At 70.9% G+C, this 204629-nt stretch carries 184 protein-coding genes and 1 other RNA gene (1 of these 185 only partly in view); 87 read left to right on the top strand and 98 right to left on the bottom strand.

What is annotated here, in order from left to right; genetic code table 11:
- Window positions 1-7: 7 nt before the first annotated feature.
- Both K7957_RS16630 and K7957_RS16625 read right to left on the bottom strand, forming a co-directional pair.
- Window positions 8-1807: an IlvD/Edd family dehydratase gene (locus K7957_RS16630; protein WP_223013377.1), complete on the bottom strand. Its 1800-nt coding sequence runs from the start codon at window positions 1805-1807 to the stop codon at window positions 8-10.
- 14 nt (window positions 1808-1821) lie between these two features.
- Complete coding sequence (locus K7957_RS16625; protein ID WP_246617178.1) at window positions 1822-2934, bottom strand: aldose epimerase family protein; 1113 nt, start codon at window positions 2932-2934, stop codon at window positions 1822-1824.
- Window positions 2935-3112: 178 nt separating this feature from the next.
- On the opposite strand from K7957_RS16625, the gene K7957_RS16620 reads away from it, so the two are divergent.
- Window positions 3113-4432 carry a sugar MFS transporter gene (locus K7957_RS16620; protein ID WP_223013375.1) on the top strand — a complete coding sequence of 440 codons (1320 nt, stop codon included), beginning with the start codon at window positions 3113-3115 and terminating at the stop codon, window positions 4430-4432.
- Window positions 4433-4557: 125 nt separating this feature from the next.
- Here K7957_RS16620 and K7957_RS16615 read toward each other — a convergent pair whose 3' ends face one another.
- From K7957_RS16615 to K7957_RS16605, 3 genes are all read right to left on the bottom strand, one after another.
- Window positions 4558-5436 (bottom strand): SMP-30/gluconolactonase/LRE family protein, encoded by an 879-nt coding sequence (locus K7957_RS16615; RefSeq protein WP_223013374.1) that lies wholly within the window; start codon window positions 5434-5436, stop codon window positions 4558-4560.
- A gap of 166 nt (window positions 5437-5602) precedes the next feature.
- Complete coding sequence (ligA, locus tag K7957_RS16610) at window positions 5603-7744, bottom strand: NAD-dependent DNA ligase LigA (RefSeq protein ID WP_223013373.1); 2142 nt, start codon at window positions 7742-7744, stop codon at window positions 5603-5605.
- 274 nt (window positions 7745-8018) lie between these two features.
- Window positions 8019-8450, bottom strand: a complete 432-nt coding sequence (locus K7957_RS16605; RefSeq protein WP_223013372.1) for an RrF2 family transcriptional regulator — start codon at window positions 8448-8450, stop codon at window positions 8019-8021.
- A gap of 45 nt (window positions 8451-8495) precedes the next feature.
- On the opposite strand from K7957_RS16605, the gene ssrA reads away from it, so the two are divergent.
- Window positions 8496-8836: a transfer-messenger RNA gene (gene ssrA / locus K7957_RS16600) on the top strand.
- A gap of 357 nt (window positions 8837-9193) precedes the next feature.
- Here the strand turns inward: ssrA and K7957_RS16595 are convergent.
- The 5 genes from K7957_RS16595 to K7957_RS16575 form a co-directional block, all read right to left on the bottom strand.
- Window positions 9194-10084 (bottom strand): bestrophin family protein, encoded by an 891-nt coding sequence (locus tag K7957_RS16595; RefSeq protein ID WP_223013371.1) that lies wholly within the window; start codon window positions 10082-10084, stop codon window positions 9194-9196.
- A complete protein-coding gene (locus K7957_RS16590) occupies window positions 10081-10359 on the bottom strand; it encodes a hypothetical protein (RefSeq protein WP_223013370.1) in 279 nt (92 codons plus the stop codon). The genes K7957_RS16595 and K7957_RS16590 overlap by 4 nt, the downstream gene beginning before the upstream one ends.
- 213 nt (window positions 10360-10572) lie before the next feature.
- Window positions 10573-10737 carry a hypothetical protein gene (locus K7957_RS16585; protein WP_223013369.1) on the bottom strand — a complete coding sequence of 55 codons (165 nt, stop codon included), beginning with the start codon at window positions 10735-10737 and terminating at the stop codon, window positions 10573-10575.
- 191 nt (window positions 10738-10928) lie between these two features.
- Complete coding sequence (locus K7957_RS16580) at window positions 10929-11717, bottom strand: SDR family oxidoreductase (protein WP_223013368.1); 789 nt, start codon at window positions 11715-11717, stop codon at window positions 10929-10931.
- A 255-nt stretch (window positions 11718-11972) separates the two neighbouring features.
- Window positions 11973-13118, bottom strand: a complete 1146-nt coding sequence (locus K7957_RS16575; protein WP_223013367.1) for an acyl-CoA dehydrogenase family protein — start codon at window positions 13116-13118, stop codon at window positions 11973-11975.
- Window positions 13119-13560: 442 nt separating this feature from the next.
- On the opposite strand from K7957_RS16575, the gene K7957_RS16570 reads away from it, so the two are divergent.
- A complete protein-coding gene (locus K7957_RS16570) occupies window positions 13561-14058 on the top strand; it encodes a CHAP domain-containing protein (protein ID WP_223013366.1) in 498 nt (165 codons plus the stop codon).
- Between the two features lie 41 nt (window positions 14059-14099).
- Here K7957_RS16570 and msrB read toward each other — a convergent pair whose 3' ends face one another.
- On the bottom strand, window positions 14100-14597 hold the full coding sequence (gene msrB / locus K7957_RS16565) for a peptide-methionine (R)-S-oxide reductase MsrB (protein WP_223013364.1): 498 nt from the start codon (window positions 14595-14597) through the stop codon (window positions 14100-14102).
- Between the two features lie 223 nt (window positions 14598-14820).
- Between msrB and K7957_RS16560 the strand changes: the two genes are divergently transcribed.
- The 7 genes from K7957_RS16560 (at window position 14821) to K7957_RS20695 (ending at window position 19415) form a co-directional block, all read left to right on the top strand.
- A complete protein-coding gene (locus K7957_RS16560; protein WP_425517215.1) occupies window positions 14821-16083 on the top strand; it encodes a glutamate-5-semialdehyde dehydrogenase in 1263 nt (420 codons plus the stop codon).
- Window positions 16080-16337 (top strand): CopG family transcriptional regulator, encoded by a 258-nt coding sequence (locus K7957_RS16555; protein WP_223013362.1) that lies wholly within the window; start codon window positions 16080-16082, stop codon window positions 16335-16337. Before K7957_RS16560 ends, K7957_RS16555 begins: the two co-directional genes overlap by 4 nt.
- 40 nt (window positions 16338-16377) lie before the next feature.
- Window positions 16378-16773, top strand: coding sequence for a type II toxin-antitoxin system RelE/ParE family toxin (locus K7957_RS16550; RefSeq protein ID WP_223013361.1), 396 nt, complete (start codon window positions 16378-16380; stop codon window positions 16771-16773).
- The gene (locus K7957_RS16545; protein ID WP_223013360.1) at window positions 16770-17408 is read left to right on the top strand and encodes a nicotinate-nucleotide adenylyltransferase; all 639 of its coding nucleotides are present in this window, start codon (window positions 16770-16772) and stop codon (window positions 17406-17408) included. The genes K7957_RS16550 and K7957_RS16545 overlap by 4 nt, the downstream gene beginning before the upstream one ends.
- Before the next feature lie 9 nt (window positions 17409-17417).
- Window positions 17418-17807, top strand: a complete 390-nt coding sequence (gene rsfS / locus K7957_RS16540; RefSeq protein ID WP_223013359.1) for a ribosome silencing factor — start codon at window positions 17418-17420, stop codon at window positions 17805-17807.
- Window positions 17808-18005: 198 nt separating this feature from the next.
- Window positions 18006-18428 carry a 23S rRNA (pseudouridine(1915)-N(3))-methyltransferase RlmH gene (locus tag K7957_RS16535; protein ID WP_223013358.1) on the top strand — a complete coding sequence of 141 codons (423 nt, stop codon included), beginning with the start codon at window positions 18006-18008 and terminating at the stop codon, window positions 18426-18428.
- 3 nt (window positions 18429-18431) lie between these two features.
- The gene (locus K7957_RS20695) at window positions 18432-19415 is read left to right on the top strand and encodes a murein hydrolase activator EnvC family protein (protein ID WP_223013356.1); all 984 of its coding nucleotides are present in this window, start codon (window positions 18432-18434) and stop codon (window positions 19413-19415) included.
- 129 nt (window positions 19416-19544) lie between these two features.
- Here K7957_RS20695 and K7957_RS16525 read toward each other — a convergent pair whose 3' ends face one another.
- The 9 genes from K7957_RS16525 to ptsP all read right to left on the bottom strand — a co-directional run bounded on the left by K7957_RS16525 (window position 19545) and on the right by ptsP (window position 30695).
- A complete protein-coding gene (locus K7957_RS16525) occupies window positions 19545-20486 on the bottom strand; it encodes a Gfo/Idh/MocA family protein (protein WP_223013354.1) in 942 nt (313 codons plus the stop codon).
- Window positions 20483-21478, bottom strand: a complete 996-nt coding sequence (araD1, locus tag K7957_RS16520) for an AraD1 family protein (protein ID WP_223013352.1) — start codon at window positions 21476-21478, stop codon at window positions 20483-20485. The genes K7957_RS16525 and araD1 overlap by 4 nt, the downstream gene beginning before the upstream one ends.
- Entirely contained in the window at window positions 21475-22113 is a 639-nt protein-coding gene (locus K7957_RS16515; RefSeq protein ID WP_223013350.1) for a 2-dehydro-3-deoxy-6-phosphogalactonate aldolase, read from the bottom strand. Before K7957_RS16515 ends, araD1 begins: the two co-directional genes overlap by 4 nt.
- Entirely contained in the window at window positions 22110-22988 is an 879-nt protein-coding gene (locus K7957_RS16510; protein WP_223013348.1) for a 2-dehydro-3-deoxygalactonokinase, read from the bottom strand. Before K7957_RS16510 ends, K7957_RS16515 begins: the two co-directional genes overlap by 4 nt.
- 220 nt (window positions 22989-23208) lie before the next feature.
- Window positions 23209-25191 carry an ATP-dependent zinc metalloprotease FtsH gene (gene ftsH / locus K7957_RS16505; protein WP_281422883.1) on the bottom strand — a complete coding sequence of 661 codons (1983 nt, stop codon included), beginning with the start codon at window positions 25189-25191 and terminating at the stop codon, window positions 23209-23211.
- Window positions 25192-25255: 64 nt separating this feature from the next.
- Window positions 25256-26254, bottom strand: coding sequence for a tRNA lysidine(34) synthetase TilS (gene tilS, locus K7957_RS16500; protein WP_223013346.1), 999 nt, complete (start codon window positions 26252-26254; stop codon window positions 25256-25258).
- 7 nt (window positions 26255-26261) lie between these two features.
- A complete protein-coding gene (locus K7957_RS16495) occupies window positions 26262-27143 on the bottom strand; it encodes a YbgF trimerization domain-containing protein (protein ID WP_223013344.1) in 882 nt (293 codons plus the stop codon).
- Between the two features lie 288 nt (window positions 27144-27431).
- Window positions 27432-28313 (bottom strand): helix-turn-helix domain-containing protein, encoded by an 882-nt coding sequence (locus K7957_RS16490; RefSeq protein WP_223013342.1) that lies wholly within the window; start codon window positions 28311-28313, stop codon window positions 27432-27434.
- Window positions 28314-28427: 114 nt separating this feature from the next.
- On the bottom strand, window positions 28428-30695 hold the full coding sequence (gene ptsP, locus K7957_RS16485) for a phosphoenolpyruvate--protein phosphotransferase (RefSeq protein WP_223013340.1): 2268 nt from the start codon (window positions 30693-30695) through the stop codon (window positions 28428-28430).
- A 139-nt stretch (window positions 30696-30834) separates the two neighbouring features.
- Here ptsP and K7957_RS16480 point away from each other — a divergent pair, with 139 nt between their 5' ends.
- Window positions 30835-32115 carry a dicarboxylate/amino acid:cation symporter gene (locus K7957_RS16480; protein WP_223013338.1) on the top strand — a complete coding sequence of 427 codons (1281 nt, stop codon included), beginning with the start codon at window positions 30835-30837 and terminating at the stop codon, window positions 32113-32115.
- 58 nt (window positions 32116-32173) lie between these two features.
- On the top strand, window positions 32174-32560 hold the full coding sequence (locus K7957_RS16475; RefSeq protein ID WP_223013336.1) for a glycine zipper 2TM domain-containing protein: 387 nt from the start codon (window positions 32174-32176) through the stop codon (window positions 32558-32560).
- A gap of 197 nt (window positions 32561-32757) precedes the next feature.
- Here K7957_RS16475 and K7957_RS16470 read toward each other — a convergent pair whose 3' ends face one another.
- Window positions 32758-35727 carry an L-glutamate gamma-semialdehyde dehydrogenase gene (locus K7957_RS16470; RefSeq protein WP_223013334.1) on the bottom strand — a complete coding sequence of 990 codons (2970 nt, stop codon included), beginning with the start codon at window positions 35725-35727 and terminating at the stop codon, window positions 32758-32760.
- A 113-nt stretch (window positions 35728-35840) separates the two neighbouring features.
- Here K7957_RS16470 and K7957_RS16465 point away from each other — a divergent pair, with 113 nt between their 5' ends.
- Together K7957_RS16465 and K7957_RS16460 are read left to right on the top strand one after the other, a co-directional pair.
- A complete protein-coding gene (locus tag K7957_RS16465; protein ID WP_223013393.1) occupies window positions 35841-36275 on the top strand; it encodes a MaoC family dehydratase in 435 nt (144 codons plus the stop codon).
- 189 nt (window positions 36276-36464) lie between these two features.
- On the top strand, window positions 36465-37643 hold the full coding sequence (locus tag K7957_RS16460) for an acetyl-CoA C-acyltransferase (RefSeq protein WP_223013332.1): 1179 nt from the start codon (window positions 36465-36467) through the stop codon (window positions 37641-37643).
- A 166-nt stretch (window positions 37644-37809) separates the two neighbouring features.
- On the opposite strand, the gene K7957_RS16455 is transcribed toward K7957_RS16460, so the two are convergent.
- The gene (locus K7957_RS16455; RefSeq protein WP_223013330.1) at window positions 37810-39843 is read right to left on the bottom strand and encodes an alpha/beta hydrolase family protein; all 2034 of its coding nucleotides are present in this window, start codon (window positions 39841-39843) and stop codon (window positions 37810-37812) included.
- Between the two features lie 119 nt (window positions 39844-39962).
- Here K7957_RS16455 and K7957_RS16450 point away from each other — a divergent pair, with 119 nt between their 5' ends.
- The 5 genes from K7957_RS16450 (at window position 39963) to K7957_RS16430 (ending at window position 45633) form a co-directional block, all read left to right on the top strand.
- Window positions 39963-41615, top strand: a complete 1653-nt coding sequence (locus K7957_RS16450) for a M28 family peptidase (protein ID WP_223013328.1) — start codon at window positions 39963-39965, stop codon at window positions 41613-41615.
- A 15-nt stretch (window positions 41616-41630) separates the two neighbouring features.
- A complete protein-coding gene (locus tag K7957_RS16445) occupies window positions 41631-42596 on the top strand; it encodes an agmatine deiminase family protein (RefSeq protein WP_223013326.1) in 966 nt (321 codons plus the stop codon).
- Window positions 42597-42968: 372 nt separating this feature from the next.
- Window positions 42969-44297 carry a metal-dependent hydrolase family protein gene (locus K7957_RS16440; protein WP_223013323.1) on the top strand — a complete coding sequence of 443 codons (1329 nt, stop codon included), beginning with the start codon at window positions 42969-42971 and terminating at the stop codon, window positions 44295-44297.
- A gap of 439 nt (window positions 44298-44736) precedes the next feature.
- Entirely contained in the window at window positions 44737-45003 is a 267-nt protein-coding gene (locus K7957_RS16435) for a DUF2312 domain-containing protein (RefSeq protein ID WP_132909494.1), read from the top strand.
- 99 nt (window positions 45004-45102) lie between these two features.
- Window positions 45103-45633: a PilZ domain-containing protein gene (locus tag K7957_RS16430; RefSeq protein WP_223013322.1), complete on the top strand. Its 531-nt coding sequence runs from the start codon at window positions 45103-45105 to the stop codon at window positions 45631-45633.
- Between the two features lie 173 nt (window positions 45634-45806).
- On the opposite strand, the gene K7957_RS16425 is transcribed toward K7957_RS16430, so the two are convergent.
- From K7957_RS16425 to K7957_RS16405, 5 genes are all read right to left on the bottom strand, one after another.
- On the bottom strand, window positions 45807-47519 hold the full coding sequence (locus tag K7957_RS16425; protein WP_223013320.1) for a long-chain-fatty-acid--CoA ligase: 1713 nt from the start codon (window positions 47517-47519) through the stop codon (window positions 45807-45809).
- A gap of 40 nt (window positions 47520-47559) precedes the next feature.
- Window positions 47560-47775 carry a hypothetical protein gene (locus K7957_RS16420; RefSeq protein ID WP_223013318.1) on the bottom strand — a complete coding sequence of 72 codons (216 nt, stop codon included), beginning with the start codon at window positions 47773-47775 and terminating at the stop codon, window positions 47560-47562.
- 444 nt (window positions 47776-48219) lie between these two features.
- Window positions 48220-49884: a GGDEF domain-containing protein gene (locus K7957_RS16415; RefSeq protein ID WP_223013316.1), complete on the bottom strand. Its 1665-nt coding sequence runs from the start codon at window positions 49882-49884 to the stop codon at window positions 48220-48222.
- A gap of 332 nt (window positions 49885-50216) precedes the next feature.
- A complete protein-coding gene (gene clpA, locus K7957_RS16410) occupies window positions 50217-52544 on the bottom strand; it encodes an ATP-dependent Clp protease ATP-binding subunit ClpA (RefSeq protein WP_223013314.1) in 2328 nt (775 codons plus the stop codon).
- A 129-nt stretch (window positions 52545-52673) separates the two neighbouring features.
- Window positions 52674-52871: a DUF1192 family protein gene (locus K7957_RS16405; RefSeq protein WP_223013312.1), complete on the bottom strand. Its 198-nt coding sequence runs from the start codon at window positions 52869-52871 to the stop codon at window positions 52674-52676.
- A 130-nt stretch (window positions 52872-53001) separates the two neighbouring features.
- On the opposite strand from K7957_RS16405, the gene K7957_RS16400 reads away from it, so the two are divergent.
- A complete protein-coding gene (locus K7957_RS16400) occupies window positions 53002-54003 on the top strand; it encodes an NAD(P)H-quinone oxidoreductase (RefSeq protein ID WP_223013310.1) in 1002 nt (333 codons plus the stop codon).
- Between the two features lie 161 nt (window positions 54004-54164).
- Here K7957_RS16400 and K7957_RS16395 read toward each other — a convergent pair whose 3' ends face one another.
- The gene (locus K7957_RS16395) at window positions 54165-55472 is read right to left on the bottom strand and encodes an MFS transporter (protein ID WP_223013308.1); all 1308 of its coding nucleotides are present in this window, start codon (window positions 55470-55472) and stop codon (window positions 54165-54167) included.
- A 93-nt stretch (window positions 55473-55565) separates the two neighbouring features.
- Complete coding sequence (locus K7957_RS16390) at window positions 55566-57068, bottom strand: alginate export family protein (RefSeq protein ID WP_223013306.1); 1503 nt, start codon at window positions 57066-57068, stop codon at window positions 55566-55568.
- Window positions 57069-57250: 182 nt separating this feature from the next.
- Between K7957_RS16390 and K7957_RS16385 the strand changes: the two genes are divergently transcribed.
- From K7957_RS16385 to K7957_RS16375, 3 genes are read left to right on the top strand one after another with little or no spacing between them, the layout of a single operon-like run.
- Window positions 57251-59002, top strand: coding sequence for a sensor histidine kinase (locus tag K7957_RS16385; protein ID WP_223013304.1), 1752 nt, complete (start codon window positions 57251-57253; stop codon window positions 59000-59002).
- Entirely contained in the window at window positions 58999-60306 is a 1308-nt protein-coding gene (locus K7957_RS16380) for a sigma-54-dependent transcriptional regulator (RefSeq protein ID WP_223013302.1), read from the top strand. The genes K7957_RS16385 and K7957_RS16380 overlap by 4 nt, the downstream gene beginning before the upstream one ends.
- Window positions 60307-60316: 10 nt before the next feature.
- Window positions 60317-61273 carry a M48 family metallopeptidase gene (locus K7957_RS16375; protein ID WP_223013300.1) on the top strand — a complete coding sequence of 319 codons (957 nt, stop codon included), beginning with the start codon at window positions 60317-60319 and terminating at the stop codon, window positions 61271-61273.
- A gap of 204 nt (window positions 61274-61477) precedes the next feature.
- Here K7957_RS16375 and murA read toward each other — a convergent pair whose 3' ends face one another.
- The gene (gene murA, locus K7957_RS16370) at window positions 61478-62761 is read right to left on the bottom strand and encodes a UDP-N-acetylglucosamine 1-carboxyvinyltransferase (RefSeq protein ID WP_223013297.1); all 1284 of its coding nucleotides are present in this window, start codon (window positions 62759-62761) and stop codon (window positions 61478-61480) included.
- Window positions 62762-62899: 138 nt separating this feature from the next.
- Between murA and K7957_RS16365 the strand changes: the two genes are divergently transcribed.
- The gene (locus tag K7957_RS16365; protein WP_343228438.1) at window positions 62900-63640 is read left to right on the top strand and encodes a Crp/Fnr family transcriptional regulator; all 741 of its coding nucleotides are present in this window, start codon (window positions 62900-62902) and stop codon (window positions 63638-63640) included.
- 211 nt (window positions 63641-63851) lie between these two features.
- On the opposite strand, the gene pgmG is transcribed toward K7957_RS16365, so the two are convergent.
- From pgmG to K7957_RS16350, 3 genes are all read right to left on the bottom strand, one after another.
- Window positions 63852-65228, bottom strand: coding sequence for a phosphoglucomutase/phosphomannomutase PgmG (gene pgmG, locus K7957_RS16360; RefSeq protein WP_223013295.1), 1377 nt, complete (start codon window positions 65226-65228; stop codon window positions 63852-63854).
- A 13-nt stretch (window positions 65229-65241) separates the two neighbouring features.
- Window positions 65242-65502 (bottom strand): J domain-containing protein, encoded by a 261-nt coding sequence (locus tag K7957_RS16355; RefSeq protein WP_223013293.1) that lies wholly within the window; start codon window positions 65500-65502, stop codon window positions 65242-65244.
- A 331-nt stretch (window positions 65503-65833) separates the two neighbouring features.
- Complete coding sequence (locus tag K7957_RS16350; RefSeq protein WP_183944985.1) at window positions 65834-66649, bottom strand: division plane positioning ATPase MipZ; 816 nt, start codon at window positions 66647-66649, stop codon at window positions 65834-65836.
- Window positions 66650-66744: 95 nt separating this feature from the next.
- Between K7957_RS16350 and panC the strand changes: the two genes are divergently transcribed.
- Both panC and K7957_RS16340 read left to right on the top strand, forming a co-directional pair.
- On the top strand, window positions 66745-67587 hold the full coding sequence (gene panC, locus K7957_RS16345) for a pantoate--beta-alanine ligase (protein ID WP_223013291.1): 843 nt from the start codon (window positions 66745-66747) through the stop codon (window positions 67585-67587).
- Between the two features lie 92 nt (window positions 67588-67679).
- Complete coding sequence (locus K7957_RS16340) at window positions 67680-67970, top strand: SEL1-like repeat protein (RefSeq protein ID WP_183921738.1); 291 nt, start codon at window positions 67680-67682, stop codon at window positions 67968-67970.
- Window positions 67971-68401: 431 nt separating this feature from the next.
- Here the strand turns inward: K7957_RS16340 and topA are convergent, their stop codons facing one another.
- The 3 genes from topA to katG form a co-directional block, all read right to left on the bottom strand.
- Complete coding sequence (gene topA, locus K7957_RS16335) at window positions 68402-70990, bottom strand: type I DNA topoisomerase (RefSeq protein WP_223013289.1); 2589 nt, start codon at window positions 70988-70990, stop codon at window positions 68402-68404.
- 216 nt (window positions 70991-71206) lie between these two features.
- A complete protein-coding gene (locus tag K7957_RS16330; RefSeq protein WP_223013287.1) occupies window positions 71207-72076 on the bottom strand; it encodes a 3-hydroxybutyryl-CoA dehydrogenase in 870 nt (289 codons plus the stop codon).
- 199 nt (window positions 72077-72275) lie between these two features.
- A complete protein-coding gene (katG, locus tag K7957_RS16325) occupies window positions 72276-74507 on the bottom strand; it encodes a catalase/peroxidase HPI (RefSeq protein ID WP_223013285.1) in 2232 nt (743 codons plus the stop codon).
- Between the two features lie 334 nt (window positions 74508-74841).
- On the opposite strand from katG, the gene otsB reads away from it, so the two are divergent.
- From otsB to K7957_RS16310, 3 genes are read left to right on the top strand one after another with little or no spacing between them, the layout of a single operon-like run.
- On the top strand, window positions 74842-75597 hold the full coding sequence (otsB, locus tag K7957_RS16320) for a trehalose-phosphatase (protein ID WP_223013283.1): 756 nt from the start codon (window positions 74842-74844) through the stop codon (window positions 75595-75597).
- The gene (locus K7957_RS16315; RefSeq protein WP_223013281.1) at window positions 75597-77378 is read left to right on the top strand and encodes a glycoside hydrolase family 15 protein; all 1782 of its coding nucleotides are present in this window, start codon (window positions 75597-75599) and stop codon (window positions 77376-77378) included. Before otsB ends, K7957_RS16315 begins: the two co-directional genes overlap by 1 nt.
- Complete coding sequence (locus K7957_RS16310; protein ID WP_223013279.1) at window positions 77375-78769, top strand: alpha,alpha-trehalose-phosphate synthase (UDP-forming); 1395 nt, start codon at window positions 77375-77377, stop codon at window positions 78767-78769. Before K7957_RS16315 ends, K7957_RS16310 begins: the two co-directional genes overlap by 4 nt.
- 150 nt (window positions 78770-78919) lie before the next feature.
- Here the strand turns inward: K7957_RS16310 and K7957_RS16305 are convergent, their stop codons facing one another.
- Window positions 78920-80011 carry a mechanosensitive ion channel family protein gene (locus K7957_RS16305; protein WP_246617176.1) on the bottom strand — a complete coding sequence of 364 codons (1092 nt, stop codon included), beginning with the start codon at window positions 80009-80011 and terminating at the stop codon, window positions 78920-78922.
- A gap of 254 nt (window positions 80012-80265) precedes the next feature.
- On the opposite strand from K7957_RS16305, the gene hppD reads away from it, so the two are divergent.
- From hppD to K7957_RS16290, 3 genes are all read left to right on the top strand, one after another.
- The gene (gene hppD, locus K7957_RS16300; RefSeq protein ID WP_223013277.1) at window positions 80266-81330 is read left to right on the top strand and encodes a 4-hydroxyphenylpyruvate dioxygenase; all 1065 of its coding nucleotides are present in this window, start codon (window positions 80266-80268) and stop codon (window positions 81328-81330) included.
- A gap of 345 nt (window positions 81331-81675) precedes the next feature.
- Entirely contained in the window at window positions 81676-82962 is a 1287-nt protein-coding gene (hmgA, locus tag K7957_RS16295; RefSeq protein ID WP_223013274.1) for a homogentisate 1,2-dioxygenase, read from the top strand.
- Window positions 82959-83327, top strand: a complete 369-nt coding sequence (locus tag K7957_RS16290; protein ID WP_223013272.1) for a Rieske (2Fe-2S) protein — start codon at window positions 82959-82961, stop codon at window positions 83325-83327. Before hmgA ends, K7957_RS16290 begins: the two co-directional genes overlap by 4 nt.
- A 213-nt stretch (window positions 83328-83540) precedes the next feature.
- On the opposite strand, the gene K7957_RS16285 is transcribed toward K7957_RS16290, so the two are convergent.
- The 8 genes from K7957_RS16285 to K7957_RS16250 form a co-directional block, all read right to left on the bottom strand.
- Window positions 83541-85634 carry a TonB-dependent receptor gene (locus tag K7957_RS16285; protein WP_223013270.1) on the bottom strand — a complete coding sequence of 698 codons (2094 nt, stop codon included), beginning with the start codon at window positions 85632-85634 and terminating at the stop codon, window positions 83541-83543.
- A 153-nt stretch (window positions 85635-85787) separates the two neighbouring features.
- Entirely contained in the window at window positions 85788-87695 is a 1908-nt protein-coding gene (cysN, locus tag K7957_RS16280; RefSeq protein WP_223013268.1) for a sulfate adenylyltransferase subunit CysN, read from the bottom strand.
- 85 nt (window positions 87696-87780) lie between these two features.
- A complete protein-coding gene (gene cysD, locus K7957_RS16275) occupies window positions 87781-88677 on the bottom strand; it encodes a sulfate adenylyltransferase subunit CysD (protein WP_246617175.1) in 897 nt (298 codons plus the stop codon).
- Window positions 88678-88690: 13 nt separating this feature from the next.
- Window positions 88691-89509, bottom strand: coding sequence for a 3'(2'),5'-bisphosphate nucleotidase CysQ (gene cysQ / locus K7957_RS16270; protein ID WP_223013264.1), 819 nt, complete (start codon window positions 89507-89509; stop codon window positions 88691-88693).
- A 346-nt stretch (window positions 89510-89855) separates the two neighbouring features.
- Window positions 89856-90257, bottom strand: coding sequence for a cytochrome c-type biogenesis protein (locus tag K7957_RS16265; protein WP_223013262.1), 402 nt, complete (start codon window positions 90255-90257; stop codon window positions 89856-89858).
- Window positions 90254-90841, bottom strand: a complete 588-nt coding sequence (locus tag K7957_RS16260; RefSeq protein WP_223013260.1) for a DsbE family thiol:disulfide interchange protein — start codon at window positions 90839-90841, stop codon at window positions 90254-90256. Before K7957_RS16260 ends, K7957_RS16265 begins: the two co-directional genes overlap by 4 nt.
- Window positions 90838-92793 (bottom strand): heme lyase CcmF/NrfE family subunit, encoded by a 1956-nt coding sequence (locus tag K7957_RS16255; protein WP_223013258.1) that lies wholly within the window; start codon window positions 92791-92793, stop codon window positions 90838-90840. The genes K7957_RS16260 and K7957_RS16255 overlap by 4 nt, the downstream gene beginning before the upstream one ends.
- A gap of 144 nt (window positions 92794-92937) precedes the next feature.
- On the bottom strand, window positions 92938-94620 hold the full coding sequence (locus K7957_RS16250; RefSeq protein WP_223013256.1) for an amidohydrolase: 1683 nt from the start codon (window positions 94618-94620) through the stop codon (window positions 92938-92940).
- Window positions 94621-94662: 42 nt separating this feature from the next.
- Between K7957_RS16250 and K7957_RS16245 the strand changes: the two genes are divergently transcribed.
- Window positions 94663-95370, top strand: a complete 708-nt coding sequence (locus K7957_RS16245) for a DUF4163 domain-containing protein (protein ID WP_223013255.1) — start codon at window positions 94663-94665, stop codon at window positions 95368-95370.
- A 192-nt stretch (window positions 95371-95562) separates the two neighbouring features.
- On the opposite strand, the gene K7957_RS16240 is transcribed toward K7957_RS16245, so the two are convergent.
- The gene (locus K7957_RS16240) at window positions 95563-95892 is read right to left on the bottom strand and encodes a hypothetical protein (RefSeq protein ID WP_223013254.1); all 330 of its coding nucleotides are present in this window, start codon (window positions 95890-95892) and stop codon (window positions 95563-95565) included.
- A 65-nt stretch (window positions 95893-95957) separates the two neighbouring features.
- On the opposite strand from K7957_RS16240, the gene K7957_RS16235 reads away from it, so the two are divergent.
- Together K7957_RS16235 and K7957_RS16230 are read left to right on the top strand one after the other, a co-directional pair.
- The gene (locus K7957_RS16235; protein WP_223013253.1) at window positions 95958-97199 is read left to right on the top strand and encodes a threonine ammonia-lyase; all 1242 of its coding nucleotides are present in this window, start codon (window positions 95958-95960) and stop codon (window positions 97197-97199) included.
- Between the two features lie 133 nt (window positions 97200-97332).
- On the top strand, window positions 97333-98091 hold the full coding sequence (locus K7957_RS16230; RefSeq protein WP_223013252.1) for an arginyltransferase: 759 nt from the start codon (window positions 97333-97335) through the stop codon (window positions 98089-98091).
- A 273-nt stretch (window positions 98092-98364) separates the two neighbouring features.
- Here K7957_RS16230 and K7957_RS16225 read toward each other — a convergent pair whose 3' ends face one another.
- From K7957_RS16225 to coxB, 5 genes are read right to left on the bottom strand one after another with little or no spacing between them, the layout of a single operon-like run.
- On the bottom strand, window positions 98365-99420 hold the full coding sequence (locus K7957_RS16225) for a c-type cytochrome (RefSeq protein WP_223013251.1): 1056 nt from the start codon (window positions 99418-99420) through the stop codon (window positions 98365-98367).
- Window positions 99417-99989, bottom strand: coding sequence for a cytochrome c oxidase assembly protein (locus K7957_RS16220; protein WP_223013250.1), 573 nt, complete (start codon window positions 99987-99989; stop codon window positions 99417-99419). Before K7957_RS16220 ends, K7957_RS16225 begins: the two co-directional genes overlap by 4 nt.
- Complete coding sequence (locus K7957_RS16215; protein WP_223013248.1) at window positions 99986-100387, bottom strand: hypothetical protein; 402 nt, start codon at window positions 100385-100387, stop codon at window positions 99986-99988. The genes K7957_RS16220 and K7957_RS16215 overlap by 4 nt, the downstream gene beginning before the upstream one ends.
- Window positions 100384-102909, bottom strand: a complete 2526-nt coding sequence (gene ctaD, locus K7957_RS16210) for a cytochrome c oxidase subunit I (protein ID WP_223013246.1) — start codon at window positions 102907-102909, stop codon at window positions 100384-100386. Before ctaD ends, K7957_RS16215 begins: the two co-directional genes overlap by 4 nt.
- Window positions 102906-103823 carry a cytochrome c oxidase subunit II gene (gene coxB, locus K7957_RS16205; RefSeq protein ID WP_425517214.1) on the bottom strand — a complete coding sequence of 306 codons (918 nt, stop codon included), beginning with the start codon at window positions 103821-103823 and terminating at the stop codon, window positions 102906-102908. The genes ctaD and coxB overlap by 4 nt, the downstream gene beginning before the upstream one ends.
- A 401-nt stretch (window positions 103824-104224) precedes the next feature.
- On the opposite strand from coxB, the gene K7957_RS16200 reads away from it, so the two are divergent.
- The 4 genes from K7957_RS16200 (at window position 104225) to K7957_RS16185 (ending at window position 109142) form a co-directional block, all read left to right on the top strand.
- Complete coding sequence (locus tag K7957_RS16200) at window positions 104225-105796, top strand: alpha-amylase family glycosyl hydrolase (RefSeq protein ID WP_223013242.1); 1572 nt, start codon at window positions 104225-104227, stop codon at window positions 105794-105796.
- 172 nt (window positions 105797-105968) lie between these two features.
- Window positions 105969-106976, top strand: a complete 1008-nt coding sequence (locus K7957_RS16195) for a glycosyltransferase family 4 protein (protein ID WP_223013240.1) — start codon at window positions 105969-105971, stop codon at window positions 106974-106976.
- A gap of 346 nt (window positions 106977-107322) precedes the next feature.
- Complete coding sequence (locus K7957_RS16190; RefSeq protein ID WP_223013237.1) at window positions 107323-108066, top strand: MauE/DoxX family redox-associated membrane protein; 744 nt, start codon at window positions 107323-107325, stop codon at window positions 108064-108066.
- A 215-nt stretch (window positions 108067-108281) separates the two neighbouring features.
- A complete protein-coding gene (locus K7957_RS16185) occupies window positions 108282-109142 on the top strand; it encodes a DUF4394 domain-containing protein (protein WP_223013235.1) in 861 nt (286 codons plus the stop codon).
- Between the two features lie 37 nt (window positions 109143-109179).
- Here K7957_RS16185 and K7957_RS16180 read toward each other — a convergent pair whose 3' ends face one another.
- The 5 genes from K7957_RS16180 to K7957_RS16160 form a co-directional block, all read right to left on the bottom strand.
- Entirely contained in the window at window positions 109180-109632 is a 453-nt protein-coding gene (locus tag K7957_RS16180) for a hypothetical protein (RefSeq protein WP_223013233.1), read from the bottom strand.
- Window positions 109633-109642: 10 nt separating this feature from the next.
- Window positions 109643-110176: a demethoxyubiquinone hydroxylase family protein gene (locus tag K7957_RS16175; protein ID WP_223013231.1), complete on the bottom strand. Its 534-nt coding sequence runs from the start codon at window positions 110174-110176 to the stop codon at window positions 109643-109645.
- Window positions 110173-110694: a disulfide bond formation protein B gene (locus K7957_RS16170; RefSeq protein WP_343228437.1), complete on the bottom strand. Its 522-nt coding sequence runs from the start codon at window positions 110692-110694 to the stop codon at window positions 110173-110175. Before K7957_RS16170 ends, K7957_RS16175 begins: the two co-directional genes overlap by 4 nt.
- Window positions 110691-112052: a S41 family peptidase gene (locus K7957_RS16165; protein ID WP_223013229.1), complete on the bottom strand. Its 1362-nt coding sequence runs from the start codon at window positions 112050-112052 to the stop codon at window positions 110691-110693. The genes K7957_RS16170 and K7957_RS16165 overlap by 4 nt, the downstream gene beginning before the upstream one ends.
- A gap of 273 nt (window positions 112053-112325) precedes the next feature.
- Entirely contained in the window at window positions 112326-113090 is a 765-nt protein-coding gene (locus K7957_RS16160; RefSeq protein ID WP_223013227.1) for a M15 family metallopeptidase, read from the bottom strand.
- Between the two features lie 46 nt (window positions 113091-113136).
- On the opposite strand from K7957_RS16160, the gene K7957_RS16155 reads away from it, so the two are divergent.
- The gene (locus tag K7957_RS16155) at window positions 113137-113790 is read left to right on the top strand and encodes an RluA family pseudouridine synthase (protein ID WP_223013225.1); all 654 of its coding nucleotides are present in this window, start codon (window positions 113137-113139) and stop codon (window positions 113788-113790) included.
- Between the two features lie 67 nt (window positions 113791-113857).
- On the opposite strand, the gene arfB is transcribed toward K7957_RS16155, so the two are convergent.
- On the bottom strand, window positions 113858-114280 hold the full coding sequence (gene arfB / locus K7957_RS16150; RefSeq protein ID WP_223013223.1) for an alternative ribosome rescue aminoacyl-tRNA hydrolase ArfB: 423 nt from the start codon (window positions 114278-114280) through the stop codon (window positions 113858-113860).
- Window positions 114281-114522: 242 nt separating this feature from the next.
- On the opposite strand from arfB, the gene K7957_RS16145 reads away from it, so the two are divergent.
- On the top strand, window positions 114523-114828 hold the full coding sequence (locus K7957_RS16145; RefSeq protein ID WP_223013221.1) for a hypothetical protein: 306 nt from the start codon (window positions 114523-114525) through the stop codon (window positions 114826-114828).
- A 217-nt stretch (window positions 114829-115045) separates the two neighbouring features.
- A complete protein-coding gene (locus K7957_RS16140; protein ID WP_223013219.1) occupies window positions 115046-115531 on the top strand; it encodes a GAF domain-containing protein in 486 nt (161 codons plus the stop codon).
- 4 nt (window positions 115532-115535) lie between these two features.
- On the opposite strand, the gene K7957_RS16135 is transcribed toward K7957_RS16140, so the two are convergent.
- Window positions 115536-116834 carry a M20/M25/M40 family metallo-hydrolase gene (locus K7957_RS16135; protein ID WP_223013217.1) on the bottom strand — a complete coding sequence of 433 codons (1299 nt, stop codon included), beginning with the start codon at window positions 116832-116834 and terminating at the stop codon, window positions 115536-115538.
- Between the two features lie 68 nt (window positions 116835-116902).
- Here K7957_RS16135 and K7957_RS16130 point away from each other — a divergent pair, with 68 nt between their 5' ends.
- Complete coding sequence (locus tag K7957_RS16130) at window positions 116903-118735, top strand: AMP-dependent synthetase/ligase (protein WP_223013214.1); 1833 nt, start codon at window positions 116903-116905, stop codon at window positions 118733-118735.
- Window positions 118736-119060: 325 nt separating this feature from the next.
- Here the strand turns inward: K7957_RS16130 and K7957_RS16125 are convergent, their stop codons facing one another.
- Window positions 119061-122024 (bottom strand): M16 family metallopeptidase, encoded by a 2964-nt coding sequence (locus tag K7957_RS16125; RefSeq protein ID WP_223013212.1) that lies wholly within the window; start codon window positions 122022-122024, stop codon window positions 119061-119063.
- A 176-nt stretch (window positions 122025-122200) separates the two neighbouring features.
- Here K7957_RS16125 and K7957_RS16120 point away from each other — a divergent pair, with 176 nt between their 5' ends.
- The 8 genes from K7957_RS16120 to miaB all read left to right on the top strand — a co-directional run bounded on the left by K7957_RS16120 (window position 122201) and on the right by miaB (window position 128402).
- On the top strand, window positions 122201-123058 hold the full coding sequence (locus K7957_RS16120) for an aspartyl/asparaginyl beta-hydroxylase domain-containing protein (protein ID WP_246617174.1): 858 nt from the start codon (window positions 122201-122203) through the stop codon (window positions 123056-123058).
- Window positions 123059-123272: 214 nt separating this feature from the next.
- On the top strand, window positions 123273-123845 hold the full coding sequence (locus K7957_RS16115) for a NifU family protein (protein WP_223013210.1): 573 nt from the start codon (window positions 123273-123275) through the stop codon (window positions 123843-123845).
- A 44-nt stretch (window positions 123846-123889) separates the two neighbouring features.
- The gene (locus tag K7957_RS16110; protein WP_223013208.1) at window positions 123890-124480 is read left to right on the top strand and encodes a malonic semialdehyde reductase; all 591 of its coding nucleotides are present in this window, start codon (window positions 123890-123892) and stop codon (window positions 124478-124480) included.
- Window position 124481: 1 nt separating this feature from the next.
- Window positions 124482-125117 carry a tRNA (adenosine(37)-N6)-threonylcarbamoyltransferase complex dimerization subunit type 1 TsaB gene (tsaB, locus tag K7957_RS16105; RefSeq protein WP_223013206.1) on the top strand — a complete coding sequence of 212 codons (636 nt, stop codon included), beginning with the start codon at window positions 124482-124484 and terminating at the stop codon, window positions 125115-125117.
- Window positions 125118-125125: 8 nt separating this feature from the next.
- The gene (rimI, locus tag K7957_RS16100; protein ID WP_343228436.1) at window positions 125126-125590 is read left to right on the top strand and encodes a ribosomal protein S18-alanine N-acetyltransferase; all 465 of its coding nucleotides are present in this window, start codon (window positions 125126-125128) and stop codon (window positions 125588-125590) included.
- Window positions 125591-125741: 151 nt separating this feature from the next.
- A complete protein-coding gene (locus K7957_RS16095; protein ID WP_219755267.1) occupies window positions 125742-126161 on the top strand; it encodes a Fur family transcriptional regulator in 420 nt (139 codons plus the stop codon).
- A 169-nt stretch (window positions 126162-126330) separates the two neighbouring features.
- Window positions 126331-127074 (top strand): lysophospholipid acyltransferase family protein, encoded by a 744-nt coding sequence (locus K7957_RS16090; RefSeq protein WP_223013203.1) that lies wholly within the window; start codon window positions 126331-126333, stop codon window positions 127072-127074.
- Window positions 127065-128402: a tRNA (N6-isopentenyl adenosine(37)-C2)-methylthiotransferase MiaB gene (miaB, locus tag K7957_RS16085; protein ID WP_223013201.1), complete on the top strand. Its 1338-nt coding sequence runs from the start codon at window positions 127065-127067 to the stop codon at window positions 128400-128402. The genes K7957_RS16090 and miaB overlap by 10 nt, the downstream gene beginning before the upstream one ends.
- A 143-nt stretch (window positions 128403-128545) precedes the next feature.
- On the opposite strand, the gene K7957_RS16080 is transcribed toward miaB, so the two are convergent.
- Window positions 128546-128938 (bottom strand): RidA family protein, encoded by a 393-nt coding sequence (locus K7957_RS16080; RefSeq protein ID WP_223013199.1) that lies wholly within the window; start codon window positions 128936-128938, stop codon window positions 128546-128548.
- 123 nt (window positions 128939-129061) lie between these two features.
- Here K7957_RS16080 and K7957_RS16075 point away from each other — a divergent pair, with 123 nt between their 5' ends.
- The 8 genes from K7957_RS16075 to K7957_RS16040 all read left to right on the top strand — a co-directional run bounded on the left by K7957_RS16075 (window position 129062) and on the right by K7957_RS16040 (window position 135062).
- Window positions 129062-129649: a TetR/AcrR family transcriptional regulator gene (locus K7957_RS16075; RefSeq protein WP_223013197.1), complete on the top strand. Its 588-nt coding sequence runs from the start codon at window positions 129062-129064 to the stop codon at window positions 129647-129649.
- A gap of 56 nt (window positions 129650-129705) precedes the next feature.
- Window positions 129706-130584, top strand: coding sequence for a hypothetical protein (locus K7957_RS16070; RefSeq protein ID WP_223013195.1), 879 nt, complete (start codon window positions 129706-129708; stop codon window positions 130582-130584).
- A gap of 129 nt (window positions 130585-130713) precedes the next feature.
- Window positions 130714-131715, top strand: a complete 1002-nt coding sequence (locus tag K7957_RS16065) for a PhoH family protein (RefSeq protein WP_223013193.1) — start codon at window positions 130714-130716, stop codon at window positions 131713-131715.
- 48 nt (window positions 131716-131763) lie between these two features.
- On the top strand, window positions 131764-132018 hold the full coding sequence (locus tag K7957_RS16060) for a type II toxin-antitoxin system VapB family antitoxin (RefSeq protein WP_223013191.1): 255 nt from the start codon (window positions 131764-131766) through the stop codon (window positions 132016-132018).
- Window positions 132018-132413 carry a type II toxin-antitoxin system VapC family toxin gene (locus K7957_RS16055; protein WP_246617173.1) on the top strand — a complete coding sequence of 132 codons (396 nt, stop codon included), beginning with the start codon at window positions 132018-132020 and terminating at the stop codon, window positions 132411-132413. The genes K7957_RS16060 and K7957_RS16055 overlap by 1 nt, the downstream gene beginning before the upstream one ends.
- A 1-nt stretch (window position 132414) precedes the next feature.
- Window positions 132415-132924, top strand: a complete 510-nt coding sequence (gene ybeY, locus K7957_RS16050) for an rRNA maturation RNase YbeY (protein WP_223013189.1) — start codon at window positions 132415-132417, stop codon at window positions 132922-132924.
- A gap of 9 nt (window positions 132925-132933) precedes the next feature.
- The gene (locus tag K7957_RS16045) at window positions 132934-133848 is read left to right on the top strand and encodes a hemolysin family protein (protein ID WP_223013187.1); all 915 of its coding nucleotides are present in this window, start codon (window positions 132934-132936) and stop codon (window positions 133846-133848) included.
- A gap of 299 nt (window positions 133849-134147) precedes the next feature.
- Window positions 134148-135062, top strand: a complete 915-nt coding sequence (locus K7957_RS16040) for a DUF1176 domain-containing protein (RefSeq protein WP_223013185.1) — start codon at window positions 134148-134150, stop codon at window positions 135060-135062.
- A 153-nt stretch (window positions 135063-135215) separates the two neighbouring features.
- Here K7957_RS16040 and ruvC read toward each other — a convergent pair whose 3' ends face one another.
- Together ruvC and K7957_RS16030 are read right to left on the bottom strand one after the other, a co-directional pair.
- Window positions 135216-135722: a crossover junction endodeoxyribonuclease RuvC gene (ruvC, locus tag K7957_RS16035; RefSeq protein WP_223013183.1), complete on the bottom strand. Its 507-nt coding sequence runs from the start codon at window positions 135720-135722 to the stop codon at window positions 135216-135218.
- A gap of 64 nt (window positions 135723-135786) precedes the next feature.
- Window positions 135787-136530: a YebC/PmpR family DNA-binding transcriptional regulator gene (locus K7957_RS16030; RefSeq protein WP_223013181.1), complete on the bottom strand. Its 744-nt coding sequence runs from the start codon at window positions 136528-136530 to the stop codon at window positions 135787-135789.
- Window positions 136531-136918: 388 nt separating this feature from the next.
- On the opposite strand from K7957_RS16030, the gene K7957_RS16025 reads away from it, so the two are divergent.
- Entirely contained in the window at window positions 136919-138427 is a 1509-nt protein-coding gene (locus tag K7957_RS16025; RefSeq protein ID WP_343228439.1) for an ATP-binding protein, read from the top strand.
- A gap of 247 nt (window positions 138428-138674) precedes the next feature.
- On the opposite strand, the gene K7957_RS16020 is transcribed toward K7957_RS16025, so the two are convergent.
- The 4 genes from K7957_RS16020 to ykgO all read right to left on the bottom strand — a co-directional run bounded on the left by K7957_RS16020 (window position 138675) and on the right by ykgO (window position 141016).
- Window positions 138675-139052: a DUF4440 domain-containing protein gene (locus K7957_RS16020; RefSeq protein ID WP_223013177.1), complete on the bottom strand. Its 378-nt coding sequence runs from the start codon at window positions 139050-139052 to the stop codon at window positions 138675-138677.
- Window positions 139053-139115: 63 nt separating this feature from the next.
- Complete coding sequence (locus K7957_RS16015) at window positions 139116-140033, bottom strand: EamA family transporter (RefSeq protein WP_343228435.1); 918 nt, start codon at window positions 140031-140033, stop codon at window positions 139116-139118.
- A 195-nt stretch (window positions 140034-140228) separates the two neighbouring features.
- Window positions 140229-140882, bottom strand: a complete 654-nt coding sequence (locus K7957_RS16010; protein ID WP_223013176.1) for an HAD family hydrolase — start codon at window positions 140880-140882, stop codon at window positions 140229-140231.
- Between the two features lie 8 nt (window positions 140883-140890).
- On the bottom strand, window positions 140891-141016 hold the full coding sequence (gene ykgO, locus K7957_RS16005; protein WP_003046794.1) for a type B 50S ribosomal protein L36: 126 nt from the start codon (window positions 141014-141016) through the stop codon (window positions 140891-140893).
- Window positions 141017-141250: 234 nt separating this feature from the next.
- Here ykgO and K7957_RS16000 point away from each other — a divergent pair, with 234 nt between their 5' ends.
- A complete protein-coding gene (locus K7957_RS16000; RefSeq protein ID WP_223013174.1) occupies window positions 141251-141850 on the top strand; it encodes a DUF4136 domain-containing protein in 600 nt (199 codons plus the stop codon).
- Window positions 141847-142968, top strand: coding sequence for a M14 family metallopeptidase (locus tag K7957_RS15995; protein WP_223013173.1), 1122 nt, complete (start codon window positions 141847-141849; stop codon window positions 142966-142968). Before K7957_RS16000 ends, K7957_RS15995 begins: the two co-directional genes overlap by 4 nt.
- Before the next feature lie 214 nt (window positions 142969-143182).
- Here the strand turns inward: K7957_RS15995 and K7957_RS15990 are convergent, their stop codons facing one another.
- The gene (locus K7957_RS15990; RefSeq protein ID WP_223013172.1) at window positions 143183-143335 is read right to left on the bottom strand and encodes a hypothetical protein; all 153 of its coding nucleotides are present in this window, start codon (window positions 143333-143335) and stop codon (window positions 143183-143185) included.
- A 138-nt stretch (window positions 143336-143473) separates the two neighbouring features.
- Window positions 143474-144949 (bottom strand): pyruvate kinase, encoded by a 1476-nt coding sequence (pyk, locus tag K7957_RS15985; RefSeq protein ID WP_223013171.1) that lies wholly within the window; start codon window positions 144947-144949, stop codon window positions 143474-143476.
- Window positions 144950-145017: 68 nt separating this feature from the next.
- Here pyk and K7957_RS15980 point away from each other — a divergent pair, with 68 nt between their 5' ends.
- From K7957_RS15980 to K7957_RS15970, 3 genes are all read left to right on the top strand, one after another.
- On the top strand, window positions 145018-145320 hold the full coding sequence (locus K7957_RS15980) for a DUF1244 domain-containing protein (protein ID WP_425517212.1): 303 nt from the start codon (window positions 145018-145020) through the stop codon (window positions 145318-145320).
- A gap of 242 nt (window positions 145321-145562) precedes the next feature.
- Window positions 145563-146177 (top strand): 30S ribosomal protein S4, encoded by a 615-nt coding sequence (gene rpsD / locus K7957_RS15975; protein WP_223013169.1) that lies wholly within the window; start codon window positions 145563-145565, stop codon window positions 146175-146177.
- Window positions 146178-146450: 273 nt separating this feature from the next.
- Entirely contained in the window at window positions 146451-146954 is a 504-nt protein-coding gene (locus K7957_RS15970; RefSeq protein ID WP_223013168.1) for a pyridoxamine 5'-phosphate oxidase family protein, read from the top strand.
- Between the two features lie 211 nt (window positions 146955-147165).
- Here the strand turns inward: K7957_RS15970 and glnA are convergent, their stop codons facing one another.
- Both glnA and K7957_RS15960 read right to left on the bottom strand, forming a co-directional pair.
- Window positions 147166-148578 carry a type I glutamate--ammonia ligase gene (gene glnA / locus K7957_RS15965; protein WP_223013166.1) on the bottom strand — a complete coding sequence of 471 codons (1413 nt, stop codon included), beginning with the start codon at window positions 148576-148578 and terminating at the stop codon, window positions 147166-147168.
- A 94-nt stretch (window positions 148579-148672) separates the two neighbouring features.
- Window positions 148673-149011 (bottom strand): P-II family nitrogen regulator, encoded by a 339-nt coding sequence (locus K7957_RS15960; protein ID WP_183946069.1) that lies wholly within the window; start codon window positions 149009-149011, stop codon window positions 148673-148675.
- Between the two features lie 215 nt (window positions 149012-149226).
- On the opposite strand from K7957_RS15960, the gene K7957_RS15955 reads away from it, so the two are divergent.
- Window positions 149227-150324 carry a CAP domain-containing protein gene (locus tag K7957_RS15955; protein WP_223013164.1) on the top strand — a complete coding sequence of 366 codons (1098 nt, stop codon included), beginning with the start codon at window positions 149227-149229 and terminating at the stop codon, window positions 150322-150324.
- Between the two features lie 60 nt (window positions 150325-150384).
- Here the strand turns inward: K7957_RS15955 and map are convergent, their stop codons facing one another.
- Window positions 150385-151209, bottom strand: a complete 825-nt coding sequence (gene map, locus K7957_RS15950; RefSeq protein ID WP_223013162.1) for a type I methionyl aminopeptidase — start codon at window positions 151207-151209, stop codon at window positions 150385-150387.
- A gap of 52 nt (window positions 151210-151261) precedes the next feature.
- On the opposite strand from map, the gene K7957_RS15945 reads away from it, so the two are divergent.
- The gene (locus K7957_RS15945) at window positions 151262-152020 is read left to right on the top strand and encodes a competence/damage-inducible protein A (protein WP_223013160.1); all 759 of its coding nucleotides are present in this window, start codon (window positions 151262-151264) and stop codon (window positions 152018-152020) included.
- Window positions 152021-152177: 157 nt separating this feature from the next.
- On the opposite strand, the gene K7957_RS15940 is transcribed toward K7957_RS15945, so the two are convergent.
- The 8 genes from K7957_RS15940 to K7957_RS15905 form a co-directional block, all read right to left on the bottom strand.
- Window positions 152178-154532, bottom strand: coding sequence for a TonB-dependent receptor (locus tag K7957_RS15940; protein ID WP_223013158.1), 2355 nt, complete (start codon window positions 154530-154532; stop codon window positions 152178-152180).
- 249 nt (window positions 154533-154781) lie between these two features.
- Entirely contained in the window at window positions 154782-155477 is a 696-nt protein-coding gene (gene ctrA, locus K7957_RS15935) for a response regulator transcription factor CtrA (protein WP_132910366.1), read from the bottom strand.
- Between the two features lie 97 nt (window positions 155478-155574).
- Entirely contained in the window at window positions 155575-156693 is a 1119-nt protein-coding gene (locus K7957_RS15930) for an AI-2E family transporter (RefSeq protein ID WP_223013156.1), read from the bottom strand.
- Window positions 156694-156987: 294 nt separating this feature from the next.
- Complete coding sequence (locus K7957_RS15925; protein ID WP_223013154.1) at window positions 156988-158430, bottom strand: hypothetical protein; 1443 nt, start codon at window positions 158428-158430, stop codon at window positions 156988-156990.
- 45 nt (window positions 158431-158475) lie between these two features.
- Window positions 158476-159870 (bottom strand): dihydrolipoyl dehydrogenase, encoded by a 1395-nt coding sequence (gene lpdA, locus K7957_RS15920; protein WP_223013152.1) that lies wholly within the window; start codon window positions 159868-159870, stop codon window positions 158476-158478.
- A gap of 77 nt (window positions 159871-159947) precedes the next feature.
- Window positions 159948-160352 (bottom strand): acyl-CoA thioesterase, encoded by a 405-nt coding sequence (locus K7957_RS15915; RefSeq protein ID WP_223013150.1) that lies wholly within the window; start codon window positions 160350-160352, stop codon window positions 159948-159950.
- Window positions 160349-160579 carry a hypothetical protein gene (locus tag K7957_RS15910; protein ID WP_223013148.1) on the bottom strand — a complete coding sequence of 77 codons (231 nt, stop codon included), beginning with the start codon at window positions 160577-160579 and terminating at the stop codon, window positions 160349-160351. Before K7957_RS15910 ends, K7957_RS15915 begins: the two co-directional genes overlap by 4 nt.
- Window positions 160580-160592: 13 nt before the next feature.
- On the bottom strand, window positions 160593-161963 hold the full coding sequence (locus tag K7957_RS15905; RefSeq protein ID WP_223013146.1) for a pyruvate dehydrogenase complex dihydrolipoamide acetyltransferase: 1371 nt from the start codon (window positions 161961-161963) through the stop codon (window positions 160593-160595).
- Window positions 161964-162115: 152 nt separating this feature from the next.
- Between K7957_RS15905 and K7957_RS15900 the strand changes: the two genes are divergently transcribed.
- On the top strand, window positions 162116-162568 hold the full coding sequence (locus K7957_RS15900; protein ID WP_223013144.1) for a universal stress protein: 453 nt from the start codon (window positions 162116-162118) through the stop codon (window positions 162566-162568).
- A 185-nt stretch (window positions 162569-162753) separates the two neighbouring features.
- Here the strand turns inward: K7957_RS15900 and K7957_RS15895 are convergent, their stop codons facing one another.
- Window positions 162754-164547 carry an ABC transporter transmembrane domain-containing protein gene (locus tag K7957_RS15895; RefSeq protein ID WP_223013142.1) on the bottom strand — a complete coding sequence of 598 codons (1794 nt, stop codon included), beginning with the start codon at window positions 164545-164547 and terminating at the stop codon, window positions 162754-162756.
- A gap of 155 nt (window positions 164548-164702) precedes the next feature.
- Between K7957_RS15895 and K7957_RS15890 the strand changes: the two genes are divergently transcribed.
- A complete protein-coding gene (locus K7957_RS15890) occupies window positions 164703-165950 on the top strand; it encodes a polyhydroxyalkanoate depolymerase (RefSeq protein WP_223013140.1) in 1248 nt (415 codons plus the stop codon).
- Between the two features lie 179 nt (window positions 165951-166129).
- Here K7957_RS15890 and dprA read toward each other — a convergent pair whose 3' ends face one another.
- Together dprA and plsY are read right to left on the bottom strand one after the other, a co-directional pair.
- Entirely contained in the window at window positions 166130-167221 is a 1092-nt protein-coding gene (gene dprA, locus K7957_RS15885; protein WP_223013137.1) for a DNA-processing protein DprA, read from the bottom strand.
- A gap of 13 nt (window positions 167222-167234) precedes the next feature.
- Complete coding sequence (gene plsY, locus K7957_RS15880) at window positions 167235-167870, bottom strand: glycerol-3-phosphate 1-O-acyltransferase PlsY (protein WP_425517213.1); 636 nt, start codon at window positions 167868-167870, stop codon at window positions 167235-167237.
- 107 nt (window positions 167871-167977) lie between these two features.
- Here plsY and murI point away from each other — a divergent pair, with 107 nt between their 5' ends.
- Both murI and hemA read left to right on the top strand, forming a co-directional pair.
- The gene (gene murI / locus K7957_RS15875; RefSeq protein ID WP_223013135.1) at window positions 167978-168760 is read left to right on the top strand and encodes a glutamate racemase; all 783 of its coding nucleotides are present in this window, start codon (window positions 167978-167980) and stop codon (window positions 168758-168760) included.
- A gap of 424 nt (window positions 168761-169184) precedes the next feature.
- Entirely contained in the window at window positions 169185-170429 is a 1245-nt protein-coding gene (gene hemA / locus K7957_RS15870) for a 5-aminolevulinate synthase (protein ID WP_223013132.1), read from the top strand.
- Between the two features lie 194 nt (window positions 170430-170623).
- Here the strand turns inward: hemA and K7957_RS15865 are convergent, their stop codons facing one another.
- Together K7957_RS15865 and K7957_RS15860 are read right to left on the bottom strand one after the other, a co-directional pair.
- Window positions 170624-171787 (bottom strand): BaiN/RdsA family NAD(P)/FAD-dependent oxidoreductase, encoded by a 1164-nt coding sequence (locus K7957_RS15865; protein WP_223013131.1) that lies wholly within the window; start codon window positions 171785-171787, stop codon window positions 170624-170626.
- 154 nt (window positions 171788-171941) lie between these two features.
- A complete protein-coding gene (locus K7957_RS15860) occupies window positions 171942-175370 on the bottom strand; it encodes an amidohydrolase family protein (RefSeq protein ID WP_223013130.1) in 3429 nt (1142 codons plus the stop codon).
- Window positions 175371-175514: 144 nt separating this feature from the next.
- Here K7957_RS15860 and K7957_RS15855 point away from each other — a divergent pair, with 144 nt between their 5' ends.
- The gene (locus K7957_RS15855) at window positions 175515-176273 is read left to right on the top strand and encodes a Crp/Fnr family transcriptional regulator (RefSeq protein ID WP_223013129.1); all 759 of its coding nucleotides are present in this window, start codon (window positions 175515-175517) and stop codon (window positions 176271-176273) included.
- 62 nt (window positions 176274-176335) lie between these two features.
- Here the strand turns inward: K7957_RS15855 and K7957_RS15850 are convergent, their stop codons facing one another.
- The 5 genes from K7957_RS15850 to crcB form a co-directional block, all read right to left on the bottom strand.
- Complete coding sequence (locus K7957_RS15850; protein ID WP_223013128.1) at window positions 176336-176974, bottom strand: trimeric intracellular cation channel family protein; 639 nt, start codon at window positions 176972-176974, stop codon at window positions 176336-176338.
- A 10-nt stretch (window positions 176975-176984) separates the two neighbouring features.
- Entirely contained in the window at window positions 176985-177368 is a 384-nt protein-coding gene (locus tag K7957_RS15845; protein WP_223013126.1) for a PaaI family thioesterase, read from the bottom strand.
- Window positions 177365-177814 (bottom strand): PaaI family thioesterase, encoded by a 450-nt coding sequence (locus tag K7957_RS15840; RefSeq protein ID WP_183920601.1) that lies wholly within the window; start codon window positions 177812-177814, stop codon window positions 177365-177367. The genes K7957_RS15845 and K7957_RS15840 overlap by 4 nt, the downstream gene beginning before the upstream one ends.
- Before the next feature lie 111 nt (window positions 177815-177925).
- Window positions 177926-179071, bottom strand: coding sequence for an RluA family pseudouridine synthase (locus tag K7957_RS15835; RefSeq protein ID WP_223013125.1), 1146 nt, complete (start codon window positions 179069-179071; stop codon window positions 177926-177928).
- Window positions 179068-179442, bottom strand: a complete 375-nt coding sequence (gene crcB / locus K7957_RS15830) for a fluoride efflux transporter CrcB (protein ID WP_223013123.1) — start codon at window positions 179440-179442, stop codon at window positions 179068-179070. Before crcB ends, K7957_RS15835 begins: the two co-directional genes overlap by 4 nt.
- Window positions 179443-179866: 424 nt before the next feature.
- Here crcB and K7957_RS15825 point away from each other — a divergent pair, with 424 nt between their 5' ends.
- On the top strand, window positions 179867-180088 hold the full coding sequence (locus tag K7957_RS15825; protein ID WP_223013121.1) for a hypothetical protein: 222 nt from the start codon (window positions 179867-179869) through the stop codon (window positions 180086-180088).
- 64 nt (window positions 180089-180152) lie between these two features.
- Here the strand turns inward: K7957_RS15825 and K7957_RS15820 are convergent, their stop codons facing one another.
- From K7957_RS15820 to K7957_RS15800, 5 genes are all read right to left on the bottom strand, one after another.
- On the bottom strand, window positions 180153-180719 hold the full coding sequence (locus K7957_RS15820; RefSeq protein ID WP_223013119.1) for a glycine zipper 2TM domain-containing protein: 567 nt from the start codon (window positions 180717-180719) through the stop codon (window positions 180153-180155).
- A 95-nt stretch (window positions 180720-180814) separates the two neighbouring features.
- Window positions 180815-181243, bottom strand: a complete 429-nt coding sequence (locus K7957_RS15815; RefSeq protein WP_223013116.1) for an OsmC family protein — start codon at window positions 181241-181243, stop codon at window positions 180815-180817.
- Between the two features lie 105 nt (window positions 181244-181348).
- Complete coding sequence (locus K7957_RS15810; protein ID WP_183921641.1) at window positions 181349-181654, bottom strand: glycine zipper 2TM domain-containing protein; 306 nt, start codon at window positions 181652-181654, stop codon at window positions 181349-181351.
- Window positions 181655-181781: 127 nt separating this feature from the next.
- Window positions 181782-182570 (bottom strand): crotonase/enoyl-CoA hydratase family protein, encoded by a 789-nt coding sequence (locus K7957_RS15805; RefSeq protein WP_223013114.1) that lies wholly within the window; start codon window positions 182568-182570, stop codon window positions 181782-181784.
- Between the two features lie 251 nt (window positions 182571-182821).
- Window positions 182822-183028 (bottom strand): hypothetical protein, encoded by a 207-nt coding sequence (locus K7957_RS15800; protein WP_223013112.1) that lies wholly within the window; start codon window positions 183026-183028, stop codon window positions 182822-182824.
- A gap of 185 nt (window positions 183029-183213) precedes the next feature.
- On the opposite strand from K7957_RS15800, the gene K7957_RS15795 reads away from it, so the two are divergent.
- The 3 genes from K7957_RS15795 to K7957_RS15785 are packed head-to-tail and all read left to right on the top strand — an operon-like array spanning window position 183214 to window position 184759.
- Window positions 183214-183870: an HAD-IA family hydrolase gene (locus K7957_RS15795; RefSeq protein ID WP_223013110.1), complete on the top strand. Its 657-nt coding sequence runs from the start codon at window positions 183214-183216 to the stop codon at window positions 183868-183870.
- The gene (locus K7957_RS15790; protein WP_343228434.1) at window positions 183858-184082 is read left to right on the top strand and encodes a hypothetical protein; all 225 of its coding nucleotides are present in this window, start codon (window positions 183858-183860) and stop codon (window positions 184080-184082) included. The genes K7957_RS15795 and K7957_RS15790 overlap by 13 nt, the downstream gene beginning before the upstream one ends.
- A complete protein-coding gene (locus tag K7957_RS15785) occupies window positions 184079-184759 on the top strand; it encodes an ATP12 family chaperone protein (RefSeq protein ID WP_223013108.1) in 681 nt (226 codons plus the stop codon). The genes K7957_RS15790 and K7957_RS15785 overlap by 4 nt, the downstream gene beginning before the upstream one ends.
- 146 nt (window positions 184760-184905) lie before the next feature.
- Here K7957_RS15785 and gmk read toward each other — a convergent pair whose 3' ends face one another.
- From gmk to K7957_RS15770, 3 genes are all read right to left on the bottom strand, one after another.
- Window positions 184906-185565 carry a guanylate kinase gene (gmk, locus tag K7957_RS15780; RefSeq protein ID WP_223013106.1) on the bottom strand — a complete coding sequence of 220 codons (660 nt, stop codon included), beginning with the start codon at window positions 185563-185565 and terminating at the stop codon, window positions 184906-184908.
- A gap of 198 nt (window positions 185566-185763) precedes the next feature.
- Window positions 185764-186549, bottom strand: coding sequence for a metallophosphoesterase family protein (locus K7957_RS15775; RefSeq protein WP_343228433.1), 786 nt, complete (start codon window positions 186547-186549; stop codon window positions 185764-185766).
- Window positions 186540-187364 (bottom strand): hypothetical protein, encoded by an 825-nt coding sequence (locus K7957_RS15770; protein ID WP_223013104.1) that lies wholly within the window; start codon window positions 187362-187364, stop codon window positions 186540-186542. The genes K7957_RS15775 and K7957_RS15770 overlap by 10 nt, the downstream gene beginning before the upstream one ends.
- A 327-nt stretch (window positions 187365-187691) precedes the next feature.
- Between K7957_RS15770 and K7957_RS15765 the strand changes: the two genes are divergently transcribed.
- From K7957_RS15765 to K7957_RS15755, 3 genes are all read left to right on the top strand, one after another.
- Entirely contained in the window at window positions 187692-188111 is a 420-nt protein-coding gene (locus K7957_RS15765; RefSeq protein WP_246617172.1) for an alkaline phosphatase, read from the top strand.
- 147 nt (window positions 188112-188258) lie between these two features.
- A complete protein-coding gene (locus K7957_RS15760; RefSeq protein ID WP_223013101.1) occupies window positions 188259-190646 on the top strand; it encodes a TonB-dependent receptor plug domain-containing protein in 2388 nt (795 codons plus the stop codon).
- Window positions 190646-191899 (top strand): aminotransferase class V-fold PLP-dependent enzyme, encoded by a 1254-nt coding sequence (locus K7957_RS15755; protein WP_223013099.1) that lies wholly within the window; start codon window positions 190646-190648, stop codon window positions 191897-191899. Before K7957_RS15760 ends, K7957_RS15755 begins: the two co-directional genes overlap by 1 nt.
- 97 nt (window positions 191900-191996) lie before the next feature.
- Here the strand turns inward: K7957_RS15755 and K7957_RS15750 are convergent, their stop codons facing one another.
- Window positions 191997-195719, bottom strand: coding sequence for an Ig-like domain-containing protein (locus tag K7957_RS15750; protein ID WP_223013097.1), 3723 nt, complete (start codon window positions 195717-195719; stop codon window positions 191997-191999).
- Window positions 195720-195906: 187 nt separating this feature from the next.
- Between K7957_RS15750 and K7957_RS15745 the strand changes: the two genes are divergently transcribed.
- The 8 genes from K7957_RS15745 to K7957_RS15710 all read left to right on the top strand — a co-directional run.
- Window positions 195907-196461, top strand: coding sequence for an RNA polymerase sigma factor (locus tag K7957_RS15745; protein WP_223013095.1), 555 nt, complete (start codon window positions 195907-195909; stop codon window positions 196459-196461).
- A complete protein-coding gene (locus tag K7957_RS15740) occupies window positions 196458-197309 on the top strand; it encodes a FecR family protein (protein WP_223013093.1) in 852 nt (283 codons plus the stop codon). Before K7957_RS15745 ends, K7957_RS15740 begins: the two co-directional genes overlap by 4 nt.
- A gap of 198 nt (window positions 197310-197507) precedes the next feature.
- Complete coding sequence (locus K7957_RS15735) at window positions 197508-200486, top strand: TonB-dependent receptor (protein WP_223013091.1); 2979 nt, start codon at window positions 197508-197510, stop codon at window positions 200484-200486.
- Window positions 200487-200562: 76 nt separating this feature from the next.
- On the top strand, window positions 200563-201396 hold the full coding sequence (locus K7957_RS15730; RefSeq protein WP_223013089.1) for an NPP1 family protein: 834 nt from the start codon (window positions 200563-200565) through the stop codon (window positions 201394-201396).
- Window positions 201397-201463: 67 nt separating this feature from the next.
- Window positions 201464-202036, top strand: a complete 573-nt coding sequence (locus K7957_RS15725) for a hypothetical protein (protein WP_223013087.1) — start codon at window positions 201464-201466, stop codon at window positions 202034-202036.
- A gap of 166 nt (window positions 202037-202202) precedes the next feature.
- On the top strand, window positions 202203-202802 hold the full coding sequence (locus K7957_RS15720; protein ID WP_223013085.1) for an RNA polymerase sigma factor: 600 nt from the start codon (window positions 202203-202205) through the stop codon (window positions 202800-202802).
- Entirely contained in the window at window positions 202771-203724 is a 954-nt protein-coding gene (locus K7957_RS15715; RefSeq protein WP_223013083.1) for a FecR family protein, read from the top strand. The genes K7957_RS15720 and K7957_RS15715 overlap by 32 nt, the downstream gene beginning before the upstream one ends.
- A gap of 98 nt (window positions 203725-203822) precedes the next feature.
- Window positions 203823-204629: the start of a TonB-dependent receptor gene (locus K7957_RS15710; protein ID WP_223013081.1), read on the top strand. It continues 2157 nt past the right edge of the window; 807 of the gene's 2964 nt are visible here — the first part of the coding sequence; it begins with the start codon at window positions 203823-203825; its stop codon lies beyond the right edge, outside the window.

Here is a 204629-nt window from a genome sequence, read left to right as displayed (position 1 = left end):
CCCCCCGTCAGTGGTTGTCGCGCGGCAGGCCCATGGTCTGGGCGATGCGCTGGTATCTCTCCGCGCCCTCCAGGATCGCGCCGGTGTTCATCTGGCCCACCACCGCGCGCTGGATCTCCTGCCACGGCGTCTGCGAGGCGGGATAGGCATAGCCCCCCGCCGCCTCGAGCGCGCGGCGGCGCTCGGCGAGCTCGGCCTCGTCCACCAGCACGTCGACCCGCGCGGTGTTGAGGTCGACGCGCACGCGGTCGCCCGTTCGCAGCAAGGCCAGCGCCCCCATCGCCGCGGCCTCGGGCGAGGCGTTGAGGATCGAGGGCGACCCGCTCGTCCCCGACTGGCGCCCGTCGCCGATGCACGGCAAGGCATGCACGCCCTCGGTGATCAGATAGGCCGGCGGGCGCATGTTCACCACCTCGGCCGCGCCGGGATAGCCGACCGGCCCGGCGCCGCGCATGAACAGCAAGGTCTCGGGCGTGATCCCGGTGACGGGATCGTCGATCCGCGCGTGATAATCCTCCGGCCCGTCGAACACCACCGCGGGGCCCTCGAAGGCGTTGAGATCGGCCGGGTTGCTGAGATAGCGGTCGCGGAACTCGGGCGAGATCACGCTGGTCTTCATCACCGCCGCGTCGAACAGATTGCCCGTCAGCACCAGGAACCCCGCCGCTTCCTTGAGCGGGCGGTCGTACGGGCGGATCACCGCCTCGTCCTCGATCGCCACGCCGCGGCAATTGTCGCCCATGGTGCGGCCGTTGACCGTCAGCGCGTCCTCCGCGATCAGCCCCTGCCCGATCAGCTGGTTGACCACCGCGGGGACGCCGCCGGCACGGTAATAATCCTCGCCGAGATACTCGCCCGCGGGCTGCAGGTTGACGAGCAGCGGCACGCCGTGCCCCTCGGTCTCCCAGTCCTTGAGCGGCAACTCGACCCCGACGTGGCGCGCCAGCGCCGCCAGGTGGATCGGCGCGTTGGTCGAGCCGCCGATCGCGGAATTGACCTTGATCGCGTTGTGGAACGCGTCCCTGGTCAGGATGTCCGAGGGCTTGAGGTCCTCCGCCACCATCTCGACGATCCGCTTGCCGGTGAGATACGCCACCTCCTGCCGGTCGCGGTAGGGCGCCGGGATCGCCGCCGAGCCCGGCAGCGACATGCCCAGCGCTTCCGCCAGCGAGTTCATCGTCGTCGCGGTGCCCATCGTGTTGCAATAGCCCGTCGACGGCGCCGAGCTCGCGACCAGCCGGATGAACTCGGCGTCGTCGATCTCACCCGCGGCGAGCAGCTGGCGCGCCTTCCACACGATCGTGCCCGAGCCGGTGCGCTCGCCCTTGTGCCAGCCGTTGAGCATCGGCCCCACCGACAGCGCGATCGCGGGGATGTTGACCGTCGCTGCCGCCATCAGCGCGGCGGGCGTCGTCTTGTCGCAGCCGATCGTCAGCACCACGCCGTCGAGCGGATAGCCGTACAGCACCTCGACCAGCCCGAGATACGCCAGGTTGCGGTCGAGCCCCGCGGTCGGGCGCTTGCCCGTCTCCTGGATCGGGTGGACCGGGAACTCGAGCACGATCCCGCCCGCCTCGCGCACGCCCTCGCGCACCCGCTCCGCCAGCACCAGATGGTGGCGGTTGCACGGGGACAGGTCGCTGCCGGTCTGCGCGAGCCCGATGATCGGCCGCCCCGAGCGCAGCTCGTCGAGGCTGAGCCCGAAGTTGAGATAGCGCTCGAGGTACAGCGCGGTCATGTCGATGTTCGCGGGATTGTCGAACCACGCCCGGCTGCGCAGCGCCGGCGGTGTAGTGCTCTGGGTCATCGCTCGCTCCGGGGTCAGCGCGCCGTCGAGACGCGGAAGACCATGATATGATGGTAGGGTTTGCCCGGATCGACTTCTGCCGAGCCGAACGCCGGCTGGTTGGGGGTGTCCGGGAATTTCTGCGGCTCCAGCGCGATGCCGTCGCCCATGCGATAGACGTGCCCCGACTTGCCGATCAGCGAGCCGTCGAGGAAGTTGCCCGAGTAGAATTGCACGCCCGGCTCGGTGGTGAGCACCTCGAGCACGCGCCCGGACACCGGATCCTCCAGCCGCGCGGCGAGCTGCGGGTCCCTGGTGGCGCCCTTGTCGAGCGCGAAATTATGGTCGTAGCCGCGGCCGATCACGATCTGCGGGTCGCGCCCGTCGCGCACGCCCTCGCCGACGATACGGCCCTGGGTGAAGTCGAACACCGTGCCCGCCACCGGCTTGAGCTCGCCCGTCGGGATCAGCGTGGCGTCGACCGGCGTGTAGCGCTTCGCCGGGATCGTCAGCTTCTGCGCGTAGACGCCGCCGGCCGAGCCCTCGCCCGCCATGTCGAACAAGGCGTGGTTGGTGAGGTTGACGATCGTCGGCGCGTCGGTCTTCGCGCCGAGATCGATCGTCAGCGCGCCGGCGTCGTCGAGGCTGTACGTCGCGGTCACCTGGAGCGTGCCGGGATAGCCCTGGTCGCCCGCCGGGCTGGTCATCACCATGGTGACGCTCGCCTTCGCGCCGGACTTCACCTCGGTGATCTTCCAGATCACCTTGTCGAAGCCCTTGGTGCCGCCGTGGAGCGAGTTGGTCTTGTCGTTGAGCGGCAGCTGGTAGCTCTTGCCGTCGATCGCGAACTTCCCGCCGCGGATGCGATTGGCGTAGCGCCCGACGGTCTGGCCCCAGAAATTGGGCCTGGTCACGTAGCTGGCGGCGTCGTCATAGCCGAGCGTGATGTCGGCGACCTTGCCGTCGCGCCCCGGCACGTTGAGCGACTGGAGCGTCGCGCCCAGCGTCATCACGCGCGCGCTGACGCCGTTGCTGCCGCTGAGCACCACCGCCTCGATCGCGGTGCCGTCGGGCAGCCGGCCGAACGCCTCGCGCTTCGCGGTCGCGGCCTCGGCACCCGCCGCCGCCAACAGGCTGCCGGCAGCCATCGTCCACCCGCTCCACGCAGCCAATCTCACCATTGCCGACCTCTCCCGAACGTCCTAGCGCACGCGCCGCAGCACCGCCGGTCCGCGGCGTTTCCGCATTGACCGGGCGACCACCCGGAATATAGTCAGACATATCGAGCACGCGCAACCCAGTTCCGCGCGTCACAGGGAGAGGATGATGGCCGGACCACCGATTTCCAGCGGCGCTGTCGTGTCGGGAGGCGGAGGGGCGAGCGTGGCCTACCGTCCCGCGCTGACGCTGCTGGCCAGCCTCTTCTTCATGTGGGGTTTCATTACCGTTATCAACAACACGCTGCTGCCGCACCTGCGCAGCGTGTTCGACCTCAACTATACCCAGACGACGCTGATCGAGAGCGTTTGGTTCATCGCTTATTTCTTCGCCTCGATCCCGTCGGCAAAGCTGATCGAGCGGATTGGCTACCAGAAGTCGCTCGTCACCGGGCTGATCATCATGGCGCTCGGCGCGGTCGGCATGGTGCTCGCCGCGAGCCTGCCGTCCTACGGCGTGACGCTGGTCATGCTGTTCGTGATCGCCAGCGGCATCACCCTGCTCCAGGTCGCGGCCAACCCCTATGTCGCGGTGATCGGCCCGCCGGAGACCGCCTCGTCGCGGCTCAACCTGGTGCAGGCGCTCAACTCCGCCGGCACGATGCTGGCACCGCTGTTCGGCGCCTATCTCATTCTCGGACGGTCGAAGGGTGGCACCGCGCAGACAGGCACCGTGCTGACCCCGGCGGAGCGGCTGGCCGACGCGCATTCGGTCGTGCTGCCCTATGTGCTCGTCGCGATCGTGCTGGTGGTGCTGGCGGTGGTCATCGCGCGCTTCCCGCTGCCCGCGATGGGCTCGGCGACGAGCCGCCTTGCCAAGGAGGAGCGCAAGCATCACTCGCTGTGGAAGCACCGCAACCTGGTGTTCGGTATTCCCGCGATCTTCATCTACCTCATCGCCGAGATCGGCGTGGCCAACCTGTTCGTGAACTTCGTCAGCCAGCCGACGATCGCCAACGTCACCGCGGAGCAGGCGGGCCGGTATCTCACCTTGCTATGGGGCGGCATGATGGTGGGCCGTTTCGTCGGCTCGGCGATCATGCAGCGGATCCCGGCCGAGACGGTGCTGGCGGCCTTCTCGATCGGCGCCTTCGTCGTGATGCTGATCACCGTCTTCACCACCGGACCCGCGGCGATGTGGTCGCTGATCGCGGTGGGGCTGTTCCACTCGATCATGTTCCCGACGATCTTCACGCTCGGGATCAAGGGCCTGGGGCCGCTCACCGAGGAGGGCTCGGGCTTGCTGATCATGGCGATCGCGGGTGGCGCGCTGGTCGTCGTGCAGGGCAAGCTGGCCGACACGTTCGGGCTCCAGCCGTCATTCCTGCTCACCGCGGCGTGCGAGCTCTACATCCTGTTCTACGCGCTGTGGGGCGCCAAGGCGACCAACGCCTTCCCTGACGCGGCCGCGCAGGAGACCGCCGCCTGAGGATAGCGACCCGCCGCCGATAAGTACCGGACGGCCGACGTTCCCTCAGGGAGCGTCGGCCGTTTGTCCGTGTGATGAGCGACGAGGGCAGGCCCGCCTGCGCCCGCTTCCGCGAGCGCTCCCGCTCAGCCGCCCGCGCGTGCCAGCGGCAGCGGCTGGCCCGGCACCTCGACCGCGAAGCTGAACAGCCCGCCCGCCTCGGGTTGGGCCGCGCGCTCGGCATCGTCGAGCCCTACGCTCGCGGTCGTCACGTAAGCGGTGCGCAGGTCGGGGCCGCCCAGCGCGACCTTGGTGACGTTCGACGCGGGCAGGCGCACCTCGCGCAGGATCGCGCCCGCGGGCGAGTAGAGCCGCGCGCGCCAGCCGCCCCACAGCCCGACCCAGACGTTTCCCGCGGAGTCGACCGTCACGCCGTCGGGGTGGCCGTCGATCGGATCGATCCGCGCGAAGTCGCGCATCGTCCCGGTGGCGCCGTCGGGGCCGAGCTCGACCGCGTGGATCACGCCGCCGACCGTGTCGACGTGGTACAGGGTCCGCGCGTCTGGCGCGATGCCGGGACCGTTGGTGATCGCCACCGCGGGGATGGCGGTCGCCACCGTTGCGCTGCCGTCCCACCGGTGTACGCGTCCGGTCGGGCCACTCTCGCTATCGTCCATCGAGCCGAAATAGATCGAGCCGTCGGGCGCGACAGTGGCGTCGTTGAGGCGGTTGCCGGGCAGCTCGGGCTCGACCTCGGCGAGATGCGCGAAGCTGCCCGCGACCGGATCGAAGCGCGCCAGCCCGGTCTGCAGCCCCGCGATGAGCGCGCCGTCGTCGGCGGGCAGCACCCAGCCGACCTGCGCCGGCGCGTCCCACTGCGCCACCTCTCCGCTCGCGGGATCGTAGCGGTGAACCCGGCGCCGCTTGATGTCGGTGAACCACAGCACGCCCCGGGCGGGATCCCAGGCCGGCCCCTCGCCCAACAGCGCGCCGCCGCGCCACAGCGTCGTCACCTCGTCCGCCATCTTCCGCTCTCCTTCTGCTCTGTCGTCGCAGCGCGCTGACGGCGCGCCGATTAGGTTATGACCTGTCTCAACGCGGTCCCTGCCCTGCGAACTGCTGCACGCGGCGCGACAAAGCCGGCGACCGTCCGCGGAAAACACCACGGTGTTCACCTGCGCACCGCCCGACTCACCCCGCCGCGGCGGCGACGATCGCGATCCAGCCCGCCTCGTCGACGACGCGGATGCCGAGCTCGGCCGCCTTCTTCGCCTTCGATCCCGCACCCGGCCCCGCGACCAGCAGGTCGGTCTTCTTCGACACCGAGCCGGAGACGTGCGCGCCGAGCGACTCCGCCTGCGCCTTGGCCTCGTCGCGGCTGAGCGTCTCCAACGTGCCGGTGAAGACGACGGTCTTGCCCGACACCTCCGACGCGACCGTCTCGACGCGGAAGTCGGGCGGCGACACTTCGGCGAACAGGTCGTCCCACACCGCGCGATTGTGCGGTTCGTGGAAGAAGTCAGCCAAAGCATGGCCCACCGCGGCGCCGATATTCTCCACCCCGATCAGCTCGGCGACCGCCTTGTCGAGCCGCGTGCGCAGCCGGCCCTCGTCCTCCCCCAGCGCGGCCTGGGTGTGCTCGCGCAGGGCGATCAGCTCGTCTGCCAGCGCCGCGATCGCGGGCAAGGTGACATAGTGTTTGAGCAGGTCGCGCGCGGTGACGATCCCGATGTGGCGAATGCCCAGCCCGAACAGCAGCCGCGCCGCGTCGGGCTGGCGCCGCGCCTCGATCGCGGCGAGCAGCGCGTCGACCGATCTGGCCTGCCAACCCTCGCGCCCGACCAGATCCTCGCGCTGCGCGGCGAGGCGGAAGATGTCGGCCGGCTCCGCGATCCAGCCGAGTTCGACGAACTCGACCAGCGTCTTCTCGCCCAACCCGTCGATGTCGAGCGCGCCGCGGCTGACGAAATGCTTGAGCCGCTCGAGCCGCTGCGCCGGGCAGATCAGCCCGCCGGTGCAGCGCACGTCGACCTCGCCCTCCTCGGCGACCGCCTCGCTGCCGCACCGCGGGCAATGGTCCGGGAAGACGTAGGGAGCGCGCTCGGCGTCGCGCGGCAGCACCTCGACGATCTGCGGGATGACGTCGCCGGCGCGCTGCAACAGCACGCGGTCGCCGACGCGGGCGTCGAGCCGCGCGATCTCGTCGCGGTTGTGCAGCGTGGCGTTGGTCACGACCACGCCGCCGACCGTCACCGGGGTGAGCCGCGCGACGGGGGTGAGCTTGCCGGTGCGGCCGACCTGGATGTCGATCGCCTCTAATGTGGTCTCGGCGCGCTCCGCGGGGAATTTATGCGCGATCGCCCAGCGCGGCGCGCGGCCGACGCTGCCGAGCCGCTGCTGATAGTCGAGCCGGTCGACCTTGTAGACCACGCCGTCGATGTCGAACGGCAGATCGGCGCGGCGATGCTCGATCGCGCGATACACCGCCAGCGCGGCAGCGGCGTCGTCGCAGCGCGCGAAGGCGTCGGCGATGGGAAAGCCCCAGGCGCGCAGCGCGGCGACGATCGCCTCCTGCGTCTCACCGGGCACTGCGCTGGCCTCGCCCCAGCCGTGCGCGAGGAAGCGTAACGGGCGCGCCTGAGTCACCGCGGCGTCCTTCTGGCGCAGCGAGCCCGCCGCGGCGTTGCGCGGGTTGGCGAAACGCCGCGCCTCCTTGCCGCTCGCCTCAGCCGCTCTGGCAAGGCGCTGGTTGAGCGCGGCGAAAGCGGCCTTCTCCATATAGACCTCGCCGCGGACCTCGAACACGGTCGGCGCGTCCTCGGGCAGCTCGCGAGGAATGTCGTCGATCGTCAGCACGTTGGCGGTGACGTCCTCGCCGGTGGTGCCGTCGCCGCGGGTCAGCGCCTGGACGAGCCGACGTTCCTCGTAGCGCAGCGAGCAGGACAGGCCGTCGATCTTGGGCTCGGCGGTGAGCGCGACCGGCTCGTCCTCGCCGAGCCGGAGGAACCGCCGCACGCGGCGGACGAACTCCTCTACCTCCTCCTCGGCGAAGGCGTTGTCGAGGCTCATCATCGGCCGCGCGTGCGCGACCTTGGCGAGATGCCCGGCGGGCGCGGCGCCGATCTGGCGACTGGGCGTGTCGGCGCGGATCAGCGCGGGGAAGGTGGCCTCGATCGCAGCGTTGCGGCGCACCAGCGCGTCATAGGCGGCGTCGCTGATCTCGGGGGCGTCGTCGGTATGATAGCGCTCGTTGTGATGCGCGATCTCGCGCGCGAGCCGCTCCAGTTCGGCTGCGGCGTCGGTCTCGGTACTGGGCAGCGGCGCGTCGGTCATGCCGGTTGGGTAAGCGGGGCGCGGCGGTGGGTCTAGTGGGGGGGGGTAGGGGCGCCCTCTGTTTGCCGCGCCGACGCTCTCCCTGTTCGTCATTCCCGCGAACGCGGGAAACCAGACGCGCTGACGCTGCGGCAAGAGGAGAAACGTCAGGGTTTCCGGATCCCCGCCTTCGCGGGGATGACGATCGGGGTGTGAACACCGATGAACGAACGACTAAGCGTGACCGACGGCCAACACCAACACTCATGCCGCGTGCCACGCGCGCGCTCCCGCCTCAGGCGGCGGCGAGCTGGTTCGCGGTGGCGTCGGCCAGGCTGGTGCCGTCGAGGATACGCGCGGTCTCGTCGCGCACGCGCATCATCGCGTGACGGATCGCGCAATCGGCCTCGCTCTTGCAGTCCTTGCACGAGCGATAGGCGGTACGGCTGACGCACGGGACCAGCGCGAGCGGTCCCTCGATCACGCGGATCACCTCGCCCAGCGAGATCAGATGTCCCGGGCGCGAGAGGACATAGCCGCCCATCTTGCCGCGGTGGCTGTGGAGCAGGCCGGCATCGCGCAGGTCGGCGAGGATCAGCTCCAGGAACTTGCGCGGGACGTTGGCCTCGGCGGCGATCCGGGTCATCGGGATCGGCGGCGATCCGGCCGGCGCGCCCGCCAGGAACAGCATGGAGCGAAGGGCATAACGAGACCGCTGGGTAAGCATATCGCGGTATATACAGGGATATTGTGGCGGGCAAATGGCCAACCGGGGCTTTTCCCGCGAACCTCGCCCGCCTATATAGCCATTGTCGGGTTCTACCCGGCTATGGCGATAAATTGCGGCGTACAATAGGCGCAGCGGACCCGGGGGCAGTACCCGGCGGCTCCACCATCGCGGCTGCACGCAGCCGCGCTGACGGGGCCGAACCAGGATCGACGTGTGTTGAAAAGCGCTGTTTTCGCTCGGAATGGGACCACCGCAACGGCCCATTACACAAGTGCCAACGACAACGAAGCACTCGCGATTGCGGCGTAACTGAGGGCCTAACGGCCTGACGTTACACCAAAAAAGCGCGGTTGGACCCCACCGGGCAACAGAAGGGGATTCCAGCGGTACGGGAGGCACCGGGCAACAGAAGCCTCCCACTGAGATCATCGCGGCCGACTGAGCTTCCGTCGATAGCGTGCGGATAGCGGGCGATACTCAAGCCCCCTTTTCGCGCCTCTTCGTCATACCCGCGTCGGCGGGAAGCCAGACACGCTGACGCCGACGATGGAGCCGCGACGTCAGTGCTACTGGTTCCCGCCCCGCGGGGATGATCACGGGTCGAGGGCGCTGGTCGCGCATTGGATCGGCAGATCGGACCGGTGCACGCGCGGCCGACTATCTGGCGAACGCGTCTCGCTTAGCCGAACCATCCACTCGGCCGCACCGTACAGCCAAGACGGTCACCCCGCCTCACCGCCTCACCACAGCACGCTGCGCACCGGTTGAAGCGGCGCGGGCGCGTCGTAGCCGGCAGCCTGGAGCAGGTCGATCTCGATCGTCCGGCACATCGCGGTGAGCGGCACGTCGTGGACCGTGTTGGCGAACGGGTCGACCAGGTCGTCCGCCACCTGCAGCCCGGCCAGGAACATGAACCCCGCCACCGACGAGCCGATCGGCGTCGCCCATTCCAGCGTCTCGACCAGCCCGAACGGCAGCAGCAGGCACATCAGCCTGGCGAAGAAGACGGGAAAGGTGCGGTATTGCGCGGGTAGCGGGGTGTTCTTGAGACGCTCCATGCCGCCCTGCGCGTTGGCGATGTCGACCATCACGCGCTCGATCTGCGTCTGCTGGATCGTGTCGATCAGACCCTCGCGGCGGATGTCGGCGATCATCCGCGTGGTGCCGTCGAGCAGCGCGTTGGCGGGGTTGGTCCGCACCATCGCCTCGGCCGCGGCCTCGGCGCCGAGCAGGCGCTCGATCGCGGGCGCGGGGTCCTGCCGGCGCAACTGGCAGCGCAGCGCGTGGACATAGGCGATCTGGCGCCGCACGATCAGCCGCTTCATCGCCGCGGCGGCGGCGCTGTCGTCGGGCACGAAGCCCAGCACCGCGCGCGCGAGGCTGCGCGACGCGTTGATCATCGCGCCCCACAGCGTCCGCCCCTCCCACCAGCGCTGATACGCCGAGTTGGTGCGGAAGCCCAGGAAGAGGCCCAGCACGGTGCCGAAGAGGGTGATCGGCAGCGCCGGCGCGGCGAAGGGCAGCGCGTAGTAGAAGAGCGTCACCGCCGAGTCCCAGACGAACAGGACGGCGAGCGTCCGCCACGCGGGATAGAGCGTCTGGCGGATCCGCGGTGCGCGACCGACGATCATTCGGCGGGCACGGCCTCGAGCGCGGCCTTTATCTCCTCGGCCGCGTCGCGATCATCGGCGCGCGCGATGACGTCACCCAGCAGCGTGCGCGCGCCGAGCAGGAATACCAGCGCCGACGCCTTGACGAACTCGCCCGACAACGCGGGCGCGAGCTCCTGCTGCATCCGTGCCACCGCGATCGCCAGGAGGAGCGCGAACGCCACCAGCGGCAGCGCCTCCACGTCGCGCCAGCTGAGCGGCTCGTCGTGGTGCGTGTCGACCAGATAATGGATCATGCGTCGATCTCCGAGAGCGGGGACCACCGCTGTCGGTTGCGACGCAGCATCGGGTCAACGCCGATGCGTCGTCGGAAACACTATGTTTTGCCGCGGCTTGCTCTTGTTTCCCGCGCAGCCGCTACGTGTCCGGGACGTTGCTGCGATGCGGCGGATCCATGTCCGCGGGGGTCGCCGCGGCCGGCGCAGCGACACTCGTGGCGGCAAGCCGAGTCAGTCGTCGCCGAGCAGCGACGACTTGCGCGGGATCGTCTCACCCGCGGGCTGGCCCTTGTCGAGCGTGTCGCTGGGGCGACGCGCGTCGCCCTCGCGCTGGTGCTCGGTGGAGAGATTGGGTCGCTCGGTCAGCTCGGTCGGCTTGGTGTCGTCCTTGTCCATGCACCGTCTCCTTGCTCCGTGAGAACGGGCGGGGCAGCGGGCGCGTTCCGGCCGGCGCTTCGAGACGCCACTTCGGCTGTCTCAGCGGCTACCGGCACGAACGGTGGCGCATTTCCGCCGTTCGCGCTGAGAAGAGGCTGAGCTCGTCGAATCCTCGCTCCGACGCGTCGCGCGGTGGGCGGCCCCCAAGCTCACGCGTCGATCCCGCCCCCGAGCGAGGCATTGACCAGTCCGCCGTCGACCGCGATCGTCTCGCCCACGACATAGTCGCCCGCGCGCGAAGCGAGGAAGATCGCGGTGCCCGCCATATCCTCCGCCTCGCCGATGCGCCGCGCGGGGATGCGCGTCGCGACCGCGTCGCCGTGGTCGCGCGCGGCGCGGTTCATCTCGCTCGCGAACGCACCCGGCGCGATCGAGCTGACGTGGATGCCGTCCTCGACCAGCCGCGCCGCCAGCCGGCGGGTAAGATGGATCAGCGCCGCCTTGGACGCCTGATAGCTGTAGGTCTCCCACGGGTTGAGCCGCAGCCCGTCGACCGAGGTGATGTTGATCACCTTGGCGGGCGGGTGCGCCGCCGCGCCGGCTCGGAGCAGCGCGTGCAGCGCCTGGGTCAGGAAGAAGGGCGACTTGACGTTGAGGTCCATCACCTTGTCCCAGCCGCTCTCAGGAAAGTCGGTGAAGGGTACGCCCCACGCCGCGCCCGCGTTGTTGACGAGGATGTCGAGCCGCTGCTCGCGCTCCCCGAACGCCACGGCGAGCGCGCGGCAGCCCTCCACGGTCGACACGTCCATCGGCAGCGGGTGGCAGCGCTCGCCCAGCGCGGCGGCGGTCTCCTCACACGCCTCGGCCTTGCGGCTCGAGACATAGACGGTGGCGCCCTGCGCGACGAAGCCCGCCGCGATCATCCGCCCGATGCCGCGGCTACCCCCCGTGACGAGCGCGACACGGCCGTCGAGCCGGAACAGATGGTCGGTGTTCATATGCCTCTCCTGTGTACGGGGTAGGGTGTCCGTCCCCCTCTGTTCGTCATCTCGAGCGTGCGCTACGCTCGTTCGTCTCGCGGTCTCCTCCAACATCGTCATCCCCGCGAAGACGGGCGTCCAGACGCGCCGACGAGGCGACTCCATCGAGGACCTGCGCGTTTGGATTCCCTCCTTCGCGGGAATGACGGAGAAAGGTTGGCGGGTCGAACGCTCCCGCTACACGCCCATGACCGGCGTTTCGCGGGAAAGGCGCTACCCCCCGCGCTTCAGCGTCTCGCGCGCGATGATCAGCTGCTGGATCTGGCTGGTCCCCTCGTAGATGCGGAACAGGCGCACGTCGCGGTACAGCCGCTCGATCCCGTAATCGGCGATATAGCCAGCGCCGCCGTAGATCTGCACCGCACGGTCGGCGACGCGGCCGACCATCTCGCTGGCGTAATATTTCGCTGCCGCGCTCTCCAGCACCACGTCGGTGCCGGCGTCCTTGGCGGCGGCGGTCTCGAGCACCAGCGCGCGCGCGGCGAGCGCCTCGGTCTTGCTATCGGCGATCATCGCCTGGATCAGTTGGTGCTCGGCGATCGCCTTGCCGAACTGGCGCCGCTCGCTGGCATAAGCGACGCAGTCGGCGATCAGACGCTCGGCGACGCCGACGCATACCGCGGCGATGTGGAGCCGCCCGCGGTCGAGCACGCGCATCGCGATCTTGAACCCTTCCCCCTCCTCGCCGAGCCGGTTGGCGACGGGCACCGCGACCTCATCGAGGTGGAGGTCAGCGACCTTGGCGCCCCTCTGCCCCATCTTCTTCTCGGCCTCGCCGACCGACACGCCCGCCAGCGTGCGCGGAACAAGGAACGCGGAGACGCCGCGGCCGCCGGGCGCGTCGCCGGTGCGCGCCATCACGGTGAAGAGGTCGGCACGGTCCGCATTGGTGATGTAGCGCTTGGTGCCCGAGAGCCGGTAGACGTCGCCGTCCCGCACCGCCCGTGTCGCCACCGCGCCGGAGTCGCTGCCAACACCCGGCTCGGTCAGTGCGAAACTAGTGACGATCTCGCCCGCGGCGATGCGCGGCAGCCACTCGGCCTTCTGCTCGGCCGTCCCGGCGAGCACCAGCCCCTGGCTCCCGATCCCGACGTTGGTGCCGAAGGTGGAGCGGAACGCCGGCGTCGTGCGTCCCATCTCGATCGCGACGCGCGCCTCCTCCCCCATGGTGAGGCCGAGGCCGCCATAATCCTCCGCGATCGAGAGGCCGAACAGCCCCATCTCGCGCATCTCGGCGACGACCGCGTCGGGCACCGCGTCGTCGGCCTCGACCTGCGCCTCAAGCGGGCGGAGCCGCTCGGCGACGTAGCGGCGAACGGTGTCGATCAGCGCGGCGAAGGTGTCGGGATCCAGGGCCATGGTGGAGCAATCGGCTGTTGCGGACCCATCGATCCTAGGCCCGTGTTCCGGGGCAGACAAGCGGCCGGCCAGACCCGATCTTCTAATCTGCGCCCGCCTGCCTGCTGGCACTGCATACTGCCGCAATGAAGATGGCGAGCCGCCGGCGCGCGATGCTGGCCGCGCACGCGTACCGGAGGGCGACCGCGCCGATTCGGCAACGACAATCGAGTGTTTTTAACCGTCGATTCACACTCCGGGACAGCGTCACTGCCCTTTTCCGAGCGCTCGGGTTCGGCTCACCGCCGCGGCACCTCGACTCGTCCGGAATGGTTCCCGCGGCATTTGTTCGGTCAGGATTCGCCGCGTAGCAGAGGCTCATCAGTTTCGAGAGACCGGGGGGTCACCCGTGAATTCCAAGGCTCTGGCAGCGCGATTCGCGCTGGTGATATCATGCGCCCTGATGACAGTGGCGCCCGCGCAGGCACGCTACCTGCAGTGCGTCCCGTTCGCGCGGGAGGTGTCGGGCATCGAGATCCGCGGCAATGCCAACACCTGGTGGGGCCAGGCTGCCGGCCGCTACGAGCGCGGTCACGTGCCGGTGGAAGGCGCCGTGATGGCGTTCAAGGCCACGCACGGCATGCCGATCGGCCACGTGGCGATGGTGAGCCGGGTCGTCAGTGATCGCGAGGTGCTGCTCACCCACGCCAATTGGTCGCGCCGCGGCGGGATCGAGCGCGACGTCCGCGCGGTCGACGTCTCGCCCGCGGGCGACTGGAGCGAAGTGCGCGTCTGGTACGCGGGCAACGGCGACCTCGGCACGAGCAGCTACCCGCTCGCCGGCTTCATCTACCCGGACAAGGCGCCTGCCGCGGAGGCCGAGGCGCCGCTCGCACCGATGACGATCGCGACCACCGCCGCCGCGCCGGTCGCGGGCGCGCTGCCGGTCGACGGGGACTAAGCAGAACAGGCGTCGCCGGCGGGCGACGCGCCGCGCTCGATTCACGCCGCGCGGAAGGTCATCGCCACGCCGTTCATGCAATAGCGCTTGCCCGTCGGCGGCGGCCCGTCGTCGAAGACGTGCCCGAGATGGCCGCCGCAGCGCCGGCAGTGGACCTCGACCCGCGCCATGCCGAGGCTGCGATCGGTCCGCGTCGCCACCGCGTTGGTCAGCGGCGCGTAGAAACTGGGCCAGCCAGTCCCGCTGTCGAACTTGGTCTTCGACGAGAAGAGCGGCAAGGCGCAACCCTTGCACGAGAACGTCCCGGCGCGATGCTCTTCGTTGAGCGGGCTCGTGAAAGGCCGCTCGGTGCCCTCGTGACGCAGAACGTCATAGGCGGCGGGCCCGAGCTGCTGGCGCCACTGCGCGTCGGCCTTGGTCACAGCGAAGCGCTCGGGCGCGGCGTCGGCTTGGCGCCCGCAGCCCACCAGCCCGACGCCGGCAGTGCCGAGCGAGGCGAGCGCGAGGAAGCGGCGGCGGTGGAGCGGCATGTCGGTCATGGCACGGGATATAAGGTCGCGCCGACGCGCCACCAGCGCGGCGGACCTAAAAAACTAGCCTAGATCAGAGCCTCGCGAGGTGGTCATGCCCGCCCTGCCAGCGCTGCGCCTGCCGCGGTCTATATGGCGACCTTGACACAGAGAGCGCCTCGACGCCGCCCCGCAGTACCGGTCCGACGCGCCGGCTGGGCGCGGCGGCGCGCGCATGCTAGGCCAGCGCGTGATGCTCGACCCACAGTCCATCCCGTTCCTGATCAACACGATGACCGCGAAGGCGCGCGCCGCCGCGCAGGCCCTCGCCGCCGCGGAGGACGCGACCAAGGCACGCGCGCTGCACGAGGCCGCGGCCGCGTTGCGCGATCATGGGGCAGCGATCCTCGACGCCAATGCCGAGGACGTCGCGCGCGCGCGCGACAACACGCTCTCGCCCGCACTGATCGACCGCCTCCGCCTCGATCCGGCGCGGCTCGACGCGACCGCCGCAGGGGTCGCCGCCGTCGCGGCGCTCGCCGACCCGGTCGGACAGGTGATCGACAGCACGGTTCGCCCGAACGGTCTGGCGCTCAGCCGCGTCCGCGTCCCGATCGGCGTGATCGGCATCGTCTATGAGAGCCGCCCCAACGTCACCGCCGACGCCGCCGCACTGTGCGTCCGCTCGGGGAACGCGGTGATCCTGCGCGGCGGCTCCGAGGCGGTGGCCAGCAACCGCGCCCTCCACGCCGCCCTGGTCGAGGGGCTGGTCGCGGGCGGCCTTCCCGCCGACGCGGTCCAGCTCGTACCCACCACCGACCGCGCCGCGGTAGGCGCGATGCTCGCCGCCGAGGGCGCGATCGACCTGATCATCCCGCGCGGCGGCAAGAGCCTGGTCGCGCGCGTCCAGGCCGAGGCGCGCGTGCCGGTGCTCGCGCATCTCGACGGCGTCAACCACGTCTTCGTCCACGCCTCGGCCGGCCTCGACATGGCGCGCGCGGTGGTGATCGACGCCAAGCTTCGCCGCACAGGCGTGTGCGGCGCGATGGAGACGCTGCTGATCGACAGTGCCTGGCCGTACGCGACCGCGCTGCTCGCCGCCCTGGCGGACGCCGGCTGCGCGCTGCGCGGCGACGATGGCGCGTGCGCCCTGCTCCCCACGATCGCGCCCGCGGAGGCGAGCGACTGGGACACCGAATATCTCGATGCGATCGCCGCGGTAGCGCTGGTCGACGGGCTCGACGGCGCGCTCGCGCACGTCGCGCGGCACGGCTCGCATCATACCGACGCGATCGTCGCCGGTGACGAGCGCGTGGCCGAGCGCTTCCTCGCCGCGGTCGACTCAGCGATCGTGCTGTGGAACGCCTCGACCCAATTCGCCGACGGCGCGGAGTTCGGGCTCGGCGCGGAGATCGGCATCGCCACCGGGCGGCTGCACGCGCGCGGCCCGGTCGCGCTGGAAGGGCTGACGACTTACAAATGGCTGGGCCGCGGCACCGGCCAGGTGCGCGGTTGAACGCGCGCGCCATCACGGCCGAGCTCGACGACGCGACCGTGGCGCTGGTCGATTCGATCGCTGCGGCGCGCGGCATCACCAGCGCCGCCTTCGCCGCCGCGGCGATCCGCGACGCGGTGGCGCGCGAGGCGGCGGCCGACGCCTTCGTTCAACTCGGCATCGACCAGGTCGAGCGCGGCGAGACCGTCGACCACGACGAGGTGATGCGCGCGTTAGAGGCGATGATCGCGCGGCATCGCGCGCGATGCGGCTAGTCCCGGCCGTGACGACGCCGCGCTCGACGACGTCGGCCGCGTGAGGGACTGGTGGGATGGACCGCCCGCCCGTCGTCGCGCGAGCGCGCTCGCGCCGAGCGCGCTCGCGATCGTCTGGGCCCGCGCGGCGCTCGGTGATCTGGTCGCGATCGACGCCTGGCTCGACGAGCATGTCTCGCCCGCCACGGCGTTGGCGATGGTGACCGCGATCCGGCGGCGCGCCGACTTCCTGCGCGACTTCCCGTACGGCGGCCAGCGCCACCGCCGCGACACGCGCGTGCTGCGCGTGCTGGGAACGCCCTATCTGATCCACTACCGGCTGACGACGCAGCGCTGCGAGGTGCTGCGCGTGTACCATGAGCGCGAGGACTGGCGCGCGGACAGCGCCGGTCGTCGCGCCATGCCGGCCGGCGGCGATCAGGCCGGGCTGACGTGAGCCGCCGCATCGGCCTGCTCGGCGGCTCGTTCAACCCGGCGCACCGCGGCCACCGTCACCTGACGATGGAGGCGATCCGCGCGCTCGAACTGGACGAGATGTGGTGGCTGGTGTCGCCGGGCAACCCGCTCAAGCCGCGTCGCGGCATGGCGCCGCTGGCGGCACGGCTCGCCTCGGCGCGCGCGATGGCGCGGCGCGCGCCGATCCGCGCCACCGACATCGAGGCGCGGATGCGCACGCGCTATACCGCCGACACGCTGTCCAAGCTGGTGCACCGCTACCCGCGCACGCGCTTCGTGTGGGTCATGGGATCGGACAATCTCGCGCAATTCCACGAGTGGCAGCGCTGGCGCGCGATCGCGCGGACGATGCCGATTGCGGTGGTGGCGCGGCCGGGCTATGATGCCAGGGCTCTCGCGGCCCCCGCGATGGGTTGGCTGCGGCGCTTTCGGCGGCCCGCACGCCAGGCAAGGAAGTGGACCGAGTGGAGTGTGCCAGCCCTGGTGCTGCTACGTTTCCGCCCTGACCCGACGTCCGCGACGCAGCTTCGCGCCGCTGATCCTGCCTGGCACGTTCGTCTCGCCGATCCCATATCTACAGCTGACACGCCCGCCGCAGCGCCCGCGGCATCCTGAGGAGCCACCTTGCCCGCCACTGACCCCGCTCACCGCACCGCCGACGCCGATCAGGTCGCGGCGTTGCACCAGCTCGTCCTGCAATCGCTCGACGACGACCAGGCGGTGGACACGATCTCGATCCCGCTCGCGGGCAAGTCGTCGATCGCGGACCATATGGTGATCGCCAGCGGACGCTCGACCCGCCAGGTCGCCTCGATGGCGTCCAAGCTCGCCGAGAAGATCAAGGGCGAGACCGGGCGGTCGGCGCGGATCGAGGGGCTGCCGAGCGCCGACTGGGTGCTGATCGACGCGGGCGACGTGATCGTCCACCTCTTCCGCCCCGAGGTGCGCAGCTTCTACAACCTCGAGCGCATGTGGTCCTTCGGCGACGCGCCGCCTGCGGCCGGGGTGGCATAAAGTCACTTCGCTGACCCCTCCCATTGGGAGGGATCGCTGCCTCACTTCTTCGTGCTCCTGCGAAGGCAGGAGCCCAGAGCCGCGAGCAATATAAGGCGTTGGCCAACCGACTCTCCGACGTCTCGCGCCGGGGAAGGTCAGGCTCCTCCGCGACACTCATCGGATGACGCCGCGGCGCGCAGCCGCTACCCTCGCTCCATGCTGCTCCACATCGTCGCGCGCGGACGGATCGGGCGCTCGCCCGAGGCCGAGCTGGTCGACCGCTACCTCAAGCGTATCGCCTGGCCGACGCGGCTGAGCGAACTGCCCGACCGAGGCGGGCGCGAGCCCGACCGTCCGGCGCAGGGCCGCCGCGTGCTGCTCGACGAGAAGGGCGAGATGCTCGGTTCCGCCGCCTTCGCCGCGACGCTCGGCCGCTGGCGCGACGACGGGGTGCGCGAGGCGCGCTTCCTCATCGGCGCGGCCGACGGCTTCGGCGACGGCGAGCGCGCCGAGGCCGACCTGCTGCTCTCCTTCGGCCGCGCGACCTGGCCGCACCTGCTCGCGCGCGCCATGCTGGCGGAGCAGCTGTTCCGCGCCACCAGCATCCTCGCCAACCACCCCTATCATCGCGAGGGCTGAGCCGTGCGCGCCTCCCGAGCCGGCGCGGCGCTCGCGCTCGCGCTGCTGGCGCCCTCCGCCGCGGCGCTGCCCGACGAGCCGGCGCGGCGCGCGAGCGCGCAGCTCGTCGGCGCCGAGGCGGAGATCGCCGCCGAGCGCGCGCGCGCCGGGGCGATCGCGGCGCGGCTGGCGCGACAGCGTGCCGCGCTCGCCGCCGAGCAGGGGCCGATCGTCCGGCTCGTTGCCGCGGTGGCAGGGGTGGCGCGCCGCCCCCGTGCCGCGCTGCTGGTACACCCCGGCAGTGTCGCCGATCTCGTCCGCGTGGAGGCGGTGCTGCGTGCCGCGACGGCGCGGCTTCGACGCCAGACCGCCGCGCTACGGGGCGCGGTGGCCCGGACGCGCGCGCTCTCGCTGAGCGCGGCAGCGACGGGACGCGCACTGGCGGTCGAGCGCGCCCGGCTGGTCGAGGCGCGCGACCGGCTCGCCGCGCTGAGCGACGACGACGAACGCGCGATCGCGCTGGAGGAGACGGCGCGCGACACCGCCGATCGCATCGCCGCGCTCGGCGGCGCGCAGGCGGTGCTGGGCGATCTCATCGCTCTGCCGGGGCCGCCAGCAGGGTCTGCCCCACCGCGCCCTAAAGCGCCAGCCTATCGCCTGCCCGCGCGGGGGCGCCTGATCACGGGCCTCGGCGAGCTCTCGGACAATGGCGTACGCTCGCGCGGGCTGACGCTGGCGGTGCCGCGCGGTGCGACGGTGGTCGCGCCCGCGGCAGGCCTGGTGCGCTATGTCGGCGCGTTCCGCAGCTACGGCACGATCGTGATCCTGGACCACGGCGCGGGCTGGCAGACGCTGGTCACCGGCATCGCCGAGCCGGCGGTGCGGCGCGGCGCGAGCGTCGGCGCCGGCGACACGCTCGGCCGCGCGCCCGAGCGCGGCGAGGCGCGCGTCACGGTCGAGTTGCGGCGACGCGGCGTTCCCGTCGACGTGGCGCAGCTGGTGGGGTGACGGGCGAGCGAAGGCTTCTTAGCGTTCTCGCGAACGCGGGAGGCCAGGGCTGAGCGGAGTGACGCCCACGACGCCCTCGACCCCGGCTACCACGTGCGAGGGGAGAGCGAGAGCACGTCACGGCGCCGCTCACTCGACGAACGGCTCGACCGCGATGTGCCGCCCGCGCAGGAACGCGTCCGCCACGAGCCGCAGCGGCGCGACATCCACGTCGGACTCGCCGGCGCGGACGATCTCGGCGAAGCGCCGATATAGCCCCGGATACTCGCCGTGCAGGTCGGCGTCGTGCGCCAGCGCCTCGGCGCCGTCGATCGTCAGCACCGAGCCGCCTTTCGCGAGCAGCAGCGTGCCTGCGTCGGTCACCACCTCGATGTCCCAGTGCTGCGGACCTTCCTGGCGGAAGTCGAGGTCCATCACGACTTCGCTGCCCGCGGTGTCGCGGAAGGCGACCCGGGCCGCGATCGGCGCGGCGCGGTTCGACGGCACGTCCAGCTCGGCAGTCTCGACGAAGAAGGGGCGCGGCAGGATCCGCGTCGCGATCGACAGCGCGTTGATGCCGGGATCGAACACGCCGAAGCCGCCGGGCTCCCAGATCCACTCCTGCCCGGGATGCCAGACGCGCACGTCCTCGCGCCAGGTGATCGTCGCGCGCCTGACTTCGCGGCCGGCGAGCCAGGCGCGCGCGGGCTCGACCCCGTCGGCGTAACGCGAGTGCCAGCTGGCGAACAGGCTCACGCCGCGCGCGGTCGCCGCCGCCTGCAGCGCGGTGACCTCGGCGAGCGTCGCCCCGGGCGGCTTCTCGAGGAAGACGTGCCAACCCTGCTCGATCGCGAACTGCGCGATGGCGCGGCGCACCTGCGGCGGGGTGCAGAGTGCGACCGCGTCGACCGCCACGCCGCCGGCGGCGAGCGCCTCGACGTTGGGGAAGAAGGGCAGGCCGTTGACCGGCTCGCCGTGGCGGCTGACCGTCGCGACCAGCTCGATGTCGCTGTTGCCCGCGATCGCGGGCAGGTGCTGGTCGTGCGCGATCTTGCCCATGCCGACCAGCGCGAGGCGGATCGGGGCGCTCACAGCGCGCGCACCTGCACCGTCGCGCCGGGCGCGTCGGTCAGCGGGTTGCGCAGCGGCAGCGCGAACGGCGCGGCGCTGATCTCGAACACGTCGCCTGGCTGGGTCTTCACTCCGTCCGCCACCGACAAGGTCGCCGTACCGAAGAAATGGACGTGCACGTCGCCCGGGCGGCGGAAGCCGGCGTACTTGAAATGGTGGTGCTCCAGGTTGGCGAGGTGGTGCGACATATTGTCCTCGCCGGTGAGGAACGGCTTCTCCCACAAGGTCGCGCCGTCGCGGAGGATGCGGCTGGTACCGCGGATGTCCGCCGGGGGCGTGCCGAGCAACAGCTCCGGGCCGAGCGCGGCCTGACGCAGCTTGGAATGCGCCAGCCACAGGTAATTGTGCCTCTCGGTGACGTGGTCGCTGAACTCGTTGGCGAGCGCGACGCCGAGACGATAGGGCGTGCCGTCGTCGCCGATCAGGTAGATGCCGGCGAGCTCGGGCTCCTCGCCGCCGTCCTGCGCGAAGGCGGGCGAGGCGAGCGGCGCCTCGGGGGCCACCAGCGACTGGCCGTCACCCTTGTAGAACCACTCGGGCTGCTGGCCGACCGCGCCCGCCGCGGGCTTGCCGCCCTCGACACCCTCGAGGAACATCCGCATCGAGTCGGTCTGGTGCGCGGCGTCGGTCGCGGCCTTGTGCATCTTGTCGCGCCCCTCGGCCGAGCCGAGATGGGTCAGTCCGGTGCCCGCGAGCAGCAGCCGCGCGCTATCCTCATGGTCGATCGCGGGCAGAAGTCGCTTGGCGTCGAGCTCGGCGGCGAGGTCGACCGTCTCGTCGGTCCTTCGCGCCGCCGCGGCCTCCGCGAGCGTGGTGCCGCGCGCGATCGCTTCCAACGCGAGCGCGCGCGTGGTGTCGACGCCGTCGAGGAACCAGGCGCTGCCGCCCTCGGCGAGGATGACGCGGCGACGACCGTCGTCGACGCGATGCTGAAGCAGGCGGGTGAAGCTCATGCGAGGTCCTTGAGCGCGGTGAGATACTGGCGGGCGTCCTCCCCGACCGCCGCGGCCGACTTGCCGGGGCGGTAGAGGTTGGAGCCGAGCCCGAAGCCGTCGGCGCCCGCGGCGCGCCACTCGGCCATGTTGTGCGGGGTGATGCCGCCGACCGCGAGCATCCGCGTCGCCTTGGGCAGCACCGCGCGCTGCGCCTTGAGGTAAGCGGGGGTGGTGCCGTCGGCCGGGAAGAGCTTGAGCGCGGTGGCGCCGGCGGCGAGCGCGGCGAAGCCCTCGCTCGCGGTGAAATAGCCCGGCAGCGACGCGAGCCCGGCGGCGACGCTGGCGCGGATCACCTCGGGCTCGGTGTTGGGCGAGACGATCAGCGTGCCGCCCGCGTCCCGCACGCGCGCGACATCGTCGGTGGTGAGTACGGTGCCCGCCCCGACCATCGCGCGCCCGGCGAGCCGCTCGGCCAGCAGGCGGATGCTCTCGATCGGCTCGGGCGAGTTGAGCGGCACCTCCAGCAGCGTGAACCCCGCCTCGACCAGCGCGTCACCCACCGCGGGCGCCTCGGCGGGGGTGAGGCCGCGCAGGATCGCCACCAGGGGCGCCTCTCGGAAGGCGGCGTCGAACGCCGCGAGGATATCGGTCATCGGGTCATCTCCCACAGCCGGTGGATCCCGGCGGCGAAGGCGCGCTCGCTGTCGAGCGCCAGAGCAGTGCCGCCGCACGAATCGATCGCGGCGGCGTAGAGCGAGGCGAGGTCGCCGCTGGCGAGCAGCTGGACCGGGCGGCCCTTGAGGTCGGTCCGCGCGCCGACGTCGGCGCCGATCAGCACGCCGCTGGCGAAGCTGGCCGCGTCGACCGCGGCGAGCCGGTCGAGCAGCACGCGCGCGCGCACCTCGAACAAGGCGACGGTGAGGTCGCGCGCGCCCGCACCGCGCGCGACACCGGCACGGAAGGCGGCGCCGTCGGCGACCGGCCCGTCGAGCATCACGCTGAGGATGCCGTGGCCGCGCAGCAGCGCGAACAGCTCACCCGTCAGCGCGGTGGCGACGTCGGTGATCCGCCCCGCCTTGGTCGCGATCCACTTGTTGTGCGTGCCCGGCTGGCAGAACAGCGCGTCGGCGGGGGCGAGCCCGGCGGCGAGCGCGCCGAGCACCTGCACCTCCTCGCCGCGCATAACGTCGGCGCGCTCGCCGGTGCGCAGCGCGACGCCGGGCAGCAGCAGCGCGTCCTGATCAGGCAGGCGCATTGCCCCCGCCGCGAGCGCGGCGAGGTCGGCGGGGGCGTCGACATAGGGCACCTCGCGCCAGCCGCGATTCGACCCGACCATGCCCGCGGCGATCACCGGCAGCTCGCCCAACCGCGCGCGGATCGCGGACAATTCGGCGGGATAGGCGTCGACGGTCAGCGCGAGCACGCCGCGCGAGTCGCGCACGCACGCCCCGAACGTCCCGTCCGCCGCGACGCGCCAGGCGCGGCGGTTGGTCGTGCCCCAGTCAATGGCGATATAGTCGCCCGCCACGCATCCCTCCCTATCTATTTGTAAGACATAAACCGCTGGGCGATCAGGTCAAGCCGGGGCCGTATAGGTCATGACCGGTGCCTCGCGCCGACGTGGCTTCCGGAGACGGAATTATAGATGGGGGCAAGCGGCAGGCGGACTGAGCTCGGCGCGCGCGTCCAACGAGAAAGGGCGACCCGCAGGCCGCCCTTTCCCTCACCTCATTCGATCGTTCAGAGCATCACGCCCCCGCGGGCGACGCGCTCCCGAACGGCCCCGAGGGGCGCTTGGTCTTAGGGATGGACGTCCCCGCCGCCGGCACCGCGGGCACCTTCGGCCCCTGGTCAGCGCGACCGATGTCGTCACCCGCGATCAGGCGTTTGATCTCCTCACCCGACAGCGTCTCGTATTCGAGCAGCGCCCCCGCGAGCGAGTGAAGCTGGTCGAGATGGTCGGTCAGCACCTGCTTGGCGCGGTGCAGCCCGCCCTCGACGATCGACTTGATCTCGTCATCGATCAGCTGCGCGGTCGAGTTCGACATCCGCACCGGCTGGCTCGACGAATAGCCGAGGAAGCTCTCGCCCTCGGGCTGGGCGTATTCGACCGGGCCGACCTTGTCCGACATGCCCCATTTGGTGACCATGTCGCGCGCGAGCCCGGTGGCGTACTGGATGTCGCCGCTCGCGCCGCTCGACACCTTGTCATAGCCGAAGATCACTTCCTCGGCGACGCGCCCGCCCATCGCCACGGCCAGGTTCGCGTACATCTTGTCGCGGTGATAGCTGTAGCTGTCACGCTCGGGCAGGCGCATCACCATGCCCAGCGCCCGACCGCGCGGGATGATCGTCGCCTTGTGGATCGGGTCCGACGCCGGCTCGTGCAGCGCGACGATCGCGTGGCCCGCCTCGTGATAGGCGGTCATGCGCTTCTCGTCCTCAGTCATGACCATCGAGCGGCGCTCGGCGCCCATCATGACCTTGTCCTTGGCCTCCTCGAACTCGGCCATCGCGACCAGCCGCTTGCCCTTGCGCGCGCCCATCAGCGCGGCCTCGTTGACGAGGTTGGCGAGATCGGCGCCCGAGAAGCCCGGCGTGCCGCGCGCGATCACCCGCGCATCGACGTCCGGCGCCAGCGGCACCTTCTTCATATGCACTTCGAGGATTTTGATCCGGCCTTCGATGTCGGGGCGCGGCACCACGACCTGACGGTCGAAGCGGCCCGGACGGAGCAGCGCGGGGTCGAGCACGTCGGGGCGGTTCGTCGCCGCGACGATGATGATCCCCTCGTTGGCCTCGAAACCGTCCATCTCGACCAGCAGCTGGTTGAGCGTCTGCTCGCGCTCGTCGTTGCCGTTGCCCAGCCCCGCGCCGCGGTGGCGACCCACCGCGTCGATCTCGTCGATGAAGACGATGCACGGCGCCGACTTCTTGGCCTGCTCGAACATGTCGCGAACCCGGCTGGCGCCGACGCCGACGAACATCTCGACGAAATCGGACCCCGAGATGGTGAAGAAGGGCACGCCCGCCTCACCCGCGATCGCGCGGGCGAGCAAGGTCTTGCCGGTACCCGGCGAGCCGACCAGCAGCGCGCCCTTGGGGATCTTGCCGCCCAGGCGCGCGAACTTGGTGGGATCCTTGAGGAAGTCGACGATCTCGGTGAGCTCGGCGCGCGCCTCGTCGATGCCGGCGACATCGTCGAAGGTGACCTTGCCTTCCTTCTGCGTCAGCATGCGCGCGCGGCTCTTGCCGAAGCCCATCGCGCCGCCCGCGCCCCCGCCCTTCTGCATCTGCCGCAGCACGAAGAAGGCGATGCCGAGGAACAGCAGGAACGGCAGCGACTGGTAGAGCAGCACCATCCAGATCGACGGGCCCTCCTCCGGCTTGCCCGCCACCTCGACCCCCGCCTTGCGCAGCCGCTCGATCAGCCCGGAGTCCTGCACCGGATAGGTGCGGAACTTGTCGCCGTTCGAGAAGCTGCCGGTGATGATGTCGCGGCTGACGTTGACGTCCTTCACCGTGCCCTCGTCGACCTTGTCGAGGAAGGTGGAGTAGGCGACGGTATTGCCCTGCGCCGTCGTCGTGCGGCCGTCGAACAGCGTCACCACCACCGCCAGCGAGAGCAGCACGCCGACCCAGATCAGCAGGCTCTTCATCCAGGGGTTAGGGTTGCCGCCGCCGCCATTGTCGCCGCCGCCGTTCCCGCGCTGCCTGTCGTTGTCGTTCATCGGGTACCTTTCCAACCAACGCAATGTAAGCCACGACGGGTTAATGGCAATGGAACAGCGTCGGTCAGAGTGATCGACGCGGCGGTGCTACGCGAAAAATCCAGCCTTTCTCGCCCACTTCCACCTTGACGCCGGCCTGGACCGCGCCGCGCCGTGCCTCGAGCGCGTCGAGCAGTGGCTCGATATTGGACGAATCGGTGAAGGCGGGCAGCACGATCGCGTGCTCCGCCCGAGTCGCGTGGAGCGCGCGGCGGAGGAGTCGGCGGCGCAGCTCACGCGGCTCGCCGGTGACCGCGAACGGGCGGTCGGGCCCCTGCCAATGTTCCGCCCACAACCACTCGGCCAAGCGCGTGATCACCTCCTCCGCCTCGGCGAGGTAGCCGGCGGAGGCGGCGAGAGCCACCGGGTCGAGCGCGGGCGTGGCGGCGAGCGCGGCGCGGACCCGGGTGCGATCGTGGCGCGGGTCCGTATTCGACGGGTCGTCGACGAAGAAGGCGCCCGTCCCCTCCACCAGCGCGCGCAGCTCGGCGCGACGCCACGCCAGCAGCGGGCGCAGCAGCAGCGTCCCCTGCTCCCGGCGCGCGGCGCGGATCGCGCTCAGCCCGGCCAGGCCCGAGGCGCGGTTGAGCCGCATCAGCAGCGTCTCGGCCTGATCGTCGGCGTGGTGCGCGGTCAGCAGCGCGCCGACCCGCTCGCGCGCGGCCCAGTCGGTCAGCAGCGCGTAGCGGGCCTCGCGCGCGCGGCGCTGAAGCGAGCTGCCGGCGATCGGCGCCTCGGGCAGGAGGGTGACGTGCGGCACATCGAGCTTGTCGCACAGCCCAGCGACCATCGCCGCCTCATCGGCGCCGGCGGAACGGAGCCGGTGGTCGACCGTCGCCGCCACGACCTCGCCCGGCACGGCCGCGGCGGCGAGCAGCAGCAGCGCGACCGAGTCAGGGCCGCCCGACACCGCCACGCCGACCCGGCCGACGCGCTCGACCGCGGCGACATCGTGCGCGCGCGCGAACCCGCGCCGCAGGTCGTCGGCGAAGCGCGCCACCGCCGCCGCGGGCAGCGGCGCCACGCTCAGCTCACTTGCACTTGGCGGCGGCGCGCGCCTTGACGACGTCGGCCTTGAGCCCGGGCGCGATCTTGCTGCCGTAGACGTCGGTCAGCTCGCCGTAGACCTTGCAGGCGTCCGCCGGCTTGTCGAGCTTGAGCAGCGCGGTGCCGAGATAATACAGGCTATCGGGGGCGCGCTCGCCGTCGGGGAACTTCTTGTAATTATCGTAGAATGCGATCGAGGCGAGGCTCGGCTTGCCCTCGTCGAGGTAGGAACGGCCGAGCAGGTTCTGCGCGAAGCTGGCGCGGCGGTGCTTGGGATAGGTGGCGACCACCTTCTTGAGCTGCGCCTCGGCGGCGGGATAGTCGCGCGACTGCCACAGGCGATAGCCCGCGAGATAGGCGTCCTCGGCGGGATCCCCGCTGCTGGGGGCAGCGGCCGCGTCCGTGGCGCCGCTCACCGGCTCCGGTGCCTGCGGCACGGTCACGCCGGAGCCGCCGAACGCGTCGGCACTCGGCGTCGGCGCGGGCGCGACCGGCTGGGTCAGCCTAGCGTCGGTCGCCTTGCGATAATCCTCGAACTGCTGCTCGAGCTGGCGCAGCTTGTACTGGGTCTGCTCGATCTGCCCGGTCATGCTCGCCATCTGCTGCTCGAGCGAGGTGACCCGCGCGGTGATGTCGGTCAGCGCGCTGGTGGCGGGGACGCCCGCGGCGTCGACCGGCGCGGTCGAGGGCGCGATCTGCGGCTCCACCATCGCGCCGGCGCCGCCGGGAAACACCTTGCGCTGCACGGCGCGCATCTCCGCCTCGAGCTTGCCGACGCGCCCCTCGATCTGCGCCGCCGCCGGCGTCGCGGTCGATCCCGCCACCACCAGCGCCAGCGCGCTGCCCGCCATCCACTTGGTCATCATGTTCCGTCCCCGGTGCGCACCTGTCGCACCTCTCTATAGAAGCGAGCTGTCGCCACGGTGAAGCGCGGCGTGGTCTAAGTCGCGAGAGCGCAGACACCCACTCCCCCGGCGCGCCTCCCCTCCCGCCGTCATCCCGGACCTGATCCGGGATCCATCCTTCCGCGCACGACGCCGTCGTGGTGTACGCGGCACCTTGGGCCCCGGATCAAATCCGGGGTGACGAACAAATAACGGAGCTGTGACTCGATGCGCTCGGGCCACCGCGGCGCCGCAGAGTGCGCCCCAACCTCACCGCGCCACGTCACGGAACGCCGCGAGCTGCCCTGCGTCGCCGGGCGCCGTCGTCCCGTTCGCCGCGGTCGCCGCCGGCGTGGCGCTCGCGCTCGGCGCCGGGGCGGGCAGCCCGCGCGCGGCGAGCGCCTCGGCGCTAATGCCGGCGTCCCTGATCGCGCGCTTGCCGTCGCCCAGCGGCGCGACCTCGCGGCCGTCGACCGTCACTGTGAGCTGGTCGGGGCGACCGACGTTGATCATAGGCCGATCGGTGCCGGCCGGCACTTCGAACGACTGTCCCGGCTTCATCGTGCCCTCGAACAGGCGCTGCTTGGCGCCGTCGTAGACGCGCATCCAGACCTCGGTTCGTGCGGTCAGCACCACCTTGCCGCTGGCGGCGGGGGTGGGCGCGGGCGGCGGCACTTCCTTGCTGGAGGCGACCTGCGCGCTCGGCGTCGCTTCGGGCGCCTGCTCGGCGGTGCCGCGGAACATGCCGGTGGAGAGCCATAGCACGCCCAGCACCAAGACCGCCAGCGCCAGCCCGGCGGCGACGATCACCAGCCCGCGCGACGGCGCGCGCGACGGATCCGCGATCTCCTCGATGTGATGCTGGCGCAGCGGCATCGCGCCGCGCGCGAGCTCGCCGCGGATGGCACGACCGACGTCGGCCTGGTCGAGCCCGACCGCGCGGGCATAAGCGCGCGCGAAGCCCGACGCGTAGGTGGGCGAGGGCAGCAGGTCGAGCCGGTCCATCTCCAGCGCCTCGAGGAAGCGCTGCGTCACGCGCGTGCGCGCCGCCACCTCGGCGAGCGACAGCCCCTGCGCCTCGCGCGCCGCGCGCAGCCGCGCGCCGACCGAGCCTGGCATCGGTGCCTGTGCGGGTAGCTCGCCGTCGCTCATTCTTCTCTCCGCCCCGCGCCCACAGCGATCATGCGAGCGTGCGTTCGTGTTCCAAACACGAGCAACACTGTCAACAGAGGGGCTTCACACGATTCGACTCGGTTCGTCGCGACCTCACGCCAGCTCGACCCCGCGATCGGCCGCCCAGGCGGCGAGCGCCCCACGCATGTCGCGCGGCGGCCGGACCAGCAGCTCGTCCATGAAGGTAGTCAAGGCGGCGCGATCGAGCGTGCGGATCATCGCCTTGACCGGCCCCACCGCCGCCGGCGTGATCGAGAGGCGATCCAGCCCGATCCCGATCAGCGCCATCGCCTCCAGCGGCCGGCCGCCCATCTCGCCGCACACTGCGACAGGCACGCCCGCCTCGCGCGCGGGCACGATCACGCGACGCAGGAAGCGCAGGATCGAACTTGACAGCCAGTCGTAGCGGTCCGCCAGCTTGGGGTTGGCGCGGTCGGCGGCGAAGAGAAATTGGGTGAGATCGTTCGTCCCGATCGAGAGGAAGTCGATGTTGGGCAGCAGCACGTCGAGCTGATAGGCGAGCGCGGGCACCTCCAGCATCGCGCCGTAGCGCACCTCCAGCGGCAGGCGCTTGTTGCGCTGGTGGAGGAAGGCGCGCTGCGCCTCGAACAAGGCCTTGGCCTCGTCGAACTCCCAGGGCTCGGAGACCATCGGGAACATGACGTTGAGCGTGCGCCCTGCCCCCGCCTCGAGCAGCGCGCGCGCCTGCGCCTTCATCAGCCCGTCGCGCTCCAGCGCGAGCCGCAGCGCGCGCCAGCCCATCGCGGGGTTCTCCTCCTCGCCGGTGTGGGTCAGATAGGGCAGCGCCTTGTCGCCGCCGATATCGACCGTGCGGAAGATCACCGGCCGCGACCCCGAGGCGTCGAGTACCTCGCGGTACAGCCGCTGCTGCCGCTCGCGCTGCGGCAGCGTGGCGGAGACGAGGAACTGGAACTCGGTGCGGAACAGCCCGATCCCGTCCGCCCCCGTCAGATCGAGCACCGCGACGTCGTCGCGCAGCCCGGCGTTGACCATCACCGTGACACGATGGCCGTCGCGCGTCTCGGGTGCGAGGTCGCGCAGCGCGGCATAGGCCGCCTTGCGCTTCTGCCGCGCCGCGACCTTTGCCTCGAACGCCTCCTCCATCGCGGCGGTGGGGCGGACGGTCAGCGTGCCCTCGGTGACGTCGAGCAGCAGCGCGTCCCCCTCGGCGATCAGCCGGCGCACGTCGCGCACGCGGCCGAGCACGGGCACGCCCATCGCGCGCGCGACGATCGTGACATGCGCGGTGAGCGAGCCTTCCTCCAGCACCACGCCCTTGAGCCTGCGCCGGTCATACTCGAGCAGCTCGGCCGGCCCGAGGTTGCGCGCGATCAGGATCGTGTCCTGCCGCAGCCCGAGCTGCGCCGCGGTTCCCATCTGGCCCGAGACGATGCGCAGCAGCCGGTTGGACAGGTCCTCCAGGTCATGCATGCGATCGGCGAGCAGCGGATCGTCGATCTCGCGCATGCGCTGGCGGGTGCGCTGCTGCACGCGCTCGATCGCGGCCTCGGCGGTCAGCCCGCTGTCGATCGCCTCGTTGATGCGGCGCGCCCAGCCCTCGTCATAGGCGAACATCTTGTAGGTGGCGATCACCTCCTGATGCTCGTCGCCGACGCCGAACTCGGCCTCGCGCGCGATGCGGTCGATCTGCTCGCGCATTTTGTCGAAGGCGGCGTAGACGCGGTGGCGCTCGGCCTCCGTGTCCTCCGCGACGGTATGCTCGATATGGATGCGCGGCTGGTGGAACACCGCGCAGCCCACTGCCATGCCGTCGACCAGTTTCTGCCCCGCGATCCGCGTCGAAGCAGTCGATTGCGGGCGGTCGCTCGGGCCGCCCTGATCGATCAGCCCGGCGTTGGCGATCAGCTCGGACAGCACCATGGCCACCGTCTGCAAGGCCTCAATCTCGACGCCCTCATACTTGCGCGGATCGGCGTGCTGCACCGCGAGCACCCCGACCGCGCGCTCGCGGCGGATGATCGGGACGCCCGCGAAACTGTGGTAGCGGTCCTCGCCGGTCTCGGGCTTGTAGGCGAAATCGGGGTGGCTCGCGGCCTCGTCGAGGTTGAGCACCTCGTTGTTCTTGGCGATCATGCCGACCAGCCCCTCGCCCAGCGCGAGCTTGGTGACATGCACCGCCTCGGGCGCCAGGCCGCGCGTGGCGAACAGCTCGAGCACGCCCTCGCGCAGGAGGTAGATCGAGCACACCTCGCTATCCAGCGCCTCGCCGATGATCTCGACCACCGAGTTGAGCTTGGCCTGCGCGTTCGACCGCGCCGCCATGACGTCGTGGAGGTTGACCAGGATCTCGCGGGCGGAGCGGGCGGCAGAGACGGGCATGCCGACGGGGCTAACAGACCGACGGCCTGGGTGCCACGCAGCATTTTCCTGGATGCGGCGCAGCGCGCCCAAGCCCGGCTCGCCCGATTGAAACGGAAAGTTGCTGGCGCAGCGCGTCACGGGGCCACACCTCGGTAGGATGAAGAGCCCTTCTTTCACCGTGCAGGTGTTCGCCGGCATGGCGATCGGCGTCGCGCTCGGCTTCGCGGCGCGCGATCTGCCTCCGCTGGCCGAGGGGCTGCGCCTCACCGGCGACAGCTTCGTCCAGCTGCTCAAGGCGCTGGTGGTGCCGCTCGTGTTCACCGCCATCGTCGCCTCGATCGCGGCGCTGCGCGACCTCGGCAATGCCGCGCGGCTGGTCGGGCAGACCCTGCTGTGGTTCGGGGTGACGGCGTTGATCGCGGTGACGATCGGGCTCACGCTCGGCACGCTGCTCGAGCCCGGCGTGCGCAGCGGCGTCGATCCCTCCGCCGCAGTGCTACCCGCCACCACCGGTTCGTGGCTCGACTTCCTGCGCGGGCTCATCCCCGGCAACTTCCTGGGAATCGAGGCGAGCACCAAGCTCGCCGACGGCGGCGCCACCACCAAGCTGGGGTTCAACGTGCTCCAGCTGATCGTGATCGCGATCGCGGTCGGCGCGGCGGCGGTCAACGTCGGCGAGGCGGGCGGCGCTTTCCTCGCCGCCAACGCCTCGCTGCTCGCGATCTTTCGCCGGCTGCTGCGCTGGGTGGTGAGACTGACGCCGATCGGTACCGCCGGGCTGATCGGCACCGCGATCGTGCGCTACGGCTGGTCGTCGCTCGCCGCGCTCGGCAGCTTCGCGGGCACGGTGTACCTCGGACTCGCGCTGGTGCTGTTCCTGGTCTACCCCGCACTGCTCGCGCTCAACCGGCTGTCGGTGACGCGGTTCTTCGCCACCGCCTGGCCCGCGATCCAGCTCGGTTTCGTGTCGCGCTCGTCGATCGCGACGCTCCCGGTCACCGAGCAAGCGGCCGAGCGCGCCGGCGTCCCGCGCGACTATGCCGCCTTCGCGGTCCCCTTCGCCGCGACCACCAAGATGGACGGCTGCGCCGCGGTCTACCCCGCGGTGGCGGCGCTGTTCGTCGCGCAATATTACGGCATCGCGCTGCACGCCTCGGACTATGTGCTGGTGGCGCTGGTGTCAGTGGTCGGCTCGGCGGCGACGGCGGGGCTGACCGGCGCGCTGGTGATGCTGACGCTGACGCTCACCACGTTGGGCCTGCCGCTCGAGGGCGCGGGGCTGCTGCTGGCGGTCGACCCGATCATCGACATGGGGCGCACCGCGGTGAACGTGGCGGGACAAGTGCTGGTGCCGCTGATCGTCGCCAAGCGCGAGAACATGCTCGAGCCCGACGGCACGATGGCGCCACTGCCCCGGCACGATACGGTACCGGCCTGACGTGAGTGAACTCCTCGCCGCCTGCGACGTTCGTGGGCGACAGAAGGAGATCGATGACATGAACAAGGCCCTGCTCGCCGCACTGGCGCTCGCCACCGCCACCACCCCGATGCTCGCCCCCGCCGCGCAGGCGCAGCGCAGCGACCGTGACCGCGACTATCGCTGGCACGGCGACGACCAGAACTGGGATCCGTCGCGTGACTATCGCCGCGGCAACAGCCGCCGCGCGCGCGCGCTCGGCCGCGACGACCAAGTGTATCGCGGGCGTGACGGCCGCGCCTATTGCAAGCGCAACGACGGCACCACCGGCCTGGTGATCGGCGGCATCGGCGGCGGCGTGCTGGGCAACGTGGTCGGCGGCGGCACGCTCGGCACGCTCCTGGGCGCCGGCGGCGGCGCGCTGCTCGGCCGCTCGATCGATCGCGGCAAGGTGAAGTGCCGCTGAGGTAAGGACGCTGCCTGATTGAGGCAGCGTCTCTCGCCTCTCCCCTCCCCGTCAGGGGAGGGATCGGGGGTGGGTCGCTGCCCCGAGCGCGGCGTCTGCGGAGCGGCTCCACCCCAACCCCTCCCCTGAAGGGCATGGGCCAGTGCCGGTCTGCGCCATGTGTCGCACTCCGCTGCCGCCCCGATGAGGTCGATTGCTCAGATCCCGCCCTCCTCCAAACTCAGCAGCGTCGCATTGCCGCCCGCGCTGGTCGTGTCCACCGACACCGCGCGCTCCGCGCAGAAGCGATACAGGTACAACGGCCCGCCTGCCTTGGGCCCCGTCCCCGACAACCCCTCGCCGCCGAACGGCTGCGACCCCACCACCGCGCCGATCATCGAGCGGTTGATGTAGAGGTTGCCCACCGCCGCCGCCGCCTCGGTCACCTCGGCCGCGCGCGCGATGCGGCTGTGCAGCCCCATCGTCAGGCCATAGCCCTTGGCGTTGACCCGCGCGATCGTCTCCTCCAGCGCGCCCGCCTTCCACGTCGCGACGTGGAGCAGCGGCCCGAACCACTCGCGGTCGAGCGCCTCGACCGTGTCGAGCCGGATCAGCGTCGGCGGCACGAACAGCCCCTTTCCGGGCGCCGCCACCGTCTTGACCCAGCGCGCGCGCGCCTGCTCGCGATAGGCCATCAGCCGGTCGTAGGCGGCGCGGTCGATCACCGGGCCGACGTCGGTGCGCGGGTCGCCCGCGTCGCCGAGCTTCAGCAGGTCCATCGCGCCCGCGAGCATCTCGATCAGACCCTCGGCGATATCCTCCTGCACCAGCAGCAACCGCAGCGCCGAGCAGCGCTGCCCGGCCGAGCGGAACGCGCTGGTGACCACGTCCGCCACCACCTGCTCGGGCAAAGCGGTCGAGTCGACGATCATCGCGTTGATCCCGCCGGTCTCGGCGATCAGCGGCACGATCGGGCGGTCGTCGTCCGCCAGCAGCGCGCGGGCGATCCCGCGCGCGGTCGCGGTCGAGCCGGTGAAGGCCACGCCCTGCACGCGCGCGTCGCCCACCAGCGCGGCGCCCACCTCGGGCCCGCCCGGCACCAGCACGAGCGCGTCGCGCGGCACGCCCGCCTCGTGCGCCAGCGCCACCGCCGCGGCGGCGATCCGCGGCGTCTGCGGCGCGGGCTTGGCGACCACGGTGTTGCCCGTCACCAGCGCGGCGACGGTCTGGCCGAGGAAGATCGCGAGCGGGAAGTTCCACGGCGCGATCGTCGCCCACACGCCGCGCCCCTCGAGGTGGAGCGTGTTGCGCTCGCCGGTCGGGCCGGGCAGCTCGACCGAGCCGAGCGTCGCGCGCGCGCGCGCCGCGTAGTAGCGGCAGAAGTCGGCGGCCTCGCGCACCTCGCCGATCGCGTCGGGGATGGTCTTGAACGCCTCCTGCACGCAGATCGCCATCAGCCGGTCGCGGTCGCGCTCGAGCAGGTCGGCGAGCCGGTCGAGACAGGCGGCGCGCGCCGCGACCGGGGTCATCTGCCACGCCGGGAAGGCCGCGCGCGCGCGCGCCACCGCGGCGGCGACGTCGGCCGCGGGTGCGGGCATTGGCTCGGTCATCGGCCGGTTCACCGCGGCGCGCGTGTCCTCCAGCACGACGCGGTCGCCGAGGTCGAGCCCGCGCGAGTTGCGCCGCTCGGCACCGAACAGCTCGGCCGGTAGCGGGATGCTCGGGTGGCGCGTGCCGCCGACCGCGGCGATCTTGGCGACGGGATCGGCGAGGATATCGGCCTCGCTCAGCCGCGCGTCGGCGAGCTGGTGGACGAAGCTGGAGTTGGCGCCATTCTCGAGCAGCCGGCGGACGAGATAGGCGAGCAGGTCGCGGTGGCCGCCGACCGGCGCGTAGATGCGGCAGTGATAGCCCTGGTCGCGCACCAGCCGCTCGTACAGGCCGTCGCCCATGCCGTGGAGCCGCTGGAACTCGAAGTCGCGGCCGTTGCCCGCCCATTCGACGATCGTCGCGACGGTCAGCGCGTTGTGGCTGGCGAAGGCGGGGCGGATGTGGCGCGCGTCGAGCATGTCGCGCGCCACCGCGAGGTAGCTGACGTCGGTCGCGGCCTTGCGCGTGAACAGCGGGTAATCGTCGAGCCCCTCGACCTGGGTGCGCTTGATCTCGCTGTCCCAATAGGCGCCCTTGACGAGCCGCACGTTCATCAGCCGCCCGAGCGAGTCGGCCCAGGCCACCACCGGGCGCGCGCGCTTGCCATAGGCCTGTACCGCCATGCCGAACCCGTCCCAGTCGCGCAGCTGCGGCAGCCCCGCGACAGCGCCGATGATGTCGAGGCTCATCTCGAGCCGCTCGCTCTCCTCGGCGTCGACGGTGAGCGCGATGCCGCGCGCCGCCGCCTGCAGCGCGAGCGCCTCGAGCATCTCGGTCAGCGCGGGCACGCACTCGTCCCAGCGCGCCACCTCGTAGCGCGGGTGCAGCGCGGAGAGCTTGACCGAGACCGAGTGGCCCGCGCGCGGGTCGCTGCCGACCGCGTCGATCGCGTCGACATAGGCCTGGAAATAGCGCTCGGCGTCGGCGCTGGTGCGCGCCGCCTCGCCGAGCATGTCGAAGCTGGCGGTAAAGCCGCGGTGCTCGGGGCGGCGCATCCGCTTCATCGCCTCGTCGATGGTGCGCCCCATCACGAAGATCTCGCCCATCATCCGCATCGCCGCGCCCACCGCCTGGCGCACGAACGGCTCGCCGGCGCGGCTCAAAAGCCGCTTGAGCGGCCCGGTCTCGCCCTCGCCCACCAGAGCGCGACCAACCACCAGACCCCAGGTGGCGGTGTTGACCAGCCGCGAGTGGGACTGGCCGGCGTGCGCGCGCCAGTCGGCGTCGCCGAGCTTGTCCGCGATCAGCAGGTCGGCGGTCTCGGGGTCGGGGACGCGCAGGAACGCCTCGGCCAGGCTGAGCAGCGCGACGCCCTCCGACGAGTTGAGGCGATATTCCTGGAGGAACTGGTTGACCCAGCCGCGCGCCTGCGCCGCGCGCAGGTCGGCGAGCAGCCCGGAGGCGGTGTCGACGATGCGCGCGCGCGAATCGGCGCCCGCCGCGGCGCGCTCCAGCAGCGGCTTTAGAACATCGGGTTCGCTGGCGCGGTGGAGCGCGCGGAGCTGGGCGAGAGTGGATGACGGTACGGCAGCGGCCATCTTCGTGCTTTCGGTTCGTTGTGTCTTGCGGGCACCGCGGCGCCGCGCCTAGACAGATGCGCGCGCTGTAGCGCGTCGCATGGCGGAGGGGAATCGCGGTGACGGCCGAGGAGATGAGCCAGGCAGTCGGGCGCGAGAGCGTCTCCGACTGGGTCGAGGTGAGCCAGGCGATGATCGACCGCTTCGCCGAGGCGACCGGCGACCACCAGTTCATCCACGTCGATCCCGAGCGTGCCGCGCGGACGCCGTTCGGCACGACGATCGCGCACGGTTTCCTCACCTTGTCGCTGCTGCCGCTGCTGGCGGCGCGCACGCCCGACGCGCCGCGGCTCGACGGCGTGACGATGGGGGTGAATTACGGGGGCAACAAGGTGCGCTTCCTCGCGCCGGTACCGTCCGGGTCGCGGGTGCGCGCGCGCTCGGTGCTGGCCGACTTCGCCGAGAAGCGGCCGGGAGTGTATCAGTACACCACTGCCACCACGGTCGAGATCGAGGGGCAGGACAGGCCCGCGATGGTGGCGGAGTGGATCACGCAGGTGTTCGTGTGAGGGGCGCGTCGCGCCTCCCGCTCCCTTCCGTCATCCCGGACTTGATCCGGGATCCACCGTGCCGCTTACTCATCCGCCGTATGGCGCGCGGACGGGTCGGTCCCGGACCAAGTCCGGGATGACGGCAGTGGGTGCAACGGCTGCCTCGAACCTCACCCCTCCCTGACACTCACCGAAGGACTCCTCCCCATGCGCTCCGCCGTCATCGTCTCCACCGCCCGCACCCCGATCGGCCGTGCCTATCGCGGCGCGTTCAACAACACGCCCTCCCCGACTCTGGCGCATCACGCGATCGCCGCCGCGGTCGAGCGGGCCGGGGTCGACCGTGCCGAGATCGAGGACGTGATCCTCGGCGCCGCACTCCAGCAGGGGCATCAGGCGAGCAATATCGCGCGCACCAGCCTCCTGCGCGCCGGGCTGCCCACCAGCGTGCCGGGCATGTCGGTCGACCGCCAGTGCGCCAGCGGTCTGATGGCCATCGCGATCGCGGCCAAGCAGATCGTCGTCGACGGCATGGACGTGACGATCGGCGGCGGGGTGGAGAGCATCAGCCTCGTTCAGACGCCAGAGATGCGTGTCGCGCCCGACAAGGAGCTGCTGTCGATGCACGGCGACATCTACATGCCGATGCTCCAGACCGCCGAGATCGTCGCCGACCGCTATGGCATCGATCGCGAGGCGCAGGACCAGTACGGGCTCCAGTCGCAGCAGCGCACCGCGGCGGCGCAGGCGGCGGGCAGGTTCGACGACGAGATCGTCGCGGTCACCGCCACCAAGGCCAATATCGACAAGGAGACCAAGGAGGTCAGCCACGAGCAGGTGACGCTGGCGCGCGACGAGGGCAACCGCGTCGACACCACGATCGAGGGGCTGCGCGCGCTCAAGCCGGTGGTCGGGCCCGACCGCCACGTCACCGCGGGCAACGCCTCGCAGCTGTCCGATGGCGCCTCGGCCAGCGTGCTGATGGAGGAGCGCCTCGCGGAGCGCCGCGGGCTCATTCCGCTGGGCCGCTATGTCGGCATGGCAGTGGCGGGCACCAGGCCCGACGAGATGGGGATCGGCCCTGTCTACGCCATCCCCAAGCTGCTCGAGAAGAACGGGCTGAAAATGGACGACATCGGCCTGTGGGAGCTCAACGAGGCCTTCGCGGTGCAGGTGCTCTACTGCCGTGATAAACTGGGTATTCCCAACGAGCTGCTCAACGTCAACGGCGGCGCGATCGCGATCGGCCACCCCTACGGCATGTCGGGCGCGCGCATGACCGGCCACGCGCTGATCGAGGGCAAGCGCCGCGGTGCGAAGTACGTCGTGGTGACGATGTGCGTCGGCGGGGGCATGGGCGCGGCGGGGCTGTTCGAGGTGCTGTGAGATCGCTGGCGTTGCTAAATAACGATCCTCCCCTGCGAGGGGAGGATCGATCACACGCCGGCGCTCCGCGAGTCCTCAACGCATCGGTGCGACGCAGAGCGATGGCCGCGACGGCGCACACGGGTACGATGTAGCCCTACCTCGCCGCGTCTGCCCCCTGCCCTCGTCACTTCCCCGCGAAGGCCGCGCGCAGGAAGGCGTCGCTCTTGCGCAGCATCTCGGCGCGCGCGCGATCGTCGTCGAGCTGGTGGTCCAGCCCCTCGTACACCACCAGCGTCGACGCCTTGCCCGCGCCGCGCAGCCTTTTGTCCATCAGCTTCGACTGGCCGACGCCGACGTTGAGGTCGCGGTCGCCGTGGAACAGCAGCACGGGCGACTTGAAGCGATCGGCGTGGCGCGCGGGCGAGCCCTTGCCGATATTCTCGCCCGAGCCGATCTGGCGCTCCACCATCGCGTGGTTGCTGAAGCCCTCGCTCTCCTGCTTGGTGCGGCCAAGGTCGGTCACCGGCGCGATCGCCACCACCGCCTTGAACAGGTCGGGGTCGACGACATTGCTCTGCAAGGCGGCATAGCCGCCGTAGGACCAGCCGACGATGCCGAGCTTGGCCGGATCGGCGATGCCCTGCTTGACCAGCCACCGCCCCGCGTCGCTGACGTCACCGATCGCGAGTTCCCACGAGCGAAAGCCGTTGTTGGCGAACCAGGCGTCACCGTAGCCGGTCGAGCCGCGGAACTGCGGTTGCAGCACCGCATAGCCCGAGGCGGCGAAGAACTGGACGAGCCAGTCGAAACCCCATTCGTCGCGATAGGCCGGCCCGCCGTGCGGCATCACGATCGCGGGCAGCCCCTTGGTCGCGCCGCCCGGCGGCAGCGTGAGGTAGGCGGGAACCACCGTGCCGTCCGCCGCGGGGAATCTGACCGAGGTCATCTGGCCGAGCGGCACCCCCTCCAGCTCGGGGCGCGCCGGCATGAGCGGGGCGAGCGTGCGCGTGGCCTTGGTGTAGAGATAATACATGCCGGGATCGACGTCGCTGCCGGCATAGACCAGCAGACGGCTCTCGTCCGCGGTGGCGCCGACGAGGCCGATCAGCGGCAACTTGGGCAGCGCCTTCGTCAGCTTGGCCGCGAGCGTCTTGTACTCCGGGTCGAAATAGTCGGTCTGGCGGCGATCGGTCACGTAGGTGGCGCCGATCACGCGCCCGCGGCGCCCGATGCGCGCGATCCCGTCGACATCGACCTCGGGATTGCTCCACACCAGGTCCGCCTTCATCGAACCGTCGAGCGCCACGCTGTAGAGCGCGAGCCGCCCGTCGAGCCGCCGGGTCGCGAAGGCCACGTCGCGCGTGCCGTCGACCGCGAGCGGCTCGAGCACGCTCGGGCCGTCCTGGCGCGAGGTGCTGAACGGCTTCCACGCGTCCTGGCCGGTCAGGCGGTAGCTGTAGACGGTGTCGCCCTTGAGTGCGCCGTCCTCGCGCCGCGGCATCGTCTCGCGAATGCGGATATTCCCTTGGCCATCGGCCAGCCAGTCCTCGGCATCGGACACCGGGCGCTCGATCAGCTGCGCCTTGCCCGTGCGGCTGTCGACCAGCTCGACGCCCAGCCCGTCGCGCGAGGAAGCGGAGATATTCGAGCCGGTCTCCCCGCGCTCGGGGATGAAGTCGCGCTGCATCAGCACCTGACCGTCGCCACCACGCCAGTCGATGACGTCACCGTCGAACTGGTTGAGGCGGGTGGTGCCGAGCCGGTTCTTGCGGCCGAGATAGAGCGGATGGCCGCCGTCGGCGTCGAAGGCGAACAACCGCGAGTAACCCACCTGCTTGTCGTAGTAATCGGCCACACCACGGAATTTGCAGATCAGCCGCGCCGAGGAGGCCCAGCCGCACGACGAAGGCGCCAACCGCTCGCCATCGCCGAGGTCAATCATCTCCTCGCTGCCTTTGCTGAGTTCGATCAGCCGTACCGCGCTGCCGCGCCCCTGCGTCGCGCTGACGTAAGCGATATGCGCGCCGTCGGGCGCCAGGCTGACCTGGCCGACATGCTCGCGCGCGCCGAAGCGGCTCGCCAGATCGGCCGACACTGGCGCAGCCGGTGCCACCGGCGCGGCCGACGCGCCGTCCGTTGCCGCCGGCGCCGCGGTCGCGGCCTGGCCGACGAGCCCCGCGAGCAGCGCGCACAGCGCCGCCCCCGTATTCCCCCTCATCACATTTTCCCCCTGTTCCCCGTCACAAATCTACCCGGCGCCGCGCGCGCCGCAAGGCCCGCGTGGACAGCGTTGACCCAGCTTGGCATGAGGCGCCGGTATCCTCCCGGAGTACGTCCATGCGTCTGCGTCTCTCGTCTCTATCCCTGCTCGCCTTGGCCGCGGCGAGCGCCCTGGCGGCGCAGCAGGTGCCCACCGCGCCCATCTCCGAGCAGACACTGAAAGAGGTGACGAGAGAGTTATCCTCGGACGCTTACGAGGGCCGCGCGCCGGGCACCGCGGGCGAGGAGAAGACGGTCTCCTATCTCGCCAAGCGCTTCGCCGCGGCGGGGCTGACGCCGGGCAACAAGGGCAGCTGGTTCCAGGACGTGCCGCTGGTCGAGCTGACCGCGCACGACGTCACGCCGCTCGTCTTCAAGGGCGCGGGCGCGCCGCTAAGCCTCCGGTACGGGCCGCAGATGGTGGTGGGCAGCCACCGCATCGCGCCGCGGGAGCAGGTGAAGGACAGCCCGGTCGTCTTCGTCGGCTACGGCGTCAACGCGCCTGAGAAGGGGTGGAACGACTATGCCGGGGTCGACGTGCGCGGCAAGACGGTGCTGATCCTGATCAACGACCCCGACTGGCGCACACCCACGGTGGGTGGCACCTTCAACGGCCGCGCGATGACCTATTACGGTCGCTGGACCTACAAGTTCGAGGAGGCGGCGCGGCAGGGCGCGGCTGCGGCGCTGATCGTCCACCAGACCGAGCCCGCGGCCTATGGCTGGAACGTCGTCCAGTCGAGCTGGACCGGGGCCCAGCAGGTCGCAGACGCCGCGAACGGCCATGCCGACCAGAGCGCGGCGATCGGCTGGATCCAGTACGACCAGGCCAAGGCGCTGTTCGCGCGCGAGAAACTAGACTTCGACCAGCTCGCCGCGGCGGCCTCGCGCAAGGGCTTCCGCGCGGTGCCGCTCAAGGGCGTGACCGCCTCGGTCTCGTTCGACGAGACGGTGCGCAAGCACATGTCGCGCAACGTCGTCGGCGTGCTGCCAGGCACGACGCGGCCGGACGACTATGTCCTGTACAGCGCGCATTGGGACCATCTCGGCCGCTGCGAGGCGGCGCCCGGCGGCGACGACATCTGCAACGGCGCGATCGACAATGCCAGCGGCACCGCCGCTTTGGTCGCGCTCGCCGAGGCCAATGCCAAGGCGGGGCCGGCGGCGCGCAGCCAGGTCTTCGTCGCGGTGACGGGTGAGGAATCCGGGCTGCTCGGCTCCGAATATTACGCCGCCAACCCGCTCTACCCGCTCACTCGGACGGTCGGCGGGGTCAACATGGACGCGCTGTCGCTCGCCGGCCCGGCGAAGAACGTCGTGGTGGTCGGCAAGGGCAAGTCCGAGCTCGACGCCTATCTCGACGCCGCGCTCAAGGCGCAGGGGCGCTACGCCTCGGACGAGCCCACCCCGGAGAAGGGCTTCTACTATCGCTCGGACCATTTCAGCCTCGCCAAGCGCGGCGTGCCGATGATCTACTTCGACGCGGGCGACGATCTGGTCTCGGGCGGCAAGGCCGCGGGCGCCGCCGCCGCGAAGGACTATGAGGAGCATCGCTACCACGGCCCGAAGGACGAATATGATCCCAACTGGAACTGGGCGGGAACGGTGCGCGACGTGCAGCTCTATTACTCGATCGGGCGCGCGCTGGCGGAGAGCGACGCCTGGCCCAATTGGGTCGCGGGCGACGAGTTCCGCGCGATCCGCGACCGCAGCCGCGCCGCGGCGCGCTGAACAGGAGTGACGCGAGTGTCCCGTACCCCGCTACCCGAATGGGCGCCGCACCAGGCGGTGTGGATCGGTTTTCCGAGCCACCCAGAGCTGTGGCAGGATGACCTCGACCAGGCGCGCGACGAGGTCGCTGCCTTCGCCCGCGCGGTCCATGCCGAGGGTCGCGGCGAGCAGGTGCTGCTCGTCGCGGCCGACGCCGAGGCGGCCGCGGCGGCGCGCGCGCTGGCGCCCTTCGCCGAGGTGCTGATCCAGCCCTTCGGCGACATCTGGCTGCGCGACACCGCGCCGATCGTCGACGGCGACGGGCGCGCGCGCGACTTCCAGTTCAACGGCTGGGGCGGCAAATACGATCTGCCCGGTGACGACGACATCGGCGCGCGGCTGGCGCGCGCGCGCGGGCTGGTCGTGCTGCCGTGCGAGTGGGTGCTCGAGGGCGGCGCCATCGACGGCGACGGCACCGGGCTGGTCGTCACCACCGAGCAGTGCCTGCTCAACCCCAATCGCAACCCCGCGCTGACCAAGGAGGCGGTCGAGCGCCGGCTCGCCGCGGACCTGGGCTATACGCGCGTGCTGTGGCTGGGCGACGGGCTGCTCAACGACCATACCGACGGCCATGTCGACAATCTCGCGCGCTTCGTCGGGCCGAACCGGCTGGCGCTGCCGGTCGGCGCGGAGAACGACCCCAATTGGCGCGTCTACCAGGACGCCGCCGCGCGCGCGCGCGCCGCGGGGGTCGAGGTGGTCGAGATCCCCTCGCCCGGCCGCGTGCTGCGCGACGAGGAGGTGGTGCCGGCGAGTTACATGAACTTCTACATCGGTAACGCCGCGGTGGTCGTGCCGGTGTACGGCACGCCGCAGGACGAGGCCGGCGTCGCGGCGGTGCAAGCGCTCTTCCCCGAGCGCGAGGCGGTCGGGCTGCGCGCCGACGCGATCCTCACGGGAGGCGGCAGCTTCCACTGCATCTCGCAGCAGATCCCGGCCTGAGCGCTCGCGGGGCGGCTTAGCATTTAAGCTGCTGAGGGCGCGCGGGGCGGCTTCCGGTGAACGGCGTGAAACCCGCGTCGCCGCTGGCGGTGGCGCGAAACCTGCACCGCCCCGCCGCCCCGCCCCTCACGTCGCCATCCCCCGCGAAGGCGGGGATCCATAGACGCTGACCATGCGGCTCTTGCACGAGCGTCAGCGTGTCTGGATCCCCGCCTTCGCGGGGATGACGTCGTGTCGAAGGAGCGGGGACGGGGACGTGGAAGTGGAGCATGACCAGTCAGGCGCGGAGCAAGCGTCGCCTTACTCCCTCACATCATCCCGTGACGAACGCCTCGCGCCCGCCTAGCCTCCCCCGAAACAACAGGGGGCAACATGCTGAGAACACTCGCCGTCACAATCGCGCTCGCGCTCGCCGCCGGTGCCAGCGCGCAACAGCCGGCGGAGCCCGCGGCGTCCGCCACGCCCGTGCCCGCGCTGATCTACGTCCACGCCGGCCAGCTGCTCGACCGCCCCGGCGAGCGCCCGCGCGGCCCCAGCACCGTGATCGTGCGCGACGGCGTGATCGCCGAGGTGCGCGACGGACTCGTCCCGCCCCCAGCCGGTGCGCGCCTGGTCGACCTATCGCGTGAGTTCGTCCTGCCCGGGCTGATCGACATGCACGTCCACCTCTGGGGCATCGGCGGCGACCCGCTGCGCGAGCGGCTCACCCGGCTCAACACCGACTCGGCCGACGACCTGATGACGGCGGTGGTCAACGCACGGCGCACGCTGGAGGCGGGTTTCACGACCGTCCGCGACCTCGGCGGCGACCCGCGCGGCATCCGCGCGCTGCGCGACGCGGTCGAGCGCGGCGACGTCGCGGGGCCGATGATCGTCAACGCCGGGTCGATGATCTCGGTCACCGGCGGGCACGGTGACGGCGGCAACGGCCTCGCCGAGGAATGGGCCGAGGCGGTCCACGCTCATCAGATCAACGTCTGCGACGGGCCGGACGACTGCCGCCGCGCGGTGCGCGCGCAGGTCGGGCTGGGCGCGCAGGTGATCAAGTTCGCCGCGACCGGGGGCGTGCTGTCGAACGTCGCGGGCGGGCTCGGCCGCGCCATGACGCCCGAGGAGATGCGCGCCATCGTCGAGACCGCGCACGCGCTCGGCCGCAAGGCCACCGCGCACAGCCACGCCGCCGAGGGCACCAGAGCGGCGCTGGAGGCGGGCGTCGACTCGGTCGAGCACGCCACCTACCTCGACGACGAGACCATTCGCCTGTTCAAGACCAGGGGCGCCTATCTGGTGCCGACCGAGATCGCCCCGCTGGCCGCGCTGGCGCAGGCGCGCGCGGGCGCGCTGCCGCCCGCCACCATCCCCAAGGCCGAGGCGGCCGCGGCGGCGCTCCACGCCAATCACAAGAAGGCTTGGGCGGCGGGGGTGAAGTTCGCCTTCGGCACCGACAGCGGCGTGTCGCGCCACGGCGACAACGCCACCGAGTTCGCGCATCTGGTCGACCTCGGGATGACCCCGGCGCAGGCGATCCGCAGCGCCACCGTCGCGGCGGCCGACCTGCTCGGTCGCGACGACCTGGGCGTGATCGCACCGGGCAAGCGCGCCGACCTGATCGCGGTCACCGGCTCGCCGCTCGACGACGTGCGGCGGCTGGAAGCAGTGGATTTCGTCATGCATCGCGGTGTGGTGGCGAAGGGCGGATGAGCGGAGAGTAAGACCCCGCACCGTTGATCCGTGCTCCGGCGGACGCTGAGCCCAGGGTCGCGGACGGTGTCGCTTGTGACTCTGGACTCCTGCGTGCGCAGGAGCACGCTGATCCTTCGAGGCAGACGGATCATTCCCCGGGCCGTTCGTGCTGAGGAGGCGCTGAGCCTGCCGAAGGGCCGTCTCGAAGCACCTGATGCCGGCGACGGTGGCGGCGCTTCGAGACGCGGCTTCGACGAGCTCAGCCGCTCCTCAGCGCGAACGGCGAGCAGGAGCCGATGGGAGCACGCCCACTGCGTCCTCACCGCCACACTTGAGCCGGCGCGCGCGCGCGGATAGACGCGCCCCCTCACCCGATCAGGGGCGAACCTCGCCGTCCGCCGCAGTGCGATTCGCCTGCGCCCGCGGGCGGCGTCATCTTTTCGAGGAATACAGCGACATGGCGGAAGAGCGTGGCGAAGGCATGGGCGGCGGCGCGGTCGCGGCGGACGAGCTGCGGCTGCTGATCGAGCGCGCCGAGCGGCTCGAGGAAGAGAAGAAGGGCATCGCCGACGACATCAAGGACGTCTTCGCCGAGGCGAAAAGCCGCGGCTATGACGCCAAGGCGATCCGCCAGATCATGAAGATCCGCAAGCAGAAGCGCGAGGAATATCAGGAGGAGCAGTCGATCCTCGAGGTGTACATGCAGGCGCTCGGCATGCTCTGATCGCCGAAACGGGTCATCGTCGCTGTCGCGTTAACGGCTTCTTCGCGCCGCCGGTGGCATAGCCGCCGTCTGGTTCAGCGATGAGGGAATGCGACGACGGTGCTCGCGGCGCTACAATCTGGCCTTCGCCCGCGCGAGGAGCGGATCACGGTCCTGATCCCGTCGCGGATGCGGCTGGGGGCGAAGTGGGTCGACGTCGTCATCCACAACGTCTCGTCGCGCGGGCTGATGGGCGGCTGCGACGGGCCGCCCCAGCCGGGCAGCTATATCGAGATCCGCCGCGGCACGATCGTGATCGTCGGCCGCGTGCAATGGGCCAGGGGCCGCTTCTTCGGCATCAAGTCGCAGGAGCGGCTCTCGGTCAAGGCGCTGGTCGACGAGCCGCGGCTCGCCAGCCGGCCGCAGCCGAAGCCCGAGCAGGACGCGGGCGAGCGCCGCGCCGAGCGCCGCCTCGCGCACGAGGCGCAGATGGCGCGCAAGGTGGAGCGCTCGCGCGCCTTCGCCTCGGCGTTCCAGTTCATCGTGATGGCGCTGGTGGGCGTGACCCTCGCGGTGATCGCGGCGCAGGGCGTCTACGGCCTGCTCTCGCGCCCGGCCGACGCGATCGGCGCGGCGCTCGAGGGGAAATAAGGGCGCGAGCTCGGGCCTTCCCGCGCGGAGCAGTGCGGGGGGCGTTCTCGCCGGACGATCGCGTGCAGACGTCGGCAGCGGCACCGGCGCTGGCCTCCCACTTGCGTCATCCTGAACTCGTTGCAGGATGACGGCGGCGGGCCGTAGACAATCGTCTCGAGGGCGCGCTCGCCTCAGCTCGGCGTGATCGGCGGCGACTCCATCTCGGCGCGGATCTCCGCCATTAGGTCTTTGCGGCTGAGCTTGCCGATCATCGTCTTGGGCAGCGCGGCGCGCACCACCACACGGTCGACCCGCTCGTGCTTGCCCAGCTGGGGGTTGAGCCAGTCGCGCAGCGCGGCGCCGTCGACCGCGCCCGCCTCCTCGGTCAGGGTGACATAGGCGCGCGGCACTTCCCCGCGATAGGTATCGGCCATGCCGATCACCAGCGCCTCGCGCACCGCGGGGTGGTGATAGAGGATCGCCTCGATCTGGCTCGGGAAGACCTTGAACCCGCCGACCGAGATCATGTCCTTGAGCCGGTCGACGATGGCGATGAAGCCGTCCGAGTCGATCGTGCCGACGTCGCCGGTGCGCAGCCAGCGCCGCCCCTGCGAGTCGAGCGCGAAGGTGGTCGCGTCAGCGTCGGGGCGGTTCCAATAGCCCGCCATGATCTGCGGCCCGAGTGCGACGATCTCGCCGGGCTCCCCGGGCGCCGCCTCGCGCGCGGCATCCTCCTTGTCGACCAGCCGGATGCGGGTCGACGGCAGCGGCTGACCGATCGTGCCTGGCTTCTGCGGCGGATCATAGGGATTGGTGGTGAGCACGCCGGTGCTCTCCGACAGGCCATAGCCCTCCACGAGGGGCGAGCCGGTGACCGCCTCCCAGCGCGCCTTGAGCTCGGCGTTGAGCGGCGCGCCGCCCGAGATGCAGACGCGCAGGCTGGTGAGGTCGGTCTTGGCCAGTGCCGGATGGTCGAGCAGCGCCTGGTACATGGTCGGGACGCCCGGCAGCGAGGTCGGCCGCGTCCGCGCGATCGCCGCCAGCGCCTGCCCCGCGTCGAAGCGCGGCAGCAGCACCATCTCCCCGCCGGTGACGATCGTTCGGTTCATCACGCAGGTGTTGGCGAAGACGTGGAACAGCGGCAGCACGCCGAGGATGCGGTCGGTCTGGTCCTTGTGCGGGTCGAGGCAGGCGACCTGGCGCGCGTTGGCCGCGACATTGGCATGGGTCAGCATCGCCCCCTTGGGCACGCCGGTCGTGCCGCCGGTGTACTGGATCAGCGCGACGTCGCGCTCGGGCGCGATCGCCGCGGCAGGGTGCGCGCCATCGTTGGCGATCAGCTGCGAGAAGGTGAGCACGCGCGGGTCGGCCGGTCGCGGCGCCACCTCGCGGCGCTTGAGCAGGCGATAGGCGACCGACTTGACGGGCGGCAGCACGCCCGCGACCGAGCCGACCACCAGCCGCTCGAGCCCGCTCCTGTCGAGCACCGCCAGCGCGTTGGGCAGCAATGCGGTGGCGGACAGCGTGAACAGCAGCCGCGTGCCCGAGTCCTCGACCTGGTGGCAGAGCTCGTCGACGCTGTAGAGCGGCGAGAAGTTGACGACGGTGCAGCCGAGCCGCAGCGCACCGTGGTAGGCGGCGAGGTAATGCGGCGTGTTGGGCAGGAACAGCCCGATCCGATCGCCCTTGCCATAGCCGAGCGCGGCGAGGCCGGTGGCGACGCGCCGCACGCCGTCGGCGAGCTCGTCGTAGCTATAATGCCGGCCGAGGAAGTCGATCGCGCGACGTTGGCCATGCTGGCGTACCGAATCCTCGAACAGGTCGATCAGCGACCGCGGCGAGAAGCCGGTGGCCCAGGGCACCGGGTGGCGGTAGGCGTCCTGCCAGGCGTGCTCGTCCGTCATTGACATCGCTGTAAGCAACCGCGCCGCCAGCGACAAGCGGTCAGCGTACCAGATATTCTCCGAGCAGGACGACCGCGGCGGCGAGCGGGCGCAGCGCCGGGGCGACGTCGGCGGAGACGCGCGGCAGATGCGCCCCGTCGGCGTGGATCGTGAGGGTGCCGATCATCGGCGTCTCGCGCTGCGCCATGGCGAGCAGCAGCAGCGCCAGCGCGCCGATCACGGCGCGGCGACGGCGAAGGTCTGGCGGCTGGGTCATGGCGGCGCTCTCCGTTGGGTTCCGAACCTTACCGCGGCTGTGCCGAGACGGGAAGCGGGGGTGTAAGGAAGTGCTGGACGCCGGTGCGGCGGGCGAGACGTCGGGCTACCCGGAGCCGACTCCCTGACTTCTTCATCGAGCTTCCATCCCCATCCCCGCTCGTCGTAGCGGGACAGCCTCTGCCGCAGCTACGCTCGTCGTCGACCGCGCGCACCGCCCATCCGGTCATCCCTGCGCAGGCAGGGATCCAGACACGCGAAGCGGTGTGCAGGAGCCGAACCGCCGGCGCGTATGGATCCCGCCTCTGCGGGGATGACGGTGGGAGGGTGAGACGGCCGCTCCTTCGAGACGTCTGCCGGACCAGGCGTCCTGCTCGCGCTGGTCAGGCGCCGGCCACCCAGGCCGCATCGCCGTGGACCAGCGCGAGCCCTTTCCGACTGCCCACTACGCCGCCGCGGCCCAGCGCACACGGTCGCGACCCGCCGTCTTGGCGGCGTAGAGCGCGTCGTCGGCGCGGCGGTAGAGCCGCTTCCACTCCGCCTCGGTCGCGATCGGGCCGCGCTCGCTGCCGAGCGATGCCGTGACGGCGAGGTCGAACGGCATCCGAGCCGCGCGCACCGCGCTCAGGATCTGGTCGGGCAGATCGTCGTGGCCAGCGCCGGTCAGAACCGCGAACTCCTCTCCGCCGACACGCGCGACCAGCGCGTCGTCGGGCACCACCGCCAGCAGCGCGCGCGCGAAGACGCGCAGCACCTCGTCGCCGCCGTCATGGCCGAGCGTGTCGTTGACCTGCTTGAAATGGTCGATGTCGATCAGCACGAGCAGCTGCGGCTCGGCGCGCCCGATCGCCTCGCGCAGGAAGCTGCGGCGGTTCATCAGCCCGGTCAACGGGTCGCTGTCGGCGAGCAGGCGCGCCAGCATCTCCTGCTCGCGCGCGGCGTCGCGCTCCTCCACCACCAGCTTGATCCGCCACGCGATCACCAGCGCGCTGCAGGAGGCCTCCAGCGCCATCGCCAGCAGGGTCGAATTGTCGATGAAGAAGTTCCAGCGCACCAGTCCGGCCGCCTGTCCGATCCGCAGCCCGGCGAAGATGAAGGGCGTGCCCCAGGCCAGCATGAACACGCGCGCGTGCGGCGTGTCGGCGCGCCAGCCGCGCCACAGCAGCGGCAGCGCCAGCGCGGCCACCGCCGCGAAGCTGGCGGTCAGCGCGGCATCGAGCCAGTGCGACGCCCAGGGCATCAGCGTGCAGTAGAGCGTCGCCGTCACCAGCACCGCGCCGACCGAGCAGGTCGCGGCTCGCCCGACCCAGCCGGCGAACACGCGCGGATGGAAGAAGCGCCGCGCGAACAGGATCGCGAAGGTGAGCGCCAGCGACAGCAGCGCGGTGTTGAGCCGCAGCCGCAGGTTGTTGTCCATGCCGGTGAGCTGGCCGAGCAGGCCCGAGGAGCTGACACCATAGACCAGCAGGCACAGCACCATCGCGCAATAGGGCGGGTGGAAGCGCTGGCGCAGCGCGGCGCCGAGCGCGAGATTGGACATCAGCAGCGCCACGCACAGGCCTGCGAAAGCGGCGTAGAAGGCGGCCATCGCCACCTCCATGCGGGTCGACTGCGCGGGCGTGACGGCGCGCGGGTCGATGACGATGCCGCGGGTCACCGGCGCGCCGCGGATATGCCACAGCAGTGCGACCGGCGGTGCGCCGTGGGGCGGCAGCGGCAGCTCGAACACCGCGCCCAGCTTGAGTCGCTGCCAAGCGCTGGCGCTGGTGAACCCGGTCGAGCGCACTGCGCCGTCGGCGTAGCGGACGTGGAGCGTCGCTGCCTCCTGCCAGACGCTCGCGGAGCGGATCAGCGCGTCGCGCGGGAGCGCGGGCAGGCGCGGCGCGAGCACCCAGTAATCGCCGGGACCGGCGCTCCGCTGCTCGCTCGTGCAGTCGAAGCCGCGCGGGTCGGCGAACACCGCGGCGGCGCGCTCGTCGGGGGGCGCGCGGCGGAAACAGGTGGCGAGCGGCGTCCCCGCCAGCGCCGCCGCCGGGCTCGCGACCGCGACCCAGGCAGCGAGCAGCGCGAGCGCGCGCGCGATCCAGCGAATGACGTTGCCCGCGTCCATGGCACAGGGCCTAACAGGGCGATGCCGAAGGGAAGGTTAACGGCGCGATCAGACGTCGGGCCGCGACCGATGGGTGAGAATTATGATCTCGGTTCCCGGCGTGCAGCCACGATCGATCATGTCACCTCACCGACGCCCTATCGCGATGAGAAGCGCTGCCGTTTCCTCCCGCAGACGCTGTACCCCGGCGAAGGCCGGGCCCAGTCGGGAAAGGATGGTGGATCTCACCACGGCTTTCCAACCTGGGTCCGGCCTCCGCCGGGGTACAGTGTCGCCTCCGGGCGCCGCTTCGCTGCCGCCGACGCGGCAGCCCGAAGCGCCCGCGCGTCGCGTCAGCCCGCCTCGACCGGCGCGGCCTTGCCGCCCTTCTTCTTGCCCGGCTTCCTCGGCGCGGCGGGCTCGATCGCGAAGGAGAGCGCACCCTCCTTCAGCCGCACCGTGACCTCGCCGCCGTGGACCAGCTTGCCGAACAGCAGCTCCTCGGCGAGCGGCTGCTTGATCTTCTCCTGGATCAGGCGGCCCATCGGGCGCGCGCCGTACAGTCTGTCATAGCCCTTGTCGGTGAGCCACTTCTTGGCCTCGTCGTCGAGCTTGATGTGGACCTCGCGGTCGGCCAGCTGGAGCTCCAGCTGGAGGATGAACTTGTCCACCACGCGCGCCACCACCTCGGGCGGGAGATAGCCGAACGGCACGATCGCATCGAGACGGTTGCGGAACTCGGGCGTGAACATCTTCTGCACCGCCTGCTCGTCCTCGCCCTCGCGGGTCAGATTGCCGAAGCCGACCGTCTCGCGCGCCATGTCCGCCGCACCCGCGTTGGTCGTCATGATCAGGATGACGTTGCGGAAGTCGACGGTCTTGCCGTGCTGGTCGGTCAGCCGCCCGTTGTCCATCACCTGCAACAGGATGTTGAACAGGTCCGGGTGCGCCTTCTCGATCTCGTCGAGCAGGAGCACGCAGTGCGGGTTCTGGTCGACCGCGTCGGTCAGCAGTCCGCCCTGGTCGAAGCCGACATAGCCCGGGGGGGCACCGATCAGCCGGCTGACCGAGTGACGCTCCATATATTCGCTCATGTCGAAACGCTGGAGCGGGATGCCCATGATCGTCGCGAGTTGCTTGGCTACCTCGGTCTTGCCGACGCCGGTCGGGCCGGTGAAGAGATAGTTGCCGATCGGCTTCTCCGGCTCGCGCAGCCCCGCGCGCGCCAGCTTGATCGCCGAGGACAGTTTCTCGATCGCGGCGTTCTGGCCGAACACCACGCGCTTCAGATCAGTCTCGAGCGTCTCGAGCTGCTTCTTGTCGTCGGTCGACACGCTCTTCGGCGGGATCCGCGCCATGGTCGCGATGACCTGCTCGATCTCCTTGGTCGTGATCGTCTTCTTGCGCTTCGACGGCGGCACCAGCATCTGCATCGCGCCGACCTCGTCGATCACGTCGATCGCCTTGTCGGGCAGCTTGCGGTCGTTGATGTAGCGCGCGCTGAGCTCCACCGCCGACTTGATCGCGTCAGGCGTGTATTTGACCGAGTGATGCTCCTCGAACGCCGAGCGCAGTCCGGCGAGGATCTTGATCGTGTCCTCGATCGAGGGCTCGTTGACGTCGATCTTCTGAAAGCGCCGCAGCAGCGCGCGATCCTTCTCGAAGTGGTTGCGGAACTCCTTGTAGGTCGTCGAGCCGATGCAGCGGATCGTGCCGCCCGACAGCGCCGGCTTGAGCAGGTTGGACGCATCCATCGCGCCGCCGCTGGTCGCGCCAGCGCCGATCACGGTATGGATCTCGTCGATGAAGAGCACCGCGTCGGGCAGCTTCTCCAGCTCGTTCACCACAGCCTTGAGCCGCTCCTCGAAGTCGCCGCGGTAGCGCGTGCCCGCGAGCAGCGCGCCCATGTCGAGCGAGTAGATCACGGCGGGCTTGAGCACCTCGGGCACGTCGCCCTCGACGATCTTGCGCGCCAGTCCCTCCGCGATCGCGGTCTTGCCGACGCCGGGATCGCCGACATACAGCGGGTTGTTCTTGGAGCGCCGGCACAGGATCTGCACGGTGCGGTCCACCTCGGCCATGCGGCCGATCAGCGGGTCGACCTTGCCGACCTTCGCCTTCTCGTTGAGGTCGACGGTGAATTGCTTGAGCGCGCTCTCGCCCTTCTTGCCCGACGTGTCCGCCTTCTCCTTCTTCTCCTCCTCGGCCGCGCCCTTCACGCTGGTGGCCTCGGGGGTGGCGGCGCCCTTGCCGACGCCGTGGCTGATGAAGCTGACCGCGTCGAGGCGGCTCATGTCCTGCTGCTGCAGGAAATAGACCGCGTAGCTCTCACGCTCGGAGAACAGCGCGACCAGCACGTTGGCACCGGTCACCTCGTCGCGGCCCGACGACTGGACGTGCAGGATCGCGCGCTGGACGACGCGCTGGAAGCCCGAGGTGGGCGAGGGATCGGTCGTGGCATCGACGCGCAGCGCGCCGAGCTCGGTGTCGAGATAATGTGCGACCGTGGTCTTGAGCTCGCCCAGGTCGACGCCGCACGCGGACATCACCTGGCTGGCGTGCTCGTCGTCGATCAGCGCGAGCAGCAGATGCTCGAGCGTGGCATATTCGTGGCGGCGCGAGGAAGCGGCCTCGAGCGCCTTGTGCAGCGTGGTCTCGAGAGCGCTGGCGAATGAGGGCATCAGATTACTCCTAGCAGGCCGCGTGAGGACACGCGGCCCATCGTCACGAATGTCGTGATTGAGTGGCCCCGCATCAAGCGCTGGCCTCCGCACCGGGAGCGATCGTTCGCCAGCCCAGTGCGCCAGCGTTCATCGCTTGAATAGCGCGTCCGCGCTTGCAAGATGGTTAACGGCACCATCTATTTTGCGTCGGATCCGCGCGATCTCGCCGTCCAGCGCGGCGGCGCGCGCCTCCAGCTCGGCGACGGAGAGCCGGTCGAGATCCTCGCGCAGCAGCAGGGCGAGCGGATCGTCGCGCTGCGGGCCGAGGATGTCGTCTAGGTCCATGGCGCGATGCTCCTCCTGCGGCGACGCCGAGTCAAGCCGCGGCGAACCCCGGGACGGGCGCGCGCGTTGACGCCCGCGTCGCGCCGGCCATAAGGCGGGAAGACGCCAGAATGAAAGGGTTGCCCGAGCGATGACCGACCTGCCCGAGGTGATGCTGGCGATCGATCCCGCACAGGCCGGCGGGCCGGAGGTGCTCGAACCCGTGGAGCGCGCGGTGCCGCGGCCGGGCGCGGGCGAGCTGCTGGTGCGAGTCGCCGCCGCGGGGGTCAACCGGCCCGACGTGCTGCAGCGCCAGGGCAACTACCCCCCGCCCCCCGGTGCGCCGAGCACGTTAGGGCTGGAGTTGGCGGGCGAGGTGGTGGCGCTCGGCGAGGGGGCGGAGCCGGCGCTGCTGGGGCAGCCGGTGTGCGCGCTCGTCGCGGGGGGCGCCTATGCCGAGTACGCGGTGGTGCCCGCCGGCCAGGTGCTGCCCGTGCCCGAGGCGCTGTCGCTGATCGAGGCGGCGGCGCTGCCCGAGACGCTCTACACGGTGTGGACCAATCTGTTCGAGCGCGCCTTCGCGATGGAGGGCGACACCGTGCTGGTCCACGGCGGCACCAGCGGCATCGGCACGATGGCGATCACGCTCGCCAATCTGTTCGGGCTGGAGATCATCGTCACGGTCGGGTCGGATGAGAAAGCCGCGGCGGCGAAGCGGCTCGGCGCGGATCATGCGATCAACTATCGCACTGAGGATTTCGTCGAGCGCGTGCGCGATATCACCGCTGGGCAGGGCTGCGCGGCAGTGCTCGACATGGTCGGCGGCGACTATGTCTCGCGCAACCTCCAATGCCTCGCCGAGGACGGCCGCCATGTCTCGATCGCCGTGCAGCGCGGCGCGAGCGCGACGGTGCCGCTGTTCGAGATCATGCGGCGTCGGCTGACGCTGACGGGCTCGACGCTGCGCGCGCGCGACGCCGGCTTCAAGGCACTGGTCACCGACGAGATCGCGCGGACGGTCTGGCCCTTCGCCGCCGCGGGCAAGCTCAGGCCTGTGATGGATCGCAGCTTCCCGCTGGCGCAGGCGGGCGAGGCGCACCGGCGGATGGAGAGCGGCGACCATGTCGGCAAGATCGTGCTGACGATGGGGTGAGTCGTCTCTCAAGTCCTCCCCCCGTGGCGGGAGGGGGACCATGCGCAGCATGGTGGAGGGGGGCTTCCCCATACGAGCCGGTGCGTTCGTGGAGAGCCCCCTCCACCACTCGCCTCCGGCGAGCAGTCCCCCTCCCCGTGCCGGGGAGGACTGGTACACCCTCAATCCTCCGCGATCAGGCTGGATTTCCCGGTGTCGCGCATGCGCAGGTAGACCAGCAGCGACACGCCGATCATCACCGTGACGTACCAGTAGAAGCCCTCCTCCCAGCCGTTCTGCTTGAAGCTCAGCGCGACATATTCCGCGGTGCCGCCGAAGATCGTGTTCGCCAACGCATAGGGCAGCGCCACGCCCAGCGCGCGGATGTGCGCCGGGAAGAGCTCGGCCTTTACCACCGCGTTGATCGAGGTATAGCCGGTCACGATCACCAGCGCCGCCATCACCAGCAGCCCCGCCGTCGTCGCGTCGCGCGTGTGCTCCAAGGCGGTGAAGATCGGATAGGTGAACAGCACCCCCGCCACGCCGAACGCGACCATCAGCGGCTTGCGCCCGATCCGGTCGGACAGCCCGCCCGCGACCGGCTGGAGCAGCATGAAGGCGAACAGCGTCACCGCGTTGATCTGGGTCGCGATCTCCTTGGAGAAGCCCGAGGTGTTGACCAGGAACTTCTGCATGTAGATCGAGTAAGCGTAGAAGGCGAGCGTGCCCCCGGCGGTGAGCAGCATCACCAGCGCGGTCTCGCGCGGGTGGTGGCGCAGCAGCATGCCGAAGCCCGATTTGGGCGCGTCGCTCGCCTTGGCCTTCTCGAAGCTCCGCGTCTCCGCCAGCCCGCGGCGCAGCCAGAACACCACCAGCGCCAGCACCGCGCCGATCGCGAAGGGGATGCGCCAGCCCCAACTGGTCAGCGCCTGCTCGCTCATCACCGATTGCAGCACCACCAGCAGCAGAATCGCGAGCAGCTGCCCCGAGATCAGCGTGACATATTGAAAGGACGAGAAGAAGCCGCGCCGCTCCTTGCCCGCCATCTCGGACAGATAGGTCGCGCTGGCGCCATATTCGCCGCCCACCGACAGGCCCTGCATCAGTCGCGCGAGCACCAGCAGCGCGGGCGCGCCATAACCGATCGTCTCGATCCCGGGAGAGCAGGCGATGATCAGCGAGCCGGTGCACATCAGCGTCACCGACAGCGTCAGCCCCGCCTTCCGCCCGCGGCGATCGGCGTAGATGCCCATGATCCACGCCCCGATCGGCCGCATCACGAAGCCGACCGCGAACACCGCCGCCGCGCTCAGCAGCTGCGCCGTGGGATCGTTCTTGGGGAAAAAGTGGCCGACGAAGTAGAGCGTGAAGGCGGAATAGACGTACCAGTCGAACCACTCGACGAGGTTGCCGGTGGATCCGCCGATGATCGACTTGAGCCGACCCGCGACGGGGGCGGCACGTGGGGCGGTGGGCGGCGCGACGGCCATGGCGTCTCTCCTCATCGTGTTTGTTCTATCGCGCGATCGGTGCTGGCACGATCGATCCTCGCTGCATGGCGGGGAGGATGTTCGGCCTTTCCATCAGAACCGCAGGCTCAGCCACGCCGCGAGGAAGTCCGAGCTCTTATACCCCGCCCGCGTCAGCGCGTCCTTGGCGATCAGATGCTCGTAGCGGCCGGTGACGCTCACCCGCGGCGTCACCGCCCAGATCGCCTGGAGCCGGATCAGGTCGGCGATGCGATTGCCCGCCACGTTCTGTGTGCCCGCGAAGGCGGCGCCCGAGGCGCGGTACACCGCGTCCTTCTCGGTCGCGCGCCACGCCATCGTGTACTCGCCCGTCACACGCAGCGGCTTGACCGGGCTGAACGACACGTTGGGCGAGACCGACATCAGGTTGGTCGGCGTCAGGAACAGCTGGTAGCTGAAGTAGATGTTGTTGCCGTAGAGCCCGCTCGCGGTGCGCAGCGTGCCGCCGTCATAGGCGCCCCCGCCGCTGGCATAGTCGAGGTGGACGCCGACCCGCGGCGCGCTCGCCGCCTTGCCGAGCCGATAGGTCTGCGCCACGAACGCCTGCCAGGCGCTGATCCGGCGGTCGTCGAACTCGCCGCCCTGATGATTGACCGTCCAGTCGACCGTCACCGGTCCGGCGTCGCCGTAGAGGTGGAGGCCGTAGAACATCCGCTCCTCGCGCGCGACCGTGCCGTTCCAGCTCGCCGCACGGTTGCGCAGCCGCCAGACGAAGGGATCGAAGAACAGCTTGGAGCCGCCGAGGAAATCGCTCGGTACCGCATAGCCGAAGGTGACGCCGCTGAAGCGCCGCGCGCCGTCGGTGCGGTCGTCGCTCAGCCCCTGCTGGCCGTAGGCGACGTAGCGCAGGTCGAACACGTCGGCGCGCACGCGTTTGCCGCGCGCATAGGCGCGGACGCCGTCGAGCACGAAGTGGAGCGTGGGATCGTCGCGCACCGAGGTGAGCAGGTTGGGGCCGTCCGAGAACTCCTGCCGCCCCGCGCGCACCCCCACGCTGGCGCCGGCGAGCGTGCCATAGACCTCACCGAAGCCCTGCGACAGCGTCAGCGCGTTGCGCAGATTGCCCGCGGGGGTGCCGATGTTGACGCCGTCGACGCGCGCCTTGGCGAGCTCACCGTAGACGCGGACATGCTCGCCGAGGTGGAGGTCGGCGCCGGCATAGACGCGCAGCCGCTCCTGCCGCTGCGCCTCGCGGTCGCGCAGGTCGGGGTTGGTGGTGGCCTGGACGCGGTAGCGGATCTCGCCCGAGAGCGAGAGATAGACCGAGCCGTCCGCCGTCAACGAGAGGTATTTGAGCCGATCGAGTGGATCGTCGCGCTTGTCCGGGTCGGCCATCGCGCGCCAGTCCTCGGCCCAGCGCGACACGTTGTACTTGCCCTGTGCGGTCCCCTCGCCGATCCCGGCGGTGGGATATTCGGACGCGATCGGCGTGGCCGGCGCGGCCTTGCCCCCGCCCGCCGAAGCGGCCGCCGGCGCGCCGGCCTGGGCGCCCGCCGACGCCGTGACCAGCAGCATGGGGGTGAGCAACGCGCTCGACAGGATAGAAACTCGTCTCATGACCTCTCCATGGGCAGGCGGCTCGACCCGGCAAGGCGGCGGCCGTCGCTCTCACCGCCATCCTATGCCGTCGCATTCGAACGGGCGAAAACACGCTCATCCTAGGAATTCCGCGGCCCATGGCAGGTCGGGACGCGGGTTTCCGCATGGCCTCCCTGGCCCGTATGCGATATCCCGCACGCGTGTCCCTGCCGCGTCGCCCCGGTCTGCTGCTCGCCGCGCTCGCGGTCGTGCTGCTCGGCGCGCTCTTCTATGTCGCGGCCGCGCAGGTGGCGCGACAGCGCGCGCTCGACCGCGTCGGCGACGAGGCGCTGCGCACCGCGCGACAGCAGGCGCGGCTAATCGATAGCGAGCTCGCCAAATTCCGCCTGCTGCCGATCGTGCTGAGCGAATATGGCGACCTGCGCGACGCGCTGGTGCAGGGCGCCGCCTCGCGCGCGGCGACGCGGCTCGACGACAAGCTCGCCTCGCTCGCGCGGCGCACCGGCGCGCCAGTGATCTACGCGATCGACTCGCGCGGCCTCACCGTCTCCGCGTCCAACGCCGCCGGCGCGCAGAGCTTCGTCGGCCACGACTACCGCTTCCGCCCCTATTTCCAGCAGGCGATGCGCGACGGCGCGGCGGAGCACTTCGCGCTCGGCAACGTCAGCGGGCGGCCCGGGCTGTTCATGGCGCGGCGGATCGACGGCGCCGCGGAGCCGCTCGGCGTCGTGGTGGTGAAGGTCGAGTTCGACGCGATCACGCGCGCCTGGGCCAATGATCCCGGCGAGACCCTGCTCGCCGACGAGCGCGGCATCGTGCTCGCCGCGACCGACCCGCGCGCCGCGCTCCACGTGCTAGCGCCGCTGCCGCCCGCGACGCTCGCCGCGATCCGCCGCACCGGCCAGTTCCTCGACCGCCCGCTCGCGCCGACCGGGTATCGCCTCGCCGGCAGCGACGCCACCGCGCCCGATGGCGCGCCGCTGCGCCTCACCGCGGTGCCCGCGGCACATGCGGGCTGGCGGCTGCTTCATCTCGTGCCGGTGTCGCGCGCGCTGCGCGACGCCGCCAACCTCGCCCGGCTCACCACCGCCACCGCGGTGCTGCTGCTGGCGCTGCTCGCCGCTCTGCTGCTGTGGCGCACCAGTCGGATCGCGCGCGCCGCCGCCGACCGCGCCGAGCTGGAGCAGGCGGTGGCGGCGCGCACCGCCGAGCTCAGCGCCGCCATGGCGCGGCGCGAGGACGCCGACCGCCGCTTCCGCGCCGCGCGGGAGGAGCTGGCGCAGGCCAACCGGCTCGCCTCGCTCGGCTCGATCACCGCGGGGCTGGCGCATGAGATCAACCAGCCGGTGGCGACGATCCGCACGCTCGCCGAGAACGCGCGCCACCATCTCGCGCAGCAGCGCACCGAGCGGGTCGCCGCCAGCCTCGACAGCGCGGTCGCGCTGACCGAGCGGATCGGCACGATCACGCAGGAGATGCGCCGCTTCGCCCGCCGCGGCAGCGGCACCGCCGGGCCGATCGCGCTCGACGACGTGATCGACGGCACGCGGCTGCTGGTCGGCGACCGGCTCCGCGCCGCGCGCGTCGCGCTCGACTGGCCCCCGCCGGGGCAGCCGAGCGTCTTCGCCGGGCGCGTGCGACTGGAGCAGGTGCTGGTCAACCTGATCAACAACGCGGTCGACGCGCTCGCCGGGCGGGCCGACCCGCGCGTGGCGCTCACCGTGGCGACGAGGGAGGAGTGGGTGGAGCTGACCGTGGCGGACAACGGGCCGGGGATCGACCCGGCGCTCGGCGACGAGGTCTTCAGCCCCTTCGTCACGGGGCGCCCCGACGGGCTCGGGCTGGGGCTCGGCATCGCGCGCGACATCATCGCGCAGTTCGACGGCGCGCTGCGGATCGTCCCCTCCCCGCTCGGCGGCGCGGCGTTCCGCGCGACGGTGCGACGCGCATGAGCGAGCCGCCGCTCCGCGTCGTGCTGATCGACGACGACGAGGGCCTGCGCACCGCGCTCGCCGACAGCTTCGCCATCGCCGGCCTCGAGGTCGAACCATATGGCGACGCCCGCGCCGCGCTGGCGCGGCTCGACGCCGACTTCCGCGGCATCGTCGTCAGCGACCTGCGCATGCCGCGGATGGACGGCCACGCGCTGTTCGAGGCAGTGGCGGCGCGCGACCCAGAGCTGCCGGTGATCCTGATGACCGGGCACGGCGATATCGCGATGGCGGTCGCGGCGCTCAAGCAGGGCGCGTTCGACTTCATCGCCAAGCCCTTCGCCGCCGACCACCTGATCGCCAGCGCACGCCGCGCGCTCGAGATGCGCCGCCTGGTGCTGGAGAATCGCCGGCTGCGCGTCGCCGCGGCGGAGGCCGAGTCCCACTACCCGCTGATCGGCGAGACTCCCGCGATGGTGCGGCTGCGCGACACGATCCGGCAGCTCGCCGACGTCGACGTCGACGTGCTGGTCGAGGGCGAGACCGGCACCGGCAAGGAACTAGTCGCGCTGCTGCTGCACCGCTGGAGTCATCGCCGCGCGCGCCAATTCGTCGCGGTCGACTGCGCCGCGCTGCCCGACGCGGTGGCGGACGAGGCGCTGTTCGGCAGCCGCGCCCAGCCCGGCCGCGTCGCCGACGCGGACCGGGGCACGCTCTTCCTCGACGAGATCGACAGCATGTCGCCCGCGCTCCAGGGCAAGCTGCTGCGCGTGGTCGAGGAGCGCGAGCTGCCCCAGCCCGGCGGCGCGCCGCGCGTCGTCAACCTTCGCGTGGTCGCCGCGGCCAAGACCGATCTCGCCGCCGCGGTGGCCGAGGGGCGCTTCCGCGCCGACCTGCTCTATCGCCTCGAGACGGTGCGGCTGCGCATCCCGCCGCTGCGCGAGCGCCGCGCCGACGTGCCGCTGCTATTCGCCTATTTCCTCGGCGAGGCGGCGGAGCGGTTCGGCCGCGAGCGGCCCAACATCGATCCCGCGGTGGAGGCGCGGCTCGTCGCCGACGACTGGACCGGGAACGTCCGCGAGCTGCGCAACTACGCCACGCGCGTCGTGCTCGGGGTGGCGGAGGGGGCGCCGAGCGCGGCCGACCAGCTGCCGCTCGCCGAGCGGGTCGACCGCTTCGAGGCGGCGACGATCCGCGCCGCGCTCGACCGCGTCCGCGGCGACGTCGCCGCGGCCGCCGCCGAGCTTCAGCTGCCGCGCCGTAGCCTCTATGACAGACTACAGCGCCACGGCATCGAGCCCGCGGCGTTCCGCCAGCGCGAGTGATCCTGCCCCGATGCGTCTCCTGTTCCTGTTCGCCTCGCTTCTCCCCGCCGCGCTGCTCGCCGCCGCTCCCGCCGCGGCCGAGCCGACCTTGCTCGAGGTCGACCAGCGGCTCGCCGCGATCGCGTGGCGGCTGACGACGGCCAACGCGACGCTGTGCCGCGACCAGCAGCCGGTGATCGGCGCCGCGCTCCACGCCGCCGACCAATATCCGCCCGCGCTGCGCGCCGCCTTCGCGGCGCCGGTCGCGGTCGAGCTGGTGGTGCCGGGCGCCCCCGCCGCGGCCGCGGGGGTGGCGGCGGACGACGGGCTGCTCGCGGTCGACGGCGCCGCCGTCGCGGCTCCTGCGGGCGGCGACTCGACGACGAGCGTGACCCGCGACGCGGCGCAGGCGCTGATCGCGTCGCACTCGCCGGCCGCGCCGCTCGCGCTGACGCTGCGCCGCGCCGGTGCCGAGCGGTCGGTGACCGTGCAGCCGCGCGCGGGCTGCCGCGTGGAGTTCGAGGTGCTCGCGGGCAACAAGCTGGGCGCCTCGTCGGACGGGCGCGTGGTGCAGGTCGGCGGGCGCTTGTTCGAGCTGTTCGGCGACGATCAGGTGGCGGTGGTGGTCGCGCACGAGCTGGCGCACGCGATCCTGCGCCACCGCGCGCGGCTGGAGGCGGCCGGGGTCACATGGGGGATGTTCGCCGAACTGGGTCGCAATGGCCGGCTGTTCCGCCAGACCGAGACCGAGGCCGACCTGCTCGGCGCCTATCTGCTGCGCAACGCCGGTTGGGACCCGCAGCTGGCGGTGCGCTTCTGGCGCGAGGAGGGCGGCAAGATCGACGGCGGCTTCTTCCGCAGCCGCACCCACCCTTCCGCCAAGGCGCGCGCCGACGCGATCGCGGCGGAGTTGGCGGCGATGCCGGCGGATGCGCCGCGGCCCTATGCCCCGCCGCTGCTGGCGAAGCGCGATACGCCGCTGGGGTGAGGCGCGACACGAGGAGGTGCCTCGCTGCCTCGCTGCCTCCCGCCTCCCCACTGCCGTCATCCCGGACCAAGTCCGGGATCCACTCATCCGCGAGAGCGACGGCTTCTAAGTATGCGGCACCGTGGATTCCGGACCAAGTCCGGGATGACGGCGGGGTAAGATAATGTGGGCGTGAAACTCAGGTGAGACGGGCGCGGCGCGCCGTCACCCCCCTGAGTCGCGTTCGATATCGGCCCCCACCGCCGACAGCTTCTCCTCCAGCCGCTCATAGCCGCGGTCGAGGTGGTACACCCGCGCCACGCTGGTCTCGCCCTCGGCGACCAGCCCGGCGATGATCAGGCTCATCGAGGCGCGCAGGTCGGTCGCCATCACCGGCGCGCCGACCAGGCGATCGACCCCCTTCACCACCGCGGTGCGGCCGTGCACCTGGATGTCCGCGCCCATCCGCGCCAGCTCGGGCACGTGCATGTAGCGGTTCTCGAAGATCGTCTCGGTCAGCACGCTGGCGCCGTCCGCCTTGCACAGCATCGCCATGAACTGCGCCTGCATGTCGGTGGCGAAGCCGGGATAGGGCGCGGTGGAGAGCGTCAGCGGCGCCAGCTTGCCGTCGCTGCTCACCACGATCGAATCGCGCCGCTCCTCGACACCCACGCCGGCGGCGCGCAGCGCCTCCAGCGTCGCACCCATGTCGCCGGCGCTGACGTTGGCCAGCTCCACCGTGCCGCCCGCCACCGCCGCGGCACAGGCGTAGCTGCCCGCCTCGATCCGGTCGGGCATCACGCCATAGGTTGCGCCGTGCAGCTCGGCGACGCCCTCGATCTCGAGCGTCTCGGTGCCGATCCCCTCGATCCGCGCGCCCATCGCGACGAGGCAGCGGCACAGGTCGACGATCTCGGGCTCGCGCGCGGCATTCTCGATCCGGCTGCTGCCCCTGGCGGTCACCGCCGCCATCAGCACGTTCTCGGTGGCGCCCACCGACACGATCGGGAAGGTGTAGCGTCCGCCCCCCAGCCGGCCGCCGGGCGCGGTTGCCGTGACGTAACCGGCCGACATCTCCAGCTCGGCGCCGATCGCCTGGAGCGCCTTGAGGTGGAGGTCGATCGGGCGGTTGCCGATGGCGCAACCGCCCGGCAGGGACACGCGCGCCTGACCCGCGCGCGCCAGGATCGGGCCGAGCACCAGGATCGAGGCGCGCATCTTGCGCACGATGTCGTAGGGGGCCTCGGTCGAGGTGAGCTGGCCGGCGCGGATGGTCATCACGCGCCCGAAATCCTCCGGCCGGCTGCCCTCGATCGTGGTCGAGGCGCCGAGCTGGTTGAGCAGATGGCCGAAGCCGTCGACGTCGGCGAGCCGCGGCAGGTTGCGCAGCGTCACGGGCTCGTCGGTGAGCAGGGCGCAGGGCATCAGCGTGAGCGCGGCGTTCTTGGCGCCGGAGATGGGAAGACGACCGTTCAGGCGGTTACCGCCGCGGATGAGAATGCGATCCATCGCGCCGCTCTATCGAAGCCCCGCCCGGTCGCCAAGGATGAGCGAACATGGTGAGGGCCGCATGGGCTTGATCGGTTTTAATGCACGTTCGTCGATCTCCTGCGTAACGAACAAACAGATCAAGGGGATAATTTTCGGGTGCCATCGCGTAGCCTCGCCGATCGGATCGGCGACATGATCATCCTCACCGCACCCGAGCGTGCGGCCCTCGACCATCTGGGCGAGCGCGAGCGCACCGTTCGCAAGGGCATGACGCTGGTGCGCGAGAATGAACGCTCTACCGAGCTGTTCGCGCTGAAGAGCGGGATGCTGATCGCCTATGTCCTGCTGGACGACGGCAGCCGGCAGATCCTGCGCTTCATCTTCCCGGGCGACCTCACCGGCATGGCGGTGATCGCCTTCGGCAGGGCACCGCACGCGCTGCTCGCGCTGGCGGACAGCGTGGCGGTGCCGATCGACCGCACGCAGGTGGTCGACATCGTCTTCCGCTTCCCGCGCGTCGCGCTCGCGCTCGCCGCGCTCGAGCAGGTCGAGCGCGCGACGCTGACCGATCGTCTCGCCGGATTGGGTCGCATGCCGGCGCGCGGGCGTGTCGCCGCGGTGCTGCTCGACCTGCGCGACCGCATCCGTCGCCAGGACGACAGCACCGGCGACAGTTTCGCCCTGGGCCTGACGCAGGAGGAGATCGGCGACGCCACCGGGCTCACCGCCGTGCATGTCAACCGCATGCTTCGCCAGCTCGAGGAACAGGGACTGATCGCGCGCTCGGGCGGCCGGGTGACACTGCTCGACGAGGCGCGGCTGATACGCAGCGCCAATCACGTCGACCGGCTCGCGGCGGTCGACCTGAGCTGGCTACCGGGGCCGATCGAGGGATAGCCAACAGGGGCGCGCGCGCTTGCGTGATGGCTCTCCTTCGTCGAGAATGGTCATCCCGGCCCTGAGCCGGGATCCATGGTCCCGCGAGAACCACCGCTAAGGCGTTCGCGGCACGATGGATCCGGGGTCACGCTCGGGATGACGGGCGAACTGGCAACGATCGCGTCCGCCGGGAGCGAGCCGCACAGCGCCCGACCGCAGCGCATGCTCGCTACCGTCGCACCCCGCTCGCCGCCAGCTCCGCGTCGATCGCCGCCACCAGCCGCGCCAATCCCGCCGCGTCACGCGCCTCGGCGCGCAGCGTCAGAGCGGCCTGGGTGTTCGAGGCCCGCAGCAGCCACCAGCCGTCATCGACCGACACGCGCACGCCGTCGGTGCGATCGACGCGCGCGCCGGTGGCGTCGAGCCGCGCCGCCACCTCGGCCACCACCGCGAGCTTGCGTGCTTCCTGCACCGGCACGCGCCACTCGGGCGAGGTGCAGCGCGGCGGTAGCGCGGCGCGCATCGCCGCGAGCGACTCTCCCGAGCGCCGCACCGTCCGGATCAGCCGCACCGCCGCGTAGAGCGCGTCGTCGAAGCCATAGTAACCGTGGGCGAAGAAGATATGGCCCGACAGCTCGCCCGCGAGCGGGGCGCCCACCTCCTTCATCTTCGACTTCATCTCGCTGTGTCCGGTGCGCCACATCAGCGCTCGCCCGCCCAGTGCCGCGATTCGATCGAACAGCGCGTCGCTCGACTTGACGTCGGCGACGATGGTCGCGCCGGGCAGCTCCTCGAGCAGCGGCGCGGCGAGCAGCGCGAGGATCTCGTCGCCCCACAGCACGCGCCCGTCGGCGTCGACCGCGCCGATACGGTCGCCGTCGCCGTCGAACGCCAGGCCCAGGTCGAGCCGCTCGCGCGCGACCAGCGCCTGGAGGTCAGCGAGATTGGCCTCGATCGTCGGGTCGGGATGATGGTTCGGGAAGCGCCCGTCGATGTCGCAGTACAGCAGGTGGTGCTCGCCCGGCAGAAGCGCGGTCAGCGCGCGCACCACCTCTCCGGCGGCGCCATTGCCCGCGTCCCAGCCGACGCGGAGCGGCCGCCCCTCCCCGCGCTCCGGGTCGCCCGCGAGCAGCCGCTCGACATAATCGGCGCGAACGTCGCGCTCGGTGACGGCGCCCTGCCCGCTCGTCCAATCCCCCGCCGCGGCGAGCCGCGCGAGGTCGGTGATGTCGTTCCCGAAGAAGCTGTCGCCGCGGAGCACCAGCTTGAAGCCATTGTCATCGCGTGGGTTGTGGCTCCCGGTCACCTGCACACCGCCGTCGACCCCGAGCGTCGCGGCGGCGTAATAGAGCATCGGCGACGGCCCGAGCCCGACACGCACCACGTCGACCCCGCCCTCGCCCAGCCCTCGCACCAGCGCCGCCTCGAGCGCGGGCGAGTGGGTGCGCCCGTCAAAGCCGACCGCGACGCTCGTCCCGCCGGCGCGTCGCAGCCGAGTCGCGAAGCTGCGTCCGACCGCATAGGCGTCCGCCTCGGACAGGTTGGAGCCGACGGTGCCGCGCACGTCATATTCGCGCAGGATGACGGGATCGAAGCGATGGCTCATGCCGGCGATCCGGTCAGTCGCGGCGCAGCCGCGCGAGCAGCGCGTCGCGCGCGGCATTGGCCTGGCGCGCGCGCTCGGGCGAGCCGCCGCGATCGGGGTGGATCTCCGAGATGAGGCGGCGGTGCGCGGCGCGGATCGCCGCCTCGTCCGCGTCATACGTGACGCCGAGCAGCGCGCGCGCGTCGGCGAGCGGCGAGCGCTGCCGCTTGGGCGCGGGGCGGAGGAAGCGCCAGACCGCGTAGACGATCGCGAGGAGGAGGAGCCATTTCAGCATGAGCAGTGATCGACGCTGGCGAGTGTCCGATCCAAGCGGCCGAGCGCGGCGACCGACGATGATCCTGTCCCGCCCCCTCGGCCAGCGTCATCCTGAACTCGTTTCAGAATCCACCCGTCCGCGGCCTCCGCCGCTTCTGAGTACGCGGCACGGTGGTGTACGCGCGAGATCGCGTCAACCAAGCGAGTCCGGGACGACGGGAGGTGGTTGGAGAGGGCGCTCGCCTCACACTCCACGTGCTCCTCCGCGCGCAGGAGCCTAGGGCCACGCAGCGTAGCAGTCGGAACGCCGGGTTCCTGGCTTCGCCGCATCACGATCTGTCCCAAGCCCCTCACGCGAACAGCGGCATCGTCGATTCGGGCAGCGCCAGCGCCGCCATCATCTCGCGCAGCTCCTGGCGCGCGGCGACGTGGCTCAGCCCCATCCCGCCGAACGCCTTGGCGTCGAGCAGCGTCAGCCCCTTGGGAAACAGCTCGCGGTAGATCACGCGCTCGCCCAGCCCGGGGATGATGCGGAAACCGACGCGGCGGGCGAGCTGGTCGAGCGCGTCCGACACCCGGCGCATGTTGCGCGCCTCCAGATATTGCAGGCGGTTGCGCAGCACCACCCAGTCGATCGTGGTGCCGTCCTCGCGCGCGCGCGCCTTGCGCGCGTCCCAGATCAGCTCGGAATAGAAGCTCGGGCGCGTCACCTTGTAGGTCTCGGGATCGACCTGGCCGATGAGGTCGAAGTCGACGAAACTGTCGTTCATCGGCGTCACCAGCGTGTTCGACAGCGCCGCCGCGAGCCGCGCCGCGGGGTCGTCGCGCCCCGGCGTGTCGATCACCAGGAAATCGTAGCCGTCGGTGAAGCGCTGGTAGAGTTCGGCGAAGATGCCGTCGGCACGGCCGTCTCCCGTGGCATGGTCGGGCAGCGGCAGGTCGATCGCCGAGCGCTTCACGGTCGACTCGCGATTCTCTAGGTAGCGCCCGAGCGTGCGCTGGCGATGGTCGAGGTCGATGCAGGCGACGCGTGCGCCCTTCGCCGCGAGCGCGATCGCGACATGGACCGCGGTGGTGCTCTTGCCCGTCCCGCCCTTCTCGTTGGCGAAGACGATGACGTGCGTGCGCCCGCCCGGCGCCCCCGCGCCCGGGCTCTCGTCGTGCACGCCTGCAACGGTATCGGACAATTCGTCGCATCCCTGATTGATCGCGGTTCGTCGCGACCATAGAACCCGACGCCGCGAGTTTCGAGGGGTAACGGGTGGAGATATATCGGGAGCTCGCCGGGCTTCGCGCGGCGCTCGAGGCGGCGCGCGCGAGCGGCCGCGAGGTGGCGCTGGTGCCGACCATGGGGGCGCTCCACGCCGGCCATATCGCGCTGGTCGAGGCCGCGCGGCGGCCGGGCACGACGGTGGTGGCGTCGATCTTCGTCAACCCGCGCCAGTTCGGCGCGGGCGAGGACCTGTCGCGCTACCCGCGCAAGGAGACCAGCGATATCGCCATGCTGACCGAGGCGGGCTGCGACCTGCTGTGGCTGCCGCCGGTGGAGCAGATGTACCCGGACGGCTTCGCCACCATTGTATCGGTCAGCGGGGTGAGCGAGGGGCTCGACGGCGCGGCGCGGCCGGGCCATTTCGACGGCGTCGCCACCGTCGTGGCCAAGCTCTTCAACCAGGTGCGCCCGACCCGCGCCTTTTTCGGCGAGAAGGACTTCCAGCAGCTCGCGGTGGTGCGGCGCATGGTGACGGATCTCGACGTCGAGGTCGAGATCACCGGCGTGCCGACTCAGCGCGAGGACGACGGGCTCGCGCTCTCGTCGCGCAACGTCTATCTCTCCCCCGAGGAGCGGCAGAGAGCGGTGGCGCTGCCGCGCGCGCTCGGTATCGCCGCGCGCGCGATCCGCGGCGGTAGCGACTCGGCCAAGGCGCTCGACGACGCCACCGCGGCGCTGACCGCGGCGGGCTTCGAGGTCGATTACGTCGCGCTGGTCGACGCCGAGACCCTGTCGCCGCAGCCGACACCGGGGCGGCGGCGGCAGCTGCTCGCGGCGGCGCGGCTCGGCAAGACGCGGCTGATCGACAATCTCGCGGTCGATCTAGGCTAAATTCGACTGAAGTCGGATTAACCGATTAACCAATTAGAGACTCGAATCAGCGAGAACACTCCTCATTCCAAGGATTAGAGGGGTAATCCGAGATGCTGACCGATTTTGAAGGCGCGCTGCTCGCCCGCCGCACCGCGGAGGCGACCCGCGGCAATGAAGACGCTGCCTATGACCTGGGCGTGGCCTATTCGACCGGCACTGCCGGCGCGACGCTCGACCTGATCGAGGCGCACAAATGGTTCAACCTCGCCGCGGCGCGCGGGCACGAGGCGGCCGCGGCTGCGCGGGCCGAGGTGGCGGAGGACATGACCGCGCGCGAGATCGCGACCGCGCAGCGCGCCGCGCGCGACGTGCTCGCGCTGGGCACTCGCCGCGCCGCCTGAGCCTCGCTGGCCCGAGGCGCCCGGTCGACGACGGCGCTGATGGGTGTGGTGGGTGGAAGGCCGAAGACTCTCGCGTCCTGCTCGATTTCGTCATCCTGAGTTTGTCTCGGGATCCACCGTGCCGCTTATCGAGCGGCCGGAGCGAGCGACGACGGATGGATCCTGAAACGCGTTCAGGATGACGCCCTTCGTTTGCAGACCTCCATCCTCCCCGCTAGCGGGGAGAATGGGCTTCGGCCTGCTCCCGGCAGGCCCAAGATCCGGAGGACACCATCTCGCCCGCACTAGCAGCGCGCAGCGCTGACGGAGGGGGCGCTCCGCGATCGAGCCGGTTCATGTGGGGCGAGCCCCCCTCCACCACTCGCCTTCGGCGAGCGGTCCTTCTCCCCGCGAGCGGGGAGGATCTTCAGGCCGCTCCTCGTCCTGGCATCCTACTTCTTCGCCGCCGCCTTCTTCGCGGGCGCTTTCTTGGTGGCCGCCTTCTTCGCCGGCGCCTTGGCGACGCCCGCCTCCACCTTCGCCGCAGCCGGCTTCTTCGCCGGCGCCTTCTTCTTGGCTGGCTTCTTCGCCGGCGCCGCGGCGGCACGGTCGTCGATCAGCTGCGCTGCCTCCTCCAGGGTGAGCTGATCGGGCGCGATCGTCTTGGGCAAGGTCGCGTTGGTGGTGCCGTCGGTCACGTACGGGCCATAGCGCCCCTCCATCAGCCGCAGCTCGGCCTCGGTGCGCGGGTGCGCGCCCAGCAGCTTGAGCGGCTCACGCGCGGCGCCGCGCTGCGGCCGCCCGCCGCCCGCCGCCGCCTCGGCCAGCTTCACCACCGCGGCGTTCATGCCGGTCTCGAACACCTCCGCGGTCGACTGCAGCCGCGCGTACTTACCCTCGTGGACCAGATAGGGGCCGTAGCGCCCGATACTCGCGGCGATGTCCTTGCCGGTTTCGGGATGCTGGCCGATCACGCGCGGCAGATGGAGCAACTTCAGCGCCATCTCCAGATCGAGCTCGGCAATGTCCTTGGGGATCGAGGCGCGCTTGGCGTCCTTGCCGTCGCCGAGCTGGATGTACGGGCCGAACCGCCCCGACTTGCGCTCCACCGGCAGCCCGGTCTCGGGATCGTGGCCGAGCTGCTCGGGCGCGGCATCCTCGCCCGCCTCGGCGCCCTGCGCGAAGCGGCGGGTGTATTTGCACTCGGGATAGTTGCTGCACGCGATGAATGCGCCGAACTTCCCGCCGCGCAGCGCCAGGCTGCCGACGTGGCATGCCGGGCACAGCCGCGGGTCGGTGCCGTCCGCCTTGTCGGGGAAGAGGTAGGGCGCGAGGAACTGGTCGAGCTGCGCGGTGACCTCGCTCGGCTTCTGCTCCATCACCTCGGCGGTGCGCGGCTTGAAATCGCGCCAGAACGCCTCGAGCACCGCCTGCCACTGCGCGCGCCCGCCCGAGACGTCGTCGAGCTCCTCCTCGAGTCCCGCGGTGAAATCGTAGCCGACGTAGCGCTCGAAGAAGCGCTCGAGGAAGGCGGTCACCAGCCGGCCGCTCTCCTCGGCGAAGAAGCGGTTCTTCTCGACGCGCACATAGGCCCGGTCCTTGAGCGTCTTGATGATCGAGGCATAGGTCGAGGGCCGCCCGATCCCCAGCTCCTCCATGCGCTTGACCAGCGACGCCTCGGAGAAGCGCGGCGGCGGCTGGGTGTAATGCTGCTCGGCGTCGACGCCCTTCTTGGCGGGCGAATCACCCTCCTTCAGGCGCGGCAGGCGCTTGGCGTCCTCGTCCTGGCTGTCGTCCTGGCCTTCCTCGTAGAGCGCGAGATAGCCGGGGAAGAGCACCACCTGCCCGGTGGCGCGCAGCACGTGGCGGCCGGTGCCGTCGGCCAGCTCCACCGTCGTGCGCTCCATCCGCGCCGAGGCCATCTGGCTCGCCAGCGCGCGTTTCCAGACGAGATCGTACAGCCGCGCGTGATCGCCCGAGCCGACGCGGTCGCGGCCGAAATCGGTCGGCCGAATCGCCTCGTGCGCTTCCTGCGCGTTCTTCGCCTTGGTCTGGTACATCCGCGGCTTGTCGGGAACGTAGCCGCCGTCGTAGCGTGCGGCGATCGCGGCGCGTGCGGCGGAGATGGCGCTGCCGTCCATCTGCACGCCGTCGGTCCGCATATAGGTGATCGCGCCGTCCTCGTAGAGCTGCTGCGCGATCCGCATCGTGTGGTCGGCGGAGAAGCCGAGCTTGCGCGCCGCTTCCTGCTGCAGCGTCGAGGTGGTGAAGGGCGGCGGCGGGTTGCGCGTCGCCGGCTTGGTCTCGACCGACTGGACCGAGAAATTGCCGGCCTCGACATCGGCCTTGGCGCGCAGCGCGTCGCCCTCGTTGCCGATCGAGAGCCGGTCGAGCTTCCGGCCCTCCCATTGCACCAGCCGCGCGACGAAGGGCGTCCCGTCCTGCTCGAGGTTCGCCGTGACCGACCAATATTCCTGCGCGCGGAACGCCTCGATCTCGCGCTCGCGCGAGACGATCAGCCGCAGCGCGACCGACTGGACGCGCCCCGCCGACTTGGCGCCGGGCAGCTTGCGCCACAGCACCGGCGAGAGCGTGAAGCCGACGAGATAGTCGAGCGCGCGGCGCGCCCGGTACGCGTCGATCAGGTCGGTATCGAGCTGGCGCGGGTTGGCCATCGCCTGCGTCACCGCGGGCTTGGTGATGGCGTTGAAGGTGACGCGCTGGACGTCCTTGGGCAGCACCTTGCGCTTGGCCAGTACCTCCTGGACGTGCCATGAGATCGCCTCGCCCTCGCGATCGGGGTCGGTCGCAAGGATCAGCCTGTCAGCGGTCTTGGCGAGATCGGCGATCGCCTTGAGCTGCTTGGCCTTGTCCGCGTAATTCTCCCATTCCATCGCGAACCCCTCGTCGGGGTTCACCGAGCCGTCGCGCGGCGGCAGGTCACGGATATGGCCGTAGCTCGCGAGCACGCGATAGTCGGAGCCGAGGTATTTTTCGATGGTCTTCGCCTTGGCGGGCGATTCGACGATGACGAGCTGCATAAGCGGTCGGTAGCGGTCCTTACGTGTACGCGCGAGGGTGGGTGGCCGGAGCGGGCACGTCAAGCGAGGGTAAATCCTCCCCGCTCGCTGGGAGGGGGACCAGCCGGAGGCTGGTGGAGGGGGGCTTCCGCGAGCGTTGCGCGACGAGGAAAGCCTCCTCCACCACCCGGCTGCGCCGGGCGGTCCCCCTCCCCGTGCCGGGAGGATCTTCGCGCCTCACCGCGTCGGCACCGGCGTGTCGCCGCTGTAATCGTAGAAGCCGCGCCCGCTCTTGCGCCCGTACCAGCCCGCCTCGACGTACTTCACCAGCAGCGGCGCGGGACGGAATTTGGGGTCGCCGGTGCCCTCGAAGAGCACGCGCGTGATCTCCAGGCACGTGTCGAGCCCGATGAAGTCGGCCAGCGTCAGTGGCCCCATCGGGTGGTTGAGCCCGAGCTGGCAGGCGGCGTCGATGTCGGGGATGGTCGCGACGCCCTCGCCCAGCGCGAACACCGCCTCGTTGATATAGGGCATCAGCACGCGGTTGACGATGAACCCCGGCGCGTCGCTGGCATGGACCACGCGCTTGCCCAGCCGCGCGGCGAAACGCTCGATCGCGGCCACCGTCGCGTCGGCGGTGGCGAGGCCACGAATCACCTCGATCAGCCCCATCACCGGCACCGGATTGAAGAAGTGCACGCCGATGAAGCGCGCCGGATCAGGCGCGGCCTGCGCCAGCCGCGTGATCGGGATCGACGAGGTGTTGGTGGCGAGGATCGCGTCCGCGCCCAGCACCTCGCCGACCCCGGCAAAGATCGCGCGCTTGATCTCCTCGCGCTCGGTCGCCGCCTCGATCACCAGCGCGCAGCTCGCCATCGCGTCATAGCCCGCGACTGGCTCGATCCGCGCGAGCGTCGCGTCGCGCGTGGCGTCGTCGATCTTCTCCTTGGTCACGTCGCGGTCGAGCCGCGTGGCGATGCCGTCGCGACCTTTTGCCGCGCGCGCCTGATCGACGTCGGCGAGCAGCACGTACGCGCCCGCCGCGGCGGCGACCTGCGCGATCCCCGCTCCCATCTGCCCCGCGCCAATGACGCCGATCCTGTCCATGCCCGTCTCCTGTGCGGCGCGTGCGCCGCTAATGCCGCCGACGGCTCGGCGGTCGCCGCTTCTCGGCGAGCGCTGTAGCGGGACGGGAGTGGGAGGTGAAGCGGTACGGCGGAACCTGCCGCCGCCTCGGCGTAGGAGCGACCGATCGGGACCGAGCCGTGCTCCGGCGTTCGCCGGAGCACGGTGGCGGTACGTCAGTTCAGGCCGACAGCTTCTGGCTGAACGCATCGGCCGGCTTGAGCTGATCGATGCGATCGGCGTTCATCACCTTGTCCCACGCCTTGACGAAGTCGCGGACCATCTTCTCCTTCGAGTCCGACTGAGCATAGACCTCGGCCTGGGCGCGCAGCTCGGACTGCGAGCCGAAGATCAGGTCGACGCGCGTCGCGGTCCAGGTCGGTGCCTTGGTCTTGCGGTTCATGCCCTGAAAGCGGTTGTTCGACTCGGTCGCGACCCACTCATTCTCCATCGTCAGCAGGTTGACGAAGAAGTCGTTGGTCAGCACGCCGACGCGATCGGTGAACACGCCCTCCCTGGCATCGAAGGCATTGGCGCCGAGCACGCGCAGCCCGCCGACCAGCACGGTCATCTCCGGCGCGGTCAGCCGCATCAGCTGCGCCTTGTCGACCAGCGCCTCCTCCGGGGCCATGAAGGCGCCGTCCCAGTAATAGTTGCGGAAGCCGTCGGCCATCGGCTTGAGCGCCTGGAACGAGTGGACGTCGGTCCACTCCTCGCTGGCGTCCATCCGGCCCGGGGTGAACGGCACCTCGATGTCCACGCCGCCGTCGCGCGCCGCTTTCTCCACCGCGGCGGTGCCCGCCAGCACGATCAGGTCGGCGATCGACACCTTCTTGCCGCCGGTCGTACCCGCCTCGAACTCGGCCTTCACCTGCTCCAGCTTGGGCAGCACCTGCGCCAGCAGCGCGGGATCATTGACGTCCCAGTCCTTCTGCGGCGCGAAGCGGATCCGCGCGCCATTGGCGCCGCCGCGCTTGTCCGAGCCGCGGAAGGTCGAGGCCGAGGCCCAGGCGACCGACACCAGCTGCGGCACGGTGAAGCCGAGCCCGAGCAGCTTGGCCTTGAGCTCGGCGATCTCGCCCGCCTCGATCACGGAATGATCGAGGGCCGGGATCGGGTCCTGCCAGATCAGCGTCTCTTCCGGCACGAGCTTGCCGAGGTAGCGCTCGCGCGGGCCCATGTCGCGATGGGTCAGCTTGAACCAGGCGCGCGCGAAGGCGTCGGCGAACGCGTCGGGGTTCTCGAGGAAGCGGCGCGAGATCTTCTCGTAGACCGGGTCGGCGCGCAGCGCGATGTCCGAGGTGAGCATCGTCGGGCGGTGCTTCCTGTTCGGATCGAACGCGTCGGGCACGTCCTCGGGCGCGTCCTTGGCGATCCACTGGTGCGCGCCGGCGGGGCTCTTGGTGAGCTCCCACTCGAAGCCGAACAGATTCTCGAAATAACGGTTCGACCATTGCGTCGGCGTCTGGCTCCACGTCACCTCGAGCCCCGAGGTGATCGCGTGCGTGCCGACGCCGCTCTCGAACTTGCTGCGCCAGCCGAGCCCCTGGTCCTCGATCACCGCGCCCTCGGGCTCGACGCCGATGAACGACGGGTCACCCGCGCCGTGCGTCTTGCCGAACGTGTGGCCGCCCGCGACCAGCGCCACCGTCTCCTCGTCGTTCATCGCCATGCGGCCGAACGTCTCGCGGATGTCGTGCGCCGAGCGCGCCGGGTCGGGCTCGCCGTTGGGACCTTCGGGATTGACGTAGATCAGGCCCATCTGCACCGCGCCCAGCCCGGGGTGGAGCTGACGCTCGCCCGAGTAGCGCTCGTCGCCGAGCCAGCTGCCCTCGGGACCCCAGAACAGCTCCTCGGGCTCCCAGGTGTCGGCGCGGCCGCCCGCGAAGCCGAAGGTCTTGAACCCCATCGACTCGAGCGCGGCATTGCCGACGAGCACGAACAGGTCGGCCCAGCTCAGCGCGTTGCCGTACTTCTGCTTGATCGGCCACAGCAGGCGCCGCGCCTTGTCGAGGCTGGCATTGTCGGGCCAGGAGTTGAGCGGGGCGAAGCGCTGCTGCCCTCCGCCGGCGCCGCCGCGCCCGTCGGTGATGCGATAGGTGCCTGCCGAGTGCCAGGCGAGGCGGATGAACAGGCCGCCGTAATGGCCGAAGTCCGCCGGCCACCAGTCCTGCGAGTCGGTCATCAGCGCCTTGAGGTCGGCCATCACCGCGTCGAGGTCGAGCGTCTCGAACGCCGCGGCATAGTCGAAGTCGGCGCCGAGCGGGTTGGACCGCGGCGAGTGCTGGTTGAGCGCGGTGAGGCTGAGCCCCTCCGGCCACCACTCGCGATTGCCCTGGCGCTTCGAGCGATTGCCCCCGCCGTGCCCGACGACGGGGCAGCCGCCGCCCACTTCGCCCGTCTTCGCGTCCATGCTCGCTCTCCTCAGCATCGTGGCCCGCACGCTCCTGCGCGGCGGTACGCCACCGTTGACGAGGGGATAGGCCGTTCCGGTGACGCGAGTAAAATCGATTAAAGGCGTAGCTTTGAAGGAGTGGGTCGATCAGTGAGTCAGATCCTCCCCGGCACGGGGAGGGGACGGCGCGCAGCGCTGACGGAGGGGGCTGTCCACGAACGATCCGGCTCGTGTGCGGAGGGCCCCCACCACCACCGGCCTGCGGCCGGCGGTCCCCCTCCGCGTGCCGGGGAGGATCTTGCGCCCTCGCAACCCATTGCATCGCCCTGCACATGCCGTCACCACGCGCGGCATGACCGAGCTCCCGCCCCCGCCCGCCGACCTGCTCGACGGAGCCAGCCTGTTCCTCGACTTCGACGGCACCCTGGTCGACATCGCCGACACCCCCGACGCGGTCGCGGTGGCCGACCATGTCCCGAGCCTGCTCGCGCGGCTGGTCGACGCGCTCGACGGGCGCGTCGCGATCGTCAGCGGGCGCCCCGTCGCGGAGGTGCGCGCGCTGCTCGCCCCCGCCCTGCTCACCGTCGCGGGCAGCCACGGGCTGGAGATCGCGGGCGCCGATGGCGGCTGCTACGCCCCCGAGCGCCCGCCCGCGCTGGACGAGGCGCTCGCCGCCGCGCGCGACCTCGCCGCGCTTCACCCCGGCGTGCTGATCGAGGACAAGCCGTTCGGCGTCGGCCTCCATTATCGCCAGGCCCCCACGGCCGAAGAAGCAGTGACCGCGCTCGCCGACCAGCTCGCCGCCGCGCACGACCTCAAGGTGCAGCACGGCAAGATGGTGGCCGAGCTGCGGCTGCGCGGGCGCGACAAGGGCAGCGCGGTGGACCTGCTGATGGCGGAACCCGCGCGGCGCCACACGCGTCCTGTGTTCATGGGGGACGACGTGACCGACGAGGCAGGCTTCGCCGCCGCGCGCGCCCAGAGCGGCGCGGGCGTGCTCGTGGGACCGCCGCGCGACACCGCCGCCACTTATCGTCTGGACGACGTCGCCGCCGCGCTCGCCTGGCTCGCCGCTGCCTGCCCCTCCCCTCACCTATCGGAGACATGATGACCAACCTCGACCTGTGGCCGATCGGCAATTGCCAGGTGAGCGCGCTGGTGGACCGGCAGGGGCGCTTCGTCTGGGGCTGCGTGCCGCGCGTCGACGGTGACCCGCTCTTCTCCGCCCTGCTCGGCGGCGAGGCGCCCGACAACGGCTATTGGGGCATCGAGATCGAGGACAGCGTCTCGGTCGAGCAGGAATATATCCGCAACACCCCGATCCTGGTCACGCGCCACGTCGACAGCCACGGCGGCGCGATCGAGGTGATCGACTTCTGCCCACGCTTCGCGCGCGAGGGGCGGACCTATCGCCCGGTCGGCTACGCACGGATCATCCGCCCGGTCGCGGGCAGCCCGCGCGTCCGCGTCAGGCTGCGCCCCACCTGCGGCTGGGGCGGCGGCTGCCGCGAGCAGATCGGCGGCTCCAACCACCTGCGGCTGCTGCTCGACACGATCGCGCTGCGGCTCACCACCACCGCGCCGATCGCGATGGTGCAGGGCGAGCACGCCTTCCGAGTCGAGCGCCCGCTCCACTTCTTCCTCGGGCCCGACGAGAGCTTCCAGGGCGACCTCGCCAGCACGGTCGACCTGATGCTCTATCGCACCACGCAGGAGTGGCAGGGCTGGGTGCGCGGGCTGGCGATCCCGCTGGAGTGGCAGGAGACCGTGATCCGCTGCGCGATCACGCTCAAATTGTGCCAGCACGAGGAAACCGGCGCGATCGTCGCCGCGCTGACCACCTCGGTGCCCGAGCACGCCGGGTCGCAGCGCAACTGGGACTATCGCTACTGCTGGATCCGCGACGCTTATTACACCGTGCAGGCGCTCAACCGGCTAGGCGCGCTCGACGTGCTGGAGGGCTATCTCGGTTACCTCCGCAACATCGTCGACGCCGCGCGCGGCGGCCATATCCAGCCGCTGTACGGCGTCCTCGGCGAGGCGCAGCTGCCCGAGCGGATCGAGGAGCAGCTCGCCGGCTATCGCGGCATGGGGCCGGTGCGCGTCGGCAACCAGGCGGCCGAGCAGATCCAGCACGACGCCTACGGCCAAATCGTGCTGTGCTCGGTCCACGCCTTCTTCGACCATCGCCTGTTCCGCGCCAGCGGCGTCGAGGACTTCGAGGCGCTGGAGCGCGTCGGCGAGCGCGCCTGGGCCTATTACGACCAGCCCGACGCCGGGCTGTGGGAGCTGCGCACGCGACAGAGCGTCCACACCTATTCGAGCGCGATGTGCTGGGCGGCGTGCGACCGGCTCGCCAATGCCGCCGAGCGGCTCGGGCTGGCCGAGCGCCAGTCGGTCTGGGCCGAGCGCGCGCAGGTGATCCGCGCGCGCATCGAGGGTGCGGCGTGGCGCGAGGAGACGCGGCGCATGTCCGCCACCTTCGCGGGCGACGACCTCGATGCCAGCGTGCTCCAGCTGCTCGACCTGCGCTTCCTCGAGGCCGACGACCCACGCTTCCTCGACACGCTGGCGGCGATCGAGACCGGCCTGCGCCGCGGCTCGACCATGTTACGCTACGACACCGAGGACGATTTCGGCCTGCCCGAGACCGCCTTCAACGTCTGTACCTTCTGGCTGATCGAGGCCTTGTATCTCACCGGCCGCAGCGACGAGGCGCGCGCTCTGTTCGAGGAGATGCTGACGCGCTGCACCGCGGCCGGGCTGCTGTCCGAGGACATCGATCCCCAGAGTGGGGAACTGTGGGGAAACTATCCGCAGACCTATTCGCTGGTCGGCATGATCAACTGCGCCAGCATGCTGAGCAAACCCTGGAGTAGTATCCGTTGAGTCGTCTGATCGTCATCTCGAACCGTGTCACCGCGCCCAAGGGTTCCACCTCGGGGGCACAGGGCGGGCTCGCGGTGGCGATGGCGGCGGCATTGCGCGACCGCGGCGGGTTGTGGTTCGGTTGGTCGGGCGAGCAGACCGATCACTTCACCGGTCATATCAACTTCCAGCGCAACCAGGGCGTCACCACCGCGACCGTCGATCTCGAAGAGCAGGACGTCCAGGAATATTACGACGGCTATGCCAATCGTACGCTGTGGCCGCTGTTCCACTATCGCATCGACCTGGCGGAATATGAGCGCGAGTTCGCCGGCGGCTATCAGCGCACCAACCAGCGCTTCGCCGACACCGTCCGCCCGCTGATCGAGCCCGACGATCTGGTGTGGATCCAGGACTACCACATGTTCCCGCTCGGCGCCGAGCTGCGCCAGCGCGGCTGCCGCAACAAGATCGGCTTCTTTCTCCACATTCCCTGGCCACCGCGGCGGCTGCTCGGCACCCTGCCGAACGCGCGTGAGCTGGTGGAGACGCTGTTCGCCTATGACCTGATCGGCTTCCACACCGCCGAGTGGCTCGATTCGTTCCGCGACTTCGCGATCCACGACATGGGCGCGACCGTGGATGAGCACGGCATCGCGCGGCTCGGCGACCGCTCGGTCCGGCTGGTCGCCTGCCCGATCGGGATCGACGCCGCCGAGTTCGCCGACATGTCCAAGGGCGTCGCGGCGCGGCTCGCCTATCGCCGCATGCGCGACAGCGCGACCGGGCGCGACATGATCGTCGGCGTCGACCGGCTCGATTATTCCAAGGGGCTGGAGGAGCGCTTCCTCGGCTACGAGCGCTTCCTGATCGAGCATCCCGAGGAGCGTAAGGAAGTGTTCCTGCTTCAGATCGCGCCGCCCAGCCGAGTCTCGGTGGAGAGCTATCAGCGGATCCGCGTCTCGCTCGAACAGATCTCCGGGCGGATCAACGGCGAGTACGCCGACGTCGACTGGGTGCCGGTGCGCTACGTCAATCAGGGCTATCCGCGCGACCAGCTCGCCGGCATCTACCGCGCCGCCAAGATCGGGCTGGTGACTCCGCTGCGTGACGGCATGAACCTGGTGGCGAAGGAATATGTCGCCGCGCAGGACCCCGCCGACCCCGGCGTGCTGGTGCTGTCGCGCTTCGCCGGCGCGGCCGAGCAGATGCCGGAGGCGCTGCTGGTGAATCCGTATAGCGCGGAGGAGGTGTCGGACGCGATCTGGCAGGCGCTGCGCATGCCGCGCGACGAGCGCGTGCGCCGCTGGGAGGCGCTGATGCAAGGCGTCCAGTCGCAGGACGTGACGTGGTGGGCGAGCGAGTTCCTCGGCGCGCTGGAGCAGGTCGAGGTGAGCGAAGGGGCGGAATAGCGAGAGCCCCTTTCCTCAGAGGGAAGGCGAGATCATCGGTCTCGCGCGACCTACTCCCCCCCCGTAGAGGAGGGCTGGTGGCACGTTCCGACGATCCCGCGCTCGCGACTTGGCCGCACCCACGCCCTTCCCCTGAGGCAGAGAACATCCTCAGGCCGAGCCGCTGACTTCCCCTTCCACCAGCACGCGCCGCCGCAGCAGCGCCTCGGGCATCTCGGCGCGGATGTACGCGAGCAGCGCCTCGCGCACGTCGCAGCGCAGGTCGAACGCGATGGCGGCGTCGCGCGCGGTCATCAGCCCGCGCAATTCGAGCGAGCCGTCGGGCTTCGAGTCGGTCACCTGCAGGTTCCAGAAGCGCTTGTCCCAGCGCGGGTTGCTCGTGACGATCTCGCCCAGCTTCACACGCAGCCGCTCGACGTCCACCGCCGGGTCGAGATACCAGAACACGCTGCCCAGCAGCGCGCTCGACTGGCGGGTCCAGTTCTGGAAGCTCTGCTCGAGGAACTTGGAGACGGGCACCACCAGCCGGCGCTCGTCCCATATCTTGACGACGACATAGGTCAGCCGGATCTCCTCGATCCGCCCCCATTCGCCGTCCATGATGACGACGTCGTCGATGCGGATCGGCTCGGTGAAGATCATCTGAAAGCCGGCGATCAGGTTCTTGAGCGCGGGCTGCGCCGCGGCGCCCACCGCGAGGCCGGCGAGACCCGCCGAGGCCGCGAGCGTCACGCCCAGGCTGCGAACCGAGGGGATCGTCATCAGCATCGTGCAGATCGTCACCAGCAGCACCACCGAGACGATGATCTGGCGCAGGATCCCGAGTCGGGTGCGGCGCCGCCGCGCGCGCAGATTGTCCTCCACGCTGATGTCGGCGCGGCGCATCATCACGTCGATCACCGTCCCGATCGCGACGATCGCGCACCAGCCCATCAGACCCGGCACCAGCAGCGCCGAGAGCCGTGCCCACAGGGTCGCGGCGCCGCGGCTGAGATCGAGCGCGGGTTGCAACGCCGCCAGCGCGATCGCGACCAGCAGCCAGCGTAGCAGCTTGCGCACGCGCTCGACGAACACCGCGGCGGTGCTGTCGGGGCGCGCGCGAGTCCCTCGGCGCGCCACCCAGATGATCAGACGATGGACCACCACCGCAAGCGCCACCGCTCCCGCGACATAGGCGAGTCCGAGCAGCCAGTCGGGCATCTCGCGCGTCCAGGCGCGCAGCGTTCGGGTCAGCGCGGCCATCGATTCTCCCTGCGGCGGTGTCGCGGAGGCGCAACGAGGGCGCGCGGGCGGGCGTTCCCTCGTGCGCGCGGTGACTTGTGGTCGGAGCACCAGCCCCAGCGTGACCGCCGCCGCAGCCGCCTGCGGTCCCTAACCACCTGAACCCCGGCGTTCGCCGGGGCGGCGAGAAAGAAGATGATCCTACACGAGCCACACGTTGACCGCAGCTAGTCTCACCTGATATTGTCTCAGACGATACCATTGCGAGAGCGGCCATGCAGCATATCGATGTCAATCCGATGGGGCTCGACGGCTTCGAGTTCTGCGAGTTCACCGCGCCCGACGCGGACGCGCTGGCGGCGCAGTTCGAGGCGCTCGGCTTCGTCGCCACTGCGACACATCCCGCGCGGACGCTGACGCGGTACCAGCAGGGCCGCATCACGCTGCTGATCAACCGCGAGCCCAGTGGCCACGCCGCGGCCTTCCGCGCCGCGCACGGCCCCTCAGCGAGCGCGATGGCGTTCCGCGTTCGGGACGCGCGTGCCGCCTATGACGCCGCGATCGCGCGCGGTGCGAAGCCGGCCCCGGCGGGTCAGGCACTCGACGATCTCCCAGCGCTGGAGGGGATCGGCGGCTCGCTGCTGTACCTCGTCGACCGCCACGGCGCCGCGGGCTCGATCTACGACGGCTGGGACCAGATCCCCGGCGCCATTGAGGAGATGGCGGCGAACGGTGTCGGGCTCGACCTGCTCGATCATCTCACCCACAACGTCCGTCGCGGGCAGATGCGCGTCTGGGCCGAATTCTACGGCCAGATCTTCGGCTTCGAGGAGCAGAAGTATTTCGACATCAAGGGCAAGGCGACCGGCCTCTTCAGCCAGGCGATGATCGCGCCCGATCGCGCGATCCGCATCCCGCTCAACGAGAGCCAGGATGACAAGAGCCAGATCGAGGAGTTCATCCGCGACTATAACGGCGAGGGCATCCAGCACCTCGCGCTCACCACCGACGACATCTACGCGACCGTCGAGAAGCTGCGCGCGCGCGGGGTCAAGCTGCAGGACACGATCGAGACCTATTACGAGCTGGTCGACGAGCGCGTGCCGAACCACGGCGAGGACCTCGAACGGCTGAGAAGGAACCGCATCCTGATCGACGGCAACGTCGGCGAGGAAGGACTCCTGCTCCAGATCTTCACCGAGACGATGGTGGGGCCGATCTTCTTCGAGATCATCCAGCGCAAGGGCAACCAGGGCTTCGGCAACGGCAATTTTCAGGCGCTATACGAGTCGATCGAGCTCGATCAGATCCGCCGCGGGGTGATCACGGTCGATGCGTGAGCGGGGCGGCGTTGGGCGGCAGGCGGCCGGCGGCCAGTGGCGGCCGAATACCGGACAAGCCTGCTGTATCGTCGTCCACCGCCTCGCTCACGTCATCTCCGCGAAGGCGGGTATCCAGACGCGCTGACGCTGCGCTCCTTGCACCGACGTCAGCGTTTATGGATCCCGCCTTCGCGAATTGACGGAGGAAGGGGCGATGACGGGGGAGGGGGCGGTGACGGAGGGAAAGAAGGACATTGTGGTAGAGCGGCGGACGAGGCGGATGGCCGAGCCGCACGGCGTGACGAACGACGCCGACGAGATCGGCTGGACCTTACCCGTGGCACCCATCGTGAGGAGCGGCGCATGAGCGACTACATTCCTGGCTTCGGCAACCACGTGTCGACCGAGGCGGTGCCCGGTGCGCTGCCGATCGGGCGCAACTCGCCGCAGCGGCCCGCCTTCGGCCTCTATGCCGAGCAGCTCTCGGGCACCGCCTTCACCGCGCCGCGCCACGAGAACCGCCGCTCCTGGCTGTACCGCCTGCGTCCCACCGCCGAGCATCCGCCGTATCGGCGCTATCACGGCGCGACGCTGTTCGCCCCCGGCACTGACGCAGCGCCGCTCGCGCCCAACCGGCTGCGCTGGGACCCGCTCGCCGCGCCCGACGCAGCGACCGACCTGATCGACGGCATGGTGACGATACTCGCCAACCGCGATCCCGCCGAGCTGGAGGGGGTCGCGCTCCACGTCTTTGCCGCCAATCGCGACATGACCGACCGTGTCTTCGTGAACGCGGATGGCGAGCTGCTGTTTATCCCCCAGGCCGGGCGGCTGCGGCTCGATACCGAGCTCGGCCGCGTCGAGGTCGCGCCCGGGCAGGTCGCGCTGGTGCCGCGCGGAGTGCGGTTCCGCGCGACGCTGCCCGACGGCCAGGCCAGCGGCTATGTCGCGGAGAATCACGGCGCACTGTTCCGCCTGCCCGATCTCGGCCCGATCGGCGCCAACGGGCTCGCCAACCCGCGCGATTTCGAGACGCCGGCGGCGCGCTACGAGGACGAGGACCGCGCGACCGAGGTGATCCAGAAGTTCCTCGGCACGTTGTGGACCACCACGCTCGACCACAGCCCGCTCGATGTGGTGGCATGGCACGGCAACCTCGCGCCGTGGCGCTACGATCTCGCGCGGTTCATGGCGATCAACACCGTCAGCTTCGACCATCCCGACCCGTCGATCTTCACCGTCCTGACCAGCCCGAGCGACGTGCCCGGCCGCGCCAACGCCGACGTCGTGATCTTCCCGCCGCGCTGGATGGTGGCGGAGGACACGTTCCGTCCGCCATGGTTCCACCGCAACGTGATGAGCGAGGCGATGGGGCTGATCACCGGGGCCTATGACGCGAAGGCCGACGGCTTCCGCCCCGGCGGCGTGTCGCTCCACAACATGATGGCGGGGCACGGGCCGGACCTGGCGAGCTGGCGCGGCGCCTCCGAGGCCGAGCTCAGGCCGCACAAGATCGAGGGAACGATGGCCTTCATGCTCGAGAGCTGCTGGCCGTACCGCCCGACGGCGCACGCGCTGGCGCACGCCCAGCTCGACTATGACGCGGTCTGGAAGGACTTCCCCAAGGCGAAGGTGCCCCCGCTCGGATGAGCGAGGGAGCGCCGGCGGGCGCGCGCGTGCACGCCGCGCCGGCGGGTGTGACGCTGGCGCCGCTCGCCGCGATCGCGGACGGCGCCGCGCGCAACTTCGTGCTCCAGCTGCGCGCGGGGCGGTTCCACGGCTTCGTGGTGCGGCGCGGGGACGAGGTGTTCGGCTATGTCGACCGCTGCCCGCACGCCGGGCTGCCGCTGGCGCAGGTACTGGACGACTATCTCGTCGCGGGGCACGTGCGCTGTTCGTGGCATGGCGCGCTGTTCGTCGTGGAGGACGGGGTCTGCATCGCGGGGCCGTGCGTGGGCGCGCGGCTGGCGGTCTGGCCGGTGACCGTGCGCGACGGGTTGATCGTGACGGGGTGAGATACGGGCCGAAGGGAGTGAAGTTGGCTTTCCCTTCCCTCCAGGGAGGGCCGAAGCCTCGCGCTTCCGCGAGCGACGTGCCCGCGGATAGCCCCCGAAGCGTTGCCGCGCGTGCCGCCTTCGCGGAAGCGTGGCACCCCGGCTCCATCTCCTACAGGGAGGGAAGTGTCTCCGTAGCGGGTTGCTGACCTCTGCTTTGAGAGACGACCGCCTTCACCCCCCGCGGAAGCGCAGCCCAAGCCACAAGGTCCGCGGCGTGGCGCGCTCCACCACGTCGGCGCCGCTGATCCCCGCCTCGACGCGCGCGTCGATCAGATTCTCCCCCCGCGCCTCCACCGCGATCGTCCGCGTCAGCGGCAGCGCGAGATAGCCGTCGAGCGTGGTCGCCGGCGCCAGCGCGCGCAGGTTCTGGTCGTCATCGAACTGGCGCGCGACGTGGCGCAGCGTCGCCGACGCCGCCAGCCGGTCGCGCCGCCAGCCGAGCGTCGCGGAGAGCTGGTCGAGCGGCGTCTGCGCCGGGCGCAGCCCGTCGAGCGCGGCCGCCGCGCCGCTCGCCGACACGCGCGGGTCGACGTGGCTCCACGAGCCCGAGGCGGTCACTTCGCCGAGCGTCCAGCGCGCGTCGAGCTCGACCCCGCGCGAGCGGATCGAGTCGAGATTCTGCCGCACGCGATACGCCCCCGCGACGAAGCCGACGCCGGGGAAGGTCCCCGGCCCATTGCCCGCGGTGACGTTGGCGATGGCGTCGTCGAGCCGGTTCCAGAAGACCGTCGCGGTCAGCGCCACCCCGCCGAGCGGCGTCACCGTCACGCCGCCGTCGACGCCGGTCAGCGTCTCCGGCGACAGCGCGGCATTGGCCGCGGTGGCGTCGGCGCCGACGCGGAACGGGCGATAGAGTTCGTTGAGCGTCGGCAGCCGCCAGCCGCGATAGCCCGCCGCGCGGAACGTCACCGCGCTCACCGGCGCCCAGGCCGCGCCGACGCGACCGGTCGCCTCGCTGCCGCTGCGGTCGGCGAAGCGCGTGTCGGTCAGCGCCGCGGCCGCCGCCAGCGGGGTCTCGCGCAGGAAGCCGTTGTCGATCTTCCACCAGTCGACGCGCCCGCCCGCGGTCAGCGTCAGCGTGCCGAGCGTGGCGCTGGCGTCGGCGAAGGCGCCGAGCGTGCGCTGGTCGCCGCCCGCGACCCGGCGCCGCGTCGGCGCGGCGTTGACGAAGGTGTACAGCTCCTGCGTGCGCCCGCTGACGTCGCGCCACTCCGCGCCCAGCCGCAGCTCGCGCCCCTCGCCCACCGGCGGGGCGATCTCGAGCCGCGCGCCGGTGCCGGTCGCGGGCGTATTATATTGGTTGAGCGTCTGGGTGGCGCGGGTGCGCGCGGTGTCGACACCGGCGAAGCGCGAGGCGAAAGCGCGCGTCTGGAGATAGGCCAGTGCGGTGAAGCCCCAGCTGCCGCGCCCGACCAGACGCAGGCTGGCGTCGGCGCCCTCGCTGCGATTGTCGGTGAAGGCGGTGCCGCGCTCGCGCGTGTCGGTGAAGGCGGAGACATTGGCCTGGAGCTCGACCGCGGGCGCCAGCGCGATCACGCCGCGCACCGCGCCCGAGGCCTGCTCATAGGGCGCCGGCCGGTCGGCGGGGCCGCGGTCCTCGCGCACCGTCGGGGTGAAGCCGTCGCCGCGCTGGTACGCGCCCGAGATCGTGGCGAAGCCCACGCCGCTGGTCAGCGTCGCCGAGGCGTTGGCGTCGACCGAGTCGCGGGAGCCATAAGCGACCGACGCCATCACCGCGGCGAGTTGGCGCGGGTCGGCGCTCTCCAGCTCGACCGTTCCCGCCAGCGCCCCCGCGCCGAGATAGCCGCTGCCCCCGCCACGCGTCACGCGCACGCGGCCGAGCCGGTCGGTGGCATAGGCCGGGAACGGCACCCAGCCGCCGAACGGATCGGTCTGCGGCACGCCGTCGAGCAGCAGCAAGGCGCGGCTTGAGGCGTTGCCACCGATGCCGCGCAGGCTGATCCCCTGGCTGGTGGGGTTGGCCGAGCGCGAGTCGGAGCGGCGGAACTGCTGCAGCCCGGCGACGTCGGCGAGCACGCTCTCGAGCCGGTCGCTGGCGTTGGCGCGCAGCCGGTCCTGATCGATCGTGACGATCGAGAAGGCGCGGTCGCCGGCGCGCTCGTCGAGCCCGCGGCCGGTGACGACCACGTCGGGGGTGGCGGCGGTGGGGGCGTCCTGCGCTGCCGCCGGAGCGTCCTGCGCTGCGGCCGGGGTGGCGGCGAGAAAGGCGACAGGGATCGCGGCGGGAATCAGGAGCTTGCGCATATGCGGCGGCGGTAGCGAAGCGCGCCCGCCGCGGCGAGCGGCATGTGATTGATCGCGATCGTGCGAGAGGAGCCAATCCTCCCCGCTCGCGGGGGAGGATCTGAAGAGACCTTTGCCCGCAACCGATTACTCGGTCAGCGAGCCGGTCACCCCCTACCCCTCCTCGCGCTCCAGCAGCCAGGCGACGATCCGCTCCGCCGCGGCCTCGGCGCTCTCCGCCGCGGTGTCGACGCGCAGCTCAGGCGTCTCGGGTGGCTCGTACGGGCTGTCGATCCCAGTGAAGTTCGCCAGCTGGCCCGCGCGCGCCTTCGCGTACAGCCCCTTGACGTCGCGCGCCTCGGCCGACGCCAGCGACGTGTCGACATGCACCTCGACGAACTCGCCCTCCGGCAGCATCGCGCGCACCATGTCGCGCTCGGCGCGGAACGGCGAGATGAAGGCGGTCAGCACGATCAGCCCCGCGTCCGTCATCAACCGCGCCACCTCGCCGATGCGGCGGACGTTCTCCACCCGGTCGGCGTCGGTGAAGCCGAGATCGCGGTTGAGCCCGTGGCGCACATTGTCGCCGTCGAGCAGGAAGGTGTGGCGGTTCATCCGCGCCAGCTTCTTCTCGACGAGATTGGCGATGGTCGACTTGCCCGCCCCGGACAGGCCGGTGAACCACAGCACCGCGGGGCGCTGGTTCTTGAGCGCCGCGCGCTTCTCGCGGGTCACGTCGGTCGGCTGGCGGTGGACGTTGCTGGCGCGGCGCAGCGCGAAGCGGATCATCCCCGCCGCGACGGTGGCGTTGGTGGCCTTGTCGATCAGGATGAAGCCGCCCAGCTCGCGGCTCTGCTCATAGGGCTGGAACACGATCGGGCGGTCGAGCGACAAGGTCGCCACGCCGATTGCGTTGAGCTCCAGCGTGCGCGCGGCGGTGTGCTCCAGCGTGTTGACGTTGACCTGATATTTCGGCTGGCGCAGCACCGCCGAGGCGGTCTGCGTAGCGAGCTGGAAGGCATAGCTGCGCCCCGGCAGCATTTCCTCTTCCGCCATCCATACCAGCGTCGCCTCGAACTGGTCCGCCACCTCGGGGGGATCGTCCGCGGCGGCGATGACGTCGCCGCGCGAGCAGTCGACCTCGTCGGCGAGCGTCAGCGTCACCGCCTCGCCCGCCTCGGCGCGCGCGCGGTCGCCGCCGAGCGCGACGATCCGCTTGACCGTCGTGGTCCGCCCCGAGGGGACGATCCGCACCGCGTCGCCGGGGTGCACCGCTCCGCCCGCGACCGTGCCCGCGAAGCCGCGGAAGTCGAGGTCGGGTCGGTTGACCCATTGCACCGGCAGGCGGAACGGCGCGCGCGCGGCGCGGTCGGCGTCGACCGGCACCTGCTCGAGATGCTCGATCAGCGTCGGCCCGTCATACCAGTCCATGTGCGGGCTGCGCGTCGCGATATTGTCGCCGCCGAGACCGGACACCGGGATGGCGCGAAAGTCGGTGACGCCGATCTCGCTGGCGAAGGCGCGATAGGCCAGCCGGATCCGGTCGAACGCGGCCTGGTCGTAGTTCACCAGGTCCATCTTGTTGATCGCCAGCACGACGTGGCGGATGCCGAGCAATTGCGCGAGATAGGAGTGGCGGCGCGTCTGCGTCAGCACGCCCTTGCGCGCGTCGACCAGGATCACCGCGAGGTCGGCGGTGGAGGCGCCCGTGACCATGTTGCGCGTGTATTGCTCGTGGCCGGGCGTGTCGGCGACGATGAACTTGCGCGTCTCGGTGGCGAAGAAGCGATAGGCGACGTCGATCGTGATGCCCTGCTCGCGCTCGGCGGCGAGCCCGTCGACCAGCAGCGCGAAGTCGATGTTGCCGCCCTGCGTGCCGACGCGCCTGGAATCGTCCTCGAGCGCGGCGAGCTGGTCCTCGAAGACGTGCTTGCTGTCGTAGAGCAGCCGGCCGATCAGCGTCGACTTGCCGTCGTCGACCGAGCCGCAGGTGAGGAAGCGCAGCAGCGACTTCTCCTCATGCCGCGCGAGATAGGCGGCGACGTCGGCGCGGATCAGCGCGTCGGGCTGGTAGCTGGTCATGCGCGGGGTTCCGAGTGTTCTGCAATCCTAGCCGTGCCAGGGGGGCTTTTAGGGACCGCTCGCGGCCAGATCTGGCTCACCCCCATCAGAAATACCCCTGCTGCTTCTTCTGCTCCATGCTCGCGCCGGCATCCTGGTCGATCGCGCGGCCCTGGCGCTCGCTGGTGGTGGTGAGCAGCATCTCGCGGATCACGTCGTGCAAGCTCGCCGCCTCGCTCTCCACCGCGCCGCTCAGCGGGTAGCAGCCCAGCGTGCGGAAGCGGATCGAGCGCTCCACCGGCACCTCTCCCGGCGCCAGCGGGAAACGCTCGTCGTCGACCATCAGCAGCAGCCCGTCGCGCTCCACCGTCGGGCGCGGCGCCGCGAAATAGAGCGGCACGATCTCGATCTTCTCGCGCGCGATATATTGCCACACGTCGAGCTCGGTCCAGTTGGAGATCGGGAAGACGCGCATGCTCTCGCCCTTGGCGTGGCGCGCATTGTACAGCTGCCACAATTCAGGGCGCTGCGCCTTGGGATCCCAGCGGTGCGTCGCGCTGCGAAACGAGAAGATGCGCTCCTTGGCGCGGCTCTTCTCCTCGTCGCGGCGCGCGCCGCCGAACGCGGCGTCGAAGCGGTGGAGGTCGAGCGCCTGCTTGAGCCCCTCGGTCTTCCACAATTCGGTGTGGAGCGCGCCGTGGTCGAAGGGGTTGATCCCGCGCGCGAGCGCCTCGGGGTTGCGGTGGACGATCAGCTCCATCCCCGCCTCGCGCGCGGCACGATCGCGCAGCGCGTACATCGCCTGGAACTTCCATGTCGTGTCGACGTGGAGCAGCGGGAACGGCGGGGGCGCGGGGTAGAAGGCCTTGCGCGCGAGATGGAGCATCACCGCGCTGTCCTTGCCGATCGAGTAGAGCATCACCGGCCGCTCCGCGACCGCGACCACCTCGCGCAGGATATGGATGCTCTCGGCCTCGAGCCGGTCGAGGTGGGTCAGCGTCATCGTCGGGCGGCTCTCAGCGGAGGTAGGGGCGCAGCGGTGCGGGCTGGTACCCGCCGGTGGCGACGAAGCCGGCGTTGCGATAGCCCGGCTTGCCATAGGTGAAGGGCGCGCCGTCGACGTCGAGCGTGCGCCCGCCCGCGGCGCGCAACACCGCGTCGCCCGCGGCGGTGTCCCATTCCATCGTCGGCCCGGTGCGCGGGTAGACGTCGGCCTCGCCGCACGCCACCAGCGCGAACTTGAGGCTGGAGCCGACCGCGACGCGCTCACTCACCCCGCCCGCGTCGAGCCATTCGTCGAGCCCCGGCATGGCGTGGCTCTTCGACGCCACCGCGCAGGGTTTGCCGCCGCAGCGGCGGACGCGAATGGGCTGTGCCGCGCCGCGGTCGCCGCCCGGCGCGCGCGCGGCGGTCCAGGCGGCGCCCTGCGCGACGTCACCCCAGTAGAGCGCGTCGCGCGCGGGAGCATAGACCACGCCCATCGTCGGCACGCCATGCTCGACCAAGGCGATGTTGACGGTGAAGTCGTCGCCGCGGCGGACGAATTCCTTGGTGCCGTCGAGCGGGTCGACCAGGAAGAAGGCGTCCGCCACCGCGGGGATGTCGCCCGCCGCGGCCTGCTCCTCGGCGACCACGGGAATGGCGGGGGCGACGATCGCGAGCCCGGCGAGGATCGCTGCCTCGGCGTCGCGGTCGGCGGCGGTGACGGGGCTCTCGTCGCTCTTGTGCATCACCGCGCAGCCGGCGGTGAAGTGGCGCCACACGATGTCGCCCCCCGCCTCGGCGAGCGCGACGATCGCGGCGAGCAGCGCGGGACGGTCGGTGATGTCGGTCATGGGCACCGTATGTGGCGTGGCACGCGCGCCGCGACCAGCAAGAATAAGCGCGATCCTCCGCAAGTTGGGGTTGTGTGGGGGCGGTGGGCCGGGCGAGGTACGCCGTTTGGGAGGTGCAGCGGCGTGCTGAAGCCTCTCCTCCTCGCAGCGTCATCCTGGACTCGTTCCAGGATCCACTGTCCCGCAGGCGCGGCAGCGTTTGGGTACGCGGCACGGTGGATCCTGAAACGTATTCAGGATGACGCCAGAGGGGGAAGCAGCTCCGTCTTACCGCCCTCCATCGCTGACCCGGACGACGAAGAAGGGGCGCGCGGCCGCAATCGTCCAGCCGCGACAGTCCCCGCCGCTACCGCCGCCGACGCCGGAACGAGCCGCGCGCCACCACCACGCCGATCGCCAGCAGCAGCAGCGGCGCCAGCCACAGCGGCAACGTCGCGCGCGAGACCGGCGGATCGTAGCTGACGTAATCGCCGTAGCGCGCGATCAGCCAGTCGCGCACCGCGCGCGGCGGCTCCCCCGCCGCGACGCGCTGGCGCACCAGCGCGCGCATCTCGCCCGCCATGTCGGCGTCGCTGTCGGCGATCGACTGGCCCTGGCAGACGAGGCAGCGCAGCGTCTCCATCAGCGCGCGGGCCTGACGCTCCTGCTCGGGGTCGCGCAGCTGGGTATAAGCGAGCGGGGGCAACGCGGTCTGCGCCACCGCCGGGGCCGCGAGCAGCAGCGCGAACGCGGCCGCGCTTCGCCTCACCGCGCCGCTCCCGGTGTCCGCGCCGCCGCGAGCGCCTGGAGCAGCCGCGGCACGTCGTCGGCGCGGATGTCACCGACGTGCTGGAGGCGGATGATCCCCTGCCCGTCGACCACGAAGGTCTCGGGCACGCCCGACGAGCCGAGCGCGAGCTGGAGCCGGCTGTGCGGGTCGCTGCCGACGCTGGCATAAGGGTCGCCGTGGCGCTGGAGGAAGGCGGCGACGTCGGCCGGCGTGTCCTTGATCGCCACCGCGTCGATCGGCACGCCCGCGGCCCTGAGCGTCAGCAGCTGCGGCGCCTCCGCCACGCAGGGCACGCACCAGCTGGCGAAGACGTTGAGCAGCCGCGGTGCGCCGCGGCGGAAGTCGGCGTCGGTCACGCCCGGCTTGCCCGGCGCGATCGCGGGCAGCGTGAAGGCGGGCAGCGGCTTGCCGACCATCGCCGAGTAGACGGTGCGGTCGGCCGGCAGAAATAGCCCCCACAGCACCACCGCCAGCACGACGCCGAAGGCGCAGAGCGGCAGCCACAGCAGCCAGCGCGCGTGGCGCGGCCCGGCGCCCGGTGCCGGATCCCTCCCCCCGCTCACGCCGCGCTCCAGGCCGCCGTCTCGGCGACCGCGTCGGCACGACGGCGCTGCTGCCACAGCCGCCACTGGTGCCCCACCAGCGCCAGCCCGCCGCCCAACGCGATCAGGAAGCCGCCGAACCAGATCAGGGTCACCATCGGCTTCCACCACAACCGCAGCTGCCAGCGCCCGTCCTCGCCCAAGGTGCCGAGCACCGCGTAGAGCTGCCCGTCCCAGCGCGTGAGGATCGCGCTCTCGTTGGTGGTGGTCACCGGCGTGGTGAAATAGCGCACCTGCGGGCGCAGCACCGCGATCGCCTCGTCGTCGAGCGTCACGTTCAGGCGGCCCTCGAGCGCGGTCCAATTGTCCCCCACCAGCGGTCGCACGCCCTCCAGCCGCACGGTGAAGCCCGCGACGCGCGCGGGGTCGCCGGTGCCGACCGCGACCAGCCGCTCCTGCGTATAGGCAGTGCTCGCCGCCATGCCGATCAGCGACACCGCGACGCCGAGATGCGCCACCACCATGCCCCACAGCTGAAGCGGTGCACGGCGCAGGTTGCGCTTCGCCAGCGGCGCGACGCTCGCCACCGCCAGCCCGACGCCGAGCGCGATCCCGAGCAGGGGCAGCGGCACGATCGGCCCGCCCAGTACGAAGGTGCCGACGCCCGCGAACAAGGTGGCGGCGATCGCGGGGAACAGCCGCTGCGCCACCTCGCCGGGGTCGTCGCGGCGCCAGCGCATCACCGGCCCGGCGGCGAGCACCGCGACCAGCAGCAGCGCCACCGGCCCCGCGGTCGAGTCGAAGAAGGGCGGCCCGACCGAGAGCTGCACGCCCATCGCCGCGGCGACGATCGGGTAGAAGGTGCCGATCAGCACGATGCCGAGGATCACGGTGAGCAGCAGGTTGTTCGCCACCAGTGCGCCCTCGCGGCTCACGCCCTCGAACAATTTGCCCTGCCGCACCGTGCCGATCCGCAGCCCGAACAGCAGCAGCGCGCCGCCGATGTAGATCACCAGCAGCGCCAGGATGAAAGCGCCGCGGCGCGGGTCGACCGCGAAGGCGTGGACGCTGGTGAGGATGCCCGAGCGCACCAGGAAGGTGCCGATCATGCTCATCGAGAAGGCCACCACCGCGAGCATCACGGTCCAGGCGCGCAGTCCGTCGCGCGTCGCCAGCACGCTCACCGAGTGGAGCAAAGCGGTCGCGGCGAGCCATGGCATCAGGCTGGCGTTCTCGACCGGGTCCCAGAACCACCAGCCGCCCCAGCCGAGCTCGTAATAGGCCCAGTAGCTGCCCGCGGTGATGCCGAGCGTCAGGAAGATCCAGGCGCCGAGCACCCACGGGCGCATCGCGCGCGCGAAGGCGGCGCCGACGTCGCGCGTCACCAGCGCGCCGACCGCGAAGGAGAAGGCCACCGAGAGGCCGACATAGCCGGCGTAGAGCGTCGGCGGGTGGAAGGCGAGCCCGGGATCCTGCAGCAGCGGGTTGAGCCCGGCGCCGTCCGCGGGCGCGGGGTCGAGCCGCGCGAACGGGTTGGAGGCGAACAGCAGGAAGGCGTAGAAGCCGAGCGCGATCGTCGCCTGCGCCGCCAGCGTCGCCACCAACGTGTCGGCGCGGAGGCGATGCTCCAGCCGCGCCACCGCGGCGCCCGCGAGGCCGAGGATCGTCACCCACAGTAGCATCGAGCCCTCGTGGTTCCCCCAGGAACCCGCGAACTTGTAGAGCGTCGGCTTCATCGAGTGGCTGTTGGCGGCGACCAGCGCGACCGACATGTCCGAGGCGAGGAAGGCGGCGATCAGCGCCGCCATCGCGATCAGCGCGAGCGCGCCCTGGACGGTGGCGACCGCGCGCACCGTGGGCGCGGCACGCGCGGCGTCGGCACCTTGCTTGAGCGCGAGCGCGCCCAGGACGAGCTGCGCCAGCGCGAGCGCGGCGGCGAGCCACAGCGCGACGAGGCCGGTCTCGGCGGTCATGCGGGAAGAAACGCGAGCAACACGCACAGCGCTTTAGCGGCGCCACGCGGGAGCGTCGAGGCGGATCGGCGTCGACGATCCTGCGCGCTCGCGCAGCGGAAAGGCAGAGGAGGCGCCGGCCGTCCGGGCAGTTACCTCACGCGCCTACTTGCCCGCCTGCCAGGCGCGCTGCCCACCGATCCACGTCTCCAGCACCTTGGTCTGGCGCAGCTCCGACGCCCCCGCGAGCATCGGGTCGCGATCGAGGATCAGGAAGTCGGCGCGCTGGCCCGGCGCGAGCACCCCGAAGCGATCCTCGGCGAACCCCGCGTAGCTCGCCCCGCCGGTATAGGCCCACCACGCCTGCTCGCGCGTCACCGCCTGCTCGGGATGCCAGCCGCCCGCGGGCTCGCCCGCGGCGTCGGTGCGGGTGAACGCCGCCGCCCAGCCCGCCCAGGGGTCGGGCCGTTCCACGGGCACGTCCGAGCCGAACGCCAGCTTCGCGCCGCTGTCGAGCAGCGACTTCCACGCATAGGCACCCGCCAGCCGCGCCGGGCCGAGCCGCGCCTCCGCCATCAGCCGGTCGCTGGTCTGGTGCGTCGGTTGCATCGAGGCGATGATGCCGTAGCGACCGAACGACTTGAAGTCGGCGGGGTCGACCACCTGCGCGTGCTCGATCCGCCAGCGCCGATCGCCGGTGTAGGTCTGCGACAGCTCGGCGATGGAGTCGATCACCTGCGAGTCGGCGCGGTCGCCGATGGCGTGGACCGCGACCTGGTAGCGGTCCATCGCGGCGCGGCTCATGATATTCTGCAACTGGTCGTCGCTGAGGAAGCCCAGTCCGCGCTGCCCCGGCGCGTCGGCGTAATCGGCCTTGAGCCACGCCCCGCGCGAGCCGAGCGCGCCGTCGGCGTAGAGCTTGACGCCCTCGAGCCGCAGCCGGTCGTCGTACAGCCACGGTGTCGGCCCGGTGCCGCCGATCGTCACCGCGGTGTCGATGCCGAGCGCGTAGGACATGATCCGCACGCGCAGCGCGCCGGTGTCACCCATGCGACGATAGGTCATCCAGTCGTCGAGGCTTGTCCCCATGTCGGCGATCGCGGTGACGCCGTAGCCGAGCAGGATCTGCTGCGCCTTGAGGAAGGCGGCGGTGCGGTCCTTGGGGCTGACCTTGGGGACCACCTTCTCCATCAGGTCGGTGGCGCGATCGACCAGCGTGCCGAGCGGCTTCTCGATCCGCCCGCCCGCGGGGTTCGGAGTCGCCGCGGTGACGCCCGCGGCCCTGAGCGCGGCCGAATTGGCCCATATCGCGTGCCCGTCGGCGCGAGTCATCACCACCGGTCGGTCGGCCACCGCGACGTCGAGGTCGGCGGCGGTGGGGAAGCGGCCGAGTCCCCACACTTCCTGGTTCCAGCCGCGACCGACGATCCATGGCCGCTCCGGGTTCTCGCGCGCGTAGGCGGCGATCCTGGCCCTGGCGTCGTCCAGCGTGCGCGTGTCGGAGAGGTCGAGCGTCAGCGCGGCGATGCCGAGCTGGACGACATGGCCATGCGCGTCGATCATGCCGGGGACGAGCACGCGCCCCTTCATGTCGGCACGCCAGTCGTAGCGCGGGCCGGGGTTCTTCTTGGTCGGCTTGGGCGGCTGCTCGTCTGGCGCGATCAGGCGGACCACCTTGCCCTGCGCGTCGATCACCATCGCCTTGAAGCGGACGACTCGCTGGTCGCGATCGAGCGTCAGCCCGGTGACATTGTCGATCAGCGCGTCCGCCGCGGCACCGTTCGCCGAGACGAGCAGGCAGGTCGCGATGGCGGCGCCAAGCAGGCGCGGGAGCAAGCGGCGGTTCATGCGATCGCCATATGATCGCGCGAAGTTTTTGGCGAGGGTGCGATGCATCGGGTGTGGAGTGGGTTCGCGATCGGCGCGGCGCTGCTGGCCGCACCCGCGAAGGCGGAGAAGACCGCCGAGTATACGTTCGCTTATACCGCACCTCCCGCGGCGACGCGCCCGCCCGGCTTGCGCCAGTGGCTCGACCAGGATCGCACGCGCTTCCGGCGGTCCGTGGCGACGGAGGCGGCTGCGGATCGCGTCGAGGCGGGCAAGGGGCCTTACCCGTTCCATCGGCACGAGGCCACGCGGACGTGGAAGGTGGTGACCGAGACGCCTCTGCTGCTCAGCCTCTCCGCCGAGACCTATCACTACACCGGCGGCGCGCACGGCGGCACCGCGATCGAGCCGCTGGTGTGGGACAAGGCGCGGTCGCGGCGGCTGGACCCGCGCGCGATGTTCGTGTCGGCGGACGTGCTGCAACGCGTGCTCGGCGCACGCTGGTGCGCCTGGTTGCCGCGCGAGCGCGCACGACGCTTGGGCGGCGCCGTGGCCGACGACACGATGTTCCCCTGCCCCAAGATCGCCGAGCTGACGCTGCTGCTCGGCTCGACGGACCGGCGTGCGATCGACCGAGTCGGGCTGATCGCCGGGCAATATGTCGCAGGCGCCTATGCCGAGGGCATGTACGAGATGAACGTGCCGGTCTCGCCCGAACTGCTCGCCGCGGTGCGGCCCGAGTGGCGCGGGGCGTTCCGCGTCGGGCGATGAGGGAGGGGTCCGCTTGGCGGAGAGGAAGACCACGTCGCTCTCTCCTCCGTCATTCTCGCGAGGGCGGGGATGCAGACGCGCTGACGTCAATGCTGGAGTCGCCACGTCAGCGTGTCTGGATCCCCGCCTCCGCGGGGGGATGACGGCAAAGAGGGGAGTACCGGCCAGGCAACGCATACATTGCGTCCCCGCTCACCTGCCCCGCCGGCAATCCTCCGCCGCTACCGTGTAGCTCGTCTGCTCGCCCGGCATCACGTCGGCGCGGAGCACCTCGCGCCCGCTGCGGCACAGCAGCCGCACCTTGCCGTCGAACGCCGGGCGCGTCGCCCAATAATCGCGCGCGAACGCGCGCAGCGGCCGGCGTCGCGCGCCCAGCCCGTCCTCCAGCACCGCCCCCGCGATCAGCGCATGCGGGTCGTACACCACCACGAAGCCGCGGGTGGCCAGGTCGATCGCGCTCACCGCCACGCCCGCGACGATCACCAGCAGCGCGATGCGGAGCGAGAAGAAGTAGCGCTGCACCGATGACCAATGCGCGTCGACGCGGGGGTGTTCCTCTCCCGTCGATCATCGGCTAGCACGGCGCGATGGCCAGCCTTCCCGTGTCCGATCCCGCCCTGCCCGTCTCGATCGACGACGTCCACACCGCACACGCGCGCATCGCGCCCTCGATCGTGCGCACGCCGACGCTGATCAGCCGCACGCTCTCCGAGCTGACCGGCGCGACCGTCTATCTGAAGTTCGAGAACCTCCAGTTCACCGCGGCCTACAAGGAGCGCGGCGCGCTCAACACCTTGCTCCAGCTGTCCGATGCGGCGCGATCGAAGGGCGTGATCGCCGCCTCGGCGGGCAATCACGCGCAGGGGCTGGCCTATCACGCCAACCGGCTCGGCGTGCCCGCGACGATCGTGATGCCGCGCAACACGCCGACCGTGAAGGTCACGCAGACGCAGGCGCACCGGGCCGACGTGATCCTCGAGGGCGACACGTTCGACGCCGCGTACGCGCACGCGCGGCTGCTGGAGGCCGAGCGCGGCTTCACCTTCGTCCACCCGTTCGACGACCCGCGCATCATCGCCGGCCAGGGCACGGTGGCAGTGGAGATGCTCGAGGATCACGCCGACATCGACACGCTGGTGGTGCCGATCGGCGGCGGCGGGCTGATCTCGGGCATGGCGACGGTGGCGCGCGCCGCGGCGCGCCCGATCGAGGTGATCGGCGTCCAGGCCGAGCTCTACCCCTCGATGTACAACCGCATCAACGCGACGCAGCTCGCCTGTGCCGGCGACACGCTGGCGGAGGGGATCGCGGTGAAGGAGCCGGGCGGCATCACCGCGCAGATGGTGGCGCGGCTGGTCGACGAGATCGTGCTCGTCTCGGAGCGCAGCCTGGAGGAAGCGGTGAGCCTGCTGCTCCAGATCGAGAAGACCGTCGTGGAGGGCGCGGGCGCGGCCGGGCTCGCCGCGCTGCTGGCGCATCGCGAGCGCTTCCAAGGGCGCACCGTCGGCGTCGTGCTGTGCGGGGGCAATATCGACACGCGGCTGCTCGCCAACGTGCTGCTGCGCGACCTCGCCCGCTCGGGGCGGCTGGCGCGGCTGCGGCTCCAGCTGCAGGATCAGCCCGGCGCGCTCTACGGCGTGATGCGCGTGTTCGATCGCGAGCGGGTCAACATCATCGAGATCTACCACCAGCGCGTGTTCACCACGCTGCCTGCCAAGGGTTTGATCACCGACATCGAGTGCGAGGCACGCGACCGCGCGCATCTCGACCGGCTGATCGTCGCGCTGCGCGAGGCCGGCTATGAGGTGCGCCCCGTCGACCTCGCCTGAGTCGATCTCGCCTGACCCGAATTGAGCGGGGCGATCGCGCTGAAATCTTGGTGAAGCCACTTTTCACCATCGGCGCGACCCTACATATGGGAGATCACGCGCTGGGGCGGAGTCGAAGAGGAGGCTGAAGGCGGTGACCGCGCCATTTCGATTTCCGCGCTTCTTCGTCACCAGCCCGCAGCCGTGCCCGTACCTGCCCGGCCGGCAGGAGCGGAAGGTCTTCACCGAGCTGAGCGGCCCGAACGCGGGCGAGCTCAACGACGCGCTCGGTCGCATCGGTTTCCGCCGCAGCCAGTCGGTCGCCTATCGGCCGAGCTGCGCGGGCTGCGCCGCCTGTGTCTCGGTGCGGGTGCTGACGCACCAGTTCGAACCCAACGCCAGCCAGCGCAAGCTGATGCGCCGCCACGCCGATCTCGAGGTGAGCGCGTGTCGCCCCTGGGCCACCGACGAGCAATATCAGCTGCTGCGCCAGTATCTCGCCGCGCGCCATCCCGTCGGCGGGATGATCGGCATGGACGAGATGGACTATGCCGACATGGTCGAGCAGTCGCCGGTCAACTCGGTGGTGGTGGAATATCGCGAGCCCGCGGTCGGCGACCGGCCGGGGCGGCTGGTCGGCGCCTGCCTCACCGATCGGCAGGCCGACGGTCTGTCGATGGTCTACAGCTTCTTCGCCACCGACCAGGACGCGCGGCCGGGGCTCGGCAACCTGATCATCCTCGACCATATCGCGCGCGCCCGCGAGGCCGCCCTGCCCTACGTCTATCTCGGTTACTGGGTGAAGGGCTCGGCGCGGATGGCGTACAAGACGCGCTATCGCCCGCTCGAGATGCTCGGCCCGCGTGGCTGGACGCTGATGCCGGAGGAAGAGAGCGCCGCGATCCGGGTGTGAGGAGTGGCCGGCGGTGTGGTCGCGAGGCACGGCCAGCCCAACCTATCGACGTCATCCTGAACTCGTTTCAGGATCCAACGGTCCGCGCACCCTCCGGCGAGAGGCGCTTGCCGCACCGTGAATCCTGGAACGAGTTCAGGTTGACGGGAAGGAGAAGGAGAGCGTCGCATCTCCGTGCTCCTGCGCACGCAGGAGCCTAGGGCCACTACGCCCATCGCCTGTGATCCCGGGTTCCTGCGTGCGCAGGGACACGGCGTCGAGCAAGCATCCGCCTCACTCACCGGCCAAATAGCGTGCCAGCGGCTCGATCATCTCCTCGGGAATGCGGCGCGCGATCACCGGCATCACCTGCTGCGGCAGGCGCGCGTCGATCACCTTCTCGTCGCCGCGCCAGTGCCGCAGCCGCTCGGCAAGATACACCGCGCGCTGGCCCGCGAGCACCGGCTGCGGCTTGCCCGGCGCGTGGCAGCTCGCGCACGCCGGCAGCTGGCGCTCGGGCAGCCCACGCTCGACGATCAGCCGCGCGCGCGCGTCCCGTCCGGGCGCCGCGCCCAGCCCCGGCATCGGCGCGAAATGCGCCGCGAGCGCGCGGCGCTGCTCGGGCGAGAGCACAGCGGCGACATTCTCCATCACCGCGCTCTGTCGCCTTCCGTCGGCATAGGCCGCCAGCGCCGCCTCGAGGTAGCCGGCGCGCTGCCCGCCGAGCACGGGGATGTCGGGCTGCCCGCGCCCGCGCCCGTCCGCGCCGTGGCAGGCGACGCAGCCCGCCAGCGTCGCGGCGGCGAGCGCGCGCGCGTCGGTCGTCCCCGCACCGGTCGCGCCGCCGCTGAGCCGGCGATATTCCGCCGCCGACATCACCGGCAGCCGCCGCACGAAGGCGACCATGCGGCGGATCTCGTCGTCGCGCCCCTGCCCGCCCCAGGCCGGCATCCCGCTATATTTCACGCCGTGGCGCAGGATGTAGAACAGCTGCCCGTCGGTCCACTGCGTGGCGTTGACCGACAGGTCGGGCGCGGGCGGCATCGCCCGCTGCATCACCGGCGAGGGGCGCTGACCCGGGGCGCCGTGGCAGGTCGCGCAGGCCGCGGCGAAATGTCCCGCCGCGCTCACCGTCGCGCCGTCTCGCGCGATCGGGTCCGCGGGCGAGTCGAAGAAGCTGTGCGTCTTGACCGAGTTTCGCATCGTCCAGTGGAGGAACCACTCGGTCACCGCCCAGTGGCCCGACGAGGCGGCGATGTTGAAGACGCCCGACCAGGCGAACAGCAGCCCCGCCGCGGCCAGCGTCGCCAGCGCGGCGACCAGCCGCTTCCAGGTCACACGGATCGTCATGCCGCGCGCGGCTCCCGCAGGAGGGTAGCGAGCAGCCACAGCCCGCCGAGGCAGTAGCTCGCGCCACCCACCACCAGCATCACCACGCCGCCGAGCTGCTGGTCTTCGAGGGGGTCGAGCCCCGGCGCGGGATGCATCGCCATCATCGCGTAGAGCGGGCGCGGCGCCAGCCCGATCAGGGCGCCCAGCAGGGTCATGTGCATCGAGGTGAGCAGCAGCGCCGCCGCCCCTGCCGCGGGCTGCGCCAGCGCCGCGCGCCACAGCGCGACGCCCGCGCCGAGGAACAGCGCCTGCTCCGCGAGCGCCACCGCCGCGTGCGCGTCGGCGAGCGCGCGCAGCGCGGGAAAGTGCCACGCCCAGACGATCGCGAACTCCAACATGGCCCAGAGCAGCGGCGCACCCGCACTCCCGGGACGTCGCGGCAGCACGGCGGCGAGCGCGGGCGCGGCGACCGCCACGGCGCCCATATGGGCCGCCATATGCCCGGTCATGCCACATCCGGCAAAGGCGAGCGCGGTCGCGCCGAGCGCGAGCGTCAGGCCGGGCGCGGGGCGGAGCGCGGCCCTCATCGGCAGTCCGTCAGCAGCAGCGCGGGCGCGGCGGTGAACAGCACCGCGACGAAGCTCAACCCGGCGAGCAGCAAGGTCGCGGTGGCGAGGAAGCGCAGCCGGTCGATGTCAGTGCCCTCGTCGTGCGGCGGGTCGTCGCCGGGCGTGCGCGACTGCACCCAGGCGATCCAGCCCGCGGCGAGGATGATCGCCAGCGCCGCACCCGTGCCGACCACGAAGGCGATCGGGAAGCGCGGGAAGGCGCCGAGCTTGGCGCAGCTCACCGCCACCCAGAGATAGCAGAACAGGAAATGCGCCGCCCAGACGGTCGGCGGCACGATCAGCGTCCACAAGGTCACGCGCAGCCCGCGGATGCGCTCGCCGAGGCCCTGTCGGCCGCGGGGGGCGTCCTCCCTCATGCCGCCCCCGGGAACAGGCCGATCGTGGCGTAGGTCACCACCGCGGTCAGCGCCATGAAATGCTGGTAGACGGTGATGTTGCGCAGGTCGGCGTCGTGGCGCGGCGTCATCCGCCCGGCCAAGCTGCGCGCCAGCGTATAGAGCTGCATGATCGCGCCGACGCCGCAATGCGCGGTCGTCCAGATCGCCAGCGTCCACACGATCGCGGGATAGACATGGAGCTCGGGCTGCAGGCCGCTGAGCCACGGCCCCGCCAGCCCGGCGCCGATCGCGCTGAGCGACAGCAGCGCCGCCGCCCCCAGCGCCGCCCGCGCGACGCCGACCGCCGCGCGCCGGTTGAGCTCGCGCGCGGCGACGGTCAGCGCCCAGCTCGCCAGCATCGCCGCCATCGCCAGCATCGGCCAGAAGCTGCCCGGACCGTCCAGGCCGGGGCCGCTCGGCGGGAAGTCCTCGTGCCGCGTCCAGAAGAAGAAATAGCCGAACACCAATCCCGAGAAGGCGGTGGCGTCAGCCATCATCGTGATGAACATCGCCCACCAGCCGCTGGCCGACGCGCCCGAGATGTACAGTGGCAGCTCGATCCCGTGCCCGATCGGCTTGCAGTCCTTCTCCGGGATCTCGGCGGTGCCGGTCCACAGCCAGTAGAGCACCAGCGCCAGCGTCGCGAGCGCCCCGACCAGCGCCGGCCAGTAGAGATGATAGGTCGTCAGTATGAATACGCTGCCCAGCGCGATCGCGGTGAGCATCGGCACCACGCTCGGACCGCCGAGCCGCAGCACCTGCACCGGCCGCGCATCAAGCACGCTGGTGACGATCGTCTCGCGCCGCCCCTCCGCCGCGTCGGGCAGGAAGAAGCGGCCCTCGTCGACCTTGGCGACGAAGTCCTTCTGGTCCCAGATCGGGTAGCGGCTCTCGATCAGCGGGATCGAGCGGATCCCCCAATCCTCGTCGTCGGGATGCGCGAGCCACTCGAGCGTCCCCGCCGCCCAGGGGTTGCGCGGCGACTTGGCGCGGCGCGGGCTCAAGGCAAGGTCGACGCAGACCAGCAGCACGCCCGCGGCGAACACCCAGGACCCGATCGTCGAGGCGAGGTTGAGCCCGCCGATGCCGAGTTCCTCGGGATAGGTGAAGACGCGCCGCGGCATCCCCATCAGCCCCGAGAAATGCATCGGGAAGAAGGTGAGGTTGGCGCCGCCGAACAGCAGCCAGAAGGCGGTCCGCCCGATCCGGTCGGACAGCTTCTTTCCCGTGATCAGCGGCCAGTAATAATAGAGGCCACCGAACAGAGGGATCAACGTGCCGCCGATCAGCACGTAGTGGAGGTGAGCGACGATGAAATAGGTGTCGTGCGCCTGCCAGTCGAACGGCGCGATCGCCACCATCACCCCGGTCAGCCCGCCGATGACGAAGATCGCGATCGAGCCCGTCACGTAGAGCAGCGGGGTCGACCAGGTCACGCGCCCTGCCCATAGCGTCGCGATGAAGGCGAAGATCTGGATGCCGGTCGGGATCGCCACCGCCTCCGACGCGGCGGAGAAGAACGCCAGGCTGATCTTGGGCAGCCCGGTGGTGAACATATGGTGCACCCACAGGCCGAAGCTGAGGAACGCCGTCCCCACCGCCGCGAGCACGATCCAGGGATAGCCCAGCAGGTGGCGCCGCGCGAAGGTCGGCACGATCATCGCGAACAGCGCGATCGAGGGCAGGAAGACGATATAGACCTCGGGGTGGCCGAAGATCCAGAACAGGTGCTGCCACAGGATGGGGTCACCGCCCCTGGCCGCGTCGAAGAAGGGCCAGCCGAGCAGCCGCTCCAGCTCGAACAGCACATCCCCCGCGATCAGCGGCGGGAAGGCGAACAGGATCATCACCGCGACGACCAGGATGTACCAGGCGTAGAGCGGCATCAGGTTGAGCCGCATGCCCGGCGGGCGGCATTTGAGCACGCCGGTGATCAGCTCCACCGCGGCGGCGACGGACGACACCTCGATGAAGCTCAGCCCCAGCATCCAGATGTCGGCGCCGAGCCCGCTGAGATCGGTGCGCGTGGTGAAGGGCGGGTACATGAACCAGCCGCCGTCGGGCGCGGCGTCGAAGAAGATCGAGCCCGAGACGAAGGCGCCGCCGATCAGGAAGCTCCAGTAACCGAAGGCGCTGAGCCGCGGGAACGGCAGGTCCCGCGCGCCGAGCAGCTGCGGCAGCAGGATGATCGAGACCGCCTCGAACATCGGCACCGCGAACAGGAACATCATCATCGAGCCGTGCAGCGTGAACAGCTGGTTGAAGGTCGACGGCGTGACCAGCTCGTTGCCGGGCTGCGCCAGCTGCACGCGCATGATCAGCGCGAGCACGCCGGCGAACAGCATGAAGCCGAAAGCGGTCAGCGTGTACCATACGCCGACCTGGTTGTTGTTGGTGTCGGTCCAGCGCAGGAACAGGCCCTTGGGCGGCGCCCAGACGGCGCGCAGCCGCTCCTCCTGCGCCGCGCGCAAGCCGGGATCGTCCTGCGCGTGGAGGCTCATCGATTGGTCTCCAGCCAACGCGCGATCGCGGTGGCGTCCGTCGCGGACATCTGCGGGTAGGCGGGCATGCGCGCGCCGGGCTTCACCGCCGGCGCGTCGCGGATGAAGCGGACGAGGTTGGCGGTGGTGAGCGGCTGGATTCCCGCCGCCACGGTCGCGCGCGCGCCGAGATGCGTGAGGTCAGGGCCGATGGCGCCCGCCGCCCCGGTGCCGCGCACCGCGTGGCAGCCGCCGCAGCCATGGGCGTCGAACAGACGCGCGCCCGCCGCGGCGGCGGTGATGACCGGGCGGCGCTCGGCGGCGAGCCAGGCGTCGAAGGCGGCGGGCTCCATCGCCACCACGTCGAACGCCATCAGCGCGTGGCTCAGCCCGCAGAACTCGGCGCACTGCCCGCGAAAGCGCCCCGCGCGCGTGGCGTGAACGACGAGCGTGTTGGTGCGGCCGGGCACCATGTCCATCTTACCGGCGAGCCCGGGCACCCAGAAGCTGTGGAGCACGTCGCCGCCCGCGAGCGCGAGCACGACGTCGCGCCCGACCGGCAGGCGCAGCTCGTTGGCGGAGGTCACCGCGGCGGCGCCGGCGGGCTGATAGGCCATGCGCCACCAGAATTGCTCGCCGGTGACGGTGACGCGCAGGTCATCGCCGGCGGCGCGGATCGGGCGCATCGCGGGCAGTGTGGCGATCAGCAGCGCGAGCAGCACGACGCTCGGTACGATGCCGCCCGCCCACAGCACCAGCCGCATGCCCTGGCGGTGGGTCAGCGCGCCCTCGCGCGAGCGCGACGCGGTGACCATCAGCGCGGCCAACGCCAGCGCGATCACGACCGCGCCGAGCACCATCCAGCCGGTCAGCCCGGCGAGCCAGGCGGCCTCCCTGCCGAACGTCGTGAATGCGGATTGGCGTCCCGAGCCGATGATCTTGCCCCCTGCGTTCGAGAAGGATCGTGACCGAGCTTTGTTCCTGCCGCGGCGGTGACGAAGTGTTGCTGCGGCAACGGTTGCGTCATCTCCTCGTGCCCTGGCGGAGGCCGGAGCCCGGTTGGGGAGGTTCCGGTGAGACCCAGCGGCGTCTCCCGACTGGGCCTCGGCCTTCGCCGGGGCTTAAGGGAAGGAGACAGGCGGCATCCCCCTCCACTTGCGTCATCCTGAACTCGTTTCAGGATCCACGGTGCGGCAAGCGCCTCCAGCCAGGGGGTGCGCGGAGCGGTGGATCCTGGACCGAGTTCAGGATGACGCCGACACGGCGCGGCGCATCCAGTCCCCAGCGCAACACCGTGCCACGCAACATCTCGCCCGCCGGACGGTTATCCCCAACGATGCGCCACCCCGACGAACCGCCGCGGCCCTGGTGGGAGCGCGGCACGGTCTACCAGATCTACCCGCGCTCGTTCCAGGACAGCGACGGCGACGGCGTGGGGGACCTCGCCGGCATCGAGCGCCGGCTCGACCATGTCGCCGGGCTCGGCATCGACGCGATCTGGCTGTCGCCGATCTTCCCCTCGCCGATGGCCGACTTCGGCTATGACGTCGCCGATTACTGCGGCGTCGAGCCGATGTTCGGCGATCTCGCCACCTTCGACCGGCTGCTCGCCGCCGCGCACGCGCGCGGGCTCAGGCTGCTGCTCGACTTCGTCCCCAACCACTCGTCCGACCAGCACCCCTGGTTCCAGGCGAGCCGATCGAGCCGCGCGGATCCCAAGCGCGACTGGTACATGTGGCGCGACCCCGCCCCGGACGGCGGCCCACCCAACAATTGGATCAGCGACTTCGGCGGCCCGGCCTGGGAGTATGACGTGGCGACCGGGCAATATTACCTCCACGCCTTCCTCAGGCAGCAGCCCGATCTCAACTGGCGCAACCCGGCGCTGAAGGCCGCGATGCTCGACGTCATGCGCTTCTGGTTCGACCGCGGCGTCGACGGTTTTCGCATCGACGTGCTGTGGCACATCGTCAAAGCCGAGGGGCTGCCCGACAATCCGGCGAACCCCTATTGGCGCCCCGGCATCACCGAGCGCGACCGGCTGATCCAGCAGCACTCGACCGATCAGCCAGAGGCGCACGCGATCGCCGCCGAGATGCGCGCGCTGGCGGACGGCTACGGGGAGCGGGTACTGATCGGCGAGATCTTCCTCCCCAACGACCGCCACGCGCGCTGGTACGGCACGCCCGAGCGGCCGCAGGTGCATCTACCCTTCAACTTCCAGCTGATCGAGAATGCGTGGGACGCCGCGTCGCTGCGGCGCGTGATCGCCGACTATGAGGCGTCGCTGCCGCCGCACGGCTGGCCCAATTGGGTGATCGGCAGCCATGACGCGCCGCGCATCGCCGCACGGGTCGGCGCGGCGCAGGCGCGCGTCGCGGCGATGCTGCTGCTGACGCTGCGCGGCACGCCGACGCTGTACCAGGGCGACGAACTCGGCATCGCGCAGGTCGACATCCCGCCCGAGCGCGTGCGCGACCCGCAGGAGTTGCGCCAGCCCGGCATCGGCATCGGCCGCGACCGTTCGCGCACCCCGATGCCGTGGGACTCGAGCCCTCACGCCGGCTTCTCCGCGGTCGAGCCGTGGCTGCCGCTCAACCCCGACTGGCGCACGCGCAACGTCGCCGCGCAGGAGACCGATCCGCGCTCGATGCTGGCGCTCTACCGCCGCCTGCTCGCGCTGCGCCGCGCGCACCCGGCGCTGGCGGTCGGCGGCTTCGCGCTGGTCGACGCCGCGCCGGACGTGCTGGCGTATGAGCGACGGCACGGCGAGACAGTGCTGCGCGTCGCGCTCAACCTGTCGGCCGAGCCGCGCCCGCTGCCGTTCGACGGCGAGGTGCTGCTGTCGACGCTCGATGGCGCCGGCGACGGCGTGCTGCGCGCGGACGAGGGCGTGGTGATGCGGTGAGTGTTTCTCCCATCGGCCTCCCGCCCGCCGTCATCCTGAACTTGTTTCAGGATCCACCGTGCCGCAGACAAACCGGCCGCGGCGCTCGCGGTTACGTGGATCCTTAAACGAGTTCAGGATGACGCCAGGAAAAGTTGGAGGCGTCCCCCGCCCGCACGACGAAGGACCGATGATGAAGATCGCCATGCTCGCCCCGATCGCCTGGCGTACCCCGCCGCGCCATTACGGCCCGTGGGAGCTCGTCACGCACCTGCTCACCGAGGCGCTGGTCGCGCGCGGCATCGACGTCACTTTGTTCGCCACGCTCGACAGCGTCACCGCGGGCACGCTCGACGGCGTCGTCCCCGCGCCCTATTCGGAGGACGCGAGCATCGACGCCAAGGTGTGGGAATACCGACACCTCGCGCACGTGTTCGAGCAGGCCGACCAGTTCGACCTGATCCACAACCAGGCCGACTTCCCCGCGCACGCCTTCGCGCGGCTGGTCGACACGCCGCTGGTGACGACGATCCACGGCTTCTCGTCGGACCGTATCCTGCCGATGTACGAGCCGTTCCAGGACCGCGTCCATTATGTCGCGATCAGCGACGCCGACCGTCACCCCGCGCTGCGCTACGCCGCGACGATCCACCACGGCATCCCGCTCGACGACTTCGCCTTCGACCCGCGCGGCAGCGACGACCTCCTGTTCTTCGGCCGCATCCACCCCGACAAGGGCGCCGACGAGGCGATCGCCGCCGCCCGGGCGAGTGGGCGCCAGCTCCACCTCTACGGCATCGTCCAGGATCAGGGATATCACGAGCGTTCGGTGGTACCCGCGCTCGGTGGCGCGGGGGTGACGTGGCACGGCGCGGTCGGCGGCGCAGAGCGGGTCGCCGCGCTGGGGCGCGCGCGGGCCCTGCTGCACCTGATCAACTTCGACGAGCCGTTCGGCCTGTCGGTGGTGGAGGCGATGGCGTGCGGCACGCCGGTGATCGCCAACCGCCGCGGCGCGATGCCCGAGCTGATCGAGCACGGCGTCACGGGCTTCCTCGTCGACAACGTGGACCAGGCGGTGGAAGCGATCGGGCAGGTCGGCGACCTCGACCGCGCCGTCTGCCGCCGCCGGGTCGAGGAACGGTTCAGCGTCGAGCGCATGGCCGACGACTATGCCGCGCTGTACCGGCGGATCATCGGCTAGGGTCAGATATATCGGTGCTGAAACGTGCTCCGGCGCAGGCCGGAGCCTCGGGCCGCCAACGTTGCCCCCGTTGGCTCTGGGCTCCCACGTGCGCGGGAGCACAGTGCGGCTGGATCACCCTTCCCCAGGCGCGAGTGGAGCACGCGGCTTCCCCTTTACCACCTTCGTCATCCCGGATTTGACACGGGATCCCGGGCTCCGCGTTCTCGGGGGCCGGTGAGCGGACGGGCGGCTGGATCCCGGATCAAGTCCGGGATGACGGCGGGCTCGGTAACGGGCTGTATCACTCACCACCCGCACCCACCCCGCGCTGGCGAGCGGCGCCCACGCCGCCTATCTCCCCCGCATGACCGCCTCGTCCGATCGCCGCGCCACGCTCTACCGCATGGTCATGCCCGGCCACACCTGCCCCTATGGCCTCAAGGCCAAGGACCTGCTCGAGCGCCGCGGCTATGTCGTCGACGACCATCCGCTGAGGACGCGCGAGCAGACCGACGCCTTCAAGGCGGAGCACGGCGTGAGGACCACGCCGCAGACCTTCATCGCGGGCGAGCGCGTCGGCGGCTATGACGACCTTCGCCGCCACTTCGGCCAGCGTGTCGCGGCGGCGGGCGAGACCAGCTACCGTCCCGTTGCGGCGGTGTTCGCGATGACCGCGCTGATGGCGCTCGCCGCCAGCCACGCCGCTTATGGCACGCCACTCACGGTGCGCGCGGGCGAGTGGTTCATCGCCTTCAGCATGTGCGTGCTCGCGCTGCTCAAGCTGCAGGACGTCGAGACCTTCTCGACCATGTTCCTCAACTACGACCTGCTGGCGCGACGCTGGGTGCGCTACGGTTATGTTTACCCCTACGCCGAGGGGTTGGCGGGCGTGCTGATGGCGGCGCACGCGGCCGACTGGCTGTCGGTGCCGATCGCGCTGGTGATCGGCGGCATCGGCGCGGTCTCGGTGGTCAAGGCGGTGTATGTCGACCGGCGCGAGCTGAAGTGCGCCTGCGTCGGCGGAGCGACGCGCGTGCCGCTCGGCTTCGTGTCGCTCACCGAGAACGTCATGATGGTCGCGATGGCGCTGTGGATGGCAGTGCGATGACCCTTGACGCGGTCGCGCGAGAGGGAAGATACGAGACTTTCCTCAAATAGATGCGCGGTTCGCGCAGACACAAAACGTAATCCTGCTGGAGGACGTCTGTCACGGCGAAGTCGTTGACTCCGCATTAACCAGAAGCTGTCTGGTCGCGGGCGAGCGTGATCCGGGAGACGTCGCGATCTCTGCTTGGCCCGACGACAACAGAGGGAGTTGCGATCATGAGACAGATAGTTCTACTGGCCACCGCGGCCATATTAGCGCCGGCGAGCGCGTCGGCGGCGACGATCTTCGGCGTGGACGAGACCAACACGCTGGTGACGTTCAGCAGCGCGGTGCCGGGCACGTTCACGTCCTCCGTGAAGATCACCGGCGCCGGCAGCAGCATCGAGGCACTCGATTTCCGCCCACTCAACGGCACGCTCTACGGCCTCGGCACCGATCGCGTGGTCTATACGATCAACACGATGACGGGTGTGGCGACCGCCGCCAGCGCCGCGCTGGGGATCGAGGGCAGCGTCTTCGGCTTCGACTTCAACCCGACGATCGATCGCGTCCGGATCGTCAGCAACACCAACAACAACTATGTCTACAATCCCAACGACGGCTCGCTCACCGGCGCGCCGACCACCAGCCCGCTCGGCTATGCCGCGGGTGACCCGAACGCCGGTCGCGACCCGGGCGTGAGCGCGGCAGCCTACACCAGCTCGAGCTTCGGCCAGCCCGCCGCCTCGACCCAGCTCTACGTGATCGACACCGATCTCGACGTGCTCGCCAAGCAGAACAACAACGGCGGCGTGCTGACCACGGTCGGGGGGCTCGGCACCGATCTCGGCTCGCGCACCAGCTTCGACATCGCCGGGAGTGAAGCGTTCGCCTACAATGGCAACGCGCTCTACAGCGTCAACCTGAACTCCGGTGCACTGTCGACGCTCGGCACCACATCACGACAGCTGTTCGGCATCGCAGTCGCGCCCGTGCCCGAGCCCGCCACCTGGGCGATGATGATCCTGGGGTTCGGTGCGGTCGGCTATTCGCTGCGCCGTCGCACCGCGCGCGTGCGCGTCACGCAGCTGGTCTGATCGGGATCGAGGGGCGCCACCGCGTCCCTCGACACCCTCAGGGCTGGTCCTCGGCCGCCTTGGCCGCGGCCTGACGCCCGCGCTTCCACCGCGTCGCGTTCTGCGCGACGCACCCCGTGGCGCTCGCCGCGCCGACGGTGGAGCAACTGCCGACGCCGACGACGCCGACGCCCTGATTGGCCGCTTCCTTCGCCGCCCAGGCCTGGTTCTCTGGCGTCACCTCGAAGTTGCGCAGCTCCTTGGGAATGCGGAATTGCTCCTCGGCGGGCCGGCGCGTGCAGACCACCACTTCGGCGCCGTCGGCATTGGTCGGGCAGCGCTCGTTGCCGTAGAGCACCAGCACACCGTTGACCGGCGCGTTGCGCGACACCCCCCCGGCCGCAGTGGTGCGCGGCGCGCGCACCGCATCGGGCGACGGCGGCCCGCTCTGTGCCAGCGCGGCCGCGGGCGCGGCGAGCAGCAGCGCCGCGGCGAAGACCCGTCCTACCATCACCTTCCTCTCATATCCTCTTGGCGGTCGCGATCGCCACCCGGCAGCCGAGCCGGATCACCACCGACATCAGCGGATAGGCCGGCGCGTTCTCGGCGCCGTGCGCCAGCGCGGTGTCGCGGTGCTCCAGCTCCTCCGCCTGGAACTCGCGGATCGCCTCGGACAGCTCGGGGTCGCTGTCGCCGAGCGCGACGAGCTGCTCCTCATAATGTTTGTCGATCTCGGTCTCGACCGCTGCGGTGCAGGCCATCGCCGCCTCGGGCCCGATCGCGGCAGTGACGGCGCCCAGCGCGAAGCCGGCGACGTCCCAGAACGGCTGGAAGAGGGTCGGCCGGACGCCGCGCTCGACGATCATGCGGTCGAAGAAGGCGCGGTGCTTCTCCTCCTGCAGGGCCATCGCCGAGATCTTGCGCGCCATCGGCGAGCGCTGGCCCATGATCGCGAGCTGCCCCGCGTAGATGCGGATCGCGCCGAACTCGCCCGCCTGGTCGACGCGGATCATCGAGTCGCTCGCGGCGGGCTTGTCGCCAGGTTTCCAGGTCATGCGCGCCTCCACAGCTGCGATACGATCAGCGCGGCGCCGGCGAAGGAGAGCAGAGCATTCCATCCCGCCAGCGACACGCCGAGCAACGACCATTGCGCCGCGTCACAGCGAACGATCGGCGCGGCGAGCAGGTCCTTGAGCGCCTGGTCGGTCGAGAGGCCGACGGTGCTGGTCGTCTGCGTGCAGGCGGTCATCCCCTGCCACCAGTGATATTCCACCCCGGCGTGGAAGACGCCGATCGCGCCCGACACCACCACCAGCGCCGCCGCGCCCGCCACCAGCGTCGCCTGGACGCGCGGCGCACGGACCACGAAGGCCAGCGCGGCCATCGCCACCGCACCGTAATGCGGCCAGCGCTGCCAGTGGCACATCTCGCACGGGTACAGGCCGCCGATCAGCTGGAACGCCCAGGCGCCCGCGAGCAACGCCGCGGGCACCAGCACCGCGAGCAACCGGGCGTTGCGCAGCCCCCGCGCCGTGCGCGCGCCGAACGGCCGGTCGAGCGCCGCGCCCGTCACTTCTTGCCCGCTACCGGCGGGGTGCTCGCCATCGACTGGGTCACCGCGGCGACCTGCTGCGGCCCGCCGAGCCGCGCGATCGTCTTGAGCGCGTACCAGAGCTGGAAGTCCTGGACGCCCTGCTTCTTGAGCGACTCAGGCGTCGCCGTGAAGCGCGGGTCGTCCTTGGTGTCCTCCTCCAGCACCGCATTGTCGGGCGACTTGATCTCGTTGATCAGATGGCGGCGCAGATCGGCCTCGCGGAACACCGGGCGCGACTTGTAGTCCGAATCGGAGAGCTGGGGCACGCGGATGTCGGGCTCGATCCCGCCCTCCTGCACGCTGCGCCCGGACGGCGTGAAATAGCGCGCGGTGGTGAGCCGCAGCGCGGTGCGCGGCCCGAGCTGAAGCAGGGTCTGCACCGACCCCTTGCCGAAGCTGCGCTCACCCATCACCAGCGCGCGGTGGTGGTCCTGCAGCGCGCCCGCGACGATCTCGCTCGCGGAAGCGGTGCCCGAGTCGGTCAGCACGATGATCGGCAAACCGTGCGCGACGTCGCCGGGCTTGGCGAAATAGCGCTCGATATCGTCCTTCTCGCGACCGCGCTGGCTGACGATCTCGCCGCGCTCGAGGAAGGCGTCGGACACCTCGATCGCCTGGGTCAGCAGCCCGCCGCCGTTCTCGCGCAGGTCGACGACATAGCCGAGCGGCTTGTGCCCGAGCGACTTGTCGATCGCCATCACCGCGGCGCGCGTGTCGGCGCCGGTCGCCTCCGAGAAGGTGTTGATGTTGATGTAGCCGACGTCGCCCTTCACCTCCCATTTCACCGGGCGCTGCACGATCACCTCGCGCACGAGGGTGACGTCGATCGGCTTGTCGCGGCCGGGGCGGACGAGCGTGAGCGAGATCTTGGTGCCGGGCTTGCCGCGCATCTGCGCGGTCGCCTCGTCGAGCGTGCCGCCGTATATAAGCTTGCCGTCGATATGCGTGATGAAGTCGCCCGACTTGATCCCGGCGCGCCCCGCGGGCGTGTCCTCCTGCGGCGAGACGACCTTCACCGCGCCGTCCTCCATCGAGACCGTCAGGCCCAGGCCGCCGTAATTGCCCTCGGTCTGGATGCGCAGATTGTCGAAGTCGGAGGCGTCGACGTAGCTGGAATGCGGGTCCAGCGCGGCGAGCATGCCGTCGATCGCACCCTTGATCAGCTGATCGTCGGTGACCTTGTCGACGTAATCCGCCTTCACGCGATTGTAGACGTCGAGGAACTTGTCCATCTCGCGATAGGCGCTGGTATCGGCGGCGGCCATCGCACCGGTGGCGACCGGCACCATCGCGATCGTGGTGACCAGCGCGGCGGCCTGGAGCAGCTTGGACTTCATGCGAACAGTCGAGACCCCGGTGTGAGCGATCCCGCGATGTAGCGGAATTGCACGAGCGATCCTAGCGCCCGCGCGGCTGAACCACGGCTGAGCGGATGAGGGCGGCCGCGCGCTAGCACTGATCCTTCCCTGCAAGGGGAGGTAGCGCGCGGAGCGCGACGGAGGGGTGTCACCGCTGGTGAGTCGAGCGCCCCCACGGGCCGGGTCACCCCGCCGACCGGCCTCCGGCCTGCCACTTTCCTAAAGCGGAGGAGGAACGGCAAACAAACGCGGCTACCGGGGCCTCGCCCTGGGCAGGCGGCACTTGCCCTTGCGGCACTCGGGCGGCGCATAGGCGCCGAGATAGACCGGCGGCGGCGCCACCGCCGCGATCGCCACCGGGTCGCGCGCCACCGCGGGCTCGGCCGGAAAGGCCGCGCGCGCGCGGGCGAAGAGCGCGCGCGCACGCGCCGCGCCGGGCGCGGTCGCGCTGGCGCCGACCCAGCGCCAGTGCCACGGCTCCCACTTGACCCGCTGGCGATTGCCCGCGGGGAAGGACATCTCGAAGCCGTAGCGCGCGGCGTTGGCGACGAGCCAGCGGAACGCGGGGGTCGCCGCGCCGCACGCCTCGGCGTCGGGACAGTCGTTGACGCGCGGGCGGAAGGCGAAGTCCAGCGCGTAGCCGGTCGCATGTTCGCTATGCCCCGGCGGCGCGACCGACAGCGCGCGCTCGCCCGCTGCGGTCTGCGCCTCGCGGCAGAACACCGCCTGCTGATAATTGATCGAGCGGTGGCACGACAGCGCGCGCACCTGCCCGCCCGATGCCGCGATCAGCCGCGCGAGATCGGGCACCACGTCGCGGCGCAGCACGCAGGGCCCGACCGCCAGCCCCTCGGGCACCGCGACCAGCTCGCCCGGCGGCGCGTCGCCATAGGGCAGGTGCCCCAGCGCCCGCCCGTCCGCGCCCATGCGCACGTTGCTGTTGTCGCACAGCTGTGCCTGCGCCGGCGCGGCCAGCGCGAGCAGCGGGGCGGCGAGGGTCAGGGAGGCGCGGCGCATCGCGCCCTCTGGCCACGGCGGCGCGAGGATGGCAAGGGCGTGGCGCATGTTAGGCGACCGGGTCCTGTTCCTCGACGGCGAGGCGTTGATCATCGACAAGCCCGCCGGGCTGCCGGTCGATCCCCCGCGCGACGGTGGGCTCAGCCTGGAGAACCATCTCGGCTCGCTCACCTTCGGCTTCCGGCGATGGCCGGTCGCGGTGCACCGGCTCGATCGCGACACCAGCGGCTGCCTGCTGCTCGCGCGCAACCCCAAGGCGCAGGTGCGCTACCAGCAGGCGTTTGAGGCGGGGCAGGTGCGCAAACGCTATCTCGCCATCCTCGACGGCGTGCCCGAGGGCGAGCGCGGCACGATCGAGCTGGCGCTGCGCAAGGTCTCCAGCGCCGAGCGCGGCTGGCGCATCGCGGTCGACCCGCGCGGCAAGGCGGCGCGGACCGATTGGGAGCTGCTCGACACACGTGTCGGCCGCGCCCTGGTCGCCTTCACCCCGCATAACGGGCGGACGCATCAGCTGCGCGTCCACGCGCGCGAGGGGCTGGGCGTGCCGATCGTCGGCGATCCGGTCTACGGCCGCGCCGATCCGGCGGGGATGATGCTGCACGCCGCCGCGCTCGCGCTGCCCCGCCCCGGCAAGGAGGACGCCGCCGCCGAGGCGCCCTGGCCCGAGCGCTTCGCCGCGCTCGGCTTCGCCGCCGGCTGAGCTGACCGCCGCCCGCCATCATATCGGGCAGCGCGACGTCGACGAGCTGGCCGCGCTTCGGCGCCGATCAGTCGAACGACGGCTTCTTCCGCCCGGCCTTCACCCCCGACCGCCCTTTCTTGGCGTCCACCCGGCGGGTCTGCGACGCGCGGGAGGGTCGGGTGGGTCGTCGCTTGGCCCGGACCACCGCCGCCTCCTGGATCAGCGCGATGAGACGTTCCAGCGCCTCCTGACGGTTGACGTGCTGCGAGCGCGATCCCTCGCTCCGCAGCACCAGCACGCCGGCCGCCGTCATCCGCGATCCTGCCAGCGCGGCGAGACGCTCCTTCACCCGCTCGGGCAAGTCGCTCGCCGCGACGTCGAAGCGCAGGATCACCGCCGAGTCGGTGGTGTTGACGTGCTGCCCGCCCGCGCCTCCGGAACGGGTCGCGGTATAAACGATCAGATCGTCCTCGATCGAGAGGGAGCGGGTGACGGGGATGCGGGCCATGGCGGTATATAACGTCGACTGGCGCGAGCGCGATGGGCCCGAACGGGCCGATGCTGCGCCTTTGCGCCTCGCCGCAACGGGGTGATCCGATCGCGGCGGAGCGCGGCCGTAGTTCGGGCCAAGCGAGCCACCGCCGCAACATGGCGGCCAAACCGACGCAACAGAGCGACACGCGAGCGAGACGCGCGCGGCGCACCTCGCCTCGCGCCGGCCCTCCCTGCCGGCGCATCGAGGAAGTTGGCATGTACATCTCGTCCCGCAGCCGCGCGCCGCAGCCGCGCCAGGCCCCGCCGCCGCTGGTCGACAATCCCTTCGCCGCCGAGCTGTTCGCGACGGGCTGCGCCGGATTCACCAGCCTGGGCGGCACGGTGGTGCTCACGCTGGAGGCGGCGCGCTGCGATCATTCCGGCGAAACCCCGGTGGTGGAGCGAGTGGTCGCCGGACGGATCGCGCTGACGGTCGCGGGCGCGCAGGCGCTGGCGGCGGGGCTGAACCAGTTCCTCGATCAGCAGGGGCTCGCCCCCGCGCGCGCGGGCAGCGGACAGTGACGGCGCTGCGTTGCTGGCGCGCCGGCCCTCCCCGACCCGCGATCACGCTTGAGCCGAGCGAGAGCGCACCCTGGCCGCTGTGCGAGGCGGGCTATGGCCGGGTGGTGGTGCACTGGACGATGCGGGGCTGATCGGCCCCCGCGGCGTCGTGGCGGACCCGTGCCGCCCGACGCACTCGCCTCTGGCGCGATCCCGGGTGAGATCCTAGGTCGGCGGCATGTACGAGTTCGCCGTCACCGCCGAGTCGAAGCCCAGCCGCTACGACGATCTGTTCGCCGCGCTGGACGCGCTGACCGACGGTGAGCCCGACCCGATCGCCAACATGGCCAATGCCGCGGCACTGCTGTGGCAATATCTGCCCGAGCTCAACTGGGCCGGCTTCTACCGGATGATCGGCGACGAGCTGGTGCTGGGCCCGTTCCAGGGCAAAGCGGCGTGCATCCGCATCGCGCTGGGGCGCGGCGTGTGCGGCACCGCCGCGGCCGAGCGGCGCACCCAGCTGGTCGAGGACGTTCACGCCTTCCCCGGCCATATCGCCTGCGACGCGGCGAGCCGGTCTGAACTGGTGGTGCCGATCGTGCACGAAGGCCGTTTGCTCGGCGTGCTCGACCTCGACAGCCCGTCGCCGGCACGCTTCGATGCCGACGACGCGCGCGGTTGCGAGCGGCTGGTGGCGCTGCTCGCGCCGCGTCTGGCGGGCTGAGGCGCTACTTCTTCTCGCGGCCGGCGAAGGTGACGAGGCTCTCCGCGCCGTCGGCACCGATCGCTGCGACGCCGAAGAAATGGTCGTCCACCGGCACGGCGGCGACGTCGAGCGTGGTCCCGGTCGCCTCGCGCGAGTCGCTCCACGCCGCGGTGTCGGCGCGGCGCCAATAGACCTTGTAGCGCGACGCGCCGGCGACCGGCGCCCAGCTCACCTTGGTATCGTACGACAGCGCGCCCGAGATCGCCGCGCTCGCCGGCGCGGCGGGAGCGGCGGCGAGCCGCGCGATCGTCGCGACGTTGATCGCGGTCACCTTGGCGAGATAGGCGAAGTCCATCCCCTCGATCGTGTCGGCATAGACGCGGCCGTTCTCGGTGCGCACGTCCTGGTGCTGGCGGTCCCAATTCTCCGCCGCGACCGAGAAGCGCACCGCGGGATAGCCCTGCTTGAGGAAGGGTTCGTGGTCGCCGCCGCGGCCGAACCGGTCGGGTCGCCGATCGACGAAGACGCCGAAGCCGCCGGGCAGCGTCGGCGCGACGCCGCCGATCATCTTGGCGAGCGCGCGGCTGGGACCGTCGTCCTCGCCGCCGATGCCGCGCCGCTCGATTGCCTCGGGCAACGACTCGCTGGCGCGGATCCCCTCGGAGAAGACGCGGACATAGCGGTCGTTGATCACGCCGCCCTGTCCCAGCGAGTTGCCGACGATGTCGTTGTTGAGCATCGCGTCCACCTGCCAGCCGCGCGCGCGCGCGGTCTCCGCGAGCAGCGTCGCGCCCCACAGCCCCTGCTCCTCGCCCGAGAAAGCGACATAGACGATGTTGGCGCGGAAGCGCTCGCGATGGAGCAGCCGCGCCGCCTCGAGCACCAGCGCGACGCCGCTGGCGTCGTCGTTGGCGCCGGGCGCGTCGCTGGTGACGTTCATCACGTCGGTGACGCGGCTGTCGATATGCGCGCCGACGATGATGTAGCGGTCAGGATCGGCGCCGCGCTGGATGCCGAGCACGTCCTCGATCACCACGCCATCGGGGGCGCGCGGGCCGGTGAAGCGGCGCGACAGCCGCTCGGTGGTGATGCAGCCGCCGCAGTCGCGCGAGAGCCTGGCGAACTCGCCCGCCACCCAGGTTCGCGCCGCGCCGATGCCGCGCTTCGGATCGGTCGCCGAGGACAACGAGTGACGCGTGCCGAACGACACCAGTTTCTCGACGGTGGCGCGCTGGCGCTCCTGCGACACCGCGTCGCGCGCGACGGCGGGGGTGGCGAGGGTCAGCGCGAGCAGCGCGGCGGCGGGAAAACGGGGCGTCATCCGTCGCTTGTGACCGGCCAACGTGGGCGACGCAATCGCTTGCTGGACGCGGCCGCCGCATCTCAGGCATGACGCGACCCATAGGAACGATCAGCGAGAGGAGCGGCGCCATCACTCGACGCCTCGAACATTTCCCCAACCTGGTGACGATGTTCTTCACCCGCGCCGCGGAGAAGGGCGACGCCCCCTTCCTGTGGAGCAAGCGCGACGGCGCGTGGCACGCGACCAGCTGGCGTGAGGCAGCCGAGACGGTGGCGCGGCTCGCCGCCGGGCTGCGCACGATCGGGCTGGAGCGCGGCGACCGCGTGATGCTGGTCAGCGAGAACCGCCCCGAATGGTGCCTGTCCGACCTCGCGATCATGGCGGCGGGCTGCGTGACGGTGCCGACCTACACCACGAACACCGAGCGCGATCACGCCCACGTCATCGAGAACTCCGGCGCCAAGGCGGTGATCGTCTCGACCGACAAGCTCGCCCGGACGCTGATGCCAGCGATCCTGCGCTCGATCCGTCCGCAGATACTGATCGGGATCGATCCGATGCGCCTGGGTCAGACACCGTTTGAGGTGCACGACTGGCGCGCGCTGGTGGAGAAACACCCCGCCGAAGTGGGCGCCGCCGCCGACCGCGCCGCCGCCGAGCTGGGCCGCGCCGACCTGGCCTGCATCATCTACACGTCGGGCACGGGCGGCGCGCCGCGCGGGGTGATGCAGCATCACGGCGCGATCCTGCACAACGTCAACGGCTGCATCGTCATCATCGCCGAGGATTTCGGATGGGACGACGAGGTGTTCCTCTCCTTCCTCCCGCTCAGCCACGCCTATGAGCACAGCGGCGGCCAGCACCTGCCGATCGGGCTCGGCGGGCAGATCTATTATGCCGAGGGGCTGGAGAAGCTCGCCAGCAATATCGAGGAGGTGCGCCCCACGATCATGGTGGTGGTGCCGCGCCTCTTCGAGGTGCTGCGGACGCGCATCACCAAGGGGATCGAGAAGCAGGGCGGCACGCCGCAGAAGCTGCTGCGGCTCGCGCTGGACGTCGGCACCAAGCGCTACGAGGGGCGGCTGGGGCTGCGCGACCGCCCCGCCGCGCTGCTCGTCGACACCTTGTTCAAGCGCAAGATCGCGCGCAAGTTCGGCGGCCGGATCAAGGCGATGGTCTCGGGCGGCGCGCCGCTGACGCCGGAGGTGGGCGTGTTCTTCCAGTCGCTCGGCATCTGCTTCCTGCAGGGCTATGGCCAGACCGAGGCAGCGCCGGTGATCTCGTGCAACCGCCCCTCCGCCGGGCTGCGGATGGACTCGGTCGGACCGCCGCTCGCAGAGACCGAGGTGCGGATCGCCGCGGACGGCGAGATCCTGGTGCGTGGCGAGCTGGTGATGCACGGCTATTGGCGCAACGAGGCCGAGACCGCGCGCGTGCTCCAGGACGGCTGGCTCCACACCGGCGACATCGGCGAGCTCGACGAGCGCGGCCGGATCAGGATCACGGATCGCAAGAAAGACCTGATCATCAACGACAAGGGCGACAATGTCGCGCCCCAGAAGGTGGAGGGCATGCTGACGCTGCAGCCCGAGATCGGCCAGGCGATGATCTACGGCGACCGCCGCCCGCACATGGTGGCGGTGCTGGTGCCCGATCCGGAATGGACCTTCGACTGGGCGCGCGCGCAGGGGCGCCGCGATCCGGTGACGCCGGACGATCCGGCCTATCGCGCCGCGCTCCAGGCGGCGGTGGACCGCACCAACAAGGACCTGTCGGTGACCGAGCGCGTGCGCCGCTGGATCGTCGCGGACGCGCCGTTCACGATCGAGAACGAGCAGCTCACCCCCAGCCTCAAGATCCGCCGCCACGTGCTGCGCCAGGTCTATGGCGCGCGGCTGGACGCGCTGTACGGCGGCTAGCGGTAGAGGAGCCGGCATCGCTATTGGCTTAGAGAACCGTTGATCCTCCCCTGGAAGGGGAGGTGGCACGCCGCAGGCGTGACGGAGGGGTGACCCGCTCGACGGAAGGCGCGACACACACCACCGGCGACACCCCTCCGACGCGCTGCGCGCGCCACCTCACCTGACAGGAGAGGAGAGGTTAGGCGCAATATGGCCTGACGCGGGCGCCCAGAGGTGCCGCGGCGGAAGCCGGGGCCCAGTTGGAACATCTGTCGTGTGTCTCACCGGCGTCTCCCAACTGGGCCCCGGCTTTCGCCGGGGAACTTAGGGGGCCGAGATCGGGCTACTTTGCCGGCGCGGCCTGGAGCGGCGATCCGGCCGGCGTCGCCGCCCCCGCCCCGCCCGCGGCCGCCTTGGGCACCACCGCCATCGTCCAGTCCTTGTCCGGCCGCAGATACTTGGCCGCGCTCGCCTGGAGCGCCTCGGGCGTAATGCCGGTCATGTCGCCGATCAGGCTCTGGCTCGCCTCGATCCGCTTGGGATCGAACGTACCGCCCGAGGTCTGGATCAGCCAGAACTGGTTCCCCGACGAGGCGCGCGCCATATATTGCAGCATCGGCACGATCGTGCGGCGCAGCTCGTCGGCGCTGATCGGGGTCGACACCAGCTCGGCCGCGATCTGGCGCGACAGCTGGAAGAACAAGGGCACCTTGTCGGGCGCCACCTTACCCACCGCGATCAGCCGGCCGCCGCCGGGCAGCCCGACCGGCCACTGGCTCTGCGCGCTCGGCGAGTAGCTCGCCCCCGCCACCGAGCGCAGCCGGTCGAACAGCCGGTCCGCGAACACCGAGGCCAGCACGTCGAGCCGGCGCTGCTCGGCGTGGTCGGCCGAGCCGCCCCCGGTCGGCCAGGCGATCACCGCCGCGGCCTGGTTGTCGTCGCCGTCATGGGTGCGCATCACCGGCGTGGCGTTGTGCGCGGGGAAGCGCACCGGCGCGCCCGTTCCCTCATCCGCGCGGCGCGGCTTGAGCGCGCCGAAGCTCTTGCCGATCGCGGCGATCGCCTCGTCGGCCTTGACGTCGCCGAATACGTCCACCTCGATCGGCCCGGTCGCCAGCAGCGGCTGCCAAAGCTTCTTGAAGTCGCGCGCGTTGAGCGCCTGGATCTGCGCCAGCGTCGGCATGCCCCAGCGCGGGTCGCCGTCGCGCAGCAGCCCCTCGAGGTCGCGCGCCAGCACGCCGTCGGGCGAGGAGTTCAGCCCGGCATAGCCGGTCAGCATCGCCGCGCGCGCGCGCGTCACCGGCGCGCCGTCCCAGCGCGGCGCGGCGAGCTTGGCCGCCATCAGCGTGAGATTGTCGGCATAGTCGCTCGGTGTCGTCTGCGCGCCGAGCAGGAAGGAATCGTCGCCGATGTCGAAGTCGAGCCCCATGCGGCGCCCGGTGGTGAGCGAGTCGAGCGCGCCCTGGTCGAGCGAGCCGATCCCGCTCGCGATCAGCGCGGTCTCGCCCGCCCAGGCCGGGGTCGGCCGATCGCCGGGCAGCGCCTGATAGCCGCGCCCGAAGCGCACGCGCAGGTAGACGCGGCCGGTCTCGGACGGATTGGCGTAGATCAGCGCGCGCACGCCGTTGGCGAAGGTCACCTGCTCCATCGGTGGGTCGCCCACCGTGGTGCGCGCGGTCGCCTGGCCGGGCGTGCCGAGCTTGGGCACCTTGGAGAAATCGACCGAGCGCTGCTCGGCGCGCTTGCCCGCCAGCTTGGAGACGTCGGCGGTGAGCGCGGCGGCCAGCTTGGTCGCGGCGCTGGCGTCGGGCGTGCGCGTGTTGAGCAGCGCGCGCTGGACGTCGCCCTTGAACAGCCGGTTGGTCGATTCGACCATCGCCGCGGGCGTGAACATGCCGTTGGTGCGCGCTGCCTGCAGGATGTCGTAGCTGGTCTTCGGGCCTGCCACGGTCTCGCGGATGTCGAGCGCGTTGACCATGTCGTCGGCCTGCTTGGCGCCGGCCTCGACGCGCGCGGTGTCGACGTCGTTCTTCATCGCGGCGTCGAACTCGGCGAGCTCGCGGTCGACCTCGGCCTGCGTCGGCGGCGTCGCCATCGCGTCCGCCACCACCGCGCGCACGTCCTTGAGCGCCGCCTCCCAGTCGTCGCCGATCGGGATCACGTTGGTGAAGGTGCCGTTGGCCGAGCGCGACACGTCGTCGAGGCTGACCGAGGCCTGGAGGAAGCTTCCCCCGGCGCGCGCGCGCGACTCGAGCCGGCGATTGATCAGCCGAGTCGCGAGGAAGTCGACCAGCCGCTTCTGGTTGAAGATGATCGTGTCGTCGCGATAGACCCAGGGCCGCAGCGTCGCGGTGGCGACCACCGGCGGCAGCGACGGCTCGGCGATCGTCTTGGTCGCGGGCGCCTTGGGATCGGGCTTGCCGAAATCGGGGTCGGCGGGGTCGGCGCCCCTGCCGGTCCAGCTGCCGAAATTCTTCACCACCAGCCGGGCGGCGACGTCGGGATCGATGTCGCCCGAGATGATTACCACCGCGCGCGCCGGACGATACCATCTGTCGTGGAACGCCTGCACCGTCGCGGGCGTGGCCGCTTCCAGCGTCTTGATCGTGCCGATCGGCGAGCGCTCCGCGAGCGGCTGGCCGGCGAAGAAGGTCTGGCGCACCGCGTCGCCGTAGCGCACCTGCGCGCCCGGCGCCTCGCGCTGCTCGGCCAGCACCGCGGGGCGCTCGGCGGCGAGGCCCGCGTCGGTGATCGCAGGCTCGGCCATCATGCCGGCGAAGATCTTGAGGCTCTCGTCGAGCTTGACGTCGGTCGCGCCGGGCAGGTCGAGCTTGTAGACCGTCTGCGTCGGCGTGGTGGAGGCGTTCGAGTCCGAGCCGAAGGTGGCGCCGAAGCGCTGCCACACGCGCTTCGCTTCGCCGTCGGGGACGTAGCGCGAGCCGCGGAAGGAGAGATGCTCGATCAGATGCGCGAAGCCCTGCTCGGCGTCGCTCTCGTACAGCGAGCCCGCGTCGATCCGCACGCGCACCGCCACCTGCCCGGGCGGCACGCCGTTCTTGCGCACCGCGTAGCGCAGCCCGGTCGGCAGCGCGCCGAAATGCCACTCGGGATCGGGCGGGATGTCCGATCCCTTGAACAGCCACGGCGAGGTGTCGACCCGGATCGCCGGCGTCGGGGCCGCGGCGGCGGGCTTGGCGGGAGACGCCGACGCCCGGCGCGCGCGCTGCTGCGCGGGGAGCGGCAGCGACACGGACACGAGCAGGAGGGCGACGAGCGGCTTCGCGAGCACGCGCGCATACGACTTCATAGCCTGGCTTGTAGGGCGGCCGCGGCGCGGCGGCAACTCACGCCGGCGAAACGATCCTTTCCCGTTCCACAGCAAGCCTTTGCCAAGCCGATGCCACGTTTTGGTCTTGATGCGGGTTTAGCCGCTCGATGAGCGAGGAGCGGCGGCGCGGGTGCCGGCGCGACGAGGACGGACCGATGAAGCACGACCGCCGGTTGGCGCAGGCACCGATGTGGCAGGACAGCGGCGATGCGGCCGACGCGGTGCTGGTGCCCGACCTCAACGTGATCTCCGGCGCGCCCGTGCCCGGCGCGGCGATGCGGGCCGAGGCCAACCGGCCGCTGCTGATCCGCGTCGGCAAACACCTGCGCGGCGTGTTCGACCGGCTGATCGCGCGCTCTTCGCTCATTCCCAACGTCCCCGTCCTCGACGTGCGCGACTTCGCCTGGACCGCGCTGCTGCGCGAGCATTGGGAAGCGATCCGCGACGAGGCGCGCGCGGTGGCGCTCGTCGGCAACGCGGCGCCGAGCCTGGCGACGATCTCGCCCGACCATCGCGCCATCGCCGAGGTCAACAAATGGCGCTCCTTCTTCCTGTATGGCTACGGCTATCCGATCCACGACAATCTGGCGCGCTGCCCGCGCACCCGAGAGGTGATCGAGCAGATCCCGGGGCTCAATTCGGCCTTCTTCTCGATCCTCGCGCCGGGGACTCACATCCCCGATCATCGCGGCGTCACCAAGGGGCTGATCACCTGTCACCTCGGGCTGATCGTGCCGCGCGACGGCGACGTGCGGATGCGCGTCGACGACCGCGTCGTACGCTGGGCCGAGGGCGAGACGCTGGTGTTCGACGACACCTATCGTCACGAGGTGTGGAACGACACCGCGGGCACCCGGGTGGTGCTGCTGATCCAGTTCGAGCGCCCGTTGCGCAACCCGGGAAAGTGGGTCGCCGACCTGTTCCTCGGCGCGGTCAAGCGCTCCGCCTTCGTGCAGGAGGCACGCGCCAACGTCGCCAAGTGGAACGCGGCGGTGCAGCAGCTGGACGGGTAACTCCTCCCCGCATGGCGGGGGGGGGGACCGCTCGCCGAAGGCGAGTGGTGGAGGGGGCTCTCCACGCAGCACAACGCTCAGGGAGAGCCCCCTCCACCACGCCGCTGCGCGTCGCGGTCTCCCTCCCCGTGCCGGGGAGGATCTCTTTCCCACAAAACAATCCCTTTCGCCGCGCCCGCTTGATCCCCCACCCGCGAGGCGCCACAAGCCGTGCATGCTGATCGAGACCGAAGCCACGCCGAACCCCGCGACCGTGAAGTTCCTGCCCGGCCGCATCGTGATGGACGCGGGTACGCGCGACTTCGCCACACCCGAGGAAGCCGAGGCCAGCCCGCTCGCCGCGACGCTGTTCGATCTGGGCGACATCACCGGCGTGTTCTTCGGGCGCGACTTCGTCTCGGTCACCGCCGCACCGGGGGTGAGTTGGAGCGAGCTCAAGCCCGACGTGCTCGCGATCCTGATGGACCATTTCACCGCGCAGATGCCGCTGTTCCGCACCGGCGGCGCCGACTTCAGCGTACCCGCCGAGGAAGAGGCGTTCAGCGACGATCCCGCCGACGCCGACATTGTCGCGCAGATCCGCGAGCTGATCGACACCCGGGTCCGTCCCGCGGTCGCCAACGACGGCGGCGACATCGTCTATCGCGGCTTCGACAAGGGTAAGGTGTTCCTGCGGATGCAGGGTGCCTGCTCGGGCTGCCCCTCCTCCACCGCGACGCTGAAGAACGGCATCGAGCAGCTGCTGCGTCACTACGTCCCGGAAGTTACGGAGGTGCGCGCGGTCTGACGCGCGCGCCCGATCGCCTCCCCTCTCCCAACGACAGGACCGCCATGCCCGCGCTCGACGACGCCGCGCTCGACCAGCTGTTCCGCACCGCACGGACCTTCAATCACTATCGCGACGAGCCCGTGCCGGAGGAGACGCTTCACGCGATCTGGGACCTGATGAAGATGGCGCCGACCTCGGCCAACCAGCTGCCCGCACGGCTGGTATGGTGTCTGTCGGACGATGCCAAGGCGCGGCTCGCCGCCGCCTGCTCGGCCACCAACAAGGACAAGGTGCTCGCCGCGCCGGTCAGCGTCGTGATCGGCATGGACACCGAGTTCCACGAGCATCTCCCCACGCTCTTCCCGCACGTCGACGCCAAGAGCTGGTTCGACGGCAATCGCGAGCTGCGCGAGGCCTCGGCCTTCCGCAACTCGTCGCTGCAAGGTGCCTATCTGATCCTGGCGGCGCGCGCGCTCGGGCTCGGCGTGGGGCCGATGTCGGGCTTCGACGGCGGTGCGGTCGACAAGGCTTTCTTCGCCGACGTGCCGAACGTCCGCACCAACTTCATCGCCACACTCGGCTACGGCGACACCGCGACGCTGCACGAGCGGCTGCCGCGTCCGGCCTTCGAGACGTTCAACCGCCTCGCCTGACGTGCGCGATCGACTGCTCGTCATCGACACCGCCACTGCGGCCTGTTCGGTCGCGCTGTTCGAGCGCGAGTGCCTGATCGCGCGCGCGCACGAGGAGGTCGGGCGGGGCCATGCCGAGCGGCTCGTGCCGATGATCGCGGGCCTGCCTGACGGCGGCCGCGCGACACGCATCCTGGTCGACGTCGGTCCCGGCAGCTTCACCGGCATTCGCGTCGGCATCGCGGCGGCGCGCGCGCTGGCGCTGGGCTGGGGCGCGGAGGCGGCGGGCTACGGCGCGCTGGCGCTGATCGCCGCCGCCGCAATGGCCGAAAACACGGATTTTGCGGCTCTTGCGGTGATCGCCGAAGGCGGGCACGGTGAAGTCTTCATGCAGCGTTTCGCTCGCCCGTTCCGGCCGCTCGACGCGCCTCGCTCGCTGACGCCAGCGGCGGCGCTGGCCCAGCTCGACGGTGCCGCGGCGATCGGCACCGGCACGCGCTGGCTCGCCGCGCTCGATTCTACCGTCTCCGATCGCCCCGCGCTGCCCGACGCGGCGCACGCGCTGCTGCTCCCGGCCGGCGAGCGCGCGCTGCCGCCGGCGCCCTTCTACGGTCGCGCACCCGACGCCAAGCCGCCGGCGCCGCGCCTCGCGTCGTGAGCGCGCGCGTGCGGCTGGTCGAGCTCGCCGCCGGGGCCGCTGCCGACGCCGAGGCGATCGACCGCGTGATGGGCGCCGCCTTCGACCCTCGCTACGGCGAGGCATGGACGCGCAGCCAGTGCGTCGGCATCCTGGCGATGCCGGGCGTGTGGCTGACGCTGGCGCGGGTCGAGGGCACGGTGGTCGGCTTCGCGCTGAGCCGCGCGATCATGGACGAGGCCGAGCTGCTGCTGATCGCGGTCGACCCGGCGCACGCGCGCACCGGCATCGGCGCCACCCTGCTGCGCGCGACCGTCGCCGAGTGCCGCGGGCGCGGCGTCAGGCGGCTCCACCTCGAGGTGCGCGCCAACAATCCCGCGGTGGCGCTCTACGCCGCGCACGGCTTCCGCCGCGCCGGAGTACGTCGCGACTATTACCGCAGCCGCGCGGGTGAGACCTTCGACGCGCACACCTACGCGCTCGCGCTGGAGTGAGCGGCCAGTGACTCGGAGAGATGGAGCGGGTGCCGAGCGCCTCCGTCGCTACGCTATCTCCCGGGAGCAGCTCACTCTGATCACAGCAATTCCCCTTCTTGCGAGTCGCTAGCGCTTTTCGCAACAAGCTGGACGCACTACATGGGTGCGCATGGCCCGTAAGATCGATCTCGAAGCACTCTGTCAGGAGAAGGGGCTGCGCATCACCGAGCAGCGGCGCATCATCGCGCGCGTGCTGTCGGAGGCCGAGGACCACCCTGATGTCGAGAAGGTCTATGCGCGCGCCTCCGCGATCGACCCCGGCATCTCGATCGCGACCGTCTATCGCACCGTGCGGCTGTTCGAGGAGGCCGGCATCCTCGACCGGCACGACTTCGGCGACGGGCGGGCGCGCTACGAACCCTCGCCCGAGGCGCACCACGATCACCTGATCGACGTCGAGAGCGGCCGCGTGATCGAGTTCGTCGATCCCGAGCTCGAGCTTCTGCAGAAGGCGATCGCCGAGCGGCTCGGCTTCCGCCTGGTCGACCATCGCATGGAATTGTACGGCGTCTCGCTCGCCAAAAAGTGAGTCGGGCGGGGTCCTTAGCACCGTTCCCCGGCGGACGCCGAGGCCCAGGTGGGAAGGCAGACGTGTTTCTCGCTGACGATTACCCAACTGGACCCCGGCCTTCGCCGGGGAACATGGAAGAGTGGGCGCTGTCGCTCTTCGCCCGCCCGGCGATCGGGTCGCTCCCCGCGTGATCGCCTACCTCCGTCTCGTCGCGCTCGTCGCCTGGCTGCTGCTCGCGCTGCTGCTCCACGGCCTGTGGCGGCTGGTGCGCGCGCGCTCGCCCTGGCCGCGGCGCTTCCTCGGCGTCTCGGCGCGGCTGTTCGGGGCGCGCGCGCGCGCTCTCGGCACGCCGCTGCGACGCGACGCGGTGCTGCTCGCCAACCATCTCAGCTGGCTCGACATCCTCCTCCTCGCCGGCGTCAGCGGCTGCGCCTTCGTGGCCAAAGCGGAGCTGCGCGCGGCGCCGCTGGTCGGCTGGCTGTGCACGCTCAACCGCACCATCTTTGTCCGCCGCGGCGACCGGCTCGGCATCGCCGACCAGGTCGCCGCCCTGCGCGCCGCGCTCACCCGCGGCCAGCCGGTCGCGATCTTCCCCGAGGGCACGACGAGCGACGGCGCGACGCTGTTGCCGTTCAAGGCCGCGCTGCTCGCCGCGCTCGACCCGCCGCCGCCCGGGCTGATGGTCCAGCCGGTGCGGATCGACTATGAGCCCGCGGCGCGCGACCTCGCCTGGGTCGGTGACGAGCCCGGCACCGCCCACGCGCGCCGCGTGCTGGAACGGCGCGGCAGCTTCGTGGCGACGCTCTCCTTCCTCGAACCCTTCGCTCCCGCCGGCGACCGCAAGGCGATCGCCGCCGAGGCACGCCGCCGCATCCTGGCCGCGGGTAGCGAGACGGGCGCGTTTCCGGTAGAGCGCGCGCCATGTCCGTGACTGCCAAGATCCCGCCCCAGACCTTCCACGTCAAGTCGTTCGGCTGCCAGATGAACGTCTATGACGGCGAGCGCATGGCCGAGCTGATGGCGGCCGAGGGGCTGGTCGGCACCGCGGACGCGGACGCCGCCGACCTGGTGGTGCTCAACACCTGCCATATCCGCGAGAGGGCGACCGAGAAGGTCTATTCGGACATCGGCCGGCTGCGCAAGCGGGCGCGCGAGCGCGGCGCGGACGCCCCGATGATCGCGGTTGCGGGCTGCGTCGCGCAGGCTGAAGGCAACGAGATCGTGCGCCGCGCGAAGGTCGACGTGGTGGTCGGCCCGCAGTCCTACCACAACCTGCCCGGTCTGGTCGCGCGCGCCGCGGCCGGCGAGGCGGCGCTCGACACCGACATGCCGCTCGCGTCCAAGTTCGCGAGCCTGCCCGCGCGGCGCCGCGTCGGCGCGAGCGCCTTCCTCACCGTGCAGGAGGGCTGCGACAAGTTCTGCACTTATTGCGTCGTGCCCTACACGCGCGGTGCCGAGGTAAGCCGCCCGTATGCGGCGATCCTGGACGAGGCGCGCGCGCTGGTCGACGCCGGTGCGCGCGAGATCACGCTGCTGGGGCAGAACGTCAACGCCTGGAGCGACGAGGACGGGCGTGGGCTGCACGACCTGATCGTCGCGCTCGACCGGCTGCCCCGGCTCGCACGGATCCGCTACACCACCAGCCACCCCAACGACATGGCGCAGGGGCTGATCGACGCGCATCGCGACGTCGAGTCGCTGATGCCCTTCCTCCATCTGCCGGTGCAGGCGGGCAGCGACCGCGTGCTGCGCGCGATGAACCGCGCGCACACGGTCGACGGCTATCTGCGCCTGCTCGACCGCGTCCGCGCCGCGCGGCCCGACATCGCCCTGTCGGGCGACTTCATCGTCGGCTTCCCCGGCGAGACCGAGGCCGAGTTCACGGAGACGCTGCGGCTCGTCGACCGGGTCGGCTACGCCCAGGCGTTCAGCTTCAAATATTCGCCGCGCCCGGGCACCCCCGCCGCCGGCCTCGCCGCCCAGGTGCCGGCCGAGATGATGGACGAGCGGCTGCAGCGATTGCAGGCGGCGCTCAACCGCGACCAGGCCGCCTTCAACGCCGACTCGGTAGGGCGGCGCTGCACGCTGCTGATCGAGCGCCGCGGCAAGCTGCCGGGTCAGTGGCTGGGCAAGTCGCCGTGGCTCCAGTCGGTCCATCTCGTCGGCGACCACGCGATCGGCGACCTGGTGGAGGTGACGTTGGCGGCGGCGGGGCCGAACTCGCTCACCGGAGAGGTGGCGCTCCGCGACGCAGCGTGAGGCCGGTCGTGGCGCCGGGGGGGCGTCGCCGCCGTCCCGCGCGTGTCCCGGCGAAGGCCGAGGCCCAGGTGACAGTAGCTACTGAGCCCCATCGCGGCTTTTCCACACGCGCCTCGGCCTGCGCCGGGGCGCGATCGGCTGGCTCAGGACCGCAGCCGCGCCACCACCTTGATCTCGAAGTCGAAGCCCGCCAGCCAAGTCACACCGATCGCCGTCCAGGTCGGATAGGGCGCGGCGCCGAAGACCTCCCCCTTCACCTTCATGATCGTGTCGAACTGCGTCGTCGGATCGGTGTGGAAGGTGGAGACGTCGACCACGTCGTCGAAGCCGAGCCCGGCCGCGGCCAGTACGTTGCCGAGATTGGCGAAGGCGCGCCGCACCTGCGGCTCGAATTCGGGCTCGGGCGAGCCGTCGTCGCGGCTGCCGACCTGGCCGGAGACGAACAGCAGCTCGCCCGCGCGCACAGCGGGCGAATAGCCATGCGCGTCGTAGAGCGCGTGGCGCTGGGGCAGGTCGATGACGTCACGCTGGCTCATCATTTCTCTCCTGTGAGGCGGGCACTGGATGGCGCCCGCCCTTCAACATACACTGTGTAGGTGAGATCATACGCGGCGTATGTCAACTCACATACAGTTCGTATGCGAAAGAGGTGATCCGGGATGGCGGGACGACGCGCCGAGACGACCGAGGCCAATCGCGCGCGACTGCTCGCGGCCGCCCGCGCGGCGTTCGCCGTTCACGGCTTCGCGGGCGCCTCGATGGACGAACTGACCGCCGCGGCGGGACTGACACGCGGTGCACTCTACCACGGCTTCGGCGACAAGAAGGGGCTGCTCGCCGCCGTGGTCGCGCAGGTCGACGGCGAGATGGCGGCGCGTGCGCGGGCGGCGGCGGCGGCCGTCGGTGACGACTGGGAAGCGCTGCTCGCCGAGGCCGCCGCCTATATCGAGATGGCACTCGACCCGGAGGTGCGCCGCATCGTGCTCCTCGACGGTCCTGCCGTGCTCGGCGACCCGTCGCGCTGGCCGAGCCAGAACGCCTGCCTCGCCGAGACTCGGGACACGGTCGCGCGCCTCGTCGCGGCGGGCACGATGCGCGCGGTCGACGTCGAGGCAGCGGCGCGGCTGCTGAGCGGTGCCGCGCTCAACGCTGCGCTGTGGGTGGCCGCGAGCGACGACCAGGCGGTGGCGCTGCCGCGCGCGCTCGACGCCTTCGCGCTGATGGCCGAGGGGCTGCGCGCGCGCTGACCCAAGCCGGCGCGAGGCGCTGGACGCGACCGTCGGGTGCGGCGAGGCTGCGCGGGGTGACCGGCACTCTTCCCCCTACCCTGATGATCCGCTGCCTGCTCGCCGAGCTGCTGGCAGGCGTGGTCGCCGCGCTGACCCCGGTGCTCGGCGCGCGCGTCGAGCGGGTGCTGATCTACCTGCTGCTGTTGCGCCGCACGCTGGACGGCGGTCGTCCGACGCCGGTGCTCGGCGTGGGCGAGACGCTGGCGATGCCGTTCGAGACGGCGCGCCGCCACGTCGCCGCACTCGCCGCGACGGGGCGATGTCGCCGCGTCGCGGGGGGTATGATCACGGCGGGCAGGCCGCTGGAGGACATAGCGCTGTGGCCGAGCCTGGCGCTGGTCCACGACCGCACCGTCGCCCTGATCGAGCGGCTCGCCGCGGCCGCGTTGCTGCCGGAGCTCACCGCGATGTCGGGGCCATATGACTGGGTGCAGGGGCTGCGCGTCACCGCCGATCTCGCGCTCGCGACCGCGGCGGCGGATCAGTCCCGCTGCCCCAAGCCGCTCGACCGGGTGCTGCTCGCCGCGCTGCTGGCCGGCAACGCCGCGACGTTCGTCGCCGATCTCGCGCTGCGCCGCGCCACCGCGCCGCCCCAACAGAACGCGCCGGCGTGGCAGCCGGTGCGCCGCCGCCTCGTCGCGGCGGCGCTCCATCTGCCCGAGGCGACGGTGCGGCGGCGCTTCAACGGCCTGGACGCCGCGGTCGAGGTGACGGCCGCGGGCCTGGTGCTGCGCGCCGACTGGCTCGGCGATGCCGCGGGCGAGGCGGTCGGCGCCGATCTGCACGCCGCGCTGCGGCGCCACCTCGCGCAGCTCGCCCGATACCAGTTCCCGCTCGATGCACCCGCCACGGCGTACCGTCGCGGCACGCCCGCGCCGCTCGATTTCGGTTAGGCGCACGCGCGATTTCGGCTTGTTCGCGGCGTCGTGGCTGCCACACTCGGCGGCGATGCCATTGCGTCACCGCCCCTCGCGCCTATCTCCCGCCTCAACCGGCGCGTCCGTCGCCGTGCAAGGAGCCGCATGAGCCGAAAGCCCGTTCCCGCCCAATCCGGCGAGCGTTCCCGCGTCGAGCTGCTGTTCGACAAGCCCCAGCTGCTCAGCCAGCTGTTCGGCCAATATGACCAGCATCTGGTGGCGCTCGAGAACCGGCTCGGCGTCTATATCACCGCGCGCGGCAACCGCGTCGGGCTGGAGGGTACCGCCGAGCAGGTCGCGCTCGCGCGCGACACGCTCAACGACCTGTACCATCGCATCCAGCGCGGCGAGGAGGTCGACACCGGCCTGGTCGACGCCGCGATCGCGATGGCGGCCGAGCCGGTGCTCGACGGCATCATCCGCGCCGACTCGGGCAGCGGCGCGCCCTCGGTGATGATCCGCACGCGCAAGAAGACGATCGTGCCGCGCACCCCCGCGCAGGCCCATTACATGCGCGAGCTGACCTCGCACGAGATGATCTTCGCGCTCGGCCCGGCGGGCACGGGCAAGACCTATATCGCGGTGGCGCAGGCGGTCTCACAGCTGATCTCGGGCAGCGTGCAGCGGCTGATCCTGTCGCGCCCCGCGGTGGAGGCGGGCGAGAAGCTCGGCTTCCTGCCCGGCGACATGAAGGAGAAGGTCGATCCCTATCTCCGCCCGCTGTACGACGCGCTGCACGACTGCCTCCCCGCCGAGCAGGTCGAGCGGCGCATCGCCAGCGGCGAGATCGAGATCGCGCCGATCGCCTTCATGCGCGGCCGCACGCTGGCCGACGCCTTCGTGATCCTCGACGAGGCGCAGAATACCACCCCGGCGCAGATGAAGATGTTCCTCACCCGCTTCGGCCAGAACAGCCGGATGGTGATCTGCGGGGATCCCAACCAGACCGACCTGCCCGGCGGCGTCGCGGCGAGCGGCTTGGCCGACGCGACCTTCCGGCTGGAGGGCTTGGAGGGCATCTCGCTGTGCCGCTTCACCGCGGGCGACGTGGTGCGGCATCCGATCGTCGGGCGGATCGTGGAGGCCTACGAAGGTAGGGAAGCTTGATGCAGCGGGATATCCATCTTACGTGAGAGGATATCCCGGAGGGTGACGATGGCCTCGCTCTATATCAAGGATTCTGAGACCGCCGCGCTGGCCGACCGCGTCTCTCGACGGCTCGGGACGAGCAAGACCGATGCTGTGAGACGCGCGCTGGTGGCGCTCGAGCGCAGTCTTCCCGAGCGTTCCAGCGTGGCCATACTGATCGCCGACCTCGACGCGTGGCGGCGCGACCATCCGCTGCCGCCCGAAACCGGCGGTCCGGCCGACAAAGCGTTTTACGATCGTCTCTGGGACGAAGCGGACTGATGATCTTCGTCGACGCCTCGGCGCTGGTCGCGATCTGCAAGGCGGAGCCCGATCGACCGGCGCTGCTTGACCGCCTCGTCGATCACGATCGCGCCCTCTGGTCGCCCATGGCATGCTGGGAGGCAGTATCGGCGCTCGCGCATTCGTATAAGCTCCCGATCGCCATCGCCCTCGCCGAGGTTCGACACACCGCTGCCAGGCTGCGGCTGGAGATGGTGGCGATCGCACAGGACGAGCTCGATGCCGCGCTCGCTGCCTATCAGCGCTACGGCAAGGGCACCGGCCACCCCGCCCGGCTCAACATGGGCGATTGTTTCGCTTATGCCTGCGCCACGACGCATCGCGCCGCCCTGCTCTACAAGGGCGACGATTTCTCGCACACGGACCTCGCCTGACATGATCCACGTCGAACTCACCCGCGAGGAGCCCTGGCCCGACGAGACGTGGGAGCAGCGCGCGCTCGCCGCCGCGCGCGCGGCCGTGGCCCACACGCCGCACGGGGAGCTGCTCACCACCCCCGCCGCGGTCGAGGTGAGCGTACGGCTCGCCGACGACGCCGAGGTCCACGCGCTCAACCGCCAGTATCGCGGCAAGGACAAGTCCACCAACGTGCTGTCCTTCCCGATGGTGCAGCCCGACCTGCTCGCCACCGTCAGCCAGAATTCGGACGACGGCGAGCTGCTGCTCGGCGACATCGTGCTGGCGCACGGCGTCTGCGCGCGGGAGGCGGCGGAGCGCGGGATCGCGGTCGGCGATCATTTCACGCACCTTGTGGTGCACGGCACTTTGCATCTGCTAGGCTATGACCACATGACCGACGACGAGGGGGACGCGATGGAGGAGATCGAGCGCGCCGCGCTGGCCGACCTCGGCGTCGCCGACCCCTATCTCATACGCGAGGACTGACGAACGGCGATGGCCGACGACCGAAGTAGCGCCGGTAGCGGCGACCACCATCACGAGCCCGGCATCTGGTCGGGATTGCGCAACCTCATCTTCGGCGAACCGCATGAGGCGACGCTGCGCGAGGTGCTCGAGAAAGCGATCGACCGCTACGAGGAAGACCCGGCGCCCGATCTGAAGGGCGATCTCACCCCGCTCGAGCGCCAGATGGTGCGCAACCTGCTCCATTTCAGCGAGCGCGACGCCGGCGGCATCGGCGTGCCGCGCGCCGACGTCGTGGCGGTGGAGGAGGCGACCAGCTTCGCGCACCTGGTCGAGGTGTTCGCCGAGGCGGGGGTGAGCCGCCTGCCGGTGTATCGCGAGAACCTCGACCACATCATTGGCATGGTCCATATCAAGGACGCGTTCGCGATCCTGGCGCGCGGCGGCGAGCCGCCCGCGACGATAACACCGCTGATCCGACAGCCGCTGTACGTGCCGATGAGCCGCGGCGCGCTCGACCTGCTCGCCGACATGCGCCAGTCGCGGATCCACCTGGCGGTCGTACTCGACGAATATTCCGGCACCGAGGGGCTGGTGACGATCGAAGATCTCATCGAGGAGATCGTCGGCGAGATCGAGGACGAGCATGACGACGCGCCCGAGGTGCTGATCGTCCCACTCGACGGCGGCGCCTGGGAGGTCGACGCCCGTGTCGAGCTGGAGGATGTCGGCGAGACGGTCGACGCGCGGCTCGCCGAGGCGGAGAGCGACGTCGACACGATCGGCGGCCTCGCCGCGGTGCTCGCCGGGCGCGTGCCCGAGGCCGGCGAGTGCGTCGATCACCCGAGCGGATGGCGGATCGAGGTGGTCGACGCCGACTCGCGCCGGATCAACCGCCTGCGACTTCATCCCCCGGTACCCGAGCCGGAGGACGTCGACGCCTGAGGCGGGCCGCGACGAAGCGAGGCCCGACGGGGTTGCCGAGCGGCGCCGGGTTGAGCTAGCGCCGCGGCGACGGTTCGGGGGCGGCGCGCCGCCCCCCACGCGCAACCGACCGAGTAAGCCCTTCGGGTCGCCCGACAGGCAGCTGGGTCGGGGGTCGCCGGCGTGCCCCCCACGTCGGCGACCCAACCCCTTCCCCTTCATCGCTGGCACTCGAGACTGCCGCCGAACTTAACGATTTATTTACCTCGCGGCGTTCTACTCCCGGCACCCCTGCCGTCCGCAGGGATCGGAGGTGTTGGATGGCGTCTCTCCTCGCCGCGCTGCTGCTCCAGGCCACGGCGCCGGCCGCGCCCGCTACTCATGGCGACTGGATCCTCGGCTGCGACAATCAGCACGCCTGCGAGGCGCTGGTCCGCGAGAGCGGCGGCAGCGAGCCGCGGCTGCGGCTGGTGCTGCGGCGCGAGGGCATGGCAATGGCGCCGGCGCGGCTCGACGTGTCGCTTCCCGTCAGCGTCGCGGCGGCCAGCCGGGTCACACTCGCCGTGGACGGGCGACCGCTCGCGCAGCTGATCGCGCCCGGCAGCGGGGGCGGTCTGGCGCTGCCATTCGAGGGCAGGCTCGCCGCGGCGCTGTTGCGCGGCCGACGCGTGACGCTGTTCGCGTCGAAGCGACACGTGCTCGCCGGCGCCTCGCTGGCCGGGCTCGGCGCGACGCTGCGCGCGATGGACGCGGGGCAGGGGCGCGAGGGCAGCGCCGCCGCGATCGCCGCCGTGCCGCCGCTGCCGATCGTCGATCAGCCCGAGGTGACCGGCGAGGCGCCGCGTCGCTTCTCCGCCAGGGACGCGCGCAAGCTGCTCGGCCGCGCCGCCGCGGACTGCGCCGCGGCACGGACCTGGCGGCTCGACACCGCGCACACGCTGCTGGCGCTCGACCCTGATTGTGCCGCGACGCACGGGCTCGCGGCGCTGTACCTGCTGCCGCCGAAGGGACCGGCGATCGCCGCTACGACCGACCGGGCGCCCGCCGCGACCCCGCCGAGCTGGGACCCGGCGCGCCGCCGCCTGGTCAGCGCGCCGGGCCTGCTGCGCCAGGAATATGCCTGGGACGGCGCGCGCTTCCGCCTAGTGCTCGAGCAGCACGACGCCGCCTTGCCGGACGCCAGCGGCGACGAGGACGTGATCACGACCTGGCGCGCCGCGGTGGCGGTACACTGAGGGCCAGAGCTATCCGCCGCGGCGCCTCGATGTACCTTCTCTGACTTTCCACGTGCTCCGGCCAACGTCGGAGCCCAGGGTCACCGAAGCCGACGCCCGCGTCTCTGGGCTCCCCGTGTGCGGCAATACGCTGTAACTTGGCTGACACGGGCGCTAGGCCGTCACCCGCGCGCGGCGGCGCATGCCCTCGGCGCTGGCGAGATGGTGCGCGTGCGTGATCGCCACCGCCAGCGCGTCGGCGGCGTCGGGGCCGGCGAGCTTGGCGCCGGGCAGCAGCACCGCCATCATCGCCTGGATCTGGCGCTTCTCCGCGCCACCCGTGCCGACCACCGCCTTCTTCACCGTGGAGGGGTGATATTCGCCGATCGCCAGCCCCGCCCCCGCCGCGGCGAGCAGCACCACGCCGCGCGCCTGCCCCAGCTTGAGCGTCGACTGCGCGTTGGTGTTGCCCAGCACCTCCTCCACGGCCGCGGAGTCGGGACGCTCGGCGAGGATCACGTCGGTCAGCGCGGCATGGAGGTTGGACAAGCGGCGCGGCAGCGGCATCGAGGGGTCGGTGCGGATCTGCCCGTTGGCGACGTGGCTCAGCCGATTGCCGTCGGCATGGATCACGCCCCAGCCGGTGGTGCCGAGACCGGGGTCGAGCCCGAGGATGATCATCGTCTTAGATCTTCCTCGCACGGCGGGGAGGATCTTGACCTCTCCGGAGCCGGAGAGGCCGTCATCAACCCAGCTTCTCCATCACCGCGTCGGAGACCTCGTAATTGCCCCACACGGTCTGGACGTCGTCGTCGTCGTCGAGCGCGTCGATGAGCTTGAACAGCGTCGCCGCCTCGTCCTCGCCGACCTCGACCATCGTCTGTGGGCGCCACGCCAGCTTGGCGCCCTCCGCCTCGCCCAGCACCGGCTCGAGCGCCTTGGCGACCTCGTGCAGGTCGGCCACCGCGGCCCAGATCTCATGCCCGTCGTCGCTCGAGGTGACATCCTCGGCGCCCGCCTCCAGCGCGGCCTCGAATACCTTCTCGGCGTCGCCCGCGGTCGCGGGATAGGTGATCAGCCCGACGCGGTCGAAGGCGTGGCTTACCGATCCGCTCGCGCCGAGGTTGCCGCCGTTCTTCGACACCGCGGTGCGCACGTTGGTGGCGGTGCGGTTGCGATTGTCGGTCAGCGCCTCGATGATGAGCGACACGCCGCCGGGGCCGAAGCCCTCGTAGCGGATCTCCTCGTAATTCTCGGTGTCGCCCTTGCTCGCCTTGTCGATCGCGCGCTGGATATTGTCCTTGGGCATCGACTGCGCCTTGGCGGCGTTCACCGCGGCGCGCAGCCGCGGGTTCATGTCGGGATCGGGCAGCCCCATCTTCGCCGCCACGGTGATCTCGCGGCTGAGCTTGGAGAACATGCCCGAGCGCTTCTTATCCTGCGCACCCTTGCGGTGCATGATGTTCTTGAATTTGGAATGGCCTGCCATGACTGCCTCTAGCGGGTAATCTCGAGCCCTTATCCCGCGCGGGCCTGCGATGCCAGAGCGGGGGCGCCATCCCGCCGCGCAGCGGCAACACCACCATCTCCGCGTTCCCCCGCCTCTGCGTCTCTGCGCGATCATCACGGACCGTACGCGTGCCGTGGGCGGAGCGCTGGTTGGTTCGCGCGGAGGCGCGGAGGCGCAGCGAGGGCTTGCTAGGGGCGATGTCCTGATCGTCACGCGCTACCTCTTCGCGTCCTCGCGTCCTCGCGTCCTCGCGTGAACACAAGATCGATGCTCACGCGAAGATGCGAAAAGGTAGCGAGCGCGGCGGGTGTCGTGGCGTCCCCTGCGTGGTGAGCGCGCGCTGTCGCGTGCGTCTCGTGCGTCCATCATCGCGCTTGCCCCGACTCCGTCCCATCGGGCACAGGCGGCGGCAATGACCGTCAGCGTGGACATGGGCACCGATCCGTCGGGCGCGCCCGTGACAATGGATCTCGAGGAACTGCTCGCCACCCGCTTGCTCGTCCAGGGCAATTCGGGCTCGGGCAAGTCGCACCTGCTGCGCCGGCTGCTCGAGGGCTCGGCCGGGCAGGTGCAGCAGGTGGTGATCGATCCCGAGGGCGATTTCGTCACCTTATCCGAGCGTTACGGCCATGTCGTGATCGAGGGCGCGGACTATGCCGAGCGCGAGATCGCGCGCATCGCCGCGCGCCTGCGCGAGCATCGCGCCAGCGTCGTGCTCAGCCTCGAGGGGTTGGAAGCAGAGGGCCAGATGCGCTGCGCCGCGGGCTTCCTCGGCGCCTTGTTCGACGCGCCGCGCGAGCATTGGTACCCCGCTTTGGTGGTGGTCGACGAGGCGCAGCTGTTCGCCCCCACCACCGGCGGCGAGGTGGCCGAGGACGTGCGCCGCGCCTCGCTCTCGGCGATGACCAACCTCATGTGCCGCGGCCGCAAGCGCGGGCTCGCCGGGGTGATCGCGACGCAGCGGCTCGCCAAGCTCGCCAAGAACGTCGCGGCCGAGGCGAGCAACTTTCTCATGGGCCGCACCTTCCTCGACATCGACATGGCCCGCGCGGCGGACCTGCTCGGCATGGAGCGGCGCCAGGCCGACGTGATCCGCGACCTCGCGCGCGGCACCTTCCTGGCGCTCGGCCCCGCGGTGTCGCGCCGCCCGCTGACGGTGAAGATCGGCGCGGTAGAGACTCAGGCGCGCAGCGGCAGCCCCAAGTTGGTGCCGCTGCCCAAGGCGGACAGCGTCGACGTCCAGGCGCTGCTCGACGTCACTCCCGAGGCGGCGCCCGCTCTGCCGCTCTCGTTCGACCCGCGCCCGCGCCGCGTGCCGAGCGAGGAGCTGCTCGCCGACCTCGCCGCGTCGGCCACGGCGAGCGTGCCCGCGCCTGCGCTACCCGACCGCTCCGAGGAGGAGGTCGAGGCGGTCTACGCCGAGGTGCTGCGCGCGATCGTCGCCGATACGGAGAGCGCGGGGCGGCCCGCCGCGATATTGTTCCAGGACTTCCAGGTGCGCTGCCGCATGACGGGCGTGGCGCGCCCGGCGCTCGACCTTCCCGCCTTCAGCCGCCGGCTGTCGTGCGCGCGCGCCGGCATCTTCACCCCGCAGGCGGAGGAATGGGCGAGCGCGCTGGCGCTGGCGCAGGGGCTACCCGACGACATGCTCGGCGCCTTCCTGCTCGTGGCGAAGGCGGCGCGTGACGGCGAGCCGTGCCCCTCGGACGAGGCGATCGCGCATACCTATGGGACGAGCTCGCTCGGGCGGGTGAAGCGGCTGATCGGCTATATCGAGAGTCGCGACCTGTTCGTCACGCGCACCGACATGGCGGGCAAGCGCTCGATCACGATCCCGCATCTGGGCTGGACGACGGGGGCGGCGGAGGCGGCTTAGGGGCACTTAAAGGCGTGGTCGTACGCGGAGAGCCCCCTCCTCCACGCCGCGTCGCGGCGCGGCCCGGCCCCTCTCTCCGCCATGCGGGGAGGAGCGCAATCCTCCCCGGCACGCAGAGGGGGCGGAAGGGCGAGATGGTGTCCCCCGGACACCATCTTGGCTCGCCGGGGCAAGCCAAAGCCCTCACGCTCGCGGAGCGCGTGGTGGAGGCGGTTCTCCACACGCGCGCCGCTCAACCTAAATGGCTTTACCCCGCCTCCAGCTTCGCCTCCGCCACCAGCGGCGGGGTCTGCTGGTGCTGCACCACGGTCCAGCGCTCGTGCTCGATCCGGCGATAGGTCGAGGTGCAGTGCGCGACATAGGTCTCGCCCCCACCCTTCGACGCCTCGACCTTATAGGCCGCCACGATCAGTCCCTCCTGCGGCCGCACGATACGCTGGTCGCTGAAGCGCACCGCGTCCCAGCGCGGAGTCTTGCTCACGGCCTCCACCGCCGCGGCGCTCTCGAGCACGTAAGGCGGCTGCGGCACCACCATCAGCGCCGATTCGTCGATCGACTCACGATAATGGTCCGCGTCGGCGGTCCACAGGCTCTCCTCGAACGCCCACACGCGCTGGTCTTCCATATTCCCTGCTCCCTCACTGGACTTGATCCAAGCGAGGCGAACGCGCGATCGTTCCGCCCGGGCTCAGCCCGCCGCGCCGCGCCGCCAAGGATAGCCGCTGACGCGCGGCCACAGCAGGTTGAGCGCGAGCCCGCCCAGCACCAACGCGGCGGCCAGCAGCTTCCACCCCGGCAGCGGCTCGCCCAGCAACAGCGCCGAGGTGCCCATGCCGAATACCGGCACCAGCATCGCGCTCGGCGTGATCGTCGCGGCGGGATGGCGCGCCAGCAGCCAGCCCCAGGCGGCATAGCCGAACAACGTGTTGCCGACCGCCTGCCACACTACCGCGGCCCACACACTTGGCCCGGCGCGCTGCACCGCCTCTGCGATCGGCGCCGCGCCCTCGACCAGCAGCGCGGCGGCGGCCAGCGGCGGCACCGCGAAGGCGCTCGACCAGACGACGAAGCCGAGCATGTCGGTGGTGCCGCTCGCCTTCGCGACCTGGTTGCCGCCCGCCCAGCTGATCGCCGCCGCGATCGTCAGCGCGATCCCCAGCGGGGTGGCGGCGCGGTCGTTATGGACGAGGATGGTGAGGATGCCCGCGCTCGCCAGGACCAGTGCGCCGAGCTGATAGGCGCGCACGCGCTCACCGCTCAGCATGATCGCGAGCCCGATGGTGAAGAACACCTGGCTCTGCACCACCAGGCTCGCCAGTCCGGGCGAGATCCAGCCGTCCATCGCCAGGAACAGCATCCCGAACTGCCCCGCGCCGATCAGCAGGCCATAAGCGGCGAGCGAGCGCCACAACACCTTCGGGCGCGGCACGAACAGCGCCGGCAGGAAGGCGAGCGCGAAGCGGCAGGCGGCGAAGGCGAGCGGCGGCAGCACGTCGAGCGCGGCCCGGATCACGACGAAGTTGGTGCCCCATACCGCCACCACGGCGAGCGCGAGCAGCAGGTGGCGCGGCGGCACCGCGACGGGGGTGGTCGGGAACGTGCTCACCTCAGATCCTCGCGACCATCGCAATTCGTCGCAGGCAGAACGTCCCTGCGACACACCATCGTGCTCCCGCGCACGCCGGAGCCCAGACGGTGCCAGCGTGACCGTCGTCGTTCTGCTTGACCCTGGGTTCCCGCGTTCGCGGGAACACACCGGGAGAGTGCCAGCGACGTTCGCGCAGCGCCATGGAGAGCAGGATCAGTCGGCCGCTGCCTGACCATGCGCATCATCCAGCAGGCCGAGCGCGGTCAGCTCCGCACGCAGCGGCTCCGCCGCGGAGAACAGGTGCGAGCGGATGCCGAGCGCGCGCGCCGCGGCGACGTTCGCTTCATTGTCGTCGACGAAGAAGGCCTGGTCGGCGGTGAGCGCGAAGCGGCGCAGCGCGAGGTGGAAGATCGCGGGGTCGGGCTTGACCACGCGCTCGTCGCCCGAGACGACGATGTCGCGGAAGCGGTCGAACAGTGCTGCCTCGCGCGCGCGGAACGGCGCGAAGAACTCGCCCGAGAAGTTGGTGATCGCGAACAGCGTCACGCCGCGCAAGTCGAGCTCTTCGACCAGCTCGGGCATGCCCGGGATCGGCCCCGGGATCTGCTCGCCGAAGCGCGGCCCCCACAGAGCGATCATCGCGGCGTGCTGCGGGTACAGCGCGGCGAGCTCGGCGCTGGTCTCGACGAAGGGTCGGCCGGCGTCGTGCTGGAAATGCCAATCGCGCGTCGCGACTTCGCCCAGGAACGAGTCGAGCGCCTGCTCGTCGTCGAACAGACGCCCGTAAAGCGCACGTGGGTCCCAGTCGTAGAGGACGTGACCGACGTCGAAGATCACCGACGTCGGGACGGTGACCGCCGACGTCACGTCAGGGCTCAGCCCTGGCGCGCCTTGAAGCGACGGTTGGTCTTGTTGATGACGTAGGTGCGGCCGCGGCGACGGATCACGCGATTGTCGCGGTGGCGGTCCTTGAGCGACTTGAGGCTGTTGCGGATCTTCATGGCGGTGGCGCTTCTGTCGAGAGAATAGGGAAAGCGCGCCGCCTAGAGAGCGAGGGGTGGAAAGTCAACCGAGTCGGGGGTGGGCGCCACCCGATCCTCTCCGCCTGGCGGGGAGGATCGCGCGCCGTGGGCCGGACGGCGCTCTAGTCCGGCGGTCCGCCCGCCTCCCCGCGGAGCTTGCGACACGCTGCGGCGTTGCTATGCCGCAGCGATCGTTTCCGTGAAGGCTCTGTCATGCGTCGTCTCGTCCTCGTCCTTCTCGCCGCCGCGCCGCTGGCCGCCTGTGCCACCGGGCCACAGCGCTTCCCGGTCGAAGCGACTCGCTTCCACTATGACGCGGTGGCCGAGCGCGGCACCGTCAGCGTCGAGCCGCTGCAAGGCGGCGGCTCCCCCAGCCTCGAATACAAGACCTATGCCGCCGCGGTAGAGGCCGAGCTGCTGCGCAACGGCTTTAGCAGCCCCGCGCCCGGCACCGCCGCGCAATATATCGCCACCGTCGGCTTCACCCGCACCGACCGGCCGCTGCCGCCGCGCCGCTCGCCCGTGCAGATCGGCCTGGACGGCGGCGGCTTCTCCGGAGGGCGGCGCGGCGGCACCGGGCTGGGCGGCGGCGTCAGCTTCCCGCTGGGTCAGCCGCGCGAGCGCGTCGGCGTGGTGACCGAGCTGGCGGTGCGGCTGCGGCGCGGCCCCAACGCGATCTGGGAGGGTCAGGCGCAGTCGCTCACCGACACCAGCGCGCCCGACGCCGATGCCAACGCGGTCGCGGCCCGGCTGGCCGCCGCTCTGTTCAAGGATTTTCCCGGCGAATCCGGGCGCACGGTCGAGGTGAAATGACGCTACAGATCAACGCCGCCTTCGATGGCGGCAATATCCGCCTGGTCGAGCTCAGCGGCGAGGGGGACGACTGGACCTGCGATCTCGAGATCGTGCGCGACCACCAGTCCGACTTCTACCAATGGTTCTACTTCCGCGCCGCGGGCCTGCGCGGCAAGCGCGTGACCTTCCGCATCGTCAACGCCGGCCAGTCGGCCTATCCGTTCGGCTGGCCGGGCTATCGCACGCGCGCCTCGACCGACCTGGAGGCGTGGCGGATGATCGACACGCGCTACGACGCCGGCGTGCTCCAGTTCGACTGGACCGGCACCGGCGATCTCGCCTGGTTCGCCTATTTCGCGCCTTTCACGATGGAGATGCACGCGCGACTGGTGGCGCGGATCGCGGCCAGGCCGGGTGTGACCCACCGCGAGCTGGGCACCACCCTCGACGGTCAGGCGATCGACTATTTCCGCGTCGGCAGCGGCGCCAAGCAGGTGTGGCTGTACGGCCGCCAGCATCCCGGCGAGTCGATGACCGAATATTGGATGGAGGGCGCGCTCGACTGGCTCACCAGCGACGCCGCCGCACCGCTGCTGGCGGCGGCGACGGTCCATGTCGTGCCCAACATGAATCCCGACGGGACGCGCCGTGGCCACCTGCGCACCAATGCCGCGGGCGTGAACCTCAACCGCGAGTGGCACGCGCCCAGCCCCGAGCGCAGTCCCGAGGTGCTGTGCGTGCTGCGCGAGATGGACCGTACCGGCGTCACCTTCGCGATGGACGTCCACGGCGACGAGGCGATCCCGGCGAACTTCATCGCGGGCTTCGAGGGCATCCCCTCCTGGACCGACGCCCACGGCGCCAAATTCTACGACTTCGGTCGGCGGCTGGCGGCGCACAGCCGCGATTTCCAGACCGAGCTCGGCTACGAGCGATCGGCGCCGGGCCGGGCCAATCTGTCGATGTCGACCAACCAGCTCGCCGAGCGCTTCGGCGCGGTGTCGGTGACGCTCGAGATGCCGTTCAAGGACCACGACCCCAACCCGGACGCCGCGTTCGGCTGGAGTCCCGGGCGCAGCCGCATGCTGGGCGTGTCATGCCTCGAGGTGGTGGCGGAGATGATCGACGGGTTGTGAGGCCTGAGATCCTCCCCACTCGCGGGCAGCGGGACCATACGCAGCATGGTGGAGGGGAGGCTTCCCCTGGCGCTGAGCTGCGTGGAGTGCCCCCTCCACCACCGGCCTGCGGCCGGCGTCCGAGCTTCGGCGTACTCGCAGCACGCCACGATCGTCTTCGGGGAACACGATCTCGCTCGCACGCCCCTCCCCGTACCGGGAGAGACTTTTCCCCTCACCGTCCCGCGCGGCGGTGCAGCTCCCCTTCCAGCTCGCCGATATAGCGCCGCAGCGACCCGGCGCAGACCGGATCGGTCACCATCGCGGCGGTACGACGCGCGCGCGCCAACTCGGTGCGCACGAGCTCATGCGTCGCCTCGCGTAACATCGTTGCTTCCCCGCCCCGTTCGCGCGGTTCATGCGCGATCGAAGGGCGGGGAGATTGGACGAAATCACTGCTGCCGCTCGATCAACGCTGAATTGGAAGAATGTGGAGAATGATCGCGTTCACGCAACGCACGACGCCTCACTCGCCCTGCGACCGATAGTCCTTCAGCTCGTCCCCGATGATGCGCACGACGTGGAGCACGTTGGTCGAGCCCGGCGTGCGGAACGGCACGCCGGCCATCACGATCACGCGGTCGCCCGCCTGCGCGATACCCTGGCGCAGCGCGATCCGCTTCGCCTTGGCCACCATCTCCTCGAACGACTCGACGTCGCGCGTCACCACGTTGTGCGTACCCCACAGCAGCCCGAGCCGCCGCGCGGTCTCGCGGTTGGGGGTGAGCACGAGGATCGGCACCGAGGGACGCTCGCGCGCGATCCGGCGCGCGGTCGAACCCGAGCTGGTGAAGCAGATGATCGCCGCCGCCGACACCGTCGCCGCGATGTTCTTGGCCGATTCCGCCAGCGCGTCGGCGGTGGTGGGATCGGGCCGCGTGACGGTGAAGTGGATGCGGTCGCCGTGCATCGGGTCGCGCTCCACCGCGTCGCCGATCGCGTTCATCATCGCGACCGATTCGACCGGCCATTGACCGGCGGCGCTCTCGGCCGAGAGCATGATCGCGTCGGCGCCGTCGTAGATCGCGGTGGCGACGTCGGACACCTCGGCGCGCGTCGGCGACGGGCTCTGGATCATCGACTCGAGCATCTGCGTCGCGACCACCACCGGGCGGCCCATCCGGCGGGCGGTCTCGACGATGCGCTTCTGCAGCGGCGGCACCGACTGCGGCGGCAGCTCGACGCCGAGGTCGCCGCGCGCGACCATCACGCCGTCGCACATCTCGACGATCTCCTCGAGCCGCTCGATCGCCGCGGGCTTCTCGATCTTCGCGAGCAAAGCGGCCTCGCCCTGGATCAGCTTGCGCGCCTCGGCCAGATCCTCGGGCCGCTGGACGAACGACAAAGCGATCCAGTCGACCCCCTGCTCCAGCGCGAACGACAGGTCGGAGCGGTCCTTCTCGGTCAGCGCCGCCATCGGCACCACCACGTCGGGGACGTTGAGCCCCTTGTTGTCGCTCAGCGCACCGCCGACCTCGACATTGGTGACGATGCGATTCTCGTCGTGATCGGTGACGCGCAGCACCAGCTTGCCGTCGTCGAGCAGCAGGCGCGCGCCGGGCTCGATCGCGGCGAAGATCTCGCGGTGCGGCAGCCGCACGCGCGTCGCGTCGCCCGGCGTCGGGTCATGGTCGAGCGTGAAAGTGCTGCCGTGCTCCAGCATCACGCGACCGCCGGCGAACTTGCCGACGCGCAGCTTCGGCCCCTGGAGATCCGCGAGGATCGTCGAGGGGCGGTTGAACTTCTCCTCCAGCGCGCGGATCGATCGGATGATCTGCGCCTTGGAGGCCTGATCGCCGTGGCTCATGTTGATGCGGAACGCGTCCGCACCCGCCTGGAACAACGTGGCGATCATCTCGGGCGTGTCGCTCGCCGGGCCAAGGGTGGCGAGCACGCGAACCTTGCGCGAACGCGGGGCGATCGTATCGGAGGTCTCGGTCACATGCGCCTTCCTGCTTTGCCGCGGACGCCTTAGCGACTAACGCGCCGGGATCAAATCCGGAGATGCAGATGGACCAGCGCGACCCCCTCGACACGCTCGACGACGCGACCGCCGCGGCGGCGTTCCGTCGCCTGGTGAGCCACCTGCGCCACCGCACCGACGCGCAGAACGTCGACCTGATGGGACTGGCGGGTTTCTGCCGCAACTGTCTGTCCGACTGGGTCGGCGAGGCCGGCGGGCTGCCGAAGGACGCCGCGCGCGAGGCGATCTACGGCATGCCCTACGCCGAGTGGAAGGATCGCCACCAGCAGGAGGCGACACCCGAGCAGCTGGCGCGGATGAAGGAGAGCGTCGCGCGGAACGCGGGATAGTGCGGAGCTGGACGATAGCCTCGCGGGTAGATCCTCCCCTGCAAGGGGGGATCAACGACCCAGCCTAGCTGCTCGGCGGCGAGCGCCATAAACTTGACTCCGCGACCTTGCCCCGCTACCCGCGCCGCTTCGCAATCGCCCCCGCACCCCGGTGAAGCGGCGGGCCTGCGCGTGTCCACCTCGTGGATCACGCAGCGCGATGACCGGGACCAACGTTGTACGCCATTGCTTAGGAATATCTGATGTCGAAGCGCAGCAGCGCCAAGTATAAGCTCGACCGTCGTCTCGGCGAGAACATCTGGGGCCGGCCGAAGAGCCCGGTCAACAAGCGCGAGTACGGCCCGGGCCAGCACGGCCAGCGCCGCAAGGGCAAGATGTCGGACTTCGGCATCCAGCTGCGCGCCAAGCAGAAGCTCAAGGGCTATTACGGCGACGTCACCGAGAAGCAGTTCCGCCACGCCTATGAGGAGGCGTCGCGCATGAAGGGCGACACCTCGCAGAACCTGATCGGCCTGCTCGAGCGCCGTCTCGACGCGATCGTGTATCGCGCCAAGTTCGCACCGACGATCTGGGCCGCGCGCCAGCTGGTCAGCCACGGCCACGTCCGCGTCAACGGCGTGAAGTGCAACATCGCGTCGCGCCGCTGCGACGTGGGCGACGAGATCACGCTCGGCACCAAGGCGCAGGAGATGGCGCTGGTGCTCGAGGCGCAGCAGCTCGCCGAGCGCGAGGTGCCCGATTATGTCGCACCCGACGGTGCCGCGAAGGTCTCCTTCATCCGCGTGCCCTCGCTGGACGAGGTGCCCTATCCGGTAAAGATGGAGCCGAACCTGGTCGTCGAGTTCTACTCGCGCTGACCTGACCGATCTGTCGCCCCGGCATCGCCGGGGCGGCTCGGGAGGGCGTGCCCTTCCCCGAGAACCCCGGCCGCGTGCCGGGGTTTCTCGTTGGGGTGGGTTTCGGGGCGCGTGCTTCGCCGCATGTGCTGCGGCGAACGCCGGAGCCCGGGGCAGCACGCGTGCCGCTGATGGCTCTGGCCTCCTGCGTACGCAGGAGCACGCGCGGCGGCGCCTTCCCGCAACCAACCCGACCCGCTCTCGTTCTCCGTCCACATCGACAGGAGACCAAAGATGGCGGACGCCAACACCGACCCGACCAAGCTCAAGCACGACCTGTGGCAGAAGATGGCGGACAGCCCGTTCGTCATGGTCGGCCCGGCGGACGGCTCGGCGCACAGCGAACCGCTCACCGCGCAGCTCGACAAAGATCAGGTCGACACGCTCTTCTTCTTCGTCGGCAAGGACAATCGGCTCGCCGGCGGCGGGCGCGTGATGGCGCAGTACGTGTCCAAGGGGCACGATTTCTTCGCCTGCATGGACGGCCAGGCGCGCATCGACAACGACGCCGCGCAGATCGACAAGTTGTGGAACAAACAGGCCGAGGCCTGGTTTCCGGGCGGCCGCGAGGACCCCAACCTGACGCTGCTGCGAGTCGACGTCGACAGCGCCGAGCTGTGGGAGACCGATATCTCGCTCTCCGGCCGCGTGAAGATGCTGTTCGGCGGCACGATCAAGCCGAGCGAGTCAGGCAGCCACGCCAAGGTGGAGACCACCGCGGAGAACTCGCCGGCGTGAGGGAGAAATCCTCCCCGCTCGCGGGGAGGTCTCAGCGTGAAGCGCTGACGGAGGGGGCTCTCCCATCACGGGGCGGCTCGTTTGAGGCGTCCCCCCTCCACCACTCGCGCCGCGAGCGGTCCCCCCTCCCCCATTTAGGGAGGATTCAGGCAACAAAAAGGGCGCCCGGTCCGCACCGGGCGCCCTTCTCGCGTCAGCCGCTCAGCGCGACTTACGCGCTGTAGTACATGTCGTACTCGACCGGGCTCGGGGTCATCTCCCAGCGCGCCACGTCCTGCCACTGCAGCTCGACGTACGCCTCGATCTGGTCCTTGGTGAACACGTCGCCCTTCAGCAGGAAGTCGTGGTCCGCCATCAGCGAGTCGAGCGCCTCGCGCAGCGACGCGCAGACGGTCGGCACCTGCGCCAGCTCGGCTGGCGGCAGGTCGTACAGGTTCTTGTCCATCGCCTCGCCGGGATGGATCTTGTTCTGGATCCCGTCCAGGCCCGCCATCAGCAGGGCGGCATAGGCCAGATACGGGTTCGCCATCGCGTCGGGGAAGCGAACCTCGACGCGCTTGCTCTTCGGCCCGGTGCCGTAGGGGATGCGGCACGAGGCCGAGCGATTGCGCGCCGAGTAAGCGAGCAGCACCGGCGCCTCGTAACCCGGTACCAGCCGCTTGTAGCTGTTGGTGGTCGGGTTGGTGAAGGCGTTGATCGCCTTGGCGTGCTTGATGATCCCGCCGATGAAGTAGAGGCAGGTGTCGGACAGGCCCGCGTAGCCGTTGCCCGCGAACAAGGGCTCCTTGCCCTGCCAGATCGAGAAGTGCGTGTGCATGCCCGAGCCGTTATCTTCCTTGATCGGCTTGGGCATGAAGGTGGCCGACTTGCCATAGGCATGCGCGACCTGGTGCACGACGTACTTGTAGATCTGCATGCGGTCGGCGGTGGTGGTCAGCGTGCCGAAGGTGAGACCCAGCTCGTGCTGCGCCGCGGCCACCTCGTGGTGGTGCTTGTCGCACGGCAGGCCCATCTCGATCATGGTCGAGACCATCTCGCCGCGAATGTCGACCGCCGAGTCGACCGGCGCGACCGGGAAGTAGCCGCCCTTGGCGCGCGGGCGATGCGCGAGGTTGCCGCCCTCATACTCGCGGCCGGTGTTGGTCGGCAGCTCGATGTCGTCGACCTTGAAATAGCTGGTGTTGTAGCCGTTCTCGAAGCGGACGTCGTCGAACATGAAGAACTCGGCCTCGGGGCCGACATAGACGGTGTCGCCGATCCCGGTGGTCGCGACATAGGCCTCGGCGCGCTTGGCGGTGGTACGCGGGTCGCGGCTATAGCCCTCGCCGGTCGACGGCTCGACGATGTCGCAGAACACGATCAGCATCGGCGTCGCCGAGAAGGGATCGGTGTAGACCGCGTCGAGGTCGGGCTTGAGGATCATGTCCGACTCGTTGATCGCCTTCCAGCCCGCGATCGAGGAGCCGTCGAACATCAGGCCGTCCGTCCACTCGTCCTCGCCCATCACCGAGGCGACCATGGTGAGGTGCTGCCACTTGCCCTTGGGATCGGTGAAGCGCAGATCGACCCACTCGATCTCCTCGTCCTTGATCTTGCTTAGAACGTCTGCGGCCGTGTTCGCCATGATGCTTCTCTCTCTCGCAGGAGCGCTCCCCGAACGTTGCCGGAGCGCGCGGTAACAGGGACGCCCCGGCGCCTGGCCGGGGCAACGGGGGATGTCAGATCGCGTCGTTGTCGCGCTCGCCGGTGCGGATGCGCAGCGCGGTCTCCACCGGGATCACGAAGATCTTTCCGTCGCCGATCCGGCCGGTCTGCGCCGCGGTGGCGATCGCCTCGACCACGCGCTCCGCCAGCCCGTCCTCGACGACGACCTCGAGCTTCACCTTGGGCAGGAAGTCGACGACGTATTCGGCGCCGCGATACAGTTCGGTATGGCCCTTCTGCCGGCCGAAGCCCTTGGCCTCGGTCACGGTGATGCCGCTGACGCCGATCTCGTGCAGCGCTTCCTTCACCTCATCCAGCTTGAACGGCTTGATGATCGCCTCGATCTTCTTCACGCGATTGACGCCCCACCTCGGATGAAAGACCGATACCCCGCGAGGTACCTTGCACCGACCGTGCCAGCCGCGGACGCTCAGGGCAACCCAGTGCGGCGACCGGCCGGGTTGCCGGCGCGCCTGCCTGAAAAACGTGCAGAGGCGCGCCGACTGCCACCGCTTTGAGCAACCCGACGCTGGCCAATTTGTTAAGCGGCAAGGGGATATGGGGCGATATGCGTAACTTCAGGTCGTCCTGGATCCTCGGCGTGTCGTCGCTCTCGCTGCTGCTCGGCGGCTGCGGTGGTGGGGGCGATGGCGGCACCGCCACGGCGAGTACCCCCGCCGCGGTGGTGGTGACGCCTGCCCCCGCCCCCGCTCCCTCGCCGACGCCGAGCCCCACGCCGCAGCCGAGCCCGACCCCCCCGCCGGTCGCGGTCGACCCCACCTCCGCCGCGCCGACCGGCAGCTGGGCGGCGCGCGCCGCCGCGCTCTTCACCACCCAGCCCGACGTACCCAATTGCCGCCCCGGCGTGCTGGCCGACAGCGTGCGCGCCGACGTGCTCGCACGCCTCAACGCGATCCGCGCGCTCCACCGGCTGCCCGCGGTGACCTATTCGAGCGCCGACGACGAGCAGGCGACCCAGGCGGCGCTGATGATGGCGGCCAACGGCCAGCTCACGCACACGCCCCCGGCCGACTGGAAATGCTACACCGACACCGGCTCGACCGGCGCGGGGACGAGCAACCTCTACGGCGGCCTGATCTCACCCTATCTCGCTTATTATACCGAGGACATGTATCTCGGCGGCTGGCTCACCGAGACGACCAACCTCGTCGCCAACAACGTCGGCCACCGCCGCTGGATGCTCGATCCGTTCCTCGGCAAGATCAGCTACGGCCGCGTCGCCCAGGTGCTCGCCGATGGCAGCCGCACCGACGCGGCGGCGATGAAGGTGGTGTCGTTCTCCGGCGGCGTGGCCGTGCCCGGCGGGCTGCCGCCCTATGTGGCCTATCCTTACGGCGACTATCCGGCGCGCTATTTCGATCCCGCGGCGCTGCTGTCCTTCTCGGTGATCGCCGACACGACGCGGCGCGGCGGGGCCAACGCGCAGGTCGATTTCTCCAAGGCGACGGTGCGGGTGGCGAACGGCGACACGGCGCTGACGGTATCGAACATCAGCTTCGACAACACCGGTTATGGCGTGCCCAACAACCTCCAGTTCGCGGTGGCAGGACTGGCCAACGGCGTGACCTACACGGTGACGGTCGACGGCGTGTCGGTGCGCGGGCAGGCGCAGAGTTACAGCTACACCTTCCGGATCGTGGCCTAGTCCGACCCTTGATCCTCCCCTGTCAGAGAGGATTGCGCCACCCGGTGACGGCCACGCCCCTCAGTAGGGCGGCTTGTCCAGCCCCGCGGGCGAGCAGGTGAAGATCTCGCAGCCGTCCTCGGTGATGCCGATCGAATGCTCGAACTGCGCCGAGAGCGAGCGGTCGCGCGTCACCGCGGTCCAGCCGTCCTCCAGCAGCTTCACGTCCGGGCGACCGATGTTGATCATCGGCTCGATCGTGAAGATCATGCCCGGGCGCAGCTCCACCCCCGTCCCCGGCCGCCCGACATGCACCACCTCGGGCGCGTCGTGGAACAGCCGGCCGAGGCCGTGGCCGCAGAAGTCGCGCACCACGCCGTAGCGGTTCGACTCGGCGTGGCGCTGGATCGCGTGCGCCACGTCGCCCATGTGGTTGCCCGGCCGCGCCTGCTCGATCCCCAGCATGAGGCACTCGTAGGTCACCTCGACCAGTCGCTTGGCCTTCAGCGGCACGTCGCCGATCAGGTACATGCGGCTCGAGTCGCCGTGCCAGCCGTCGACGATCGGGGTCACGTCGACGTTGACGATGTCGCCTGACTTGAGCGGCTTGTCCGCGGGGATGCCGTGGCACACGACATGGTTGATCGAGATGCAGGTGCTGTGCGCATAGCCGCGATAGCCGAGCGTCGCGGGCACGCCGCCGCCCGCCAGGATGAACTCATAGATCAGCCGGTCGAGTGTCGCGGTGGTGACGCCGGGCACCATGTGCGGCACCAGCATGTCGAGCGTCTCCGCGGCGAGCCGGCCGGCCTTGTGCATGCCGTCGAACGCATCGCGCCCGTGCAGCTTGATCGCGCCGGTACGCCCGTGCGGCGCATCGCTGGTGACGGTGACATAATCGGTCATCGCGGCGATATAGCGTGGCGAGGGGGCGAATGCGAGGCTATGCCCGCCCGCTATGGAGACCGAACGCATCTGGACCGCGGCGCTCGTCGTCATCGGCGACGAGATCCTCTCCGGCCGCACGCAGGACAAGAACATCGCCCAGCTGGCGAGCTGGCTCAACGTCCAGGGGATCCGCCTCGCCGAGGTGCGCGTGGTGCCCGATCGCGAGGACGCGATCGTCGAGGCGGTCAACCAGCTGCGCGCACGCAACGACTATCTCTTCACCACCGGCGGCATCGGACCGACGCACGACGACATCACGGTCGATTCGATCGCGGCGGCGCTGGGCGTCGGCGTGGTCCACCATCCCGAGGCGGTGGCGGTGCTGGAGCATTATTACGCCTCCCGCGGCGGCATCACCGCGGCGCGGCTGCGGATGGCGCGCGTGCCGCAGGGCGCGACGCTGATCGAGAACCGCGTCTCGGGCGCGCCGGGGATCCGCGTCGGCAACATCTTCATCATGGCGGGGGTGCCGCACATCACCGCCGGGATGCTCGACGCGCTCACCGGCACGCTCGAGGGCGGGCGCCCGGTGGTGAGCGGCACGATCGGCTGCTGGGTGGCGGAGAGCGAGGTCGCCGACCTGCTGCGCGACGCCGAGAAGGCGCACGAGGGCGTCTCGATCGGCAGCTATCCCTTCTTCCGCGAGGGGCGCACGGGCGCCAATTTCGTGGCGCGCTCGCCCGACGCGGCGCTGGTGGAGCGCTGCCTCGCCGACCTGGGCGCCGCGCTGGCGGCGGCGGGGCATGAGGTGGCGGCGGGCGGGATCTGATTCGTGGGTAAAGCTCTTCCCCTTCAGGGGAGGGGTTGGGGTAGGGCTTCTCCGATAACGCCGCGTTCGCGGAAGCGCCCCACCCCGGCCCTCCCCTCAAGGGGAGGGAGAGGTCGTTCTCCGTCCTTCCCCCTCCACCGCTACGGCAGCTTCTTCGTCAGAACCCGCGCCGTAGCGTCACGAAGAACTGTCGCGGCGCACCGGCCAGCAGCGTCTGGTTGTCGCCGCTGGCGGTGTAGCCATTGCTGCCGATCGTCGAGACATACTTCTTGTCGGTCAGGTTGGTTACGCTGCCCTCCAGCGCGAAGCCGCGGAAGAAGCCCATGTTCTCGCCGAAGCGCACGCCGATGCTGGCGTCCACCAGCACGCGCGACCCGATCGACTGATCGTTGAGGTAGGTGAAGTAGCGCTTTGCCATATAGTCCGCGCCGACGCGGCCGAAGAAACGGCTGTCGTCGTACACGATCTCGCCCTTGGCCATGTGCTCGGGCGTGTCGACCACGGTCTTGCCCGCGGTCGCGGTCAGCACCGTGCCGGCGGCGTTGACCACGTCGTCCTGATAGGTCGCCTTGTTGTAGCTGTAGCTGGCGAACAGGCTGAGCGGCTGGAACACGCGGTAGAAGGCCGAGATCTCGCCGCCGTAGCTCTCGACGTTGCCGGCGTTGTTGAGCGTCGGCGGATTGCCCTGGATACCCGAGCCGTTCTGGAAGGTGAGCAGCCGGTCGTTGAAGTCGATGTAGTAGCCCACCGCGGAGAGCTGGAGCCCGCCGGCGCGCAGGCGCACGCCGCCCTCGGCGGTCTTCGACGTCTCGGGCTTGATGCGCGAGCGGATCGCGTCGAAGCCGACCTGGGTGGTGCCGAACGGCCCCGCCGTGCCCGAGACGAAGGCGCGCATGTTCTCGGTATAGCTGGCGAACAGCTCGGCCCCGCCGCCCAGCGCGAAGACCGCGCCGGCCTGGGGCAGGAACCAGTCCTTCGACTCGATCTTGCCCGCCACCAGCACGCCGGTGAGCAGATTGGCCTTGTTCTCGACGCGCATGCCCTTCCAGCCCGCGTTGATCGTCAGCGGGCCGAGCTGGAGCGTGTCGGCGACGTGATATTGCAGCGTCTCGGTGTCGTAATTGCCCGCCCATTGCGTGAAGAACGGGTTCTCCTGATAGTCGAGCGCGCGCCGATTGGCGGTCGTGCCATCGGCCATGCCGTAGAAGCGGCGCGCCTGGTCGAAGGCGTTGCTCTCATACCAGGCGCCGACCTCGAAGCGGTTGGCGCCGAGCTCGAGCGCGGCGTTGGTGAAATTGCCCGCGCGCATGATGCGATATTCGGTGGTGCGGAACGACAGCGCCGAGCCGTCGGTGATCGGTGTGCCGTCCGCGTTGGGCGCACCCGCCGGGGTCGCGACATAGGGCGTGATCCACGAGCCCTGCCCCTTGTTGCGGTGGATGTAACTGGTCGACACGACCGACAGCTGGGGCAGCAGCTGCGCCTCGAACGTCACCCCGCCCAGCCAGTCGCGGCGCAGGCCGGCGGCGTCGTAATAGACATCGTCCAGCGTGCCGATCCCCGCCGGGAAGGCGAGACCGACGCCGGGATAGGGCAGTGCCGCGGTCGCGCTCGCGGCGCGCGCGGCCTGGTTCTGCGCGATCTGCGCGATCTGCAGCGCGAGCGGATAGTCGTTCGAGATATTGTCGTTGTTCAGCCCGCGGCGGCGGATGATGTCGAGGCTGAGGTCCTGGTAATCGTTCTCGCGCCGGTCGGAGAAGTTAAGGAACGCAGTGATCTTGCCGTGCTCGCCGACCTCCTTCACCACCTTGGCGTTGGCCTGGTGCTGGCGCTGCTCGCCGAAGCCCTTCCACTTGTCGGTCTTGAGGAAGCCGTAGCTGATATAGCCCTTGAGCCCGCCGCCCAGGTCGCCCGACTCGGCGCGGACGAAGGCGCGATAGGTCTGGTCGCTGCCATAGGTGCCCGAGGCGACGAGGTCGGCGGTGTCCGACGGCGCGCGGCTGACGAACTGGAGCGTGCCGCCGAGGTTGCTGGTCGAGGCCGTCCCGAGCGCGCCCGCGCCCTGCGCCACGGTGGTGCTGGCGATATTCTCCGAGATGATCGCGCGGCTGATGTGGAGGCCGTTGACGTTGCCGTAGCTCATGTCGCCGAGCGGCACGCCGTCCAGCGTGAAGCCGAGCTGGTTCTGGTTGAAGCCGCGCAGCGAGATGCGCGTCGACCACTCATAGGCGCCGAAGGCGTCGGCCGACTGGAAGTTGACGCCGGGCAGCTTGGCCACCGCCTTGAGCGGCGAGGTGCCGGGGGTGAGCCGCTCGAGATCGGCCGAGGTGACGGTCTGCACCTGGCGACTCTGGCCGAAGCCGAGCACGACGACGTCCTCACCCTCGGTCGGCTGCTCGGGCGCGGTGCGGTCGATCGTCGCGGCGGTCGAGGGCGGCGGCGTGTCCTGCGCCAGCGCGGGCGCGGCGAACAGGCACGAGGCGCCGGCGAGCAGCATGTATTTGGCGGTCATCGTCTTGTCCCCCATTGTCGTTAACGAGGGCGCCTGCACTAGGTCCGGGTCGGGCCGATGACGATTTGGTTGCGGTTATGCGACAACGGGTTTTGCGGCGTGCTCCCGCGCACGCAGGAGCTCAGAGTCAGGAGGGCCAGCGTTCGCGACTCCGGGTTCCTGCATGCGCAGGAACACGGCGGACCTCAGAGCAACGGCCGCCGCACCTTCCGGTACGACGGCCGCCACCTCAGCCGATAACGCCAGACCTCACGCGACCTGCGCGGCCTCCTCGGGCTCGCGCAGCACGTAGCCGCGGCCCCACACCGTCTCGATGTAATTGTCGCCGCCGCACGCCAGGCTCAGCTTCTTGCGCAGCTTGCAGATGAACACGTCGATGATCTTGAGCTCGGGCTCGTCCATCCCGCCGTAGAGATGGTTGAGGAACATCTCCTTCGTCAGCGTGGTACCCTTGCGCAGCGAGAGCAGCTCGAGCATCGCATATTCCTTGCCCGTCAGGTGCACGCGCGCGCCGTCGACCTCGACCGTCTTGGCGTCGAGGTTGACCGAGAGCTTGCCGGTCTTGATCACCGACTGCGAGTGGCCCTTCGAGCGGCGCACCACGGCGTGGATGCGCGCGACCAGTTCCTCGCGGTGGAACGGCTTGGTGACGTAATCGTCCGCGCCGAAGCCGAAGCTGCGCACCTTGGAGTCCATCTCGTTGATGCCCGAGAGGATCAGCACCGGCGTCTGCACCCGTGCGACGCGCAATTTCTTCAGCACGTCGTAGCCGTGCATGTCGGGCAAGTTGAGGTCGAGCAGGATGATGTCATAGTCGTACAGCTTGCCGAGGTCGAGGCCTTCCTCACCCAGATCAGTATTGTAGACGTTGAATCCCTCGGTCGACAGCATCAGCTCGATGGCCTTGGCAGTCGTCGGCTCGTCCTCGATCAGCAGCACGCGCATCGGCAAATCCCCGGTTCGTCAACGCGGTAGACCCTGTCACCCGCGCTTCGCTACGTTCATACCCAATGGCTTCTGAACCAGAAAGGTTAATTCACACTTAATCCGGCCGTTCCGTTAATGTCGAATCTTCATTCTCTGTAACGGGCCGCGGCGTGCCCTTGGCGGTGAACAACGTCCGCTCGCGCGAGCGCGGTATGTCCTCGCCGAGCACTTCGCGCAGGTAGAGGCTGCGCACCAGCGTGAAGCCGACCACGAGGATGCCGCCCGAGAAGAACAGCCCGAACAGCCCGAACACCGCGCCCGTCCCGATGATCGCGAACAGGCTGAGCGCGGGCGGGATCGCGACCACCCGGCTGGTGACGAACGGGGTGACGAAATTGGTCTGCACCACCCGCACCACCGCGAACACGGTGAGCGCCCAGACGAGCTGGTCGGTGCCCCTCGTCGCGGCCAGACCCAGCGCGGGCAGCATCGCCGCGACCGGCCCGACATAGGGGATGAACTCGGACAGGCCGGTGAGCAGCCCCAGCAGCGCGGGCGAGGGCACGCCCGCGATCCACAGCCCGATCCCGACCATGGCGCCCATCGCGGTCATCTGGATCAGCTGCGCGCGCAGCCACAGCAGCAGCGTCGAGGCGACGTCGCCCAACGCGTCCTCCACCGCGGCGCGCTTGGCCGGCGGCACCATCAGCAGGAAACCGCGCTCGTAGATCTTCGGATCGACCGCGAAGAAGATCGCGCCGAACAGGACGAGCACCGCGTTGAGCAGCAGCTCGCCCGCGCCGCGCACGATCTCGCCGATGTCCTGTGCCACCCGGCTGCCCGCGAAGGCGGCCTGCACCGCGTCCGCCACCTTCTCGCCGACCGGGCTCTGCGACATATAAGCCTGGAGCTGGTCGAGCAGACCCGGCAGCGCGACCACCAGCGTGTTGAGCTGGGCGCGGAACTCGACACCGAACAGCCAGCCGAGCAGCGCCAGGAAGGCGAGCACACTGGCGATCGCCGCCCCCATCGCGGCGCGCGGGCTTAGCCGGGTGCGGTTGGCATAGACCTCGGCGATGGCGTGGATGATGATCGCGATCAGCATCGAGCCGAAGGCGAGGATCAGCAGGTGCCGCGCGAAGTAGAGCGCGGCCAGCACCGCGACGATCAGCACCAGCCACAACACACGCCGGATGAAGCGCGCGTCGGGCTCGTCGGGAGCGAGCCGGTTCATGCGCGCGGCGGCGCGGCGTGGGAGGATCGTTGCATCGCCGGCACAACGCCCGGAATGGCGAAAAGGCGCGCGGGCACAGGGAAAAGCGCGGGGTGCGGGTGGTGGAAGGACGTGTCAGTCGTCGCCCGTTCGTCGCGCGATCCGGGACCGACTTACCGGCCGTCATCCTGAGCTCGTTTCAGGATCCTTCGTTGTGCGCCCTCCGCCGCTTCGGCGCATGCGGCCCGGTGGATCCTGAGACAAGCTCAGGATGACGCCAGGAAGGAGCGCCAATGGCACCTTCGCCCCTTCCCCCTACGACGGCAGCAGGCTCAGCGGCGGCACCCAGTGCAACAGCCGGTGATAGTCCTGCGGCGGGTCGGGCAGCGTGGCGCGCTCGGCGACCGCGGCGGCGAGGCACAGGGCGGCGACCAGCACCATCCAGGCGGGTACGCGACGCAGCGGGTAGGTGTCCGCCAGCAGCACGGCTGCCAGCGCGGTCGCGAGCATCGGCCACAGATGGTAACGCAGGTCGGTCGCGATCGAGATCGGTAGGAAGCTGAGCTCGAGCGTCACCGCCGAGGCGAGCAGCGCGATGGCGAGCTGGCGTGGTTGGGCGTGGCGCCAGCGCCGCGTCCCGACCAGCAGCAGCAGCGCGAGCAGCAGCCAGGCGAAGGGCCAGGCGAGCGGCGTCAGCACCGCCTGCGCGGCGAGCCACATCCATTGCTGCGCCTGCGCGCCCGGGCTGGCGAGGCCGAGATCGTTCGGCTCGCTGCCCCCGACGGGCGCAGCGCCGGCGAGCCGCGCCGGCACCAGCCAGCGCTCGGTCATGTTCCAGTGCGCCGCGCGCTGCGCGAGATAGGCGAGCGGATGGTGGAGCGCGGCGTTGGCGAGCCGCAGGTACAAGTCACCCGCGCGCTGCGCCTTGAGCGGCGCCACCGCCGCGACGCAGACCGGCGTGTCGCCGAGCGGGTCCCAGAAATAGGGCGTGACGCAGTCGTTCGCGCGCAGCTGCCGCGCCGCCTCGCGCGAGAGGCCGACCGAGTGCGAGCCCGGCGCGCGCACCGCTATGCCGGCGAGATCGTAGAGCGGCTGCGTCTTCTCCACCCCGCTCGACGTCGCGCCGATCAGCTGGTGGTTGATCGGCCCGGCCAGCGCCAGCGTCAGCGCGAGCAGCACCGCCGCGGCGACGATCAGCGCGCCCACGCGGCGTATCGGGAACAGGCCGGCGATCAGCGGCGCCAGCGCGAAGGCGGCGTTGGCGCGTACCAGCAGCGCGTAGGCGAACAGCAGCGCGGCGAGCAGCGCCGCGGCGGCGGGGACCGGCCGGTCGCGCAGCCGCCACCACGCCACCAGGCCGAACGCGGCAAGCGCAGACCCGACCAGCTGCGCGTCCTTGAGCACCACCGCCTGCCAGCCGAGGAAGGGCGGCAGCAGCCCGACGAGCAGCACGGTCCAGCCCGCCGCCGGCCGTCCGATCCGCGCCAGCGCCCCGGCGATCAGACCCAGGCCGAGCCAGTAGCCGGTGAGCTGGAGCACCAGCAGCGGGGTGGTGCCGTCGCCGAACGGCAGCAGGCGGCGCCACAGCCACGCCATGACGGGCGGGTGCCAGTCGTCGTAGTGGCCGCTCAGGACCTGCCGGAACTGCTCGACCGAGTCATATTCCGCCACGCCCGGCGCGAACACCACCAGCGAGGCGAGCCACAAGGCGGCGGCGACGAGCAGCGGGTAACGGGCGGGGCGCGACGCATAGATCATATCGCCGATTATAGGACGCCCCCGCCCACCACAGGCCGCCGCGGGTCAGATGTGCAATGCGCGGTCGTAGGCGCCGAGCACGCTCTCGTGCATCATCTCGCTCAGCGTCGGGTGCGCGAACACCGTCTCCATCAGCTCATGCTCGGTGGTCTCGAGCTGGCGCGCGACGACATAGCCCTGGATCAGCTCGGTCACCTCGGCGCCGACCATGTGCGCGCCGAGCAGCTCGCCGGTCTCGGCGTCGAACACGGTCTTCACGAAGCCGTCCGCCTCGCCCAGCGCGATCGCCTTGCCGTTGCCGATGAAGGGGAATTTGCCGACCTTCACCGCGCGGCCGCTCTCCTTGGCCTTGGCCTCGGTGAGGCCGACGCTGGCGACCTGCGGGCGCGAGTAGGTACAGCCCGGGATGTTCCACGTCTCGAACGGGTGCGGGTCCTGCCCCGCGATCTTCTCGACGCAGACGACGCCCTCGTGGCTCGCCTTGTGCGCCAGCCAGGGCGCGCCGGTGACGTCACCGATCGCGTAGATCCCCTCGACGTTGGTGCGGCCATAGCCGTCGACCTTGATCTGGCCGCGCTCGGTCTGCACGCCGAGCGCCTCCAGCCCGATGTTCTCGGTGTTCGGCACGATGCCGATCGCGACGACGACGTGGCTGTACTCCTCGGTCGTGCTCGTGCCGTCCTTCCCCTTGATCGTCGCCTTCACCGCCGCCGCACCGCTCTCGATCTTCTCGACGCCGGCGCCGGTGAGGATCTTGATCCCCTCCTTGGTGAGCCGCTTCTCCATGAAGGCGCTGACCTCCTCGTCCTCCACCGGCAGGATCCGCGGCAGCATCTCCACGACCGTGACGTCGGCGCCCATGTCGTTGTAGAAGCTGGCGAACTCGATCCCGATCGCGCCCGATCCGATGACCAGCAGCTTGGTCGGCATCTCCTCGGGCACCATCGCGTGGCGATAGGTCCAGATCCGCTTGCCGTCCGCCTTGGCGAAGGGCAGGTCGCGCGCGCGCGCACCGGTGGCGACGATGATGTGCTTGGCCTCGAGTTCGACCGTGCCGCCGCCCTGCTTGACGCTCAGCTTGCCCTTGCCGGTGAGCGCGCCGACGCCCTCGACCACGGTGACCTTGTTCTTCTTCATCAGCCCTTTGACGCCGGCGTTGAGCTGGCCCGCGACCTTGCGGCTGCGCTCGACGATCTTGGTGAGATCGAAGCCGACATTCTCCGCCTTGAGCCCGTAATCGGCGGCATGGGTCATGTAGTGATAGACCTCGGACGTGCGCAGCAGCGCCTTGGTCGGGATACAGCCCCAGTTGAGGCAGATGCCACCGAGCCGCTCGCGCTCGACGATCGCGACCTTGAGCCCGAGCTGCGCCGCGCGGATCGCGGACACGTAACCGCCGGGGCCCGAGCCCAGCACGATGAGGTCGTAGGTGTCAGCCATTGGAGCCACTCCCGGGCCGCAGCCCCTGTTTGCCATCAGATGGGTGGCGCGAGACCCGCGCGCACCTCGAAATTAGATCACGCCGCGGGCGGAACCTCGCGCGGGCGGCGATCCTCGTCGATCGCGACGAAGGTGAAGCGCGCCTCGGTCACCTTGCGCGTTTCCTCGCCGTGGCGATCGCGCGCCCAGCTCTCCACGTCGATCGCGATCGAGGTGCGCCCCACGCGCGCGATCGTAGCGTACACCGAGACCTCGTCGCCGACATGGACGGGCGCGTGGAACTGCATCCCGTCCATCGCGATCGTCACCGCGCGGCCACGCGCGCGCCGCGCCGCGGTGAGGCCGGCGGCCGAATCCATCAGGCTCATCAGCCAGCCGCCGAAGATGTCGCCATAGGCATTGGCGTCTGCGGGCATCGCGGAGACGCGGATCGTCGGCGCCGTCGTCGGGGGCGTCGCGGCCGGAGGAGGCGCCGCGCTCATGCCCGCCCCCTCTCGCGACGCTGCTCGTCGCGCTGCTGGACCTCCCAGACGTCACGCGCGCCGAGCAGCGCCACCGCCACCATCGTGGCCGCGCCGACCAGCCAGATCGTCTCCGCGCCCTGCGGGTAGCTCCACGCCGCGCCCTTGAAGACGAGCGCGGTCACGCCGAGCGCGAGCAGCCCCCAGGCCCACTCGCGCCACACCGCGGGCAGCTCCATCTGCGCCATCGCCCGTCGCGCCTCAGGCGAGCATCGCCAGCGGGTTCTCGACGAGCTGTTTGAACGCCTGCATCAGCTGCGCGCCGTCCGCCCCGTCGATCGCGCGATGGTCGAAGCTGCCCGTCGCGGACATCACCGAGGCGACGCCCAGCGTGCCGTCCTTGAGCACCCACGGCCGCTTCTCGCCCGCGCCGATCGCCAGGATCATGCCCTGCGGCGGGTTGATCACCGCCTCGAACTGCTTGATCCCGAACATGCCCATGTTGCTGATCGAGGCGGTGCCGCCGGTGAACTCCTCGGGCTTCAGCTTCTTGTCGCGCGCGCGCGCGGCCAGGTCCTTCATCCGGGTCGAGATGCTCGACAGCGAGGCGGTGTCCGCCTCCGTGATCACCGGGGTGATCAGCCCCTCGGGGGTCGACACCGCCACCGAGATGTCGGCGCGACCGAAGCTGACGAGCTGGTCGGGCGTGAACATCACGTTGCACTTGGGCACCTGGATCAGCGCCACCGCGAGCGCCTTGATCAGCAGGTCGTTGACCGAGAGCTTCACCCCGCGCGCCTCCAGCCCGGCGTTGAGCTCGCCGCGCAGCTTGAGCAGCTTGTCGAGCTCGACGTCGACCGTGAGGTAGATGTGCGGCACCTGCTGCTTCGACTCGGTCAGGCGGCGCGCGATCGTCTTGCGCATGTTGCTGAGCTTGGTGAGCTCGTGCGGCACGTCGGGGATCGTCGCCGGCCTGGGCGCCGGCGCCGCGGCCTCGGCGGTCGACGCCGGCGCGGGTGCGGGTGCGGGTGCGGGTGCGGCGGTGCTCGCGGCCGGGGCGGCGGCGCCCGCCTTGGCCCCCTCGACGTCGGCGCGGACGATGCGGCCGTTCGGGCCGGAGCCGCTCACCGACGCGAGATCGACGCCCCGGTCGGCGGCGATGCGGCGCGCCAGCGGGCTCGCCTTGACGCGCTCGCCCGCGGCGCGCTGCGGCGTCGGCGCGGGCGTACCGGAGGCCGGGGCGACCTGCGAGTCGGCCGGCTTGCCGTGATCCTCGACGTCCTCGGGTGCGGCCTCGGCCTCGCTGCCGGTCCTGTTGGGATCCTCGGGCGAGGGACGCGGCTCGCTCTCCTTCGCCGCCGGGGCGGGCGTGCTCTCACCGGACTCATCGCCTTCGCCCTCGAGCAGCGCGATCACGGTGCCGACCTTGACCCCGTCGGTCCCCTCGGCGACCGCGATCTTGGTGATGCGGCCCTCGTCGACCGCCTCGAACTCCATCGTCGCCTTGTCGGTCTCGATCTCGGCCATGATGTCGCCCGCCTTGACCTCGTCGCCCTCCTTGACGAGCCACTTGGCCAGCGTGCCCTCTTCCATCGTGGGCGAGAGGGCAGGCATCTTGATTTCGATGGGCATCGTGAGTCCTCGAGCGGATCCTGGAAGTTGCCCGCGTCTCTCGCGGTTGCGCGACGCAGGGTCAACCCCACCCCCTTTTGCCTCCCGCTGCCACGGCTTGCGCGCGCGCGCCGGGCGGCGGTAAACCCCTCCCGATCAGGGGGTCTTCACCGATGCGCATCTATCTCACCGTCGTCGACGACACCCCCGAGGCGCTGAGCGCGCTGCGCTTCGCCGCGCGCCGCGCGGTACGGACCAACGGCGGCGTCGAGATCCTCGCGCTGCTGCCGCCGCAGGAGTTCAGCCCGTTCGGCGGGGTGCAGGCGACGATGGAGGAGGAGCAGCGCCAGCACGCCGAGGGGCTGGTGGCGCGCGCGGCGGGGACGCTGCTGGAGGAATCGGGCGTGCGCCCGTCGCTGACGGTGCGCAGCGGCGACGGTCCCAAGGTGATCCGCGAGATGATCGCGGCCAACCCGCAGATCGCCGCCTTGGTGCTGGGTGCCGCTGCCGGCAGCGCACCGGGCGCGCTGGTGAGCCACTTTGCCGCCGAGGCCGGCACGTTGCCGGTGCCGCTGATGATCGTGCCCGGCGGGCTGGCGATGGAGGCGATCGACCGGGTGAGTTGATCGACGAGGCTGGCGCCGCGGGGAAAAAATCTGAGATCCCCCCGCTCGCGGGGAGGTTGCAGTGCGCAGCGCTGACGGAGGGGGCTCTCCGCAAACGCCAACGGCTCGTGTGCGGAGAGCCCCCCTGCACTACCGGCTTCGCCGGCGCTCCTCCTCCCCGCCAAGCGAAGAGGATTTGCAAGCCCCTACGCCGCCGCGTCGAACTGCAGGCTCGCCAGCCGCGCGTACAGGCCGCCGCGCGCGATCAGCGTGGCGTGAGTCCCCTCCTCGACGATGCGGCCGCCGTCCATGACCACGATCCGCGACGCGGCACGTACCGTCGCCAGCCGGTGCGCGATCACGATCGTGGTGCGAGTCGCCATCAGCCGCTCCAGCGCGTCCTGCACCAGTCGCTCGCTCTCGGCGTCGAGCGCGCTGGTCGCCTCGTCGAGCAGCAGGATCGGCGAGTCGCGCAGCAGCGCGCGCGCGATCGCGATGCGCTGGCGCTGCCCGCCCGACAGCCGCGCCCCGCCCTCGCCGAGGAAGGTGTCGAGCCCCTCGGGCAGCGCGCGCAGGAAGTCCGCGGCATTGGCCGCCTCGGCCGCGGCCCAGACCTGATCGTCGCTCGCATCCCAGCGGCCGTAGCGCAGGTTGTCGCGCGCGCTGGTGGCGAAGATCACCGTCTCCTGCGGCACCATCGCGATGCGCGCGCGCACGTCCGCCGGATCGGCGCGGCGCAGGTCGACCCCGTCGACCAGCACGCGCCCGGCCGCGGGCTCGTAGAAATGCTCGATCAGCTGGAACAGCGTCGACTTGCCCGCGCCCGAGGGGCCGACCACCGCCACCGTCTCGCCCGGCGCGACGCTCAGCGTGAAGTCGTGCAGCGCCGCCATGTCGGGCCGCGTGGGGTAGCGGAACTCGACCGCCTCCAGCGCCACGCGCCCCTCCGCCGGCACCGGCAGCGCGACCGGCTGCGCCGGCGCCGCGATCGCGGGGCGCTCGTCGAGCAGCTCGGCCAGCCGCCCCGCCGCGCCCGCGCCGCGCAGCAGATCGCCGTACACCTCGGTGAGTGCGCCGAACGCGCCCGCGACGATGCCGCCGGTCAGCACGAACGCCGCGATCGCGCCGCCCGAGAGCCGCCCCGCCGCGACGTCGATCGCGCCCTCCCACAGCACCAAGGTGATCGCGCCGAACACCAGACCGATGACGATCGCGGTCATCACCGCGCGCAGTCCGATGCGGCGCTTGGCGGCCTCCATCGTCGCCTCCACCGCGCCGGCGAAGCGCGCGCTCTCGCGCCCCTCCTGCCCGAACGCCTGGACGATCTTCATCGCGCCCAGCACCTCGGTGACGATCGTGCCGACGTCGGCGACGCGGTCCTGCGAGGTGCGCGAGTAAGCGCGCACCTTCCGCCCCAACACCGTGATCGGCAGGATCATCAGCGGGATGCCCAGCAGCAGCAGCGAGGCGAGCTTGGGCGAGATGGCGAAGAGGTAGATCAGCCCGCCCACCGCGGTGAAGCTGTTGCGCAACGCCACCGAGATGGTCATGCCCACCACCGTCTCGATCTGCCCGGTGTCCGCGGTGAGCCGCGAGGCGATCTCGGACGGGCGGTTCTCCTCGTAGAAGGCGGGGCTGAGCGTCATCAGGTGGCGCACCACGCGCTCGCGGATGTCGGCGACGACGCGCTCGCCCAGCCAGGCGACGAAATAGAAGCGTACCGCGGTGCCGAGCGCCAGCACCAGCACGATCATGAGCATGTAATGGAACGAGGACGCCACCGCCGCGGACGAGCCGTCGCCGGCGGCGAAGCCACGGTCAATCACGCGCTTGAAGCTGTACGGTATCGCGATCGTCGCCGCCGAGGTGATCGCCAGCGCTGTGAAGGCGGCCGCGATCTGCACCGGATAGGCGCGCGCGTGCTGCCATACCATGGTGAGATTGCCGAGACGCCGCGAGGGTGCCGGGCGGGCGGGAGCGACGTCGGGAACGCTAGCCATGTCGGGCGCCTAGCAGTGCCCGGCGGGCGGCTCAACGTGTGGCGCCGCGGCCACCGTGGGACAGGATCGCCCATCGCGCCGCGCTTCGTGCGATACGTCTGGGTAGGTTTTGTATTACGACCGATCATGCCCATATCTCGGGCGGAAGGAAGCGGATGCTCTACGACGCATATGAATGGCAGCGGTCGTGGCTCGCCTCGGCGAGCGCGATGGCGACGGTGGGGGCCAATTGGCTCAACAACCCATCCAACCCCTTCGCTTATCTCGGCGGCGGACCGGTGATGGCCAGCGCGCTCGAGGTCTTCGCGCACGCCTCCGCCTCGCGCGGCAAGCCCGCCTTCGCGCTCGACACCACGATCGTCGACGGTCGCGCGGTGGCGGTGACCGAGGAGATCGTGCTCCAGCTGCCGTTCGGCCAGCTCAAGCGCTTCCGTCGCGAGGGAGTCGAGGGCGGACCACGGCTACTGATCGCGGCGCCGATGTCGGGCCATTTCGCCACGTTGCTGCGCGGCACGGTGGAGCGGATGCTGCCCTTCGCCGACGTCTACGTCACCGACTGGCGCGACGCGAAGCTGGTGCCGCTGGCCGACGGCCAGTTCGATCTCGACGATTACATCGACTATCTCGTCGCCTTCCTGGAGGCGATCGGGCCGGACGCGGGTGACGGGGGTGACGGCCCGCGCGGCGCACACATGCTGGCGGTGTGCCAGCCCTCGGTCCCCTGCCTGGCCGCGACCGCGCTGATGAGCGCGGACGCCAATCCATGCCGCCCGCGCACGCTGACGATGATGGGCGGGCCGATCGACACGCGCGAGGCGCCCACCGCGGTCAACACGCTCGCCACCGAGCGGCCCTTCGCCTGGTTCGAGCAGAACGTGATCGCCACCGTGCCGATGCTCTACCCCGGCGCGGGGCGGCGCGTGTACCCGGGCTTCCTCCAGCTGGGCGGGTTCATGACGATGAACCTCGGCAACCACATGATGAGTCACTACGAGCTCTTCAAACACCTCGTCACCGGCGACGGCGAGAGCGCCGACGCGACCAAACGCTTCTACGACGAATATCGCTCGGTGTGCGACATGACCGCGGAATTCTACCTCCAGACGATCGACACCGTGTTCCAGACGCACGCGCTGCCGCGCGGCACGATGACGCACCGCGGTCGCCCGGTCGATCTCGGCGCGATCGCCGACGTCGGGCTGCTCGCGATCGAGGGGGAGCGCGACGATATCTCGGGGTTGGGGCAGACCAGGGCGGCGCTGACCTGCGCGACGTCGCTGCCCGAGGCGCACAAGCGCTACCACATGGCCGAGGGCGTCGGCCATTACGGCATCTTCAACGGATCGAAGTGGCGCGAGCGAATCGCGCCGGTGGTGGAGGAGTGGATCACCGCGCACGGGTGATCGCGGGGCGCGGGGGCGTCGGATGACGGCCGCAACCCTGCAAAATCCTCCCCTCCCCTTTCGGGGGAGGGGCGGGGGTGGGGCGCTTCCGCAAACGCCGCGCCAGCGGAGAGGCCCCCCCCCCAACCCCTCCCCTGAAGAGGAGGGGCTTACTCGAATGTACGTGCCGTCACTTCCTCCTACACCACCCGGCTGACTCGCCCGCCGGGGTGGCGCTCCATTCGCCCGGCCAGCTCGAGCTCGAGCAGCACGTCCTGCACCAGCGAGGCCGGCAGCGAGCTCTGGCGCACCAGCTCGTCGGTGGCGACCGGCGCCGCGGCGAGCAGTGACTCGACGCGCGCGCGCTCCGCGTCGCCATAGTCCAGCACCGCCTCGCTGACGCTCTCCCACCGCGCGACCGGTCGCGGCAGCGCGCGCGGGTCGAGCGGGCGGATCTGCTCGATCACGTCCGCGGCGCCCTGCACCAGCGTCGCGCCGTCGCGGATCAGCGCGTTGCAGCCGCGCGCGCGCGGGTCGCTGGGATGGCCCGGCACGGCCATCACCTCGCGCCCCTGCTCGCCCGCGAGCCGCGCGCTGATCAGTGAGCCCGAGCGCGGCGCCGCCTCCACCACCAGCGTCCCGAGCGCCAGCCCGGTGACGATGCGGTTGCGATAGGGGAAATGGCGGGCGCGCGGCTCGGTACCGGGCGGCATCTCGGCGAGCAGCAGCGCCTCGCGCGCGATCCGCTCCTGCAGCGCGGCGTGCTGCGGCGGGTAAGCGACGTCGATCCCGCCCGCCACCACCCCGATCGTCTCGGGCAGCGCGCCGAGATGCGCCGCGCCATCGATGCCGCGCGCCAGCCCCGACACCACGCTCACCCCCGCTGCCGCAAGATCGTGCGCCATCTCGCGCGCGAGACGACACGCCGCCGCCGAGGCGTCGCGCGCGCCGACGATCGCCACCGTCGGACGCGCCGTCAGCGCGAGGTCGCCGCGCAGCGTCAACACCGCGGGCGAGTCGTCGAGTTCGGCGAGCAGCGGCGGATAGTCGGCATCGCCGAGCAGCAGGTGGCGTGCGCCGAGCCGCTCTACCAGCGCCCGCTCGCGCTCGATCGTGTCGGGCGGCGGCACCACGGGCGCGCGCCCGCCGCCGCGCCGCGCCAGCTCGGGCAACGCCGCGATCGCGGCGGCGGCGGAGCCGAAGCGCGCGAGCAGGCGGCGGTAGCTGACCGGGCCGATCGAGGGCGTGCGGATCAGCCGCAGCCGCGCCGCGCGCTCCGCCTCGTCCCCCACGCGCCCCCGCCTCTTACCCCTGCTCGACCGTGTCGCCCGCGGCCGGCGCGGCGGAGCGGCCGACCCGCGGCTCGGTGCCGTCGATCAGGCGCGCGATGTTGGCGCGATGCTTCCACAGCACCAGCACGGCGAGGCCCATCAGCAGCGGCACGAGGTCGAATTCGCCGAGCACCGCCGCGGTGACGGGGGTGCTGATCGCCGCCGCCATGCCCGCGAGCGACGAGATGCGCAGCAGCGCGAGCAGCCCGAGCCACAGCGAAGCGAACACCGCGCCGAGCGGCCAGTGCAGCGCCAGCGCCACGCCCATCAGCGTCGCCACGCCCTTGCCGCCGCGAAAGCGCAGCCACACGGGATAGCAATGCCCGACCATCACCGCCGCCGCGGCGTAGGGCTCGGCGCCCGGCAGCCACGCACGCGCCAGCAGCACCGCCGCCGCGCCCTTGCCGAGATCGAGCAGCAGCGTCGCCGCCGCCAGCCCCTTGCGGCCGGTGCGCAGCACGTTGGTGGCGCCGATATTGCCCGATCCGATCTGCCGCAGGTCACCGGCGCCGAACGCGCGGGTGAGCAGCACCCCGAACGGGATCGATCCCAGCAGATACCCCAGCAGCAGCGCGGCCGCGGGCAGCGTCCAGACGAGTTCGGCGGTCAGTTCCGGTCCCCCATGCCGCCCCTCTCTAACCGAAACATTTCGGGTACGCTACCGCCCGGCGCGGCCGCCGTTGCCGGCATCGGCGAGAGGCCGTAAGCCCGCGGGTGATGAGCGACACGCGGCCGATCCTGTTCTTCGACTCGGGCGTCGGCGGGCTCTCGGTGGTGGCGCCGACCCGTGCTCTGCTGCCGCGGGCGCGGATCGTCTATGCCGCCGACTCGGCCGGTTTTCCCTACGGGACGCGCACGGAAGGCGAGATCGCGGCGCGCGTGCCGGCGCTGCTCGGGCGGCTGGTCGAGCGGTATCGCCCGCGGCTCGCCGTGATCGCGTGCAATACCGCCTCGACGATCGCGCTCCCCGCGGTGCGCGCCGCGCTCGACGTGCCCGTGGTCGGCACCGTGCCCGCGATCAAGCCGGCGGCGGCGATGAGCGCCACGCGCGTGATCGGGGTGCTCGGCACCGAGGCGACGGTGCGCCAGCCCTATGTCGACGATCTCACCGCGCGCTTCGCCGGCGACTGCCTGGTGCTGCGCCACGGCTCGGCCGCTCTGGTCGAGCTGGCCGAGGCCAAGCTGGCGGGCGAGGCGGTCGATCCCGACGCGGTCGCTAACGCGCTGGCGGGGCTGCTGGACCAGCCCGGCGGCGAGCGGATCGACGTGGTGGTCAACGCCTGCACGCACTTCCCGCTGCTCGCCGAGGAGCTCGCCGCGGCGGCGCCGCGCGGCCTGCGCTTCGTCGACGGCGGCCCCGGCATCGCGCGGCGGATCGAGTCGCTCACCGCGGGGCAGGACTGGGCGTCAGGATCCGACGTGCTGGTGTTCACGCGACTCGGCGAGCACGAGCGACGCGTCGCGGCGGGGCTGGCGTTCGCACGGGTGGAGGCGTTGTAGCTCAAGGGGTCCGCGGGCGGAGGCGTCGCGACCGGCTCGACGGAGAGGTCATGCCCGTTCCTCTGCCCGTGTGCCTGCGCCTGCCATTTTTCACGGCCCCGGCCGCTCGCCCTCCGTCATCCCCGCGCGGGCGGGGATGACGGAGGGCGAGGCGCGACCGACGGAGATGGCGACGACGGGCGCAGCAAGCGACGACGGTCGGAGCAGGGGGCGGCAGGGAGAGACGACGACGACGGACGGGGGCGTCTGCGGGAGAGACACGGCGGCCGTGCCCCGACGCGTTTCGCTGGGCGAGACTCCCGCGACTAGCGCCAATTCCCTCTTGACCGGTGGCCGGGGTGGGACAATTTGTCCACGTACTCGATCAGACAAAGCGGCCTTATCCGCTGGCCATCGGGGGCGGAGGGGAGTAATCGCGGGCGCCATGTTCAGCGACAGCAGAGAGGCGCGCGGCGTCGACTACTCGCGCGTGTTCACGCAGGCGATCGATCGACTCCATGCCGAAGGGCGCTACCGCGTCTTCATCGACATCCTGCGCAACAAGGGCATGTTCCCCAACGCGCGCTGCTTCGCCGGGCACAACGGGCCGAAGCCGATCACCGTCTGGTGCTCCAACGACTATCTCGCGATGGGCCAGCATCCCAAGGTGATCGCGGCGATGGAGGAAGCGCTCCACGACGTCGGCGCGGGCTCGGGCGGCACGCGCAACATCGGCGGCAACACCCATTATCATATCGATCTCGAGCACGAACTCGCCGACCTGCATGGCAAGGAGGCGGCGCTGCTGTTCACCAGCGGCTATGTCTCGAACGAGGCGACGCTGTCGACGCTGGCCAAGGTGCTGCCCGGCTGCATCATCTACTCGGACGAGCTCAATCACGCCTCGATGATCGCGGGCATCCGCAACGCCGGCTGCGAGAAGCGCGTGTTCCGTCACAACGATCTCGCGCACCTGGAAGAGCTGCTCGCCGCCGACGACCCCGCCGCGCCCAAGCTGATCGCGTTCGAGAGCGTCTACTCGATGGAGGGCGACGTGGCCCCGGTGGGCGCGATCTGCGACCTGGCGGACAAGTATAACGCGCTGACCTATCTCGACGAGGTCCATGCGGTCGGCATGTACGGCCCGCGCGGCGGCGGGATCAGCGAGCGCGACGGCGTGGCCGAGCGGCTGACGATCATCGAGGGCACGCTTGGCAAGGCGTTCGGCGTGATGGGCGGCTATATCGCCGCCGACCGCACCATCGTCGACGTGATCCGCAGCTACGCGCCCGGCTTCATCTTCACCACCTCGCTGTCGCCGGTGCTGGTCGCGGGCGTGCTGGCGAGCGTGCGCCACCTCAAGGCGTCGAACGCCGAGCGCGAGGGGCAGCAGGTCGCCGCGGCGACGCTCAAGGCGATGCTGCGCGAGGCGGGGCTGCCGGTGATGCTGGGCGAGACGCACATCGTGCCGGTGATGGTGGGCGATCCGGTCAAGGCCAAGAAGATCAGCGATATCCTGCTCGCCGAATACGGCGTGTACGTGCAGCCGATCAATTATCCGACGGTACCGCGCGGCACCGAGCGGCTGCGCTTCACCCCCGGCCCGGCGCACGACGAGTCGATGATGCGCGAGCTCACCGCGGCGCTGGTCGAGATCTGGGACCGGCTGGAGCTGCGCCTGGCGGCGTGAGGGTAATCTTCTAATTCGTCATTCCCGCGAAGGCGGGGATCCAGAGCCGCAAGCGCCCGCGAGTCAGCGGCGCATCTGCGGCACCACCGTGGCCGCTTGACGCAGCCTTCGCGACCGAGCCGCGCCCTCAGCGTGTCTGGGTCCCCGCCTCCGCGGGGATGACGAATGTGGTGGGGCGCCGAAGCTCCCTCCCCTCACACCGCCTGCCCGGCGGCGTAGCCGCTCGCCCACGCCCATTGGAAATTATATCCGCCGAGCCAGCCGGTGACGTCGACGGCCTCGCCGATCGCGTACAGCCCCGGCACCCCCCGCGCCTCCATCGTCTTCGACGACAGCTCGGCGGTGGAGATGCCGCCGACGGTCACCTCGGCCTTGGCGAAGCCCTCGCTGCCGTCGGGGTGGAAGCGCCAGTCCGCCAGCCGCCGCTCCGCCTCGGCCAGCGTTCGGTCACTCGCCGCACCGAGTTCACCCAGCCCGAGCCGCTCCGCCAGCGCCTCGGCGAGCCGCGCCGGCAATCCCAGCGCGCCCGCCAGCGTCGCGCGCGGGCGCGCGCGCTTAGCCTCGACCAGCCAGCCCGGCGCGGCGTCGGGGCGGAAGTCGATCGCCACGTCCTCGCCGCGGCGCCAGTAACTCGACACCTGGAGGATCGCCGGCCCCGACAGGCCGCGATGCGTGAACAGCGCCGCCTCGGCGAAGCGCGCCTTGCCGACGCGCGCCTCCACCGCGGTGGCGACGCCCGACAGCGCGCGGAACAGCGCCTCGCTGCCCGGCAATGTCAGCGGCACCAGCGCGGGGCGCGGCTCGACCACCTTGAGCCCGAAGCGACGCGCGATGTCATAGGCCACGCCGGTCGCGCCGAGCTTGGGAATAGCCGGGCCGCCGGTCGCCACCACCAGCGACGGCGCGCGATAGGTCCGCGTCCCGTGCGCGACGGTGAAGCGCGCGTCGGCGTGGTCGATCGCGCCGAGCGGGGCGCCGAGCCGCACCGCGACGCCCCCCGCCTCGCACTCGCCGAGCAGCAGCTCGACGATCTGGCGCGCGCTGCCGTCGCAGAACAGCTGGCCCAGCGTCTTCTCGTGCCAGGTGATGCCGTGGCGCTCGATCAGCGCGAGGAAATCCTGCGCGGTGTAGCGCCCCAGCGCCGATTTGGCGAAATGCGGGTTGGCGGAGAGATAGCGGTCGGCGCTGGCGTGCAGGTTGGTGAAGTTGCAGCGGCCGCCGCCGGAGATCAGGATCTTCTTGCCGGGCGCGTCGGCATGGTCGAGCACGACGACGCGGCGGCCGCGCTGCCCCGCCACCGCCGCCGCCATCAGCCCGGCGCCGCCCGCGCCGAGCACGATCGCGTCATAGTCTTCCATGCGCGCGCCGTGACATAGCGGGGCGATATGCGCCAGTCAGGGTAAGGCGCTCGGAGACGATGAACCAGGTGACCTCTTCTTCCGTCATCCCGGACTTGGTCCGGGATGACGGAAGTGAGTCGACGCGTGCGCCTGAGAGACCGCGTCCCCTCGCTCAGTCCACGTCGCCGAAGCCGTGCCCGATCGTCGGCCGCCCCGCCGCGCCGCTGGCGTCGCCCGCGCGCTCCCACCAGTACGGCTGGCGCTTGCGCGTGCCGGTAGCGACCTCGTTGAGCGTCGCGGCGTCGTACAGCCGGCCACCCAGCATCACCTGCGCCACCTTGTCGCTGTTGCGAATGTCCGCGGTGGGATCGGCGTCGAGCACCACCAGATCGGCGAGCTTGCCCGGCTCGAGCGAGCCGACGTCCCTGGCGTAGCCGAGCGACGTCGCCGAGGCGATCGTGCCCGCACGTAGCGCCTCGATCGGGGTCATGCCGCCGCGCACGAAGCTCCACAGCTCCCAGTGCGCGCCCAGCCCGGGCTGCTGGCCGTGCGCGCCGATCGCGACGGGCACGCCCTTGTCCGCGAGCTTCCTGGCCTCGCGCGCGGTGACGCCGTCGACATAATCGCTCTCGGGCGCGATCACGCGCCGCGCGTTCTGCGCCGCGAGCAGCGCCGGCGGGGCGTGCCGCGACAGCAAGGGATGCCGCCACACATCCATGTGCGCGCGCCAGTACGGATCGCCCGCCGGCCCGCCATAGGCCACCACCAGCGTCGGCGTGTAGCCTACTTTGGTCTGCGACCAGAGCTGCACCACGTCGCCGTAGAAGGTCTCGAGCGGGACGTTGTGCTCGACGGTCGCATTGCCGTCCTGCACCAGCGTCATGTCGAGCGTGAACAGCGAGCCGCCCTCGGGCACCACCTCCATGTTCTCGGCCTGCGCGGCGGCGACCACCATCTGGCGCTGCTCGCGGCGCGGCTGGTTGTAGTTCTTGACGCTGTGCGCGCCCACCGCCTTGAGCCGGCGCACCACCGCCAGCGCGTCGTCGTAATCGTCGATCTGCGCGTAGACGTCGGGCGACTTCGCGCCGTAGATCACCTCGCCGGTGGAGAAGGTGCGCGGCGCGAGCACCAGCCCGGCCTGCTGCATCTCGGCGGCGGGGAAGATCTCGGCCGAGCGCGACGAGGGATCGTGGATCGTCGTCGTGCCGAGCGCGAGATTGGCCATCGCCGACCAGTTCTGCTGCGGGACCAGCTCGTCGTCGCCCTGCGGGCCGTGCGCGTGCGCGTCGACCAGCCCGGGGATGATCGTCTTGCCGCTGACGTCGATCGTCTTCGCTCCCGCGGGGATCGGGACGGACGCGCGCGGGCCGACCGCGACGATGCGGTCGCCGCGGATCAGCACGGTGGCGTCGTCGACGATGCCGCCGTCCGCCCCTGCCATGGTGACGACGCGCGCGCCGGTGAGCGCTACGGTGCCGGTCGGCTTCGCGGCGTCCACCTCCATCGACAGCGACACGCCGGTGCGCGGCGGGGTGAAGGACGCGCCCCCTCGTTTCTCGGCGCCGCCCCCCTCCGCCGGCGCGGCGCGGAACAGCTGCGCGGTCTGCGCGGTGTAGAGCACCGGCCCCGCGCTCCAGTGGATCTGCTCGCCGCCGTTAGACCAGTGGATGAAGTCGGCGCCGTCCGCGCTGACCCGCGTTGCCGGCAGCGCGCTGCCCTTGGTGTCGACGTCGACCGCCTGCTTGCCCGGCAGCAGCGGCATCACGAACGCCTCGTAATTCTGCCGGAAGGCGACATAGTCGCCCTTGGGCGAGACCTGATAGTCGTTGACCAGCTCGCCCGCGGCATGGACCCGCTTGTTCTCGCCGGTCAGATCGGTGCTGACGAGCTGGCGCTTGCCGCCGTCGTTCGCGATCATGAAGACGCGGTCATCGCTCGCGCCGAACTGCGGCTCGGCGGCGTCGCGCGCCACCCGCTCGGGTGCGCCCCCGCCCACCGCGACGCGGTACACGCCGCTGCCGGGGTTGCCGCGCGGCGAGGTGAGCTCCCCGCCCTGGCCCTGCTCGAACACGATCGTCCTGCCGTCGGGCGAGAAGCGCGGGCGGCGGTAGGTGCCCGCCGCGGTGGTGACGGTGCGCGCCGTGCCGCCGCCCGCGGCGACGGTACGGATCTGGCCGAGCGTGTCGTCGCGCCAGCCGACGAAGACGACCTGCCTGCCGTCGCGCGACCAGCTCGGGAACAGCTCGAAGCCCTCGTCGCCGCGCGTCAGCCGCTTCGGCGCGCCGCCCGCGAGCGGCTTGACCCAGAGCTTGCCCAGCGTTTCGAACACCACCTGGCGGCCATCGGGCGAGACCTCGGCCCAGCGCGGCATCTTGGTGGCGAAGCGCGCCGGCGCGACCTCGATCTGCGGGTGGACCGAGTCGACCACCACGCGCGTGTCGTCGACGCGGAACGGGATCACGCTCGCCGCGCCGCCGCCAGCGGGCACGCGGCGGAGCTTGCCGCCGGCCCAGAGGACGATCGCCTCGTCGCGCGGCGTCCAGGCCATGTTGGGATAGACGCCGGTGACCGCCCAGGTCTCCTGCACGTCGCGGTCGAGTGGGCCGTAGACCTTGCGCTCCTCGCCGCTGGCGAGGTCCTTGACCCACAAGGTCGAGACATTGTCGTCGCGCCGCACGAAGGCGATGCGCCTGCCGTCGCGCGACGGCGTCGGTCGCACCGCGCCGCCCGCGCCCGAGACGACCGTCGTCACCTCGCCGCTGTCGAGGTCGTACCGCTCGATGTCGAACAGGTCGGTGCGCGAGTTCTGCGCATATTCGAAGATCGGGCCGGGCGAGACGTTGCGCGTGTAATAGACGCTCTTGCCGTCGGGCGCGTAGATCGGCTCGCCCAGCTCCTTCTGCAGCACCTCGCTGGCGCGCTTGACCAGCTGCACCCCGCCGCCGCCCGAGACGTGGTAGAGCCACACCTCGCCGGTGCCGAGCGAGCGGCCGGTGGTGAAATGCTTCTTGGCGACGATGAAGCGCCCGTCGGGGCTCCACGTCGGCTGGTTGAGCAGCCGGAAGTCCTCCTTGGTGACCTGGCGCTTGTCGCTGCCGTCCAGGTTCATCACCCAGATATTGTCGCCGCCGCCGCGGTCCGAGGTGAAGGCGATGCGGCGCCCGTCGGGCGAGAAGCGCGGCTGGTGCTCGAACGCGAGCCCCGCGGCGACCCGCGTCGGCGTGCCGCCCGTCATCGGCACGGTGTAGATGTCGCCGAGCAGGTCGAAGGCGATCGTCTGGCCGTCGGGCGAGACGTCGAGGTTCATCCAGCTGCCCTCGTCGGTGGCGATCCGCACCTCGCGCGTGCGCAGGCCGCGCGGCGCGTTGACGTCCCACTTGGCGGGCTTGGCCTTCTCGCCCGCGGTGGCGCCCGCCGTCGGTCGCGGCGGCGGCAGCGGACCGGCCTGGTCGGGCAGCGGCGCGGTCGCTTGGTCCTCGGGCGCCTGGGTCTGCGCCACCGGCGGGTCGTTGGGCGGCGGGCTCACCTGTGCCGCAAGCGGGGCCGAGAGCTGGGCGGCGAGGAGACAGAGGGCGACGGCGGTGAGAGCGCGCTGGGACATTGTGTTGAGATTCCCCTTTCGCGCCGGACGTTAGTGCGTGCGACCGCGGCGGGAAAGCAGGCGTCGTATCGTGAAATTTCGATGACTCCTTAAAATGCGTCAGAGTCTTAGCCGATAAGAACCGGCTAGCGTAACGATTGGTCTATGCGGGAATTGTACGTGCTCCACAGCCTGCCTCTCCACCGGTTCAATGAGTCGATCGTCCTGCCGAGCGGTGATATCGAGCGGATCCAGGCGATGGGTGAGCCGCCGATGCACCTGGCGCGCCACGCAGTGCTGCGCCGCGAGGGAGAGTCGCCTCGCTATATCTACCTGCTGCTCGACGGCTGGGTTGCCTCCTCGGTGCTGCTGCCGGGCGGCGATCGCCAGATCACCAAGTTCCACCTGCCCGGCGACCTGCTCGGCACGCCCAGCATGTGCCTCGAGCGCACCGCCGACACGCTGACCGCGCTGACGCCCGCGAGCGTCAGCCGCGTGTCGCTCACCGCCTTCGGCGACCTGTTCCAGCGCTCGCCGCACTTCGCCGCGGCGATGCTGCTGAGCATCCAGCGCGAGCGCGTGGCGCTGATGGACCGGCTCGCCGCGGTCGGCCGCACCCCCGCGCTGGCGCGCGTCGCCGCGCTGCTGCTCGACGTGACCGAGCGGCTCGGCGCACTGGGCGGCGGCGAGGTGAGCGAGTTCGAGCTGCCGGTGACGCAGGAGCAGATCGGCGATCACCTCGGGCTCACCGCGGTGCACGTCAATCGCATCTTCCGCCAGCTGGTCGACACCGGGCTGATCGCGCGCCACCGCCAGCGCGTGACGCTGCTCGACCGGGTGCGGCTCAAGTCGATCTCGGGCCGGCAGGAGCGCCTGCCCGCGCAGGACGTGAGCTGGCTGGTGGGCGGACAGGCGGGGGCGTGAGCTTTCTCTAGGTCCTCCTCACCCGCGGGGAAACCAAGATCCTCCCCGCTCGCGGCGAGGATCTACTCCCGCTCCCCGTAGGCCGGCAGCGCCAGCTTCCAGCGGATCGCGGCGGCGCGCAGCGCGAAGCCCGCGCTCGCCGCGACGCTCGCCGCCACCACCGGCGGCACGCCGAGCTGGCGCAGCGCGACATGCAGCCCCGCCGCCAGCGCCGCGGCGGTGACGTACAGCTCGGGGCGCATCAGGATCGACGGCTCGCCCGCGAGCACGTCGCGGATGATGCCGCCGACGCAGCCGGTCACCACCCCCATCAGCGCGGCGGGCACCGGCGGCACGCCATAGCCCAGCGCCTTGGCCGCACCGTACACCGCATAGGCGGCGAGCCCGACCGCGTCGAACCAGTCGAGCGCGGCGCCGCGCCACCAGCGTTCGGGCGTCGCCCAGATCACCGCCGCCATCACCAGACATACCGCGGCGACCCGCGCATCATGCACCCAGAAGACCGGCGCGCCGATCAGCAGGTCGCGCACCGTGCCCCCGCCGACGCCGGTGATCAGCGCGAAGAAGGCCAGCGTCACCGGCGTCTGCGCGCGCCGCGCCGCGGCCAGCGCGCCCGAGGCGGCGAACACCGCGATCCCGGCCACGTCGAGATAGGGCGCGAAGGCCGGCAGCAGCACCGTTGGCTCAAGCGGCGGAGTCACGCGCCGGACCTCAGTCGCGCTCGATCAGATAATTCATCCGCGCCGCCGCGATCGGGCGGGCGCGATCGTCCTGCCACGCGACCGCCTCGACGTTGGCGACGCGCGTGCCCAGCCGCGTGATCGTACCCGCGGCGCGGGTGACGTGATCGCGTCCGCCGCGCATGAAGTCGACCGTGACGTTGATCGGCTTGACGCGCGCGCCGCCCTCCTCCGCCAGCGCGTGGCGCAGCGCGGCGATGGCGGCGACCTCGAGCAGTCCCGAGATCGCCCCGCCCTGGAGGAAGCCGGGCCGGCCGACGACATCCTCGCCGAACGGCATGACGATCAGCGGCGCGCCGTCGTCGCCGACCTCGAGCGACGCACCGAGCAGCTCGGCATAGGGCGGGAGCCTCACGGCGCCACCTTGGGATAGGTGCCGCTCGGCACCATGAAGGTGGCGGCGACATGCGCCACCGGGTCGGCGAGATCGCCGTCGTGCGCGATGCCGCGCGTGAAGGCGATCGAGCGCGCCACGCGGAGGCACTCGGCGCGCCCGATCACGGTCTGGCCGGGGCGCGCCGGGCGGAGATAGTCGATGCGCAGGTCGAGCGTGGCGTGCGGCGCGAAGGCGGCGATGCGCTGCCACACCGCGATGCTGGTCGCCACGTCCATCAGCGCGATGATCGGCCCCGAGGCGAGCACGCCGCTGTCCTCGTCGCCGATCAGGTCGGGCGAGAAGGGCAGCGCGAGCTCGACCCAGTCGGGCCCGCGATCGTGGTAGCGGATGCCCAGCCGCGCGCTGTGCCCGCCGAAGTTGCGGCTCTGGAGCGCCTTGAGCGCGGCGGCCGGGTCGAGGTCCATGGCCCAGCGTCTACACGCGCGGCGGCGCGGTGCAACGGGGGCGTAGTAGATGCATCCGTCCCCTTCAGGGGAGAGGCTCGCCGAAATCAGAACACCGTTGTGACTTCCCCCTCACCCGCGCCGGCCGCCGCCCCTGCCCTCGCCGCCTTTGCCCTCGCCGCCTTTGCCCTCGCCGCCCGCGCGCGAGCGCCGCTCGCCGCGGCGCTCCTTGCGCACCGTCTTGGCATGCGCCCGCGCGCGCGCCTTCTTCTCCTCGCGCGTCGGCGGCGCGCGCTCGTCGAGCGGCATCATGTCGCCCGCCATCGCCTCGAACCCCAGAGAGGCGAGACTCTCGGAGAAGTGCGACGGCAGTTCGGCGGTGACGTCGATCTCGCCGCCATCGGGATGGTCGACGCGGATGCGGCGCGCGTGGAGGTGCATCTTGCGGCTGATCCCGCCGGTGAGGAACGCCGCCGGGCCGCCGTATTTGCCGTCGCCGACGATCGGGTGGCCGATCGCCGCCATATGGACGCGCAGCTGGTGCGTTCGCCCCGTCAACGGCTGCAGCTCGACCCAGGCGGTGCGGTTGCCGGCGCGCTCGATCACACGGTAGCGCGTCCGCGCCGACTGTCCCTCGGCCTCGTCGACGTGCATCTTCTCGCCGCCGGTGCCGGGCTGCTTGGCGATCGGCAGCTCGATCATACCGTCGTCGATCGAAGGGACGTCGACGATCAGCGCCCAATAGACCTTTTTCGCGGTTCGCCCGGAGAAGGCCTTGGCGAAGAAGGCCGCCGCGCGCGACGTGCGCGCCACCAGCAATGCGCCCGACGTGTCCTTGTCGAGCCGGTGGACCAGTTTGGGCCGGCCCTGCGACTCGTCCTGCAAGGCGTCGAGCAGCCCGTCGACGTGCGCGGTGGTCTTGGTGCCGCCCTGCGTGGCGAGGCCGGGAGGCTTGTTGAGCACCAACGCCTGCGCGTCGCGGTGGATCACCAGCTCGCGCGCGAAGGCGATCTCGTCGTCGCTGAGCGGGGCGCGCTGGCGCTCGGGCTTGGCGTCGACGCGGACCGGCTCGGGCGGCGGCACGCGCAGCACCTGCCCGGCCTGGACGCGGTCGCCCGGGCCGACGCGCGCGCCGTCGAGCCGCAGCTGGCCGGTGCGCGCCCATTTGGCGACGGTGGTGAAGCTGGTGCCGTCGAGGTGGCGCTTGCACCAGCGGTCGACGCGGATCCCGTCATCGTCGAGCGCGACGGTGAACTGGCGGACGCCCTCGCCGCTCATGCCGCCACCCGCACCAGCGCGAGCCCGGCGAACACCGCCGCGATCGCGCCGACCACCGAGACCAGCACATAGCCGAGCGCGCCGAGCGCGGCGCCGCGCTCGATCATCGTCGCGGCGTCGAGCGCGAAGGCGGAGAAGGTGGTGAAGCCGCCGAGCACGCCGACGCCGAGCAGCAGCCGCCACTGGTCGCTCCCGCCGGTGCGCGCGAGCGCGCCGACGAGCAGCCCCATCAGCAGCCCGCCGACCAGGTTGACGGTCAGCGTGCCCCAGGGCCAGTCGGGTCCGAGCGCGGCGGTCATCGCGCGCCCGGTCAGGTAGCGCCCGGCCGTACCGACCGCGCCGCCCGCCATGACGAGAAAGAGGGAGTTCATCGCGCCGCCCTAGTCCTTTTCGCCGACGAAGGAAATCGGTGGGCGTGCGGTGGATGACGGCAGGGGGGATCGCGGCGGGGGAGCGACACGGCGGCGACGTGGTGGCGGGATCGTCGCGTCGGAGGTGCAAACGGGCGAAGTGTCGGCGGTGGACGATGGCGACGTGGCAATCAATCGCTCGACGGTCGACCGATGGAGGTGACGTTTGTTGCCACAAACGAGGACCGAAGCTGAGGCGCACCCGACCTGCCCCACCCACTACCGTCATTCCCGCCTCCGCAGGGATGACGGTCGGACGGCTGGGGGTTACGAGAGTCATGGCATTAAGCGTGCGACAAACGCCCGACCGTGCGCCTCGCGCCGCGGGCACGCCTACCGCCGTCTCACCCTTGCAATACACCTCGCTGGCCGCCATCTTGCGCGCATGCTCAACCTGTTCTCGATCCTGATCGGCCTCGTCGCGCTGCTGCTCGGCATCGTGCCGTTCCTCCCCTTCCTCGCCTGGGGCTATTGGTTCGTCATCCCGATCGCGGTCGTCGGCGCCGCCGTGGGTGCGCTCTCGTCGCGCAACACCGGGCGCAACCTCAACCTCGTGCTGATCCTGATCTTCGGGCTGCGGCTGATGCTCGGCGGCGGCTTCATCTGACGCGAGACGGGCCCCGGCATCGCTGCCGGGGCCCGCTCGTACGCGATACTGAACCGAGAAAGACTCAGCGGCAAACCACTTGGCCGCGATCGACCTGCTGGCCGAGCAGCGCGCCGCCGCCCGCGCCGATCGCTGTGCCGAGCAGGCGCGAGCCGCCCCCGGCGATGATGTTGCCGAGCGCGCCGCCGGCGAGACCGCCGACGATCAGCCCGGTCGTGCCGTCGTTGCGGCGGCAGTAATAACGGTTGTCCGAGCCGCGGTAGATGCGGTCGTTGCGGTTCAGCGCGCGGGCGCGATAGTAGCGGCCGTCGCGGTAGTAACGGTCGGCATAATAAGCGCGCTGCCCCGGCTCGTACCGGTTATAGTCGTAGCGCGCCGAGCGGCGCCAGTCGCGCACCCGCTCGTTGCGGTCACGCCGCGCGTCGCGGACATTGTCGCGATACTCGCGGCGCGCGTCGCGCACGTCGCGGCGCGAGTCGGCGCCGCGCAGATCCTCGCGATATTCCTGGCGCGCGTCGCGCACGTCGTCGCGATACTCGCGGTTGGCGCGGCGCGGGTCCTGCGGCGCGGCCGTGGCGGGGACGCTGGCCAAGGTCGTGGCGGCGAGCGCGGCGGCGAGGATGATACGCATCACTGATCTCCCTACAGAGTGATGCCGTACCAACGGCGCCGCCGCGCCTCCGGTTGCGTGAACGGGAAACTACCTCTTGTTCACTTCAGAGACACTTACGACTCCAACTTGTGCGTCAGCGTCACTTCCGCGTTCAACACTTTGGAGACCGGGCAGTTCGCTTTGGCGTCCTCGGCGATCCGCTCGAACTCGTCGGGCGCGATGCCGGGGATCTTCGCGGTGAGGTCGAGCTTGGACGAGGTGATGGTGAAGCCGTCGCCGTCCTTGTCGACCGTGACTCGCGCGCTCGTCTCGAGCGTGCCGTCGTTATAGCCCGCGCCGGCGAGCGCGAAGCTCAGCGCCATGGTGAAGCAGCTGGCGTGCGCCGCCGCGATCAGCTCCTCGGGATTGGTGCCGGGCTCGTCGCCGAAGCGCGTGCCGAAGCCATAGGGCTGCTCGTCGAGTGCCTTGGACTGGGTCGAGGTCCACCCCTTGCCGTCCTTGCCGAGACCTTCGTAGCGTGCCGAACCACCGCGCGTGGGCATGAGTCACTCTCCCGTTGGGACCATAAGAGAAAAGGCGCGGCCCGCACTCGCGGACCGCGCCACTCTAACGTCGGTCAGGCCGAAAGGCTCAACCGCGGCGCCGCTTCAGCGGCACTGGCGCTTGCCGCTGCGCTCGATCTCGCGACCCGCGAGCGCGCCGCCGACGCCGCCCAGCACGGTGCCGAGGGTGCGATCGCCGCGCGAGTCGATGGTGCGACCGAGCAGACCGCCCGCGACCGCGCCGACCACGAGGCCGGTCGTGCCGTCCGGCTTGCGGCAGCGCAGGCGACCGTCATTGCCGCGCCACTCGCGATACTTGTACCGGCGCTGCGCGTCGGCATCGACGGTGGTGGCGACGAGCGTCGGCGCGACCATCGCGGCGGCACCGAAGGCCAGCATCAGCTTACGCATGACTTCTTTCTCCCGTTCGAAATTCATGTTGGGGACGTAACGTGTCGCTTGTAGCGCGGTTGCATGAACCGGGAACAACGAGGCGTTCATGGTGTTGCGCGCGTCCCGCCGCGGGGCGATTGACTCTTCACCCCGCGTCGCTGAATCGCGGCGGCCGCTTCTCCAGGTTGGCGCGCACCGCCTCCGCCTGGTTGGGCGAGCGCAGCAGCGCGAGCTGCTCCGCGCTCTCGGCGGCGAGAAGGGCGGGCGCGTCGGCGTCGGCGGCGAGCGCGAACAGCCGCTTGGCGGCGCGCACCGCGTCGGGGCTGCGCGCCGCGATGGCCCGCGCGATCGCCAGTGCGCGCTCGCGCGGTGCCTCGTCCAGATAAGTGACCAGCCCGCAAGCCTGCGCCTCGGCGGCGTCGAGCTCGCGCGCGGTATAGACCAGCTCCCGCAGCACGTCGTCGCGCACGCTGCCGCGCCACAGGGCATAGCCGCCCATGTCGGGAACGAGCCCCCAGTGCACCTCGCGGATCGCCAGCCGCGTGTCGGGATGCGCCACCCGCACGTCGGCGCCGGCGAGCAATTGGCAGCCGCCGCCGAAGGCGACGCCGTGCGCGGCGGCGATCACCGGCACGGGCAGCGTGCGCCAGCCCGTGCAGACATATTGCACGTCGTTGCTCGCGCCGCGCGTGCGCTCGCCCAGCGCGAGCCCCGAGCCGCCCGCCGCCATCGCCGCCATGTCGAGCCCGGCGCAGAACCCGCGCCCCTCGCCCGACAGCACCACCGCGCGCAGCCCGCGCACGCCCGCGAGCCGGTCGATCGCCGCCGCCAGCGCGGCGAACATCGCCGGATCGAGCGCGTTCATCTTGTCGGCGCGCGCGAGCCGCACGTCGGCGACGCCGTCCTCCAGCGCGATCGTCACCCGCTCGTCCAATGCCGCCTCCGCTCGCGCACCACGCCCATCCGCGAGAGGAACGGCCGCGTGGCGGCCGGTGTCAACGGGCAATGGAAAGGACTTGCCGCGCGGCGATCGGCAACCGTTCCCGCCTGCGCTCTCCCCGTCCTCGGCGGAAAGGGAACGGCCACCCGCCACAGGAGAGGAAGGATCGTCCGCCCTGATGGGACGCCGGATCCAGACGGTTGACCTGCTCCCCGCTCGCCAGAGCGCGAACCGCCCCGCGCCGGTCAGACCGACAGCGTCTGCCCGGTCGCCAGCCCCCAGGCGGCGTAGACCGACAGCGCCGCGGTCAGCGCGCAGGTCGCGCCGAACAGGACGTAGCCGACGTAATTCAGCACCGCCGGGTTCGGCCGCGCCAGCTTGCGGTTCTGCGACGCGCCCGAGAGCACGAAGCTCAGCAGCATGCCATAGGTCAGTGCAACGGCTTCCAGCATTCCCACACCCTCGTGATCGGTCATCCACGCGGCCGCCCCCCGACGCCCGCCTTGGCTTAACCATATTCGTTCCCTCCTACGAAGAGGTTAACGAGCACTCCGCCGCGACCGACACACGCCTCGCCGCTGCGTCGCAGCATGGAGCGGGCTGGCGCTCGCCACCCGCGCGGCCTAAGCGCACGCTCATGTCCCCACGTCTCGCCGTGTTCGACTGCGACGGCACGCTCGTCGACAGCCAGGCCAATATCTGCCGCGCGATGGAGGCCGCCTTCGTAGCCGCCGGCCTGCCCGCACCCGCGCGCGAGTCGATCCGCGGCATCGTCGGGCTCAGCCTGATCGAGGCGATGGCGGTGCTCGCGCCCGAAGCGGGCGCGACGCGTCACGCGGTGCTCGCCGACGACTACAAGGCCGCCTTCCAGCGCATGCGCGCCGAGGCGGCGCTCGACCCCGAGCCGCTGTACGACGGGCTGGTCGACGCGCTCGACACGCTCGCGGCCGCGGGATGGCGGCTCGGCGTCGCCACCGGCAAGTCCGATCGCGGGCTCGCGCTGCTGCTCGCGCATCACGGGCTGACCGAGCGCTTCGTCACGCTGCAGACCGCCGACCGTCACCCGTCCAAGCCGCACCCGTCGATGCTCCACGCGGCGATGGCGCAGGCCGGAGCGGCGCCCCATATGACGGTGATGATCGGCGACACCAGCTTCGACATGGCCATGGCACACGCCGCGGGCGTGCGCGCGATCGGCGTCACCTGGGGCTACCACCGCGAGGAGGCGTTGTGGGCGGCGGGCGCGCAGGCGATGGCGCGGCGCTGCGACGAGCTCGCCGGGTGCTGCGTGTGAGCGCGCCGAGCGACCCCGCCGTGGCGCGCTGGCTCGCGCTCGTCGGCGTTCGGCTGGCGGCGAGCTTCGGCGCGATCCTCGGCGTGGTGCTGCTCGGCCGCGCGGTGACGACGCCGACGCGGCTGCTCGGCGTCGCCATCGTGCTCTCGGCGTTGTGGGTGATGGCGACGGTGCCGCGCGCGCTCGCGGCGCGCTGGCGGAGCGAGCGATGAGGCGCTTCTGGCGCGAGGTGACGGTCGACGGCGAGCGCGTCGTCCGGCTCGACGATCGCCCCGTGCGCACCCCCGGGCGCGTGGCGCTGGCGCTGCCGAGCGCGGCGCTGGCCGCGCTGGTCGCGGACGAGTGGCGCGCGGTGGGTGAGACGCTCGACCCGCGCGCCATGCCGCTGACCGGGCTCGCCAACGCCGCGATCGACCGGATCGCGGCGGCACGCGCCGACTTCGCGGCGGGCCTCGCGCGCTACGCCGAGAGCGACCTGCTCTGCTACCGCGCCGACGCCCCCTTGGCACTGGTCGAGCGCCAGGCCGCCGCCTGGGACCCGCTGCTCGCCTGGGCGCGCGAGCGCTACGACGTCCACTTCGAACTCGTCACCGGGGTCATGCACCGGGCGCAGCCGGCCGCGACGCTGGCGCGGCTCGGCGAGGCGGTGGCGAGCCGCGACGCCTTCGCGCTCGCCGCGCTGTCGCCGCTGGTGACGGTGACGGGCACGCTGGTGGGCGCGCTCGCACTCGCCGAGGGCGCGGTGTCGGCCGAGACCCTGTGGGACGCGGCCACGCTCGACGAGCGCTGGCAGGCCGAGCATTGGGGCGAGGACCCGCTCGCCGTCGCGGCGACCGAGGCGCGGCGGCGCGACTATGACGCGGGCGCGGCGTTCCTCGCGGCGCTGTAGACCTTGCCGCTCGGGGAGCGAGCGTGCTCCGGCGCACGCCGGAGCCCAGGGCCACCGGGGGTGACGCCTGCGACCCTGGGCTCCTGCGTGCGCAGGAGCACGGTCGCTCAGAGGGCGGACACGCTACACCGCGCCGGGCCCGCCCCTCACCCCGTCGGCGTGCGCAGCTTCCTGATGAAGCCGATCAGCCCGGTCTGGCGCGAGCGCCTGAGCCGCTCCGCCGCCAGGATCGTCCTCACCTTGGCGAAGCAGCTCTCGACCTCGTCGTTGACGAGCACATAGTCATAGCCGTCCCAGTGGCTGATCTCGGCGTCGGCCCGCGCCATGCGGCGGTCGATGATGTCCTGCGCGTCGGTGGCGCGGCCCTCGAGCCGGCGGCGCAGCTCCTCCATCGAGGGCGGCAGGATGAAGACGCGCACCACGTCGCCGCCCGCGATCTGGTGGAGCTGCTGCGCGCCCTGCCAGTCGATGTCGAACAGCACGTCCTTGCCCGCCGCCAGCATCGCCTCGACCGGCGCGCGCGGCGTGCCGTAGCGCTGGTCGAACACATGCGCCCATTCCAGGAACTCGTGGTTGGACGCCATCTCGCGGAAGCGGTCGAGCGAGACGAAATGATAGTCGCGCCCGTCCTCCTCGCCGCGCCGCATCGCGCGCGTGGTGGCGGAGACCGACAGCGACAGCTCGGACTCGCTCGCCAGCAGCATCCGCGCGATCGTCGACTTGCCCGCGCCCGAGGGCGAGGAGAGGACGAACAGCAAACCGCGGCGCTTCATATGGTGCGGGTCGGCGGGGGGGGCGGAATCCATGCCGGCTGATGCCCCGCGCGGTCGCGGCGCGTCAAGGCAAAGCGTCCGCGCGCGCCAGCGGCTTACCGCGCGACCCGGCTTCGTTCTAGCCCCGCCGTGCTCCTGCGGGAGCAGGAGCCCAGGGCCATGGACGTTTCCCCTCAAGGCCCTCGGCTCGGGCGCGCATCGGAGCACCAGATTACTACGACCGTCCGCTGTTTAGCCAGCGGCGACCGCCTGGACGATCGCCAGCCCCTCGGCGTCGATCCGCAGCGCCGAGAGCACGCCGGTCTCGTAGGCGCCGGTGTCGAGCCCGATCCGGTACGGCAGCAGCACCGCGCGCTCGTTCGCCCAGGTATGGCCGTGCACGACGATCGTCTCGGCCGGGCGCGGGTGATCGAGGAACTCGTCGCGGATCCACAGCAGGTCGTCGCGCTCCTGCGCGCGCAGCGACACGCCCGGCCGCACCCCGGCGTGGACGAAGGTATAATCGCCGACGCGCACCATCGGCTCGAGCCGCTCGAGCAGGCGATAATGCGCCACCGGCATGGCATCGAACAGGCGGTCGCGCAGCGCGGTCAGAACGCCGCCGTCGGCCTCCTCCTCATGCTCGGGGGGTGCGACGCCGTAGGAACGCAGCGTCTCCGAGCCGCCGTAGCGCAGCCACTGGCCGTGCATCGCGGGCCGCTCCATGAACAGACGGAACATCGCCTCGTGATTGCCCTCGAGCAGCCGCGCGGTGATCGCGCTGGAGCGCGCCAGCCACGCCAGCGCGGCGAGCACCTTGGCCGAATCGGGCCCGCGGTCGACATAGTCGCCCAGCAGCACCAGCACCGGGGCAACCCCGGGCGAGCGCTCGCCCGCGTCGCGCGCGACCCAGGCGAGCAGGGCGTGGAGATGGTCGTAGCAGCCGTGGATATCGCCGATCGCGTAGAGCGGCCGATCGCCGGGGCGCGCGCCCGCCGGGGCGGCGTGGCGCTCGTGGCGCAGCGTGATCAGCGCCACGTGCTCCGCCCGTTCCCGCGCGAGTCCTCGCCCGGGTCGGTGGCGAGCATGCGCAGGTCGGCGGCGACCATGCCATAGACGCGCAGCGCCTCGCGCGGCCGGTTACGCCCGACCCGGCGCGCGCGCAGCCACTCGCCGCGGTAGTCGCGCAGCAGCCGCGCGCTCACCCCCGCCTGGGTGGCCTCCGCATAGGCCGACGCGACCTCGCCGTCGGCGTCGTACAGCCGCTCGCCGGCGCAGTAGGGATCGTCGAGGCAGCCCTCGCCGTTGCCCGACACGGCACGCACCGCCACCGGACGTGCAGTGGGGGCGGACGGCAGGCGGGGCGCCGCCGCGAAGCGCGGCGCGGCGACCGGTCGCGGCGGCGCGGTGTAGCGCGGCGCGACCGGCGCCGGCGTCGCCAGCGCGGGGAGTGGCGCGGCGCGATCATCGATCGGCGCGTGCTCGGCGGTGCGCGCGATCTCGGCGGGCGACGGCAGCGCCGCGGGCAGGTCGGCGAGCGCGGTCGGCGGTAGCGCCACCGGGGCGCGCGACGGCGCGGCGTCCGGCATCGCCCGCGCCACGGCGGCGCGGCTCGGCGCTGCCGCGGCCGGCCGACTCACCGCCGGGCCCACCGCGCTGGTACCGGCGAGCACCCCCGCGGTCACCGCAACGGCCAGGCCGGCCGCGCCGAGCGCGAGCGACCGCCCCCGCCGGGCCGAGCGCGCGGGCAGCGGGCGCGGCGGGGTCGCCGGCGCCGGCCGGACCCCGGATCCGAACAATGCGGCCATGTCCTCGGCCACGTCGCGGCCGGCGATACGCTCTGGGTCACTCATGCCCGCTTCCTAGTTCCAAGCCACTGAACCGACGCTGTATGCCGCCCCGACGCTGATCGGGGCGCCGGCCGAGCCCGATCGTCGGCCGCGCGGATAACTCCCGTCAGGGCCGTAACGATCCTGACGCGCGATCGTCACCGGGCTGACACGACCAGGTCATAACAGTCGGTCGAGGCGCTGGTCGCGCGCGACGAGACTCGATGGGTCCAATCGCGGTGGCCGCCCCGCGGGTCGGCCCCGGTTACCGGACGGTCCGCGCCCCCAGCCGAACCGCCGCCGCCGCGGACTCGCCGCCCGGCGGGTCACGATCGATCCCAGGAGACCCGCATGACTCCGCGCCTCATCCTCGCACTGCTGCTCGCCGGCACCGTGCAGCCAACGCTGGCGCAAGGCGCCGATCCCTGCGGCCAGATCGGTGAGACGGTCGACCTCGACGAGGCGGTGCAGGAGGCGCTCGCCTTCGTCGAGGCGGACGGGCACACGCTGGTGATCGTCACCGCCGACCATGCCCATACCAGCCAGATCGTCGGCGACGGCACGCGCGCGCCCGGTCTTACCGCCGCGCTCACCACGCGCGAGGGCAGCGTGATCACGGTCAACTGCGGCACGGCGGAGGAAGGCTCGCAGGGGCATACCGGCACGCAGCTGCGCGTCGCGGCTTACGGGCCGTGCGCGGTCAATGTCAGCGGCCTGCTCGACCAGACCGACCTGCCCTACATCATCCGCGACGCGCTGAAGCTGAGATGAGGAGAGCGAGGGTCGTTACGGTGGCGCTGAACCCGGCGCGGTGCGCGGCGCGGGTAATCATTCTGACACCTTGAAGTTATCGACGTGACATGTGGCGCTTCTAACGCGCTGTGAACGCGTGCCGATATAGCCGCGGCGGGAGATATCATGAGGTTCGCGACGAGCTGCGCGGTGATCGCGCTGCACTGCCTTGGTGCGTCCGACGCCTGGGCGCAGGCGGTCGAGGACACGCCGGTCGCCGGTGCCAGCACGACGACCGCGCAGGACGAGGTCGTGGTGACCGGCACGCGCGAGCGCGGCCGCACGCGCTATGACGCGCTCGCCCCCGTCGACGTCCTGTCCGAGGCGCTGGTGCGATCGAGCGTGTCGAGCGACGTCAACGACAACCTCGCGCAACTGCTGCCGTCGTTCAACGTCCAGCGCCTGCCCGCCGCGGACGGCCAGGCGTTCGTACGGCCGGCGTCGCTGCGCGGCCTGTCGGCTGACCAGACGCTCGTGCTGGTGAACGGCAAGCGCTACCATCGCTCAGCACTGCTCGGCACGCGCGGCGCGCAGTCGCCCGACCTCGCCAGCATCCCCTCGCTCGCGATCAAGCGGATCGAGGTGCTGCGCGACGGTGCCTCGGCCCAATATGGCTCAGACGCGATCGCGGGCGTCATCAACATCATCCTCGACGACGCGCCGGGCATGGAGGCGTTCGGCCAGTTCTCGCAATATCACGAGGGCGACGGCAACGAGTATCAGACCGGCGCCCGCGGGGGCATCGCGCTCGGCGATCGCGGCGCGATCGTGTTCACCGGCCAGTTCGATCATGCGGAAGCGACCTCGCGCACGCGCCAGCGCCCCGACGCGATCGCTTTCCGGGCGGCGCACCCCGCCATCGCGCTGCCGAACCCGGTCCAGCGCTGGGGTCAGCCCGACGAGGAGCGCGTGCGCGGCGCGGTTGACCTCCACTACGCGTTGGCGCCGGTCGCGACGCTCTACGCTTTCGGCACGGTGCAGCAGGGCGAGGGCGTGACCGACTTCAATTGGCGCAACCCCGACGGCACCGCCAGCGTCTACGGCGCCAGCCGGGCCTTCCCGGGCTTCAGCTTCACCACCCTCTACCCTGCCGGCTTCACGCCGCGCTTCGGCACCGACTTCGCCGATCTCCAGCTCTCCAGTGGCCTGGGCGGCGAGTTGAGCGAGCGGCTCAGCTACGATCTCAGCGCGTCGGCGGGTCGCAGCCGGATCGACTACACGCTCGGCGAGAGCCTCAACGCGTCGCTCGGCCCGCTGAGCCCCGCCAGCTTCTATCTCGGTCGGCTGACCCAGCGCGAGTTCAACCTTAACGCCGATCTCGTCTATCGCCTGCCGGTCGGCGGCGCCGAGCCGGTCAACGTCGCCTTCGGCGGCGAGCGCCGGATCGAGCGCTACATCGTCGGCACCGGCGACCCCGCCTCCTACGCCATCGGGCCCGGCGCGGCCACGGGACTGGCACCCAATTCGAATGGCTTTCCCGGCTTCGGTCCCGCGCAGGCGGGCGTGTTTCGCCAGCGCAGCTACGCCGGCTACGTCGATCTGGCGTGGCGACCGATCGAGCAGATCTCGCTCGGTGCGGCCGGGCGCTACGAAGATTTCTCCAGCTTCGGCGACAAATTCACCTACAAGCTGTCCGCGCGGGTCGATCCGGCGCGCTGGGTCGGCGTGCGCGCCACCTACTCGACCGGTTTCCGCGCGCCGACGCCTGCGCAGCTTAACACGCGAGTGGTGAGCCAGGGGCTCGACACGCGCACGCTGCAGGTCTTCAATCAGGGCCGGCTCGCGCCCACGGACCCGCTCGCGGTCGCGCTCGGCGCGTCGCCGCTACGGCCGGAGACGTCGAAGAACATCAGCGGCGGGCTCGTCTTCCAGACCGACGTCGGGCTCGGCGCCACGGTCGACCTGTACCAGATCGACGTCGACGACCGCTTCAGCCAGTCCGCGACGATCGCCATCCCGGCGGCGCTGCCCAATCCCGATCGCTTCACCTCGATCAGCTATTTCACCAACGACTTCGATACGCGCACTCGCGGCATCGACGCGGTGCTGACCTACGCGCGCGCGGTCGGCCCCGGGCGTGCCAACCTGAGCCTGGCATACAATTACAATCAGACGCGGGTCCGCAGCGGCACCAGCGCCGCGATCGCCAACGCCACGCAGCGGCGCGTGTTCGAGGAGCGGCTGCCGCAGCACAACGCCACCGGCACGCTGGGCTATGATCTCGGTCCGGTCGGGCTCCTGGTGCGCGGGCGCTATTACGGCGCCTGGACCGACGTGACAGGCAATGCCACGGGTGAGCTGTTCCAGCGCTTCGGCGGCATCGCGCTGTTCGACGCGTCGCTGACCTACCGTCTCTCCCCCAACCTGTCGCTGCGGGCGGGCGCCGAGAACGTCTTCGACACTTACCCCGCGGAGGCCACCAACCAGGCCAATCGCGGTCTGATCTACTCGCGCAACGCGCCCTATGACACCGACGGGGGTCAGTATTACGTCCGTCTGGGGTTCAGCTTCTAATGCTCGACCGTCGCGCCCTCCTCGCCGGCGGCGTGGCCGCGACAGCGCTGCCGTCCACCCGCGTCGCCGGAGCCGCTATCGAGAAGGAGGAGGCTTACTGGGCCGGCATCGCGGCGGCCTACGACCGCCCGACCGACGTGATCCAGCTCGAGAACGGCAACTGGGGAGCAATGCCGCGGCCCGTGCTGCGCGCGTATCAGGACTGTGTCGCCCGCGTGAACCGCGACACCAGCCTCTACGCCCGGCGCGGCATGATCCGCGACGTGATGACCGCGCGCGCAGATGTCGCCGCCGAACTCGGGGTGCCGCCGGAGGAGATTGCCTTCACGCGCAACGCGACGGAAGCGTTAAAGGCGTTGATCCTCGGCTATAATCGCCTTCAGCCCGGCGACGCGGTGCTGTACGCCGATCTGGACTATGACAGCATGCAGGCATGCATGCAGAGTCTGGGGTCGCGTCGTCATGTGCGCGTGATCAAGATCGCGCTGCCGGAGCCGGCCACCCGCGCGAGCCTGATCGACGCCTATGATCGCGCGATGCGCGCCGAGCCGCGCCTCCGCCTAGCCCTGCTGACGCATCTGAGTCATCGCACCGGCCTAGTGCTACCAGTGCGTGAGATCGCCGCTTTGGCCAGGGCGCGCGGCATCGACGTGATCGTCGACGCCGCGCATAGCTGGCAGCAGCTCGATTTCACGCTACCGGACCTCGACTGCGATTTCGTCGGCCTGAACGGCCATAAATGGCTGGGCGCGCCCTTGGGCGTCGGGATGATCCATATTCGCGGTGTTGCGCTCGCGAGGATCGATCGCGACCCGGCCGAGGAGCCCGGCGGCGCGGACTCGCTTCGCCATCGGGTCCACACCGGCACGCTCGACTATGCGGCGCAGCTGACCGTGCCCGCGGCGCTCGCGTTCCAACGCGCGATCGGTCGCCCGCGCCGCGCCGCGCGGCTGCGCTGGCTGCGCGACCGCTGGGTCGCCGCGGCGCGCCAGATCGAGGGCGTCGATGTACTCACGCCCGACGACCCGGCGCTGCACGGCGGGATCACCTCGCTCCGGCTGCGCGGCGTCGCCGACACGAAGGGCAATATGGCGTTGGCCGCGAGACTGCTCGACCGTCACCGCATCTTCACGGTCCATCGCGATGGCGCGGCCAAAGGCGCCTGCGTCCGCGTCACGCCCGCGCTGTTCACCGTGGCGTCCGACGTCGACGCGCTCGCCGCCGCCCTCGCGGAGATCGTTCGAACGGCGTGACCGCGACGAGCGCGTCCGTGTCGGGGCACCGCGACCCGGGCCGTGGTCACGGCGCGTCAGTTTCGGGCGCGACCGGGATGCCACGCCCGATCCGAGGTCAGAACCAGGGGTGCAGGATCTCCGTACGCGCCGGTCCGGCGAGGCCGACCAGGAAGTCCCCCACCTCGTCGAGCAGACCGTCGAGCCCGGGCAGATGGTCCGAGTCCGCGTCGGGGCCGGTGTAGACCAGCTTGGACGCATCGCTCACCCCCAGCAGCGTCACCGAGGTCCCGCCGCTGAACGTCACGCCGAGGTCCTTCACGCCGTCGCGGTCGACGTCGCTCACCTGGGTCCGCAGCACGCGCAGACCGTCGTCGAGCACGATGCGGTCCTCGGCCACGTCGAAGTCCCCGATCGTGTCGCTGCCCTCGGCGCGCCCGAGATGGAAGCGGTCGGCGCCCGCCCCGCCCCACAGCTGATCGTTGCCGAGCCCGCCGAACAGCGCGTCACGCCCCGCCCCGCCACGCAGGACGTCGTTGCCGAGGCCGCCGGACAGCAGGTCGTTGCCGTCGCCGCCGTCGAGCGTGTCGTTGCCCAGCCCGCCGCTCAGCCAGTCGTGCCCGCCCAGGCCCGAGAGCGTGTCACTACCGAGCCCGCCCGACAGCCGGTCCTCGCCCGCGGTACCGGTGAGCCGGTCGGCGAAGATCGTGCCGGTGCGGGTGACTCCGTCGGCAATGCCGGTGACGGTCACCGCCACCGTCGCGCTGCTGGTCTGCCCCGCGGCGTCGATGACGGTGTAGCTGAAGCGGTCGGTCGCGGTCGCGCCGGCCGCGAGCGCGTCGAACGAGTCGTCGTCGGCGACGTAGCGCAGCATCTGGCTCGCCGCGTCGAACGCGACATGGCCGAGCGTGCCGGCGGTGTCGACCGCCGCGATCGTCAGCGTGTCGCCCGCGTCGGGGTCGCGGTCGTTGCCGAGCAGCGTCGCCCACAGGTTGGCGCTGGTGGCATCCTCGTCGACCCGCACCGCGTCCGCTGCGGCGACGGGCGCCTCGTTGACGTCGCTCACCACGATGGCGAAGCCGTGCTCGGTGATCGCTCCCGCGCTGTCGGTGGCGCGCGCGACGATCGCGTGGCTCGCCGCCGCCTCGTGGTCGAGCGCCGCCGTGGTGGTGATCACGCCGGTCCACGCGTCGACCGCGAAAAGGCCGCCGGCGTCGTCGACCAGCGCGTAGTGCAGCGTGTCGTTGGGCGTGTCGGTCGCCGACAGCGTGCCGACCACCGTGCCCGCGGGCAGGTTCTCGTCGACGCTGGCGTGACTGAGCGTCAGGTCGCTCGGCGCGGCGCCGACGAACAGCAGCGCCACCTGCGGGTCGTGGTCGGTCGGGCGCGCGCCCGCCGCCTGCGAGTTCAGGTGGACCGAATCGTAGCCCGCGCCGCCGACCAGCCCCTGGGTGACGAGCACGTTGTCGATCTGCTGCGCGTTGCCCTCGAACAGATAGGAATAGCGCTCCTCGCTGGGCAGCAGCGTGTTGAGGTTGGTCAGCACGCCGCCCTTGGCCGGATCGGTCAGCTGGGTCTGCGCGTCCTCGAAGTAGAAGCCGTTCCAGTCGCCCAGCACCGCCATGTTCATCGCCGGGTCGTCGGCGAGATGCTCGGTGATGTACGCCTTCACCCCGGCCGCCTGGGCGGTGCGCGCGGCATCGCCGGCGTTGACCGCTGGCTGGTCGGCGCCCTGCAGCGGCTCGCTGCCGAGCCGCGAGGTGAGATGGACGTTGATCGCGGTCACCGTCTCGCCGGCGAAGGTGAACTGCGCCACCAGCGGGTTGCGCGTGCCCTGATAGGCCGCGCCGGTGATCAGCTCGGCGCTGCCGTCGACGTAGCCGACGCGGTCGGTGTTGTAGAAATAGCCGTTGCGGATGTTGCCGCCGGGCTCACCCCCGGTCGAGCCGGCGACGGTGGGCGCGACTTCGACATAGGCATAGTGCAGCCCGGACTGCGCGTAGATCGCGTCGATCAGCCCCTGCGCGGTGACGGTGCCGGACAGGTCGGCGCCGCTGCCCGCGCCGTCGGCGTCCTGGATCTCCTGCACCGCGATCACGTCGGGCGCCTTGAGATTGTAGACGATGTCGCCCGCCAGCACGTCGAACTTCTGGTCCGACGTGTCGAGATTCTCGAGATTGTAGGTGGCGATCGAGAGGTGGTTGCTGTCGCCCGCCAGCGACGTGACCTCGCGCGCCAGCGTGACGTCCCGGGTGACGCTCACCGCCTCGGTGGCGATCACCTCATATTGGTCGAACGAGTAATTGACCACGCCGGTGACGCTGCTGAGCTGGTCGCCGATCGTGTAGCCCGGGTGGAAGCCGGGGAAGACGCCGCTGTCGTCGTCGATCTGGATCTTCTCGGGGTTATAGTCGCCGGGCGCGATGGTGATGCCGCCGCGGTCGTTGACGCCGGTCGCGCCCCGGCCGTGCGAGGCGACCACGTCGGTCTCGCCGAACTCATTGGTGTTCGACACCGCCTGGGGCGCGTCGATCGTCACGCGCATGCCCTCGAGCGACTCCCAGAAGTCGAGCCCGTCGTGCCGCGGATCGAACTGGCTGAGCCTGTCGTCGTCGAGCACCTCGCTCGGCGGCAGCACGCCGCCTTGACCGATCACCACCGCGGCGGGCAGCGCGTTGCCGCTGCTCTCCACCGTCACGGTCGGGCGGGTCAGCTCGGTCAGCGTCAGTCCCTGCGCGTCGCCGGCATATTCGGTCACCGTCGCCGCGACCGACACGCCGTCCCCCACCGTGACCTTGGGGGCGGTGCTGGTGAAGACGAAGATGCCGTCCGACGTGGCGTCATCGCCGTCGCCGTGCGCCGACTGGAGATAGAAGCCGTTGGTATCCACCGCGGTGACGATGCCGGTGGTGGTGACGCTCTGGCCGACATAGGCGGAGCGGTGCGCCTCGCCCTGGATCGCGCCGATGCTGAGCGCGATCGGGTCGTCGTTGACGATCGTGCCGGTGGCATGCGCGACGTCGACCACCACGTCGCCGGTGGTCGCCCCGAGCGTCAGCGACAGCGTCTCGTTGGGCTCGCCGACGGTATCGCCGTGCACCGGCACGACGATCGTCCTGCTCGCCTCGCCCGCGGCGAAGCGGACCGTCCCGCCGAGCACCGCGCCGGGGGCCAGATCGTCGGCGCCGGCGGTGCCGTCGAGGTGGATGGCATAGTCGACGCTCGCGGCCAGCGCGGTGCCGCCGGCGCGGCGCACGGTGAAGACCAGCTGGGTGACGCCGTCGTCCCCCTCGGCCACCTGCGCGTCGGCGACGCTGATCCGCCCGGTACCGGTGGCGGAGAGGAAGCTCTGCCCGGCGTTGACGCTGCCGAAGCTGCTCGCCTGCCCCGCCGCCCAGGTGAAGTCGGCCGCGATCGCCCCCGCGCCGGTGAGCTGGAGCGAGAGGTCGGTCGCGGGGGCGGGGTCCTCGGACACGCCGATGTCGGTGCTGGTGACGCCCGCCGCCGGCGTGCCCGCGGCGGCGGTGAAGGTCCCCTCGTAGGAGAGCAGCTGGACGACGCTCCCGTCGGGCGCGATCAGCGCGACGCCGTCGGCCCCGCCGTTCTGGATGCCCGCGCGCGCGAACGACAGCGCGCCATAGCCGGCGCCCTCGTCGTCGATCGTGCCGGTCAGCGCCAGCGTGTCGTACACCGGTGCCGCGGCGGGCGTGTTCGAGCCGTTGTAGAAGACCAGGCGGTAGCCGCCGAGATCGGTGCCCGCGGCGCCCGCGACCTCGATCGCCTCGCCGGCGTCGGTGCCGACATTGTCATAGTGGATCTCGTTGATGAAGACATCGGGCATTGCCGGCACTCGCGCTGGAGAGGTTCTGCAAGGTAAAGAGCGACGTAGAAGGTCAGTATGACAGACATATGGCGTCGGCGCCGGCACTCGCGGGTGCCGTGGCTACCGTCGTGCGACTGTCACGGTGGCTTCACGAACACGGCATAGGCCACGCCCCATCGTCCCCGACAACGCGCGGTGTGCAGCAATGGCAGGATGGCGCGACAGTGCCGCTACTCTCCCACCGATCGAGTCGCCGATCGGGCTGGAGCTGCCCGACGCGGCGCTGGAACGCGCGCTGCGCGCGTTCGTGGCAGGGCGCGTGCGTCAGCCGGCCGATCGCGACGACGTCGTGCAGGAGACCTATGCGCGGCTGTTCGGCTATCAAACGATGCGGAAGGTCGGCGACCTCAAGGCGCTGTGCTTCGCGATCGCGCGCAACCTGCTGCTCGATCACCATCGCGCAGCGCGGCGCGGCGAGACGGTCGAACTGAACGAGGCGCTGGTCTGCCCGCTGCCCAGCGCCGAGCGGATCGTCGCGTTCCGCCGCGCGGTCGCGGTGCTCGCCGGCGCGCTCGAGCGCATGCCGCCGCTGCGACGCGAGATCTTCCTGCGCAAGCGCGTCGACGGCCTCACCACGGCCGAGATCGCTGGCGCGCTGGAGATGAGCCTCGCCGCGGTCGAGAAGCACGTCGTCCGTGCCTTCGCCGACCTGCGCGCGGCGCTCGCCCGGCGCGGCGTCACGCTGGCGGACGGCGCGTGAGCACCTCGCCCCACGACGCGCTCGCCCTCGACGAGCAGCTGCTCGCCGACGCGCTGCGCGAGGCCGCGGCGCGCTGCGGGCGACTTTCGGACGAGCAGCTGCGCGCACTGCGCCGGCGTCGCCGCACCGTCGTGCGTGCGGCGGGCGGGGTTTTGGCGGCGGCCGGCACGCTGTGGCTTGCCGCCCCGGCGTGGCGGGGCGCAGGAGCGCCCACCCCGGCGGTCTGGTCACGCACGCTCGCGACCCGTGCGGGCGAGCGCGGCACGCTGACGCTCACGGACGGGTCGACGGTGCGGCTCAACGGTGCAACGCGGGTACGCGTGACGTATCGCGCCGGCGAACGTCGCGCCGAGCTACTCGGCGGCCAGGCCTTCTTCGACGTGCGCCACGACTCGGCGCGCCCCTTCACCGTCGTGGCGGGGCGGACCAGTGCGCGCGTGCTCGGCACCGCGTTCGATCTCGACCTGACTCGGCGCCACGTGGCGCTGTCGGTCTACCACGGGGCCGTCGGCTTCGACCCGGCGGGCGCGCGCGGCGTGGTGGTGCGAGCGGGCTACCGCAGCAGCATCGCCGCGGGGGCGGCGAGCGCGCCGGCGCGCTTCAACGCCAACCTGCCCGACTGGCGCGCGGGCTGGGTCGACACCGACGGCATGCGGCTGGACGATCTGGTCGAGGTGCTCGACCGCGCCGGCGCGAATGTCGCTGCACCGCGCGAGCCGCTCGCCTCGACCCGCGTGTTCGGTCGCTTCCGCACCGATCGGCCGCGCGCGCTGCTCTGCGCGATCGGCGCTGGGTTCGGCTTCGCGGTGGTGGAGCGCGACGGCGAGCTGGTCCTGGAGCAACACTGAGGCGGTGCCCGTCCAGCGTCGACGCGTGAAGGCGTATCACCTGAGCTCGTCGGGGACTCACCCGCCCGCGCCGGCGACCGCGGCGAACCCTCACACGCCGGGCGGAGCCGCAGGCCCCCGATTAATTTGTCCGGATCGCGGCACTGCCGACGTCTTCCTCCCGGGCGGCGCGACGACGCGTCGTACGTGGGGGATAATATGAAGCTTCTGGTTGGTACCTCGGCTCTCACCGTCGCGCTCGCCGCGCCCGCGCAGGGACAGGCGCCCGCACCGGTAGTCGCCTTCGCGATCCCGGCGGGCGACCTCGGCGCGGCGCTGTCGCGCTACTCGAACGTCACCGGCATGCAGGTGATCGCCGCGCCCGCGCTGGTGGCCGGCCGGCGCACCATGGGAGTGAGCGGCACCTATACGCCGCGCGACGCGCTCGCGCTGCTGCTGCGCGGCTCGGGCCTGCGCCCGATGGCGCGCGACGGCGTGCTGCTGCTGCGCGAGGAGCCCGCGCGGACTCGCCCCGCGCGCGCCACCGCGGCGGTCTCCGCCGAGCCCGCACCGGTCAGCGACGGCGCACCGGACACGATCGCCGACGCCGCGCCCGACGATATCGTCGTCACGGGCTTCCGCGGCAGCCTGCTGGCGGCGCAGCAGCTCAAGCGCCGCGCGGTCGGCACCGAGGACAATATCCTCGCCTCCGATATCGCCGCCTTCCCCGATCTCAACCTCGCCGAGGCGCTGCAGCGCGTCCCCGGCGTGGCGATCAACCGCGACACCGGCGAGGGCCGCCAGATCACCCTGCGCGGGCTCGGCCCCGATTTCACGCGCACCCAGCTCAACGGCATGGAGGTGCTCGGCAACACCGCCTCGGGCATGGACAATCGCGGCAACGTCAGCCGCACGCGCGGCTTCGACTTCAGCCTGTTCGCGTCCGAACTGTTCAATCGTGTCAGCGTGCAGAAGAGCTATGCCGCGAACCAGGACGAGGGCGGCATCGCGGGCACGGTGCAGCTCTATACCGCGCGACCTTTCGACTATGACGGCCCGCGCGTCGTGCTCTCCGCCAAGGGCCAGACCAACACCAACACGGACGGCGTGACGCCGCGGCTGGTCGTGCTCTTGTCACAGCGACAGGGCGATGTCGGCGCGCTGGTCTCGGTCGCCTACTCCAAGATCCGCAATAACGAATATGGCTATCGCAACTGGAACTGGGGCAAGGTCACCTACGGCGCGCGCAACATCGGTCCCGAGATCGACGAGGCGACGCGCGCGCTGCTGCGCGGCGGCACGATCTTCGCCCCCCAGGCGCAGTCGCCGTCGACCTGGTATACGGAGCGCGAGCGGATCGGCGTCACCACGGCGCTACAATACCACCCGGGCGAGCGGTTCACGCTCGACGTCGACCTGCTCTACGGCCGGCTGTCAGACGACCGCGACGACTGGGCGATCGCGGCCGGCGGCTATAACGCGCTGACCGGCAACGTCAGCGGTACCCAGGTCATCCGCTCGGCGACGATCGAGGGCAACTCGCTGGTGGCGGCGAGCTACACCGGGATCGACCAGCGCACCGAGCACCACCGCGTCGTCAACTCAACCGACTTCTACCAGGCGGTGGTCAATCTCGGCTGGCAGGCGAGCGACCGGCTGAAGCTGACCGCGCTGGCGGGCTACCAGAAGTCCGACTTCGCGCAGCCGGTATTCGACAAGGTGTTCCTGCAGGCGCGCAACACCGCCTTCGGCTTCGACATGCGCCCGACGATCCCGCGGAACAGCTACGGCTTCGACCTGACCGACCCGTCGCTGTGGAACGTGCAGCGGCTGGTGACGCAGGAGAACACGATCCGCAGCGACTATACCAACGCGCAGATCCAGGCGGTCTACGATGTCAGCGACATCCTCAAGCTGGAGCTCGGCGGCGAGTACAAGCGCTTCACCAACGGCGGCTATCAGTATCTCACCAACATCTTCTACGGCACGCAAGCGACCGCCGATCGCGCCGTGCCCGACTCGCTCAAATATGAGATCAACCGCGACAGCCTGCTGCCCTACGTCGGTGGCGACGTCGACGGCATCTACGCGCTGCTCGGCAATAACCGAGATCTCACGCGCGCCAATCTCACCGCGGGCAGCGACTTCGGCATCGTCGAGAAGACCTGGGCGGGGTTCGCGCAGCTCGACCTCGACACGTATCTCGGCGCGATGCGGCTGCGCGGCAACGCGGGCGTTCGCTATTACCACACCGACCTGACCTCGCGCGGGTCGCTCGCCACCGCCACCAACGGCGTCACCACCTTGGAGCCGGTGACCGCGCGCACCAGCAGCGAGGACTGGCTCCCCGCGCTCAACGTCGCGCTTGACCTCACCCAGCGGCTGGTCGCGCGCGGCTCGGTGGCGCGCAACGTCAACCGGCCCGGGCTGGCGCAGCTCGCCGCGGCCGGCACGCTGACGGTGGCGCCGTTCGGCGGCACCGTCTCGGTCGGCAACCCCTATCTCGCGCCGTTCCGCTCGACCTCGGCCGAGGGCGGGCTGGAATATTACATGGATCGCAACGGCTTCGCCTCGGTCGGCTTCTTCTGGAAGGACCTCGACAGCTTCATCACCTCGGAGACGTCGCAGGTCCCCTACAGCGCCACCGGCTTCCCCGTGTCGCTGCTGCTACCCGGCCAGGACGGCACCACGCCGTACAATTACACGCGCCCGATCAACGGCGAAGGTGCCAGCATCCGCGGCGTGGAGGTGGCGTTCCAGCACGACTTCACCTTCCTGCCCGCCCCGTTCGACCGGCTCGGCGCGGTCGCGAACGGCACCTGGATCAGCGGCGACCAGAATGCGGTGTACAACGGCGTGAGCGAGCGCATCCCGCTCTACAACCTGTCGCGCTGGGCGGCCAATGCGACGCTCTACTTTGAGACCGAGCGCTTCGGCGCGCGCGTTTCCACCGCCTATCGCAGCCGCTATCTCACGGGTGCGGGCGGCAATGCCAACGTCGGCGAGGGCATCCGCCCGACCAACAACATCGACTTCCAGATCCGCTACAGCCCGACGCCCAGCCTGCGCTTCGTCGCCGAGGGCATCAACGTCACCAACCAGGCCATCGAGCAGTTCACCGATCGCACCGCCGACCGTACCCTGGTGTACACCACCAGCGGGCGGATCTTCACGCTCGGCGTCACCACCACCTTCTGATCTCGACGCCCGCGGCATTGGCCGCGGGCGAGAGTGCGTGTGCGTAGCCTGTCACCAACGACACCGGGAGACCAAGATGACGACACGATCCTTCCTCGCCGTGCTGAGTGCGACGGCGCTGCTCGCGCCGGCCGTCGCGTCCGCGCAGGGCTGGCCCGCCCCGGTCAGCCCGCTGCCCGAGCGCGCCACCGCGCTCGACAAGCGATTCCAGCCCGCGATCGATTTCGACACCGACGTCTGTTTCAACGTCGCCGCGGTCGACTCGAACGGCAATGTCAGCGCGGCCGCCTCGACCTACGCCACCCGCCCGCCGGCCTCGTGCCGCAGCGCCAGCTACCTGCGCAGCAGCAACGTCTACTCACGCAGCCGCTGCAACAACGGCTATTGCGGTCGGGTCTACGCCTACTTCTGGCAGTCGGACTTCAGCCATGCCTATGATTGGGAAACGATCATCGTCTGGACCACCGACGCCGGCAGCGGCAGCCGCGTCGTCGGCGTCTCCCGCGGCGACCACGGCGACTGGGACACGCGCGCGGTGAGCGGCGGCCAGCTGCGCTTCGTCAGCGACTCCACCGGCGAACACGCGAAACTGGTGTTCCACTACGAGACGTGGGGGTTCTCGCACCTGTTCCGCTTCAGCAAGACCGACGGCGGGGACGAGCCGCCCGAGAATGGCACCGGCCAGTGGGTGATCCAGCCACTGGTGAGCTGGAACGGCTATCCCTCGCGCAGCGTGCGCGACCGCGTAGTAGGCTACGACTTCGGCAGCGGCAATTTCGAGATCAAGGACGCGCGCTTCGCCACGACCTTGGCCAATGCCAACAAGAGCAACATCGCCCCGGGCTTCGACCCCAACCTCGACGCGGGCAGCGACTCGCCCGGTTGCCCGAGCGGCGCGACGATCTGCTGAGCCGTCGGGCAGGCGTCGCCTCCCCGATTGATCGCGCTATGTGTCGTCGTCCCGCCCGACCGGCGGGATGACGGCCGTGACCTCCCCACCGACGGAGAAGCGGGTGATGACCATCGGCCACCTGACTCGTCCATCACGTCCGCGCCGCCTCGGCGTGGCACTGCTCGTGCTCGCGTCGGCCGGGCTCGCCATATGGGCGATCGCGCCGGTGCAGCGAAGGAGCTCGCGGAACGATACAGTCACCGTCGTCGCGCCCGCGACCCTCGCACCGCCGGCACTGGCCCCCGGGCGCCGCATCCCGGCTCCGTTGCGCGAGCGGCCGGCGCCAGCACCGCGCGTCGCCATGGTCACGGTGCCGCCCGCGGTGGTCGCGGCGCGCGTCACGCGCGCGCATCCCCTGCTCACCGACGTCGCCATCGCGTGTTCGGCGGACACCTGCACGCTCGACGCGACGGTGCGTCCGGCGCAAGGGCAGGCAGCGCTGGACCAGCGCCAGGCGATGCTGCTCGGCGGACTTGCGGCGACGCTCGCGGACTCGGGCTATCGCATGGCGGTCCCGTTCACCTTCGATGAGACTGACGACAACGTCTTCCACCTACGCGCTGCGCTTACCCCAGCCTCGATGGCAAAAGGCGCGTGATCGGCCGTTTTCTAGCTCGCTCACCAGCGCTCAATGGCGGCAAGCGGACCCAGTTCCGGTCATTCACCGTCTCGATGGTGGCTCCCTGAAGCGGACGTCTGTTAAGGCGGCCTTGCAGGCCTCGATCTTCGCCATACTGTCACATGTGCGCAGTAGCGGGCCTTCCATGACGATCTCGCGCGACCGGGCGGCGTGGCTAGGACGCCATATCTTTCCGAACGAGGCAGCGCTGCGGCTCTGGCTCGCGCGTCGACCCGCCATCGGCATGGACGTCGAAGATGTCGTCCAGGAGAGCTACGCCATCCTCGCAGCACTAGATCGCGTGGACCATATCGTGGATCCGCGAACCTACCTCTTCCAAGTCGCCAAGTCGGTCGTACTGCGCACGCTGCGTCGGGCGCGGATCGTCGCGATCGACGCACAGATCAGTGTCGAGCTGCTGGAGTTGCCGGCCGATCTTCCCTCGCCCGAGCGCGTCGCGGCGGATCGTCAGGAACTCGCTCAGGTCGCGAAGCTGATCGCCGCGCTGCCGCCACGCTGTCGCGAGGTCTTCACGCTGCGCAAGTTCCACGGCCTTTCACAGCGAGCGACCGCCGAGCGATTAGGAATCGCTGAGAGCACTGTCGAGAAGCATATGGTCAAGGCATTGGCGCGCCTGACGGATGCGATTGGGCGTGGCGGAAGTGGGCAGCTTCGGTCATCTAGTCCGCGTGACCCAAGTGCCGCCCAATCCGATGACCAAGACCGCGACGCCGAGCTTGCTTGACGAGGCGGCGGCGCGCTGGGCGCTTCGCGTCGACGCGGGCGCGCTGTCCGCCTCTGAGGAAGCCGAGCTGAACGCTTGGACGAGCGCCGACGTGCGACATGCGGGCGCCTTCGCCCGAGCCATGGCGGCAAATGCCTACCTCGACCGCGCCGCCGCACTCGGCGCGCTCGACGCCGATGTGGTGGGGGAGCCGACCGCCCCGCCCGTGGTGTCTCGCCGTGCCTGGATCGGCGGAGCCGGGGGCGCCCTCGCAGCGGCGCTGATCGGCACGGTCGCGCTCTCGCGCCGCCATCCGGAGGCGCGCATCGACGCACCGATCGGCAGTCAGCGCCGCACCGCGCTCGAGGACGGATCGGCCGTGACGCTGAACACAGGCGCTGAGATCGCGCTCGCCTTCGCACCGGTCGAGCGCCGCGTGCGGCTTCTCGCCGGTGAGGTGAACTTCGACGTGGCGAAGGATCGTTCGCGCCCTTTCATCATTGACGCCGGCGCGACAATCGTGCGCGTAATCGGCACGAGCTTCATCGTGCGGCGGGAGCAAGAGACGGTCGCGGTGACCGTCCGCGAGGGCATCGTCGAGGTTCGATGTGCCGCCCGGCGACACCGGCTTCTAGCGGGCGATCGGCTGATCAGCAGCGATGGCGCCGATCGGCTCGCTAAGCTGTCGAGCGCAGACGTCGAGCGCGCGGGCCTGTGGCAGCGCGGCGAGATCGACCTCACCGGCATGACGCTGGACGATGCCGCGCGAGAATACGCGCGCTACTCCGACCGCCATATCCTCATCGCTGATCCCGCGGTCGGCCGCTTGAAGGTCGCCGGCGTCTACGCAACGAGTGACCCGATGGGCTTCGCCCATGCCGCCGCGCTCGCGCAGGGGCTGAGCGCGAGCGACGTGCCCGGGGGCATCCGGCTGGCACGCTGATCGCATTTTTTCGCCGCCGGCATGGCGGAGGCAACGACCTCCACGCTCTACCCTCTCGAGGCTGCCATGACTGCGGCCGTTCGGGGGAACAGAGAAGAATGCGACCTTCCTACCTGCTCGGCTGCAGCATCGCGGCCGTCGCTCTCGCGAGCGCGTCACCCGCGACGGCGCAGCAACGTGCCTTCGACATCCCTGCGCAGCCGCTCCACGCCGCGATCGCGGCGTTGAGCCGGCAGGCAGGCGTTCAGATCGTCGCGCCCGGAGAAGGCCTGGATCAGCGGCGTAGTGTGCCGCTCGCCGGCACGATGGACGCGCGCGCCGCGTTGCGCCGTCTGATCACCGGCAGCGGACTCGAGATCGCCTCTGACGAAGGTTCTCGCATCGTGCTGCGCCGGCTCGGAGCCGACGCGGGAAACGATCCGGCCATGCTCGCGGACACCGGTGATCCCGCCGACGCGGACATCGTCGTCACCGGTTATCGCGCCAGCCTGCAGACGGCGCGCGAGACCAAACGCCAGTCCTCCGCGATCCTCGACACGGTCGTCGCGGAGGATATCGGCCAGCTCCCCGACAACAGCGCTACCGAGGCGCTGGCGCGCCTGCCCGGCGTGCAGGTGTTCCGCAATCGCGGCGAGGGCCAGGCGATCACCGTGCGCGGCCTCAGCCAGGTTCTCACCACCTTGAACGGCCAGGAGTCGTATGTCGGCGCGTCGCGTCGCAGTCTGCTCAACACCTATCCGGCAGACCTGCTGCGCGCGGTCACCGTCTACAAGGCGCTAACGCCTGACCTGATCGAGGGCGGCATCGGCGGCGCGATCGACATCCAATTGCGCCAACCCTTCGACTTCAAACCGGGCTGGACGGTCGCCGGCACCGCGCGCGGCAGCTACGACGATCAGGCCCAA

This window comes from Sphingomonas yunnanensis, from assembly GCF_019898765.1.
Classification (GTDB): domain Bacteria; phylum Pseudomonadota; class Alphaproteobacteria; order Sphingomonadales; family Sphingomonadaceae; genus Sphingomonas; species Sphingomonas yunnanensis.
Note: the sequence above shows the minus strand (reverse complement) of the source record. Positions and strands in the feature narration are given on the sequence as shown.

Excerpts from the sequence above, each read along its gene's own strand:
- K7957_RS15970 (WP_223013168.1), top strand. The coding sequence starts at position 146,451 with ATGGCGGACGCCAACACCGACCCGACCAAGCTCAAGCACGACCTGTGG.
- araD1 (WP_223013352.1), bottom strand. The coding sequence starts at position 21,478 with ATGAGCTTCACCCGCCTGCTTCAGCATCGCGTCGACGACGGTCGTCGC.
- K7957_RS16020 (WP_223013177.1), bottom strand. The coding sequence starts at position 139,052 with ATGGAAGACCAGCGCGTGTGGGCGTTCGAGGAGAGCCTGTGGACCGCC.
- K7957_RS15955 (WP_223013164.1), top strand. The coding sequence starts at position 149,227 with ATGCGTAACTTCAGGTCGTCCTGGATCCTCGGCGTGTCGTCGCTCTCG.
- K7957_RS15745 (WP_223013095.1), top strand. The coding sequence starts at position 195,907 with ATGGCAGGATGGCGCGACAGTGCCGCTACTCTCCCACCGATCGAGTCG.
- K7957_RS15795 (WP_223013110.1), top strand. The coding sequence starts at position 183,214 with ATGTCCCCACGTCTCGCCGTGTTCGACTGCGACGGCACGCTCGTCGAC.
- K7957_RS15835 (WP_223013125.1), bottom strand. The coding sequence starts at position 179,071 with ATGAGCGGCGAGGGCGTCCGCCAGTTCACCGTCGCGCTCGACGATGAC.
- K7957_RS16460 (WP_223013332.1), top strand. The coding sequence starts at position 36,465 with ATGCGCTCCGCCGTCATCGTCTCCACCGCCCGCACCCCGATCGGCCGT.
- K7957_RS15730 (WP_223013089.1), top strand. The coding sequence starts at position 200,563 with ATGACGACACGATCCTTCCTCGCCGTGCTGAGTGCGACGGCGCTGCTC.
- K7957_RS16130 (WP_223013214.1), top strand. The coding sequence starts at position 116,903 with ATGACGCGACCCATAGGAACGATCAGCGAGAGGAGCGGCGCCATCACT.
- ptsP (WP_223013340.1), bottom strand. The coding sequence starts at position 30,695 with ATGCCCGTCTCTGCCGCCCGCTCCGCCCGCGAGATCCTGGTCAACCTC.
- K7957_RS16495 (WP_223013344.1), bottom strand. The coding sequence starts at position 27,143 with ATGATGACCAAGTGGATGGCGGGCAGCGCGCTGGCGCTGGTGGTGGCG.
- ruvC (WP_223013183.1), bottom strand. The coding sequence starts at position 135,722 with ATGATCATCCTCGGGCTCGACCCCGGTCTCGGCACCACCGGCTGGGGC.
- K7957_RS15800 (WP_223013112.1), bottom strand. The coding sequence starts at position 183,028 with ATGCTGGAAGCCGTTGCACTGACCTATGGCATGCTGCTGAGCTTCGTG.
- hmgA (WP_223013274.1), top strand. The coding sequence starts at position 81,676 with ATGAGCGACTACATTCCTGGCTTCGGCAACCACGTGTCGACCGAGGCG.
- K7957_RS16470 (WP_223013334.1), bottom strand. The coding sequence starts at position 35,727 with ATGGCCGCTGCCGTACCGTCATCCACTCTCGCCCAGCTCCGCGCGCTC.
- K7957_RS16165 (WP_223013229.1), bottom strand. The coding sequence starts at position 112,052 with ATGAAGTCCAAGCTGCTCCAGGCCGCCGCGCTGGTCACCACGATCGCG.
- K7957_RS16580 (WP_223013368.1), bottom strand. The coding sequence starts at position 11,717 with ATGAACACCGACCATCTGTTCCGGCTCGACGGCCGTGTCGCGCTCGTC.
- K7957_RS16255 (WP_223013258.1), bottom strand. The coding sequence starts at position 92,793 with ATGACCGCCGAGACCGGCCTCGTCGCGCTGTGGCTCGCCGCCGCGCTC.
- K7957_RS16340 (WP_183921738.1), top strand. The coding sequence starts at position 67,680 with ATGCTGACCGATTTTGAAGGCGCGCTGCTCGCCCGCCGCACCGCGGAG.
- K7957_RS16120 (WP_246617174.1), top strand. The coding sequence starts at position 122,201 with ATGAAGCACGACCGCCGGTTGGCGCAGGCACCGATGTGGCAGGACAGC.
- K7957_RS16570 (WP_223013366.1), top strand. The coding sequence starts at position 13,561 with ATGACAGTGGCGCCCGCGCAGGCACGCTACCTGCAGTGCGTCCCGTTC.
- K7957_RS16095 (WP_219755267.1), top strand. The coding sequence starts at position 125,742 with ATGGCCCGTAAGATCGATCTCGAAGCACTCTGTCAGGAGAAGGGGCTG.
- K7957_RS16575 (WP_223013367.1), bottom strand. The coding sequence starts at position 13,118 with ATGGCCCTGGATCCCGACACCTTCGCCGCGCTGATCGACACCGTTCGC.
- cysN (WP_223013268.1), bottom strand. The coding sequence starts at position 87,695 with ATGACCAGCTACCAGCCCGACGCGCTGATCCGCGCCGACGTCGCCGCC.
- K7957_RS16115 (WP_223013210.1), top strand. The coding sequence starts at position 123,273 with ATGCTGATCGAGACCGAAGCCACGCCGAACCCCGCGACCGTGAAGTTC.
- K7957_RS16315 (WP_223013281.1), top strand. The coding sequence starts at position 75,597 with ATGACCAACCTCGACCTGTGGCCGATCGGCAATTGCCAGGTGAGCGCG.
- K7957_RS16075 (WP_223013197.1), top strand. The coding sequence starts at position 129,062 with ATGGCGGGACGACGCGCCGAGACGACCGAGGCCAATCGCGCGCGACTG.
- K7957_RS16305 (WP_246617176.1), bottom strand. The coding sequence starts at position 80,011 with ATGGCCGCGCTGACCCGAACGCTGCGCGCCTGGACGCGCGAGATGCCC.
- K7957_RS15995 (WP_223013173.1), top strand. The coding sequence starts at position 141,847 with ATGACGCTACAGATCAACGCCGCCTTCGATGGCGGCAATATCCGCCTG.
- K7957_RS16595 (WP_223013371.1), bottom strand. The coding sequence starts at position 10,084 with ATGATCGTCGGTCGCGCACCGCGGATCCGCCAGACGCTCTATCCCGCG.
- miaB (WP_223013201.1), top strand. The coding sequence starts at position 127,065 with ATGTCCGTGACTGCCAAGATCCCGCCCCAGACCTTCCACGTCAAGTCG.
- K7957_RS16585 (WP_223013369.1), bottom strand. The coding sequence starts at position 10,737 with ATGGACAAGGACGACACCAAGCCGACCGAGCTGACCGAGCGACCCAAT.
- rpsD (WP_223013169.1), top strand. The coding sequence starts at position 145,563 with ATGTCGAAGCGCAGCAGCGCCAAGTATAAGCTCGACCGTCGTCTCGGC.
- K7957_RS16590 (WP_223013370.1), bottom strand. The coding sequence starts at position 10,359 with ATGATCCATTATCTGGTCGACACGCACCACGACGAGCCGCTCAGCTGG.
- topA (WP_223013289.1), bottom strand. The coding sequence starts at position 70,990 with ATGCAGCTCGTCATCGTCGAATCGCCCGCCAAGGCGAAGACCATCGAA.
- K7957_RS15915 (WP_223013150.1), bottom strand. The coding sequence starts at position 160,352 with ATGAGCGCGGCGCCTCCTCCGGCCGCGACGCCCCCGACGACGGCGCCG.
- K7957_RS15820 (WP_223013119.1), bottom strand. The coding sequence starts at position 180,719 with ATGCGTATCATCCTCGCCGCCGCGCTCGCCGCCACGACCTTGGCCAGC.
- K7957_RS15925 (WP_223013154.1), bottom strand. The coding sequence starts at position 158,430 with ATGATCTATGCGTCGCGCCCCGCCCGTTACCCGCTGCTCGTCGCCGCC.
- K7957_RS16400 (WP_223013310.1), top strand. The coding sequence starts at position 53,002 with ATGACCGACCTGCCCGAGGTGATGCTGGCGATCGATCCCGCACAGGCC.
- ctrA (WP_132910366.1), bottom strand. The coding sequence starts at position 155,477 with ATGCGCGTGCTGCTGATCGAGGACGAGCCGACGACTGCCAAGGCCATC.
- K7957_RS16140 (WP_223013219.1), top strand. The coding sequence starts at position 115,046 with ATGTACGAGTTCGCCGTCACCGCCGAGTCGAAGCCCAGCCGCTACGAC.
- K7957_RS15715 (WP_223013083.1), top strand. The coding sequence starts at position 202,771 with ATGACCAAGACCGCGACGCCGAGCTTGCTTGACGAGGCGGCGGCGCGC.
- K7957_RS16375 (WP_223013300.1), top strand. The coding sequence starts at position 60,317 with ATGCGTCTCCTGTTCCTGTTCGCCTCGCTTCTCCCCGCCGCGCTGCTC.
- K7957_RS16435 (WP_132909494.1), top strand. The coding sequence starts at position 44,737 with ATGGCGGAAGAGCGTGGCGAAGGCATGGGCGGCGGCGCGGTCGCGGCG.
- K7957_RS15735 (WP_223013091.1), top strand. The coding sequence starts at position 197,508 with ATGAAGCTTCTGGTTGGTACCTCGGCTCTCACCGTCGCGCTCGCCGCG.
- K7957_RS15770 (WP_223013104.1), bottom strand. The coding sequence starts at position 187,364 with ATGAGTGACCCAGAGCGTATCGCCGGCCGCGACGTGGCCGAGGACATG.
- K7957_RS16405 (WP_223013312.1), bottom strand. The coding sequence starts at position 52,871 with ATGGACCTAGACGACATCCTCGGCCCGCAGCGCGACGATCCGCTCGCC.
- murI (WP_223013135.1), top strand. The coding sequence starts at position 167,978 with ATGAGCGACACGCGGCCGATCCTGTTCTTCGACTCGGGCGTCGGCGGG.
- K7957_RS16465 (WP_223013393.1), top strand. The coding sequence starts at position 35,841 with ATGAGCCAGGCAGTCGGGCGCGAGAGCGTCTCCGACTGGGTCGAGGTG.
- ftsH (WP_281422883.1), bottom strand. The coding sequence starts at position 25,191 with ATGAACGACAACGACAGGCAGCGCGGGAACGGCGGCGGCGACAATGGC.
- hemA (WP_223013132.1), top strand. The coding sequence starts at position 169,185 with ATGTTCAGCGACAGCAGAGAGGCGCGCGGCGTCGACTACTCGCGCGTG.
- K7957_RS15940 (WP_223013158.1), bottom strand. The coding sequence starts at position 154,532 with ATGACCGCCAAATACATGCTGCTCGCCGGCGCCTCGTGCCTGTTCGCC.
- K7957_RS16605 (WP_223013372.1), bottom strand. The coding sequence starts at position 8,450 with ATGCTTACCCAGCGGTCTCGTTATGCCCTTCGCTCCATGCTGTTCCTG.
- K7957_RS15825 (WP_223013121.1), top strand. The coding sequence starts at position 179,867 with ATGCTCAACCTGTTCTCGATCCTGATCGGCCTCGTCGCGCTGCTGCTC.
- K7957_RS16190 (WP_223013237.1), top strand. The coding sequence starts at position 107,323 with ATGACCGCCTCGTCCGATCGCCGCGCCACGCTCTACCGCATGGTCATG.
- K7957_RS16000 (WP_223013174.1), top strand. The coding sequence starts at position 141,251 with ATGCGTCGTCTCGTCCTCGTCCTTCTCGCCGCCGCGCCGCTGGCCGCC.
- K7957_RS15905 (WP_223013146.1), bottom strand. The coding sequence starts at position 161,963 with ATGCCCATCGAAATCAAGATGCCTGCCCTCTCGCCCACGATGGAAGAG.
- katG (WP_223013285.1), bottom strand. The coding sequence starts at position 74,507 with ATGGACGCGAAGACGGGCGAAGTGGGCGGCGGCTGCCCCGTCGTCGGG.
- K7957_RS16440 (WP_223013323.1), top strand. The coding sequence starts at position 42,969 with ATGCTGAGAACACTCGCCGTCACAATCGCGCTCGCGCTCGCCGCCGGT.
- K7957_RS16055 (WP_246617173.1), top strand. The coding sequence starts at position 132,018 with ATGATCTTCGTCGACGCCTCGGCGCTGGTCGCGATCTGCAAGGCGGAG.
- K7957_RS16330 (WP_223013287.1), bottom strand. The coding sequence starts at position 72,076 with ATGGACAGGATCGGCGTCATTGGCGCGGGGCAGATGGGAGCGGGGATC.
- K7957_RS16175 (WP_223013231.1), bottom strand. The coding sequence starts at position 110,176 with ATGACCTGGAAACCTGGCGACAAGCCCGCCGCGAGCGACTCGATGATC.
- K7957_RS15855 (WP_223013129.1), top strand. The coding sequence starts at position 175,515 with ATGCGGGAATTGTACGTGCTCCACAGCCTGCCTCTCCACCGGTTCAAT.
- K7957_RS16490 (WP_223013342.1), bottom strand. The coding sequence starts at position 28,313 with ATGAGCGACGGCGAGCTACCCGCACAGGCACCGATGCCAGGCTCGGTC.
- K7957_RS16625 (WP_246617178.1), bottom strand. The coding sequence starts at position 2,934 with ATGGCTGCCGGCAGCCTGTTGGCGGCGGCGGGTGCCGAGGCCGCGACC.
- K7957_RS16285 (WP_223013270.1), bottom strand. The coding sequence starts at position 85,634 with ATGCGCAAGCTCCTGATTCCCGCCGCGATCCCTGTCGCCTTTCTCGCC.
- K7957_RS16390 (WP_223013306.1), bottom strand. The coding sequence starts at position 57,068 with ATGAGACGAGTTTCTATCCTGTCGAGCGCGTTGCTCACCCCCATGCTG.
- cysD (WP_246617175.1), bottom strand. The coding sequence starts at position 88,677 with ATGACGCTGACCCACCTCGACCGGCTCGAGGCCGAGAGCATCCATATC.
- K7957_RS16225 (WP_223013251.1), bottom strand. The coding sequence starts at position 99,420 with ATGACGATCCGTGTGACCTGGAAGCGGCTGGTCGCCGCGCTGGCGACG.
- cysQ (WP_223013264.1), bottom strand. The coding sequence starts at position 89,509 with ATGACCGACATCACCGACCGTCCCGCGCTGCTCGCCGCGATCGTCGCG.
- K7957_RS15990 (WP_223013172.1), bottom strand. The coding sequence starts at position 143,335 with ATGTTACGCGAGGCGACGCATGAGCTCGTGCGCACCGAGTTGGCGCGC.
- K7957_RS15765 (WP_246617172.1), top strand. The coding sequence starts at position 187,692 with ATGACTCCGCGCCTCATCCTCGCACTGCTGCTCGCCGGCACCGTGCAG.
- hppD (WP_223013277.1), top strand. The coding sequence starts at position 80,266 with ATGCAGCATATCGATGTCAATCCGATGGGGCTCGACGGCTTCGAGTTC.
- K7957_RS16145 (WP_223013221.1), top strand. The coding sequence starts at position 114,523 with ATGTACATCTCGTCCCGCAGCCGCGCGCCGCAGCCGCGCCAGGCCCCG.
- K7957_RS16080 (WP_223013199.1), bottom strand. The coding sequence starts at position 128,938 with ATGAGCCAGCGTGACGTCATCGACCTGCCCCAGCGCCACGCGCTCTAC.
- K7957_RS16060 (WP_223013191.1), top strand. The coding sequence starts at position 131,764 with ATGGCCTCGCTCTATATCAAGGATTCTGAGACCGCCGCGCTGGCCGAC.
- K7957_RS16420 (WP_223013318.1), bottom strand. The coding sequence starts at position 47,775 with ATGACCCAGCCGCCAGACCTTCGCCGTCGCCGCGCCGTGATCGGCGCG.
- K7957_RS15840 (WP_183920601.1), bottom strand. The coding sequence starts at position 177,814 with ATGGACCTCGACCCGGCCGCCGCGCTCAAGGCGCTCCAGAGCCGCAAC.
- K7957_RS15930 (WP_223013156.1), bottom strand. The coding sequence starts at position 156,693 with ATGAACCGGCTCGCTCCCGACGAGCCCGACGCGCGCTTCATCCGGCGT.
- arfB (WP_223013223.1), bottom strand. The coding sequence starts at position 114,280 with ATGGCCCGCATCCCCGTCACCCGCTCCCTCTCGATCGAGGACGATCTG.
- K7957_RS16065 (WP_223013193.1), top strand. The coding sequence starts at position 130,714 with ATGAGCCGAAAGCCCGTTCCCGCCCAATCCGGCGAGCGTTCCCGCGTC.
- lpdA (WP_223013152.1), bottom strand. The coding sequence starts at position 159,870 with ATGGCTGACACCTACGACCTCATCGTGCTGGGCTCGGGCCCCGGCGGT.
- K7957_RS15760 (WP_223013101.1), top strand. The coding sequence starts at position 188,259 with ATGAGGTTCGCGACGAGCTGCGCGGTGATCGCGCTGCACTGCCTTGGT.
- K7957_RS15815 (WP_223013116.1), bottom strand. The coding sequence starts at position 181,243 with ATGCCCACGCGCGGTGGTTCGGCACGCTACGAAGGTCTCGGCAAGGAC.
- K7957_RS16455 (WP_223013330.1), bottom strand. The coding sequence starts at position 39,843 with ATGAGGGGGAATACGGGGGCGGCGCTGTGCGCGCTGCTCGCGGGGCTC.
- K7957_RS16235 (WP_223013253.1), top strand. The coding sequence starts at position 95,958 with ATGGCCAGCCTTCCCGTGTCCGATCCCGCCCTGCCCGTCTCGATCGAC.
- K7957_RS15900 (WP_223013144.1), top strand. The coding sequence starts at position 162,116 with ATGCGCATCTATCTCACCGTCGTCGACGACACCCCCGAGGCGCTGAGC.
- K7957_RS16185 (WP_223013235.1), top strand. The coding sequence starts at position 108,282 with ATGAGACAGATAGTTCTACTGGCCACCGCGGCCATATTAGCGCCGGCG.
- K7957_RS16450 (WP_223013328.1), top strand. The coding sequence starts at position 39,963 with ATGCGTCTGCGTCTCTCGTCTCTATCCCTGCTCGCCTTGGCCGCGGCG.
- K7957_RS16245 (WP_223013255.1), top strand. The coding sequence starts at position 94,663 with ATGCATCGGGTGTGGAGTGGGTTCGCGATCGGCGCGGCGCTGCTGGCC.
- gmk (WP_223013106.1), bottom strand. The coding sequence starts at position 185,565 with ATGGATTCCGCCCCCCCCGCCGACCCGCACCATATGAAGCGCCGCGGT.
- K7957_RS15895 (WP_223013142.1), bottom strand. The coding sequence starts at position 164,547 with ATGGCTAGCGTTCCCGACGTCGCTCCCGCCCGCCCGGCACCCTCGCGG.
- K7957_RS16515 (WP_223013350.1), bottom strand. The coding sequence starts at position 22,113 with ATGACCGATATCCTCGCGGCGTTCGACGCCGCCTTCCGAGAGGCGCCC.
- K7957_RS16480 (WP_223013338.1), top strand. The coding sequence starts at position 30,835 with ATGAAGAGCCCTTCTTTCACCGTGCAGGTGTTCGCCGGCATGGCGATC.
- K7957_RS15785 (WP_223013108.1), top strand. The coding sequence starts at position 184,079 with ATGAGGCGCTTCTGGCGCGAGGTGACGGTCGACGGCGAGCGCGTCGTC.
- K7957_RS16395 (WP_223013308.1), bottom strand. The coding sequence starts at position 55,472 with ATGGCCGTCGCGCCGCCCACCGCCCCACGTGCCGCCCCCGTCGCGGGT.
- K7957_RS16415 (WP_223013316.1), bottom strand. The coding sequence starts at position 49,884 with ATGGACGCGGGCAACGTCATTCGCTGGATCGCGCGCGCGCTCGCGCTG.
- K7957_RS16620 (WP_223013375.1), top strand. The coding sequence starts at position 3,113 with ATGGCCGGACCACCGATTTCCAGCGGCGCTGTCGTGTCGGGAGGCGGA.
- K7957_RS16110 (WP_223013208.1), top strand. The coding sequence starts at position 123,890 with ATGCCCGCGCTCGACGACGCCGCGCTCGACCAGCTGTTCCGCACCGCA.
- K7957_RS15865 (WP_223013131.1), bottom strand. The coding sequence starts at position 171,787 with ATGGAAGACTATGACGCGATCGTGCTCGGCGCGGGCGGCGCCGGGCTG.
- K7957_RS16250 (WP_223013256.1), bottom strand. The coding sequence starts at position 94,620 with ATGAACCGCCGCTTGCTCCCGCGCCTGCTTGGCGCCGCCATCGCGACC.
- K7957_RS15755 (WP_223013099.1), top strand. The coding sequence starts at position 190,646 with ATGCTCGACCGTCGCGCCCTCCTCGCCGGCGGCGTGGCCGCGACAGCG.
- K7957_RS16475 (WP_223013336.1), top strand. The coding sequence starts at position 32,174 with ATGAACAAGGCCCTGCTCGCCGCACTGGCGCTCGCCACCGCCACCACC.
- K7957_RS16290 (WP_223013272.1), top strand. The coding sequence starts at position 82,959 with ATGAGCGAGGGAGCGCCGGCGGGCGCGCGCGTGCACGCCGCGCCGGCG.
- K7957_RS15810 (WP_183921641.1), bottom strand. The coding sequence starts at position 181,654 with ATGCGTAAGCTGATGCTGGCCTTCGGTGCCGCCGCGATGGTCGCGCCG.
- otsB (WP_223013283.1), top strand. The coding sequence starts at position 74,842 with ATGACCGAGCTCCCGCCCCCGCCCGCCGACCTGCTCGACGGAGCCAGC.
- K7957_RS16040 (WP_223013185.1), top strand. The coding sequence starts at position 134,148 with ATGGCGTCTCTCCTCGCCGCGCTGCTGCTCCAGGCCACGGCGCCGGCC.
- K7957_RS16380 (WP_223013302.1), top strand. The coding sequence starts at position 58,999 with ATGAGCGAGCCGCCGCTCCGCGTCGTGCTGATCGACGACGACGAGGGC.
- K7957_RS15890 (WP_223013140.1), top strand. The coding sequence starts at position 164,703 with ATGCTCTACGACGCATATGAATGGCAGCGGTCGTGGCTCGCCTCGGCG.
- K7957_RS16220 (WP_223013250.1), bottom strand. The coding sequence starts at position 99,989 with ATGAGGGCCGCGCTCCGCCCCGCGCCCGGCCTGACGCTCGCGCTCGGC.
- K7957_RS15860 (WP_223013130.1), bottom strand. The coding sequence starts at position 175,370 with ATGTCCCAGCGCGCTCTCACCGCCGTCGCCCTCTGTCTCCTCGCCGCC.
- K7957_RS16215 (WP_223013248.1), bottom strand. The coding sequence starts at position 100,387 with ATGAGGGAGGACGCCCCCCGCGGCCGACAGGGCCTCGGCGAGCGCATC.
- pgmG (WP_223013295.1), bottom strand. The coding sequence starts at position 65,228 with ATGAGCCATCGCTTCGATCCCGTCATCCTGCGCGAATATGACGTGCGC.
- K7957_RS16180 (WP_223013233.1), bottom strand. The coding sequence starts at position 109,632 with ATGGTAGGACGGGTCTTCGCCGCGGCGCTGCTGCTCGCCGCGCCCGCG.
- K7957_RS15725 (WP_223013087.1), top strand. The coding sequence starts at position 201,464 with ATGACGGCCGTGACCTCCCCACCGACGGAGAAGCGGGTGATGACCATC.
- K7957_RS15750 (WP_223013097.1), bottom strand. The coding sequence starts at position 195,719 with ATGCCCGATGTCTTCATCAACGAGATCCACTATGACAATGTCGGCACC.
- murA (WP_223013297.1), bottom strand. The coding sequence starts at position 62,761 with ATGGATCGCATTCTCATCCGCGGCGGTAACCGCCTGAACGGTCGTCTT.
- ybeY (WP_223013189.1), top strand. The coding sequence starts at position 132,415 with ATGATCCACGTCGAACTCACCCGCGAGGAGCCCTGGCCCGACGAGACG.
- K7957_RS16615 (WP_223013374.1), bottom strand. The coding sequence starts at position 5,436 with ATGGCGGACGAGGTGACGACGCTGTGGCGCGGCGGCGCGCTGTTGGGC.
- ykgO (WP_003046794.1), bottom strand. The coding sequence starts at position 141,016 with ATGAAGATCCGCAACAGCCTCAAGTCGCTCAAGGACCGCCACCGCGAC.
- K7957_RS16535 (WP_223013358.1), top strand. The coding sequence starts at position 18,006 with ATGCTGCTCCACATCGTCGCGCGCGGACGGATCGGGCGCTCGCCCGAG.
- K7957_RS15945 (WP_223013160.1), top strand. The coding sequence starts at position 151,262 with ATGGAGACCGAACGCATCTGGACCGCGGCGCTCGTCGTCATCGGCGAC.
- msrB (WP_223013364.1), bottom strand. The coding sequence starts at position 14,597 with ATGACCGACATGCCGCTCCACCGCCGCCGCTTCCTCGCGCTCGCCTCG.
- K7957_RS15720 (WP_223013085.1), top strand. The coding sequence starts at position 202,203 with ATGACGATCTCGCGCGACCGGGCGGCGTGGCTAGGACGCCATATCTTT.
- K7957_RS16030 (WP_223013181.1), bottom strand. The coding sequence starts at position 136,530 with ATGGCAGGCCATTCCAAATTCAAGAACATCATGCACCGCAAGGGTGCG.
- K7957_RS16355 (WP_223013293.1), bottom strand. The coding sequence starts at position 65,502 with ATGCTGAAATGGCTCCTCCTCCTCGCGATCGTCTACGCGGTCTGGCGC.
- K7957_RS16200 (WP_223013242.1), top strand. The coding sequence starts at position 104,225 with ATGCGCCACCCCGACGAACCGCCGCGGCCCTGGTGGGAGCGCGGCACG.
- K7957_RS16135 (WP_223013217.1), bottom strand. The coding sequence starts at position 116,834 with ATGACGCCCCGTTTTCCCGCCGCCGCGCTGCTCGCGCTGACCCTCGCC.
- K7957_RS16630 (WP_223013377.1), bottom strand. The coding sequence starts at position 1,807 with ATGACCCAGAGCACTACACCGCCGGCGCTGCGCAGCCGGGCGTGGTTC.
- clpA (WP_223013314.1), bottom strand. The coding sequence starts at position 52,544 with ATGCCCTCATTCGCCAGCGCTCTCGAGACCACGCTGCACAAGGCGCTC.
- K7957_RS16560 (WP_425517215.1), top strand. The coding sequence starts at position 14,821 with ATGCTCGACCCACAGTCCATCCCGTTCCTGATCAACACGATGACCGCG.
- K7957_RS16045 (WP_223013187.1), top strand. The coding sequence starts at position 132,934 with ATGGCCGACGACCGAAGTAGCGCCGGTAGCGGCGACCACCATCACGAG.
- K7957_RS15980 (WP_425517212.1), top strand. The coding sequence starts at position 145,018 with ATGGACCAGCGCGACCCCCTCGACACGCTCGACGACGCGACCGCCGCG.
- K7957_RS16195 (WP_223013240.1), top strand. The coding sequence starts at position 105,969 with ATGAAGATCGCCATGCTCGCCCCGATCGCCTGGCGTACCCCGCCGCGC.
- K7957_RS15910 (WP_223013148.1), bottom strand. The coding sequence starts at position 160,579 with ATGGCGCAGATGGAGCTGCCCGCGGTGTGGCGCGAGTGGGCCTGGGGG.
- glnA (WP_223013166.1), bottom strand. The coding sequence starts at position 148,578 with ATGGCGAACACGGCCGCAGACGTTCTAAGCAAGATCAAGGACGAGGAG.
- map (WP_223013162.1), bottom strand. The coding sequence starts at position 151,209 with ATGACCGATTATGTCACCGTCACCAGCGATGCGCCGCACGGGCGTACC.
- K7957_RS16160 (WP_223013227.1), bottom strand. The coding sequence starts at position 113,090 with ATGCGCCGCGCCTCCCTGACCCTCGCCGCCCCGCTGCTCGCGCTGGCC.
- ctaD (WP_223013246.1), bottom strand. The coding sequence starts at position 102,909 with ATGAGCCTCCACGCGCAGGACGATCCCGGCTTGCGCGCGGCGCAGGAG.
- K7957_RS16125 (WP_223013212.1), bottom strand. The coding sequence starts at position 122,024 with ATGAAGTCGTATGCGCGCGTGCTCGCGAAGCCGCTCGTCGCCCTCCTG.
- K7957_RS16425 (WP_223013320.1), bottom strand. The coding sequence starts at position 47,519 with ATGACGGACGAGCACGCCTGGCAGGACGCCTACCGCCACCCGGTGCCC.
- K7957_RS16155 (WP_223013225.1), top strand. The coding sequence starts at position 113,137 with ATGTTAGGCGACCGGGTCCTGTTCCTCGACGGCGAGGCGTTGATCATC.
- crcB (WP_223013123.1), bottom strand. The coding sequence starts at position 179,442 with ATGAACTCCCTCTTTCTCGTCATGGCGGGCGGCGCGGTCGGTACGGCC.
- ligA (WP_223013373.1), bottom strand. The coding sequence starts at position 7,744 with ATGACCGACGCGCCGCTGCCCAGTACCGAGACCGACGCCGCAGCCGAA.